The sequence below is a fragment of the Eleftheria terrae genome, from assembly GCF_030419005.1.
Taxonomy (GTDB): domain Bacteria; phylum Pseudomonadota; class Gammaproteobacteria; order Burkholderiales; family Burkholderiaceae_C; genus Caldimonas; species Caldimonas terrae.
The window spans coordinates 1,877,964-2,108,649 of the sequence record NZ_CP106951.1 but is presented as its reverse complement, the minus strand read 5'-3'; the positions used below and the strand labels follow the sequence as shown (position 1 = coordinate 2,108,649).

At 68.9% G+C, this 230,686-nt stretch carries 160 protein-coding genes, 1 tRNA gene and 7 pseudogenes (2 of these 168 only partly in view); 67 read left to right on the top strand and 101 right to left on the bottom strand.

Features of this window, described 5'->3' with window-relative positions; translation table 11 throughout:
• On the bottom strand, positions 1-842 hold the 5' portion of the coding sequence (locus tag N7L95_RS09180; RefSeq protein WP_301259514.1) for a CaiB/BaiF CoA transferase family protein. The gene continues 445 nt to the left of window position 1, outside the view; 842 of the gene's 1,287 nt are visible here — the first part of the coding sequence; its start codon is at positions 840-842; its stop codon lies off the left edge, out of view.
• Positions 839-2,020, bottom strand: coding sequence for an acyl-CoA dehydrogenase (locus tag N7L95_RS09175; RefSeq protein WP_301259513.1), 1,182 nt, complete (start codon positions 2,018-2,020; stop codon positions 839-841). Before N7L95_RS09175 ends, N7L95_RS09180 begins: the two co-directional genes overlap by 4 nt.
• Before the next feature lie 161 nt (positions 2,021-2,181).
• On the opposite strand from N7L95_RS09175, the gene N7L95_RS09170 reads away from it, so the two are divergent.
• On the top strand, positions 2,182-3,087 hold the full coding sequence (locus N7L95_RS09170; protein WP_301259512.1) for a LysR substrate-binding domain-containing protein: 906 nt from the start codon (positions 2,182-2,184) through the stop codon (positions 3,085-3,087).
• Between the two features lie 53 nt (positions 3,088-3,140).
• On the top strand, positions 3,141-3,692 hold the full coding sequence (gene greB / locus N7L95_RS09165) for a transcription elongation factor GreB (RefSeq protein WP_301259511.1): 552 nt from the start codon (positions 3,141-3,143) through the stop codon (positions 3,690-3,692).
• 105 nt (positions 3,693-3,797) lie between these two features.
• Here the strand turns inward: greB and N7L95_RS09160 are convergent, their stop codons facing one another.
• The 4 genes from N7L95_RS09160 to N7L95_RS09145 all read right to left on the bottom strand — a co-directional run bounded on the left by N7L95_RS09160 (position 3,798) and on the right by N7L95_RS09145 (position 8,004).
• Positions 3,798-6,071 carry a RelA/SpoT family protein gene (locus N7L95_RS09160; protein WP_301259510.1) on the bottom strand — a complete coding sequence of 758 codons (2,274 nt, stop codon included), beginning with the start codon at positions 6,069-6,071 and terminating at the stop codon, positions 3,798-3,800.
• Positions 6,072-6,177: 106 nt separating this feature from the next.
• The gene (rpoZ, locus tag N7L95_RS09155; protein ID WP_265406313.1) at positions 6,178-6,381 is read right to left on the bottom strand and encodes a DNA-directed RNA polymerase subunit omega; all 204 of its coding nucleotides are present in this window, start codon (positions 6,379-6,381) and stop codon (positions 6,178-6,180) included.
• A 55-nt stretch (positions 6,382-6,436) separates the two neighbouring features.
• The gene (gmk, locus tag N7L95_RS09150) at positions 6,437-7,057 is read right to left on the bottom strand and encodes a guanylate kinase (RefSeq protein ID WP_301260106.1); all 621 of its coding nucleotides are present in this window, start codon (positions 7,055-7,057) and stop codon (positions 6,437-6,439) included.
• Between the two features lie 17 nt (positions 7,058-7,074).
• Positions 7,075-8,004 carry a YicC/YloC family endoribonuclease gene (locus N7L95_RS09145; protein ID WP_301259509.1) on the bottom strand — a complete coding sequence of 310 codons (930 nt, stop codon included), beginning with the start codon at positions 8,002-8,004 and terminating at the stop codon, positions 7,075-7,077.
• A gap of 28 nt (positions 8,005-8,032) precedes the next feature.
• Between N7L95_RS09145 and N7L95_RS09140 the strand changes: the two genes are divergently transcribed.
• From N7L95_RS09140 to N7L95_RS09115, 6 genes are all read left to right on the top strand, one after another.
• Positions 8,033-9,001 carry a serine/threonine protein kinase gene (locus N7L95_RS09140; protein WP_047196271.1) on the top strand — a complete coding sequence of 323 codons (969 nt, stop codon included), beginning with the start codon at positions 8,033-8,035 and terminating at the stop codon, positions 8,999-9,001.
• Between the two features lie 32 nt (positions 9,002-9,033).
• Entirely contained in the window at positions 9,034-9,948 is a 915-nt protein-coding gene (locus N7L95_RS09135) for a PP2C family protein-serine/threonine phosphatase (protein ID WP_301259508.1), read from the top strand.
• 90 nt (positions 9,949-10,038) lie between these two features.
• Complete coding sequence (gene rph / locus N7L95_RS09130) at positions 10,039-10,773, top strand: ribonuclease PH (protein WP_301259507.1); 735 nt, start codon at positions 10,039-10,041, stop codon at positions 10,771-10,773.
• Positions 10,770-11,384, top strand: coding sequence for an RdgB/HAM1 family non-canonical purine NTP pyrophosphatase (gene rdgB, locus N7L95_RS09125; RefSeq protein ID WP_301259506.1), 615 nt, complete (start codon positions 10,770-10,772; stop codon positions 11,382-11,384). The genes rph and rdgB overlap by 4 nt, the downstream gene beginning before the upstream one ends.
• Positions 11,371-12,570 carry a radical SAM family heme chaperone HemW gene (hemW, locus tag N7L95_RS09120; RefSeq protein ID WP_301259505.1) on the top strand — a complete coding sequence of 400 codons (1,200 nt, stop codon included), beginning with the start codon at positions 11,371-11,373 and terminating at the stop codon, positions 12,568-12,570. Before rdgB ends, hemW begins: the two co-directional genes overlap by 14 nt.
• A 153-nt stretch (positions 12,571-12,723) precedes the next feature.
• Positions 12,724-13,173: a response regulator gene (locus N7L95_RS09115; RefSeq protein WP_301259504.1), complete on the top strand. Its 450-nt coding sequence runs from the start codon at positions 12,724-12,726 to the stop codon at positions 13,171-13,173.
• 39 nt (positions 13,174-13,212) lie between these two features.
• On the opposite strand, the gene N7L95_RS09110 is transcribed toward N7L95_RS09115, so the two are convergent.
• The 14 genes from N7L95_RS09110 to N7L95_RS09045 all read right to left on the bottom strand — a co-directional run bounded on the left by N7L95_RS09110 (position 13,213) and on the right by N7L95_RS09045 (position 29,322).
• A complete protein-coding gene (locus N7L95_RS09110) occupies positions 13,213-14,295 on the bottom strand; it encodes a protein-glutamate methylesterase/protein-glutamine glutaminase (protein ID WP_301259503.1) in 1,083 nt (360 codons plus the stop codon).
• A gap of 13 nt (positions 14,296-14,308) precedes the next feature.
• Entirely contained in the window at positions 14,309-14,986 is a 678-nt protein-coding gene (gene cheD, locus N7L95_RS09105; RefSeq protein WP_301259502.1) for a chemoreceptor glutamine deamidase CheD, read from the bottom strand.
• Between the two features lie 74 nt (positions 14,987-15,060).
• Positions 15,061-15,906 (bottom strand): CheR family methyltransferase, encoded by an 846-nt coding sequence (locus N7L95_RS09100; protein WP_301259501.1) that lies wholly within the window; start codon positions 15,904-15,906, stop codon positions 15,061-15,063.
• A 240-nt stretch (positions 15,907-16,146) separates the two neighbouring features.
• A complete protein-coding gene (locus tag N7L95_RS09095; RefSeq protein WP_301259500.1) occupies positions 16,147-16,893 on the bottom strand; it encodes a hypothetical protein in 747 nt (248 codons plus the stop codon).
• A 420-nt stretch (positions 16,894-17,313) separates the two neighbouring features.
• Positions 17,314-19,101 (bottom strand): methyl-accepting chemotaxis protein, encoded by a 1,788-nt coding sequence (locus N7L95_RS09090; RefSeq protein WP_435870094.1) that lies wholly within the window; start codon positions 19,099-19,101, stop codon positions 17,314-17,316.
• Between the two features lie 65 nt (positions 19,102-19,166).
• The gene (locus tag N7L95_RS09085) at positions 19,167-20,747 is read right to left on the bottom strand and encodes a methyl-accepting chemotaxis protein (RefSeq protein WP_301259498.1); all 1,581 of its coding nucleotides are present in this window, start codon (positions 20,745-20,747) and stop codon (positions 19,167-19,169) included.
• A gap of 12 nt (positions 20,748-20,759) precedes the next feature.
• Positions 20,760-21,236 (bottom strand): chemotaxis protein CheW, encoded by a 477-nt coding sequence (locus N7L95_RS09080; protein ID WP_301259497.1) that lies wholly within the window; start codon positions 21,234-21,236, stop codon positions 20,760-20,762.
• A 117-nt stretch (positions 21,237-21,353) separates the two neighbouring features.
• Complete coding sequence (locus tag N7L95_RS09075) at positions 21,354-22,931, bottom strand: methyl-accepting chemotaxis protein (protein WP_301259496.1); 1,578 nt, start codon at positions 22,929-22,931, stop codon at positions 21,354-21,356.
• A 307-nt stretch (positions 22,932-23,238) separates the two neighbouring features.
• Positions 23,239-25,089 (bottom strand): methyl-accepting chemotaxis protein, encoded by a 1,851-nt coding sequence (locus N7L95_RS09070; protein WP_301259495.1) that lies wholly within the window; start codon positions 25,087-25,089, stop codon positions 23,239-23,241.
• A 59-nt stretch (positions 25,090-25,148) separates the two neighbouring features.
• Entirely contained in the window at positions 25,149-25,655 is a 507-nt protein-coding gene (locus N7L95_RS09065) for a chemotaxis protein CheW (protein ID WP_301260105.1), read from the bottom strand.
• A gap of 81 nt (positions 25,656-25,736) precedes the next feature.
• On the bottom strand, positions 25,737-26,231 hold the full coding sequence (locus tag N7L95_RS09060; protein WP_301259494.1) for a chemotaxis protein CheW: 495 nt from the start codon (positions 26,229-26,231) through the stop codon (positions 25,737-25,739).
• A 25-nt stretch (positions 26,232-26,256) separates the two neighbouring features.
• Positions 26,257-28,419: a chemotaxis protein CheA gene (locus N7L95_RS09055; protein ID WP_301259493.1), complete on the bottom strand. Its 2,163-nt coding sequence runs from the start codon at positions 28,417-28,419 to the stop codon at positions 26,257-26,259.
• Positions 28,420-28,462: 43 nt separating this feature from the next.
• Positions 28,463-28,825: a response regulator gene (locus N7L95_RS09050; protein WP_265405835.1), complete on the bottom strand. Its 363-nt coding sequence runs from the start codon at positions 28,823-28,825 to the stop codon at positions 28,463-28,465.
• 44 nt (positions 28,826-28,869) lie between these two features.
• Positions 28,870-29,322, bottom strand: a complete 453-nt coding sequence (locus N7L95_RS09045) for a hypothetical protein (protein WP_301259492.1) — start codon at positions 29,320-29,322, stop codon at positions 28,870-28,872.
• 179 nt (positions 29,323-29,501) lie between these two features.
• Between N7L95_RS09045 and N7L95_RS09040 the strand changes: the two genes are divergently transcribed.
• Complete coding sequence (locus N7L95_RS09040) at positions 29,502-30,665, top strand: hybrid sensor histidine kinase/response regulator (RefSeq protein ID WP_301259491.1); 1,164 nt, start codon at positions 29,502-29,504, stop codon at positions 30,663-30,665.
• The gene (locus N7L95_RS09035; protein ID WP_301259490.1) at positions 30,662-31,291 is read left to right on the top strand and encodes a response regulator; all 630 of its coding nucleotides are present in this window, start codon (positions 30,662-30,664) and stop codon (positions 31,289-31,291) included. The genes N7L95_RS09040 and N7L95_RS09035 overlap by 4 nt, the downstream gene beginning before the upstream one ends.
• Before the next feature lie 117 nt (positions 31,292-31,408).
• Here N7L95_RS09035 and fliR read toward each other — a convergent pair whose 3' ends face one another.
• The 7 genes from fliR to N7L95_RS09000 form a co-directional block, all read right to left on the bottom strand.
• Positions 31,409-32,170 (bottom strand): flagellar biosynthetic protein FliR, encoded by a 762-nt coding sequence (gene fliR / locus N7L95_RS09030; RefSeq protein WP_301259489.1) that lies wholly within the window; start codon positions 32,168-32,170, stop codon positions 31,409-31,411.
• Between the two features lie 49 nt (positions 32,171-32,219).
• Positions 32,220-32,489: a flagellar biosynthesis protein FliQ gene (fliQ, locus tag N7L95_RS09025; protein ID WP_301259487.1), complete on the bottom strand. Its 270-nt coding sequence runs from the start codon at positions 32,487-32,489 to the stop codon at positions 32,220-32,222.
• Positions 32,490-32,541: 52 nt separating this feature from the next.
• Positions 32,542-33,270: a flagellar type III secretion system pore protein FliP gene (gene fliP / locus N7L95_RS09020; RefSeq protein ID WP_435870093.1), complete on the bottom strand. Its 729-nt coding sequence runs from the start codon at positions 33,268-33,270 to the stop codon at positions 32,542-32,544.
• 68 nt (positions 33,271-33,338) lie between these two features.
• Positions 33,339-33,674, bottom strand: coding sequence for a FliO/MopB family protein (locus N7L95_RS09015; protein ID WP_301259486.1), 336 nt, complete (start codon positions 33,672-33,674; stop codon positions 33,339-33,341).
• A gap of 200 nt (positions 33,675-33,874) precedes the next feature.
• On the bottom strand, positions 33,875-34,324 hold the full coding sequence (gene fliN, locus N7L95_RS09010; RefSeq protein ID WP_301259485.1) for a flagellar motor switch protein FliN: 450 nt from the start codon (positions 34,322-34,324) through the stop codon (positions 33,875-33,877).
• Positions 34,314-35,318, bottom strand: a complete 1,005-nt coding sequence (gene fliM / locus N7L95_RS09005; protein ID WP_301259484.1) for a flagellar motor switch protein FliM — start codon at positions 35,316-35,318, stop codon at positions 34,314-34,316. Before fliM ends, fliN begins: the two co-directional genes overlap by 11 nt.
• 35 nt (positions 35,319-35,353) lie before the next feature.
• Positions 35,354-35,953 (bottom strand): flagellar basal body-associated FliL family protein, encoded by a 600-nt coding sequence (locus tag N7L95_RS09000; protein WP_301259483.1) that lies wholly within the window; start codon positions 35,951-35,953, stop codon positions 35,354-35,356.
• 236 nt (positions 35,954-36,189) lie between these two features.
• Here N7L95_RS09000 and N7L95_RS08995 point away from each other — a divergent pair, with 236 nt between their 5' ends.
• The gene (locus N7L95_RS08995; RefSeq protein ID WP_301259482.1) at positions 36,190-36,942 is read left to right on the top strand and encodes a M48 family metalloprotease; all 753 of its coding nucleotides are present in this window, start codon (positions 36,190-36,192) and stop codon (positions 36,940-36,942) included.
• Between the two features lie 174 nt (positions 36,943-37,116).
• Here the strand turns inward: N7L95_RS08995 and N7L95_RS08990 are convergent, their stop codons facing one another.
• The 6 genes from N7L95_RS08990 to fliF form a co-directional block, all read right to left on the bottom strand.
• Positions 37,117-38,319, bottom strand: a complete 1,203-nt coding sequence (locus N7L95_RS08990) for a flagellar hook-length control protein FliK (RefSeq protein ID WP_301259481.1) — start codon at positions 38,317-38,319, stop codon at positions 37,117-37,119.
• Positions 38,320-38,381: 62 nt separating this feature from the next.
• The gene (locus N7L95_RS08985; RefSeq protein WP_301259480.1) at positions 38,382-38,861 is read right to left on the bottom strand and encodes a flagellar export protein FliJ; all 480 of its coding nucleotides are present in this window, start codon (positions 38,859-38,861) and stop codon (positions 38,382-38,384) included.
• A gap of 49 nt (positions 38,862-38,910) precedes the next feature.
• Complete coding sequence (fliI, locus tag N7L95_RS08980; RefSeq protein ID WP_301259479.1) at positions 38,911-40,326, bottom strand: flagellar protein export ATPase FliI; 1,416 nt, start codon at positions 40,324-40,326, stop codon at positions 38,911-38,913.
• Positions 40,323-41,072: a FliH/SctL family protein gene (locus N7L95_RS08975; RefSeq protein WP_301259478.1), complete on the bottom strand. Its 750-nt coding sequence runs from the start codon at positions 41,070-41,072 to the stop codon at positions 40,323-40,325. The genes fliI and N7L95_RS08975 overlap by 4 nt, the downstream gene beginning before the upstream one ends.
• Positions 41,056-42,051, bottom strand: coding sequence for a flagellar motor switch protein FliG (gene fliG, locus N7L95_RS08970; protein WP_301259477.1), 996 nt, complete (start codon positions 42,049-42,051; stop codon positions 41,056-41,058). The genes N7L95_RS08975 and fliG overlap by 17 nt, the downstream gene beginning before the upstream one ends.
• Before the next feature lie 60 nt (positions 42,052-42,111).
• Positions 42,112-43,821, bottom strand: a complete 1,710-nt coding sequence (gene fliF / locus N7L95_RS08965; RefSeq protein ID WP_301259476.1) for a flagellar basal-body MS-ring/collar protein FliF — start codon at positions 43,819-43,821, stop codon at positions 42,112-42,114.
• Positions 43,822-44,034: 213 nt separating this feature from the next.
• Between fliF and fliE the strand changes: the two genes are divergently transcribed.
• Positions 44,035-44,364 carry a flagellar hook-basal body complex protein FliE gene (fliE, locus tag N7L95_RS08960; protein ID WP_301259475.1) on the top strand — a complete coding sequence of 110 codons (330 nt, stop codon included), beginning with the start codon at positions 44,035-44,037 and terminating at the stop codon, positions 44,362-44,364.
• Positions 44,365-44,766: 402 nt separating this feature from the next.
• On the opposite strand, the gene N7L95_RS08955 is transcribed toward fliE, so the two are convergent.
• The 10 genes from N7L95_RS08955 to N7L95_RS08910 form a co-directional block, all read right to left on the bottom strand.
• Complete coding sequence (locus N7L95_RS08955; RefSeq protein ID WP_301259474.1) at positions 44,767-45,390, bottom strand: protein phosphatase CheZ; 624 nt, start codon at positions 45,388-45,390, stop codon at positions 44,767-44,769.
• A 14-nt stretch (positions 45,391-45,404) separates the two neighbouring features.
• Positions 45,405-45,797: a chemotaxis response regulator CheY gene (gene cheY / locus N7L95_RS08950; protein ID WP_301259473.1), complete on the bottom strand. Its 393-nt coding sequence runs from the start codon at positions 45,795-45,797 to the stop codon at positions 45,405-45,407.
• A 38-nt stretch (positions 45,798-45,835) separates the two neighbouring features.
• Positions 45,836-46,807 carry a flagellar motor protein MotB gene (gene motB, locus N7L95_RS08945; protein ID WP_301259472.1) on the bottom strand — a complete coding sequence of 324 codons (972 nt, stop codon included), beginning with the start codon at positions 46,805-46,807 and terminating at the stop codon, positions 45,836-45,838.
• Between the two features lie 43 nt (positions 46,808-46,850).
• Positions 46,851-47,711, bottom strand: a complete 861-nt coding sequence (gene motA / locus N7L95_RS08940) for a flagellar motor stator protein MotA (RefSeq protein WP_301259471.1) — start codon at positions 47,709-47,711, stop codon at positions 46,851-46,853.
• Positions 47,712-47,926: 215 nt separating this feature from the next.
• Positions 47,927-48,682, bottom strand: a complete 756-nt coding sequence (locus N7L95_RS08935; RefSeq protein ID WP_301259470.1) for a flagellar brake protein — start codon at positions 48,680-48,682, stop codon at positions 47,927-47,929.
• A gap of 32 nt (positions 48,683-48,714) precedes the next feature.
• The gene (locus tag N7L95_RS08930; protein WP_301260103.1) at positions 48,715-49,017 is read right to left on the bottom strand and encodes a flagellar protein FliT; all 303 of its coding nucleotides are present in this window, start codon (positions 49,015-49,017) and stop codon (positions 48,715-48,717) included.
• Positions 49,018-49,076: 59 nt separating this feature from the next.
• Positions 49,077-49,487, bottom strand: a complete 411-nt coding sequence (gene fliS / locus N7L95_RS08925; protein ID WP_301259469.1) for a flagellar export chaperone FliS — start codon at positions 49,485-49,487, stop codon at positions 49,077-49,079.
• Between the two features lie 148 nt (positions 49,488-49,635).
• Positions 49,636-51,045, bottom strand: coding sequence for a flagellar filament capping protein FliD (fliD, locus tag N7L95_RS08920; protein WP_301259468.1), 1,410 nt, complete (start codon positions 51,043-51,045; stop codon positions 49,636-49,638).
• Positions 51,046-51,192: 147 nt separating this feature from the next.
• Positions 51,193-52,392 carry a flagellin gene (locus tag N7L95_RS08915; protein WP_301259467.1) on the bottom strand — a complete coding sequence of 400 codons (1,200 nt, stop codon included), beginning with the start codon at positions 52,390-52,392 and terminating at the stop codon, positions 51,193-51,195.
• Positions 52,393-52,610: 218 nt separating this feature from the next.
• Complete coding sequence (locus tag N7L95_RS08910) at positions 52,611-53,807, bottom strand: flagellin (RefSeq protein ID WP_301259466.1); 1,197 nt, start codon at positions 53,805-53,807, stop codon at positions 52,611-52,613.
• A gap of 649 nt (positions 53,808-54,456) precedes the next feature.
• On the opposite strand from N7L95_RS08910, the gene flhD reads away from it, so the two are divergent.
• The 8 genes from flhD to N7L95_RS08870 all read left to right on the top strand — a co-directional run bounded on the left by flhD (position 54,457) and on the right by N7L95_RS08870 (position 66,006).
• Entirely contained in the window at positions 54,457-54,792 is a 336-nt protein-coding gene (flhD, locus tag N7L95_RS08905) for a flagellar transcriptional regulator FlhD (protein ID WP_301259465.1), read from the top strand.
• A 1,709-nt stretch (positions 54,793-56,501) separates the two neighbouring features.
• The gene (flhB, locus tag N7L95_RS08900) at positions 56,502-57,689 is read left to right on the top strand and encodes a flagellar biosynthesis protein FlhB (RefSeq protein ID WP_301259464.1); all 1,188 of its coding nucleotides are present in this window, start codon (positions 56,502-56,504) and stop codon (positions 57,687-57,689) included.
• Complete coding sequence (flhA, locus tag N7L95_RS08895) at positions 57,686-59,776, top strand: flagellar biosynthesis protein FlhA (RefSeq protein ID WP_301259463.1); 2,091 nt, start codon at positions 57,686-57,688, stop codon at positions 59,774-59,776. The genes flhB and flhA overlap by 4 nt, the downstream gene beginning before the upstream one ends.
• Entirely contained in the window at positions 59,773-61,431 is a 1,659-nt protein-coding gene (gene flhF, locus N7L95_RS08890; protein WP_301259462.1) for a flagellar biosynthesis GTPase FlhF, read from the top strand. The genes flhA and flhF overlap by 4 nt, the downstream gene beginning before the upstream one ends.
• Positions 61,424-62,239, top strand: coding sequence for a hypothetical protein (locus N7L95_RS08885; RefSeq protein WP_301259461.1), 816 nt, complete (start codon positions 61,424-61,426; stop codon positions 62,237-62,239). Before flhF ends, N7L95_RS08885 begins: the two co-directional genes overlap by 8 nt.
• 16 nt (positions 62,240-62,255) lie before the next feature.
• A complete protein-coding gene (locus N7L95_RS08880; RefSeq protein ID WP_301259460.1) occupies positions 62,256-62,969 on the top strand; it encodes an RNA polymerase sigma factor FliA in 714 nt (237 codons plus the stop codon).
• Between the two features lie 28 nt (positions 62,970-62,997).
• On the top strand, positions 62,998-64,347 hold the full coding sequence (locus tag N7L95_RS08875) for a methyl-accepting chemotaxis protein (protein ID WP_301259459.1): 1,350 nt from the start codon (positions 62,998-63,000) through the stop codon (positions 64,345-64,347).
• Positions 64,348-64,848: 501 nt separating this feature from the next.
• A complete protein-coding gene (locus tag N7L95_RS08870; RefSeq protein WP_301259458.1) occupies positions 64,849-66,006 on the top strand; it encodes a PEP-CTERM sorting domain-containing protein in 1,158 nt (385 codons plus the stop codon).
• 118 nt (positions 66,007-66,124) lie between these two features.
• Here the strand turns inward: N7L95_RS08870 and N7L95_RS08865 are convergent, their stop codons facing one another.
• The 3 genes from N7L95_RS08865 to flgA all read right to left on the bottom strand — a co-directional run bounded on the left by N7L95_RS08865 (position 66,125) and on the right by flgA (position 67,766).
• Positions 66,125-66,463, bottom strand: a complete 339-nt coding sequence (locus N7L95_RS08865; RefSeq protein ID WP_301259457.1) for a hypothetical protein — start codon at positions 66,461-66,463, stop codon at positions 66,125-66,127.
• 127 nt (positions 66,464-66,590) lie between these two features.
• Positions 66,591-66,920: a flagellar biosynthesis anti-sigma factor FlgM gene (flgM, locus tag N7L95_RS08860; RefSeq protein ID WP_301259456.1), complete on the bottom strand. Its 330-nt coding sequence runs from the start codon at positions 66,918-66,920 to the stop codon at positions 66,591-66,593.
• A 102-nt stretch (positions 66,921-67,022) separates the two neighbouring features.
• Complete coding sequence (gene flgA / locus N7L95_RS08855) at positions 67,023-67,766, bottom strand: flagellar basal body P-ring formation chaperone FlgA (protein WP_301259455.1); 744 nt, start codon at positions 67,764-67,766, stop codon at positions 67,023-67,025.
• 202 nt (positions 67,767-67,968) lie between these two features.
• On the opposite strand from flgA, the gene flgB reads away from it, so the two are divergent.
• The 14 genes from flgB (at position 67,969) to N7L95_RS08785 (ending at position 83,977) form a co-directional block, all read left to right on the top strand.
• The gene (flgB, locus tag N7L95_RS08850) at positions 67,969-68,379 is read left to right on the top strand and encodes a flagellar basal body rod protein FlgB (protein WP_301259454.1); all 411 of its coding nucleotides are present in this window, start codon (positions 67,969-67,971) and stop codon (positions 68,377-68,379) included.
• 37 nt (positions 68,380-68,416) lie between these two features.
• Positions 68,417-68,821, top strand: a complete 405-nt coding sequence (gene flgC, locus N7L95_RS08845) for a flagellar basal body rod protein FlgC (RefSeq protein ID WP_301259453.1) — start codon at positions 68,417-68,419, stop codon at positions 68,819-68,821.
• A 25-nt stretch (positions 68,822-68,846) separates the two neighbouring features.
• Positions 68,847-69,521: a flagellar hook assembly protein FlgD gene (locus N7L95_RS08840; protein WP_301259452.1), complete on the top strand. Its 675-nt coding sequence runs from the start codon at positions 68,847-68,849 to the stop codon at positions 69,519-69,521.
• 34 nt (positions 69,522-69,555) lie between these two features.
• Entirely contained in the window at positions 69,556-70,905 is a 1,350-nt protein-coding gene (flgE, locus tag N7L95_RS08835) for a flagellar hook protein FlgE (RefSeq protein WP_301259451.1), read from the top strand.
• Between the two features lie 34 nt (positions 70,906-70,939).
• On the top strand, positions 70,940-71,674 hold the full coding sequence (gene flgF / locus N7L95_RS08830; protein WP_301259450.1) for a flagellar basal-body rod protein FlgF: 735 nt from the start codon (positions 70,940-70,942) through the stop codon (positions 71,672-71,674).
• Between the two features lie 20 nt (positions 71,675-71,694).
• On the top strand, positions 71,695-72,477 hold the full coding sequence (flgG, locus tag N7L95_RS08825) for a flagellar basal-body rod protein FlgG (RefSeq protein WP_301259449.1): 783 nt from the start codon (positions 71,695-71,697) through the stop codon (positions 72,475-72,477).
• 14 nt (positions 72,478-72,491) lie between these two features.
• Complete coding sequence (locus N7L95_RS08820; protein ID WP_301259448.1) at positions 72,492-73,184, top strand: flagellar basal body L-ring protein FlgH; 693 nt, start codon at positions 72,492-72,494, stop codon at positions 73,182-73,184.
• 41 nt (positions 73,185-73,225) lie between these two features.
• A complete protein-coding gene (locus N7L95_RS08815; protein WP_301259447.1) occupies positions 73,226-74,338 on the top strand; it encodes a flagellar basal body P-ring protein FlgI in 1,113 nt (370 codons plus the stop codon).
• Position 74,339: 1 nt separating this feature from the next.
• Entirely contained in the window at positions 74,340-75,221 is an 882-nt protein-coding gene (gene flgJ, locus N7L95_RS08810) for a flagellar assembly peptidoglycan hydrolase FlgJ (RefSeq protein ID WP_301259446.1), read from the top strand.
• Between the two features lie 10 nt (positions 75,222-75,231).
• A complete protein-coding gene (flgK, locus tag N7L95_RS08805) occupies positions 75,232-77,094 on the top strand; it encodes a flagellar hook-associated protein FlgK (RefSeq protein ID WP_301259445.1) in 1,863 nt (620 codons plus the stop codon).
• Between the two features lie 24 nt (positions 77,095-77,118).
• Positions 77,119-78,303 (top strand): flagellar hook-associated protein FlgL, encoded by a 1,185-nt coding sequence (gene flgL, locus N7L95_RS08800; protein ID WP_301259444.1) that lies wholly within the window; start codon positions 77,119-77,121, stop codon positions 78,301-78,303.
• A 27-nt stretch (positions 78,304-78,330) separates the two neighbouring features.
• On the top strand, positions 78,331-79,530 hold the full coding sequence (locus tag N7L95_RS08795) for an EAL and HDOD domain-containing protein (protein WP_301259443.1): 1,200 nt from the start codon (positions 78,331-78,333) through the stop codon (positions 79,528-79,530).
• Positions 79,531-79,611: 81 nt separating this feature from the next.
• Positions 79,612-83,250: a PAS domain S-box protein gene (locus N7L95_RS08790; protein WP_301259442.1), complete on the top strand. Its 3,639-nt coding sequence runs from the start codon at positions 79,612-79,614 to the stop codon at positions 83,248-83,250.
• Positions 83,251-83,356: 106 nt separating this feature from the next.
• Entirely contained in the window at positions 83,357-83,977 is a 621-nt protein-coding gene (locus N7L95_RS08785; protein WP_301259441.1) for a response regulator, read from the top strand.
• A 51-nt stretch (positions 83,978-84,028) separates the two neighbouring features.
• On the opposite strand, the gene N7L95_RS08780 is transcribed toward N7L95_RS08785, so the two are convergent.
• Positions 84,029-85,747, bottom strand: coding sequence for a sensor histidine kinase (locus N7L95_RS08780; protein ID WP_301259440.1), 1,719 nt, complete (start codon positions 85,745-85,747; stop codon positions 84,029-84,031).
• 172 nt (positions 85,748-85,919) lie between these two features.
• Between N7L95_RS08780 and N7L95_RS08775 the strand changes: the two genes are divergently transcribed.
• The 3 genes from N7L95_RS08775 to N7L95_RS08765 are packed head-to-tail and all read left to right on the top strand — an operon-like array spanning position 85,920 to position 93,987.
• Positions 85,920-89,825, top strand: coding sequence for a response regulator (locus N7L95_RS08775; RefSeq protein ID WP_301259439.1), 3,906 nt, complete (start codon positions 85,920-85,922; stop codon positions 89,823-89,825).
• Entirely contained in the window at positions 89,825-92,077 is a 2,253-nt protein-coding gene (locus tag N7L95_RS08770) for a putative bifunctional diguanylate cyclase/phosphodiesterase (RefSeq protein ID WP_301259438.1), read from the top strand. The genes N7L95_RS08775 and N7L95_RS08770 overlap by 1 nt, the downstream gene beginning before the upstream one ends.
• A gap of 23 nt (positions 92,078-92,100) precedes the next feature.
• On the top strand, positions 92,101-93,987 hold the full coding sequence (locus N7L95_RS08765; protein ID WP_301259437.1) for a GGDEF domain-containing protein: 1,887 nt from the start codon (positions 92,101-92,103) through the stop codon (positions 93,985-93,987).
• A gap of 21 nt (positions 93,988-94,008) precedes the next feature.
• Here the strand turns inward: N7L95_RS08765 and N7L95_RS08760 are convergent, their stop codons facing one another.
• Positions 94,009-94,209, bottom strand: coding sequence for a hypothetical protein (locus N7L95_RS08760; protein ID WP_301259436.1), 201 nt, complete (start codon positions 94,207-94,209; stop codon positions 94,009-94,011).
• Between the two features lie 323 nt (positions 94,210-94,532).
• Between N7L95_RS08760 and N7L95_RS08755 the strand changes: the two genes are divergently transcribed.
• Both N7L95_RS08755 and N7L95_RS08750 read left to right on the top strand, forming a co-directional pair.
• Positions 94,533-96,470: a PAS domain-containing hybrid sensor histidine kinase/response regulator gene (locus N7L95_RS08755; protein WP_301259435.1), complete on the top strand. Its 1,938-nt coding sequence runs from the start codon at positions 94,533-94,535 to the stop codon at positions 96,468-96,470.
• Between the two features lie 309 nt (positions 96,471-96,779).
• A complete protein-coding gene (locus tag N7L95_RS08750; protein WP_301259434.1) occupies positions 96,780-98,033 on the top strand; it encodes a cation:proton antiporter in 1,254 nt (417 codons plus the stop codon).
• A gap of 452 nt (positions 98,034-98,485) precedes the next feature.
• On the opposite strand, the gene N7L95_RS08745 is transcribed toward N7L95_RS08750, so the two are convergent.
• Positions 98,486-98,980, bottom strand: a complete 495-nt coding sequence (locus tag N7L95_RS08745) for a Panacea domain-containing protein (protein ID WP_301259433.1) — start codon at positions 98,978-98,980, stop codon at positions 98,486-98,488.
• A gap of 437 nt (positions 98,981-99,417) precedes the next feature.
• Here N7L95_RS08745 and N7L95_RS08740 point away from each other — a divergent pair, with 437 nt between their 5' ends.
• Complete coding sequence (locus N7L95_RS08740) at positions 99,418-100,386, top strand: alpha/beta hydrolase (RefSeq protein WP_301259432.1); 969 nt, start codon at positions 99,418-99,420, stop codon at positions 100,384-100,386.
• Positions 100,387-100,446: 60 nt separating this feature from the next.
• On the opposite strand, the gene N7L95_RS08735 is transcribed toward N7L95_RS08740, so the two are convergent.
• From N7L95_RS08735 to N7L95_RS08720, 4 genes are all read right to left on the bottom strand, one after another.
• The gene (locus N7L95_RS08735; RefSeq protein WP_301259430.1) at positions 100,447-101,763 is read right to left on the bottom strand and encodes a sensor histidine kinase; all 1,317 of its coding nucleotides are present in this window, start codon (positions 101,761-101,763) and stop codon (positions 100,447-100,449) included.
• Positions 101,764-101,769: 6 nt separating this feature from the next.
• The gene (locus N7L95_RS08730; RefSeq protein WP_301259429.1) at positions 101,770-102,504 is read right to left on the bottom strand and encodes a response regulator transcription factor; all 735 of its coding nucleotides are present in this window, start codon (positions 102,502-102,504) and stop codon (positions 101,770-101,772) included.
• A gap of 354 nt (positions 102,505-102,858) precedes the next feature.
• Positions 102,859-102,948, bottom strand: a tRNA-Ser gene (locus N7L95_RS08725).
• Positions 102,949-102,984: 36 nt separating this feature from the next.
• The gene (locus N7L95_RS08720) at positions 102,985-103,809 is read right to left on the bottom strand and encodes a symmetrical bis(5'-nucleosyl)-tetraphosphatase (RefSeq protein ID WP_301259428.1); all 825 of its coding nucleotides are present in this window, start codon (positions 103,807-103,809) and stop codon (positions 102,985-102,987) included.
• Between the two features lie 61 nt (positions 103,810-103,870).
• Here N7L95_RS08720 and N7L95_RS08715 point away from each other — a divergent pair, with 61 nt between their 5' ends.
• The 4 genes from N7L95_RS08715 to N7L95_RS08700 all read left to right on the top strand — a co-directional run bounded on the left by N7L95_RS08715 (position 103,871) and on the right by N7L95_RS08700 (position 111,109).
• Entirely contained in the window at positions 103,871-105,184 is a 1,314-nt protein-coding gene (locus N7L95_RS08715; RefSeq protein ID WP_301259427.1) for a hemolysin family protein, read from the top strand.
• A 328-nt stretch (positions 105,185-105,512) separates the two neighbouring features.
• On the top strand, positions 105,513-109,067 hold the full coding sequence (locus tag N7L95_RS08710; RefSeq protein WP_301259426.1) for a response regulator: 3,555 nt from the start codon (positions 105,513-105,515) through the stop codon (positions 109,065-109,067).
• Positions 109,064-109,903, top strand: a complete 840-nt coding sequence (locus N7L95_RS08705) for a CheR family methyltransferase (protein ID WP_301259425.1) — start codon at positions 109,064-109,066, stop codon at positions 109,901-109,903. The genes N7L95_RS08710 and N7L95_RS08705 overlap by 4 nt, the downstream gene beginning before the upstream one ends.
• Positions 109,904-109,915: 12 nt before the next feature.
• Positions 109,916-111,109 carry a sensor histidine kinase gene (locus N7L95_RS08700; protein WP_301259423.1) on the top strand — a complete coding sequence of 398 codons (1,194 nt, stop codon included), beginning with the start codon at positions 109,916-109,918 and terminating at the stop codon, positions 111,107-111,109.
• Positions 111,110-111,155: 46 nt separating this feature from the next.
• On the opposite strand, the gene N7L95_RS08695 is transcribed toward N7L95_RS08700, so the two are convergent.
• Positions 111,156-111,593: a hypothetical protein gene (locus N7L95_RS08695; RefSeq protein WP_301259422.1), complete on the bottom strand. Its 438-nt coding sequence runs from the start codon at positions 111,591-111,593 to the stop codon at positions 111,156-111,158.
• An 82-nt stretch (positions 111,594-111,675) separates the two neighbouring features.
• On the opposite strand from N7L95_RS08695, the gene N7L95_RS08690 reads away from it, so the two are divergent.
• Positions 111,676-112,443 (top strand): SDR family oxidoreductase, encoded by a 768-nt coding sequence (locus N7L95_RS08690; RefSeq protein WP_301259421.1) that lies wholly within the window; start codon positions 111,676-111,678, stop codon positions 112,441-112,443.
• A gap of 133 nt (positions 112,444-112,576) precedes the next feature.
• On the opposite strand, the gene N7L95_RS08685 is transcribed toward N7L95_RS08690, so the two are convergent.
• Positions 112,577-112,975 carry a VOC family protein gene (locus tag N7L95_RS08685; protein WP_301259419.1) on the bottom strand — a complete coding sequence of 133 codons (399 nt, stop codon included), beginning with the start codon at positions 112,973-112,975 and terminating at the stop codon, positions 112,577-112,579.
• A 196-nt stretch (positions 112,976-113,171) separates the two neighbouring features.
• Between N7L95_RS08685 and N7L95_RS08680 the strand changes: the two genes are divergently transcribed.
• Positions 113,172-113,534, top strand: a complete 363-nt coding sequence (locus tag N7L95_RS08680) for a DUF1428 domain-containing protein (RefSeq protein ID WP_301259418.1) — start codon at positions 113,172-113,174, stop codon at positions 113,532-113,534.
• A 136-nt stretch (positions 113,535-113,670) separates the two neighbouring features.
• On the opposite strand, the gene N7L95_RS08675 is transcribed toward N7L95_RS08680, so the two are convergent.
• Genes N7L95_RS08675 through N7L95_RS08665 form a run of 3 tightly spaced genes read right to left on the bottom strand, consistent with a single transcriptional unit; the run spans position 113,671 to position 114,977 of the window.
• The gene (locus N7L95_RS08675) at positions 113,671-114,225 is read right to left on the bottom strand and encodes a DUF4865 family protein (RefSeq protein WP_301259417.1); all 555 of its coding nucleotides are present in this window, start codon (positions 114,223-114,225) and stop codon (positions 113,671-113,673) included.
• A 14-nt stretch (positions 114,226-114,239) separates the two neighbouring features.
• The gene (locus N7L95_RS08670) at positions 114,240-114,632 is read right to left on the bottom strand and encodes a tautomerase family protein (RefSeq protein ID WP_301259416.1); all 393 of its coding nucleotides are present in this window, start codon (positions 114,630-114,632) and stop codon (positions 114,240-114,242) included.
• A 21-nt stretch (positions 114,633-114,653) separates the two neighbouring features.
• Positions 114,654-114,977 carry a carboxymuconolactone decarboxylase family protein gene (locus N7L95_RS08665; protein ID WP_301259415.1) on the bottom strand — a complete coding sequence of 108 codons (324 nt, stop codon included), beginning with the start codon at positions 114,975-114,977 and terminating at the stop codon, positions 114,654-114,656.
• Between the two features lie 100 nt (positions 114,978-115,077).
• Here N7L95_RS08665 and N7L95_RS08660 point away from each other — a divergent pair, with 100 nt between their 5' ends.
• Complete coding sequence (locus N7L95_RS08660; protein ID WP_301259414.1) at positions 115,078-115,980, top strand: LysR substrate-binding domain-containing protein; 903 nt, start codon at positions 115,078-115,080, stop codon at positions 115,978-115,980.
• Positions 115,977-116,798 carry an alpha/beta fold hydrolase gene (locus N7L95_RS08655; protein WP_301259413.1) on the top strand — a complete coding sequence of 274 codons (822 nt, stop codon included), beginning with the start codon at positions 115,977-115,979 and terminating at the stop codon, positions 116,796-116,798. Before N7L95_RS08660 ends, N7L95_RS08655 begins: the two co-directional genes overlap by 4 nt.
• 88 nt (positions 116,799-116,886) lie before the next feature.
• On the opposite strand, the gene N7L95_RS08650 is transcribed toward N7L95_RS08655, so the two are convergent.
• The 3 genes from N7L95_RS08650 to N7L95_RS08640 all read right to left on the bottom strand — a co-directional run bounded on the left by N7L95_RS08650 (position 116,887) and on the right by N7L95_RS08640 (position 120,563).
• The gene (locus tag N7L95_RS08650) at positions 116,887-117,618 is read right to left on the bottom strand and encodes a putative signal transducing protein (protein WP_301259412.1); all 732 of its coding nucleotides are present in this window, start codon (positions 117,616-117,618) and stop codon (positions 116,887-116,889) included.
• Positions 117,619-117,940: 322 nt separating this feature from the next.
• Positions 117,941-119,893 (bottom strand): sensor histidine kinase, encoded by a 1,953-nt coding sequence (locus N7L95_RS08645; RefSeq protein ID WP_301259411.1) that lies wholly within the window; start codon positions 119,891-119,893, stop codon positions 117,941-117,943.
• A complete protein-coding gene (locus N7L95_RS08640) occupies positions 119,886-120,563 on the bottom strand; it encodes a response regulator transcription factor (RefSeq protein ID WP_301259410.1) in 678 nt (225 codons plus the stop codon). Before N7L95_RS08640 ends, N7L95_RS08645 begins: the two co-directional genes overlap by 8 nt.
• Positions 120,564-120,911: 348 nt before the next feature.
• Here N7L95_RS08640 and N7L95_RS08635 point away from each other — a divergent pair, with 348 nt between their 5' ends.
• Positions 120,912-121,394, top strand: a complete 483-nt coding sequence (locus N7L95_RS08635) for a hypothetical protein (protein WP_301259409.1) — start codon at positions 120,912-120,914, stop codon at positions 121,392-121,394.
• A gap of 35 nt (positions 121,395-121,429) precedes the next feature.
• Here the strand turns inward: N7L95_RS08635 and N7L95_RS08630 are convergent, their stop codons facing one another.
• Positions 121,430-122,158 (bottom strand): SDR family oxidoreductase, encoded by a 729-nt coding sequence (locus N7L95_RS08630; RefSeq protein WP_301259408.1) that lies wholly within the window; start codon positions 122,156-122,158, stop codon positions 121,430-121,432.
• Positions 122,158-123,936, bottom strand: a pseudogene (locus N7L95_RS08625) (PHA/PHB synthase family protein). Before N7L95_RS08625 ends, N7L95_RS08630 begins: the two are co-directional and overlap by 1 nt.
• Positions 123,937-124,260: 324 nt before the next feature.
• On the opposite strand from N7L95_RS08625, the gene N7L95_RS08620 reads away from it, so the two are divergent.
• Complete coding sequence (locus N7L95_RS08620; protein ID WP_301259407.1) at positions 124,261-124,995, top strand: SDR family oxidoreductase; 735 nt, start codon at positions 124,261-124,263, stop codon at positions 124,993-124,995.
• A gap of 18 nt (positions 124,996-125,013) precedes the next feature.
• Here N7L95_RS08620 and N7L95_RS08615 read toward each other — a convergent pair.
• From N7L95_RS08615 to N7L95_RS08600, 4 genes and pseudogenes are all read right to left on the bottom strand, one after another.
• Positions 125,014-125,892, bottom strand: a pseudogene (locus tag N7L95_RS08615) (LysR family transcriptional regulator); the annotation flags it as partial.
• 97 nt (positions 125,893-125,989) lie between these two features.
• Positions 125,990-126,601, bottom strand: coding sequence for a DNA-3-methyladenine glycosylase I (locus N7L95_RS08610; RefSeq protein ID WP_301259406.1), 612 nt, complete (start codon positions 126,599-126,601; stop codon positions 125,990-125,992).
• Between the two features lie 25 nt (positions 126,602-126,626).
• Entirely contained in the window at positions 126,627-126,911 is a 285-nt protein-coding gene (locus tag N7L95_RS08605) for a YciI family protein (RefSeq protein WP_301259405.1), read from the bottom strand.
• Between the two features lie 56 nt (positions 126,912-126,967).
• A complete protein-coding gene (locus N7L95_RS08600; RefSeq protein WP_301259404.1) occupies positions 126,968-127,552 on the bottom strand; it encodes a TetR/AcrR family transcriptional regulator in 585 nt (194 codons plus the stop codon).
• Positions 127,553-128,344: 792 nt separating this feature from the next.
• Between N7L95_RS08600 and N7L95_RS08595 the strand changes: the two genes are divergently transcribed.
• Positions 128,345-129,097, top strand: a complete 753-nt coding sequence (locus tag N7L95_RS08595) for an SDR family NAD(P)-dependent oxidoreductase (protein ID WP_301259403.1) — start codon at positions 128,345-128,347, stop codon at positions 129,095-129,097.
• A gap of 338 nt (positions 129,098-129,435) precedes the next feature.
• On the opposite strand, the gene N7L95_RS08590 is transcribed toward N7L95_RS08595, so the two are convergent.
• The gene (locus N7L95_RS08590) at positions 129,436-129,963 is read right to left on the bottom strand and encodes a hypothetical protein (RefSeq protein WP_301259402.1); all 528 of its coding nucleotides are present in this window, start codon (positions 129,961-129,963) and stop codon (positions 129,436-129,438) included.
• A 242-nt stretch (positions 129,964-130,205) separates the two neighbouring features.
• On the opposite strand from N7L95_RS08590, the gene N7L95_RS08585 reads away from it, so the two are divergent.
• From N7L95_RS08585 to N7L95_RS08575, 3 genes are all read left to right on the top strand, one after another.
• Positions 130,206-130,586: a VOC family protein gene (locus N7L95_RS08585; RefSeq protein ID WP_301259400.1), complete on the top strand. Its 381-nt coding sequence runs from the start codon at positions 130,206-130,208 to the stop codon at positions 130,584-130,586.
• 361 nt (positions 130,587-130,947) lie between these two features.
• Positions 130,948-133,053, top strand: a complete 2,106-nt coding sequence (locus N7L95_RS08580) for an RICIN domain-containing protein (protein WP_301259399.1) — start codon at positions 130,948-130,950, stop codon at positions 133,051-133,053.
• Between the two features lie 464 nt (positions 133,054-133,517).
• A complete protein-coding gene (locus N7L95_RS08575) occupies positions 133,518-136,199 on the top strand; it encodes an alpha-amylase family glycosyl hydrolase (RefSeq protein WP_301259398.1) in 2,682 nt (893 codons plus the stop codon).
• Between the two features lie 1,034 nt (positions 136,200-137,233).
• On the opposite strand, the gene N7L95_RS08570 is transcribed toward N7L95_RS08575, so the two are convergent.
• The 7 genes from N7L95_RS08570 to N7L95_RS08540 form a co-directional block, all read right to left on the bottom strand.
• Positions 137,234-137,452, bottom strand: a complete 219-nt coding sequence (locus tag N7L95_RS08570) for an MbtH family protein (protein ID WP_301259397.1) — start codon at positions 137,450-137,452, stop codon at positions 137,234-137,236.
• 154 nt (positions 137,453-137,606) lie between these two features.
• On the bottom strand, positions 137,607-138,878 hold the full coding sequence (locus tag N7L95_RS08565) for a pyridoxal phosphate-dependent decarboxylase family protein (protein ID WP_301259396.1): 1,272 nt from the start codon (positions 138,876-138,878) through the stop codon (positions 137,607-137,609).
• Between the two features lie 2 nt (positions 138,879-138,880).
• Complete coding sequence (locus N7L95_RS08560; protein WP_301259395.1) at positions 138,881-155,107, bottom strand: non-ribosomal peptide synthetase; 16,227 nt, start codon at positions 155,105-155,107, stop codon at positions 138,881-138,883.
• A complete protein-coding gene (locus N7L95_RS08555) occupies positions 155,088-182,696 on the bottom strand; it encodes a non-ribosomal peptide synthase/polyketide synthase (protein ID WP_301259394.1) in 27,609 nt (9,202 codons plus the stop codon). The genes N7L95_RS08560 and N7L95_RS08555 overlap by 20 nt, the downstream gene beginning before the upstream one ends.
• A 621-nt stretch (positions 182,697-183,317) precedes the next feature.
• On the bottom strand, positions 183,318-184,979 hold the full coding sequence (locus N7L95_RS08550) for an MFS transporter (protein WP_301259392.1): 1,662 nt from the start codon (positions 184,977-184,979) through the stop codon (positions 183,318-183,320).
• Between the two features lie 538 nt (positions 184,980-185,517).
• Positions 185,518-185,799 (bottom strand): hypothetical protein, encoded by a 282-nt coding sequence (locus N7L95_RS08545; RefSeq protein WP_301259391.1) that lies wholly within the window; start codon positions 185,797-185,799, stop codon positions 185,518-185,520.
• A gap of 156 nt (positions 185,800-185,955) precedes the next feature.
• Positions 185,956-186,327 carry a type 1 periplasmic-binding domain-containing protein gene (locus N7L95_RS08540; protein ID WP_301259390.1) on the bottom strand — a complete coding sequence of 124 codons (372 nt, stop codon included), beginning with the start codon at positions 186,325-186,327 and terminating at the stop codon, positions 185,956-185,958.
• A 396-nt stretch (positions 186,328-186,723) separates the two neighbouring features.
• On the opposite strand from N7L95_RS08540, the gene N7L95_RS08535 reads away from it, so the two are divergent.
• Positions 186,724-186,912: a cyclophilin-like fold protein gene (locus N7L95_RS08535; RefSeq protein WP_301259389.1), complete on the top strand. Its 189-nt coding sequence runs from the start codon at positions 186,724-186,726 to the stop codon at positions 186,910-186,912.
• On the opposite strand, the gene N7L95_RS08530 is transcribed toward N7L95_RS08535, so the two are convergent.
• Both N7L95_RS08530 and N7L95_RS08525 read right to left on the bottom strand, forming a co-directional pair.
• The gene (locus N7L95_RS08530; RefSeq protein ID WP_301260236.1) at positions 186,881-187,264 is read right to left on the bottom strand and encodes a hypothetical protein; all 384 of its coding nucleotides are present in this window, start codon (positions 187,262-187,264) and stop codon (positions 186,881-186,883) included. The two genes, N7L95_RS08535 and N7L95_RS08530, sit on opposite strands and share 32 nt — an antisense overlap.
• A gap of 218 nt (positions 187,265-187,482) precedes the next feature.
• Positions 187,483-188,139, bottom strand: a complete 657-nt coding sequence (locus N7L95_RS08525; RefSeq protein WP_301259388.1) for a glutathione S-transferase family protein — start codon at positions 188,137-188,139, stop codon at positions 187,483-187,485.
• Between the two features lie 581 nt (positions 188,140-188,720).
• On the opposite strand from N7L95_RS08525, the gene N7L95_RS08520 reads away from it, so the two are divergent.
• Together N7L95_RS08520 and N7L95_RS08515 are read left to right on the top strand one after the other, a co-directional pair.
• Entirely contained in the window at positions 188,721-190,568 is a 1,848-nt protein-coding gene (locus N7L95_RS08520) for a glycosyl hydrolase (RefSeq protein ID WP_301259387.1), read from the top strand.
• Between the two features lie 125 nt (positions 190,569-190,693).
• Positions 190,694-191,384: pseudogene (locus N7L95_RS08515) on the top strand (integrase core domain-containing protein).
• A 92-nt stretch (positions 191,385-191,476) separates the two neighbouring features.
• On the opposite strand, the gene N7L95_RS08510 reads toward N7L95_RS08515, so the two are convergent.
• The gene (locus tag N7L95_RS08510; protein WP_301259386.1) at positions 191,477-191,923 is read right to left on the bottom strand and encodes a YiiD C-terminal domain-containing protein; all 447 of its coding nucleotides are present in this window, start codon (positions 191,921-191,923) and stop codon (positions 191,477-191,479) included.
• Positions 191,924-192,121: 198 nt separating this feature from the next.
• Between N7L95_RS08510 and N7L95_RS29745 the strand changes: the two are divergent.
• From N7L95_RS29745 to N7L95_RS08480, 7 genes and pseudogenes are all read left to right on the top strand, one after another.
• Positions 192,122-192,453: pseudogene (locus N7L95_RS29745) on the top strand (transposase); the annotation flags it as partial.
• Between the two features lie 65 nt (positions 192,454-192,518).
• Positions 192,519-192,854: pseudogene (locus N7L95_RS29740) on the top strand (IS3 family transposase); the annotation flags it as partial.
• A 97-nt stretch (positions 192,855-192,951) separates the two neighbouring features.
• A pseudogene (locus N7L95_RS08500) lies at positions 192,952-194,067 on the top strand (IS5 family transposase).
• Between the two features lie 189 nt (positions 194,068-194,256).
• Positions 194,257-195,606, top strand: a complete 1,350-nt coding sequence (locus N7L95_RS08495) for a KAP family P-loop NTPase fold protein (protein ID WP_301259385.1) — start codon at positions 194,257-194,259, stop codon at positions 195,604-195,606.
• Between the two features lie 6 nt (positions 195,607-195,612).
• Entirely contained in the window at positions 195,613-196,752 is a 1,140-nt protein-coding gene (locus N7L95_RS08490) for a hypothetical protein (RefSeq protein ID WP_301259384.1), read from the top strand.
• A 75-nt stretch (positions 196,753-196,827) separates the two neighbouring features.
• The gene (locus N7L95_RS08485; RefSeq protein WP_301259383.1) at positions 196,828-197,316 is read left to right on the top strand and encodes a hypothetical protein; all 489 of its coding nucleotides are present in this window, start codon (positions 196,828-196,830) and stop codon (positions 197,314-197,316) included.
• A 39-nt stretch (positions 197,317-197,355) separates the two neighbouring features.
• The gene (locus N7L95_RS08480) at positions 197,356-198,174 is read left to right on the top strand and encodes a hypothetical protein (protein WP_301259382.1); all 819 of its coding nucleotides are present in this window, start codon (positions 197,356-197,358) and stop codon (positions 198,172-198,174) included.
• 718 nt (positions 198,175-198,892) lie between these two features.
• On the opposite strand, the gene kdpE is transcribed toward N7L95_RS08480, so the two are convergent.
• The 8 genes from kdpE to N7L95_RS08440 form a co-directional block, all read right to left on the bottom strand.
• Positions 198,893-199,585: a two-component system response regulator KdpE gene (gene kdpE, locus N7L95_RS08475; RefSeq protein WP_301259381.1), complete on the bottom strand. Its 693-nt coding sequence runs from the start codon at positions 199,583-199,585 to the stop codon at positions 198,893-198,895.
• 10 nt (positions 199,586-199,595) lie between these two features.
• Entirely contained in the window at positions 199,596-202,307 is a 2,712-nt protein-coding gene (locus N7L95_RS08470) for a DUF4118 domain-containing protein (RefSeq protein WP_301259380.1), read from the bottom strand.
• Positions 202,308-202,353: 46 nt separating this feature from the next.
• Complete coding sequence (kdpC, locus tag N7L95_RS08465) at positions 202,354-202,932, bottom strand: potassium-transporting ATPase subunit KdpC (RefSeq protein ID WP_301259379.1); 579 nt, start codon at positions 202,930-202,932, stop codon at positions 202,354-202,356.
• A 13-nt stretch (positions 202,933-202,945) separates the two neighbouring features.
• Positions 202,946-205,045: a potassium-transporting ATPase subunit KdpB gene (gene kdpB, locus N7L95_RS08460; RefSeq protein WP_301259378.1), complete on the bottom strand. Its 2,100-nt coding sequence runs from the start codon at positions 205,043-205,045 to the stop codon at positions 202,946-202,948.
• Positions 205,046-205,061: 16 nt separating this feature from the next.
• A complete protein-coding gene (gene kdpA / locus N7L95_RS08455; protein ID WP_301259377.1) occupies positions 205,062-206,852 on the bottom strand; it encodes a potassium-transporting ATPase subunit KdpA in 1,791 nt (596 codons plus the stop codon).
• Entirely contained in the window at positions 206,849-206,941 is a 93-nt protein-coding gene (kdpF, locus tag N7L95_RS08450; protein WP_301259376.1) for a K(+)-transporting ATPase subunit F, read from the bottom strand. Before kdpF ends, kdpA begins: the two co-directional genes overlap by 4 nt.
• A gap of 426 nt (positions 206,942-207,367) precedes the next feature.
• Positions 207,368-208,342 carry a magnesium/cobalt transporter CorA gene (gene corA, locus N7L95_RS08445; RefSeq protein ID WP_301259375.1) on the bottom strand — a complete coding sequence of 325 codons (975 nt, stop codon included), beginning with the start codon at positions 208,340-208,342 and terminating at the stop codon, positions 207,368-207,370.
• Between the two features lie 75 nt (positions 208,343-208,417).
• Positions 208,418-210,295 (bottom strand): potassium transporter Kup, encoded by a 1,878-nt coding sequence (locus N7L95_RS08440; protein WP_301259374.1) that lies wholly within the window; start codon positions 210,293-210,295, stop codon positions 208,418-208,420.
• A 525-nt stretch (positions 210,296-210,820) separates the two neighbouring features.
• On the opposite strand from N7L95_RS08440, the gene pstS reads away from it, so the two are divergent.
• A complete protein-coding gene (gene pstS / locus N7L95_RS08435; RefSeq protein ID WP_301259373.1) occupies positions 210,821-211,870 on the top strand; it encodes a phosphate ABC transporter substrate-binding protein PstS in 1,050 nt (349 codons plus the stop codon).
• Between the two features lie 2,026 nt (positions 211,871-213,896).
• Positions 213,897-214,859, top strand: coding sequence for a Na/Pi cotransporter family protein (locus N7L95_RS08430; protein ID WP_301260102.1), 963 nt, complete (start codon positions 213,897-213,899; stop codon positions 214,857-214,859).
• A gap of 468 nt (positions 214,860-215,327) precedes the next feature.
• On the opposite strand, the gene imuA is transcribed toward N7L95_RS08430, so the two are convergent.
• The gene (imuA, locus tag N7L95_RS08425) at positions 215,328-216,137 is read right to left on the bottom strand and encodes a translesion DNA synthesis-associated protein ImuA (protein WP_301259372.1); all 810 of its coding nucleotides are present in this window, start codon (positions 216,135-216,137) and stop codon (positions 215,328-215,330) included.
• A 165-nt stretch (positions 216,138-216,302) separates the two neighbouring features.
• Between imuA and N7L95_RS08420 the strand changes: the two genes are divergently transcribed.
• Positions 216,303-217,145, top strand: a complete 843-nt coding sequence (locus N7L95_RS08420; RefSeq protein ID WP_301259371.1) for an SOS response-associated peptidase — start codon at positions 216,303-216,305, stop codon at positions 217,143-217,145.
• Here the strand turns inward: N7L95_RS08420 and N7L95_RS08415 are convergent.
• The 14 genes and pseudogenes from N7L95_RS08415 to N7L95_RS08350 form a co-directional block, all read right to left on the bottom strand.
• Positions 217,054-217,785, bottom strand: coding sequence for a hypothetical protein (locus tag N7L95_RS08415; protein WP_301259370.1), 732 nt, complete (start codon positions 217,783-217,785; stop codon positions 217,054-217,056). The two genes, N7L95_RS08420 and N7L95_RS08415, sit on opposite strands and share 92 nt — an antisense overlap.
• A gap of 464 nt (positions 217,786-218,249) precedes the next feature.
• Positions 218,250-218,708, bottom strand: a pseudogene (locus N7L95_RS08410) (lysozyme); the annotation flags it as partial.
• A complete protein-coding gene (locus N7L95_RS08405; RefSeq protein WP_301260101.1) occupies positions 218,705-219,034 on the bottom strand; it encodes an HNH endonuclease signature motif containing protein in 330 nt (109 codons plus the stop codon). The gene N7L95_RS08405 and the pseudogene N7L95_RS08410, both read right to left, overlap by 4 nt.
• 139 nt (positions 219,035-219,173) lie before the next feature.
• Positions 219,174-219,656, bottom strand: a complete 483-nt coding sequence (locus N7L95_RS08400) for a hypothetical protein (RefSeq protein ID WP_301259369.1) — start codon at positions 219,654-219,656, stop codon at positions 219,174-219,176.
• The gene (locus N7L95_RS08395; RefSeq protein WP_301259368.1) at positions 219,653-219,952 is read right to left on the bottom strand and encodes a DUF6127 family protein; all 300 of its coding nucleotides are present in this window, start codon (positions 219,950-219,952) and stop codon (positions 219,653-219,655) included. The genes N7L95_RS08400 and N7L95_RS08395 overlap by 4 nt, the downstream gene beginning before the upstream one ends.
• Before the next feature lie 76 nt (positions 219,953-220,028).
• Positions 220,029-220,379: a DUF2793 domain-containing protein gene (locus tag N7L95_RS08390; RefSeq protein WP_301259367.1), complete on the bottom strand. Its 351-nt coding sequence runs from the start codon at positions 220,377-220,379 to the stop codon at positions 220,029-220,031.
• Complete coding sequence (locus N7L95_RS08385; protein WP_301259366.1) at positions 220,379-222,577, bottom strand: phage tail protein; 2,199 nt, start codon at positions 222,575-222,577, stop codon at positions 220,379-220,381. The genes N7L95_RS08390 and N7L95_RS08385 overlap by 1 nt, the downstream gene beginning before the upstream one ends.
• A complete protein-coding gene (locus N7L95_RS08380) occupies positions 222,574-222,777 on the bottom strand; it encodes a hypothetical protein (protein WP_301259364.1) in 204 nt (67 codons plus the stop codon). The genes N7L95_RS08385 and N7L95_RS08380 overlap by 4 nt, the downstream gene beginning before the upstream one ends.
• A 5-nt stretch (positions 222,778-222,782) precedes the next feature.
• The gene (locus N7L95_RS08375; protein WP_301259363.1) at positions 222,783-223,022 is read right to left on the bottom strand and encodes a hypothetical protein; all 240 of its coding nucleotides are present in this window, start codon (positions 223,020-223,022) and stop codon (positions 222,783-222,785) included.
• A gap of 6 nt (positions 223,023-223,028) precedes the next feature.
• Complete coding sequence (locus N7L95_RS08370; RefSeq protein WP_301259362.1) at positions 223,029-223,838, bottom strand: phage/gene transfer agent baseplate hub protein; 810 nt, start codon at positions 223,836-223,838, stop codon at positions 223,029-223,031.
• Entirely contained in the window at positions 223,835-225,526 is a 1,692-nt protein-coding gene (locus tag N7L95_RS08365) for a hypothetical protein (protein ID WP_301259361.1), read from the bottom strand. The genes N7L95_RS08370 and N7L95_RS08365 overlap by 4 nt, the downstream gene beginning before the upstream one ends.
• Before the next feature lie 3 nt (positions 225,527-225,529).
• Positions 225,530-226,492 (bottom strand): hypothetical protein, encoded by a 963-nt coding sequence (locus N7L95_RS08360; protein WP_301259360.1) that lies wholly within the window; start codon positions 226,490-226,492, stop codon positions 225,530-225,532.
• Positions 226,493-226,500: 8 nt separating this feature from the next.
• Entirely contained in the window at positions 226,501-227,433 is a 933-nt protein-coding gene (locus N7L95_RS08355; protein WP_301259359.1) for a hypothetical protein, read from the bottom strand.
• Between the two features lie 12 nt (positions 227,434-227,445).
• On the bottom strand, positions 227,446-230,686 hold the 3' portion of the coding sequence (locus tag N7L95_RS08350) for a tape measure protein (protein WP_301259358.1). Its footprint extends 308 nt past the window's final position; the window shows 3,241 of its 3,549 coding nt (coding positions 309-3,549); the start codon falls outside the window, past its right edge; its stop codon occupies positions 227,446-227,448.

Sequence of the window (230,686 nt, the reverse complement as noted above, 5' to 3'; positions counted from 1 at the left end):
ACCGCCAGCAGCATGTTGCCATCGCGGGTGGGAAAGTCCTGGTAGGGCACGATGCTCGGGTGGCTGTTGCCCTGGCGCTGCGGCACGCTGCCGGTGTTGAGCCAGGCGGCTGCCTGGTTGGCCAGCATCGCCATGCCGACGTCCATCAGCGCCATGTCGATGTGCTGGCCCTGGCCGCTGTGGTGGCGCGCCTCCACCGCGGCCAGGATGGCCGTGCAGGCATAGACGCCGGTGAACAGGTCGGTCACTGCCACGCCGACCCGCATGGGGCCGCCGCCGGGCGCTTCATCGGGCCGGCCGGTGATGCTCATCAGTCCGCAGGCGGCCTGCACCAGCAGGTCGTAGCCGGCGCGCTGCGCATAGGGTCCGGTCTGGCCGAAGCCGGTGATGGAGCAATAGATCAACCGCGGGTTCAGGGCCTTCAAGGTCGGGTAGTCGAGGCCGTAGCGGGCCAGGCCGCCGACTTTGAAGTTCTCGATCAGCACGTCGCTGCGCAAGGCCAGCTCGCGCACCACCGCCTGGCCCTCGGCGTGTGCCAGGTCGACCGTGAGCGATCGCTTGTTGCGATTGGCGCAGCTGTAGTAGGTGGCCTGCTCGGTGGGCTGGCCCTGGCTGTCGTGCAGGAAGGGGGGGCCCCAGTGGCGCGTGTCGTCCCCCTCGCCGGGGCGCTCGACCTTGATGACCTCGGCGCCAAGGTCGGCGAGGATCTGGCCGCACCAGGGGCCGGCCAGCACCCGGGAGAGGTCGAGCACGCGCAGGTGCCCCAGGGCGCCCCGGGCGCCTGCGGCGGCCTGCGGCGCGTCGCCCGTCGCCGGGCCGGCCGCGGCGGGCTGGGCGCTCATGCGCTGAAGGCCTGGATGCCGGTCTGGGCACGCCCCAGGATCAATGCGTGAACGTCGTGGGTGCCTTCATAGGTGTTGACCACTTCCAGGTTCACCACATGGCGGATCACGCCGTACTCGTCGCTGATGCCGTTGCCGCCGTGCATGTCGCGCGCCATGCGGGCGATGTCCAGGGCCTTGCCACAGGAATTGCGCTTCATGATGGAGGTGATCTCCGGCGCCGCGGTGCCTTCGTCCTTCATGCGACCCAGGCGCAGGCAGCCCTGCAGGCCCAAGGCGATCTCGGTCTGCATGTCGGCCAGCTTCTTCTGCACCAGCTGGTTGGCTGCCAGCGGGCGGCCGAACTGCTTGCGGTCCAGCGTGTACTGGCGGGCGGCATGCCAGCAGAACTCGGCGGCGCCCAGTGCACCCCAGGCAATGCCGTAGCGGGCACTGTTCAGGCAGGTGAAGGGGCCCTTCAGGCCTTCGACGCCGGGCAGCTCGTTCTCGGCCGGCACGAAGACCTCGTCCATGACGATTTCACCGGTGATGGAGGTGCGCAGGCCCACCTTGCCATGGATGGCCGGCGCGCTCAGGCCCTGCATGCCCTTGTCGAGGATGAAGCCGCGGATGCGGCCGGCGTCGTTCTTGGCCCAGACCACGAACACGTCAGCGATCGGGCTGTTGGTGATCCACATCTTGCTGCCGCTCAGGCGGAAGCCGCCGGGCACGCTGCGCGCGCGGGCTTCCATGCTGCCCGGGTCGGAGCCGTGGTTGGGCTCGGTCAGGCCAAAGCAGCCGATCCATTCGCCACTGGCCAGCCGGGGCAGGTACTTGCGCTTCTGCGCCTCGGAGCCGAAGGCGTGGATGGGCACCATCACCAGCGAGGACTGCACGCTCATCATCGATCGGAAGCCCGAGTCGACCCGTTCCACCTCGCGGGCGATCAGGCCGTAGCTGACGTAGTTGAGGCCGGCGCCGCCGTACTCGGCCGGGAGGGTCGGGCCCAGCAGGCCCAGCTCGCCCATCTCGCGGAAGATGGCCGGATCGGTCTTCTCGTGGCGGAAGCTGTCCTGCACCCGGGGCATCAGCCGGTCCTGGCAATAGGCGCGGGCGGCATCGCGCACCATGCGTTCGTCATCGCTGAGTTGCTGATCAAGCAGCAGCGGGTCGTCCCACTGGAAGCTGGCTGTGGCCATGAAGGTCTCCTGGTGAATCGGGCTTGCCGCCATGGTAGGGCGGGGCGGCCCCTCCGGCAAACGAGGATTCGGCAGCGGCCTGTGCAAGAATGGAATTCCGAACTGGTGAAGCAAGCGGTTCCCAGCGGCAATGTATGGGTTCGACTTGAAGCTTCTGCACAATGAAACGCAAGATCCCGAACACCCAGGCGCTGGTGTGCTTCGAGGCCGCGGCCCGGCATGAGAGCTTCACCAAGGCGGCCCAGGAGCTGGCACTGACGCAGAGCGCGGTGTGCCGGCAGATTGCGTCGCTGGAGGATTTCCTCGGCGTGCCGCTGTTCCGGCGCACCCGCCGGGGTGTCCTGCTCACCGAGGCCGGTGCGACCTACAGCCGGCGCATCGGCCAGCGGCTGGATGCGGTGGAGCGCGACACCCTGGCGCTGATGGCGCACCCCGGCCTGGCTGGCAGCCTGGACCTGGCGGTGGTACCGACCTTCGCCACCCGCTGGCTGCTGCCCCGGCTGCCACGGCTGGCGGCGCAGGTGCCCGACCTGGTGCTGAACCTGGAGACCCGCACCCGGCCCTTCCTGTTCGCCGAGAGCGAGTTCGACGGTGCCTTGTACGCCGGCACGCCGGAGCAGGTCGCCAACTGGCCGGGCACCGAGGCGGTGGCGCTGTTGCGCGAAGACCTGGTGCCAGTGTGCAGCCCGGCGTTGATCGCGCCACAGCACCGGCTGCAGCCGGCGGAGGTGGCACGCTACCCGCTGCTGCAGCAAAGCACCCGGCCGGACGCCTGGCGGCGCTGGTTCGCCGCGCAGGGGGTACAGCACCCACGCGATGCGGCGGGGCCGCGTTATGAACTGTTCTCGATGCTGGCGGCCGCCGCCGCGCAGGGCATGGGGCTGGCGTTGATGCCCACGCTGCTGATCGAGGCCGAACTCGCACGGGGCGAGCTGGTGGTGGCTTGCGACCGGCCGCATCGGGGCGAGCGCTCCTATTACTTCGTGACCCCCGAGCGCAAGGCCGGTGACCCGCTGCTGGCACGGCTGCGCGAATGGATCGTTGCCGAGGCGGCCGGCTCGGCATAATGGTTTTTGCCTGCCGGCGCTGGCGCCGGACGGCTGTTCCAGGACCGCACAAGATGAGCAAGGCATTCACCAAAGAGACCGAGGCCGACGATGATGACGACCTCGAACTGCCCGCCCTGCCGGGCGGCGGCAAGAACTACATCACCCCCGAAGGCTACCGCCGCCTGCGGGAAGAATTGATGGTACTGATCGATGTCGAGCGACCCAAGGTGGTCGAGGTGGTGTCCTGGGCCGCCAAGAACGGCGATCGTTCGGAAAACGGCGACTACCTCTACGGCAAGAAGCGCCTGCGCGAGATCGACCGCCGCATCCGCTTTCTCACCAAGCGCCTCGACATTGCCGAGGTGGCCGACCCCTCCCTGCATTTCGGCAACGACCAGGTGTTTTTCGGCGCCACCGTGACCTATGCCAACAGCAAGGGGGAAGAGCGCACGATCACCATCAAGGGCATCGACGAGGCCGACAACCTGGCCGGCGAAGTGAGCTGGATCTCGCCGATTGCCCGGGCGCTGCTGAAGGCGCGCGAAGGCGACGAGGTGCAGCTGATGACACCCGGCGGGGTCGAGAAACTGGAAGTGCTGGAAGTGAGGTATCCGGCGCCCTAGCCGGCGTGGCGGTTCGGCGGCCGCCGCCGTGTGGCTGCCGCTGCCGGCCTGCCGGGCGCCCGTCCGGTGGGGCCTCGCGGGGCGCCACAACGAGAAGTTCGGCGCCTACTGCGGCTTCACCCGCGCCGCCCGCAACACCAGCGGCGAGCGCTTCAGGGTGCGCAGCACATGCGCCAGGTGCACCCGGTCGCGCACCGCCAGCAGCAGCTTCAGGTCGATGGCGGTCTGGCCCGGGTCGTGGCCCATGTCGATGTGGGTGATGTCGGCCTCGGCCTCACTGACGGCCTGAGCCACCTTGGCCAGCACCCCCTTGCCGTTCTGCACCAGCACCGCCACTGCGCTGTCGAACATGCGCTGCGGCTCCTCCGACCACTCCACCGCGATCCAGCGCTCGCTGTCGCGCTGGAACAGCCGCTTGCCCACCTGACACTCGCTGGTGTGCACCACCAGGCCTTCGCCGCGGCCCAGGTAGCCGACGATGGAGTCGCCGGGAATGGGGCGGCAGCAAGTGGCCATCTGCACCGTCGCGCCTTCGCTGCCGTCCAGCGTCACCATGGACTGCGTCGGCATGTTGTCGTCGGTGAGGTAGCGGCTCATCGACAGCGTCAGCGCGTCGGGCCGGGCGCCGGCCTCGGCCATCAGCTTGGCGAGGCGCTTGGCGACGATGGTCGCGATCTTCTTGCCCAGGCCGATGTCGATCAGCAGCTCGCGGCGGCCGCGGTTGCCGCTCCAGCGCACCAGCCCCTGCCACAGCGCGCTGTCGTGGCCGTCACCGTTGCTCTCGTCGCCGCCAGGCAGGTGCAGGCCTTCGGCGCGCATCGCCTGGGCCAGCAGCTTCTCGCCCAGCTCGATCGACTCTTCCTGCCGCATGTTCTTCAGGTAGTGCCGGATCTTCGAGCGGGCGCGGCCGGTACGCACGAAATTCAGCCAGGCCGGATTCGGCCGCGAGACCGGCGCGGTGATGACCTCCACCACATCGCCGCTGCGCAGCTCGGTGCGCAGGGCCACCTGCTCGCCGTTGACCTTGGCGGCCACCGTGTGGTCGCCCACGTCGGAGTGGATGGCATAGGCGAAGTCGACCGGCGTCGCGCCTCGCGGCAGCGCCAGGATCTTCGACTTCGGGGTGAAGACGTAGACTGCGTCCGGGAACAGGTCGACCTTGACGTGCTCGAGGAACTCGGCGGCATCGCGCGTCTCGTCCTGGATGTCGATCAGCGACTGCAGCGAGACGGTGCCCACGCGCTGTGCCTCGGTGACGCTGCCGCTGTCGCTCGCCTTGTACAGCCAGTGCGCGGCAATGCCCTTCTCGGCGACCAGGTGCATCGCGTCGGTGCGCAGCTGGAACTCCACCGCCGTGCCCAGCGGGCTCACCAACGTGGTGTGCAGCGACTGGTAGCCGTTGGCCTTGGGAATGGCGATGTAGTCCTTGAAGCGGCCCGGCATCGGCTTGTAGAGCTGGTGCAGCACGCCCAGCGCCAGGTAGCACTGCGGCAGCGTGGACACCACGATGCGGAAGCCGAAGATGTCGTTCACCTGGGCGAAGCTCAGGTGCTTTTCCCGCATCTTGTTGTAGATCGAGTAGAGCGTCTTCTCGCGGCCGAAGATCTGCACCTCGAGCTTCGCTTCGCCGAAGGCGCGCTCGACGTCGCTGCGGATGCGCTCGACGATGTCGCGCCGGTGCCCGCGGGCCTTCTGCACTGCCTTGGTCAGGGCCGAGAAGCGCCACGGCAGCAGGTACTGGAACGACAGTTCCTGCAGCTCGCGGTAGATCTGGTTCAGCCCCAGCCGGTGCGCGATCGGCGCGTAGATGTCCAGCGTCTCGCGGGCAATGCGGCCGCGCTTGTTGGCCGGCATGGCCTGCATCGTCCGCATGTTGTGCAGGCGGTCGGCCAGCTTGATCAGCACCACGCGCACGTCGCGCGCCATGGCCAGCAGCATCTTGCGGAAGGACTCGGCCTGCGACTCCTCGCGCGTGGAGAACTGCAGCTTGTCGAGCTTGGTGAGGCCGTCGACCAACTCGGCCGTCGGCGCGCCGAATTTCTCGATCAGCTCCACCTTGGTGGCGCCGCTGTCCTCCATCACGTCATGCATCAGCGCCGCCATGATGGCCTGGGCGTCCAGCTTCCACTCGGCGCAGAGGCCCGCGACGGCGATCGGGTGGGTGATGTAGGGTTCGCCGCTGGCGCGGAACTGGCCCAGGTGGGCCTCGTCGGCATAGCGGTAGGCCTCGCGCACCCGCTTGATGTCGGAGGCCTCGAGGTAGTCGAGCCGGTGGGTGAGGGCCGCGAAGGACGCCGCGGCGGCGTCGATGTGTGCACCATGCTCGGCAGGATCCGGCTTGGTGTGAGTGCTGGCTTTCGAAGCGGCGTGGGCGACCATAAGTCGAATGTAGCGCGGATTGCAAGCCCTCAAACGCACAGCGCCCGAACAATGTCGGGCGCAGCGGTGCCGGGTCAGTGCCTGGCGGTGGGGCGGTGCAGCCAGCTCAGAGCGGCACCTTGCGCAGCATCTCGATGCCGACTTCGCCGGCCGCGATCTCGCGCAGGGCGGTCACGCCCGGCTTGTTCTTGGCTTCCACCTTGGGCGCGTGGCCCTGGCTCAGCATGCGGGCACGGTAGGTGGCCGCGAGCACCAACTGGAAGCGGTTGGGGATCTTCTGCAGGCAGTCTTCGACGGTGATGCGGGCCATGGAAACACTCCGAAAGCCACAAAACGTGGCAGGCAAATGGGGCCGACCGGGAGGGTCAGGCGAGTTCAAGGGCGTCAAAAACCGATTTCTTGCTTCGACGCTGCGCCGCGTACTTGAGCCGCTGCGCATGGACGATCGCCTTCAAGTCGAAAAGCGCCGTCTCAAAAAGAGCGTTGATTATAACGAAGTCGAAATGCTTCGCCTGTGCAACTTCCACGCGGGCATTCGCCATGCGGGTCTCGATCACCTCGTCGCCGTCCTCGCCGCGGCGCCGCAGGCGCTGCAGCAGTTCCTCGAAGCTGGGCGGCAGGATGAAGATCAGCACCGCATGCGGGAACAGCTTCTTGATCTGCAGCGCACCCTGCCAGTCGATTTCCAGGATCACGTCCTCGCCGCCCGCCATGCGGGCCTCGCAGGCCGCCCGCGAGGTGCCGTAGAGGTTGCCATGCACTTCGGCCCATTCGAAGAAGTCGCCGCGCTCGACCATGGTGCGAAAACGCTCCTGGTCGACGAACCAGTATTCCCGCCCGTCCTGCTCCTGGCCGCGCGGCGCGCGGGTGGTGTGCGACACCGACACCACCAGGTGCGAATCGAGCTCCAGCAGCGCCTTCACCAGGCTGGACTTGCCGGCGCCGCTGGGCGCCGCCACCACAAACAGATTGCCCGGATATTCCATGCTCACCTCGCCCCGCGTCATTCGATGTTCTGAACCTGCTCGCGCATCTGCTCGATCAGCACCTTCATCTCGACCGAGATCTGGGTGAGTTCGAGTGCCGAGGCCTTGGAGCCCAGCGTGTTCGCCTCGCGGTGCAGTTCCTGGATCAGGAAGTCCAGCCGCTTGCCGAGCTCGCCGCCGCTCTTCAGCAGCCGGGTGATCTCGTCCAGGTGGGCGTTCAGGCGCGACAGCTCCTCGGCCACGTCGATGCGGATGGCATAGGCGGCCGCCTCGCTCAGTGCGCGCTCGCGCAGCGTCTCGGCGCTCATGCTTTGCGCCGCGCCGGCCGCCTCCAGTGCCTGCTGCCAGCGTTCGAGGAAGCGCTGCTGCTGCTTCTCGACCACCTGGGGCACCAGTGGCGCGGCCTGGGTGGCCAGCTCGCGCAGCTTGACGATGCGCTCCATAAGGATGCCCACCAGCCGCTCGCCTTCACGGGCGCGGGCCTCGATGAGACCGGCGATGCACTGCCGGGTCGCCGCCAGCGCCGGCTCGTCGAGCTTCTCGGCCGGTGCGCTGCCGCGGCACCACTGCAGCACCTCGTGCACCGACAGCGGGGCGGCCTTGGCCAGCCAGCCCTGCACGGTGGCCTCGATGCCGGCCAGCCGGTTCAACTGGTCGGGCTGCGGTTGGGGCAGCCCGCTGTCGGCATCGCGCTGGGTGTTCAGCCGCAATTCGATCTTGCCGCGCCGGAAGCTGGCCGTGAGCAGCTCCCGCAGGGCCGGCTCGATGGCGCGCAAGTCGTCCGGCATGCGGAAGGCCAGGTCCAGGAAACGGCTGTTGACCGAGCGCAATTCCACCGTCACGGTGGCCGCACCATGGCCGTCCGTCACCTGGGTGGATGGCTCGCTTGGGGAAACCAGGGTCTGGGAGGCGGCGCTCGCATACCCGGTCATGCTGTAAACTGCCATGACACTTATCGCATTGCAAAATCCGATTATGTCAAAGCCCAAGCCATCACCGCTGCCACCCGGCACCGTGGTCGGTGGTTATCAGATCATCAAGAAGCTGGCAGCGGGTGGCTTTGGCGTTGTCTATCTGGCTGAAGACCAGGACAAGCGCCTGGTCGCCCTCAAGGAATACCTGCCGTCGTCCCTCGCCGAGCGTTCGCCCGGCGAGTTGGCGCCGCGCGTGAAGCCTGAGAAGCAGCCGCTCTACCGCCTTGGCCTCAAGAGTTTCTTCGAGGAAGGGCGTTCGCTCGCGCAGATTTCTCACCCGAGCGTCGTCTCGGTGCTGAATTTCTTCCGCGAGAACGAAACCGTCTACATGGTGATGAACTACCTGCAGGGCGACACCCTGCAGGACTTCATCGTCACGGCCCGCGAGCTCAAGCGCGACAAGGTGTTCCGCGAGTCCACCATCCGCTCGCTGTTCGACGAAATCCTGCGTGGCCTGCGCATCGTCCACCAGCACAAGATGCTGCACCTGGACATCAAGCCGGCCAACATCTTCATCACCAACGACAACAAGGCGGTGCTGCTGGACTTCGGCGCGGCGCGCGAAGTGCTGAGCAAGGAAGGCAACTTCATCCGCCCGATGTACACGCCCGGCTTCGCCGCGCCCGAGATGTACCGGCGCGACGGCACGCTCGGACCGTGGACCGACATCTATGCCATCGGCGCCTGCATCTATGCCTGCATGCAGGGCTATCCGCCGAACGACGCACCGCAGCGCATCGAGAAGGACCGCCTGACGCTGTCCCTCTCGCGGCTGCGCAACATCTATTCCGACAACCTCATCGAGGTGACGGAATGGTGCATGGCGCTGGACCCGCTGTCCCGCCCGCAGAGCGTGTTCGCGCTGCAGAAGGAACTGGCACGCGAGACCGAGCGCCGCTACACCAAGCTGAGCTTCAGCGAGCGACTCAAGCTGCAGCTTGAGAACCTCAAGGGCGGCAAGCAGGCCTGAAGCAGTATCACCAGCCAAGAGGCCACGCCAACATGAGGTTCTCGGTTTACCAGGTCAGCCGCAAGGGCGGACGCGAGAAGAACGAAGACCGGATGGGGTATTGCTATACCCGCGATTCCGGCCTGTTCGCATTGGCCGACGGCATGGGCGGCCATCCGGAAGGCGAGGTCGCCTCCCAGGTCGCCCTGCAGACGATGGCCGCGCTGTTCCAGCGCGACGCCAAGCCCATGCTGCGCGACCCGGTGCGCTTCCTGCATGACGCCATCATCGCCGGCCACCACCAGCTGCTGCGCTATGCCACCGAAAAGGCGCTGCTCGACACGCCGCGCACCACCGTGGTGGCCTGCGTGCTGCAGAACGGCGCGGCCTATTGGGCGCATTGCGGCGACTCGCGCCTGTATTTCGTGCGCGGCGACAAGCTGATCGCCCGCACCCGCGACCACTCCTATTCCGAGCTGCAGGAAACGCTGAATGGCGTCGTGCCGCTCGGCGAGAAGTTCAACCGCAACGTGCTCTTCACCTGCCTGGGCAGCCCTGGCAAGCCGGTGGTGGACACCATCGGGCCGATGCTGATGCAGTCGGGCGACCGCGTGCTGCTGTGCTCGGACGGCCTGTGGGGCAGCGTCTCCGACCAGACCATCACCGACCAGTTGGCCACCCGCCCGATCTCGGACGCGGTGCCGGAGCTGGTGGAGCAGGCGCTGCGCCGCGCCGGCAGCAAGAGCGACAACGTCACGGTGCTGGCGGTCGAATGGGAGTCTTCCGAAGACTACGATTCGACCAAGGCGATCTCCACCCAGACGCTGGGCGAGGAGGTGTTCGCATCGACAATCCAGGCCAGCGTGCTCGGCCAGGAGCCCGACGAGCTCGACGAAGCCGAGATCGAGCGTTCGATCCGCGAGATCAACGAAGCGATCAAGCGCTCCTCGCAGCAGAAGAAAACCTGAGGGTGGCTTGCTGAGCAGCCGACGCCGCGGCCTGCCACCGCGGCGCGCAGCCGTTCCCTTCCTGCCTGCCTCTTTCCAGGACGACCATCGATGAGTGCCTTCGAACGCAGCCATGGCCGCGCACCCAATGCCTTGCGGCCGGTGCGCATCACGCGGGGCTACACCAAACATGCCGAGGGCTCGGTGCTGATCGAGTTCGGCGACACCCGGGTGCTGTGCACCGCCTCGGTGGAGGAGCGGGTCCCGCCGCACAAGAAGGGCAGCGGTGAAGGCTGGGTCACCGCCGAGTACGGCATGCTGCCGCGCGCCACCCACAGCCGCAGCGACCGCGAGGCCGCCCGCGGCAAGCAGACCGGCCGCACGCAGGAAATCCAGCGATTGATCGGGCGTTCGCTGCGCACGGTGTTCGACCTGGCGGCGCTCGGCGAGCGCACGCTGCAGCTCGACTGCGACGTGATCCAGGCCGACGGTGGTACCCGCACGGCAGCCATCACCGGCGCATGGGTGGCGGCGCACGACGCCGTCAGCCTGCTGCTCGCGCGAGGCCTGCTGGCCCGCTCGCCGCTGAAGGATGCGGTGGCCGCCATCTCGGTCGGCATCGTGGCCGGCGTGCCGCTGCTGGACCTCGACTACAGCGAGGACTCGGCCTGCGGCACCGACATGAATGTCGTCATGACCGGCTCGGGCGGTTTCGTCGAGATCCAGGGCACGGCCGAGGGTGCGCCCTTCAGCCGGGCCGAGATGGACGCCCTGCTGGCGCTGGCCGGCCACGGCATCGGCGAGTTGCTGGCGGCACAGCGCGCAGCGCTGGGGGAGCGGGCATGACACGCCGATTGGTGCTGGCTTCCAACAATGCCAAGAAGCTGCTGGAACTGCAGGCGCTGTTTGCACCGCTCGGCCTGGAACTGGTGACCCAGGGATCGCTCGGCATTCCCGAGGCCGAGGAGCCCTATCCCACCTTCGTCGAGAACGCGCTGACCAAGGCCCGCCATGCCGCCCGTGCCAGCGGTGGCGCGGCCATCGCCGACGACTCGGGCCTGTGCGTCGACAGCCTCGGCGGAGCGCCGGGCGTCTTGTCGGCCCGCTATGCCACGCTGTTCGGCGGCCGCCGCGATGATGCCGAGAACAACGCGGCGCTGCTGCGCCAGCTGGGCGACCGCACCGACCGCCGTGCGCGCTTCGTCTGCGTGCTGGCAGCGGTGCGGGGCGCGGATGATCCCGAGCCACTGATCGCCATGGGCCGCTGGGAAGGCAGCGTGCTGGCCGAGCCGCGCGGCGAGGCCGGCTTCGGCTACGACCCGCTGATGTTCATTGCCTCGCTGGGCAAGAGCGTGGCCGAGCTGGGCGCCGAGGAAAAGAACCGGCTCAGCCACCGCGCGCTGGCGGCGCGGCAGATGCTGCAGCTGATGCAGGAGGTGTGGTTTGGCCGCGAGTGAGGAACTGCAGGCCCGCTACCTGCGCCCCGGCACGCTGCAGCTGGGCGCCTTGCCGCCGCTGTCGCTCTATGTGCACCTGCCGTGGTGCCTGAAGAAGTGCCCGTATTGCGACTTCAATTCGCATGAATGGCGCGACGGCGGCACGCCCCCCGAAGCGCGCTACCTCGACGCCCTGCGGGCCGACCTGGAAGCGGCGCTGCCCGCCATCTGGGGCCGGCGGGTGCACAGCATCTTCATCGGCGGCGGCACGCCCAGCCTGTTTTCGCCCGACGCGATCGACCGCCTGCTGGCCGATGTGCGGGCCCGCCTGCCACTGGAAGCGGGCTGCGAGATCACGCTGGAGGCCAATCCGGGCACCTTCGAGCGTGACCGTTTCCGTGGTTTCCGCCAGGCCGGCGTGACCCGGCTGTCGATCGGCGTGCAGAGCTTCGACGACACCAAGCTCAAGGCGCTGGGGCGGGTGCACGACCGGCGCCAGGCGCTGGCCGCGGTGGAAGAAGCGCAGCACAGCTTCGACACCTTCAACCTCGACCTGATGTACGCGCTGCCTGGCCAGGGCCTGGCCGAATGCGAGGCCGACCTGCGGCAGGCACTGGCCTTCCAGCCACCGCACTTGTCGCTGTACCACCTGACGCTGGAGCCCAACACCTACTTCGCCAAGTTTCCGCCGGTGGTGCCTGACGAGGACACTGCCTCGGAGATGCTGGACCTGCTCACCCGCGTCACCGGCGAGGCGGGCCTGCGACGCTACGAGGTTTCGGCCTACGCACGGCCCGGCCATGCGTGCGAGCACAACCTCAACTATTGGCGCTTCGGTGACTATCTCGGCATCGGCGCGGGAGCGCACAGCAAGCTGAGCTTCCCTCATCGCGTGGTGCGCCAGGTGCGCTGGCGGGAGCCGGCGCGCTACATGGAGCAGGCGCTGGCAGGCCAGGCCGTGACGCAGGATGAGGAGGTGGCTCGCAAGGAGCTGCCTTTCGAATTCATGTTGAATGCTCTGCGTCTGCGGGACGGCTTCGAGCTGGCGCATTTCAGCGAGCGCACCGGCCTGCCGCTGACCGTCATCCAGTCCGGCCTCGACGAAGCCGAGCGCCGCGGCCTCATCGAGCGCGACTGGCAGCGGGTGAAGCCGACCGAACGCGGCTTCGATTTCCTGAGCGACCTGCAGGCGCTGTTCCTCAGCTGAAGCGCGCCGCGTCCCCCGCTGTCGATAGGCGATTGGCTGAAGCGCCGCTAGGGCTTCTCCGCATGGCACCACCCTCGCGCCGTGCAGGTCGCACGAGGCCGGGTCGCAGGGGGTTTTCAGTCGCCGGCCGCCGTGGCACGATAGCCCGGCGGCGTGCTGTACTCGCCGTATTTCAGGAGTCTGATCGTGTCTGCCGCCTCTGTGTCGCCACCCGGTTTGCAAGAGCCGCAAGCCGGTCGCGAGCCTTTACGAGTGCTGGTTGCGGAGGACGATCGGGTGCAGCAGATCCTGCTGTGCACACATCTGGAGGCCTGCGGTTGCCAGGTCGACGTGGCCGAAGACGGCCACGACGCGCTGGAAATCTGGCAGATCCACCGCCACCGGCTCGTCATCACCGATTGCCGCATGCCTCGCATGGACGGCTACCAGTTCGCCAAGGCCCTGAGGGCCGATCCCCACGGCGCCCATGTGCGCCTGATCGGCACCAGCGCCGACACCGAGGACGCGCCGCTGGCGCTGGCCGCCGGCATGGAAAAGCTGCTGCAAAAGCCGGTTTCCGCGGCGCAGGTGGCTGCCCTGTGCGCCGCGATGCGGGAGCCGTGAGCGCCACGGTCCGGCCCGCCGGGCGGCGGCCCCGCCGTTTCAGACGCGGTTGAGGCTGAGGCCCAGCGTGCTGCGCAGCCGCTCGATCAGTTGCGGCGCAATTTGCGTGAGCGGCAGCACTTCCTGCACCGCACCGGCCAGGATCGCCTCGCGCGGCATGCCGAAGACGACGCAGCTGGCTTCGTCCTGGGCGTAGTTGTAGGCGCCGGCGTCACGCATTTCCTTCATCGCCTTGGCACCGTCGGCGCCCATGCCGGTCAGCATGATGCCGATGGCGTTCGGGCCCACCACCCGGGCGGCAGACTTGAACAGGACTTCCACCGAAGGCTTGTGCCGGTTCACCGGCTCGCCGTCCAGCACGCGGGCGATGTAGTTGGCGCCGCTGCGCTCCACGCTGAGGTGGTGGCCGCCGGGGGCGATGTAGGCGTGACCGGGCAGCACGCGCTCGGCGTCCTGCGCTTCCTTCACCGCGATCTTGCACAGGCCGTCCAGGCGGGTGGCATAGCTGCGGGTGAAGCCGGGCGGCATGTGCTGGGTGATCACCACCGCAGGCGCGTCGGCTGGCAGGTTCATCAGCACTTCGCGGGTCGCTTCGGTGCCGCCGGTGGAGGCGCCGATGAAGATGATCTTCTCGGTCGACAGGCGGCCCAGGTTGTGCACCGCGGGCGCCGCACGCGCCTCGCCGGCGCCACCGGCCGGGGCGGCCTGCAGCTTGCGCACCTGCGCCTTGGTGGCGATGCGGATCTTGTCGGTGATCTCCTGCGCCAGCTGCTGCAGGCCGTTGGAGATGCCGATCTTGGGCTTGGCGACGAAGTCCACCGCGCCCAGCTCCAGCGCGCGCAATGTCACGTCGGCGCCGCGCTCGGTCAGCGTCGAGACCATCACCACCGGCATCGGGCGCAGGCGCATCAGCTTGGAGAGGAAGTCGATGCCGTCCATGCGCGGCATCTCCACATCCAGCGTGATGACGTCCGGATTGAGGTTGCGAATCATCTCGCGGGCGACGTAGGGGTCGCTGGCCGCGCCGATGCACTCCATGTCGGGCTGGCGGTTGATGATCTCGGTAAGCAGGCTGCGGACCAGGGCCGAATCATCGACCACCAGGGCACGGATCTTGGGCATGAGGGCGATCCTTTCAGAACAGGTCGATCGAGCCGGCGCCGCTGGACGGCGGCACGATGCGCTGGCTGGCCACGCGGTCCTGGGCCACCAGTGCGTCCGGGTTGGTCGGCGCCAGGCGCTTGACCATCGCCTTGCCGCTATGGGGGAAGAAGCAGACCTTGCGCGGGTAGATCTCCAGCACGTCCTTGGAGATTACCGGGATGTGCTCGGTCTTCAGGTAGTTCATCACGAACTCGGTGTTGCGCTGGCCGACGTTGAGCGTGTTCATGCCGCTGATCACCTGGCCGCCGCCGAAGACCTTCGCTTCGAGGCTGGTGCGCATGGCGCCGCGCTTCATCAGTTCGTTGATCAAGAGCTCCATCGCATACGAGCCGTAGCGGCCGCAGTCCTGGGCGCCACCGCCGTCGGGCAGCATGAAGTGGTTCATGCCGCCGATGCGGGCGTTGCGGTCCCACAGGCAGGCGGCGATGCAGGAGCCCAGCGTCGTCAGGATGACCAGGTCCTGGTCATGCACAAAGTACTCGCCCGGCAGCACCTTGACCGCGTCGGTCTTGAAGTGCGCGTCGTAGAAGAAGAACGAGGCCTCGCCGGGCTTGCGGGACTGGGCCTTGAGCTTCTCCAGGCGGGTGGTGGACGGGGCGCCGGCGTTGCCGCTGAAGGCGGGGGATCTCGTGGGTGAGCTGTCGGCCATGATGTCTTTTCGTCAGGTGCGCGGCATCACTTGAAGGTGGGGCAGGCGTGGTGAGGGAGGGAACGTGCCATCTCTCACACTCGCTGGTAGACCGTCTTGCCGCGCAGCTGGAACAGGTCTCGGGAATCGGTGAAGTTCTCGGAGTGGCCGACGAACAACAGCCCTTGGGGTTTCATCACGCCGTGGATGCGTTCGAGCACACGACGCTGGGTCTCGGCATCGAAATAGATCATCACGTTGCGGCAGAAGACGATGTCGAAGGCGTCGCCCAGCGACCAGCTGCTGTTCATCAGGTTGAAGCTGCGGAAGTCGATCATCGCGGCCAGCTCCGGCTTGATGCGGATGGAGCCGGCATTGCGTCCGGTGCCACGCAGGAAGTGGCGCTTGAGCAGCTCCGGTGACAGGCCCCGCGAGTCGTCGGCATACACGCCGCGGCTGGCAGTGGCGAGCACCTTGGTGTCGATGTCGCTGGCCAGGATGCGCACCGGCGCGCGCGGCCCCAGCGTGTCGGCCACCGTCATCGCGAGCGAATAGGGTTCTTCGCCGGTGGAGGCGGCGTTGCACCAGATGCGCAGGGGCTTGCTGCTGCCGTGCTTGCGCAGCTCCTCGGCCAGCAGGTGGAAGTGGTGGTCTTCCCGGAAGAAGGCCGTCAGGTTGGTGGTCAGGCAGTTGACGAACTCCTGCCATTCAGCCTCGCCCTGTGCACCGTTGGCACGCTCCAGCCACTGCAGGTAGTCGGCGAAGGAGCGGTGGCCGGTGTCGCGCAGCCGCCTGGACAGGCGGCTGTAGACCATGGCCTGCTTGCCGGCATGCAGGCTGATGCCGGCACGCTGGTAGATCAGCTGGCGCACTCGCTCGAAGTCGGCCTTGTCGAAGCTGAACTCGGCGTTGCGGTCGCCCACCACGGGCGGGGCGGGCATCTGCGATGCAAGGGGAGAAAGCAGAACGGCGCTCATGGATCGCTCGCGGTGAAGGATGCCGACAAACCGGACAGTCGCAGCATGCGGCTCATGCTGCTTCTGGCTTATCGGCATCCTTGACCGCGGCTTGAGCGGGAAGTCGCCCGATCCGTCACTGCCGCGGGCCCTGCATGACCACAAGTTGCCCACGGGCGGGCGCCGGTACCGGAGGGCAGGCCGCTGGCCAGGCCTGGGTGGCCTTCAGCGCGGCCGCGGGCTGCGGTCGAGCAGGTGCCAGTTCAGCTGAAAGGAATAGGTCTCGGAGTTCGGCGCGCCGATGGTGCGGCCGGCGCTCAGCTTCATGCCCAGCCGGCCGGGCACCAGCCACCAGTTGGTGCCGAGGGACTGCACCGTGCGAGCGCGGTCGCTGGTCTGCATTTCGCCGGACAGTGACAACTGCTCGTCCAGGGCCCACAGCACCGCTGCATTCAGCAGCGTGGTGGTCTTGCCGCTGGCGCCCTGGTAGCGCGGGCCGAGGTTGAAGCGCAGGCTCAGGTCGGCCGGCAGGGCCAGCGTGGCGAGGCCCAGCAGGGTGGTGTTGTCGAGCTGGAACCGGCTCATGCCCATCGGCTGCTGGGAATAGGCCGAGACCTTCAGGCCCCAGCGCGCCGCGCCATAGCGCCAGGCGCGGTCGGAGAACTTGGCGGCCGCGCCCAGGCCCCAGGCACCGTCCTTGGCGCGCTGCAAGGCGGCGAGGTTGCCGCCCAGCTTGACCGGCTCCACCAGGCTGCAGGCCGGGGCCGACAGCAGTGCATTGGCGCCGCTGGCATGCTGGTACCAGCCGTCGACCTGGCAGCCGCCGGTGGCGACGCGGCCCGGATCGTCGGTGACCAGTGCAGGAGAGCTGGCCGCCAGGGTCGTGGCAGGGGCCAGGCAGGCGGCCACGGCCAGCATGGCAAAGATCGCCCGTTGGCCGCCGGGCAAGCGGTGGGGGGACTCCCTGTCCATCTGAAACGCTCCTGTGGGCGATGTGCCGCCGGTGCGGCCCGGCCTGTTGCGGCCGGGGCCCGCCACCTCGTGACACGGGCAGGCGACGCTGCTGGCGGGAATTATGGGCAGCATCCAAGACCCTGCAATCCCCAATGCGAAGGGGACCGGGCATACCTCACACCCGGGGCCTGTGCGGCAGCCCGGCAGGCAGCGTCGGCACGATGGATTGTGCTGCCGGTGGTGCGGTCGCCAAGCCGCGATCAGCACCGCTTCCCGGGGCCAGTTCGGGGCCGGGCGCTCCCGGCCGAACGCCGCCGGGCGGCGGCGGGACCGCGGAAGAAGCGACGGCGCGGCAGGCCGGGCCCATGGCAAAGCGCCTGGCTGGGCCAGGCGCATGCGCTTGTTGCCACGGTGCCGCGCCCGGCGCGGCCGGCCGGTTCAGAAGGTTTCCCAATCGGCCTCGGCATCGCTGGCCGAGGCGACAGCCACCGCTGCGGGAGTCGCCACGGACGCCGTCGCGGCGGTGTGGGTCGGCATGGGCGGCGTGGTGCGCGGCTCGAAGCCTGCCTTCGCCACCTTCGGTGCCTTCGCTGCTGGCGCCAGCGGCCGGTGTGCGGCCGCCTGGGGCGCGGCCACCGGTGCGGCGACCGCCGCCGAGGCCGCTTCTTCTTGCGCCGCCAGGCGGAAGGCGCTCACCACGCCGGAGAGCTTGTGGGCCTGGTCCTTCAGCGATTCGGCGGCGGCTGCAGATTCTTCCACCAGGGCCGCGTTCTGCTGTGTCATCTGGTCGAGCTGGTTGACGGCGGTGTTGACCTGCCCGATGCCCAGGCTCTGCTCGGCCGCCGCGGCCGTCACCTCGCCGATGATGTCGCTGACGCGCTGTACCGAGGCGACGATCTCGCTCATCGTCGTGCCGGCGGTCTGCACCAGGCGGGCGCCGCTGTCGACCTTCTCGGTGCTGGCCGTGATGAGCCCCTTGATTTCCTTGGCCGCCTGTGCCGAGCGTTGGGCCAGGGTGCGCACCTCGCCCGCCACCACCGCAAAGCCGCGGCCCTGCTCGCCAGCGCGGGCAGCCTCGACGGCCGCGTTCAGCGCCAGGATGTTGGTCTGGAACGCAATGGCATCGATGACACCGGTGATGTCGGCGATCTTCCTCGACGCCGCGCTGATGTCGTCCATCGTCACCACCACCTCGCTCACCACCTGCCCGCCGCGCGAGGCGACGCCCGAGGCCGAAGCGGCCAGCTGGTTCGCCTGGCGGGCCGACTCGGCCGATTGCCGGACGGTGGCGGTGAGCTGCTCCATCGAAGAGGCGGTCTGCTGCAGGTTGGAGGCGGCCGCTTCGGTGCGGGCGCTCAGGTCCTGGTTGCCAGTGGCGATCTCGGTGGAGGCGGTGGTGATGTGGTCGCTGGCGCTGCGCACCTCCCCCACCAGGGCCCGCAACGATTCCTGCATGCGGCCCATCGAGCGCACCAGCTCGCCGATCTCGTCGCGCTGTTCGGTGTGCACTTCCTGCGACAGGTCGCCGCGGGCGATGCGCGCGGCAAGCTCGCCGGCCTGCACCAGTGAGCGCGTGATGCCGCGCACGGTGAAGAAGGTGAGCGGAATGAGCACCAGCAGCGCCGCCGCGATGGCGCCGGCAAGGATGGTCAGCAGCAGGCCGGTGCGGCTGTCCAGCCGCTCGCGGGCCACCCGCATCTGCTCGCGCAGCGCGGTGGCCAGCTGGGTCATCTGGGCGTCGGCGGCGGCCACGTGCTCCTTGGCCTGGTCGGCATAGGCGCCTGCTGCCGCACCGTCGATCTGGGCCCGCTCCAGCTGCTCGGCAATGGGGGCGATGGCCTGTTCGTACTTCAGCAGCGCGTCGGCCGCCTGCGTGGCCTGGGCCGATTCCGGCTGCCCCTTGAGGCCCTCGGCCATCACGCCGAGCGCCTTGCGCGCTTCGTCCAGGGTGGCTTTCCAGGTCTGGCGCAGGGTGCCCACTTCAACCGTGTTGTTGAAGCTGATGATCATCTCTTTCTCGATGCGCCTGGCCCGCTCCAGCGTGGCCCGCAGCTCCTCGGCCTGGGCCATGGAGCGGACCTGCCCCTCCAGCAGGGCCTCCAGCGTCGAGCGGGTGCTGCCCAGCGCCAGGTACCCGGTGGCGCCAATGGCGGTGAGCACCACCAGCGCGAAGATCGTGCTGAAGTAGAGCCGAGTGCGAATCGAGGCGTGTGCCAAGCTTTTTATTGTCATTTCCCCTGCTCCTGCAGTTGTTTACAAATTGGCACACATATGAGCAAACTATGCGCCAGCTAGATCCGGGCGGTGCTGGCTTCCAGCTTGAAGGCCCGCACCACTTCGGAGAGACGGCCGGCCTGCTCCTTGAGGCTTTCTGCGGCTGCGGCGGATTGCTCCACCAGCGCGGCGTTCTGCTGTGTCATCTCGTCGAGGTGCGAGACCGCCTGGTTCACCTGACCGATGCCGTCGTTCTGTTCGCCGGCAGCGGCCGTGATCTCGGCAATGATGTCGGTCACGCGCTGCACCGATCCGACGATTTCGTGCATCGTGCTGCCCGCCGTCTGCACCAACTTGGAGCCGGATTCGACCTTCTCGACGCTGGCGCCGATCAGGCTCTTGATCTCCTTGGCGGCTTGCGCCGAGCGCTGCGCCAGGCTGCGCACCTCGCCGGCCACCACCGCGAAGCCGCGGCCTTGTTCACCGGCGCGGGCGGCTTCCACCGCGGCGTTGAGCGCGAGGATGTTGGTCTGGAAGGCGATGCCGTCGATCACGCCGATGATGTCGGCGATCCGCTTGGACGAGGTGTTGATCTCGTCCATCGTCGCCACCACCTCGGACACCACGCTGCCGCCCTTGGCCGCCACTTCACTGGCCGAGGCGGCCATCTGGTTGGCCTGGCGGGCGGCATCGGCTGACTGCTTCACGGTGCCGGTGAGCTGCACCATCGAGGCCGCGGTGTGCTGCAGGTTCGACGCGGTCTGCTCGGTGCGTGCGCTCAGGTCCTGGTTGCCGCTGGCGATCTCGCTGGAGGCGGTGCTGATGTTCTCGCTCGACAGGTGCACTTTCTGGACGATGGCCCTCAGGGCCGACTGCATCTGCACCAGCGCCTCCAGCAGGTGGGACGCTTCGTCCCGGCCTTCCAGCTGCACCGCGCGGGTCAGGTCGCCGCCCGCAATGGCATGCGCCAGCGCCTGGGCCTGCCCGATGGGCTTGCAGATGCTGTGCATGTTGAGCAGGGTCAGTGGCACCACCACGATGGTGGCGAAGGCCACCGCGACGCCGAACAGCACGATGGTGCCCTGCATCGCATCGCGGTTGCCTTGCTGGGCGGCCTGGCCCTGGCGGTGCACCGCGGTCTCGAGCATCGCGAGCTGCTTCTCGGCGTTGTCGTAGGCCGCATAGGCGGCGCCGGCGATCTTGTTCACCGTGGTGGCCGAGTCATAGGCGGTGGCTTCGAGCTGCGACGCGATGTTGCCGAAACGCTGCTGGTAGTCCTGCAGGTGCTGCTCCAGCGCGCGCGCGGCCGCGGCTTCCTCGCCTTCGGCCGACTGCAGCTTCTTCTGCACCTGCGACAGCGCGTCGGCCAGGCTTTTTCCCCATGCTCCCTTGGCGGTGCGCACCGCCTCCGGGTTCTCATAGTTGATGATCATGTCCTTCTCGTGCCGGCGCACCATGCCCATCGACTCGCGCAGCGAGCTGATGGACTGGCCCTTGAGCACGGCGGTCTGGATGAACTCGTTGCTCAAGGCCTGCAGCCGGTACATGCCCAGCAGGCCCGCGCCGCCGACCATGGCCAGCAGCACCAGCACCACCGCGATGGCGCCGATCATCCGGGTCCGGATGGTGAACAGGCGCATGAGAGTCATGAGTTGCATGGGGTGCCTCGCTCAGTCGGTCAGGCCCATGGCGGGGTCGGTCATCAGCTGCTCGATGTCCAGCAGGATCAGCATGCGCTCGCCGACCTGGGCCAGCCCGGTGATGCAGCCTGCGTCCACGGCCGATCCGATCTCCGGCGCGGCACGCACGTTGTCGGGCGCGATCTCCAGCACGTCGCTCACGCCGTCCACCACCGCGCCGACCACCCGGTTGGCCACGTGCAGCACGATCACCACGGTGAAGGCGCTGTACTCGCAGTTGGCGGTGTTCAGCCGCAGCCGCAGGTCGACGATGGGGACGATGACGCCGCGCAGGTTCACCACGCCCTTGACGTGGGACGGCGCATTGGCAATGCGCGTCGGCGGCTCGTAGGAGCGGATCTCCTGGACCTTGAGGATGTCGATGCCGTACTCTTCCTGGCCCAGCCGGAAGGTGAGGTACTCGCGAGGCCGGGTGGCCGTTTCGGTGAAGCCTTCGATAGCGCCCATGATGCGTGGATACGGAGGTGGTTCGTCGTTGGAGGGAATGCGTCGCGCGGAACCCGGACGGTGGCGCGGCGCTGCATCCTCCTTATCGGCCGGATGCCGCCGCGCTTGAGTCCGGGCTCAGGCTGCCGCGCCAGCCATCGAGCCGAGGCGGAACTGGGAGACCAGCGAAGCGAGGCGCTGCGCCTGGTCCTTCAGGCTCTCCGCCGCGGCGGCGGACTGCTCGACCAGTGCCGCGTTCTGCTGCGTCATGTGGTCGAGCTGGGTCACGGCGGTGTTGACCTGGCCGATGCCCGAGCTCTGCTCGCGCGAGGAGGAGGCGATGTCGCCGATCATGTCCGTCACGCGCTGCACGGCGGAAACGATCTCGCCCATCGAGCTGCCGGCGTCGGCCACCAGCCGGGTGCCGCCCTCGACCTTCTCGACCGAGGTGTTGATCAGCGTCTTGATCTCCTTGGCTGCCTGCGCCGAGCGCTGCGCCAGCGTGCGCACCTCGGCCGCCACGACGGCAAAGCCGCGGCCATGCTCGCCGGCGCGAGCCGATTCGACCGCCGCGTTCAGCGCCAGAATGTTGGTCTGGAAGGCGATCGCGTCGATGACACCGATGATGTCGGCGATCTTGCGTGAGGCGGCGGTGATCTCGTCCATGGTGGATACCACGCGGGACACCACCTCGCCACCGTGTTGCGCCGCCGAGGTCGCCGAATGCGCCAGCGCCGAAGCCTGCTGCGCGCTTTCGGCACTGTGGTTCACGGTGCCGGTGAGCTGCTCCATCGAGGAGGCGGTCTGCTGCAGGTTGCTGGCGGCCTGCTCGGTGCGGGCCGACAGGTCGTGGTTGCCGCTGGCGATCTCGGTGCTGGCGGTGGTGATGCTGTCGGTCGCGGTGCGTACCTGGCTGACCATGCTGCGCAGCGACTCCTGCATGTCCACCAGCGCCTGCTGCAGCTCGCCGGCTTCGCCGCCGGTGTTGACCTCCAGCGCGTGCGAGAGGTCGCCGGCCGCGATGGCGCGGGCCTGTTCCACCACGCCGCGGATGGGGCGCGAGATGGAGCGGCTCATCCACCAGCCGAACACCGCCGCGAAAGCAAGGCTCGCCGCGGCGAGTACCACGGTGATGATCGCTGCCGCACGGGTATCGGCTTGCGCCTGGGCGGAGGCGGCGCTGGCGCTCTGCAGCGCCAGTGCCTGCAGCTTCTCGATGCCTTGCACGTAGGTGACGCGGGCCTTCTCGAACTCGCCGTTGAGCAGGCCTTCGAGGGCCACGTAGTCGCCCTGGTCACGCATGTCCTTGATGCGGGGCTGCAGCGCCGTCACCGTCTTGCGCAGCTCGTCGACCTGCTTGAACTGCTGCAGCACCGGCTCGCTGTCGATGGTGGACTCGACCACCTTCTGCAGCTTCTCGATCTGCACCGAGGCGGTGGCATAGTCCTTCATCAACTGGTCCGGATAGTCGCCGGTACCGAGCCGCGAATGGGTCGCAACCCGAAAGACATTCAGCTCCACCAGCGCCTTCCACTCGCTGGCAACCTGCATCAGCCGCCATTCACGGCTGGACAGCCGCTCCAGCACGGCCGTGGTGTCGAACAGCTTCTTCACGCTGTAGCCGTTGATGATGACCATCAGGGCCATCAGGAGCCCGAGCGCGACTGCCAGGCGGGTAGGAATGCGGGTTCGGTCGAAACGGGCGATGAGGCTCATGGAATCTCCTTGTTGTCCTGGCTGGCTTGACGTCGTGCCGCGCAGGCACGCGGTGAAGCTAGCGGTCTGCGGCAGTCGGCGGCTGGTATGTCGGCCGCCGTCCTGCGCCGTGACGGAGCCGCCCGGATCCTGTGAGGATTGTCCGGAGCCGGCGAAGGGCCGTCGCCCGGAATATCGGAGCGTTTCCGGGCCTTCTTGAGGCACCGGAGCTGCGGGTTTACCGCGATGTGGCGCTGCCTGCGTGAGCTTTCCAACGAAAAACGCCCGCGGCTGCGGGCGTTGTGGGGTGGGGAGCCGCTGTCGCAGCTCAGAAGCTGGTCCAGTCGTCGTCATCCACCGGTGCCGGCGCGGCGGCCGGCGCCGGCGGGGCGGGCTGGGCCGGAGCTGCCTTGGCCGGCGTGGCGGCCGGCTTGCTGGCTGCCGCCGGCTTGGCGGGGGACGCCGGCAGCGCCGGTGCGGGTGTCTTGACGGCTGCCGGTGCGGGTGCCGCGGCGCGTGCCGGGCTGGAGGCCGCCGGGCGGAGGGTGGCTTGCGGTGCCGCGGCCGGCGCTGCGGGCAGGGGCGTCGCACGGACAGGCGCGGCCGCGGCCTGCACCGGGCGGGCCGCGTCGCTCAGCTTGAAGGCGCCGACCACTTCACCCAGGCGCAGGGCCTGTTCCTTCAGCGATTCGGCGGCTGCGGCCGATTCCTCGACCAGCGCGGCGTTCTGCTGCGTCATGTGGTCGAGCTGGGTCACCGAGCCATTGACCTGGCCGATGCCGGAGCTCTGCTCCGCTGCGGCAGCGGTGATCTCGCCGATGATGTCGCTGACCCGCTGCACCGAGGCGACGATCTCGCTCATGGTGGCGCCGGCATCCTCCACCAGCCGCGAGCCGGACTCGACCTTCTCGGTGCTGGCGGTGATCAGGCTCTTGATCTCCTTGGCGGCCTGGGCGGAGCGCTGCGCCAGGCTGCGCACCTCGCCAGCCACCACCGCGAAGCCGCGGCCCTGCTCGCCCGCACGGGCCGCTTCCACCGCGGCGTTGAGCGCCAGGATGTTGGTCTGGAAGGCGATGCCGTCGATCACGCCGATGATGTCGGAGATCTTCTTCGAGGCGACATTGATCTCGTCCATCGTGGTGACCACCTGCGACACCACCTCGCCGCCCCGGGCCGCCACCGAGGAGGCGGAGGAGGCCAGCTGGTTGGCCTGGCGGGCGGCGTCGGCCGACTGCTTGACGGTGCCGGTGAGCTGCTCCATCGAGGATGCGGCCTGCTGCAGGTTGGATGCGGTCTGCTCGGTGCGCACGCTCAGGTCCTGGTTGCCGTGGGCGATCTCGGTGGACGCGGTGGCAATGCCATCGGCGGCAGTGCGGACCTTGGACACCATGGCCTGCAGCGCGTCGCGCATCTGCGCCAGGCCGTGCTGCAGCCGGGCGGCTTCGTCCTGGCCCTGGCTGTCGATGACGACGGTCAGGTCGCCACCGCCGACGCGCTCGGCGAACTCGGTGGCACTGACGATCGGCCCCACGATGGAGCGGCTGACACGCCAGCCCAGCAGCAGCACCAGCGCCACCGAGGCGGCCAGCAGCACCACCACGGCCGTGGTGATCAGCCCGTAGAGGCCGTTGAGCTTGTTGGTGACCAGGGTGATGTAGCCGTCCACCGACTTGAGTGTTTCGGCGAGGGCGACCTCGCCCTTGTACATGCGGGCCTTGGCCGTGGCCAGCGCGGCATTCGCCTCGGCGGCCGAGGTGAACTGGCCGGCGGCGACCTTCTCCAGCACCGGCAGCGCGGCTTCACCGTAGGCGGAGAAGTCGGCGGCGATCTGCCGGCCGGCCTCGACGGTTTTCGGGTCGGAGACGCGCGCGTTCAGGTCGGCCAGCCATTGCTTGAGCTGCTGCTGCTCCTGCTTCCACTTGGCCAGGTAGTCGGCGGCCTTGCTGGCGTCGCCGATGGACAACAGCAGGTCCTTCTCGTAGCGGCGGCTCTGCAGCATGGCCACATAGCTCATGTCGGCGGCTTTCATGCCGAGCACGACATGCTCGTTGTAGCGGTTGATCGACTGGTTCTGCAGGCGGGAGGTGTACCAGGCGGCGGCGCCGAGCACCACCACGAGCAGGGCCATCAACGCAAAGGACAGCGTCAGCCGGGTTTGGATGGACAGGCGTCGGAGCATGGGGGCGACTCGCGCAAGAGGAAGGGGCGCGGCCCGGCAACGGGCCGCCGGTGGGCCGGTCAGAGGCCGAGTTCAGCGCCGGCGAGCCCGAGGCTCGGCGACAGGATGAGGCTTTCGATGTCCAGCAGGATCAGCATGCGCTCGGCCACCTGGCCGAGGCCGGTGATGAAGCGGGCATCCACCACCGAGCTCATTTCGGGAGCCGGCTTGATCGCCTCGGTCGGCATCTCCATCACGTCGCTCACTGCATCGACGACGGCGCCGACCACCCGGTTCTTGAGGTGCAGGATGATGGTGACCGTGAAGCCGTTGTACTCCACCTTCTCGCAGCCGAAGCGCATGCGCAGGTCGACGATGGGCACGATGACGCCACGCAGGTTCACCACGCCCTTGATGAAGGCGGGCGAGTTCGCGATATGGGTCGGCTCCTCGTAGCCGCGGATCTCCTGCACCTTCAGGATGTCGATGCCGTACTCCTCGTTGCCGAGGCGGAAGGTGAGGTACTCGCGTGTCATGCCGCTGCTGGCGCGCGCCTGGCCGGCGCGGCTGCCGGTGGCGGCGGGCATCATGTTCTGGATCGGTTCCATCAGGCCCATCTGGGTCTCCTGCTAGCGGTTCTGTCGGGTTTCTCGGGGAGGCCGCGGGGCTCAGGCCGCTTCGCGTGTCTCGATCAGGCCCAGCTCGGGGCTGGCGATCAGGCTGGCGATGTCCAGCAGGATCAGCATGCGTTCGCCCACCTGGCCAAGGCCCACGATGTAGCGTGCGTCGACGGCCGAGTTGATCTCGGGCGCCGGCTTCACCGACTGGGCCGGGATCTCCAGCACGTCGCTCACCGAGTCCACCACGGCGCCGATCACGCGGTTGCCCACGTTGAGGATCACCGTCACGGTGAGCCCGTTGTAGTCCACCCGTTCGCAGCCGAAGCGCATGCGCAGGTCGACGATGGGCGCGATCACGCCGCGCAGGTTGACGACACCCTTGATGAAGTTCGGTGCGTTGGCGATGCGCGTGGGCGCCTCGTAGCCCCGGATCTCCTGCACCCGCAGGATGTCGATGCCGTATTCCTCGTTGCCGAGGCGGAAGGTCAGGTACTCGCGTGCTGCCGGCACCTGCCGGCTGTCGATGCGTTCGATGTTGCCCATGTCGTTGCCTTGGCGGTTGCAGGGATCAATGGCGGGAGCGGCGCACCAGGCTGCCGGTGTCCAGGATCAGGGCCACGCGGCCGTCGCCCATGATGGTGGCGCCGGAGACGTCGGTCACCTTGCGGTAGTTGGCTTCCAGGTTCTTGACCACCACCTGTTGCTGGCCGAGCAGCTCGTCCACCAGCAGGGCGACGCGGCCGCCTTCGGCCTCGACCACCACCATGATGGAGCTCACATGCTCGAAGTCGAAGCGGGGCACCTGGAAGACCTGTTCCAGCTCCACCACCGGCATGTATTCCTGGCGCACCTCGACCACGCGGCCGCTGTTGCCAATGCTCTTGACCATGCCGGGCTCGACCTGGAAGCTCTCGACCACGGAGGACAGCGGCAGGATGTAGACCTCTTCGCCCACGCCCACGCTCATGCCGTCCATGATGGCCAGCGTCAGCGGCAGCCGCACGGCCACCCGCATGCCGTAGCCTTCGGCAGAGTCGATCTCCACCGTGCCGCCGAGCGAGGCGATGTTCTTCTTCACCACGTCCATGCCGACACCGCGGCCGGAGACATCGGTGACCTGGTCTGCCGTCGAGAAGCCGGGCTCGAAGATCAGGCCCCACACTTCCTGGTCGCTCAGCGAGTCGGGCGCATGCAGGCCGCGCTCGCGCGCCTTCTTCAGCAGCTTCTCGCGCGACAGGCCGCGGCCGTCGTCGCGCACCTCGATCACGATGGAGCCGCCCTGGTGGGAGGCCGCCAGCGTGATGGTGCCCTGTTCGGGCTTGCCCTTGGCCAGGCGGTCCTGCGGCAGCTCGATGCCGTGGTCGCAGGAGTTGCGCACCAGGTGGGTCAGCGGGTCGGTGATCTTCTCGACCAGGCCCTTGTCCAGCTCGGTGGCCTCGCCCTGCGTCACCAGATCGACCTTCTTGCCGAGCTTGGCGGCCAGGTCGCGCAGCATGCGCGGGAAGCGGTTGAACACCGTGGCCATCGGGATCATGCGGATCGACATCACCGCTTCCTGGAGGTCGCGGGTGTTGCGGTCCAGGTCGGTCAGGCCGGCCAGCATCTGCTGGTGCACGGCCGGGTCCAGGCCGCGGCTGTTCTGCGCCAGCATGGCCTGCGTGATCACGAGTTCACCGACCAGGTTGATCAGCTGGTCCACCTTCTCGACCGAGACGCGGATGGTCGCGGCGTCGAGGGCGGCGCCGGCCTTTGCCTCGGCCTTGGCGGCTGCCTTGGGCGCCGGCTTGGCGGCCTGGGGCGAGGCGCTTTCGGTGGGCGTCACATGGCTCTGCGGCGCCCCGGGCGAATTCTCGAAGAAGCCGTAGCCAGCTTCGCCTTCCTTGGCCGCCTCCGTGGCCGCCGGCGCACCAGGGGCGTCGTCGAAGAAGCCGTAGCCGAGGTCGGCCGCGGGGGCCGGTGCGGCCGCCGCCGGCTCGCCGATCGGTGCAAAGCGCACGTGTTCACGCGAGACGTGGAAGGTGAACAGGTCCAGCAAGTCGCTTTCGCTGCTGGAGGTCACGACCTTGAAGCGGCGCATGCCCCCTTCGGCCACGCCGCCGTCCAGCGCCTCGATGGTGCCGAGGTCGACGATTTCCTTGAACAGGTCCACCAGGTTGTTGGCCTGCGACGGGTCGTCCAGCGGGCCGACCGTCAGCTCCAGCGTGCGGGCGCCGGCAGCGGCCGGTGCAGCGGCAGGCGCCGGGGCGGGGGCCGGTGCGGCCACCGGGGCCGGCGCGGCGGCCGCCGCAGCGGCGATGACCTTGGGCGTCTCGCCGGCCACCATGGCACGGATGTTGAACAGCAGCTCGGTGGTGTCGAACTCGTCGCCGGCACCCGTCTGGTGGCGGGCGAGCTGGGCCTTCAAGGCGTCGCCAGAAGCCAGCAGCACGTCCACCATCGGGGCGGTCAGCTGCAGCTCATGGCGGCGCAGCTTGTCCAGCAGCGTCTCCATCTGGTGCGTCAGCTCCGCCACATCGGCGAAGCCGAACGTCGCTGCGCCACCCTTGATCGAGTGGGCGCAACGGAAGATCGCGTTGAGCTCCTCGTCGTCCGGCGCCTCGATATCGAGTTCGAGCAGCAACTGCTCCATGCGGTCGAGGTTCTCGCCGGCTTCTTCAAAAAAGACCTGATAAAACTGGCTCAGGTCGATGCCGGCACTCAGTTGAGAGCCTTCGGACGTCATCTCGCCCATGGCGTGCTCCTTCTGCTGTTCCTTGATGGGTGTCTCGCCGGGCTCAGCGAATCACCTTCTGGATGACCTCGATCAGCTTGCTCGGGTCGAAAGGCTTGACCAGCCAGCCGGTGGCACCGGCGGCACGGCCGGCCTGCTTCATCTGGTCGCTGGACTCGGTGGTGAGGATCAGGATCGGCGTGGCCTTGAACTGCGGGTTTTCGCGCAGCTTCTTGGTCAGGCTGATGCCGTCCATTCGAGGCATGTTTTGATCAGTGAGCACCAGATCGAAGCCGCGGCTGCCCGCCTTCTCGAAGGCGTCCTGACCGTCGACTGCTTCGACCACGTTGTAGCCGGCGCTCTTCAGCGTGAAGGACACCATCTGGCGCATCGATGCCGAATCGTCTACGGCAAGGATTGAATGCATAGCTATCTCCGTTTAGGCCTATATCGGACGTTGCCGGAAGTTCTTTAGAACAGTTCGATGGAGCCGGCGTCCATCTCTGCCTGGGTGACCGGGTTGGGGTTCAGCGGTGCGCTCTCGACCACCGGGGCACCGTCTTCGTCGTCCCCCATCGCTTCGCGAGCGATCTGGTCGGCGCAGTTGCGCAGCCGGCGGTTGGTATGGACGATCAGCTGCGATGCCATGTCCTGGAACTGCAGCGAGGTCACTGCCGAGCCGAGGTTCAGCATCACGGGCATCAGCTCCGAGGTCTGGATACGATGGTCGGTCGCAGCCGTCATCAGCGACTGCATCTGTTCCACCGCGGTGGAAAAGCGCAGCATCAACCCGTCGCAGGCGTCTGCAAGCAGGGTCTGCAGCCGCTCGAGGTCGTTGGTCGCCGTCATCAGGTGGTCCTGGATGTCGGCGGCCATCAACAGCGGCAGCGGGCTGTCTTCGTCTGGCGAGGGGTTCTCGTTCATCAAAACGGGTCTCCACGATGAGGACTCTTGTGCGTCTTCCCCATTAGAATTTTGGGGCGACATGGTGGTCGCCATCGACTCGAAAAGGGCAAGGATTCGCCCACATCTTCGGCACGCACCTTCCTTGCCTGTAGGACTTATTTGGCAAGTCGGCCACTAACCCACGCGAAGGCGCCTTCATGAACCCGTCAACCCTGCGCCGCGAACTGCGGGTGCTTCACATCGAAGACTCCGAGCTGGACCACGAGCTGATGATCACGCAGCTGCAGCGGGCCGGCCTGAACATCCGGGCCGTGCGGGTCGAGACCGCCGCCGACTTCGATGCCGCCCTGCGCAGCGGCCTGGAGGGCCGGCCCTGGGACGTGATCCTGTCGGACTACAACCTGCCCGGCTTCTCGGGGCTGATGGCCCTGGACATGCTGCGCGCCAGCGGGCGGCTGATCCCCTTCATCATCGTCTCCGGCGAGATCGGCGAGGACGTGGCGGTGGAGGCGATGCGCAACGGCGCGAGCGACTACCTGCTGAAGAACAACCTGGCCCGGCTGGCGCCGGCCACGCTGCACGCCATCGAGGCGCAGGAAGCGGTGCGGGCCAAGCAGCAGGCCGACGCGGCGCTGGCCCAGTCGAAGGAGCGGCTGCGCGAGCTGGCCCAGCACTTGCAAACCAGCGTGGAGGCCGAGCGCGCCGCCATTGCGCGCGAGGTGCATGACGATGTCGGCGGTTCCCTCACGGCACTGAAGTTCGACATCGCCTGGATCGCCCGGCACAGCGCCGACGAGGCGGTGCAGCAGCGCGCGCAGTCGGCGCTGGAGCTGGTGAGCCATGCGCTGGACGCGAGCAAGCGCATCATGCACAACCTGCGCCCGGCCATCCTGGAGCAGGGCCTGGTGGCGGCGCTGCAGTGGATGACCGGCGCCTTCGAGAAACGCAATGGCATCGCCACCAGCTTCCACTCCAGCCACGAGCAGCTGCAGCTGCCGGCGGGCGTGCCGCTGGTGGCCTACCGCACCGCCCAGGAAGCGCTGACCAACGTCTCCAAGCACGCCCAGGCCACCCAGGTGAAGGTGGACCTGACGCTGGCGGGGGGCGTGCTGTCGCTGGAGGTGAGCGACAACGGCCGGGGGCTGAGCACCGAGGATCTGGCCAAGGCCCGTTCCTTCGGCATCCGCGGGCTGCACGAGCGCGCCAGCACGGTGGGCGGCTGGGTCGACCTCAGCAGCGGGCCGGGTGGCACGACGCTGATTTTGCTGGTGCCGTTGACCGACAGCAGCGAGCCGGGCGATGATGCGGCGAACGCAGAGGCACGCTCGGGCGAGGACCCGACGTTCTGGGGAGATCTATGATCAAAGTCATCCTGTGCGACGACCATGCCTTGATCAGGCGCGGCATCCGCGACACCTTGGCGGATGTGCCCGACATCGATGTGGTGGGAGAAGCCGGCGACTATGGAGAGCTGCGCAGCCTGCTCCGCACCCAGGCATGCGACGTGCTGGTGCTCGATATCAACCTGCCGGGCCGCAGCGGCCTCGATGTGCTGCATGTGCTGAAGGACGAGGGCTCGCCAGTGAAGGTGCTGGTGGTCTCGATGTATCCCGAGGACCAGTACGCCATCCGCGCGCTGAAGGCGGGCGCCTATGGCTATGTGAACAAGGGCGGCGATCCGGCGCAGTTGGTGGCGGCGGTGCGCATGGTGTCTCAGGGCCGCAAGTACGTCACGCCCGACATGGCGCAGATGCTCGTCGAGAGCCTGACCACGCCGACCTCCGAGGCGGCGCATGAGCGCCTTTCCGATCGCGAGCTGCAAACCTTGGTGATGATCGCCTCGGGCAAGCGGCTGTCCGACATCGCCGAGGAACTCACGCTGAGCCCGAAGACCGTCTCGGTCTACCGGGCGCGGGTGCTGGAGAAGCTGGGGCTGTCGAACAACTCGGAGCTAACGGTCTACGCGATCCGCAACGGCCTGGTCTGAAGCCGGCCTCGGCCGGCGGCCGAGGCTCCGGGCCGGAGTGGCTCATCAAGAGACAGCCCGGACGGTCCCTGGGGCCAGCCGGTCGCCCTGGTTTTCCCTGATTCGCAGGCGGTGCCGCTACTGGAAGTGGGTGAGCATGCGCTCCAGCGCGAAAGTGAAGGGCTGTTCCAGCAACGGCAGCGTGGCGACCACCCCGATCAAGCCGATGCTGAGCGTGATGGGGAAGCCGATGGCAAAGATGTTCATCTGTTGCGCCACTCGTGAAATAACACCGAGCACCAGGTTCACGAAGAGCAGCATGGCCAGGATGGGCAGGGCGATCCACAGGCCCAGCTTGAAGATCTCGATGCCCCAGGTGTGAACCTGCACGGCCTGCACGAAGGCCATGGGGTGTGCCGTGACCGGAAAGGCCTGGAAGCTCTGGATCACCGCGGCGATCAGCACCAGGTGGCCGTTGATCACGATGAAGAGCAGCGACACGGTGGCATTGAAGATGCGGCTGACGCCGTTGCTCTGCCCGCCGGCGGTGGGATCGAAGAAGGAGGCGAAGCCCAGGCCCATCTGCAGGCCGACCAGCTCACCGGCGAATTCGATGCCGGCAAACACGATGCGCACGGCGAACCCGATGGTCAGGCCGACCACCACCTGCTGCAGCACCGCACCGAAGAGTTCGGCCGAATTGAGCGAAATCGCCGGCGGCTCGGGCATCGATACCTGCGAGGCGAGCGCGATGAAGAACGCCAGGCCCACCTTCACGCGTGCCGGCGTGGAGCGCATCGACAGGATGGGCGCGCTCATGAAAAGCGCCAGCGTGCGCAGGAAGGGCCACAGGATGGGCGTGATCCACGCCATCAGCTGCGCTTCATTGAAGGTCAGCACGGCAACTCGACGGGGTGTGAGGGTTGGGGCTTACTCACATCGATGGTGCTCAGAGCACCATCGAGGGAATGGAGCTGATCGTGCGCTGGATGAATTCCACCAGCGAGGTGAGCATCCAGGGCCCGGCGACCACCAGCACGGCGACGGCGGCCACCATCTTGGGCACGAAGGCCAGGGTTTGTTCGTGGATCTGCGTCGCGGCCTGGATGATGCTGACCACCAGGCCGACGGCCAGCACGGTGAGCAGGACCGGGGCGCAGAGGGTCAGCAGCAGGTACATGCCCTGCTGGGTGAAGCTGAAGACTTCCTGGGCGTTCATGGGGCGGGGCTCCGTGGTTCGGGCGGGGCAGGGCAGGACAGGAGGGGCGCGATCAGGTGGCGAAGCTGGCGGCCAGCGAGCCGAGCAGCAGGTTCCAGCCGTCGGCCAGCACGAACAGCATCAGCTTGAAGGGCAGGGCCACCAGCACCGGCGACAGCATCATCATCCCCAGGCTCATCAGCACGCTGGCGACGATCATGTCGATGATCAGGAAGGGGATGAAGATCATGAAGCCGATCTGGAAGGCGCTCTTCAGCTCGCTCGTCACGAAGGCCGGCACGATGACCCGGAACGGCGCCGTCTCGGCCTTCACCGACGGGTCGAGCTTGGCCAGCTTGGCAAACAGTGCGAAATCGGACTCGCGGGTCTGCTTGAGCATGAAGCCGCGCATCGGCACTTCAGCGCGCTTGAGCGCTTCCTCGAACGGGATCTGCTGCTCGGCGTACGGCTTGTAGGCCTCGGTGTAGACGCGGTCCACCGTGGGGCCCATCACAAACAGTGTCAGGAATAGAGACAGGCCGATGATGACCTGGGTCGGCGGTGCCGACTGGGTGCCCAGCGCCTGGCGCAGCAGCGACAGCACGATGACGATGCGGGTGAAGCCGGTCATCAGCAGCAGCACCGCGGGGATGAAGCTCAGCGCCGTGAAGAACAGCAGGGTCTGGATGGGCACCGAGTAGCTGTTGCCGCCGGCGCCCTGGCCGACCAGCAGCGGCAAGGTGGCGGGCGCTGCCGGGGTCGGCTGGGCGGCCTGGGCGAAGGCCATCTCCGGCAGGGTCATCAGCAGCGTGAGGATCACGCCGGCGACGTACAGCGCCGCCTGGCGCCAGGACACATCGGACCAGCGCATCACTTGTCTCCCCGCGCCTTGTTCAGCAGTGCCGCGAAAGACGGCGGCAGCTTGGGCATCTGCAGCGGCGCGGCCGGCGGCAGTTCCTGTGCGGGCAGGGTGTGCAGCGTGGTGATGGACTGGGCGGTAACGCCCAGCACCAGCCACTGGCGCTGCTCGCCCTGGCCGACCTCGACTGTCACGACCCGCTGCTGCGGGCCGAGGCCGGTGATGGAGATCACTCGGGTGAGCTGCTGCTGCCCCATGCCGCCCAGGCCGGCGACCTGCGAGCGCTTGAGCAGCCACAAGGCCGCGGGGATCATCGCGACGATGAGGAAGAACCACAAAACTGACATTCCGGCAGAAGGCATGGCGGGTGGCGGTGAGGGGCGGGAAGGGGACTCGGCACGAGGCCCGGGAACTGAAGAGGATTGTGTTCAAACCCCGCCGCGGGGATGCCATGAACAAGGGGGCCAAAGGCCCCCTTGTTGCTTCTACCGGAAGCACCGCGGTCGCAGCCGCGGCGGCCGCAGGCGCGGCCAGCGTGACAAATCCCTCACATGCCGCGGCTGAGCCGGCGCATGCGCTCGGAGGGCGTGACGATGTCGGTCAGCCGGATGCCGAACTTGTCGTTCACCACCACCACCTCGCCCTGGGCGATCAGGTAGCCGTTGACCAGCACGTCCATCGGCTCGCCGGCCATCGCGTCGAGCTCGATCACCGAACCCTGGGCCAGCTGCAGGATGTGCTTGATCGGGATCCGGGTGCGTCCCAGCTCCACGGTGAGCTGCACCGGGATGTCCAGGATCATGTTGATGTCGTTGCCCGCCGTGGACGGCCCGGTGGGCGTGAAATTGGTGAACGAGGCGGGCGCCACCTGCTCGGCAGGGGCGTCGATCACCTGCTGCTGGCTGGAAGCGCTGCTCTGCTGTGCGAGCGCGGCTTCCCATTCCGCCGCCATCGCGTCCTGCTCGTCGGTGCTCGGGGCTTGAGATTCAAGTGGCATGAGATTCTCCCAACCAGCCGAAGTCGTGGCCGGTCAACATTTGATCGATCTTGATGGCGTACTTGCCGTTGGAGGTGCCGTAGTGGCAGTTGAAGACGGGCACGCCGTCGACCTTGGCCTCGATCATCGGGTTCAGGTCCAGCTCCAGGAAATCGCCCGGCTTGAGCGCCAGCAACTCCTCGACCGTGGCCGGCGCATGACCTAACTCGGCCACCAGCTCCACCTCGGCGGCCTGGATCTCCTTGGTCAGCAGCTTGACCCAGCGGCGGTCTGAGCCGACCGAGTCGCCCTGCACCGTGGAATACAGCACATCCCGGATCGGCTCCAGGGTGGCGTAGGGGATGCAGAAATGGATGGTGCCGGAGCTGTCGCCAATCTCCATGGTGAAGGAGGTGGCCACCACGATCTCGCTCGGTGTGGCCACGTTGGCGAACTGCGGTTGCATCTCCGAACGCTGGTATTCCAGCTCCAGCGGGTAGATGCCAACCCAGGCCTTCTTGTATTCCTCGCTGATCACCTCGACCAGCCGGTTGATGATGCGCTGCTCGGTGGGCGAGAAGTCGCGCCCCTCGATGCGGGTGTGGAACTTGCCGTTGCCGCCGAACAGCGCGTCGATCACCGCGAACACGAGCGTCGGGTCGCAGACGATCAGCCCGGAGCCGCGCAGCGGCCGCACCGAGACGATGTTGAAGTTGGTCGGCACGACGATCTCGCGCAGGAAGGCGCTGTATTTCTGCACCTTGATGGCGCCCACCGAGATTTCCGGCGTACGGCGGATCAGGTTGAACAGGCCGATGCGGATGTTGCGGGCGAAGCGCTCGTTGATGATCTCCATCGTCGGCATGCGGCCGCGGACGATGCGCTCCTGGCTGGCGATGTCGTAGTTGCGGATGCCGCCGCTCTGGACCTCTTCCTGCTCCAGTTTCTGGCTTTCGCCGGTGATGCCCTGCAGGAGGGCATCGACTTCGTCTTGCGAGAGGATCTGCTGATTCATCGTGCGCTTCCTCGACCCGGTTCAGGCGGCCTGCTTCACTGGATGATGAAATTGGAGAACAGCACCTGCTGCACCGGGTTGTAGGTCGCCTTTTTCTTCTTCTTTTTCTTCTTCTTGGGCTTGGGCGCCTCCTCGGCGGCTTCGTCCTCGTCTTCGTCCTCGATCTCGATGCCCATCGGCCGCACCGATTCGCGCATGATCTCGGCGGCCAGCTTTTCCTTGCCGGCGCGATCGAGCAGTTCGTCGGCCGTCTTGTGCGACAGCACCATCAGCACGTTGTTGCGAATGGCCGGCATGTAGGACTTGAGCTGCTCGGCCATCTCGGGTGAATCGACTTCCAGCGTGATGCCGACCTGGGCATAGCGCTCGCTGTCCTTGTCGGCCAGGTTCACCGTGAACGGGTCCAGCGGCAGGAACACCGGCGGGCCGCTCTTGTGCGCGGCCTTCGGCGCATGCTCCTCGGCGGCCGGCGCCTCTTCCTCGGCGCCTTCCTCGGCGTGTGCGCCCTTCTTCATCATGAACAGCGCACCGCCACCACCGGCCAGCAGCAGGACCAGCGCGGCCACGATGCCGATGATCAGCTTCTTCGGGCTCTTCTTGGGCGAGGCGGCGTCGGCAGACGGAGCGGCGGACATGGGCTTTCCTGGGGCGAGGGGGATGCAGGGATTATTCGGGGGCCGCGCCTGTGCCCAAGCCCGAATAAGCGGCCGAAAGCGGGCCTATTCGCGGTCTGTGTGCCACCCACTTCACGGAACCGACCCGCCCCCCGAAGCAAAGGGCCGGCCCCCGTTTGGGGGTATGCGGGAACGCGGTTTGCTCACCCCGCCCACTTAGAATTTGCGGTGACCTTAACGATGAGAGGGAATAAAAAATGAACCGCCGCAATATCCTGCTGGGCGTGCCTGGCCTGATCCTGTCCAGCGCTGCACCGGGCGCCTTTGCCTTCAAGCTCGACGGCATGCTGGGCGCCGCCAAGGACGCCGCCAAGGCCGCCACGCTGAGCGACGAGGAAGTGCGCGCCTATGCCGCGCAGATGGCCGTGCTGTCGGACGCCGAGAACCGCGTGGCGCCGCCGAAGGACAAGTACGCCAAGCGCCTGGCCGCGCTGACGGCCGACATGGGCGAGGAAGGCGGCCTGAAGCTGAACTACAAGGTCTACCTGACCGAGGAAGTGAACGCCTTCGCCATGGCCGACGGCACTATCCGCGTGTACAGCGGCCTGATGGAAGCCATGAGCGACGACGAGGTGCGCTACGTCATCGGCCACGAGATCGGCCACGTGCAGAGCGGCCACTCCCGCAAGCGCATGCAGACGGCACTGGCCACCAGCGCGGCACAGCAGGCGGCCGCCTCGTCGGGGGGCAAGGTGGGCACCATTGCCCAGTCGGAGCTCGGCAACCTGATGGGCCAGGTGGTGCGCGCGCAGCATTCGCAAGGCAACGAGAAGGAAGCCGACGACTACGCGCTGCAGTTCATGAAGCGCCACAAGTTCGACCAGATGGCGGCCGTCGCTGCCCTGGAGAAGCTGGACAAGATGTTCGGCGGCGGCGCCAAGACCGACTGGCTGTCCACCCACCCGGCACCCAAGGAGCGTGCCGAGCGGCTGCGCAAGCAGCTCGCCTGATTTCCGCCGCGCCGGATTCCCGCCCGTCCGGGTGCCTTCCTTTCCCCGCGCTGCGCGGGGTGGAATGCAGGGGGCGCAGAGGCCGCCGATCACTGTCACCGGAAACGGTGTGCTTGCCGGCCTCTGCGCCCCTCTGTCTTTGCAGCGCGTCGCTTATGGCCGGCGCCGCCTGCCTCAGGCGAACAGGTCCAGCGCGCCCTGTCGCACGCGGCGCGCCGCGGCAGGGGCCGGCGTGGCGGCGCTGCCGGCGAGCGACTCCGGGCCCTCCGGTCGCGCGGGCTCCTGCCGGCCGTTGCCGGCGCCGGACGACTGGCCCTGCGAGGACTGCTGCGACACCCCACCGCCGGTGAGCGTGAAGCCGGCGCCCTGCAGCGCCGCGGCCAGCTCGGCCACGCTGGCCTCCAATGCGGCGCGGGTGCCGGCGTTCGCAGCCATGAAATCCACTTGTGCCTGCTGGCCTTGCAGCGCGATCTGCACGGTGAGCGGCCCCATGTCGACCGGGTTCAGCATCAGCTTGGCCTGCTGGACGCCATCGCGCACCAGGTAGGTGATCTGCGAGGCCAGGGCTTCCGGAAATTCCGGCGAATCGACCGGCACCGCCACCGAAGCCTGCGCCTCCGCCGTGGCGGCCGGCGCGCTCGGGCCGGCCGGTGCCGCTGCATGCAAGGCGCCAGCCGGCAGCGTGCCGGCGGGCGCTTCGATGGCCGACGGGCCGGCCGCTGCTTCGGCGCCGCTGGTGGCCTCGCTGCCGGCGAGCTGGGCTTCCAGCTGCTGGTCGAAAGCGGCTTGCCGGGGTTCGGCGGCCTGTTGGCGCGCATCCACCAAGCCCGGCCGCTCTTCGCCCGCACGCCCCAGGCCCTCGGCGCCCCGGCGCTTCTGGCCGGACGGGCCCTCCAGTGCGGCGCCTTCCCCGGCCAGCTCGGCCGAGGGCAGGCCGCCGGCGGCCTCGACGCTGCCTTCCGACATCAGCGGGGCCCAGGGCAGGCCGGCCAAGTCGGCCGGCGGCTGGGTGTCGGTTGCCTCGTTCGCCTCCTTGCGGTCCACCGGCCGCTCGGCTTGTGCCGCGGGCGGTGCGGCGTCCTGCGCGGGCGGGGCCGCTGGCGCGGGCGCCGCGGCCTCAGGCGTGCTGGCCGGTTGCTCCGGCGCAGGCTGCAGGCGGGCCGCCGGCGCAGGCGGCTGCGGTGCGCGGGGTTCGGCGCGCGGCCGCTGCTCGGCCTGGCGGGCGTTCTGCTCGCGCGCCTGCTGCAGCATGTTGGAGAAACCGGCGCTGCCCGCAGCGGGGCCGGTGGCGGCAGCGGCACCGCGCGTGGCCGGCGTCGCGCCGACGCCCGCGGGCGAGCCGTTGAGGAAGTTCAGCAGGGAAGCGGCGCCGGACATGCGAAGGTCTTCTTTATATATGGAGGGTCGTTGGTGCGGCCGGTGGCGGGCGGGACGGCGGCTCAGGCCAGCGCGAAGCCGGAGGACGCTGCCGCGTCGTTGGCCCGCTGGTTCCAGGCGGCGCGGGCGGCCTGTTCGTCGGTCACCTTCTGGTCGCGCCTTTGCTGCTGCAGGGCGCGCTCGGCCTCGCGGCGCTCGATCAGCTTGCGGATGGAGGCGGCGCGCGTCTCGCGCTCCAGCACCACGCCGGTGGCCCAGTCCAGCTGCCGGCGGCCCTGGGCGACCGCCCCGGCCTGCTGCTCGATGGCGGCGTTGATGCGTCCCATGAAGTCCTGGTAGCAGCGCAGGATGTCCATCGTGCCCTGGCGCTTGAACTGCTCGCTCCAGCGCTGCTGGTAGTCGCGCCGGTATTCCTGCAGCTGCTCCGCCTGGCGCTCGGCGTTCTCCAGTTGCGCGGCGGCGCGGCGGCGCAGCTCCAGGGCGTCGTCGCGGGCCTTTTCGGCATGTTCGAGGGCGAGGCTGAGGGCGTGGTGGCGGCTCATGGGCGGTCCTTCTCGGGGGCGGTTCTGGCTTCAAGCGGCTGCGGCGGCCTCAGGGGGCGCCCACCGTCGCTTTCATCTGTTGGATGCTGTCGCGCAGCGTGGCGCCGGTGCGCATGTCCTGCTGCAGCAGGCCGCGCATGGCGGGGAAGGCGCGCACGGCGGCATCCAACTCGGGGTCCTGGCCGGCGCTGTAGGCGCCGATCTGGAGCAGGTCGCGGCTGCGGTTGTAGCGGGCGTACATCTGGCGGAACTTGCGCGCGGCGTCCAGGTGGTCCGGGGTGGCGACGTTGTGCATCACCCGCGAGGCCGACTTCTCGACGTCGATGGCGGGGTAGTGGCCGCTCTCGGCCAGCTCGCGGGTCAGCACGATGTGGCCGTCCAGGATGGCGCGGGCAGCGTCGGCGATCGGGTCCTGCTGGTCGTCGCCTTCGCTGAGCACGGTGTAGAAGGCGGTGATCGAGCCCACGCCGTTCAGGCCGTTGCCGCTGCGCTCCACCAGCTGTGGCAGCTTGGCGAAGCAGCTCGGCGGATACCCCTTGGTGGCCGGCGGCTCGCCGATGGCCAGCGCGATCTCGCGCTGCGCCATGGCATAGCGGGTCAGCGAATCCATCAGCAGCAGCACATGCTGGCCGCGGTCGCGGAAATGCTCGGCGATGGCGGTGGCGTAGCTGGCGCCTTGCATGCGCATCAGCGGCGGCGCGTCGGCCGGCGCGGCCACCACCACCGAGCGGGCCAGGCCCTCCTCGCCGAGGATGTCCTCGATGAATTCCTTCACTTCGCGGCCCCGCTCGCCGATCAGGCCGACCACGATCACGTCGGCCTGGGTGTAGCGGGCCATCATGCCCAGCAGCACCGACTTGCCGACGCCGGAGCCGGCGAACAGGCCGATGCGCTGGCCGCGGCCGACCGTCAGCATGGAGTTGATGGCGCGCACGCCGGTGTCCAGCGGCAGGCGCACCGGGTCGCGTTCCATGGCGTTGATGGGGCGGCGCACCAGCGGCTCGTTGTGCACTTCGCGCAGCGGGCCGTGGCGGTCCATCGGGCGGCCGTGCGAGTCGATGACGCGGCCCAGCAGGCCGTCGCCCATCGGCAGGTGCAGGCTGCGGTCTTCGCTGCGCCGCCAGGGATGGCTGACCTGGCCGAGCCGCGGCGGCGTGGTGGGGCAGGACATCGGCACCACGCGGGCGCCGCTGGCCAGGCCGTGCACCTCGCCGGTGGGCATCAGGTAGGCGCGGTCGCCGGCGAAGCCGACCACCTCCGCCTGCACCGGCGGCTGGCCGTCCATGCGCACCTCGCAGACCGAGCCGACCGGCACGCGGATGCCGGCGGCCTCCAGCACCAGGCCGGCCACCTTCACCAGCGTGCCCTGCGCTTCCAGCGGCATGGGGGCGTTGGCGAAGGCGCGCAGGTCCTTGATGTACTGCTGCCAGGCCTGCAGCTTGGCGGCGGGAGCGGTGGCGGTCATTCGGCGGCTTCCTCTTCTGCGGCTGTGGCGGGCGTGTCGGCCCATTCGCTGCGCTGGCCCAAGGCGGCGGCGACCTGGCGCCAGCGGCTTTCCAGGCTGGCGTCGATGACGCCGATGTCGGACTCGACCACGCAGCCGCCCGGGGTGACGCTGGCGTCCGGCATCAGCCGGGCGTGGCGCGACTGCAGGTCGAGCTGGCCGCGCTCGGTCAGCAGCTGGTGGTCGTCCGGGTTCACCAGCACGCGCACATGGCGCGCCGAGTGGACCAGGCTGCCAAGCGCTTCCTGGGCCACTGCCTCGACCAGCTCCGGCTGCGTGGCCAGTTCGTTGCGCACCACCTGACGCGCGATGTCGCTGGCCAGCTGGGCCACCGACAGGGCCAGCTGCTGCTCCAGCGCGTCGAGCTGGGCCTGGAAGCTGGCGGCGATCTGGCCGACCTGGGCGGTGATCTGGGCCGCGTAGCTCTGCTTGAAGTTCTCCAGCGCCGACAGGCCGTCGCGATAGCCGTCCTTGTAGCCGGACTGGCGGGCTTCGTTGAGCTCGGCCAGGATCTCCTCCGGCGTCGGGCCGGCCGGTACCGGTTCGGGCTCGGGCGCGGGCGCCTCCTGCGGCGGCGGCGCGTTCACCGGGCCGCTCTGGCCGTCGGCCAGCGAACCGAGGTTCCAGGCCGAGAAGGAGTGCAGCTCCTCGCGCGGGATGAAGCGGCTTTGCACCGGGCGCGGGGGCGCTTTAAACGAAGCCGTCATCGCCGCTGCCTCCCAACACGATCTGGCCTTCGTCTGCCAGGCGGCGGACGATCTTCAGCATTTCCTTCTGCTCCGCTTCCACTTCCGACAGCCGCACCGGGCCGCGCGACTCCAGGTCTTCGCGCAGCGTGGCGGCGGCGCGGCCGGACATGTTGGCGAAGATGCGCTCGCGCAGCTCCGGCTGGGCGCCCTTGAGGGCGATGACCAGCGATTCGGACTGCACTTCCTTCAGCAGGCTCTGGATGCCACGGTCGTCGACCTTCATCAGGTCGTCGAAGGTGAACATGTTGTCCATGATCTTCTGTGCCAGGTCGCCGTCGTTCTGGCGGATGTAGTCCAGCACCGAGCTTTCCACCGAGGAGCCGAGCATGTTGATGATCTCGGCCGCCGTCTTGGCGCCGCCCAGCGTGGCCTTGCGCAGCCGGTCGCCGCCGGCCAGCACCTTGGACAGCACCTCGTTGAGGTCCTTCAACGCGGTCGGCTGGATGCCGTCCAGCGTCGCGATGCGGATCAGCACCTCGTTGCGCTGGCGCTCGGTGAAGCACTTGAGCACCTGCGAGCACTGCTCGAAGTCCAGGTGCACCAGGATGGCCGCGACGATCTGCGGATGCTCGTTGCGCAGCAGCTCGGCCACCGAGCTGCCGTCCATCCACTTCAGGCTTTCGATGCCGGTGACGTCGCTGCCCTGCAGGATGCGGTCGATCAGCAGGTTGGCCTTGTCCTCGCCCAGCGCCTTGCGCAGCACGCTCTTGACGTATTCGTCGGTGTCGCTGACCAGCATGCTCTGGTCGGCCGCATCGTCGTTGAAGCGCACCAGCACCTCGTCGACCCGCTCGCGCGAGATGACCTTCATCTTGGCGATCGTCTCGCCCAGGCGTTGCACTTCCTTGGGCGTGAGGTGCTTGAAGACCTCGGCGGCTTCTTCCTCGCCGAGGGACATCAGCAGAATCGCGGCGTCTTGCAGGCCGGCTTCATCCATGGTGGTGGGGCTCGCGGTGGTGGGGCGGGTTCGAATTCGGGGCGGTGGCGTGGCCGGCCGTCAGGCGCCGGCTTCCTTGCTGACCCAGTTGCGCACGATGTTGGCGACCGCCGCCGGGTTGTCGCGGGCCAGCTGGCGGGCATGGTCCAGCCGCTCGGTCGCCACGGGGGCGGCCAGCATCGGCGCGCCGGGGGCGCCGTCCAGCGGCGGCAGCACTTCGGTGTCGGCAACCACCGCGTCCAGCGCGGGCCGGGCCGGCTCCGGCGGCGGCGGGTTGGCCGCCTTGATGGCCGGGCGGATCACGCCGAACACGATGATCAGGGCCAGCAGCGTCAGGGCGCCCGGAATGGCGGCGGACTGCAGCAGCGCGAGGATCTGCGGATCCTTCCAGATCGGGGTGTCGGTGGTCTCCACCTTCTCGGCCTGGAAGGGCGCGTTGACGACCTTCACCGAGTCGCCACGCTCCTGGCTGTAGCCCACGGTCTCCTGCACCAGCGTGGTGAGCTTCTGCAGCTCTTCCTCGCTCAGCGGCACGGTGCTGGTCTTGCCGGCGGCGTTGGTGCTGGTGCGGTGGTTGATCACCACGGCGGCGTTGATGCGCTTGACCGAGCCGGTGGCGTTGCGGGTGACACGCACCGTCTTGTCGACTTCGTAGTTGGTGATTGCGTCGCGCTTGGCGGTGCCGGCGGCGCCGGGCGCCACGTTGCCGGCCGCCTGCAGCTGCTGCGCGGTGCCGTTGATGGGCGCGGTGGCGGGCACCGGCGGCTGGTTGGTGGTGGCACCGGGCACGCCGGTGGGCACGGCGGCGCCGGGCTGGTTGGATTCGGACGTCTGCTGGCTGCGCACGGCGGCCGGCTCGTTGCCCTGGTTGGGGCGGAATTGCTCGGAAGTCGACTCGCTTTGCGAGAAGTCGATCTCGGCGGTGACCTGGGCGCGCAGGTTGTCACGGCCAACCACCGGCTCCAGCAGGTCCATGATGCGGCGGGTGTAGGACGCCTCGATCTGCGAGACGTACTGCAGCTGCTTGGCATCCAGGCTGCCCTGGTTCTGGGCGTCGGGATTCTCGGTGAGCAGGGCGCCGTCCTGGTCGATGATGCTGACGGCCTTGGGCGCCAGCTCGGGCACGCTGGAGGACACCAGGTGCACGATGCCGGCCAGCTGCGCACGGTCCAGCGTGCGGCCGGGGTAGAGCGTGAGCAGCACCGAGGCCGAGGGCTTCTGCTGCTCGCGGAAGAAGCCGTTCTGGTTCGGCAGCGCCAGGTGCACGCGGGCGCTCTGCACCGCCGACAGCGCGCCGATCGAGCGGGTCAGCTCGCCTTCCAGGCCGCGCTGGAAGGTCAGGCGTTCCTGGAACTGGGTGATGCCGAACTTGGCGTTGTCCATCAGCTCGAAGCCCACCGTCGAGCCCTTGGGCAGGCCCTGGGAGGCGAGCTTCAGCCGCAGGTCGTGCACCTTGTCGGCCGGCACCAGGATGGCGCCGCCGCCTTCGGCATGCTGGTAGGGCACGTTCATCTGCGACAGCTGCGAGATGATGGCACCGCCGTCCTTGTCCGACAGGTTGGCGTAGAGCACCTTGTAGTCGGGCTTGGACGACCACAGCGACAGGGCCACCACGATCGCCAGCAGCGCGGCGATGCCGGCGCCGGCCGAGATCTTCGCCTTCATCGGCAGCGCCGCCACGCGGGCGCCGAAGCCGGCCGGCGCGACGGCCAGGTCGGCGGCGGGGGCGGCGGGCGTCAGGGGCGGCTGCAGTGCAACGGCGTTGTCCATCGGTTCGGTTTCCGGCAGTTTTTGGCATCTGGCGGGGCGGGCGAACGGCGACACCCCATCAGGTCTTGGGGGTGGATTATTCGGACGATGGGGGCCAGCTATAGCGGGAAGAAGCCGGCAAAGGGCGGCCAGTTCGGCGCATTGCGGCCGGGGGACGCCACCTAAGATGGCAACACGTCAAACAAGGGCAAGCGCCCCACCGGAACGCACGCCATGGATGTCCGCCTCAAACCCTTCAACTTCGAGCAGGCCGTTGCCAGGAGCGGTGTCGTGCTGCCTTCGCAGCGCGGCCCGGCCAAGGTGGACGGCGGCGACACGCAGGTCGGCTTCTCCCAGGCACTGAACAAGGCCCTGAAGGGAGTCAGCGCGGCGCAGGACAACGCCAGCGAGATGCAGCGCCAGGTCCAGCTCGACAACCCCACCGTCTCGCTGGAAGAGACGATGGTGGCGATGCAGAAGGCCCAGATCGGCTTCCAGGCCACGCTGCAGGTGCGCAACCGCCTGGTCCAGGCCTACTCGGACATCATGAACATGCAGGTGTGAGCGCGGCGGGGGGCCCCGCCTGCTCCGGCGCCCGGTGGCGCCTGTGCATCGCCGCGTCGTGCGCGAGCACCCTGCATCCTCCACCGCCCTTTTGCGCCGCCATGCCGAATGCCTCCCCGGCTGCTCCTGGCCGTCCGATTGGCAGCCCGGCAAGGCACTTCTCAGCTGAAGAACCGGGGCTTCCCGGGCCGGCGCGCCACCTGCCGCTGCGCTGCGAGCGACCGCGCCCGGGCATGCTGCCGTCGCGCTGCCGGGTCGGTCGCGTGTTCGACCTCACTGCTCACCAGGATCGCGCCGGCGGCCGCACGGACCGCCTGCGCCTCGTGCAAGTCGGCCAAGAACCAAAAAAAAGCGCCCTGCAATCGCTTGCAGGGCGCTCCCCCTCCGTCTGACCTCAGTGGGTCAGAATCCTAGGCTGGCGAGCAGGTCATCCACCTGCTCCTGATTCGCGACCACGTCGGTTCGGCCTTCCGGGTTGACCACCGGGCCGTTCAGGAAGGTCTGCTCGACCTTGTGCACCTGGTCGGCCGGGGCGGTCTGCAGCAGCAGCTTCACCAGCTGGTCTTCGATGTCGGCGGCGAGCTTCACCACCTTGGCCACCACCTGGCCGGTCAGGTCGTGGAAGTCCTGCGCCATCATGATGTCGGTCAGGTGCTGGTCGACCCGCGAGGTGGCCGATTCGACGTCACCGACGAAGTTCAGCACGTCGCCGCGGGCCACTGCCTTCACCGGGTCGGCCACGATGGCCTGGGCGATGCGGCGCGTTTCCGAGGCGATGCTCGCCTGCTCGGTCTTGGCCTTGTCGACCAGGTTCAGCACCTTCTCGGCCGCCTCGCCGGTCTTCTCGGCGATGTAGGTCAGGCGGCTGCGGGCGTCGGGCAGGCTGTCGGTGATCTCGCCGAGCTTGGGCATGAAGCCGAGCTGGGCCAGCGTGTCGTGCAGCTGGCGGGTCATCTCGCCGAGTTGCTGGAACACCTCGGGCGAGGTGGTGGAAGTGCCCGCGGGGGCCAGGTCGTCCATCTTCATGACAAGTCCCCTTCTTATTTGCCGAGCTTTTGCATGATCTTCTCGACCTTCTCTTCGAGGGTCGCCTTCGTGAACGGCTTCACGATGTAGCCGGCGGCGCCATCCTGGGCCGCGCGCACGATGTCTTCCTTGCGGGCTTCGGCCGTCACCATCAGCACCGGCAGGTGCTTGAGCGACTCGTCGGCCTTGATGCTGGCCAGCAGGTCGAAGCCGTTCATGTTGGGCATGTTGATGTCGCTCACCACGAAATCGTACTTGCCGTTCTTCAGCATCTGCAGGGCCACCGCACCGTCTTCCGCCTCTTCGGCGTTTTGGTAGCCGGCTTCCTTCAGCAGGCCGCGAACGATGCGGCGCATGGTCGAGAAGTCGTCGACGATGAGGAATTTCATGTCGGCAGAGGTGCTCATGTGTGTTGTCCTTGAGGAGATGGGTGCGTTCCAGAGGCTTATCGGGCGCTCAGGGGCGAAACTTGAGAATGGCCGTGCTCCGGCCGTGTCGTTTGCAACGAATGTTCAACCGCCGGCGCAGTGCCAGCCGCCACGCCGCCTTCCTGTTCCAGGCGGTCTTCGGCGTCTCGGTTCATCACGATGATGCTGATGCGGCGGTTCATCGGATTGGTCGGGTTGTCCTTGTCCAACAGCGAGCTGGATGCCAGGCCCAGCACCCGCACGACCTGGCCTTCGCTCAGGCCGCCGGCCACCAGCTCGCGGCGCGAGGCGTTGGCGCGGTCGGCCGAGAGCTCCCAGTTGCTGTAGCCGCGCTCGCCGCTGCTGTAGGGCGTGGCATCGGTGTGCCCGGCCAGGGTCACGTGGTTGTTGGTCTGGGCCAGCACCTTGCCGATCTCGCGCAGGATCTCGCGCATGTAGTCCTTCACCAGCGCGCTGCCGGAGTCGAACATCGGCCGGTTGTGCTCGTCGACGATCTGGATGCGCAGGCCGTCGCGGGTGATGTCGAGCTTGATCTGCGACTGGAACGGCAGCAGGCGAGGGTTGTTGGCCAGTGCCGCCTCGATGCGCTGCTTCAGGCCTTCCAGCCGCTGAGCCTCCGCCTTGCGGGCCGCCTCCTTGAGCGCCTGCAGGTTGACGGTCTTGCGCTCGGCCTCGATGTCGCCGGCCTTGACCTGGCCGTTGCTGCGGGTCAGGTCGGTGCCGCCGCCCTTGATCACGTGCGAGGAGTCGCCCGAGCCGCTGCCGCCGCCCAGCAGGGCGACCTTCAGCGGCGAGTTGAAGTAGTCGGCAATGCCCTTGCGGTCGCCTTCCGAGGTGGAGCCCAGCAGCCACATCAGCAGGAAGAAGGCCATCATCGCCGTCACGAAGTCGGCATACGCGATCTTCCAGGCGCCGCCGTGGTGGGCATGGCCGCCTTTCTTGATGCGCTTGACGATGATGGGCTGGAGTTTCTTGGAATCGCCTGCCATGGGGTGCTCCTGCGGTCTGCCTTGCGGCGCGCCTCGCGGTGGTTTACTTCTTGCCCTTCACATGGCCTTCCAGCTCGGCGAAGCTGGGGCGCTCGGTCGAGTACAGCACCTTGCGGCCGAACTCCACCGCCACCTGCGGCGCATAGCCCTGCATGCTGGCCAGCAGCGTGGTCTTGATGCACTGCAGCTCCTTGGTGCCTTCGTCGTTCTTCTGCTCCAGCAGGCCGGCCAGCGGCTCCACGAAGCCGTAGGCCAGCAGGATGCCGAGGAAGGTGCCGACCAGCGCCGAGCCGATCATGCCGCCCAGCACCGGCGGCGGCTGGCCCACCGAGCCCATGGTGTTCACCACGCCCAGCACAGCCGCCACGATGCCGAAGGCGGGCAGGCCGCCGGCCAGCCGGGTGAGGGCCGCGGCGGTGCCATGCGCCTCGTGGTGGTGGGTGTCGATCTCGCTGTCCATCAGCGACTCGATCTCATGCGCGTTGAGGTTGCCCGAGACCATCATGCGCAGGTAGTCGGTGATGAACTCGACCACATGGTGGTCGCTGCCGACGGTCGGGTACTTCTTGAACAGCGGCGACTCGTGCGGCGCGTCGACGTCCTTCTCGATGGACATCAGGCCTTCCTTGCGCGCCTTCTGCAGGATCTCGTAGAGCAGCGCCATCAGCTCCATGTAGCGCGCCTTGGTGTACTTCGAGCCCTTCAGCAGCTTGGGGATGGAGCCGAGCGTCGCCTTCAGCACCTTGGGCTGGTTGTTGACGATGAAGGCGCCAGCCGCGCCGCCGCCGATCACCATCATCTCGGTGGGCAGGGCGTGCAGGATCACGCTGATGTTGCCGCCGTGGATGATGAAGCCGCCGAAGATGCAGCCCAGTGCGACGACGTAGCCGATGATGACGAACATGTTCTACGTTCTTTCCGAGAGAAGTGCGGGGACGCTGACGGTCCCCGGGCCGGTATTGCTGGTTTTATCGGCCGGCACGATGGCGACTTGAGGGAGGCGCACGCGGCGCGAAACGATGAATTGGCCGGTAAACCGCTCGCACCCGTGGCGATGGGCGGTGCCGCAAAACAAAAGGCGCCCGGTGGGCGCCTTGCGGGGCGGCGCGGCGGCCGGCCTCAAGCGTCGTCGCGCGCCATCAGGCGGCGGCGCTTCTGCGTCTGGTCGATGAAACGCTGCAGCGCGCGCAGCGAATCGCCGCTCATGCGCTCCAGCTCGCAGCCGAGGCGCAGGCCGCTGCCGTTGTCCATCATCGAGGTGACATGCGCCACCCGCATGGCGGTGACGAAGCGGGTCTCGGCATCCAGCTCGATGGTGACCTGGGAGATCAGCACGCCCGGGTCGACCAGTGGCACATTCTCCGGGATCAGCAGCGCGATGCCGCCGATGCTGACGTCCAGCACCCGCAGCTCCAGGCCCATTTCCGGAATGGCCGGATGGCGGAAGCTGGCCGCCGGAGGGCTGTTGAGCAGGGGCCGCACCCGGAAGCTGGCGCGGCGCTGGAAACGGAAGATCTCGGTGGGGAAGCTGCAGTTCAGTGCGCTGGCGCCGCCGGCATGCACCTGCACCAGGCCGTCCACGTCGAACTGCACCTTGATGCTGTCCAGGTAGCCCACCGCGACGGCGTCGTCGGCATTGAGCACGCGGGCCAGCTGCGGATCATGGCGGTCACCGGTGAAGCGCACCACGCCCTTGGCATGGTCCACCTCCCACAGCGTGGTGGTGCACGACGCGCCGCCCGGCGTGGCAATCGTCACCAGCGCGCGCTGTGCCACCATCTGCTGCAGCAGGGCTTCGATCTCGAAGGGCGCAACGACGCGGAAGTCGTCGAGCCGGGCTTCGGGCGGGTCGGCCGGGGTAGGGCGGGTGTCCATCGGGCAGCGGCGCAAAGGGTCGCGCAGGTCGGTCAGTGAACCATCTTGGGCGAGCCGGCCAGCAGGCGGTCCAGGTCCTCCAGCCAGGGCTCGGCCAGGTTGCGGATCTGGGCGTCGTTGAGCAGGATGCGTTGCATGATCTTGCTCTTGCGGCGGGCTTCTTCGGGCTCCAGGTCGCGGCTGGCCGCGGCATGTTTAAGTTGGGAGATCAGCACGGCGCAGGCGCCTTCGAGCTTGACGACACGGTCCCAGTCGCCATCGCGGGCGGCCTGCAGCATGTCTTCGCTGGCTTGCTCGATGGCTTCGTAGTAGCCGAGCAGGGCCTTGTCTTCCATGGCGATCTCCAACTTGAGGGGGGAGGCCGTTGTCGCTTCGGTGCTCATGGCTCGGTCTTTCACGCTGCGTTCTTTCGGGGGGCTTGCTGCATCTGGGTCCAGGCGTCGCGCAGGCCGGCCAGCAGGTCGTGGCATTCCTGCAGGGCGGCGTCGTCGCTCTTCAGGTTGGCATGCGTCAGGCGGCTGTTGATGTAGCCGTAGAGGTTGTTGAGGTTCTCGGCGAGTTCACCGCCGGCTTGCCGGTTCAGCCCGCCGCGCAGGCCTTCCTCGACGATGCGCACGGCACGGCCGATGTTCGTGCCCTTGGCTTCGATGTCGCCGCGCTGGATGGCGCCGCGGGCGGCAGCGATCGAGCTGAGCGCGCCGTCGAACAGCATGACCACCAGGGCGTGGGGGTCGGCGCTGGACACGGTGGTTTCGACTTGAACGCGGCCGTATGCACTGGCCTGGCTTCTGAACGGTGCAAACATGATGGTGTGCTCTTTATTGAACCTGTCAGAAGAGTTATCGGCGGGCCGGCTGTGCAACTTGAAGGGATTTTGAGCGTTTCAAGCGCCTGGCAAGGCCGGAAAAGGGCGGCTCCTCGGGGCTAAAGCCGAAGCAACCGCCGGCGCGTCGTCAGTCGCGGGAGGAGCCGGTCAGCGCGGCCATCTGCTGCGCGACATAGCTGTTGAGGTTGTTCAGCTTGCTGACGGTGGTGTCCATGGCGCTGTACTGGCGCAGCAGGCGCGCCTGCACCAGGGCCACCCGGCCTTCCATCTTGGCCGCCTGGTCCTCGTTGCGGCGGATGCTGTCGCGCAGGCCCTCGCTGCGGGTGGTGACCAGGCCGTCGGTCTTCAGCAGGGCCGAGGTCAGGCCCTTGAGCCGCACCGCGAAGCCATTGTTGCCGGCCGCGGCGGTGTCGACGTTGGAGAAGGCCTTGCCGAATTCGGCCAGGTTGTCGGTCATGGCCTTGCTCAGCTTGGTGTCGTTGACCTTCAGCGAGCCGTCGCGCTGGATCTCCAGCCCCAGGTCGGACAGGCGGGGGAAGCTGGCCGAGGCGCTGCTGTTCTGCGTCAGGGCGCTGCGCAGCTGGCTCTGCAGCGACAGCGTGGCCCGGTCGCCCTGCAGGGTGCCCGCCACCTTGGTGTCGGCGTTGTACTTGGTCTGGTCCGAGATGTACTTGTTGATGTCGTTGTAGGCCTTGACGAAGTCGTCCACCGCCTTGCGCATCGCCTCGGTGTCGCTGCCCACCTTGATCTGGGCGGCGCCGGTGGTCACTTTGCTGACCGTGATCTTGACGCCCTCGATGCTGCCGTCGAAGGTGTTGGTGGAGGAAGTGACTTCCAGGCCGTCGATCTTGATCTTGGCGTTCTTGGCGGCCTGCACCAGGCCCATCTGGCTGGAGGTGGCGGTGCTGGTGGCGCCGCCGTTCTGGGTGGGGTCGTAGTTGAACTTGTCCAGGCCCGCGTCGCCACTGGCGACGATGCTGACGCCGTTTTCCTCGCCGGTGGCGGTGGTGCGCAGTACCAGGCGGGCGCCGCCCGAGTCCTTCACGATGGAGGCGTTCAGCCCGGCGTTGGCGGCGTTGATCTTGCTGCGCACGTCGTCCAGGGTGTCGTCCGGGCCAATGGCCACGTCCACCGGCAGGCTGCCCGCCTTGGCGCTGGTGATCTTCAGGCTGCCGGCGCCGACCTTCTCGCTGGTGCTGCTGAAGGCGGCCGACGCCAGCGTCTGGGCCTGTGCCAGCTGGCTCACCTCGATGCCGTAGGTGCCGCTGGCGGCCGCGGCGGTCGAGCTCACCGACACGGTGGTGTCGGTGGTGGAGCCTTTGGTTTGCTGCCACAGGCTGCTGCTGGTCAGCTTGTTGACCGCGTCCTGCACGTTCACCGTGTAGCTCTGCATCAGTCCGAAGGCCGAAAGCTTGGACTGCAGCGTCGTCTTCTGCGTCGTGAGCTGCTCGATCGGCCTGCGTTCGAGCGTCACCAGCTGCTCGACGATGCTGCTGACATCGAGGCCGGTACCGATGCCGGGTGACGAAATGCCCATGGTCTGGCTCCTTGAATGGCGGGGGCGGGACCCCCTCGATCGTTCGTATCGGCGGGCCGGCGAAAAACTTGAGCGTGCGAGGACGAGCAGCCCACCAGGGTTTCCCCGGGTGGGCTGACAAAGGCGCCGGCGAGGCGCGCGCGGGAATCAGCCCTGCAGCAGCTTGAGCACCTGCTGCGGCAGCTGGTTGGCCTGGGCCACCATCGCGTTGCCGGCCTGCTGCAGGATCTGGGCACGCGACAGGTTGGCGGTTTCGGCCGCGAAGTCGGCGTCCATGATCCGGCCGCGGGCGGCGGAGGTGTTCTCCGACTGGATCTGGATGTTCGACACCGCGTTCTCGAAGCGGCTCTGCACCGCACCCAGCGTGGCGCGCGCGCTGTTGATCTGGCTCAGCGCGTCGTCGATCTGGTTGATCGCCAGCCAGGAGTCCTCGGCTGTCTCCACCGACAGGTCGGCGATGCCGGAGGCGTCGGTGCTGGTGGTCGTCATGTCCGCGGCGTCGATGCCGGTGGTGGCCAGGCTGAAGCCGGTGGCGGTGACGGCCATGGCATCGCCGGTGGTCTCGTCGATGCGCGAGGAGCGGACTTCCAGCGCATAGGTGCCATCGTCGTTCTGCGACAGGAAGGCGCTCACGCCGGTGTCGGCGGTGCGGCGGTTGATCGCTTCCACCACCTGGCCCATGCGCTCGGCGCCGGTGCGGGCCTCTGGGATCTCGGGCAGGTCGTAGGTGTCGGCGCCGACCGTGATGCTCAGCGTGTTGGCGGCGATTTCGTCGAGCGTGGTGACCGAGGCAGCGTCGATGCTGGCATTGCCGCCGTCGCCGTAGGTCACTTGCGAGAGGCCATCGGCCGTCGCGTCGGTCAATGCAGCGACCGTGATGGTTTCACCGGAATTCGCGCCGACCTGGAAGCTGGCTGCCGAGAAGGTGCCGTCCAGCAGCTTCTGGCCGTTGAAGCCGGTCTGCTGGGCGACGCGGTTGATTTCATCGCGCAGCTGGGTCACTTCGGCCTGCAGGGCCAGGCGGTCATCGTCGCTGTTGGTGGCGTTGGACGACTGCACGGCCAGTTCACGCATGCGTTGCAGCATGTCGCCGACCTTGCCGAGGGCGCCTTCAGCCACCTGGGCCAGCGAGATGCCGTCGTTGGCGTTGCGGGCGGCCACGCTCAGGCCGCGCACCTGGGTGTTCATCCGTTCGGCGATGGCCAGACCGGCCGCATCGTCCTTCGCACTGTTCACGCGCAGGCCGGAAGACAGCCGTTGCATGGAAGTGGTCAGCGAGCTTTGCGAGGCGTTCAGGTTTCGCTGGGCCGTGAGCGAAGTGACGTTGGTGTTGATGGTCTGTGGCATGACAGCTCTCCTTGAGAACCAGGATCAAGATCCGGCTCTGGCGCCGGGGAGTACCGCGTTCGGTAGGAGAGATTGTGGGCTGGCAGGGGGGCGGGCAAACGGTCGATAAGGCGGGAAATCCACCGCCAGTTCGGTGCCGGAAATGGAAAAGCCCGGCCGGGGCCGGGCTTGGAGAACCGCCGGGCGCGGGGCCCGGGCGGCGGTCTGGGGTCGCTCGATCAGCGCAGCAGCGACAGCACTTGCTGGGGCAGCTGGTTGGCCTGGGCGACCATGGCGGTGCCGGCCTGTTGCAGGATCTGCGCCTTGGACATGTTGGCCGTTTCCGTCGCGAAGTCGGCGTCCACGATCCGGCCGCGGGCGGCGGAGGTGTTTTCCGACTGGATCTGGATGTTCGAGACGGCGTTCTCGAAGCGGCTCTGCACGGCACCCAGGTTGGCGCGGGCGCTGTTGATCTGGCTCAGCGCGTCGTCCACCTGCTTGATGGCCAGCCAGGCGTCTTCGGCCGTTTCGATGCTCAGCTCGTCGATGCCGGAGGCGTCGGTGCTGGTGGTCGTCATGTCGGCGGCGTCGATGCCGGTGGTGGCCAGGCTGAAGCCGGTGGCGGTGACGGCCATGGCATCGCCGGTGGTTTCGTCGATGCGCGAGGAGCGGACTTCCAGCGCATAGGTGCCATCGTCGTTCTGCGACAGGAAGGCGGTCACGCCGGTGTCGGCGGTGCGGCGGTTGATCGCTTCCACCACCTGGCCCATGCGCTCTTCACCGGTGCGGGCTTCGGGGATCTCGGCCAGGTCGTATGAATCGGTGCCGACCGTGATGGACAGCGTGCCGGAGGCGATTTCGTCGAGCGTGGTGACCGAGGCAGCGTCGATGCTGGCATTGCCGCCGTCGCCGTAGGTGACGGTGGACAGGCCTTCGGCCGAGGCGTCGGTGACGGCAGCGATGGTGATGCTTTCACCGGCGTTGGAGCCGACCTGGAAGTTCTGGGCCGAGAACGAGCCGTCCAGCAGCTTCTTGCCGTTGAACGAGGTGTTCTTGGCAACGCGGTCGATTTCATCGCGCAGCTGGGTCACTTCGGCCTGCAGCGCGAGTCGGTCGTCTTCGCTGTTGGTCGAGTTGGCCGACTGCACGGCCAGTTCACGCATGCGTTGCAGCATGTCGCCGACCTTGCCCAGTGCGCCTTCCGCCGTCTGGGCCAGCGAGACGCCGTCGTTGGCGTTGCGGGCGGCGACGTTCAGGCCGCGGGTCTGGGCGCTCATGCGCTCGGCGATGGCGAGGCCGGCCGAGTCGTCCTTGGCGCTGTTGACGCGCAGGCCGGAGGACAGGCGTTGCATGGAGGTGGCGAGCGAGCCCTGCGACGAGTTCAGGTTGCGCTGAGCGGTGAGCGACGCCACGTTGGTGTTGATGGTCATGGCCATGTTGGCACTCCTAATGTTGACGAACCCCCGGCGTGGACGCCGGCTGTGTGTTGCCTCGTCTGCCGGGCTCCCCCTGCAGACCCGCCGGTGCCTTCTGTCTTCGTCCCTGGCCAGTGGTCTGGTCAAGGCTGTCGTCAGTCGGCGACCGGCTGTGCCCGGTGGCAGTCATTCCGTGAACTCGAACTGTCTATATAGAGCGTGTCTGTCGGTTCATCGGTGCGGCTGTTCCGGACCACGAGACTGGTTGCATGTCCCGTTGAATGTGTTATCGGCCTCTGTTTCCGCGACTTAAGTGCACTTGTGCAGTTTTCTTTGCGGCCTGCTTGTGGCAGGTGTCGCTCGCAGCGCCGATCGACAGAGTGATTTCGGCGCCTGGCGACAGGAACTGAAGCGGAATTTGCATCCTGCGGGTGCTCTGGAATCGTCAGCTGGCAGGGCTGGCTTGAATGGAATAAGCGGGGTGTTTGTGCCGGCCTTGTAGGAAGTTGCCTGACACGGGGTGTGAGGCGCGGGGACGCCTGGCACAGAAGCTCCCTGATGTTGCTGTCGAGGGTCGAGGGCCAGAATTCATTCCATCGAGCAGGCCTTACCGGCTTCCTCTCCAGAGCAGATCAGCCCCTCAACCAGCAGCAGCAAGTAGGACACCGAGATGAGCACCACGACCACCACCGAACAGATCCTGGCCAACATCCGCGAAGCCAACCTGTCCTACCTGATGCTGGCGCAGAACCTGATCCGTGCCGACCGCGACGAAGCCCTGTTTCGCCTGGGCATCTCCGAAGAGACGGCCGACCTGCTGGCGGTGCTGAGCCCGTCGCAGCTGATGAAGATCGCCTCGGGCAACACGCTGCTGTGCCGCTTCCGCTTCGACGACGAGCTGGTGTGGGGCCTGCTGACCAACCACGGCAAGGCGGCCGCCAACGACGCCACCTCTCGGTTGCACGCCGCCATCGTGATGGCTGGGCGGCACCAGGAAGCTGCCTGAGTTGCTGCTGCCGCGGCCGGCCTGGATGGGCGGCTGGCGGGGCGGTGGAGGTTGGAGCGCCTCTGCTGCTGATGTGAAAGATTTGGATTATTTATTTGACGTTGTTGGGTTGATGGTTTTTGTTGTGTAGCTCCTCCTGAGAAAGCGCAGTTCGCTGCGTTCGCGGGCTCTCCTGGTGAGGGCCCGCTTTTTTTTGGCCGGGGGCTTTGCTTGGGTGGCTGCTTCTGCTTCCGCTAAGCGCGGTGCAGTGCTGCTTCGCGGCTGGGGAAGCGGTGATGCCTGCTGGCGCAGGCGCGCACCCTGCGGGTGCGGTGCCGGGATGTGCGCCCGGCGGCGCACCTTCTTTCTTTGTCTCGCCAAAGAAAGAAGGCAAAGAAAGGCGACCCTGGGTGGGGCGCCCCTTCGCTGCGCGAAGGGGTGCTCTGCGGTGCTCGCAAGTGGAAGGCGGCTGCGCAACTCGCCCTTTTTCGAGGGCGCTGCGCACCCTCGAAACGGTGCTCGAACATGCTCGCCGTCCCCGCCCTGCGGGCGGGGCAACCTTCCACTTGCTCCGCTCCTCGACGCCCCACACGGGGCCCCACCACCTACGCCTCGCTTCGCATCGGCTGGGGCCTGCTTTTCCTGCGGAAAAGGTCGGCGGGGCAGGAGGTGCTGATGTGTCGGTGCGCCACTGTTGGAGACCTGGCGCATTCCGTCATTTTTCTAACGCAGCCCCCCGGCGAAGACGGGCCTCGGCACTCCGCTGCATTGAAGCTGGGCCTGGTGTCCCCGTCGGTCAGCTGCCTGTTGCACGAGATGGCAGCCGTGGAACATGCTCGACGCCTCGACGCCTCGACGCCTCGACGCCTCGACGCCTCGACGCCTCGACGCCTCGACGCCTCGACGCCTCGACGCCTCGACGCCTGCCCTTCTTGCGTCTTGCCTTACCTTGCCAAGTGCAGCGACTCCAGCGAGGCGTTGACGACATTGCGCGTGTGGGTGAGCGCCAGTGGAAGCGCAATGCAGTCATCAGGTCCAAGCCGTGAAGCAATTCACGAAGCGCCAGCCACAGAGGCGCACGGCTTGCGCTGGCCAGGCGCAACACCCGCGTCCGCCCCATCCAGCACAGCCACTTCACATCCCGAACCTGCTCCACCGGAGCAGGGAGGCAGCACGCCGATGCGAAGCGAGGCGTAGGTGGCGGGGCCCCGTGTGGGGCGTCGAGGAGCGGAGCAAGTGGAAGGTTGCCCCGCCCGCAGGGCGGGGACGGCGAGCATATTCGAGCACCGTTTCGAGGGTGCGTAGCGCCCTCGAAAAAGGGCGAGTTGCGCAGCCGCCTTCCACTTGCGAGCACCGCAGAGCACCCCTTCGCGCAGCGAAGGGGCGCCCCACCCGGGGTCGCCTTTCTTTGCCTTCTTTCTTTGGCGAGACAAAGAAAGAAGGTGCGCCGCCGGGCGCACATCCCGGCACCGCACCCGCAGGGTGCGCGCCTGCGCCAGCAGGCATCACCCCCGCGGCCACCCCCGCGGCCACCCCCGCGGCCACCCCCGCGGCCACCCCCGCGGCCACCCCCGCGGCCACCCCCGCGGCCACCCCCGCGGCCACCCCCGCGGCCACCCCCGCGGCCACTCGGCCCCACCCCCAGAACTACCCCCCTTTCTCCCCTCTATTCCCCCTCAAGCCCCGCCCCCCTTTCCCGACAATGGCGCAACCCCATCCACCCCCGCGCCATGGCCGACCAAGACCAGCAAGACCGCAACCTCCCAGCCTCGGAAAGAAAGATCCGCAAGGCCCGGGAGGAAGGCCAGGTCGCTCGCTCGCGCATGCTGGGCCACTTCCTGATCGTGGCCGCCGGCGTCGGCGTGCTGGCCGCCGCGGCGCCGTGGATGACCCACTGGATGCAGGCGGTGCTCACCAGCGGCCTGAGCTTCGGCCATGAAGACGTGGCCTCCGGCGCCAAGATGGCCGAGCGCCTCAGCGTCGCCACCCTCAAATACCTCTGGCTGGTGCTGCCGCTCGGCGCGGTGATGTCCCTCGTGTCCGTGCTGGGCAACCTGGCTTCCGGTGGCTGGAACTGGACCATGAAGCCCATGGCCCCCAACTTCGGCAAGCTCAACCCGCTCAGCGGCCTGGCCAAGCTGGTCGGCAAGGACCAGCTGCTGGAAGCCCTCAAGGCCTGCGGCCTGGCCCTGCTCATCGGCACCGTCGGCGGCTTCTACCTCAAGGCCCACCTGCAGGACTTCCAGAACGCCCTCGGCATGGCGCTGCCGGCCGCCGTCACCACCCTGGCCGGGCTGCTCTTCAACGGCCTGGCCCTGATGCTGCTGGTGCTCGGCGTGGTCGCCGGCATCGACATCCCCATCCAGCGCCACAAGCTGATGAAGCAGCTCAAGATGTCGCACCAGGAAGCGAAGCAGGAGTACAAGGAAGCCGAGGGTAACCAGGAAGTCAAGGCCAAGATGAAGGCCCGCATGCGGGAAATGACACGCCGCCGCATGATGGCCGCCGTCCCGAATGCCGACCTGGTGGTGATGAACCCGACCCACTATGCCGTCGCGCTCAAGTACGAAGAAGGCAAGATGACCGCGCCGCGCGTCGTCGCCAAGGGTGCCGACCTGCTGGCCATGCAGATCCGCGACCTGGCGCGCGACAGCAAGGTGCCGGTGCTGCAGGCCCCGATGCTGGCACGGGCCCTCTACGCCCACGCCGACATCGACCGCGAGATCCCCATGGCGCTCTACGGCGCCGTGGCGCAAGTGCTCGCTTACGTCTACCAGCTGCGCGCCGCCATGGCGGGCCGGGGCGCGATGCCCGGCGCCCTGCCCGAACTCAACGTGCCGGTCGAGCTCGACCCGCACCACGGCAAGACCATCAGCGACGCTGACGCCGACCAGAGCCCCGAGGAGTCTGACCGATGAACCCGACCCTGCGTCAATTCCAGTCCGTGCTCGGCGGGCTGCCGCTGAAGGCGCTCGCTGCGCCGCTGGTGGTGGTGCTGATCCTGGCGATGATGGTGCTGCCGCTGCCGCCCTTCGCGCTGGACATGCTGTTCACCTTCAACATCGCGATGGCGCTGATGGTGATGATGGTGTCGGCCTACATGGTGCGACCGCTCGACTTCGCCGCCTTCCCGGCGGTGCTGCTGCTCACCACCATGCTGCGGCTGTCGCTCAACGTGGCCTCCACCCGGGTGGTGCTGCTCGAAGGCCACACCGGCACCGGCGCCGCCGGGCAGGTGATCGAGTCCTTCGGCCACTTCCTGATCGGTGGCAACTTCGCGGTCGGCCTGATCGTCTTCGCCATCCTGGTGGTCATCAACTTCGTGGTCGTCACCAAGGGCGCCGAACGCATCGCCGAGGTGAGCGCGCGCTTCACGCTGGACGCCATGCCCGGCAAGCAGATGGCCATCGACGCCGACCTGAACGCCGGCCTGATCGACGAAAAGGAAGCCAAGCGCCGGCGTGCCGAAGTGGGCGAGGAAGCCGAGTTCTTCGGCTCCATGGACGGTGCCTCGAAGTTCGTGCGCGGCGACGCGGTCGCCGGCATCATGATCCTGATCATCAACATCGTGGGTGGCCTGATCATCGGCATCGTGCAGCACAGCCTGTCGGTGGGCCAGGCGGCCGACAGCTACATCCTGCTGGCCGTCGGTGACGCACTGGTGGCTCAGATCCCGGGCCTGCTGATCTCCATCGCCTCGGCCATGGTGGTCTCGCGCGTCGGCAAGGAACAGGACATCGGCAGCCAGATCATGCGCCAGCTGTTCAACACGCCGCGCGCACTCGGCCTGACCGGCGCCATCATCGGCTTCCTGGGCATCATCCCCGGCATGCCGCACGTCACCTTCCTGGCCATCGCCGGCGGCTTCGGCTATGGCGCCTGGTGGATGCACAAGCGCGCGGAGAAAGCCAAGGCACAGGCCGAGATGGCCCCGCCGCCGGCTGCCGCCAACGCCAACCCCAACGCCGAGGCCAGCTGGGACGACCTGCAGCCGGTGGACGTGCTCGGCCTGGAGGTGGGCTACCGCCTGATCCAGCTGGTCGACAAGGAGCGCCAGGGCGACCTGCTCGCCCGCATCAAGGGCGTGCGCCGCAAGTTCGCCCAGGACGTCGGCTTCCTGCCGCCGGCGGTGCACATCCGCGACAACCTCGAACTCAAGCCGAGCGTGTACCGCATCACGCTGCGCGGCGCGGTCATCGGCGAAGGTGAGTGCTTCCCCGGCATGTTCCTGGCCATCAACCCGGGCCATGCCAACACGCCGCTCATCGGCACCCAGACCACCGACCCGGCCTTCGGCCTGCCTGCCGTCTGGATTGAGGAGCGCCAGAAGGAAAGCGCGCAAATGGCCGGATTTACGGTCGTTGATTCCTCGACCGTGGTGGCCACCCATCTTTCACACTTGATGCAAGTTCACGCGGCCAAGTTGTTGGGCCGCAGCGAGACGCAGCAACTGGTGGAACACGTGACGAAACTGGCCCCGCAACTGATGGAAGACGTCGTACCGAAGATGGTCGGCATCGCCGCCTTCCAGCGCGTGCTGCAGCTGCTGCTGGAAGAGTCGGTCCACATCCGCGACATGCGCACCATCGTCGAGTCGCTGGCCGAGCACGGTGCGACCATCACCGACCCGGCCGAGCTGGCCAAGCGCATCCGCATCAGCCTGGCCCCGGCCATCGTGCAGCAGATCTACGGCCCGGCCAAGGAGCTGGACGTCATTGCCATCGAGCCCGACCTGGAGCGCCTGATCACCCAGGCCCTGATGTCGCCCCACGGCGCCGCGCTCGACCCCGGCGTGGCCGAGACGCTGACCCGTTCGGCGGCGCAGGCCTCCAAGAAGCAGGAAGACCTGGGCGTGCCCGCCTGCCTGCTGGTGCCCGACATGATCCGCGCGCCGATGGCGCGCCTGCTCAAGCGCGCCGCGCCGCGGCTCAGCGTGCTCGGCCACAGCGAAATCCCTGAAACCCACACGATCCGGATCGGTTCGATCATCGGAGCCCACGCATGAACGTCAAGCGTTTTGTCGCCCGCACCTCGCGGGACGCTCTTGTGCAGGTCCGCCAGGCTTTCGGCGACGATGCCGTCATCCTGTCGACCCGTCCCTGCAGCGAAGGGGTCGAAGTGCTCGCGATGGCACCCGACAGCGTGGCTGCGATCGAGAAGTTCGATGCCCGCCAGGCACCGGCCGCTGCGGCACCGCGCGCTGCCGCACCGGCTGCGGCGCCTGCCCGCCCGGCGGCCCGGCCCGCCACGCCTGCTCAGGCGCCGGCGCTGGACGGCGATGTCGAGAAGCTGGCGATGAGCACGCTGTCGTTCCAGGACTATGTGCGCGAGCGCATGCTCAAGCGCCGCCAGGCGGCCCTGCAGGCGCAGGCCGCGGAAGCCGCGGGCGCGCTGCCCCAGGCTGCCGCGCCGGCCGCGCTGCCGCCCGCTGCTGCTGCGATGCCGCGTGCCGCCGCTGCGTCCACCGCACTGCCGCTGGAGCAGCGCCTGGCCGAGCGGGCCGCGATGCGCAAGGCCGAGCGCCTGGCCGCCGAAGCCGCCGTGGCCGATCCTCGCCATGCCGGGCTGGCAGACAGCCGCTACGAATCGCATCCTCACCACCATGCCGGCCTGGCCGCGCCGTCGCTGCACGACGAGCCGATGTGGGCCGCACCGGCCGCTGCCGCCGCGGCGCCGGTGATGCCCGCCCTGGCGACCCCGGCGGTCGATCCCGAGCAGCGCAGCATGCTCAACGAGCTGCGCCAGATGAAGGGCCTGATCGAAGAGCGCTTCGGCGCGCTGGCCTTCATGGAGAAGCTGCAACGCAACCCGCACCAGGCCAAGCTCACCCAGAAGCTGCTGGACTGTGGCTTCTCGCCCGCGCTGATCCGCAAGCTGGCCGCCGGCACGCCGGCCGATGTCGGCGACCTCGACAGCTGGGTGGCCAGCGTGCTGCAGCGCAACCTGCTGACCGGCGAAGGCGAGGCCCCGCTGGAAGACCAGGGCGGCGTGTACGCGATGGTCGGCTCCACCGGTGTCGGCAAGACCACGTCCACCGCCAAGCTGGCAGCCGCCTTCGCGGCCAAGTACGGCGCCTCCAACCTCGGCCTGATCACGCTGGACGCCTACCGCGTCGGCGCCCACGAGCAGCTGCGCGCCTACGGCCGCATCATCGGCGTGGCGGTGCACACCGCCCACGATCGCCCGGCGCTGGAAGACCTGCTGGACCTGCTGTCGGCCAAGAAGATGGTGTTGATCGACACCGCCGGCATCGCCCAGCGCGACAGCCGGACGCAAGAGCTGCTGGAGATGGTCGGCCATCGCAGCATCCAGCGCCTGCTGGTGGTCAATTCGGCCGCCCAAGGCGAGACCATCGAGGACGTGCTGCTCGCCTACCGCGCCAACCAGTGCAAGGGCGTCGTGCTCTCCAAGCTGGACGAAGCCGTCAAGCTCGGCCCGGCGCTGGACGCCATGATCCGCCACAAGCTCAAGGTGCTCGGCGTGGCCAATGGCCAGCGGGTGCCGGAAGACTGGTACCGCATGTCGGCCCAGGCCCTGGTGCACCGCGCCCTGCGCGGCGGCGGCAGCGCCGCCTACCGGCTGGACAGCGACGACGTCAACCTCGTCTTCACCGCCCCGCCGCAACGCGGCGCCGCCTACGCCGGAGGCACCCATGCTTGAGCGCGGCTTCGACCAGGCCCATGGCCTGCGCCGGCTGTTCGCCCACCACACCGTGCACCTGCTGCCGGTGGCGGCCAACCCGCATGCCGCCAGCAGCCATGTGCTGCTCGAAGGCCTGTGCCAGGGCCTGGCCGCGCAAGGCCTGCACACCCTGGTGGTGGACGCGGTGCCCAGCGCCAGCGGCCGCGGCGTGGACGTGGCCGCGGCCATTGCCCGTGACCTCGACCTCGGCCAGTGGATCGACCATTTCGACACCCACACCTCGGTGCTGGCGGCGGGTGCCTCGCTGTCGTGCTTCGCCGAGACCGAAGGGTGCGCGACGCTGCTGTTCGAAGCCCTGCGCGAGGCCGCGCCGTCGGTGGACGTCATCGTCTTCCACGCCGATGCGGCCGTGCTGAGCGCCCTGTTCGCGCAGAAGCGGGTGCGGCCGCTGGTGTTCACCGGCGACGACGCCGAGAGCCTCAAGCATGCCTACGCGTCGATGAAGATCCTGGCGCAGTACGGTGGCCTGCTCGACCACGCAGTGGTGATGGATGCCAACGAGCAAGCCATCGGCGTGCCGCCCGCGGCCTTGCGGCTGGTGCGCTGCGCGAGCGACTTCCTGGGCGCCGAGGCGCACCTGGTGGCCGTCACCAGCACCGCCAACGACAACGAACACGTGCTGGCGCAGGCGCTGCACCAGCTCTCGATGAACTTGCTGCACTACGCCCTGCCGTTCTCGCTGCAGGACGGCGAGGCAGCGGCCTGGGACGGCGTGGCAGCCGCCCCGGCTTCCCTCTCCACCGCCGCGACCCTTGCGTTCAACTGATTCCCGGAGCGCTTCCATGTACACCGCCAAAGGCCGCCTCGACCTCAACACGATGCTGAAGCAGTACAGCCCGCTGGTGCGGCGTCTGGCGCATCAGATGATTGCCAAGCTGCCGGCCAATGTGGAGATCGACGACCTGATCCAGGTCGGCATGATCGGCCTGAACGATGCACTCAGCCGCTTCGACGCCGGCCAGGGCGTGCAGTTCGAGACCTTCGCCACCCAGCGCATCCGCGGCGCCATGCTCGACGAGCTGCGGGGCGCGGACTGGATGAGCCGCGGCACCCGCAAGCAGCAGCGCACCATCGAGGCAGCGGTGCATCGGCTGGAGCAGAAGCTCGGCCGACCGCCGCAGGAAAGCGAGATCGCCAAGGAGCTGGGCGTCACCCTGGGCGACTACCAGGACATGCTGAACAAGGTGCGCGGCACCCAGCTGGTGTACCTGGAGGACATGGGCAGCGACAGCAGCGAGGACGACTACCTGGACCGCCATGTCGGCGACAAGGATGCGGACCCGCTCAGCCAGCTCAACGACTACCGCCTGCGCAGCGCGCTGGTGGAAGCCATCAAGGGCCTGCCCGAGCGCGAGCAGTACGTCATGAGCATGTACTACGAGCAGGACATGAACCTGAAGGAGATTGCCGCGGTGCTGGGCGTGACCGAGTCGCGCGTGTGCCAGCTGCACAGCCAGTCCATCGCGCGCCTGAGGGTCAAGCTGCGCGAGTGGTGATCGCAACCAGGAACAGGCAGGCCGGACCATGTTCTCCCTCTTCAAGCGGGCTGCGGTGGCAACGGCAGCCAATGAGCCGGTGGCATCCCTGCCGCCGGTCGACTCCCGTGAGCTGGTGAGGTCCCTGCAGGGCCAGGCCGCCGGACTGGGTCGCGAGGCGGCCGAGGTCCGCGGCATCATCGAGGACGCCATCCGGCTGTCCTCGCGCCAGAGCGAGGCGGTCGCCTCGCTGGCGCAGCAGCTGGTGGGCATCCAGCAGTCGCAGGCCGGCATCGGCAGCGTCACCGACGCGAGCGTGCAAGCCATGGGACATGCACGCCAGGCGGTGGAGGAGGTCGGCCGCGAGGTCGCCGCCATCGTCGACACGCTGCGCGAGGTGGCCGCTGCCGCTCAGCAGATCACCCAGATCGCCATGCAGACCCGCCTGGTCGCCTTCAACGCCTCCGTCGAAGCCAAGCGGGCCGGCGAGGCCGGCCGCGGCTTTGGCGTGGTGGCCGACGCGGTCAAGGACCTGGCGGCCCGGGTGGAGGATTCCTCCAAGCACATCATGGGCACGGTCGGGCGGCTGGACACCCGCATCGAGTCGCTCGCGCGGGAGATTTCCAGCGAGCCGACGCATGGCCGGCAAGGCGCCTTCCACAGTGCCCTGTCCGAGGTGGAGTCGGGCGTGCAACGCATCGCCGAAGCCGCAGCCGGGAGCCGGGGCGCTGGCGAGGCCATGGCGCGGCAGATGGCGGTGATCGAATCGGAGTCCCGGCTCGCCACCGGCGGGCTGAACCAGGCGCTGAAGCGCAGCGAGACCTTCCTCGGCGTCAGCGAACGGTTGATGGAAGTGATCGCCGCCAGCGGCGTCGAGACCGAGGACTCGCCCTTCATCGCGGCGGCGCAGGACACCGCCGCCCGCATGGCCGCGCAGCTGGAGCAGGCGGTGCGCAGCGGCGTGCTGTCGATGGACGCCTTGTTCGACGAGCAGTACCGCCCGCTGCCTGGCACCGAGCCGCAGCAGCACGCCACCCGCTTCGTCGAGCTGACCGACCGCCTGTTCCCGCCGCTGCAGGAGCCGGTGATGCAGCTCTCGCCCAAGGTGGTGTTCTGCGCCGCGGTGGACCGCAACGGCTACCTGCCAACCCACCTGCGCACCTACAGCCAGCCGCAGCGTGCCGGCGACCCCGCCTGGAACGCAGCGCACTGCCGCAACCGCCGCATCTTCAACGACCGCACGGGCCTCGCCTCGGCTCGCAACACGCGGCCCTTCCTGCTGCAGACCTACCGCCGCGACATGGGCGGCGGCCACTTCGTGCTGATGAAGGAGGTGGCGGCGCCCATCGTGGTGGCAGGCCGCCACTGGGGCGGACTGAGGCTCGCCTACCAGTTCTGATCGGCCCGTGTAGCGGGTCGCCACTGCACGCTGCCTGCCTGCCCGGCCGGCGCGTGGCGCGCAACACGGGTCTTCCCGAGAGGGCAGGCGGGCGCTCCCGTGCCAGGGCAGTGCAGGGCTTGCCGGAGGTGGCCTTCGTTCGGCCGCGCCGCCAGGCGACAGGCGGCCGCCGGCGGGTGTGAATGACCGCTCGCATCCGCTTTTGCGCCGCTGGTCGCCATTCGGCGAAAAGGCGGGAAAACATGCCATGGGATGCGACCGCGAGCAAGGCCTGTACCCAGCGCTGCCTACCCGATTTGACAGGCCCTCGATCCGGGGGGATTGGCGTTGCAATCGGGCCGCAAGGGATCAAAAACCAACCCCTTCGGAGAAACGATCACCGATCATTCGTATGTGCACTCGCCGATGCGAGGGTTTACTTGCAACAGAAGGTTGGGTATCGACCTTGGGGGTCATGCACCAAGCATGGCCGGTTGAGCCACAGACCGTTGGGAGCTTTCGATGAACGCCTCTTTCACCTCCATGCGTCATGGCCGCGCGCTCGTACTGGCGGCCGCAGCGACCCTGTGCGGGTCCGCGAGCTGGGCAACCAATGCCAAGCATCACTATCAGGTGACCGATCTCGGCTTTGTTTCGGGCGCCAGCCTGAACAACGCCGGCCAGGTGGCCGGCGTGAGGGAAGTCGAAGGCCTCGGCCGGGTCGGTTTTGTGTGGGACGCCACGGGTGGCTTCCGCAACGTGAGCGCCGGTGCCGGGTATGCCACCGTCGCGTCGGCCATCTCGGGCAACGGCACGGTGGTGGGCCATGCCTACAGCACCGTGTCGGGCACCGACACCCGTGAGACGCCGTTTGTCTGGACCCAGTCCGGCGGCATGCGCAAGATCGACCTGCCGGCCTCTGCCCTCTACGGCAAGGCCGTCGGGGTGAACAGCCAGGGCACGGTCCTGCTGCAGCTGGGCTTCGCCGGCGCGTCGGGCATTGCCTCCAGCACCTACACCTGGACCCAGAGCGGCGGCCTGAAGGCGGTGCTGGAAGGCACGCCCGGCGGCATGGGCTATGCGCCGATGGCCATCAACGACAAGGGTGCTATCGCCGGCTACAACACCGATTCGGTGCCCCCCGGCGCCTTTGTGCGCCAGCCTGATGGCACCAAGATCGAACTGGGCACCCTGGGCGGTCGCTGGTCCGGCACGGCGGACATCAACAACAACGGCTGGGTCGTCGGCACCGGCCTGATCGCCCAGCAGCGCGAAGTGTGCACTCCCTGGGGCTGCCAGATGGAAGACGTGCCGCACGCCTATGTCTGGAGCAAGCAGACCGGCATGATCGACCTCAACGCCGGCGACGCCTCGACCGTCAGCTACGGCGAAGACATCAACGCCGTCGGGCAGGTGGTGGGCTTGCAGGTGGGCGAGGGCGCCTTCCTCTGGGAGAAGGGCCAGAAGACCTTCCTCAACGGCCTGCTGCTGAACCCGGGCTATGAACTGCAGAGCGCCAAGCGCATCAACGACGGCGGCCAGATCCTGGCCCTCACCACCGACGGCCGCACGCTGCTGCTGTCGCCGGCGCCGGAGCCCGAAACGGTGGCCTTGTTCATGATCGGCCTGGGTGCCCTGGCGTGGCGGGCCCGCCGCCAGCGCGGCCACGGCGCCGCTTGAGAGCCTGCTCACAATGCACAACGGCCGCTTCAAGCGGCCGTTTTTCATGGATCAGGGCGGTGCAGGTGCGACGGGCCGGTGTGTCAGCGGCGCGCTTGCGCCGCCGGCAGCGGGAAGCTCAGGCGCTGATGGCGCGGCCGCGCGGGCCGTTGCCGTAGGTGGCGCTGCCGGACTGGCCGCTGTAGACGACCTCCTGGCTGCGGGGCATCAGCACGTCCATGGCGCGGTCAAGGGCGGCCGTGGCGCGCGCCAGGCTTTCCCGCTGGGCCGCCACCTGGCCAGTGGCCGAGACGAGGCGCTGCCGCAGGGCCGGCGGAATGCCGCCGCTGCGGGCGGCGCGGCTGAAGGTGTCGACCGCGTGGGTCAGCGCGCGGTGCAGTTCCGACGCGCTTTGCTCCACGGCGGAGCTGTCACGTGCCAGCAGCGCCTGCCCCAGGGCCTGGAGGCGGGCCTCCACGGCCTGGACCACGGGTTCTAACTCACGGTCACCAGGGGCGATAGTCGCTTGGACGGGCAACATGACGCGGGAATCTCAGGAAGGTCAAGAATCAGGGCATGCCGGGCCGCGGCGGCGGCCGGCCGGCTCAGTGAGCGGGGCGTTCCAGCAATTCGCGGGCGTTGGAGATCAGCCGGTCGGCGATCACCTCCGCATTCACGCGGAAGGTGCCATTGGCAATGGCGGCCTTCATTGCGGCGACCTTCTCGGCGTCGAAGTCCGCATTGCTGGACATCAGCGTGGCGGCGGTGCTGGACAGCTTCACAGTGGTGCTTTCGCCGGCGTCGGCAGATGCAGTGCCTGCCGTCCGGGCGGCAGTCGCCGCGTTGCTGGCCGACTCTGCGCTCGTGGCGCGCGGTGCTGCACCGCTGCTGGGCAGCGCGACCGGGGGCGTTTCAACGTGGTTGCCGATTTTCATGACCTTCTCCTTGACCGGGGACCGACGATGTCGCGTCCACCATGGACGGTATTTCGTCAAACACGCGCCGGACTTTAGGCCTGCCCCTGTTTTTTTTCGTTGTTACAGGGGGACCTCGACCGTGCGCTCGCCGCTCGCAAAGCCCGTGATGATACGGCCGCTTTCAGTGCGGATGCGAACGGGCTGGCCCTCGACACCCGGCGACATCGCCCGGCCTTCGCCATGCACGGCGAACCCCGGGCCGACGGCCACCACCTTCACGGTGTCGCCGAGGGCAAACCAGAGTTTCGGCCGCAAATCGGACTGCTTGAGGGCGTCCCCCTCATTCAAGGGGCGCAGCAGCGCGCGGCCGGCCGCCTGGGCCGGGTCGAGCACCACCGGTGACAAGGTCGCAGCGAGGTCGGCTTCGCCGCGCTGCAGGTCGGAAATCTGAAGGAGGGCGCCCGCTGATAGCGGGCCCCGAGCGACCCAGGCCTCGGCAAAGACGCGCACCGTTACCGGCAGGAACACATTCCAGCGCGTCGGCCCCTCCAGGCACCTCACCCCGATACGGGTGCGTCCCCAAGGCCTGAGGCCAGCCGGCAGGTAGGGCTCCATGCGGGTGCACGGAGCCAGCTTGAGCCGGCTGTCCAGCTCGCCCACGCTCACCTCGACACGGGTGATGCGCGGTGCGGGAGTTCCCGCTGCGGCCGTCGTCCTCTCTCGAGCATGAGCTTGCGCCAAATCGCGCAGCTGAGTCTCGATGTCTGTCCCGCCGGTCTGTGCATGAGCGCCCGCCACGGCCCCGGCCAGCAGCCACGGCACGAGGCCGAGGCGGCAGAGCAGGGAAAGTGGTGGGTGGTTCATGCGAATCGGCGAGAACAGCGTGTGACTGGACCGTGACTGTAGAGAAGGGTCGGTCGCGCCAGGCGGGAAATTGCGTCCCTTTTCGCCTGCTATTCGGGCTCATGTTCCGCCGGCAGATCCAGACAATGCCTCACATCGATACCCGCGCCCCGTCCCCCTGCAGGGAGCCGGCCGGCGCGGCAGCCAACACAAGGGTGAAGCCATGCTCGACCGCCTGACCAGCACGATCAATTTCCAGTCGGAAGCGCTGGTACTGCGCTCCGAGCGGCAGCGCCTGATCGCCAGCAACATCGCCAACGCGGACACGCCCGGCTATGTGGCGCGCGACATGGACTTCGCCAAGGAACTGCGCCAGGCCACGACCAGCCTGGCCGCTGGCAGCCCCAAGGTAGTGGCCACCACCCAAGCGGGACACATCAGCAACCTGGTCAATGGCCGGGCGCCGGTGGAACTCAACTATGCGCAGGCGGCGCAGACCAACCTGGACAGCAACACGGTGGACATGGACCGCGAGCGCGCCAACTTCGCCGACAACTCGGTGCGCTACGAAGCGACGCTGCGTTTCATCAACGGCAGCGTGAAGACGATGCTGTCGGCCATCACCGGCCAATGAGGCCGCAGGCGCCCGGCACTGAACGAAGGAAGCTCCCATGTCGATGTTCAAGGTCTTCAATATCTCCGGCAGCGCGGTCAGCTCGCAGTCGCAGCGGCTCAACGTGGTGGCCAGCAACCTGGCCAACGCCGACACGGTGGCCGGGCCCGACGGCCAGGCCTACAAGGCGCGCCAGGTGGTCTTCCAGACCGTGCTGATGGGCGAGGCCGGCGCCGCCGGCGTGAAGGTCAACCAGGTGACGGAAGACCAGACCCCCGGCCGCCGCGTGCACGATCCCAAGCACCCGCAGGCCGACGCCCAGGGCTACGTGACCTACAGCAACGTGAACGCGGTGGAGGAGATGGTCAACATGATCTCGGCCTCGCGCTCCTACCAGAACAACGTCGAAGTGATGAACACGGCCAAGTCGCTGCTGCAGAAGACGCTGCAGATGGGCCAGTAACCGAGTCAGAAAGCGAAAGGCCAGCATGACCACCTCCGTCAGCAACACCCCCTCCAGCAGCGCCAGCAGCCTCTACGGCAGCTCGACGGTGGAGAGCAAGGACCCCTCGGCCCAGGACCGCTTCCTGAAGCTGCTGGTCACCCAGATGCAGAACCAGGACCCGCTCAACCCGATGGACAACGCCCAGGTGACCAGCCAGATGGCGCAGATCCAGACCGTCAGCGGCATCGAGAAGCTCAACACCAGCATGTCGACGATGGGCAGCTCCTTCATGCAGGGACAGGCCATGCAGGCAGCGTCGCTGATCGGCCGCGACGTGCTGATCGAGGGCAACACTATGACGGTGGAGCAGGGCGCGGACAACAAGGAGTTCGGCCGCGCCGCCTTCGAGCTGTCGGGCAAGGCCAGCCGCGTGACGGTGCAGGTGACCGACGCCGCCGGCCAGGTGCTCGACACCCTTGAGCTGGGCGCGCAGGAAGCCGGCCGCCACCATTTCATGTGGCAGCCCGAGGACGGCACCGACGCCAGCTCCGTCAAGTTCAAGGTGAGCGCCAGCTCCGGCGGCAGTGCCGTGGCCGCCACCAGCTACAGCCGCGAGACGGTCGGCGCCGTGAGCACCACGGCACAGGGCGTCGAGCTGGACCTCGCCAACGGCAAGACGGTTTCCTACGGCAAGGTCGCCGGCGTCGTCAGCCACTGATCCGCATCCCGCCTCTCCAGACAAGGAACACACCATGGGCTTCCAACAAGGTCTTTCCGGCCTGAACGCGTCGAGCAAGAACCTCGACGTCATCGGCAACAACGTCGCCAATGCGGGCACCTTCGGCGCCAAGGCGGCGCGGGCGGAATTCGCCGACATGTACGCCAGCGCGATGAACGGCGCCGGCGGCAACAACATCGGCATCGGCGTGAACCTGGCCGCGGTGGCCCAGCAGTTCTCGCAAGGCAACATCACCACCACCGAGAACTCGCTGGACCTGGCCATCAACGGCGGCGGCTTCTTCCAGGTGGCCGACATCTACCGCGACCCGAACGCCGCGCCGACCGCGCCGCCCACCGTCGCCAGCCCGCCGATGTACTCGCGCAACGGCCAGTTCAAGCTCGACCGCGCCGGCTACATCGTCAACAACCAGAACCAGGCGCTGCTCGGCTACATGGCCGACAACAACGGCATCGTCGCGCCGCAGCAGGCCCGGCCGCTGCAGCTGCCCACCGCCGGCATCGACCCGCAGGCCACCAACAACATCAACCTCGAGTTCAACCTCGACTCGCGTGCCGGCGTCACCGTGCCGGCCGCCGGCAGCATCAGCTTCACCGACCCGCTGACCTACAACAACGCCACCTCGGTGACGGTGTACGACGCCAAGGGCCAGGACGTGGCGCTGACCTACTACTTCCAGAAGTCGGGGCCCGACACCTGGAACGTGTATGCCACTGCCAACGGCAACACGCTGATGGGCGACGCGACGACGCCGGCGCCCATCGCCACCATCAACTTCCCGGCCGACAGCGGCGGCAACCCGGTGGCGCCCAGCGGCTCGATCCAGTACTTCACCAACGGCGGCGGCACCTCCACCGACGGCACCCTCCCGCTGACCGTGCCGGCCACCACCAAGGCCGACGGCAGCAGCACGCTGGAGATCCCGGGCCTGACGCTGGACATGCGCAGCTCCACCCAGTACGGCACCGCCTTCGGCGTGACCAACCTCACGCAGAACGGCTATGCGGCCGGCCAGCTGGTGGGCGTGACCATCGACGACAGCGGCGTGGTGATGGCGCGTTTCTCCAACGGCCAGTCCAAGCCGGCCGCGCAGATCGAGCTGGCCACCTTCCGCAACCCGCAGGGCCTGCAGCCGCTGGGCGGCAACGCCTGGGCGGCCACCTATGGCTCCGGTGACCCCACGCTGAGCGTGCCGGGCTCCGGCAGCATGGGCGTGCTGCAGTCGGGCGCGCTGGAGGAGTCCAACGTCGACCTGACCGCCGAGCTGGTGAACATGATCACCGCGCAGCGCGCCTACCAGGCCAATGCGCAGACCATCAAGACCCAGGACCAGGTGCTGCAGACCCTGGTGAGCCTGCGCTGAGGCAGGCGGGGCAGACGGCTGCTGAGGAGACGCGATGGACCGCATGATCTATCTCTCGATGTCGGGCGCCAAGGCCACGATGCAGAGGCAGGAGACGCTGGCCAACAACCTGGCCAATGTCTCGACGGTGGGCTTTCGCGCCGAGCTGCAGGCCTTCCGCGCGGTGCCGGTGCGTGGCGACGGCGCCAGCACCCGCGTCTACGCGCTGGAGACCACCACCGGCTACGACGCCGCCCAGGGCACGCTGCAGAACACCGGCCGGCCGCTGGATGTGGCGATGCAGGGCAATGCCTGGCTGGCGGTGCAGGGCATGGACGGCACCGAGGCCTACACCCGCAACGGCGCCCTGACGGTGAGCGCCGACGGCACCCTGATGACGCACAACGGCCTGGTGGCGCTGGGCGACGGCGGGCCGATCCAGGCGCCGCCCAATGCCCAGCTGTCGATCGCGCCGGACGGCACGGTGGGTGCCAAGGTGGGCAACGGCCCGATCACCCCGCTGGGCCGGCTCAAGATGGTGACGCCCGAGGAGCCGCTGCAGCGCGGCGCCGACGCGCTGTTTCGCACCGCGCAGGGCGACCCGCTGCCGGCCGATCCCAACGCCCGCCTGCAGGACGGCGCCCTGGAAGGCTCCAACGTCAGCGCGGTCGAGACCATGGTGTCGATGATTGCCGCTGCGCGGCAGTTCGAGGCACAGATGAAGATGATGCAAACCGCCGAGCGAGACGAGCAGGCGGCCGCCAAGCTCCTGTCCGCCAACGGCGGCTGATGGAACAAGAGGTACCCGAAATGATGCGTTCCCTGTGGATCTCCAAGACCGGCATGGAAGCCCAGCAAATCCAGCTGGACCATACCTCGCACAACCTCGCCAATGTGTCGACCACCGGCTACAAGCGGGCGTCGGCGCAGTTCGAGGACCTGATGTACCAGAACCTGCGCCAGAGCGGGGCCAACTCCAGCGAGCAGACCACGCTGCCCACCGGCCTGCAGGTGGGCCTGGGCACCCGCGCGGTGGCCACCGCCCGCAGCTTCACCCAGGGCAACCTGCAGCAGTCGGGCAACCCGCTGGACGTGGCGATCAACGGCAACGGCTTCTTCCAGATCCAGATGCCCGACGGCACCACCGGCTACAGCCGCGACGGCTCCTTCAAGACCGACGCCAACGGCCAGCTGGTGACCAACAACGGCTATGCGGTGGCGCCGGGCATCACCATCCCGCCGAACACGCAGACCATCACCATCGCGGCCGACGGCACCGTCAGCGCCACCGTGCAGGGCTCGGCCCAGCCGGTGCAGCTGGGCAACCTGCAGCTGGCCAGCTTCGTGAACCCGGGCGGCCTGGAGCCGCGCGGCCAGAACATCTATGTGGAAACCGCCGCCTCCGGCAACCCGCAGGCCGCCGCGCCTGGCGCCGACGGCATGGGCACGCTGCAGCAGGGCTTCCTGGAGACCTCCAACGTCAACGTGGTGGAGGAACTGGTGGGCATGATCCAGACGCAGCGCGCCTACGAGCTGAACTCCAAGGCGATCCAGACCTCCGACCAGATGCTGCAGCGCCTGACGCAGCTGTGAACAAGGTGATGAAGATGACGACCCGCACGCTCCGCCTGGCCGGCACGGCCGCCGCCCTCGCCGCCAGCCTGATGACCGGCTGCGCCACCCTGGACCCGAAGGTGGAGGTGGTCGAGCCGACCACCGCCCGCCCGCAGCCGGTGGCCGTGGCGGCCGCGCCGGCGCCTGCCAACGGCGCCATCTTCCAGTCGGCCGGCTACCGGCCGCTGTTCGAGGACCACCGCGCGCGTGTCGTGGGCGACAGCCTCACGGTCAACATCGTCGAGCGGGTGCAGGCGAGCCAGAAGTCGTCCACCTCGGTGGACAAGCAGGGCAGCGTGGAAGCCGGCGTCACCGCGCTGCCCTTCCTGAGCCCCAACTCCTTCAACCGGGCCAGCGCCTCGGGCTCCTCGTCCAACACCTTCGCCGGCAAGGGCAACACCGAGAGCAGCAACAACTTCACCGGCACCATCACCGCCACCGTGATCGAGGTGCTGCCCAACGGCCACATGGTGATCGCCGGCGAGAAGCAGATCGGCCTCAACAAGAACGTGGAAGTGATGAAGTTCTCGGGCCGCATCGACCCGCGTGCCATCCAGCCCGGCAATACCGTGAATTCTTCGCAGATCGCCGATGCCCGGCTGCAATACAAGGGCCAGGGGCAGCAGGCCGAAGCGCAGGGAATTGGCTGGTTGGGACGCTTCTTTTTGAACGTTCTGCCCTTGTGAAGTCGGCCAAACTTCCCCTCAAGTAACCGGGAAGTTGGCCGATGAACGCGATCCTCAAGTTTCTCCTGGGCGCCGCCGGCGCCGCGCTGCTGGCCTTGCCGCTGTCGGCGCAGGCCTTGCGCATCAAGGAAGTCGCCGCCGTGCAGGGCGTGCGCAGCAACCAGCTGATCGGCTATGGCCTGGTCGTGGGCCTGGACGGCACTGGCGACCAGACCACCCAGACCCCCTTCACCGCCCAGAGTGCCGTGGCCATGCTGCAGCAGATGGGCGTCACGGTGCCACCGGGCACCAACATGCAGCTCAAGAACGTGGCGGCGGTGATGGTGACCGCCCAGCTGCCGGCCTTCGCGCAGCCGGGCCAGGCCATCGACATCAACGTGTCCTCGATGGGCAATGCCAAGTCGCTGCGCGGCGGCACGCTCATCGCCACGCCGCTCAAGGGCGCCGACGGCCAGATCTACGCGATGGCCCAGGGCAACCTCATCGTCGGCGGCGCAGGCGCCTCGGCTGGCGGCTCCAAGGTCCAGATCAACCACCTCAGCGCCGGCCGCATCCCCGGCGGCGCCACCGTCGAGCGCGCGGTGGCCACCGCGCTGAACCAGGGCGAGTTCCTGCAGCTCGACCTCAACGCCGCTGACTTCAGCACCGCCCGCCAGGTGGCCGAGGCGATCAACCGCGCCAAGGGCGCCGGCGCCGCCGAGGCGATGGACGGCCGGGTGGTGCGCGTGCGCATGCCGCAGGCCCCCGGCGAGCGGGTGGCCTTCCTGGCCGACATCGAGAACCTGCCGATCGACATGGCCACGCCGTCGGCCAAGGTGGTGCTCAATGCCCGCACCGGCTCCATCGTGATGAACCAGGCGGTGACGCTCGGCGCTTGCGCGGTGGCGCACGGCAACCTGTCGGTCAGCATCAGCTCGACGCCGGTGGTCAGCCAGCCGGGCCCGCTCAGCGGTGGCCAGACGGTGGTGGGCGAGAAAGCCGACATCCAGGTCAAGCAGGACCCGGGTTCGCTGATCAACATGCCGGCCGGCACCAAGCTTACCGACGTGGTGAAGGCGCTCAACTCGCTGGGCGCCACGCCGCAGGACCTGCTGGCCATCCTGCAGGCCATGAAGGCCGCCGGTGCACTGCAGGCCGAACTCGAGGTGATCTGACATGACGCTTGGCTCGCCCCGACTGCCGGCCCAGGGCCTGGCGAGCGACAGCCGCTCGCTGGACGCCCTGCGCACCACCTCCGCCAAGGACCCGAAGGCCGCGATCAAGGAAGCGGCCAAGCAGTTCGAGGCGGTGTTCATGCAGCAGCTGATGAAGACCATGCGCGACTCGACGATGAAGTCGGGCATGCTGGACAACGAAGGCTCGGACATGGGCACCGAGATGCTGGACCAGCAGTACGCCACCCAGATGAGCGGCCTGAGCGGCGGCCTGGCCGACGTGATCGCCCGCCAGCTTTCGCGCAACCTGGGCGGCACGGAGGCGACCACCAGCGCCGAGGTGGCGCAGCAGCGCCTGCCCAAGCCGCTGCAGGGCCTGCCGAAGTCGGTGGCCATTCCCAAGGCCAGCGGCTCGCAGGGCGACTTCCTGCGCGAGAACTGGGACGCCGCGCAGGTGGCGTCGCAGGAAACCGGCATCCCGGCCGAATTCGTGCTCGCGCAGGCGGCGCACGAGTCGGGCTGGGGCAAGCGCGACATCCGCAATGCCGACGGCAGCTCCTCGCACAACCTGTTCGGCATCAAGGCCGGCAGCAGCTGGAAGGGTAAGGTCGCCGAGGTCACCACCACCGAGTACATCGGCGGCCAGCCGCGCAAGGTGGTGGCGAAGTTCCGCTCCTACGACAGCGCCGAGGACGCCTTCCGCGACTACGCCCGCCTGCTGAAGAACAACGACCGCTATGCCGAGGTGGTGCGCCAGGGCGGAAGTGCCCAGGGCTTCGCGCAGGGCCTGCAGAAGGCCGGCTACGCCACCGACCCGGCCTATGCCGACAAGCTGACCCGCATCATCAACACCACGCTGCGCCTGCAGCGTGCCGCGACCTGAGGAGGCGCCCATGTCCGGATTGCTCAGCCTCGGCACCCGCGCGATGTTCGCATCGCAGGCCCAGCTCAACACCACCGCGGCCAACATCTCCAACGCCAACACGCCAGGCTATTCGCGCCAGAGCGTGCAGCTGGAGACCGCCGGCGGCCAGTACAGCGGCGCCGGCTTCTTTGGCAAGGGCGTGAACCTCACCACGGTGAGCCGCGCCCACAGCGATTTCCTCAGCACCGAGGTGGCCACCACCGGGGCGGCGGCTTCCTCCGATGCCGCGCGGCTGGAGCAGCTGCAGCGGCTCGAGAACGTCTTCAAGCTCGGCGAGGCGGGCCTCGGCTTTGCCGCCGGCAAGCTGCTGAACTCGTTCACCGACGTGGCCAGCGCGCCCAACGATGCCTCGGCACGCCAGGTGGTGCTGTCCAACACCGAGGAGCTGGCCTCGCGCTTTCGCACCGTGGCCGGCCAGCTCTCCAGCCTGCAGGCCGGCGTGACGCAGGACATCAAGACCCAGGTGTCGGCCGCCAACGAACTGGCCCAGCGCATCGCCGACCTGAACCAGCAGGTGGCCCGCGTCAAGGGCCTGGGCCACCAGCCCAACGACCTGCTGGACCAGCGCGAGCAGCTGATCAACGAGCTGGGCAAGTACATCTCGGTCACCCAGATCCCGGCTGACGACGGCACCATGGGCCTGTTCATCGGCGGCGGCCAGCGCCTGGTGCTGGGCAACAACGCGCTGCAGCTGGCGGCCGCACCGGACGCTTTCGACAGCAGCATGGTCACGCTGGGCATCAAGGAGGCCGGCGTGGTGCGGCCGGTGCCGGAGAACTCGCTCAGCGGCGGCTCCATCGCCGGCATGCTGCGCTACCAGCGCAACGACCTGGCGGCAGCCTTCAGCGAGGTGGGCCGCATGGCCACCGTGCTGACCACCCGCATCAATGAACAGCAGGCGCTGGGCGTGGACCAGCTGGGCGGCACCGGCGGCCCGCTGCTGCAGAGCGGCTCGCCGCGCCTGCTGCCCAATGCCAACAACACCGGCAGTGCCAGCCCGGCGCTGAGCATCACCGACGCCACCGCGCTGCAGGCCAGCGACTACGAGATGCGCTACGACGGCGCGTCCTGGCAGATGACGCGGCTGAGCGACGGCAGCAGCTGGCCCTACACCCCCGGCACCGAGCGCGACGGTCTGACCTTCGTGCCCGGCGCCGGCGCCGCCGCCGGCGACCGCTTCCTGCTGCAGCCGACCCGGCTGGCTGGCACCGACATGAAGGTGGCCACCACCGACCCGCGCGACATCGCCGCCGCTTCGCCGGTGGTGGGCGTGGTGGGCACCGGCAACCGCGGCACGGTGGGCGTGGGCAGCCTGCTGCCCAAGGAGGCGCATGCCTCGCTGGGCGCGGCGGCCACCATCACCTTCCCGTCGGCCACCACCTGGAGCGCCGACGGCGGCCTCACCAGCCAAGCGATCGTGCCGGGCCAGCCGATTCGCATGAACGGCTGGGAACTGTCGCTCACCGGCACGCCGGTGGCCGGCGACACGATCCAGATCCGCCCCGTGGTGCCGCCCGCCACCAACAACGGCAATGCGCTGGCCATGCTGGCGCTGCGCGACGAGGAGATGGTGGCCGGTGCCACGCTCACCGATGCCTATGCCAGCGCGGTCGGCGAGATCGGCGTGCGGGTGCAGGGCGCGGAGGCGGCCGCCACCATGTCTTCTTCCATCGCCGAGGACGCGCTGGCCACGCGCAACAACCTGTCGGGCGTCAACCTGGACGAGGAAGCCGCCCGACTGATCCAGTTCCAGCAGAGCTACCAGGCCGCCGCCAAGGTGCTGCAGATCGCGCAGTCGGTGTTCGACACGTTGCTGCAGACGGCCGGCTGATAAGCAGAAGGACCCAGGTCAACCATGAGAATCTCCACCGCCCAGACCTACGACGCCTCGGTCAACAACCTGCAGCACCGCCAGAGCGACCTCTCGGACGCGCAGACGCGGCTGACCAGCGGCAAGCGCGTGATGCGCGGCAGCGACGACCCCACCTCGGCCGCCCGCGCGGAGCGCGCGCTGGCACAGGAGGAGCGGGCCGTCGTCGCGCAGCGCGCGGTCGATGCCAGCCGCAACGCCATGCGGCTTAGCGAGAGCGCCTTGGGCGACGCCATCGGCGTGATCCAGTCCGCCCGCGATAGCCTGGTGAACGCCGGCAACGGCGCCTACACCGCCGAGGAGCGCACCACGCTCGCGGCCCAGCTGCAGCAATACCGCGACCAGCTGCTGAAGGTGGCCAACCGGGAGGACAGCGCCGGCACCTTCCTGTTCGCCGGCCAGGGCGCGCCGTCCAAGCCCTTCCTGGAAAGCGGCGGCACGGTGATCTTCAACGGCACGCCGGGCGAGATCGCGCTCGGCTCGGGCGAGAGCCTGCCGGCCACCGTCAACGGCAGCACCGCCTGGATGACGGCCATGACCGGCAACGGCGTGTTCGAGACCGCCGCCAACCCGGCCAATACCGGCAAGGGATGGATCGATGCCGGCCAGATCCGCAACCCGTCGGCCCTGACCGGCGCCGACTATGAAGTGACGATGAGCGTGGCCGGCGGCGTCACCCGCTACAGCGTGACGCGCGACGGCGCCGCCACGGCATTGACCAACGTCGCCTTCCGGGCCGACCAGCCGATCGAGATCGATGGCATGTCCTTCACCATCTCGGGCGTGCCGGCCGCCGGCGACCGCTTCTCGCTGACCCCGAGCGAGCCGAACCTGAGCGTGTTCGACGCGCTGGACGCCGCCATCGCCGAACTCAAGAGCGGCAGCAACACCGCGCAGGGCGTGAGCAACGGCCTGCGCGACCTGGACTCGGTGCTCAGCCGCATGCAGGGCGTGCGCAGCGCGGTCGGCGACACGCTCAACCGCATCGACAATGTCGAGGACCGGCTGGCCGCCTCGAAGCTGCACGCGCAAACAGATCGCACGAATGCGGAGGATTTGGACCTCGTCGAGGCCATTTCGAAGTTCCAGGAGAAGCAAAACGGCTACGATGCCGCCTTGCAGACCTATGCGAAGGTGCAGCGCATGACGCTGTTCGAATACATTCGCTGAGGCTGCCGAATCCCCGGAAAGAACCGCATGGAAATCGACGTTCTCCGCCACATCGCGCTGAGCTACTCGCCGATGATCGACCGCAACCGCGCGGTTGTGGCGACTCGCCTGACTGTCTCCGCACTGAAGCCCGGCAGCGTCTTGCAGGCCGACGAGCTGCTGCAGGCCATCGCCCAGGTGTGGCCCGAAGGCGGCGCCCGCGTCTCGCTCAACATCATGAGCGAGAACCTGCTGAACGACCTGATGCGCGCCAAGCCGCTGGCCAACGTGATGGTCGAGGTGCCGTCCTTCATCGCCAGCGATCCCGCCAACACCGCGGTGATCCAGCAGTTGCACAAGAATGGCACCACGCTGCTGCTGCATGGCCGGCCCTTCCCGACCAGCCTGCCGCGCGAGCTGCTGCCCTGCTTCAAGTACTCCATCATCGACCTCAGCGACGACCGCCGCAAGAACGAGGCGCCCGGCCACAGCGATCCCGGCGTGACGCGCAGCATCGGCTTCATCCAGAGCGGCGTGCGCACGGTCGCCGAGATGGAGGCGAGCTTCGGCCGCGGCGCGCTGGCCATCCTGGGCTGGCCCATCGAGAACGTCATCTCGAGCTCCGGCGCCAAGGCCGGCCAGCCCGACATGGCGGTGCTGGTCGAACTGATTCGGCGCGTCGATGCGGCCGACGAGATCGAGAAGCTCGAAGCGGTGCTCAAGCGCGATCCATCGCTCGCCTTCCAGCTGATGCGCTACATCAACTCGCCGGCCTTCGGGCTGTCGGTGGAGATCAGCTCCTTCCGCCACGCCATCATGCTGCTGGGCTACAAGCGGCTCAAGCGCTGGCTGGCGCTGCTGCTGGCCACCGCGAGCAAGGATGCCAACATGCGGCCGGTGATGTTCGCCTCGGTGCGGCGTGGGCTGTTCATGGAGCAGCTGGTGGGCAGCGCGGGGGATGAGGAAATGCGCAGCGAGGTCTTCATCTGCGGCGTGTTCTCGCTGCTCGACCGGTTGTTCCACAAGCCCTTCGACGAGTTGCTCAAGACCATTCCGGTGCCTGAGCGCGTCTACCAGGCGCTGGTGGACGGCAGCGGTCCCTACCAGCCGTACCTGGAGCTGGCCAAGGCGGTGGAGACCGAAACCGCACCCGTCATCAACGAGCATGCCGAGCACCTGCTGATGACCCTGGCCGAGACCAACCGCGCGGTGCTGGGCACCCTCACCGCCGCCGGCCAGCTGGAGTGAGCGCCGCCGCAGGCGGGCTTTTCGCCTGAAGGGGCGCCAGCCCCTACACTGTCCTGACCCAGGCATTTTCGGGAAGGGACGATGAGCGTTCAGCACTCCAGCGGCCCGCAGCGCATGGCCGTTGCCGAGGCAGAGCCCGGCGAGGCGCCGGCGCTGCGCGTCGATGCCGCCGGCACGGTGGTGTCTGCCAATCCGGCCGCCGAGCGCTGGCTGCAGGCCGTCCCGGGACAGCCCTTGTCCGCGCTGAGCGGCACGCTCGGCCTGACCGCGGTGCAATGGGTGCTGGCACAGCTGCGCCATGCGGTGCCGGTGCCGGAGGGCGCTGCGCCGCACTGGCTGCACGGGCCGCGTGTGGTGCTCGGCAGCGCGGGGCCGCAGCGGCTGGCGCTGGCCGCGGAGGCGGGCGGGCACTGGCACCTGGCCTTCGAGCCCCTGCCGCCGGCCGCCGCCGGCCGCGGCGAGGCCGACGACACCGCCTTGCGCGAGTTGCGCCGGATGTTCTGGTACTCGCCCTTTCCGGTGGTGCTGCAGGACAGCCAGTTCCGCATCGTCGACATCAACCAGGCCTTCGTCGACTACAGCGGCTACAGCCGGGACGAATTGATCGGCGTGGACCCGATGGTGCTGTTCCACCCCGAGGACCGCAGCTACCACGAAACCCTCAGGCGCGAGCTGCGCCGCGACCTCGAGCACCAGGCCACGCCGGCGCAGCAGGTGCGCCGCTTCATCGATGCGAGCGGCCAGGTGCGCTGGTACCGTACCGCCCACCGCGCGGTGCACGACGCGCACGGCCGGCTGCTGGCGCTGGCGGTGCTGAACGACTGCACCGCCGAGCATGTGGCCCGCGAGCGTGCCGACCGCTCGGTGCACGAGCTGGACCAGTGGTTCGACCTGACGCCGGTGGGCATGCTGCTGTTCGACGAGGACGGCCAGGTGGTGCGATCCAACCCGGCAGCGCACCAGCTCATCGGCCCGGTGCCGTCGCAGCTGTCGCAGGCCGACCCCAGCCTGCAGGAGCTGCTGGGCTGGCATCCCGGTCGTCCGCTGCCGGGCCTGCATCCTGGCGGCAAGCCGCTGCACCGCAGCGGCTGGGTGGAGCATGAGGGCGAGGATCGGGCCCTGCATGCCCTGCTGCGCTGCCTCGATGAGCGGCAGGGCCGCCGCCGCTTCATGGTGGTGATCGAGGACCGCACCGCCGAGGACGAGCGCGACATGGCCCGCTCCCAGCTCGGCGCATTGGTGGAGACCGCGCATGCCGGCCTCGCCACCTTCGACCAGGGCACCGGCCGCTTCCAGTTCGCCGGCAGCCCGGCGCCCGAAGGCGGCCTGATGTCCAGTGAGCTGAAGGCCATCGGCCGCGAGCTGGTGCAGGCGGAGACCCTGCCGGAGTTCGATCGCGTGCAGCGCGCGGTGCGCCTTGGCGAGCGGGCCGACGCCCGCTATGCCATCGAGCACCCGGAGCTCGGCGTGCGCTGGCTACAGACGCGGGTCGAGCCGCGCATCCTCACCTCAGGCCGGCGCAATTCCACGGTGGTGACGCTGGACGTGACCGACCAGCACCTGGCCCAGCAGCGCAGCGAACGGCTGCTGCAGGAGCTGACGACCATCCTGGAGAGCACCTCGACCGGCATTGCCTACCTGCGTGGCGACATGCTGCTGCGCTACAACCGGCAGTTCGAGCGCATGCTGGGACTGGCGCCCGACGCGGCACACGACCGCCGCCTGTCAGAGGTCTTCCCCGACAACCCGGTGACTCGTGCCGCACTGGCCGAAGCCCGCGTGGCACTGGCCGACACCGGCCAGTACGACGCCGAGTTCGAGATCGACGCTGCTGGCGGGCCGGCCCGCTGGTGCTCGTTGTCGCTGCGGCGCATGGACAGTGGCGGCGCGGAGCTCGAATCCATCGCGGTGCTGTCGGACATCACCCGCCTGAAGAGCCAGCAGGCCGAGCTGGCCGCGCTGGCGCGCGACCGCGAGCTGATGTTCAGCCTGTCGGACGTCGGCATCGTCTTCCTGCGCGGCGGCCGGGTGCAGCGCGCCAGCGAGGGCTTCAGCTTGCTGACCGGCTATGCCGCGCAGGAGCTCCAGGCGCTGGAGGAGCGCCTGCTGTTCGCCGACGAGGCGGAATACCGCCGCCTGCACGCCCTGTCGACGGAGGCCTTGCAGCGCGAGGGCCGCTGGGCCGGCGAGCGCAGGCTGCGCCGCAAGGACGGCTCGCTGTGCTGGGTGCAGGTGCACGAGCGGCAGGTGCAGGGCGGCGGGGCCGAGGGCGCGGTGATCGCCTCCTATGTCAATGTCGATGCCCGCCGCCGGGCCGAACATGCGCTGGCCAAGCAGGTCGAGCGCACGCGGGCCATCCTCGATTCTGTGCTGGTGGGCATCGTCACCGTCGGCCCGCACGGCATCGAATGGATGAACCGCTCGGCCCGCCGCATGTTCGCCGGCGACCTGGCCGACTTCGTCGGGCAGCCGATCAGCGTGGTGGCCTCGGCCGACCCGGACCACCCCTTCCGCCGCTCCACCGAGCAGTTGCAGGAAGGCGAGTCCAACACCTTCGAATGCCAGGTGATGGCACGCGACGGCCGCAACTTCTGGGTGGTCGGCAATGCGGTGCCGACCGGCAGCACCGTCGGCGGCCGCGAGATCACCTATGCGCTGCTGGACATCGACAGCCGCCGGCAGGCCGAGCAGCGCATTGCCGAGGCCCAGGCCTCTTTGACACGGCTGATCGACCTGGCACCGCTGGCGATCAGCCTGCGCGATGCCCGCAGCCTGCGCATCCTGCAGATCAACCCGATCGCGGCCAACCTGAGCGGCCGCCCGCCGGAGGCGCTGGTGGGCCGCACGGTGGAGGAGCTGTACCCGCCGGACTGGGCCGAGACCCTGAGGGCCGACATGCAGGCCGCACTGGCCAGCCCGGGTGTCACGCAGCGGGACTACCGCATCCGGCTGGACGGCGAGGACACCATCTGGGACGGCCGCTACCTGCCGCTGGCACGGCCCGGGGAGCCGCCCGACCAGCTGCTCTTCGTGGCAGCCAACGTCACCGAGCAGCGTGCGGCCGAAGAGGCCCGCCTGGAGGCGGCCATCGCCCAGCGCGAGCTGCTGGTCAAGGAAGTGCACCACCGCATCAAGAACAACCTGCAGGGGGTGGCGGGCCTGCTGCAGCAGATCGCCATGCGCAAGCCGGAGATGGCCGGCGCCATCCAGGAAGTGGCCGGCCAGGTGCAGGCCATCGCGCATGTCTATGGGCTGCAGGTGGGAGCCGCCGGGCCCCTGCCGTTGCGCCGCGTGGTGGACGCCATCACCGGCTCGGTGCAGAAGAGCTTCGAGCGGCCCATCACGCTCAGCGTCGAAAGCGAGCCGGAGCTGCCCGAGGTGGAGTGGGGCCTGCCGGAGGCCGAATCCATCCCGATCGCGCTGACCCTCAACGAGTTGCTGACCAACGCCATCAAGCACAGCGGGTTAGGCGAGGTGAGCTGCCGGCTGCGTTGCGGCCCGGCCATGGTGCGCATCGAGGTGGCCAACCCCGGCCGCCTGCCGGAGGATTTCAGCCTGGCGCGCTTCCCGGGCGGCGTGTCGGGCCTGGGCCTGGTGCGGGCGCTGCTGCCGCGGCGCAGCGCCCGGCTGGCGCTGGAGAACCGCGGCGACCAGGTGGTGGCCAGCGTGGAGCTGTCGCCGCCCGGCGTGCAACGGCTGGACGCCGAGCCGCGCGCCTGACCGCCGGTCCACCGCCGGCCTGCCGCCCGTACCGCGCCATGGCGAGGGGCAGGCACCCGGCGGGTTTTAAGCCACAATCGCAGATCGAGCTTTTGCAATCGGCTGAGTGAGCATCGTGTCTGGAAACGGCAAGATCCTGGTGGTGGACGACGACCGGCTGGTGCTGGCCACGCTGACTCATGGCCTGTCACAGGCCGGCTACGACGTGGTCGATGCCGACAATGGCGACGACGCCATCCTGCTGGCGCGCGAGCACCGCCCGGCGCTGGCGCTGCTGGACATCCGCATGGAAGGCAAGAGCGGCTTCGATGTGGCCGCCTACCTGCGCGACCACCTGCAGATCCCCTTCATGTTCCTGTCGGCCTTCTCGGACGATGCGACGGTGGCCAAGGTCAAGGAACTCGGTGCGGTGGCCTACTTGGTGAAGCCGCTCGACATCCGCCAGATTGTGCCGGCGGTGGCCGCCGCCTTCGCCAGCCGCCAGGCGCGCCATGTCGCGGTGGCCGGCCCGGTGGCCGCAATCCCGGCAGCGCCTGCGCCGGCCGCCGACGGCCCGCTGGAGGCGACGGTGCCCATCGCGGTGGGCATTGCCATGCACCGTTTCTCGCTGTCGCGCCGGCAGGCCTTGCAGAAGCTGCAGGCCCTGGCCGACCAGGCGGGCCTCAGCCTGGAGGCCCAGAGCCGGCGGTTTGTCGATGCGCTGGAAGTACTGAGCGGACCGGGCTGACCCGGTGTTGTCGCGGCACCCGCTCCGGCGGCGGCGCCGCGACGCGGCGGCTCACCGCGCGCGCTTGCCCTCGCCCAGCGTGAAGAAGAAGCTGGCGCCCTGGCCCACTTCTGACTCGGCCCAGATCTGCCCGCCATGCCGGCGCACGATGCGCTGCACGGTGGCCAGGCCGACGCCGGTGCCCTGGAAGTCGCTGGCGCCGTGCAGGCGCTGGAAAACACCGAACAGCCGATCGGAGAACCGCATGTCGAAGCCGGCGCCGTTGTCGCGCACCCGGAACACGGTGCGGCCGCCGTCGTCCTCGCTGCTGAACTCGATCACCGCCTTGTCGCGCTTGCTGCTGTATTTCCAGGCATTGCCCAGCAGGTTGTCGAGCGCCACGCGCAGCAGCATCGGGTCGCCCTGGACCGTCATGCCGGGCTGGATGCGCACGTCCACCAGCCGCTCCGGCGCCTGGCGCTTCAGGTCGTCGATGATGTAGGTGGCTAGTTGCGTCAGGTTGACCGGCTGCTGCTGCACCGGCTTGGCCGAGAGCTGGGACAGCGCCAGCAGCGCATCGATCATGCCGTTCATGCGGGCGGCGGCGCCCAGCACGCGGTCGAGGTGGTCGTTGCCGATGCGGTCCAGCGCGCGGCCGTAGTCTTCCTTGAGGATCTTGGTGAAGCCCTCCACCACCCGGATGGGCGCACGCAGGTCGTGCGACACGGTGTAGCTGAAGGACTCCAGCTCCCGCTCCACGGCCTGGCGTTCCTGCTGCACGGTTTCGTCCAGGCTGGCGACGACCGGCGTGAACACCAGCAGCATCGCGTCGCGCTGGGTGCCACCGTGCTCGAAGCGGAAGGCGTCCACCCGGGCCTCCCAGCGGCGGCCGCCGGGGCCGCTGCGCTCGAGCGGCTCGGCCGGTAGGCCCAGCCGCTCGAGCACCGCCGCCAGCGGCCAGTCCGGCACGCGGCGCAGCTCGGCCAGCACCTCGCGGCCCAGCAGCCGGCTGGCGGTGTCGCCAATCTGCCGGGCGGCCAACTCGTTGCAATGGCGGATGCGGTAGCTGGGCGGGCCGTCCTGCGCATCGGCGGCGGGCAGCGCTTCGGCCAGCAGCACGGCATTGGGCACCACATCGAGCAGGTGCAGGCCGATCTGGCGGTCGAATTGCAGCTCCGCCCGGGCTGAAACATTGCGGGCGCCGCCACGGTAGCCGGCGAATCGGCCGCTGCCGTCGAAGCGCGGCACGCCGCGCAGCAGCCACAGGCTGTTGCGGCCGTCGGCCTCGCGGCGGTGGGCGGGCAGGGCGGTGAAGGGCTCGCGTGCGTCGAGCATGTGGCGGTGCGCGCTCCACAGGGCGGGCTCGCTGCCAAAGTCATCCCAGAGCGGGCGGCCCAGGCGGGAGTCGAACTGCCAGTCCGAGGCCGGCGCGCCGGGGGGTGGGCGCAGCAGGGTGAGGCAGTGGGCGGCATCGGTCTCCCAATACCAGTCCGGCATCAGCTTGAGCAGTGCTTGCCGGTGTTCCTGCGCCTCGTGGCAGGCGGCGGCCACCAGGTCGAGCCGCCGGCCGAACCACCAGGCCAGGCCGAGCATCAGCGCCAGGCCGGCCAGGAAGATCCAGGCCAGCAGGCGGGCTTGCCCGCCTTCCAGGCCGGAGCCGCTGTCGCCCAGCCAGGACAGGCCGGCCAGGCCCAGCACCACCCAGGCCAGTGTCAGGCCGGCTCCCGTGCCCGCGGCCAGGAGCAGGCGCTTGCCTTGCGACGTCTCCGCAGTGGCAGGGGAACGATCCATCGCGCTGATTGTAAGGAGCGCGGCTGCTGGCGGCCGTGCGATTCGCACGCAGCCCCGGCATTTCGGCCGCCTCAAGTCCGCTGCCGGCCGGTCGAAAACGAGAGAGACGATCCCGCGGGTGCGAGGAGGAGGCGGCCGCTCCGCTTCCGGCAGCCGGGGCCGCAACCATTTGATGAACCGCAAGACCACCACTTACCTGGCCGCCGTTGCCTCGCTGGGCCTGACAGGCTGGATCGCCGCGTTGTCCTGGCAAGGGCCGGCGGCGGCCGTCTCGTTCGGCCTTGGCCTGGCGGCCCTGATGCTGGCCTGGCGCCGCCCGGCGGGCGGCGAGGCACGGCCGGCCGCGGCTGCGGGGACACAGGACCAGGCGGTGCGGCAGCGCCTGGAGGCCACCGAAGCCCTCCTCGACGCGGTGCACCAGGCCCGCCACCTCGGCCCGGCGCTCGAAGCGGTGGGCCGGCTGCTGGCCGAGCGCAGCGGCGCGGCCGCCTGGGCCGTGCTGCGGGTGGAGGACTGGAACGGCGAGACCGGCCTGGCCTTCCCCTGGGACGAACGCGATGGTGGCCGCGAGGGCCGGCTCGATCTGGGCCTGCTGCACACGGTGCACCGCGACGACGGCCTGAGCGGCAGCGCAATTGCTGCCCACCGGCCGGTCTGGGCCGCGGCGCTCGGCGAGCCGGGGCCCGGCAGCGCCCACGCGCTGCGCCCGCGCGGCACCCGGCGGGCCTGGGCCTTGCCTGTCTGGTCGGACGATGCGCCGGTGGCGCTGCTGGAAGGCTACGACCCGGTGGACGAGGCCCGGCCCGACGGCGAGCGGCTGCTGTCGCTCGCCATGGCGCAGTTGTCGCAACTGGCGCGCCGCGAACTGGCCCACCTGGTCATGCGGCGAAGCAACGAACGCTCGCGCCGCCTGGCCATGTTGGCGGACCGTGCCGGCAGCGGCATGATCATTGCCGACCGGGAGGGTCGCATCGAATGGGTCAACGACGCCTTCACCCGCATCACCGGCCTGGCGGCCGCGACGGTGGTGGGCCGCGACGGCTGGGGGCTGATGCGCGAGGCGTCGGCATCGGAAGACGCGGCGCGCACCCTGCAGGCGGCCGTGCAGGCGCAGCAGAACTTCCGCCTGACGCTGCAGGCCCGCCGTCGCCTGGAGGGCGATGCGCACGAGCTGTACTGGGCCGAGCTGGACGCCGCCTATGTGCTCGACGAGCAGGGCGGGCGCTTTGTCTTCCTCGGCGTGCTGACCGACATCACCGAGCGCCAGCAGCGGGCCGAGCAACTGGAGCGCGAGCGCGAACGGCTGAACGAGCTGATCGAGCACCTGCCGGTCAGCCTGTTTGTCGTCGAGCCCGGCGAGCTGCAGGTCTTGAGCGTGAACCGGCATGCCGAGCAGGAGTTCGAGCTGCGCCGCGAGGACATGGTGGGCCGGCCGCCGTTGCAGGCCTACGGCCGGCAGGTCAGCGAGCTGGTCGGGCCCTCGGTGCGCAAGGCGCTCGCGGGGGTCGCCTCGGTGGAGGACGAGCTGGTCTGGCCGACGCGGCGCGGCGAGCGCTACCTGAACATGCGCTACCTGGCGCTGCGCCATCCCGACGGCTCCCCGCGCGCCTTGCTGGTGCTGGCCCGCGACCTCACCGAGCGCCGCAGGGCCGAAGGCGCGCTGGTCGAGTCCGAGGCGCGCTTCAACGAGTTCGCCGATGCGGTGGACGACCACCTGTTCATCGCCAACCCGGAGCGCACCCGCTTCGCTTACGTGAGTCGCCGGCTGTACGACTTCTGGGGTGTGACGGCCGAGGAGCATGCCGCCGACCCCACCCGCTACCTGGAGCACATCCCGGCCGAGGAGCTGGCGCTGCGCGAGGAGCGCGAAACTCGCGAGCGGCAGCTGCTGCCAGTGGACATCATCTACCGCTTGCAGCACCCGACGCGCGGACTGCGCTGGCTGCGCACCCGTACCCGCTCGCGCCGCCTGCCCGATGGCGAGGTGCGCGTCTACGGGCTGTGCACCGACATCACGGAGCAGCACGAACGCGAGCGCGAGCTGCACCGGGCCCGGGATGCCGCCGAGGCGGCCAGCCGGTCCAAGAGCCAGTTCATGGCCAACATGAGCCATGAGATCCGCACGCCGATGAACGGTATCCTCGGGATGACCGAGCTGCTGCTGGGCACCCCGCTGAACGACAAGCAGCGGCGCTTCGCACATGCGGTCTACCGTTCCGGGGAAAGCCTGCTTGAAATCATCAATGACATTCTTGACTTCTCCAAGATCGAAGCCGGCAAGCTGGAGCTGGCGCCGACCGACTTCTCGCTGCGCGCCGTGGTCGAAGACACGCTGGAGCTGATGGCGCCGCGGGCGCATGAGAAGTCGCTGGAGATCAACTTCCGCGAGCAGCCCGGCCTGCCCGCGAGCGTGCACGGCGACCCGCTGCGCCTGCGCCAGGTGCTGACCAACCTGGTGGCCAACGCGATCAAGTTCACCGAGCGTGGCGAGGTCATCGTCGACGTTGCGCGCGGGGCCGGCGAGGCGCCGGATGGACGCCTCTGGGTCGAATTCGCCGTGCAGGACACCGGCATCGGCATCGCGCCCGAGGTGCTGCCCCGGCTGTTCAATGCCTTCACCCAGGCACATGGCGGCATGGCACGCCGCTATGGCGGCACCGGCCTGGGCCTGGCCATCTCGCGCCAGCTGGCCGAGCTGATGGGTGGCACCATCTCGGTGCATAGCGAGCCCGGGCAAGGCTCGCGGTTTTGCCTGCGGGTGCCGCTCGGCGAGGTGGCCGCCGCCTCCGATACCGGGGGGCTCGACGCGCTGGAAATGCCGGCGCTGCGGGTGCTGGTGGTGGAAGACCACGAGACCAACCGCACCGTGCTGGAGAACCTGCTGGGCGCCTGGGGCATGCGCGTCGCGGTGGCCGGCGACGGGCTCGAGGCCCTGGAGCTGCTGCGCCACGACCGCGACAGCGGCGGGCGCTTCGACCTGGCGCTGGTCGACATGGCGATGCCGCGCATGAACGGCCTGCAACTGGCCCGTGCGCTGCGGGCCGAGCCGGGCTTCGAGCGGCTCAAGCTGATGCTGCTGTCCTCCGTGAGCAGCCCGGACGACGTGCGTGTGGCGCACGATGCGGGCTTCCACCGCTTCGTCTCCAAGCCGGTGCGCAAGGTCGAACTGCGCCAGGCCATCCTCGGCGTGGCCGCACTGCCGGCCGCCGAGCGTGAGCAGCCGCTTCCGATGCTCGGGCGCGAGGTGCTGGTGATCGAGGACAACCGGGTGAACCAGGAAGTGATGCACCAAATGCTTCACAGATTGGGTTGCCGCACGCGCATTGCGCACTCGGGGGTGGAGGGCTTGCGCGCGTTGTGCGAACATCGTTTCGATTTGGTGCTGATGGACATCCAGATGCCCGGCATGGACGGTGTCGAGACGCTGCGCTGGTTCAAGCGGGGGCCCGGCGGGCGCTTCGACTTCAAGACGCCGCCTGGCACGCCGGTGCTGGCCGTCACCGCCAATGCCCTGGGCGGGGATGAAGAGCGGTTCCTCGCCCAGGGATTTGACGACTACCTGTCCAAGCCCTTCCGGCAAAACCAGCTGCTCGCGGTGCTGACGCGCTGGCTGCAGCCAGCCGTGGCGCCCGTGGCAGGCGCGCCGAATGCCGGTGACGAGGACGAGGAAGGCAGCGTCTCGCCCAAGCCCGCCAACATGGAGCCGAACATGTTCACACCGGACCCCGAGGTATTCGACGCCGAGGCCGTCGCACGGCTGCGCGAACTCGACCCCCAAGGCCAGAGCGGGCTGCTGCCGCGACTGTTCCGCGTCTTCCACGGGTCGTTGCTGAAGCTGGTGCCGCAGATGGTGGAGGCCCGGCAGATCAACGACAGTGCCGGCATCCGGTTCGTGGCGCACACGCTCAAGTCGTCGAGTGCGAGCGTGGGCGCGCTGACGTTGTCGGAGCAGTGCGCCGACCTGGAGAAAGCGATCCGCGAAGGCCATCCGGGACCTTTCGACGAGCATGTCGACGCCATCCGGCGGGAGGCCGACCGCGTCCTGGCCAGCCTGGCCGTGCTGCTGGGGTCCGACTGATGAACGTTTCCGCCATCCGAGACGCCGATCCCGAGCAGACCACCGTGCTGCTCGTCGACGACGACGAGGTGAACCTGCTGCTGACGTCGATCGCCCTGCGCGAACGCGGCTTTTCGATCACCGAGGCGCGCAGCGGTGAAGAGGCACTGCGCATGCTGGCCGACTGGTCGCCCGACATGATCGTGCTCGACGCCATCATGCCCGGGCTGGACGGCTTCGCGACCTGCCGGCAGATCCGCGACATGGCGGGCTTTTACTCGATGCCGGTGCTGATGCTCACCGGCCTCGACGACGAAGCCTCGATCAACCGGGCCTACGAGGCCGGCGCGACCGACTTTTTCGTCAAGTCCAACCAGTGGAGCCTGCTGGCCGGCCGCCTGCGCTACCTGCTGCGCTCCTCGCGCACCCGGCAGGAGCTGGAGCGCAGCAAGGCGCAGCTGGCGCGCGCCCAGGACCTGGCGCGCATGGGCAGCTTCGACTGGCGGCCCGGGCGCAACGAGCTGGTGTTCTCCTCCGAGGGGCTGCGGGTCTTCGGCCTGGGCCCCGGCGACCACCTGAGCGTGAACACCGTGCTGCGCATGATCCCGAAGAACGAGCGCACCGCCTTCTTCGCCATCCTGCGCGAGGTGCTGCGCCACTACACCGTGCTGTGCACCGACGTGCCGGTGCACCTGCTCGACGGCCGGCACCGGGTGCTGCACCTGGAGGCCGAGCCCGAGTTCGACGAGCACGGCAGCGTGCTGGCCTACAACGGCATCGTGCAGGACGTGACCGACCGCCGCATCGCCGAGGACAAGATCAAGCACCTGGCGAACTTCGACTCGCTCACCGGCCTGCCCAACCGCCGGCAGCTGATCTGGCGGGCCGAGCGCGCCATCGACCATGCGCGCAGCCTGGGGCACCAGGTCGGCCTGCTGCTGATCGACCTCGACCGCTTCAAGATCATCAACGACACCCTGGGCCATGCCGCCGGCGACGAGCTGCTGGTGGAGGTGGCGCGCCGGCTGCGCGGCTGCGTGCGGCATTCCGACCAGGTGATCGACGCCACCTTCGACAGCGTCACCTCGCGGGCCCACCGCACGCTGGAGGCGGTGGGGCGGCTCGGCGGCGACGAGTTCGTGGCGCTGTTGTCCGAGGTGGGCGACGAGCGCGATGCCGAGCGGGTGGCCGGGCGCATCCTGGAGGCGCTGCGCGAGCCGGTGCTGGTGGGGGGGCAGGAATGCTTCGTGACCGCCAGCGTCGGCATTGCGCTGTACCCGCGCGACGGCCAGACGGTGGCCGACCTGCTGCGCAACTCCGACGTCGCGATGTATTCGGTCAAGGCGCAGGGGCGCAATGCGCATTCCATCTACACCCCCCAGCTGGCCGGCAAGGGCCGCGAGAAGCTGGAGCTGGAGAGCGCGCTGCACAAGGCGCTGGAGCGTGAGGAGCTGGTGCTGCACTACCAGCCCAAGCTCGACGTGCGCAGCGGCCGCTATGTCGGTGCCGAGGCGCTGATGCGCTGGAAACGCGGCAACCAGCTGGTGCCGCCGGGCGAGTTCATCCCGCTGGCCGAGGAAACCGGGCTGATCATCCCGATGAGCTACTGGGCCATCCGCGAGGCGACCCGGCAGGCCCGCCAGTGGCAGCGCGCCTTCGGCTTCGACGCCGCCATCGCCGTCAACCTGCCCAGCCGCATGTTCCAGCGCAGCGACCTGGTCGAGCGCATCCAGGCCGGCATGCAGGAGCAGCATGTGGACCCGCGCTGCCTGGAGCTCGAGATCACCGAAACCGGGCTGATGAAGGACCTGCAGAACGTCATCCCCGCCCTGACCCGGCTCAACGGCATCGGCGTGGCGATCTCCATCGACGACTTCGGCACCGGCTATTCCTCGCTGGCCTACCTGACGACGCTGCCGATCAGCGAACTGAAGATCGACCGCTCCTTCGTGCGCGACCTGGGCGTGCGGCCGGAAAGCTCGGCGGTGGTCACCGCCATCATCGCGCTGGCCCGCTCGCTCGGGCTGAGGGTGATCGCCGAGGGCGTGGAGACCGAGCTGCAGATGCAGGTGCTCAACCGCCTGGGCTGCACGATCATGCAGGGCTTCCTGTTCAGCAAGCCCCTGCCGGCTGCCGACATCGAGGCGCTGCTGCACCAGGCCAGCCTGGCCGGCGGGCGTGCCGCACAACCCCTGCCACCGGGCTTGCCCGGCCTGCCCGACGCGGGCGACACCCTGCCGGGCGCGGGCGAACGCGCCAAGACCACCCTGTGAACCGTGCCCCGAGAACCTGAGTGATGGATCCGACCTCCCTTGCCGGCCGCGCCGCCGGCACCGCCACGTCGGCCGGCCTGCCGCCGGCCCAGTTGGCGAAGGCCGCCTTGCGCCGGCTGGCCCAGGAACGCCTGGAGCCCACCCCCGAGAACTACCAGCGCGCCTACCGTGCCGAGGCTGGTGAGCGGGAGGCGCCCGAGCCCGCACTGCCGGCGGCTGCGCTGCGGTTGTTCGAGCAGCTGGCCGCGGCCCAAGGCCTGGCCCAGCCGCGCCTGCTGGAGGCGCTGCAGCAGGGGCGCTGGGAGCAGGCGGAGAAACTGCTGCCCGGCCTGCGCGAGGATACGGCGGCCGCCGAGGGCCAGGCCTGGGCCGACTTGATCGATCGCCTGGTGAAGGGCGTGGAACGCGGCGGCCGGCAATGGACCAGCGGCCGCAGGAAGGACAGCCTGCAGCGTGTGCTGGCCGGCAGCCGCGCCGACGCCCAGCGCCTGCAGCAGCGCCTGGGCCAGCTGGCCGGCAGCTGGGACAGCGACACGCCGGACCACACCGGGCTGCTGGAAGCCGCCGCCGAGGCCGAATCGGCCGCCGCCGCGGTGCAGCCGCCAGCGGTGCCAGCCGCGCCGGCGGTGCCAGCAGTGCCAGCGGTGCCAGCGGTGCCTGGATCGGTGGCCCGGGCGGCCGTCCCCGCCGCCGGCGCCGAACTGCAGGAAGAACGGCTGCCGCCGGCCTGGCAGGCGGTGGTGCGGGAGCTGTCGAGCGCCGTCACGCCGGCCTTGCCGGCCGATGACCCGCGCTGCGTGCGCATGATGTCCCGGCTGGAAGAACTGATGCTGGCCCTGGAGGACGAGGCCGACGAAGAGCTGGCCGAGGACTGGCGTGGCTGGGCCGGCGACGCCCAGCGCCTGCTGGAGCACCGCCAGCACCTGATGGCCCAGCTGCACGGCTTGTGCGGCGAGCTGACCGGCGGGCTGGCCGAGCTGGCCGAGGACGGCAGCTGGGTGCAGGGCCAGTGCGAGGCCATGCGTGCCAAGCTGCAGGAGGGCCTGACGGCACGCACCGTGCGCTCGGTCAGCCATCTGTTGCATGGCGCCCGCATACAGCAGCACACGCTGAAGAGCCAGCGTAACCAGGCGCGCGACGTCCTCAAGCAGGTCATCAACACCATGCTGCAGGAAATCGCCGAGCTCAGCGCGCAGACCGGCCGCTTCCACGACAGCATGGGCCGCTATGCCGACGTTATCGAGCAGGCGGACTCCCTCGACAGCCTGGCCGGCGTCGTGAAGGCGCTGGTGGAGGAGACCAAGACCGTGCAGAGCGCGGTGGGCCAGACGCAGCAACGGCTGCAGTCGGAGCAGGCCGAGGCCGGGCAGCTGCAGGAGCGGGTGCGCGAGCTGGAGACCGAGCTGCAGCGCCTGTCCACCGAGGTGTCGACCGACCAGCTCACCGAGATCGCCAACCGGCGCGGCCTGATCCAGGCCTTCGCGACCGAGCATGCGCGCATGCAGCGCTCAGGCCGCGAGCTGTCGGTGGGCCTGCTGGACATCGACAACTTCAAGAAGCTCAACGACACCCTGGGCCACCAGACCGGCGACCAGGCGCTGAAGTTCCTGGCCCAGAACGTCAAGCAGGCGTTGCGGCCCATGGACACGGTGGCCCGCTACGGCGGCGAGGAGTTTGTGGTGCTCCTGCCGGAGACCACCACCGACGAGGCCTGCGTGGTGCTGACGCGGCTGCAGCGGACCCTGACCGCCAGCTTCTTCATGCACGAGGACAAGCAGGTCTTCGTCACCTTCTCGGCCGGTGTCACGCTCTACCGTGACGGCGAGCGGCTGGAAGAGGCGCTGGACCGGGCCGACGAGGCGCTCTACGAAGCCAAGCGCAGCGGGAAGAACCGCACCTGCAGCGCCTGACAGCGTGCGAAGCGCGCCGGCTCAGTCGCGCGAGCTGTCGAGCAGGCTGTCGTCGGCCAGCAGGTGGTCGTCGACCGCGTCTTCGGGCGTGTCGCGGCCGCGACGTTCCTGCCAGAGCTCGGCGGCCACCTCGGCGGCCTCCGGCGCCGGCTGGCAGGGCCGGCGCCTGCGGTAGCGGCTCTGGGCGCGCTCCAGCCATTGCAGTGGGTCGAGCGGTTCCATGACGGGGGCAGGGCGGCTGGGTGGACGGAAGGCTGTGTGTCTGTCGGACGGCACCCCGCTGTGGCATGGGCGCACTGCCACTGTGGTCGGCGCACATGACAGCGGGATGACCGGGGGACGCCGCTTCGGCGGGGCCCAAGCTGCCGGGCAGGGCCGGCGGGCCCCGCAAGGGGCCAAAGTTGTTGCTCCCTGGTGGCGGGGGCGGCACACAATAGGCCCTGGGACGCAGGCGCTGGACCAGCGGCGCGCGTCGGCACGGTCCTGGCGGCCGCGGGGCAGGAGAGCGCACCGCGCAGGGCCTCGAGAACAGGAAGGAACCCACGGTGCACATCGACAAAGACGCCGGCGCGGCGCAGTCCCCGGACACCCTGTTGTGGCACAGCGAAGAACGTTTCCGCCAGCTGGTGGAGGGCATCGAGGACTACGCCATCTTCATGCTGGACCTCAACGGCGTCGTGCAGACGTGGAACCGCGGCGCCCGCAAGATCAAGGGCTGGGCGGCCCACGAGATCATCGGCCGGCCGTTCACGCTGTTCTACCCGCCGGCTGCCCTTGAGGTGGGGTGGCCGATCGAGGAATTGCGCCTGGCCCGCGAGCGCGGACGCTTCCACGATGAAGGCTGGCGGCTGCGCAAGGACGGCCAGCGTTTCTGGGCCAGTGTCACCATCACGTGCCTGCGCGACGAGCAGGGCCAGCCCTATGGCTTCGCCAAGGTCACCCGCGATCTGACGAGCCGCAAGCAGCAGGAGGAGGAGCTGCGCCGCAGCGAGGAACGCTTCCGGCTGCTGGCCGACGGCGTCAAGGACTACGCCATCGTGATGCTCGACCCGCAGGGCCGCATCGAGAGCTGGAACGCCGGCGCGACCGCCATCACCGGCTACCTGGGCAGCGACATCCTCGGCCGGCACTTTTCCGTGTTCCACACCGCGCAGGACGTGCAGTCCGGCCACGGAGTGCGCGAATTGGCGAAGGCGCTGCAGGAGGGGCGGGCCGAGGACGAGGGCTGGCGGATGCGTCGCGATGGCAGCGTGTTCTGGGCACATGTGGTGACCTCGCCGGTCTACGAGGAAGACGGCCGACTGCGCGGCTTTGCGCAGGTGACACGCGACATGAGCGAATCGCGCCGCCTGCTCGACCTGGAAAAGTCCAGCCGGCGCATGAGCGAATTCCTCGCGATGCTGGCCCATGAGCTGCGCAACCCGCTGGCTCCCATCCGCAACGCGGTCAGCATCATGCAGCTGGAGCCAATGCAGTCGCCCACCCTGCGGCGCTGCCGTGACATCATCGATCGCCAGCTGAGCTACCTCACGCGGCTGGTGGACGACCTGCTGGATGTCGGCCGCATCGCGACCGGCAAGATGAGCCTGCGGCGCGAGCCGGTGTCCTTCCGCGACGTGGTGCAGCGCAGCGTCGAGACGGTGCGGCCCCTCATCGAGGCGCGGCGGCACCGCCTGTCCATCGAGTTGCCGCCGGAGCCGGTAGAAGTGATGGGCGACGACACCCGCCTGGTGCAGGTGATCCAGAACCTGCTGACCAATGCAGCCAAGTACACCGAGGATGGCGGCAGCATCGGCCTGCAGGTGACGCTGGAGAGCGAGACGGTGGTGGCCTCGGTGACCGACAACGGCCGCGGCATTGCGCCGGACGCGCTGCCGAAGGTGTTCGATCTCTTCGTGCAGGGCGGCAGCGGCTCGCCCTCCGAAAGCGGCCTGGGCATCGGCTTGACGCTGGCGCGCACCCTGGTGGAAATGCATGGCGGCGTGATCTCGGCGCAGAGTGCTGGCCCGGGCGCGGGCAGCACCTTCACCGTCCGCCTGCCGCGGCTGGCGCCCCAGGCGCAGCGTGCGGCCGCCGGCCTGCAGCCGCCCGACGACATGCCACGCGGCCCTTCGGTACGGACCCTGGTGGTGGACGACAACGTCGACTCGGCCGACACCATGGTGCACGTGCTCGCCTTGATGGGCCACGAAGCGGTGGCGGTCTACGACGGCGAGCACGCCCTGCGGGTGGCCGCCGAGTTCAAGCCGGAAGTGGTCCTGCTGGATCTCAACATGCCGGGCAGCAACGGCTTCTCGGTCGTGCGGCAACTGCGGGAGCGGCCGGCCACGCACCCCCTCTACATCGCGGCGATGACCGGCTACGGCCAGCCCGGCGACCGCGAGAAGACCGCCGCCCTGGGCTTCGATGCCCACCTCACCAAGCCGGTCGAAGTGGGCCGCCTGGGCGAGCTCTTCGACGAGGTGGTGCGTCGCCGCGCGTGAGGAGCTGCTCACGCGGGTGCCGGTGCCGCTGCCACTGCCGGTCCCTGGCGCCCGGCGTCCTTGGGGCCTGCTCCTGCGGCTGCGTCACCGGAGCAAGGCGCGGCCCGGCGGCCCCCGTGGCCGCCCGGCCGCACGCTGCGCCGGTCGGCAGCGCTCACCGTGCACCGCCTGGCCCGCTTGCACCGGCCAACGTCCCGACCCGGCCGCCCAGCGCCGGCGAGCGCCGGACCGCCCGCCGGCCTTTAAACTCGTGACGAAAACAAGTGCAGCGGCAGGCGTCCTGCCGTCACTCTTTAATGAAGGAGAACAATGACGCTGTTCGAGGTGTCGGGGGCCGTCCTCACTGCCGTGGCCATCTTCGGCTACATCAACCATCGGTTCATCCGGCTGCCCGACACGCTGGGCACGACCGTGGTGGGCCTGGTGGCGTCGCTGGTGTTGCTGCTGTTCGGCTTCTCCGGCTCTGGCGTGCGCCAGGCGCAGGCGCTGATCCAGCACATCGATTTCTCGGAAGTCGTCTTCCATGGCCTGCTCGGCCTGCTGCTCTTTGCCGGCAGCCTGCATGTCAACTTCTCCGAGCTGAAGACCCGGCTGCTGCCGATTTTCCTGCTTGCCACCCTGGGCGTGGTCTCGTCCACCCTGGTGGTGGGCTATGGCTTGCACTACGGGTTGCTGCTGGCCGGGCAGCCGATACCGCTGCTGCACTGCCTGGTGTTCGGCGCGCTGATTTCACCGACCGACCCGATCGCCGTGCTCGGCATCCTGAAGAAGGCCGGCGCGCCGAAGAACGTCGAACTGAAGATCACCGGCGAAAGCCTGTTCAACGACGGCACCGCGGTGGTGGCCTTCCTGCTGCTGCTCGGGCTGGCCAGCGGCAAGGGGGCGCCGACCGTCGGCGGCACGATGCTGCTGCTGGTGAAGGAAGTGGCCGGCGGCATCGGCCTGGGCCTCTTGCTGGGCTGGGGCGTGGTGCGGCTGCTGCGCGACGTGGACAGCTACCTGGTCGAGATCCTGACGACGCTGGCAGCGGCCATCGGCGGCTATGGCCTGGCGGAGGCGCTGCACGTGTCGGCACCGCTGACCGTGGTGGTGGCCGGGCTGATGGTGGGCAACAAGGGCGCCACGCGGGCCATGAGCGAGGCCACCCGCGAGCACCTGTTCTCGTTCTGGACCTTGCTGGACGAGATCCTCAACCTGGTGCTGTTCGGCCTGATCGGCATCATGATCCTGGCCCTGTCCTTCGGCCTGGAGAACATCGTTGCGGCGGCCATTGCCATCCCGGTGGTGCTGATCGCGCGCTGGTTGAGCGTGGTCGTGTCGCTGGGGCTGTCGCGGGTGGAGCGCGGCAGCGAGCCGCATGCGGTGAAGGTGCTGACCTGGGGCGGCCTGCGCGGCGGCATCTCGATCGCGCTCGCGTTGTCCCTGCCGCAGCTCGAAGGCCGGCCGATGCTCATCACCGCTTCCTACGCGGTGGTCTTGTTCAGCCTCCTGGTGCAGGCGCCCACCCTGGGTCCCTTGATCGAGCGCTTGCGGCGAGAAGACGCCGTCCCGGGCCGCCGCTGAGGCGGCGGACGACCGCCTGAGGGGGTGGGCCGGCGACGCCGGCCATGCCGATCGGCACCGCGCAAGGGCAGCCGCCAGGCCCACACCGCGGCAGTACGGCAGTGCGGGCGGCCAACGACGGCTGCCCTGGCGTGCGCAGCTGGCAGCTGCCGTCCGGTCGGTGACGGTCGCCTATGGCCGCCTATGGCCGCTGTGGCGGCGTGTGAAAGCGCGATTGCCAGGCGGCGACTGCAGCCGTCGTCGGCGGCACCGCCCGGCGGCAAGGGCGCGAGGCAGGCGAAAACGGAAGTGCCGGCAACCGGGGCGAGTGGCCGACGGTGCTGGTGTGGACCCTGTCGCAGACCGAGGCCGGCTGGGCGACACACACCGAGTCATCGGGGCAACTGCCGCCAGACCGCGGCGCGGCCTTCTTCGCCGCCGTGGGATGCGGAGCGCGGGGTGGGTGGCCGGCTTCAGGCGCAGAGGCCGACGAAGTCGCTCAAGGGGGCCGGTTCGGCCGCTTCGATCTGCCGCAAGGTGGCGGCATAGAAATCGGCCATCGCCTTGATGGTGATCTCGCCGGTGCCGCCTTCGCCGCGCGTCAGGCGGGCGCGCGCGCTTTGCCAAGGCGTTTCGCCCAGCGTCTGCTCGCTCAGCCACTGCGCGGACTTGTCGCCGTAGACGGCCAGCACCGCATCGATGGCCACACACTGGGCCTCGCTCAGCGCACCGGGCGCACGCTCGGGGAAATCGGCCGCGGACAGGCTGAGCCGGCCCTTGTGTGCCACATAGAGCTCCCGGCACACGGGGCCGTTGGCCCAAGCCTCGATGGATTCGGTGAACAGCGGCTGCTGGTCCCAGACGGTGGACCAGGCCTGCGCGTAATACACCAGCTTCTGCAGCTTCATCGCCGGCATCGAGCCGCGCTGTTCGAGGATGTAGCGCGCAACGTCGAAGGCGGTAGCCATGTTGGGGTGGCCTCCTTGGCCAAAAACAGGGGGCGCCATTCCGGCGCGAAGGTAACGAGGGGTTGGCAGATTGTTTGCTGCGGGCCGGCACGGCTCAATACCGCACGTCGCGCGCAACTGCCATTCGTCGGCTCGGCAGGGGGGTGGCGGGGTGAGCACGGGCTCTCGTGGCAGCCGGTGGGTGGTCAGGGTGTGTGGCACCAGCCCCTGGATCGGGGATAGGCGGGCCGGGCAAACTGCGACGCGGCATGGCGCTGGCCGGCCGGCACAATATTTCAGATCTGTCGCATTTTGTCGTCGATCGTCGGTCGGGCTGGCCGGGGCTCGGCTTCCAATGGCTTGGGCGGTGCCGGCCCGCCGATGGGGGCGGCGGGCGCTGCGATGATGCCGTGTCCGGCCCGGGAGGCCGCCTTGACTGCAAGCCATGGGAGACCACGATGAACCGATTGACCTCGAGTGCCGCCTGCCGCGGCGCCCTTGTGGCCGCGCTCTTGGCGCTGGCCTGGCAGGCCGGCAGTGCCGGGACGCTGCGTGAGCGTTGGGCCGAGCGGCTGGCCGCACGAGGCCAGGCCGAGATGCTGGAGGCCGATGCGGCCGCGTCTGCTGCACTGGACTTGCCGCGCGGCGTGCGGCTGGTGGCGGACCTTGCCTACGGTCTGCAGGCCGAGCAACGCTTCGACGTCTATCGCCCGCTGCGTGCGCGCTCGGCGCCGGTGATCTTCATGGTGCACGGTGGTGGCTGGAAGCGCGGGGACAAGGCGCACGCCACCTTCGTCCAGAACAAGGTGCAGCGCTGGACCGAGCTCGGTTTCGTGGTGATCTCGACCAACTACCGGCTGCTGCCCGGCACCCCGCCGGACGAGCAGGCCCGGGATGTGGCCCGGGCTGTCGCGCTGGCACAGCGCCGCGCCGAGGAATGGGGCGGCGACCGCAACAAGTTCATCCTGCTGGGTCATTCTGCCGGCGCCCACCTGGTGGGCATGCTGGCGTCCTCGCCCGCGCTCGCGCAGCGGCACGGCGTCAATGCCTGGCTGGGCAGCGTGCTGCTGGACAGCGCCGCGCTGGACGTCGTCACGCTGATGCAGGGGCCGCATTTCCCGCTGCACGACGATGCCTTTGGCGCCGATCCGGCCTATTGGCCCGGCGTGTCGCCCTACCACCTGCTGCAGCAGAAGGCGGCGCCCTTGCTGATGGTGTGCTCTATCCCGCGGCAGACGTCCTGCGACGAGGCGCGGCGCTTCGCCGCCCGGGCCAGCCTGCTCGGCTCCGTCGCCGAGGTCGAGCCCGAGGCGTTGAGCCACCGCGAGATCAATGAGCTGCTCGGCCTGGAGCCCGGCTACACCGGCCGCGTCGAGCGCTTCCTGGCCACGCTCGATCCCGTGGTGGCACACCTGTTGGGCCGTTGAGGACGGCAGCAGCGCTTTCGATCCCTGGCGAGAAGGGCGCTCGCCGATGGCGGGCGATGGTCATCGTGGCTCGCCGGCAGGGCCGGCCGGTAGCCGCAGCCGGACACACCAGCTGCCGGGCCCGCCGTCGAACTCGAGCTGGCCGCCCAGCCGGGTGGCGACCTGCTGCACCACCGTCAGCCCCAGGCCCGAGCCGGCCGTCTGCCGGCTGCCGTCGCCGCGCGAGAAGGCCTGCAAGGCCCGCAGGCGGGCGGCGGTGTCCGGCATGCCGGGGCCATGGTCCATCACTTCGACCCGGGCCTCACCCGGCGCCGCGGCCGAGACCGTCAGGCGCACCGGCGGCCGACCGTGCTTCAACGCGTTGTCGATCAGGTTGAACAGCGCGCGTTCCACCAAGTGCTGATGAGCGCGGGGCAGCTCCAGGCTGCGCGGGGCGGTGACCTGCAGCACCGCTGCATCGCATTCGAAGCTGGCGGCCACGCGGCGCGCGGCGTCGGCCAGGTCCACCGGCTCATCGAGCGCCAGCTGTTCCGATCGCACCAGGTCGAGAAAGCTCTCGATGAGCCGGTCGGCCACCGCCACGTTGCGCACGATGGCGGCCTGGCGCGGGGCGCAGTCGGGCGAGGCGGGCAGCAGCTCGGCCGCCAGGCGGATGCGGCCCAACGGGCTGCGCAGGTCATGCGACACGCCCGCCAGCAGCAGCGAGCGCTCGGCCTGCTGGGCCTGCAGCCGGGCCAGCAGCTGGTGGTAGGCCTGCTCGATCTCGGCGACCTCGGGCGGTGCGCGCCGCATCGGCGCGGGCTCGACGGCCCCCGGTCCGCCAGCGATGCGGCGGTGCAGCCGCGTCAACGGTGCCGTCAGCCGGCGCGCCAGCGCCCACGACAAGGCGATGACCAGGGCGCCGCCCAGGGCCAGGCCGAGCAGCAGGCGCGTGCTGTTGCCTGGTGCCAGGAACGGCGCGTCGATGCCCAGCCAGAGGGGCCGCTCGTCGGCGCCCCGAAGCTCCAGCCAGAGCCGGCGCTGCGGCTGCTCGTCGGGATCGAAGGCCAGTCGGTGCACCGCCACGCCGCGCGCCTGCAGCTCGCGCTGGAACATGCGCAGCCGCGGCGCGGGCGTGGCGCCTGCATCGACACCGGGCGGCCGATGGTTGAGCCGCCGCACGCCGCCGAGGGGGGAGAGGGGGGTGTCGGGCGTGGGGGACGCCGCCGAGGTGGCGGCTGCAAGCGCGGGGGCCCACTGCGCAGCCGCCATGGCCGCGACGGTCTTGTTGCGGTCGCGCACATACACGACACCAAAGACAGTGAACAAGGCCACCGCGAGCAGCGACTGCGCGAGCAGCAGCCGCGCAAACAGGCTGTCGAACCGCGGCCCAGCCATGCCGGCTCAGGTGGCCGCGCCGCGCGGCACGAAGACGTAGCCCTCGCCGCGCACGGTGTCGATCCACTCGCGGCCGGGGCTGGCGTCGCGCAGCTTGCGGCGCAGGCGGGCGACCTGGACATCCACCGTGCGGTCCAGCGGCCGGTAGTTGGCCGACTGGACTTCGGCGCTGAGCCGCTGCCGCGAGAGCGGCTCGCCGCAGGCCTGTGCCAGCGCCACCAGCAACTTGAACTCCACGCTGGTGAGGGCCACCGCCTGGCCAGTGCCGGGCGCCGCCGTGGTGATGTGCACCTCGCGCCTGAGCAGGTCGATGCACAGACCGTCGAAGCGCAGCAGCGAGGCCGCCGTCCCCGGCTGGCGGTGGGCCGGCGACTGCCGGCGCAGCAGGGCGCGCACGCGGGCGACCAGCTCGCGCGGCTCGAAGGGCTTGGGCAGGTAGTCGTCAGCGCCGATCTCCAGTCCCAGCACCCGGTCGAGCGGGTCGCCGCGGGCCGTGAGCATCACGATGCCCAGTGCCGGATGCTCGGCCCGCCAGCGCCGGCAGAGGTCCAGCCCATTGCCGTCGGGCAGCATCAGGTCGAGCAGGGCCGCATCCGGCCTGAGGGTGGCCAGCGCCCGTTCGGCATCGCCGGCGGTGAGCACCGAGTGGGTGTCCCAGCCTTCACGGGCGAGCAATTCGGCCACCATGGCGGACAGCTCGGCATCGTCGTCGACCAGCAGGACCAGGGGGCGGGCAGGCATGCGGCGAAGTGTACGGCGCGGCCGCAGCCACCCGGTCTGCAGGCGCCGGCCAGCCAACGAAAGACCCTGCCTCAGCTGCTGGCGCGGGCTGCTTCGCCGCTGTGCCGGGCGCCGGGCGCAAGAACGCATGCAAGGCAATACCGCGTGCCAGCAGGGTCCGGCTGCCAAGCTGCAGCCCGCTGGCCAGTGCGCGCCGCGTCCTGCGGCGGCGTTGATTTTTCATCCAGGAGACCGGTGCCCCGGCCGTATTGAGCCAGGACGATGTGCGCCGGACGTGCATTCATGCGCGAAAGCGATGAGCGCGGCGCGGTGGGGACCGTCATGCGGTGGCGCTCCATGGCGCGCTTGCAGCGGTGGCGGAGGCGGTGAGATTCGAACTCACGGAAGGGTCACCCCTTCGCTGGTTTTCAAGACCAGTGCCTTAAACCACTCGGCCACACCTCCAGCAAGCCGGCCATTCTACTCAACGCGGCGGCCCGCTCAACCCGGCGCCTGCGACTGCTCGCACTCGACCTGGATCACCTCCGCCACCCGGCCCTGCTCGAGTCGGGCGGCGGACAGCCGGCCGCCCCAGACGCAGCCGGTGTCCAGCGCCAGCAGGTCCTCCCGCTGCATCAAGCCCAGCGTGGACCAGTGACCAAAGGCGATCGGCGTCCCTGCGGTGCGGCGACCCGGCACCTCGAACCAGGGCATGTAGCCGTCCGGGGCCTTGGCGGCTTCCTCCTTGGCAGCGAATTCCAGATGCCCGTCGGGTGTACAGAAGCGGATGCGGGTCAGGGTATTCACTGCATTGCGCAGGCGGTCATGGCCGCGCAGCTCGTCGGTCCAGCGGGCCGGCTGGTTGCCGTACATCACCTGCAGGAAGTCGCCGTGGTCGGGGCTGCGCAGCTGCGCCTCCACCTCGCCCGCGAGCTGCAGTGTCAGCGCCAGGTCCCATTGCGGCACCACGCCGGCATGCACCATCAGCCAGCCATGCTCGTGCACCGCCAGGCGCTGGTGCCGCAACCAGTACAGCCATTGCTCACGGTCCGGGGCGTCCAGCACCGGCTGCAGCGTGTCGCGCCGGTGGGGTGGCCGGACCCCGTGCGCCACCGCCAGCAGGTGCAGGTCGTGGTTGCCGAGCAGGCAGGTGGCCGCATCGCCCAAGCCGTGCAGCCTCTGCAGCACCTCCAGCGAGCAGGGGCCCCGGTTGACCAGGTCGCCCAGCAGGTAGAGCCGGTCCCGCGAGGGACTGAAATCGAGCTGCTGCAACAGCCGCTCCAGGGCCTGGCAACAGCCCTGCAGATCGCCAATGAGATAGATCATGGCCGCGATTCTGCTACGCTGCTGCGGTTTCAAATTTTCCCCGCGCCCGCGCCGGCCCTGCATGGACGTTGCCTTACTGATCTTCCTCGTGCTCCTGAACGGCGTGTTCGCCATGTCGGAGATGGCCCTCACCGCCGTGCGCAAGGCCCGCCTGCAAGTGATGGTGGAAGGCGGCGACGCCGGCGCCCGCGCAGCGATGGAGCTGCACGACGACCCGACGCGCTTCCTCTCGCTGGTGCAGATCGGCATCACCTCCATCGGCGTGCTCAACGGCATCGTCGGCGACGCCGCCTTCTCGCAACCGCTGGCCGCCTGGATGCGCGAGCAGCTGCAGCTCAGCGAAGGCGTCACCAATGTGGCGGCCACCGCGCTGGTGGTGGTCATCATCACCTTCCTCACCATCATCTTCGGCGAGCTGGTGCCCAAGCGCCTGGGCCAGATGTACCCGGAGTCGGTCGCGCGCCTGGTGGCGCAGCCGATGAACTGGCTGTCGTACGGCGTCAAGCCCTTCGTGGTGGTGCTGTCGGTGGCCACCCAGGCGGTGCTCAAGCTGCTGGGCATCAAGGAGGCGCCGAGCCGCCACGTGACCGAGGAGGAAATCGCCGCCAGCCTCGAGGAAGGCGTCGATGCCGGTGTCATCGAGGCGCAGGAGCACCAGATGGTGCGCAACGTGTTCCGCCTGGACGAGCGGCAGGTGTCCTCGATGATGATCCCGCGGGGCGACATCGTCTGGCTCGATGCTTCCGAGCCGCAGGCGGCGCTGGACATCATTGCCCAGACCGAACATTCCCGCTACCCGGTCTGCCGGGGTGGGCTGGAGGACGTCATCGGCTTCGTTGCCGCCCGCCAGCTCCTGCAGCAGCTGGCCCAGGGCCAGGGCGTCGACCTCACGGCCACCAACCTGCAGGCGCCGGTGTTCGTGCCGGAAACGCTCACCGGCATGGAACTGCTCGAGAGCTTCCGTGCCTCGGACATGCAGATGGTGTTCGTGGTCGACGAGTACGGCGAGATCCAGGGCATGATCACCCTGCAGGACGTGCTGGAAACGATCACCGGCGAGTTCAGTTCCGCCAACCGTCCGGACGATGCCTGGATGGTGCAGCGCGAGGACGGCTCCTGGCTCATCGACGGCCTGATCCCGGTGCATGAGCTGAAGGACCGCCTGCGCGTGCGCGAGCTGCCCGACGAAGACCGCGGCCGCTACAACACGCTGGCCGGCATGATCATGTTGCTGCTCGGCCGCCTGCCCAAGACGGCCGATGCGGTCGAGTGGGCCGGCTGGCGCTACGAGGTGGTGGACCTCGACGGCAAGCGCGTCGACAAGGTGCTGGCCAGCCGCATCGCCGAGCCGGCCGAGGACAGCGCCGAAGGCTGACGCTTCGCCCGGCCGGTGCCGGCCGCCAAGCCAATCTTCGCGGCGGCGGCGCCCTTGCCAGCCGCTGCGCCGCGGGCCGCATGGCGCGGCACGCGACGGTGGCCAGCCAGCCACCCGGTGTCGCCGCCCACAGCGCGCAGCGCGGTTCGCGTTGCATGGGGGCCGCCGGCCGTGCCGCCCACCCGCGTCCCCAAGGCGCGACCCCAGTTGCATGGTGTCCATGGCGCTTCCCGTCCCAGGTCGCCACCCAGACAGGCATGTGGCTTGCTGAAGCCCTAGGCCGACAGTCGGCATGGCGGTTCTGGTCGAGGCCGGGGAGCAAGAGCAGATGACACTTTCCATCCCGATGCGCCTGGGGCTGGGCTTGGTGCCGGCCCTGCTCGGCCTGCTCATCGTCGGCGGCGTGGCGTTCGGCCGGATGGAAGCGATAGAAAACGACGAGCGCTGGGTCACCCATACCGTGGAGGTGATGCACAGCATCAGCGACACCGCCTCCCAGCTGGCCGAGGCCGAGAGCAATGCGCGGGCTTACCGCCTGGTGGGCGAGCAAGACTACCTGCAGCGCTTCCAGTCCGCCCGCATCCACCTGCAGACCTCCATCGAGACCTTGCGCCAGCGCATCGCCGACAACTGGGAGCAGCAGGTCCGACTGAGCGAGTTCGAAACGATGGCCCAGCGCCGCATGGGGGTGCTGGGCCGGCTGGTCGAGCGCGGCGGCGCGCGTCCGGCGGGCATCGACCAACTCTCGCAAGACCTGCAACGCGAAAGCGCCCGCCTGTCCGAACGCACGCGGGAGATCCTCTCCGACCTCAGCGAGCACGAGCGGCGCCTGCTGCAGTCGCGCCGCCAGCGTGCGGAAAGCACCGCGGAAAGTACGCGGCTGCTCATTGCCGGCACCACCGCCTTGACGCTGGTGGTCGTGGCACTGCTCCTGCTGCTGACGGTGCGCAGCATCGTCGTGCCGCTGCGCCAGTTGCAGCAAGGCGCCGAGCGGGTCGGCGGCGGCGACTACCACTACCGGGTGCCGGAGTCGCGCGACGAGATCGGCCTGGTCGCCAGCATGTTCAATGCAATGACGGCGCAGGTGCAGCAACGCGAGGAACGGCTCTCGCAGGAAGACTGGATCCAGTCTTCGCTGGCCCGCTTCATGCCCCTGTTCCAGGGGCAGTTCCGGTTGCAGGAGTTCTGCCACCGGGCCCTGAGCGAGTTGGCGCCGCTGGTCGGCGCGCCTTATGCGGTGCTGTACACCCGCCGCAAGACCGGCGGCGAGCAGGGACTGGACCGTTGCACCACCTATGGCGCGACCGACACCCCGGCGCATGTGGAGCTGGGCCAGGGCCTGGTGGGGCAGTGCTGCGCCGAGGCACGGGTGATGCAGCTCAGCCCGGTGCCGGAAGGGTATGCACGGGTCAGTTCGGCGCTGGGCGCGGCACCGCCGGTGGAGATCCTGGTGCTGCCGGCCGTCTACGAGCACCATGTGAAGGCGGTCATTGAGCTGGGCTTCGTGCGCCGGGTGACGGAGGTGGAACGGGAATTCCTCGATCGCTTCATGCCCAGCCTGGCGGTGGTGCTCAACGGGCTGGAAGCACGCGAGGCCCTGGAAGCGGCGCTGAGCGAGTCGAACCGGCTCACCGCCAGCCTGCAGGCCAAGCAGACCGAGCTGACCCAGTCGTTCGACGAACTGGAGGCGCAGGCCGAGGAGCTGCGCCAGTCCGACAGCCTGCTGCGCGAGCAGCGGGAGCGGCTGCAGCAGGCCAACGAGGAGTACGAGGAAGCCAACGCCGAGTTGCGCCACAGCACGCTGGCACTGCAGGACCAGGCGCGCCAGCTCAGCGCGGCCTCGGCCTACAAGTCCGAGTTCCTCGCCAACATGTCGCACGAGCTGCGCACCCCGCTCAACAGCCTGCTGATCCTGTCGCAGCTGCTGTCCGAGAACCCCGAAGGCACGCTGAACGCCAAGCAGGTGCAGTACGCCCGCACCATCCACGACGCCGGCGAAGACCTGCTGGCCCTGATCAACGACATCCTCGACCTGGCCAAGATCGAGTCCGGCACGGTGCAGATCGACACCGAGGACGTCAGCCTGGCCGAGCTGATCCGCTCCGCGGAAGGCACCTTCCGCGCAATGGCCGACAGCAAGGGCGTCGGCTTCCAGACCCGGCTTGACGAGCAGCTGCCCGGGGCGATCCAGACCGACTCGCGCCGGGTCTGGCAGATTGTCAAGAATCTGCTGTCCAACGCCTTCAAGTTCACCGAGCAAGGCCAGGTGGTCTTCACCATCGGACCCAGCGCAGCGCCTGCCGGGCTGGACGAGGCGAGCGAAGCTGCCGCGCAAGGTGCCTGGGTGGCGCTGGCAGTGCGAGACAGCGGCATCGGCATCGCGCCGGAGCAGCAGGAGCGCATCTTCGACTCCTTCCACCAGGGCGACCGGGGCACGGCCCGCAAGTACGGCGGCACCGGGCTGGGCCTGTCCATCAGCCAGAAGCTGGCCGCCATGCTGGGCGGCACCCTGCGGGTGCAGAGCAAGCTGGGCGAAGGCAGTGTGTTCACGCTCTACCTGCCATTGAAGGCGGCACAGTTCCCGGCTGCCGCCGGCGAGGCCGTGCCCCCCGCCACCGCCACGCCGGCGGCCCAGCTGCCTTCGCCCACGCCAGCGGCCAGCGCGGCCGCCCGCAAGCAGGCGGCCCAGCAGACCGCGCGCCGACTCATCGTGGCTTTCAGCGACCAGCGGGTGGTCGAGCAAGTGACGGAGATCGCCACCGCCCATTCGGTGGAGACGCTCACGGTCTCCGACCTCTCGCAGGTGGCCAGCCTGTGCGAGCGCTCCTGGCCGCTGATGATCGTCCTGGAGGCCGCGATGGACGGGGAGCAGGGCTGGGTCACGCTCGGCGTCCTGAAGCAGAACGTGCGCACCCGCTACGTGCCGGTGCACCTGGTGTGCGCGCCGGGCGAACGTGACCGGGCGCTGCGGCTCGGCGCCGCCTCGGCCATTCCGTCCACCGGGCTGAGCCGGTCGGTGCTCGAAGGCGTGCTGGGCCCGCACCTGGAGCGGCTGGCGCGGCCCTACCGGACCCTGCTGGTGGTGGAGGACGACGCGGTGCAGCGCCAGGCCATCCTTGACCTGATCGGCAACGGCGACGTCTATGCCACGGGTGTCGGATCCGGCCAGCAGGCGCTGGACGCCATGTCGGCCACGCCGTTCGACTGCGTGGTGCTCGACCTGGGCTTGCCCGACATGGAAGGCGCCGAGCTGCTCGCCCGCATGCACGAGCAGTTCGATGCGCACTGCCCGCCGGTGGTGATCTATACCGGCCGCGAGCTGACACGTGCCGAGGAGGCCGCGCTCAAGCCTATTGCGGAGGCCATCATCGTCAAGGGCGCGCGCTCGCCCGAGCGCCTGCTGGGCGAGACGGCCCTGCTGCTCAACCGCCAGGAGCTGCGCCTGCCCGAGACCAAGCAGCGCATGATCGAGCGCGGCCACCAGGAAGACCCGGTGCTGTCCGGCCGACGCGTGCTGGTGGTGGATGACGACATGCGCAACATCTTCGCCACCACCGCCGCGCTCGAGGCCTACGGGATAGTGTTGCAGCATGCGGAAAGCGGCGAAGAGGCGCTGCGCCTGCTGCAGGAGCACGATGACCTGGATGCGGTGCTGATGGACGTGATGATGCCGAAGATGGACGGCTTCGAGGCGATGCGCCGGCTGCGTGCCATGCCGGGCCTGCAGCGCCTGCCGGTGATCGCCATCACCGCCAAGGCCATGCCGGGTGACCGCCAGCGCTGCATTGACGCAGGCGCCTCGGACTACCTCACCAAGCCGGTGGACATGGACCGCCTGCGGGCCATGCTGCGGGTCTTCCTGACCGACGCCAAACAACAATGAACAAGTTCGAGACGGCGCTGACCGACGAGCTGCGCAATGCCTTGAACGCCTTGCTGCAACTCGTGTACGAGCATACGGGCGAGGACTTTCGCCAGTACAAGCACCCGACCATGCTGCGCCGCGTGTTGCGGCGCGTCGAGGCAGAGCAGGTCGACGGGCTCGACGGACTGTTGAAGAAGGCAAGCCAGGACCGCGACTGCCTGGCCCGGCTGCGCGCCGCGCTGACGCTGCACGTCACCTCGATGTTTCGCGATCCCAGCTTCTTCCTGCAGTTGCGCGAGCAGGTGGTGCCCTACCTGAGCACCTATCCGCATCCGCGCATCTGGGTGGCCGGATGTTCGACGGGGCAGGAACTGTTCTCGCTGCGCATCCTGCTGGAGGAGGCCGGGCTGGGCGAGCGGTGTACGCTCTACGGCACCGACCTCAGCGAATCGGTATTGACCACCGCGCACTCGGGCATGGTGGATGCTTCCCTGCTGGGGGACTATGAAGCAAATTACCGCGCAGCGGGTGGCACCTGCCGGTTCCTCGACTACTTCGAGGTGGCGGACGGCCACAGCCGGTTCCGCCCGCACCTGTTGGGCAACGCGGTGTTCGCAGTGCACAACCTGGTGAGCGACATGTCCTTCAATGAGTTCCACCTGGTCTCGTGCCGCAACGTGCTGATGTACCTCGACCACCGCGCGCAGGCGCGCGCCTTCTCGATGATCCACGAGAGCCTGACGCCGCTGGGCTTCCTGGCGCTGGGCAGCAGCGAGTCGCTGATGAACTCGACGCACCAGCGTGACTATGAACGCATCGACGCCCACGAGCCACTGTTTCGCAGGATGCGCTAGCCAAGGACCACCATGACGGACAGCGATGCAGTCAACATCCTGATGGTGGACGATGAGCCGGCCAACCTGCTGGCGCTGGAAGCGGTGCTGGGGCCGCTGGGCCAGCGGCTGGTGCAGGCGCAGTCGGGCCACGAAGCACTGCGGCGGGTGCTGGAGGACGACTTCGCGGTGATCCTGCTCGATGTCCGGATGCCGGACATGAGTGGCATCGAGACAGCCAGTTTGATCCGGTCGCGACGGCGCTCGCAGACCACGCCGATCATCTTCCTCACCGGCCTGGAGAAGAGCCCGGAGATGGTCTTCGAGGGCTACTCGGCCGGTGCGGTGGACTACCTGACCAAGCCGGTGGTGCCCGCCATCCTGCGTGCCAAGGTGGAGGTCTTCATCGAGCTGGAGCAGGCGCGGGCCAGCTTGAAGCGAGAGATCCGCGAACGGGAGCGGGCCGCTGCCGAGCTGGAGGCACTGAACCTGTTGCTGGAGGCGCGCAATGGCGAGCTGGCAGCCGCCAATGCCGAGCTGGACGCCTTCTGCGCCGCCGTGTCGCACGACCTGCGCACGCCCCTCACCCATGTGGAAGGCTTTGTCGAGCTGCTGCAGGCCTCGGCTGCCGACAAGCTGCAGGCCAACGAGCAGCAGTACCTGTTGACCATCCGCGATTCCACGCTACGCATGCGGGCGCTGATCGGCGAGTTCCTGCGATTCGCCCGCCTGGGTGCCAGTGAGCTGAAGACCGCGCCGGTGGACATGGACGCGCTGGTGCAGGACTGCCGCGACCAGCTGCAGCCGGAAGTGCTGGGCCGCAATATCGAATGGCAGGTGCAGCAGCCGCTGCCGCCGGCCGAAGGCGACGAGCAGTTGCTGCGGCAGGTCTGGATGAACCTGCTGTCCAACGCCCTCAAGTATTCCCGCACCCGCGACCCGGCGTGCATCTCCATCACCGGCGAGGGCCGCGATGGCGAGAGCATCTACCACGTGCGCGACAACGGCGTGGGCTTCGACAGCAGCGCCGCCGAGCGGCTGTTCAGCGCCTTCTTCCGCATGCACTCGGCCAGCACCTTCGAGGGCGTTGGCGTGGGACTGGCCTCGGTCAAGCGCATCCTGCAGCGGCATGGCGGCCGCGTCTGGGCCGAAAGCCGGCCAGACCAGGGCGCCTGTTTCAGCTTTGCGCTGCCGCAGGTGATGCCGCCACCGGCCGGCGGCCGGTAATTCATACCGGCGCGCCGGCAGCGCCGCATGGCCCGCGGCACGGCCTTCATTGCAGCAGGAAGCCGGCGCACTTGCCGCCGCGCATCGCCAGCACCACCAGCACGTCATCCTCGCCGGCAGCCGGATCGAGCTTGAACAAGTGCACGTCCATGCCGGTCTTTCGGTAGCTGCCCAGGTACTGCGTGCGCCACCCCTGGCCCAGCACCGGCTGCACCGCGGTGTTGACGCCGGTCAGCTTCTCGGCGGTGACGGCGCTGCGGATCTCGTCATGGCAGGCGGCATGGAAGCGCGTCGCGTCGTTCTTGAGCGTGGCGTCCATCAGTGTGTCGAAGGTGGATTGCACGGCGGCCGGGGCGGCGGCGGTGGTCGGCGGCTGGGCCGCGGACGAGAGGGCCGCCGCCAGCAATGCGGCGGCCAGCAGGCGCGGTGGGCGGGCCCGGCGGTGGGCCGCGTCATGCGTGGCAGGCAGGTGGAGGATCTTCATGGCCGCCTTCCTTGCAAGCGACGCGCCTGCGCGTGTGGCACGGGCCTTGCCGCGGCGTCGTTCATCGTTCGGAGGTACGTACATGAAACTGGCAGGCAGGAAGGCCATCGTCACCGGGGCCGACAGCGGCATTGGCCGGGCTATTGCAGTGGCGTTCGCGCAAGCGGGCGCGGACGTGTTGATCCACTATCACAGCGACCACGAAGGCGCTGCGGAAACCGCCCGGCAGGTGATCGAGGCCGGGCGCCGCGCCGAGCAGCTGCAAGCCGACTTCTCCAACCCGCAGGCGGCGCAGCTCTTCTTCGACCAGGCCCTGCAGCGCCTGGGCGGGCTGCAGGTGCTGGTCAACTGTGCCGGCCGCATGTCGGGCGTGGACGACTCGCTGCAGACCACGCTCGATGATTTCGTCGACGTGCTCAACGTCAACCTCGTGACGCCGTGGGTGCTGTGCCGGGCTGCGGCCTTGCACATGCGGCAGCAGGGCGGCGGCGCCATCGTCAACGTCACCTCGGTGCACGAGGAGATCCCCATCCCGGGCGGCACCTCTTACTCCGCCGCCAAGGGCGGCTTGCGCTCGGTGACGCGCAACCTGGCGCGGGAGCTGGCCAGCCACGGCGTGCGCATCAACAACGTCGCGCCCGGCATGATCGCGACGCCGATGACGGCGGATGCCTTGAGCGACCCGAAGGGCGTGCAGCAGGCCCGCGAGAACATCCCCATGCAGCGTCCCGGCCGGCCCGAGGAGGTCGCCCGGGTGGTGCTGTTCCTGGCCAGCGACGATGCCAGCTATGTGACGGGCAGCAGTTATTTCGTCGACGGCGGGCTGATGCAGAACATCGGCGGGACCTGAGCAAGGTGGCCGGTCCGCGCCGCGGCAGCGCCAGCCGTTTCCGCCACTGGGTGCGAGGGGGCGCAAGCCTTGCCGCCGCCCGCCAAGCGCCGAGGCCCGCCCACTGCGGCCATGCACGCCGGCCGGTGGTGGATCAGCTGGCCGCCGGGCCGAGGTCGCCGTAGGCCCCGGCGATCACCACCACATACCCCTCGGGATCGCGCAGCCAGATTTCGCGGTGCTGGGCATTGGCGTTCACCAGGGGGCCCTCCAGCACCTCCGCGCCCACGGCTCGGATGCGCTGCAGCGCCTCATCGAAGTGCTCGGCCTGGAACCACAGCAGGATGCCGTTGCCATAGGGGCGCGACTCGGGCCGGCCCAGGTGCGGGTGGTGGTGGGCGTCCCATCCGTGCAGCTGCAGCACCATGCGGTCGCCGACCATCAGTTGTTCGTACTCGGTGCCGCCGTGCCCGCTGCGGCCGCCGAGCACGGCCTGGTACCACTGGCTGCTGGCCGGGACGTCACGGACCGCGATCAAGGGTTGGGGCTGCATGTGGGATCTCCTTTGCACTGGCCGGGCACTATGCCATGGCGGCCGGCCAGGGAACCTGCCCACCGCCGTCGGCTGGACGGCGATGGCCGCAAGCGACGCAGTGGCTCTGTGCATCTCGCTGCCCGGCTCGCACAATACCTGGCACCCACAACCTGCCAGCGGGTGCAGCGTGCCCCTGGCGTTCGAGGAGATGCAAATGGCTCACTACGTGGACGGATATGTGGTGCCGGTGCGCGAGGCGCAGCTCGAGGCCTACCGTGCCTTGGCAGAGAAGGCCGGCACGGTCTGGCGCGAGCACGGCGCACTGCAGTACTGGGAGTGCGTGGCCGACGATGTGAAGCCGGGCAAACTCACCTCGTTCCCGCAGAGCGTCCAGCTCAAGGACGACGAGGTGGTGGTGTTTTCCTGGATTGTGTTCGAGTCGCGCGAGCATCGCGACACCGTCAATGCCAAGGTGATGGATGACCCGCGCATGAAGGACATGATGGACCCTGCGTCCTTGCCCTTCGACGGCGCCCGCATGTTCTGGGGTGGCTTCAAGGCGATCATCGAGATGTGACCGGCGCGCCGGCGGCCTGCCGCGTCACCGGCCGCCCGCGCGCGAACCCGCCGCCTCACCCGCTGCGGGGCCCGTGCGCAGGCCAGGCGCCAGGCTTCGGCCCTGGTGTCAGGGGGCAGGCCGTGGTACCGGCCGCTCAGCCAGTGGCGACGTGGCCGACGCGATAGCGCTGCAGCCCAGTCGCCGGCCCGGCCGGCGGCTCCTCGGCCCACAGGCGCAGCTGCACCAGCCGCCACTCCTGCGGACTGAAGGCCGACACCGCGGCGAGCGCGCCCGTGTCCGCCACTGCCTGGTGCATGGCCTGCGCTTCGCCGGCCTGTAGCTCCGGCAGCCGGCTGTGCGGCTCGATGCACTGCATCTGGCGGGTGGCCCAGCGGGCGCCCTTCAGGTCGGCCCGGCGGCTTTCGCCGAGGACGAGCCAGGTGCTGACCGACGGCCGGCCGAAGTCGTGCGCCAGCACGGCGAAGCCCTCGCCTGCCAGGAAGCGGGTGGCGCCCTCCGGACGGTGCCACAGGTAGAAGGGCGCGTACAGGTTCTGCGGGCCGTCGACTCCGCGGCAGGCATAGAGGAAGGCCTTGAAGGCCAGGTCGCCGAAGCCGTCCATCAGATGGCCTTTGGCGGCAATGCGCTCGCGGATGGTGTCCATCTCGAAGCTGGCGGGCAGCGTGATGCTGTATTGCATGGCAAGCATGGTGCGCTCCGGCCTCAGACCTCGGTGGCGTCCACCAGGGACGTGCCGTTGGCAAAGCACCAGTCCTCCGCCTCGGCGGTGGTGATGACCACCATCACATCGCGGCTGTCGATGCCCGGCGACTGTGCCAGGCGCTCGGCCAGGCGCCGGTAGAAGCGCCGCTTGGTGTCCAGCGACCGCGGGCGACCGGCGGTGATGGCGATCAACACGAAGTCGGCACTGCGGGGCCCGCCCAGGTAGTGGGTGTCGTAGATCAGCTCGCCCGGCGCGTGCTGGTGGATGATCTGGAATCGATCGTCGGGCGGCACGTCAAAGGCCTCCACCAGGGCGCTGTGCAGGCTGTCGGACAGGGCACGCAGGTGCTCGGGCGACTTGCCTTGGAGCAGCGAGATGCGGGCATAGGGCATGGGGTTCTCCTCGGGTGGGACTCAGGCCGACGTGGCTTGGGCAAGCAGGGTGCAGGCCGAAGCGGCTGCGGGCCAGCCGGCATAGAAGGCCAGATGGGTGACGAGCTCGGACAACTCCTGCGGCGTGACGCCGTTGTCCAGCGCCCGCTGCAGGTGGAAAGGCAGCTGCTCCAGCCGGCAGAGGGAGACCAGCGCAGCGACGGTGATCAGGCTGCGGTCACGCCGGCCGAGCTGAGGGCGTTCCCACACGTCGTTGAACAAGACCTGCTCGCTGAGCTCGGCGAGCTTGGGAGCCACGCGCGACATCGCATGCGCGGGCAATGCAGGGGAGAAGGTGGCGGTCATTGCAGGAAAACTCCTTGTGAGGTCGCTACCTTAGGCCTGACAAACCGTCCTGAATATCAGAAAATTCTGGCCCGACAGTTCCATAAAACAGGATGATGAAATGCGCCGGATCACCTTCGATCTCGACGTGCTGCGCACGCTGGTGACCGGCGTGGAGCTGGGCAGCTTCGCCAAGGCGGCGGACCGGCTGGGCCGGTCCACCTCGGCCGTCAGTGCGCAGCTGAAGAAGCTCGACGCACTGGTGGGCACGCCGGTGCTGGTGAAGTCGGGCCGCGGCATGGTGCTCACGCCGGCTGGCGAGGTGGTGATGGGCTATGCCCGGCGGCTGCTCGAATTGAACGACGAGGCGGCGCAAGCGGTGCGGGAAGTCGACCTGAAGGGCGAGGTGCGCCTGGGCCTGCCGGAGGATTTCGGCGAGAGCCTGCTCAGCTCGGTGTTGGGCGGCTTTGCACGTGCGCATTCGCGGGTGCGGGTGCAGGCCCGGCTGGCACGCCATGCCGAACTGCTGGCCGAGGTGCAGCGGGGCCGGCTGGACCTGGCGCTGGCCTGGGACGGCGGCGTGGCCACGCCGCACCAGCGCCGCGTGGGGCGGCTGGCGATGCAATGGATCGGGCCGGCCCACGGCGCACCGCTGCCAGCCGAGGGCGAGCCCTTGCCGCTGGCGGTGCTGGACGCGCCCTGCCTGATGCGCAGCGCCGCCCTTGCGGCGCTTGACCGGGCCCACCTGCCGTGGCGGGTCGCCTTCACCAGCCCCAGCCTCTCGGGCATCTGGGCCGCAGTGGGCGCCGGACTGGGCGTGACGGTGCGGACCCGCGCCGGCCTGCCGGCGGCCCTCACGGTGGTGCCCTCGCTGCCCCGCCTGCCCATGATCGGGCTCGACCTGCACCGTGCCGAAGCCGAGCCGCCGGCGCCGGTGCGGCGCCTGGAATCCCTGTTGCTGGCCCACCTGAGGAGCGGGCTGCCGGCGCGCGATGCCTCCTCGCGCACCACCGCCGCCGCATGAGCGACCTGTCCACCGAGACCCTCTGGATCGACACGGGCCCGGGCCGCCTGTTCGCCAAGGCCTGGCATGCGGCCGGTGATGAAGCGCCGATCGTGCTGTTGCACGACTCGCTGGGCTGCGTGGCGCTGTGGCGCGACTTTCCGCAGCGGTTGTCGGAGGCCACCGGGCGAACCGTGATCGCCTATGACCGGCTTGGCTTCGGCGCGTCCGATCCCCATCCTGGCGACCTGCCGCCCGGCTTCATCGAGGACGAGGCAGCCGGCGCTTTTTCAGCGGTGCGCGAGCGCTTGCGGCTGGATCGCTTCGTCCTGTTCGGCCACAGCGTGGGCGGTGCGATGGCGGCGGGCTGCGCCGCGGCGTTTGGCGAACGTTGCCACGCCCTGGTGACCGAATCGGCCCAGGCCTTCGTGGAGGACCGCACCGTCCAGGGCGTGAGCAACGCCCGGCACGCGTTTGCCGGGCCGGCGCCGCTGGAGCGGTTGAGGAAGTACCTCGGCGACAAGGCGCCCTGGGTGCTGCGGGCTTGGGTCGATACCTGGTTGTCGGAGGACTTTCGCGGCTGGCGGCTCGACGCGGCACTGCAGCGTGTCGCCTGCCCCGTCCTGGCCATTCATGGCGGCGACGATGAATACGGGTCGCTGAGCCATGCCGAGCGCATTGCTGCACAGGTGCAGGGGCCGGCCGTCCTCGAGATCCTGCCTGCCTGCGGGCATGTGCCGCATCGCGAGCAGGAAGGCGCCGTCCTGCGGGTGGTTCGTGGTTTCCTCGATGGGCCCGGCGGTGCGCGCGGGGCGGGGCGGGAGGCGGCGCGGCCCTAGCGGGCCGCCTGCCGGGCCGTGGGCCCTGGGGCGGGCTCGCCGTCCGCGGCGCTGCGGCTCGCCGGCAGGCGGGGCGGTGGGCGCTGCCTTACGTCGGTGTGGTGAGGAGCAGTCGCACGACCAGGAAGGCGCCGCCGGCCAGCCACGCCTTGAACAGCGGCCGTCGCCGGTAGCGCGAGCCGTAGAGGCGCGCCACCGCCTGGCTGTGCGCCAGGCCCGAGCTGAAGTACCAGACGAGCAGGAAGGTCGACATCGCCGCCCCCACGCTCATGCGCAAGGACGGATGGCCGCCTGCCGCGATCAGGACCAGGAGGCCGGCCACACTGAGGACCAGGCTGGCCGTCAGCCAGGCCCAGGCGCCCAGGACGCGGCGCTCCCCCAGGGCACGGCGGTTGAGCAGATGCAGCAAGGTGCCGAATACCGGCGTGAAGAACAGGCTCCAGAAGGCGGCGGCATCGGGGTTCCACAGCGCAATGTCCTGGGGCGGCGGTGTGGCCGGTGCCAGCGACGGCGCCGGCGCGTCGGACTCCAGCTCGAAGCTGCCGCTGTGGAACTCCTGCAGCACCTGGCGGGCCGGGGCCAGCAGCTGCGCCGGCACCATCACCCGCACGCCGCCCGCTGCGCCGGCGAGGAAGGGGTGGGCCTGCGCCAGATGGGCGTCGGCCAGCATGGCCGGGATGCCGGCGGCCACCAGGCAGGACTTCAGCAGGTGCCCCTCGGTGGGGGTGGTGGTGCGTGTCAAGGTGCGCATCTCGCCGAGGTCGAGCGCCGGCGCGTCTGGTGCGGCGGTGGCGGCGGGAGAGTCGGGATCGGGAATCATGGGCGGGCTGTGGACGATGAGCGCGCGCGAGCATGACGCGCGATGCGGCCGCTGGCAACGTGGCAGTTCCGAAGGCCGGGCCTCGCCGTGTCGCCCGTCACGAAAGTGCCGGCGGCGCGCCGGCTGGCGGGGCTGGCTGGGCCGCGTGCCGCCGCTGGCGATGGCGATGGCGATGGCGATGGCGATGGCGATGGCGATGGCGGCAGCCGAGGCCGCTGTCGCTGCCCAGCCAGGCGCCTCGTCGCACGCCCAGGGCGCGGGGCAGCGGCCGGTTCGACCAGCGGACCGCCGGCATCGCAATGCCGGGCGGCACCCGGGCCTGTCAGGACGCCGGCAACTCGACCGGCAACCAGAGGCGAACCACGGTCCCGCGGGCGGCCGCCGAGTCGATCTCGAGCTGCCCTTGCAAGCTCGCCGCCCGCTGCCGCATGTTGGCCAGGCCCCGGCCGCTACCGGACCGGTCGGGCTGGAAGCCGGTGCCGTCGTCCGCCACTTCGACGAACACGCGGCGGCCCTGGGGATCGGTGTTGGCCGCGATGCGGACGTTGCGCGCCTGTGCATGCCTGATGGCGTTGGCCAGGGCCTCCTGCAGCAGCCGCAGCACCTGCAGGGCCTGGGGAGCATCGAGCCAGGGCAGGGGGGGCAGGTCGGCCATGGACCAGTGCAGGGTCAATCCGGCGCCTTCCAGTCGGCGCCCCATGCGGGCGCGCAGGCCGGCCAGCAGGGTGGCCAGGTCGTGCTCGATCGGCTCCAGCGAGTCGATGGCGATGCGCAGGTCATCCACCGCAGCCCGCAGCACCTCGGCCACGCCGCTGGCCGAGGGCGAGCCTTGCTCGACCACCCGCAGCGCCGAGATGAGCGCCGCGCCGACGCCGTCGTGCATGTCCCGCATCAGGCGTTGGCGCTCCAGCAGCACCGCCTGCTGGCGTTCGATCTGGCGCAGCTGCTCGTGTTGCGCGGCCAGTGCCGCTTCGCGCTCGGCCAGCTGGCTCTCGAGCGTGGCATTGACCGCCTCCGCATGCTCGATGGCGCCGATGAAGCGCCGCCAGCCCATGAACAGGAAGCTGCCGATCAGCAGCGCCGACCCGTACGGCAACAGCAGGATCGATTCGGGCGAGACGGTCATGCTGATGAGCAGCCAGTCGTGCACCCCGAAGCCGAGGCAGGCCCACAAGGCCGCGACGATCACCCGCAGTTCCGGCCTGCCGCCGCGCACGGCCCGCGCGGTGAGCAGGCCCGTGACGCACAGGCTGGTGAGCGCGTTGATGGCATGCTGCAGCAGCAAGGCACTGAAGGGCCACAGCGGCAGCCCCAGCACCGCCCCCAGCGTGACGAGGGCGAGCAGCCCGCGCTCCACCGCCGGGTGCCGCCGGCTGTCGAAGTGAAAGACGAACCAGTAAGTGGCCAGCATCACCCAGGAGATCGAGGTGTTCGCCAGCCACCAGAGCCAGGCGGCGGTGGCCGGGTCGCCCGGCAGGTCGGCCCAGTGCTCCAGGTTGCGCAGCGGCCAGGCCAGGCAGGCCAGGCCGAAGTAGAGGTAGGCGCGTTCCCGGCGGCGCCGCAGCCAGACGCCAAGCGCCAGCAGGCCGAGGGCGGCCATGGCCACGCTCATCGCTTGCGGCAGCGTCTTCTGCAGCGAGAGGCGCAACTCTGCGCGCAGCCGCAGGGCGGCCTCCGGCCCGATCCAGGCGCTGGAGACCGCATAGGGCGTCGCTTCGCGCAAGGGCAGGCCGAGCGCGACCAGCCGGACCGCCTCGGCCGGCGGCGCTGCCTCGGGCCAGGCCAGCAGCACCGGGCGGCTCCAGCGCTCCTGGACGGCCACCGGCGACGGCGTCAGGGCTCGCCATTGCGCGCCGTCATGCCACCACAACTCCAGCGTGGGGGTGGTGACGCGTGGCAGGTAGAGCGCCCAGCGGTCGGTGCCGGCCGGCGTGCCGGCAGGAGCGTGGGCCGGCAGGCGCAAGCGGTACCAGGCCATCATGCGGCGCTGCGGCTCGCCGAGCGGCACCACCAGCGCGGCCCGGCGCGTGTCGGGCAGGGTGGCCGGGGCCCAGCGCCGGTCGTCGAGAGCGGGTGGGCCGTCGCTCAGCGTGCCGGGCCGCGGCTGGCTGGCGGCGGCAGCCGCCGTGGCAGTGTCCTCGCGGGCGGTGATGGCGCGGTCGGCCGCCTCGACATGCCAGGCGGCGTCCTGCAGCGGTGCCGTGCGGGCGAGCGTGAGCAGCGGCAGACAGGCCGTCGCGAGCAGCAGCATCCAGCGGCGCAGGCGCTCAGTCATCGAGGAGGCCCAGGTGGCGCGCTTCGTAGACCGCCTCGGTTTTCGAGTGGACCTGCAGCTTGCGGTAGATGCGCTTCACGAAGCTGGTCACGGTGTGGCGGGAGAGCGCCAGCATCGTGGCGATTTCATCGAAGCTATAGCCTTTGCTGGACAGGGTCAGCACCTCGCGCTCGCGGGGCGACAGCAGGTGGTCGCCCGCGGCGGTGTCTGCACTTCTCGGCGCCGGGGCGGCCGCCGGCGGCGGGGTCCAGCCGGCGAAGCGCCGCAGCAATTGCCGGGCAATGACGGCGCTGATCGGGCTGCCGCCGGCCTTCAGCACGCGGATCTGCTCGACGATCTCGGCCGCCTCGGCGTCTTTCAGCAGGTAGCCGGTGGCGCCTGCCTCGATGGAGGCCAGCACATGGCGCTCGTCGCCGAACACGGTGACCACCATCACGTCGCAGTCCGGCAGGCTGCGGGCGGCCTGCTCGATGAGATGGACACCGTTGCCGTCCGGCAGGCCGAGGTCCACCAGCAGCACGTCGGGCCGGGTGGATAGCAGGAGCCGGGCGCCCTCGGCCAGATTCCCGGCATGGCCGACCACTTCCATGTCGGTGGTGGTGGCCACCGCCTCGATGAAGGCCAGACGCAGGCTCGGGTCGTCCTCAATGACGAGTACGCGCAACTTCATGCCGAAAGTGTAGGGACCGCAAGCCGGGGGGCCGAGGGGGCAGCGTACCCTGTTTGCGCGACATCGGCCGCCGGCGCTGCCTGGCTGGCGGGCGGCCGGCGGCTTGTGATGCTGCCCGGCGATGGCGGCATCTCGAGGCGGCGGCGGTCCACGGCGTGCAGGGTGGCGTGGTTTCCACCGCGGGCGGCGATCCGCGGCCGCGGTGCGGCCGGGCGGGGCGCCAGCGCCGCAAGTCGTCCGTCGCATGCACTACTGACAGCGCTTGTCAGTGGTGGCACGGAAGATGGCGGGCCCATTCATCACCACCGGCGGCCGGTACGAGCCCGACGCCCTGCACAGGAGACAGGCATGACCCTTCCCGCATTCACCGGACAAGCCGGCGACTTCGACTTCCTGGTCGGCCGCTGGACCGTGACCAACCGCCGCTTGCGGGAGCGCCATGTCGGCAGTACCGAGTGGTTCGAGTTCCCGGCGAGCTACCAAGCGTGGTCGCACCTGGGCGGCATCATGAGCGTGGACCAGATGGATTGCGAGAGCCAGGGCTTTGCCGGCTGCTCGGTGCGCACGCTGGACCTGGCCCGCCAGCAGTGGGCGATCTACTGGATCGACAGCCGCAGTGGCCGGCTGTTCCCTCCGGTGCATGGCGGCTGGGCAGGCGGGCGCGGTGTGTTCGAGGGCGAGGACGAGGACAACGGCCGGCCGGTGAAGGTGCGCTTCGTGTGGCAGCGGCTCGGGCCCGACGCCGCCCGCTGGGAGCAGGCGTTCTCGCTCGACGGCGGGCAGCAGTGGGAAACCAATTGGGTGATGGCGTTCCAGCGGGTGGCGGGGTAGGGGTCGCGTGGCGTGGCGCGGCGCGGTGCCTTGCGTCAGCCCTTCCCGAGCACCGCTTCCACGCAGCGCGCGGCAACCCATTCCTCGTTGGTCGGCTGCACCGCCACCCTGACGCGGCTCGCGGTGGTGGAGATGGTCGGCGCGTGCTCGGCATTGGCCGCTTCGTCCAGCTGCACACCGAGGAAGCCGAGCTCGCGGCAGACGCGCTGGCGGATGGTGGCGTTGTGCTCGCCAATGCCGGCAGTGAACACCAGCAGGCCCAGGCCGCCGAGCACCGCCGTCAAGGCACCGATCTCCCGCACGATGCGCCGCACATAGAGCGCCAGGGCCAGCTGCACCCGCGGGTTGCCCGCTTCCTGGGGCAGCAGTTCGCGAGGATCGGAGGCGACGCCCGACACACCGAGCAGGCCCGACTCGTGGTACAGCAGGTGGCCCAGCTGCGCCGGTGACAGCCGTCCCTGCAAGTCGTTCTTCGGTGCGTAGGCGATCGAATGCAGCAGGAAATCCAGCCGCCCCCATCGTTGCCGCACCGCGTCGAAGACCGCTTCCAGCTGGCCCGGCTGCTCGACATCGAGCGGCAGGCGGATGTCGGCGCCCACCTGCCCGGCCAGCGGTTCCACATGCGGCCGGGCCTTGTCGTTCAACCAAGTGACGGCGAGTTGCCCGCCCTCGGCGCGGAATGCCTTTGCAGCGCCCCAGGCGATGCTGCGCTCGTCCGCAATGCCGACGACCAGGCCGTACTTGCCCTGCAATGCGTTGTCCATCATTTCTCCAGCACATAGGTGCCCGGCGCGTCGCCGAGCGGTGGACAGGCCGCGCTGCCAAGCGGCGGCGGTTCTGATCGCGGGCCCGACTGCTCGGCGAGCCCGGCTTGCCACGCGGGCCACCAGGAGCCGGGCAGGTCGGGCGCGATGGCAAGCCAGTCGTCCGGCGCGCGGTAGGGCTGGCCGGCCGGCGCAGCAGGTGGAAGTGCCGGCGCGGATGCCCGGGCGGGCTCACGATGCCAGCGTTGTGCCCGCCGCTGGTCAGCACGAAGGTGATGTCCGTCGCGCTCAGGTGGTGCAGCTTGTAGACCGAGCGCCACGGTGCCACGTGGTCGGTCATCGTGCCCACCATGAACACCGGCAGGTCGATGTCGGCCAGCGAGACCGGCTTGCTCTGGACCGGGAAGCGGCCCTCGCTCAGGTCGTCGTGGAGGAACAGCCGGCGCAGGTACTCGGTGTGCATGCGGGCGGGCATGCGAGTGGCATCGGCATTCCAGGCCATCAGGTCGTTGGCGTTCTGGCGTTCTCCCAGCAGGTATTCGTTCACCATGCGCGACCACAGCAGGTCATAGGAGCACAACATCTGGAAGGCGCCGGCCATCTGGGCGGCGGTGAGGTAGCCGGTCTCGGCCATCTGTGCCTCGAGCAGGCTGACCTGGCTTTCGTCGATGAACAGGCCCAGCTCGCCCGGCTCGGTGAAATCGGTCTGGGCGGCGAACAGCGTGAGGCTGGCGAGCCGGTCGTCGCCGTCGCTGCCCATGGCCGCCGCTGCCGCCGCCAGCAGCGTGCCGCCGAGGCAGTAGCCGGTGGCGTGGACCTTGCACTCCGGGACGATGCTGTTCACTGCCTCGAGTGCCGCCCGCAGGCCCAGCTGCAGGTAGTCGTCCATCCCCAGCTCGCGATCTTCGCTGCGAGGGTTCTTCCAGGAGATGCAGAGCACGGTGTGCCCTGGCCGACCAGGTAGCGAACCAGCGAGTTGTGCGGCGAGAGGTCGAGGATGTAGTACGTCATGATCCAGGCCGGCACGATGAGGACCGGCTCGCGATACACCGACCCGGTGGTCGGCGTGTACTGGATCAACTCGATCAGCCGGTTCCTCAGCACGACCTTGCCGGGCGTGACGGCCAGGTCCACGCCAACCCGCAAGGGCGCGGGCGGCGCGGACGGCTCGTGCGCCGCGAAGCGGTTCAGGTCGTCCAGCAGGTAGGACGCACCGCGCACCAGATTGGCGCCCCCTCCTGGAGGGTGCGCTGGATGACGACCGGATTGGTGGCCCACCCATTGCCGGGCGAGAGCATGTCCAGCCATTGCCGGGCCGCGAAGGCCACCAGGTTCTCGTGGTGCTTCTCGACGCCCCAGACGTCGTGGGTGGCCGCGTTCCACCACTGCTCGCTCATCAGGAAGGCGTCCTGCAGCGGCTTGAACGGCCACTGCTGCCAGGGCGGTGCGGCGAAGCGCCGGTCGGGCGGGGCCGCTGGCGCCGGCTGCGAGGCGGCGGGCCGTGGAAGGCTGCGCTCGACGGCCGTGCGCCAGAGTTGCTGGCCCTGCTTCAGCGCGAGCACGGCCAGGTCGATGCGCTTGCCCGGCGACACCGCAAGATGCAAGGCCCAGTCGGCATACGCAAGCCAGGCCGAGGCAAGCGACAGCGAGGATGTGGAGCGTGCGAGTGCCGCACGCAACGGGGGGCCAGGCTGTCGGCCGCCGAGAGGGCGGGGGGCGTCGAAAGGCTCATGAGGGTTAGCGAGCCTTGCAACCCGTTGTGCTTTTGATGCAGGCACTCTAGCGACGCAGGTCCTTGCGTCAATTGATAAGCCTCAAGTGCGGAAGTGGATCCCCGTGCCTGGCATCCCAGCGCGGACCTGCTGCGGCTGACCGTGGAGCTGCGCATGTGGCGGCGTCCGAGGGTGCCCGTGAAGGCTGCGCCGGCTTGCAGCTCGCGGCATCGCCAGCATGGCGTGCGGTCCTCCGTGGCTGGCCGGGCCGCGGCCGCAGGCGTGGGGTGTCATCGGAAACGCCGATGCTGTCATCGGAACATCCTGCTGGTGGGCTGATGGCGGATTCGCAACCATGGCGCTCCTGACACGACAGCCCAGGTTCAAGACATGGAAGACACACTGCAAGGACAACGCGCGTTTGTGGTCGGCGGCAGCTCCGGCATGGGGCTCGCGGTGAGCGAACAGCTGCTGCGACGGCGATGCGAAGTCGTGATCATCGGCCGTTCGATGGACAAGCTCGAGTCGGCCCGGGCCCGCCTGGGCCGGTTCGGCGCCGTCCGGCTGCATCAGGCCGACGTGACGTTGGAGGACGAGGTGCGACGCCTCTTCCGCGAGGCCGGGCCGCTCGACCACCTGGTCTGCACGGCGGCCGACATCCGCGGCTCATATGAGCTGTTGCCGCAACTGCAGGAAGAGGCGCTGGACCGTGCCATCCGCTCCAAGGTGGTGGCACCCATCCTCCTTGCCAAGCACGCGGCGGGACGCCTGCCGGCCCACGGCTCGATCACCCTCACCTCCGGCATCGCGGCCTACCGGCCGCGACCCAAGGGCGTGGCCGTTGCCGCCATCAATGCGGCCCTGGAAGGCGTGGTGCGCGCGCTGGCGGTGGAGCTGGCACCGCTGCGCGTCAATGCGGTGTCACCCGGCTGGGTGCGCACGCCGATATGGGGCGACGTGGCCGGCGACGAGGCGGAACCGCTACTGGCCTCGATGGCCGCGCGGCTGCCGGTGGGCCGGGTCGGCCGGGCCGAGGACATTGCGCAGGCCATCGTCTTCCTGGCCAGCAACGGCTACACCACCGGCACGGTCCTGCACGTGGACGGTGGACACCGGCTGGTCTGAGCAGGCGGCCTGTTGCCGCGCCAGCGCAATGAAGCTGGCCACCTGCCTGCGCCGCCCCGGCTCTTCGCCGGCCCGGGTCAGCAGGCACACCGGCAGGCCCTCGCCGCCCGGCCACAGTGGACGGCTCTCGACGGGAGCCAGCGTGGCGGCCGCCCGAAAGGCGAGCCGTGGCAGCACGGACACGCCGAGTCCCGAGCCGACCATCGCGACCAGGGCCCGCACGCTGTCGGCCGTGCAGGCGATGGCCGGGGCGGCGGAGGCCGTCTGCAGCAGCGCCTCGATGTACTGCCGGTACCTGCAAGCCGAAGGGGTGACAAGCAGGGGATGGCGGGCGAGCGCGTCCAGCGTCACCGACCCCGCGGCGGCCAGCGGATGGCCGAGGGGCATCACGACGACCGGCTCGTCGCGGCCGATGACCTCGGCCTGCAGGCGGCTGTCCTGCGGCGGCCAGCCATGCACCACACCCAGATCCACCGTGCCGCTGCTCACCGCCTGCGCCGTGTCGGACGAATTCATTGCCTGCACGCTGAGCCGGACCCCGGGGTGCTGGCTGGCATGGCGGGCGACCAGGGGAGCCAGCAGGCTGGCGCACAGGCTCTCCGGGGCAGCCACTGCCAGGCGGCCCGCTTCGCCGCCGGTGCCGTCCTGGACCGCGCGGAAGGTCTCGTCCGCCAGCGCCAGCAGCTCGCGCGCCCGCTCGGCCAGGCGGTGGCCCGCCTCGGTGAGTGTCAGGGCATGGTGCCGCCTGATGAACAAGGCCTGGCCCAGGCTCTCCTCGAGGGCGCGGATCTGTTCGGTGACGCTGGGTTGGGACAGGTGCACCCGCTCGGCGGCCCGGGTGAAGCTGAGGCTCTCCGCCGCCGCAAGAAAGGTCTTCAGTTGCCGTAGCTGGAACATCGGGGATGGGGAGGAGCGGAGCCTGCCGCCCAGTGTAGCGAGCGCGGCCCGGCACCGTTGCCGGCCGCTGGTGGGACTCCACGGGCCCGTGGCGATGTCAACGTCCCGGCCGCCGGAAGGCCTGGCGCGCGGCCGCGGCCCGCACCCTGACGACGCAGCCGTCGGCATGGTCGTTGATGAGGCCCATGGCCTGCATGAAGGCATACACGGTGGTGGGCCCCACGAACTGCCAGCCTTGCTTCTTGAGCGCTTTCGACAGAGCCACCGAATGAGCCGATTGGGAGACTGTCTGTGGCGTCGCCAAGCCGTCTTCCTCGGGTTCGAAGCTCCAGAAGAAAGCCGCGAGCGAGCCATGGTCCTGCACCAGTTCGCGTGCCCGCCGCGCGTTGTTGATCACGGCTTCGATCTTGCCGCGATGGCGCACGATGCCCGGGTCGGCCAGCAGCCGTTCGATGTCTTTTTCGGAGTAGCGAGCGATCCGGTTGAAATCGAAGCGGTGAAAGGCCGACCGGAAGTTGTCGCGCTTGGCGAGGATGGTTCGCCAGCTCAGGCCCGACTGAAAGCCCTCCAGGCACAGCTTCTCGAAGAGACGAAAATCGTCGTCCACGGGAAAGCCCCATTCGCTGTCGTGATAGTGGAGGAACTCGGGCGCCGCGGCGCACCAACGGCACCGGGGATGGCCGTCCGGCCCCAATAGGGTGGTGTTCATGTCCTGTCGTGGTGAGTCGGGCCGGTCACGAGATGAAGGCCAGGCGGGCGTCGGCCTTGGCGGGTGTGATTCCGACGATCTCCGCCTGCACCACGTCCTCGGCGACGAACGGGTCTTCGGCCACCCGGCGCTGCAGCTGTTCGAGCGAGACGCCGTGCGCCAGAACGGCTCCGCCGGCCTGGGCGTCGAGGCTGCCACTCAAGAGGAAGAGGCCGTCGTCGAAGCCGCGCTGCAGCCATTGTCGGTGGCCGTCCATCAGCGCGCCGGCCTGGCCGCGGTTGGCCGAAAACTTGAGCAGTACCAGAAACACAGTGTCTTCCTCTTCAGTGGGTGGCTGGTGATGGGAGCGCAGACCGGGTGGGGACCTCAGCCCGGCGGCGCCGTCTCATCCAGGCAGGCGGCAAGCCATGCGCGCATGTGCTGGACTTCCTGGCGGATGAATTTCTCGTCATGGAAAGCATGGGCCAAGGTGGCCACCCCCTGGCTCAGCGCGAGCAGGTGCATGGCCAGTCGGTCGGCATCGGACTTGCGGCCCAGCAGCTCGAACTGCCTGCGCAGCCAGCTGCGGAAGAGGGTGAACAACCGGTTCGCGTCTTTCTGGGAAGCATGGTCCAGCTTGGCCAGTTCGGTACACAGGGTGCCCACCGGGCAGCCATGTGCCTGGATGCCCGCGCGGTGGTCGACCAGCATCTGGATGAACCGGTCGATTCGATCCGCGGGCGTCTTGCCCTCGCTCTCCCACCTTGCGAGCATCTCCTGCGTGTGGCCCAGTCGCAGGCCGATGACGGCATCCAGGATCTCGTCCTTCGTCCTGAAGTGGTAGTAGAAGTTGCCACGCGAGATCTGAACGGCCTCTGCAATCGCAGCAAAGGAGGTGTTGGCATAGCCGTTCTGGTGGAACAGCTTGTCGGCCGCGGCCACGATCTCATCGCGTGTGGACTTCGAATTCATGTTCGGCAGAGTGCAAGGGACGATGTGAACCACAGAAGCTCGAACTCCGTCGAGCTGGTGCGCCCAGCGATACAGCTGCCTCGGCGCACTGCAACAGAGACCGACCAGAGGCGCGTCCCGTGGACAACAGTTCGCATAGGACAGGCGTCCTATCGGTCATGTTAGGACATACGTCCTAATCATGTCAAACCGGCAGAAGCCGGCGCACAGGCGGCCGCACCGGAACCGGCTTGGCGCCGGATGAAGGGATGGCATGGCTGGCGCGACCTACCTCTATCGTTGACCGCGCGAACGGCGTGCGGACGATGACCTGCTGCGGAGCCGCCGCATCTCACGGCGCGCCTCACCCTCGAACAGGCGCAGGAAGAACCAGCGGCAGCCCTGCCTGGCATGTCGATGGAGCGCCTCCCCGAGCGAGCTGCTTTGCAACAGCGCCTTCGCTCGCGGTCTGATGTCTCGCGTGGTCGCCTCTGGGTTGCCCCTGGAGTGATGTGGCTGGAGGTGGTGCCACTGCCTCGCGGCAGCAGCGCGGTGGCGTGGACCAGCCTGCCTCGAACGCGGACGCGACAACCGATCGCCGCCGCACTTGGGATGGCGCTGCCGTTCAATGGGGCATCCGCTGGACTGTCGGGGACCGGCGCATCCAGCACGTCGCTGATGGCATGGGCCGTGCTCCTCAACCGAGGTCGGGGCCGGCCAGGTTCCCGGCCCTCGGCCGTCACTCCTGACATGCGCTGTCATCGGCGGCGGTCATCCTGGAGCGGTTCAGATTGGAACGACGAGGAGCCAGGCATGGATACAGCGTTTGAAGGCAAGGTGGTGCTCGTGACAGGGGCGACCGCCGGCATTGGCGAAGCCATCGCATTCGATCTCGCTGCGCGGGGCGCACGGGTCGTGCTGGCGAGCCGGGACGGAGAACGGGCGGCCGAGTTGGCCCGGCAACTGGATCCGGAAGGCCGGCGCGCGTTCGGCTGCCGGGTCGATGTGCGAGACCATCGCTCGGTGGAGGCCCTGGTGGCCAGGGTGCTGGACCGCTTCGGCGCGCTGCACATGGCGGTCAACAATGCCGGCATCACCGGGCCGATCGCCATGGCACCCGACTACGAGATCGAGGATTTCACGGACGTCATCGCAACGGATGTCCATGGCACGTTCTACGGCCTGAAGTACGAGATTCCCGCCCTGCTGCGAAGCGGCGGCGGCTCGATCGTGAACCTGTCCTCCGGATGCGGCGTGGTCGGCGTGGCGGGGCTGGCGCCCTACACGGCAGCCAAGCATGCGGTGATCGGCCTGACGCGCGCCGTGGCGCTCGAATTCGCGGACCAGGGCATCCGCATCAATGCGGTGGCGCCCGGGTATGTGGATACGCCGCGGATGCGCGAGATGCCCGAGGAGGCGCTGGCCGACCTCCGGCGCCGGCACCCGATGAAGCGTCTCGCGGACCGGGAGGAAGTGGCCCGGATGGTCGCCTTCCTTCTGTCCGACCAGAGCTCGTTTTCCACCGGTGGGGTCTTTTCGGTGGACGGCGGCTACACCGCCGAGTGAGCTGGTGCCGCTGCGGTCCGGTGCCAGGGCCGCAGCGGCGCCGCGCTGGGCGGTCCAGCCCGAAGGCTGCGCGTGCCGCGGGCCAATGACCCGAGCGGGCCCAGCCGCGGTGGCGCCTCGCTGCACGGTGCGTGCCATGCGCCTGCCCGTTGCCGGCGCGGTGTTCTTTGGGGGACGCTCAACCGCGCCCGTTGGCTTCGTTGCCGGAAACTGCCGCTGCGCTGGACGGCCAGGTGCCGCGGCGGCTGCGCAGCATGGCAGGGTTGGCCCTGGACAGCCGATCTTGCGGCGAGCGTGGAATCGCGCTCCTTGCCTGGCCTGGAGCTTGGGCGGCTGGCTTAGCCCGCGCGATACATCAGCGCCGGGACCATGCCGGGCCAATGGCCGACCATCTCGATGGGCAGATAGACGTGCCCCTTCCACGGATCGCAGACCACCGCCTCCGGGCCCCAGCTGGCCGGTACCTTGACGTCGCTGTCTTTCGGGCGGCCGATCACCACATAGCCGTGGTCGCCGTTGCTGAACTCCATCAACTCGATGGAGCCGCATTTCTGCGCGCCGAGCGGATCACGCTGGAGGTAGAGGTAGGCGAAGGCCAGGCAGGCCTGTTCACCGCAGTTGCCGCAACCGGTCTTCTCGGCCACCGCCGCCAGGCCAAGGATCATCTCCAGCATCTTCGGATCATCGCTCATGGCCCAGCCCATGAAAGCCGCCCGCTGGCCGATGACGCAGGCGACCGAGTACCCCGCACTGCGGAACACGTCGCCGAACTTGTTCATCGCCCCGGTGGTCATCTTGGTCTTCACGTGCTTCAGTGCACGTTCGGCCCACAGCAGGTTGGAGGTGACGTTTGCCCTAGCGATCATGCGACTCTCTTGACTGGTTGTTGTTCACGGGCCCGCCGGCGCGGGCGGTCGCCAGTGTCATCGAGAAGCGGGCTGCTGGCTGTCCCCATTGGAAGGGACAGGCCGGGACAGGGAGGGACAACGCCCCGGCCAGGGCCGCCGGGCCCGGCCGGCGGCATCGTGCTCGCGGGAGGTGCTGCAGAAGTGCAATTTCCGGGGCGGCGGTGTACGCTTTGCTTCCGCCATCTGTCAACGATGTTCCCATGCTCCATCACTTGTCGTTCGGTGTCACGGACCTGGCGCGCTCTTCACGGTTCTACGATGCGGTGCTGTCTGCGCTGGGGTATGTCCAGGTGTGGGCCGACGACACGGCGGTGGGCTACGGCCTGTGCGACCGCGAGGACCTGTTTGCCATCAAGCGCCGCGGCGCCGGTGCGCGCGCCCCGGGCGAGGGCTTCCATCTGGCGTTCTCCGCGCCATCGCGCGACGCGGTCGATGCTTTTCATCGGGCAGCCGTGCTGCACGGTGGCACCGACAACGGGCAGCCGGGCCTGCGGGCCGACTACGGGCCTCATTACTACGCGGCCTTTGTCCTCGACCCGGACGGCTACCGCATTGAAGCGGTGATCAACCGGTGCGCATAGCGGGCGCCCGCAGCGGGCGGCGCTGGCGTGTCGGCCGGTGCCTGTGCTGCTCCACATCGGCCTTCAGGTCGGACTTGCCGAGGACCGCCCGTCGCGCTCTTGCGGCCAGGTTGCCCTTGCCGGTTGGCGAACCGCAGGCGAGCGGCCCGGGGCGGCGGTGGTGCTCCCCTCTGCGCGCATGGACCACAGCGGTCCATCCTCCGCATCCAGCAGCGAGCGGCCGATCTGTCCAGTAAGTCAGGTAAGGCCTTGTATGGGCGGCTTGATTACAGGCGCCGTGCGAAGAAAATGAAACGAAATGGAATCGATTCCATTGGCGCCCGCGTGAGCGCCAACCGCTTCACCCAACCAGGAGACAACCGTGACCTATCGTCCCCGACCCGGCCTTGCGCGTGCTGCCCGGATGCTGTCGATGGTGGCATTGGCCCTGCCGGCCGTGGCTGCCGCCCACAGCAACTTCCTCAAGGTTGACGGGCGCAACGTCCGGAACCAGAACGGCACCGGCGACATCGTGTACCTGCGTGGCGTGAACCTGGGGGGATGGCAGGTCCACGAGCCGTGGATGTCGCCGTTGGCGGGGACCCGCGACGACTACAACATGCGGCGCGTTCTCGCGCAACGGTTTGGCGACAGCGGGCGCGACTCGCTGATCAACGCATACCAGGACACCTATCTGCAGGAGAAGGACTTCCGCATCCTGTCGAACCTGGGCATGAGCGCGGTGCGCCTGCCGATCTACTACCTCAACCACATGAACGAGGACGGGAGCTGGAAGCGCGACGCGTCGGGCCGCATCGACTTCCGGCGCATCGAGTGGGTGGTGAACATGGCGAAGAAGTACCGCATGTATGTGATCCTCGACCTGCACGGTGCGCCCGGCTCCCAGAACGGCGCCGACCACAGCGGCAAGATCGGCGGCTCGGGCGAGCTCTGGAACAACCCCCGATACCAGGAGCAGACCCTGGCTTTCTGGCGCGAGCTGGCCAGGCGGTTTCGCAATGAGTCCACCGTGGCCGGGTACGACATCCTCAACGAGCCGTCACTGAGCTATCCGGGCGCCGCGACGCGGCCGGTGCTCGACATGTACGACCGCATCTACCGCGAGATCCGGGCGGTGGACCCGCAGCACATCGTGATCATGGAGGGGATCTGGGACTGGACCGCCATCACGCGGCCGAGCGACTACGGCTGGGTCAACGTCATCTATTCCTTCCACTACTACCACTGGGGCAATGACTCCAACTACCAGTCGCAGGTGGATTTCGTCGAGTCCAAGATCAACCAGGAGCGCCAGTTCCTCTCGTACAACGTGCCGCACTATGTGGGCGAGTTCACGCTCTTCAACCTGCAAAGCAGCTGGGAGTACGCGCTGCGGCGCTACAACGATGCTGGCTGGCACTGGACGAGCTGGACCTACAAGGGCACCAACATCGGCAACTGGGCGCTGTACAACCACCGTGACGCCCGCGGTGCGACGCCCGATGTGACGAGTGACAGTTATGCGAGCATCGAGTCGAAGTGGCGCAGCTGGGATGTCGAGCAGCACATGACGCCCAACACGATGCTGCACTCGGTGTTCAAGGCCGCGCTCACCGGTGCCAACAGCCTGGTCCGCAACCTGCCCTTCGAAGGCCACTGGCCTGCCGGCCGGACACTGGAGGCAGAGCACTTCTACGCCCAGCGCGGCGCGAGTTTCGACAGCACCGGCGTCGGCAGCCTCGATGCAGGCGATTGGCTGCGTTATGTCGACGTGGACTTCGGCGCGGGCATGGACCGGCTCACCTTGCGCCTTGCCGTGGATGCTGCCTATGCCGGCAAGACGCTCGAGGTGCGGCTGGACGGCCTGAGCGGGCAGCAGCTGGCGACCATCACGGTCCCGAGCACCGGGGGCTGGACCCAGTTCGCCGAGGTGGTGACGGCGATTCAGCGCGTTTCGGGCGTGCACAACCTGTACCTGGTGGCGCGGGGTGGCAACGGTGTGGCCAACATCGACTGGCTTCGTTTCGAGGACAGCACTGGCGGCGGCACCGGCCAGCCCATTTCCGGCCAGCGCTACGCGGTGATTGCCAAGCACAGCGGGCGCAGCCTGGACGTGCGCGACGTGTCGCTCAGCGACGGCGCCCTGGTGCAGCAATGGAGCTATGCGGGCGGCCCCAATCAGGCGTGGACCGCAAGCACCGCCGGCAACGGCGTGTGGCAGCTGCGGTCGGTGCACAGTGGCAGGTGCCTGGACGTGAGCGACGTCAGCCTGGCCACTGGCGCGAGCCTGCAGCAATGGAGCTGCACGGGCGGCGCCAACCAGCAGTTCCGGCTGGAAGACCAGGGGAGCGGCCACTTCTACATCCGCGCGGTCCACAGCGGCAAATGCGTGCAGGTGGCCGATGCCTCCATGCTGGACGGCGCGCCGGTGCAGCAGGGAGACTGCGGCGCGGACAACGCGCGCTGGCGGTTCCAGGGCGTGCAATGAGTTGACGGAAAGGCACGACGCCGCTCGCTCAGCCGGAATGGACCGTGGCCGATCCCGGGGTGGGCCGGCATTGCCCACCGGGCGCGTCGCAAGAAGCGGTTGCCGACCGGTTGAAGCGGCCGCCGGGGCGCCCATCGAGACCCCCGGCAGCGCGAGAAAGCGTTGCCCGTGTCGGCGCCGATGCAGTGGCCCGGCGTTGGCCGATCGGGCCTGCCTGCACGGCCCTGACCTCGCCGCGACCGGCCTGGTGCCGGCAGGCACAGTGCGCCTTGGCGGCGGTATGGCGCGACAGGCGCCGGAAACCAGGCCCCAGCGGCAGGCGACCCAGGGCCCGCCCCGCTTGTCCTCCTCACCGGCTTCTGCCATGCTCGCCGCTGGCTGCACCAGAACGCCGCGCTCGTGACCGAGCGCGGCGTTTTGCATTTCAGCGGCACAACAGCACTGAAACTACAAAGGAGACCAACGTGAAGGCAGGACTCTCGGGAACGATGCGCTGGACCGCGCTGGCCCTGGCCGCGCTGCTTGCCGCCTGTGGCGGCGGGGCCGGCGACGATGGGGGCGACACCGGCAGCGGTGGGGTGGGTGGGGGCGGGGGCGGGGGCGACCACCCCGCCGCGCTGAAGCTGCATGTGGCATCGCCCGACTGGCGCGACCAGATCATCTACTTCGTCATGACCGACCGCTTCAACGACGGCGACCCGGCCAACAACGACCAGGGGGCCGGCGAGTACGACCCGGCCGACAATGCCAAGTTCAACGGCGGCGACCTCAAGGGCCTGGCGCAGAAGATCGACTACATCCAGGGGCTCGGAGCGACCGCTGTCTGGATCACGCCGCCGGTGGCCAACCAGTGGTGGGACCCGCAGGTGCAGTACGGCGGCTACCACGGCTACTGGGCGCAGAACTTCATGGAGGTCGACAAGCACCTGGGTACGCTGGACGACTACAAGGCCCTGTCGGATCAGCTGCACCGCAGCGGCATGTACCTGGTGCAGGACGTGGTGGTGAACCACATGGGGAACTTCTTCAGCTACGGCACCGGCTGGACCGAGGGCGATCCGGCGCAGGGCCTGCGGCTCAACCCCGCCTCGGTGCCGGTGGCGGCGCCGACCCAGGCGCCTTTCCACCAGATCGATCCGCACGATGCGAGCTTCCGCGATGCGGCCATCTACCACTGGACCCCGTCGATCACCGACTACGAAGATCCGGCCCAGCTCTACACGCACCAGCTGTCCGACCTCGATGACCTCAACACCGGGAACCCGGCGGTGCGCGACGCACTGCGACGCAGCTATGGGTACTGGATCAAGGAGGTGGGGGTGGACGCCTTCCGCATGGACACGGTCTTCTACGTGGAGCCGGACTTCTTCAAGGACTTCATGCACAACGCCGGGTCGGCCGACCCCGGCATGGTGAAGGTGGCCCAGTCCACCGGGCGCAAGGACTTCTTCGCCTTCGGCGAGGGGTTTGCCACCGACCGGCCCTATGCCGACGCGTCGCAGCGCAGGATCGACAGCTACATGACCGACCCGGCCACCCAGGAGGACATCCTGCCGGGCATGATCCACTTCACCCTGTACGGCACGGCGGGCGATGTCTTCGCACGCGGCCGGCCGACGGCCGAGCTGGCCTATCGCATCCGGCGCACGATGGAGCTGCACAAGCGGCCCCACCTGATGCCGACCTTCCTCGACAACCACGACGTCAACCGCTTCCTGCAGGACGGCAATGTGGCGGGACTGCAGCAGGGCCTGTTGATGATGATGACCCTGCCCGGCATCCCGGTGATCTACTACGGCACCGAGCAGGGCTACACCGAGCAGCGCGCAGCGATGTTCCGTGCCGGGTACAAGTCGGGCGGGCGCGACCGCTTCGACACCGGCGCGCCGCTGTACCAGTACATCGCAACGGCCGCGAAGCTGCGCAAGGACCACAAGGTGTTCTCGCGCGGCGTGCCGGCCATCCTGAAGGACAACGCGGCCGGCCCCGGCGTGCTGGCCTACCGCATGAGCCACGAGGGGGTGAGTGCCTACGTGGTCTTCAACACGGCCGACAGCGAAGCGCTGCTCGACAACATGGCCACCGGCCTGGCGCCGGGGCGCGTGCTCAGGAGCGTGTTCTCGGCCGGTGGCGGGGGACAGGACCTGGTGGCAGGGCCAGACGGTGCGGTCACCCTCCAGCTGCCGCCGCGCGCGGCGCGGGTGTGGATTGCGAGCGACGACACGGCGGTGCCGCCCGGCGGCAGCCGCACCATCGAGCTCGCCGCCTTGCAGGACGAGGTGCAGAACGGGGACTTCACCGTGTCGGGCCGTGCGGGCGCGGGCGGTTCGTTCAAGCTGGTGGTGGACGCAGACGTGGCCCATGCGCAGACGGTGACGCCCTCGGCTGACGGCAGCTGGTCTGCCACGGTGGACACGGGGGCCATGATGGACCCGCAGGTGCGGCATGCGGTGGTGGCTTGGGACGAGGCCACCGGCGCCGTGTCGGCGAGCCGCGGGTTCCGGGTGGTGCGCCACTGGCAGCGCCTGGTCGAGGTGGCCGACCCGGCCGGCGACGACACCGGCCCCACCGGCGCCTACCGCTATCCGACCAACGACACCTGGGGCGAGAACCACCAGCTCGACATCCGCAAGGTCACGGTCTCCGGCGCTCGCGGTGCCCTGAAGCTGGACGTGCAGGTCAACAAGGTCACCACGTCCTGGAATCCACAGAACGGGTTCGATCATGTGGCCTTCACCGTCTTCGTGGAGGTGCCGGGGCGTGCCGGCGGCCTGCAGCTGATGCCGCAGCAGAACGCCAGCCTGCCGGGTGGCATGGCCTGGCACTACCGCCTGCGGGCGCACGGCTGGTCCAATGCCTTTTTCACCTCGGTGGGGGCCAGCGCCAGCGCGGAAGGCACGCCGGCCGGGCCGGCCGCTGTGCTCTCGGTGGACAAGGCGAGTCACACCATCAGCTTTGTGCTCTCCGACAGCGCGCTGGGCAAGCTGCAGAGCCTGTCCGGGGTGAAGGTCTATGTGACGACCTGGGACTATGACGGCGGCTACCGGATGATGCATCCGCAGGCCAGGGAGTACGAGTTCGGCGGGGCGGACGGCAGGACGGCGCCGCTGGTGATGGACGACACCGCCGTGATCGCCCTGCCCTGAGGATCGGGGCCGGAAGGGCCGCATGCATGCGGGATGAGGGCGCCGCCGCGGCGCTTCGGCAGCACGCACGGCGCCAGCCCGATTTTCATGGACAACGCGACGCAACTTTCAAGCGAAAGAGGGGATGTCATGGTGGGACCTCGTGCTGCAAGGCCCAGCAGGTCTATGAATGGAACGAAGAACGCGGTTGTATGCGTAATGCGCGTCGCGCATGGATGGCGACAGACCGGTCTATTGTCGACGGAGAATGGGCGTGCACGTGGCGGCTCAGTTGTGCGCGCGAGATCGATTGCTTTGCTCGTTCAGCAAGTTAAACATGTATTCACCCGACGCTGGCGTCGTTCCTCGCTGTCCCAAATGCAAGGAGGCGGAGCACGTCATTCCGAAAATGCTTCTCGTAGGCAGTCGGAGTCCGGACCCGGAATATGCCGGTCCTCTACGCAGCGATCAGCTGGCAGCAGACGAGCTGGTCTCTGAGGCGGTAGGCGCTGGAGCGGCAAGGCAGTTCGTGAGTGGCTATTACTGTCAGCGCTGTGGGGTTGGATTTGTGCGACACGAGGCGGTCTAGCCCTCGGTATTGAAACAGCGGCGGCTTCGATAGATTCTTGGGAGGCATTGCACCGCTCTTCGCAGTGACGGGTGTCGCGATAGAACGTCATGGCGATTGAACCGTTAGGTTCGTGACCACCTCCACTGTCCCGAAGCAGAAGGATGACAACGTTGCGCAAGTCGTCGTGAAGCACGCGGGGTTCTATTGTTCGCAGGTGCAACACGCACTATCGACTGGGCGATCGAGGTCGAGCGGGGCGGCACCTCGTGCCGGTCAGCGTTGCTTGGGTCTGCCTGAGGTCAATTGGCTTTCCCTGCGGCAGCGGCGGTGGCCCCGCCAGGAGGGCGACGTCGCCGCTTCGCATCACGGCACAGCGGGCCGGGCGACGTGTGCTGCACCCGTCGCTCGCCCACCATGCGCGCCGCAGTCCACCCCCGCCACCGGCAACGCCCATTCACGCGCATCCCAGCGGCAGGGGCCTGCCTCAGTGCGTGGCCTGCTGCTGCTCCCGCACCAGGCTGGCAGGCCGCATGTCGGTCCAGTGCTGCTCGACGTACTCCAGGCAGGCCTGGCGGGCGCCGGGGCCGTGGACCACGCGCCAGCCGGCGGGCACCTCGGCAAACTCGGGCCAGATCGAATGCTGGTTCTCGTCATTCACCAGGACCAGGAAGGTGCCGTTCTCGTCGTCGAAGGGATTGCTCATCATTGCGCTCCATGAAGGATGGTGTCGGTGGGTGCCCGTTGGCGGGCATCCCGAGGGTAGGGAAGGTGGGACCAGGGCTGCCGGCCGGGCGGCGCCCTCGCGGTGTGCCTGGGGTGGGTGTGCATGGTTCACTCGTCGGTGTGGCGGATCGACCTCAGTACGTCACCACGCGGCGCGGTGCGCCGCGCGACAGGGGCGGGCCGGGCTGCTCCAGCAGCGCCTGCACGTCCTGCAGGTAGGCCTCGACGGCCTGGGCATGCGCGGGCGTCACCGTCATGTGCAGTGCGGGCGGCGCCGACAGGCGGCTGACATACCAGCCGCGTGCCTCCAGCCCGTCGCCCAGGGCATGCACGTCCAAGCGGTCGGCCGTATAGGCCAGCACGCTCAGCGGTGGCTGGCCCAGCACGCGCACGCCGGGCAAGGCCTGCAGGCCCCGCACATACCGGTCGCGGGTGTCCATCACGCGCCGTGCCACGGCCAGGTAGCCGGCTTCGCCGAGATGGTGCATCACGGCCCAGGCAGCGGCGACCGCGCCGCCGGGCCGGGTGCCGGTCAGCGTCTCGGTGCGGTAGAGCCCCTTGGGCCAGTTGCCGAAGGCGAAGTGCTGGCCCTGCTGGTCCTCGGCATCGGCATAGAGCACCAGTGATGCTCCCTTGGCGGCGTAGCCGAACTTGTGCAGGTCGGCCGACAGCGATCGCACGCCCGGCACGGCGAGGTCGAAGCGCGGCAGGTCGGGCTTGAAGCGCGCGACGAAGGGTGCCAGGAAGCCGCCGATGCAGGCGTCGACATGCAGCCACACGCCATGCTCGAGCGCCAGCTCGCCGATCGCCTCGACCGGGTCGATGGTGCCAAAAGGCAGGCAGGGCGCCGAGGCCACCATCATCACGGTGTCCGGGCGCAGCTGCCGCCGCAGCTCGTGCAGGCAGGCGCGGTAGTCGTCGCCGAGCGGCACGCGCACGATGGCCAGGCCCATCAGGTCGGCCGCCTTGTCGTAGGCCGGGTGGGCACTGTCGGGCAGCAGCAGGTGCGGCCGGCCTGGCGGGGTGCCTCGGCCACGGCGGAAGGCCTGCCAGGCACTGCGCACCGCGAGGATGATGCTTTCGGTGCCGCCGGAGGTGAGGGTGCCGCAGGCCCGCTCACCGCCGCCGAGCAGCGCCAGCGCCATGCCGACCACCTCCTGCTCCATGCGCCCCAGGCTGGGAAAGGCGGCCGGCGCCAGCGCGTTCTCGCTCATGAACATCGCATAGGCGCGGCGCGCGACGTCGAGCACTTCGTCGCCAGCGAAATAGACGTGCAGCGGGGTGCGGCCGCGGCGCCAATCGGCGTCGCGGTCGCGCATCTCCGTCATCGCCTGCTCCAGCTCGCTCCAGGGCCTGCCCTGTAGCGGCAGCTGCTTGTGCACGACGGGGTCGGATGGGACGGTCATGGCTAGACTCCGTATCGCCCGGACAGGATCGAGCCGATCCGGGCCAGGAACTGGGGATGGGCGATCTCATCGTGCGAGCACGGAAGATCGTGGTTGAGGATGCGGCCGTGTACATGCGGCTGGAAGTCGCTGGCCTGCGGCGCGCCAGGCGGCTTGTCCTTCAGCGCGGTGAAGTAGACCAGGTCGCCGTCGAAGGCCGCGCCCGGGACAAAGCGGCTCATCAGGCCCACGTCGTTGCGCATCGAGCTGATGAAGCGCTCGAGCTGGCCGGCATCGAGGCCGGCAAAGGCGCTGCGCCGCAGCAGCGCGGCGGCCTGTTCGAAGTCGAGCGTCGCCACATCCACGCCGGACAGGTCGCAGCCGGCAAACGCGAGGAAGTCGGCCAGCACCCGGTGCGCCGGCTTGTCGTTGTGCTGCACCCGCTGCGGGTCGGCCGTCAGCAGGTAGCTGTCGAGCAGGGCCAGCAGGCCGACGGCCTCGCCACTGCGCTGCAGCCGCGTGGCCACCTCGAAGGCCACCAGCCCGCCGAAGGACCAGCCGAGCAGGTGGTAGGGGCCGCGGGGCTGCACGGCGCGTATCTGCTGCAGGCAGTCGTCCGCCACCTCTTCGATGCTGCCCGCCAGCGCTGCCCCGGCCTGCACGCCCCGTCCCTGCAGCCCGTACAGCGGCCGCTCGGCATGGACATGCCCGGCCAGGCCGCCATACCACCAGGCCAGGCCGCCGGCCGGATGGATGCAGAACAAGGGCGCCAGCGCGCCGCGCGGCCGAAGCGGCAGCAAGGGCTCGAACGAGGCGGCCGCCTCGACCGGATGCCCGATGCGCTCGGCGAGCGCCGCCACCGTGGGCGCCTCGAACAGCGTGCGGATCGACAGCTCCGCACCCAGCCGCTCATGGATGCGGCTGATCAGCCGCGGTGCCAGCAGGGAATGGCCGCCCAGCTCGAAGAAGTCGTCGTCCACGCCGACCTCCGGCAGCGCCAGCGCCTCGGCGAACAAGGCGCACAGCACCTCTTCCTGCCGGCTACGGGGGGCACGGGCCGTGCGTGCCGCCGGCTCGACGGCCGGCAGGGCCTTGCGGTCGATCTTGCCGTTGGGCAGCAGCGGCATCTGCGGCAGCACGGCGAAGGCCGACGGCACCATGTGGGCCGGCAGGCGTGCCGCCAGCGACGGGCGCAGGCTGTCGACCGCCACCGGGTGCCCGGGCTCGGCCACCAGGTAGGCGACCAGGCGTGCCTGGCCGGGCCGGTCTTCGCGCGCCACCACGCAGGCTTGCGCCACGCCGGGCTCGGCGCTCAATGCCGCCTCGATCTCGCCGGGCTCGATGCGCAGGCCGCGGATCTTCACCTGGTGGTCGGCGCGGCCCAGGTACTCCAGCGTGCCGTCCGCACGCCAGCTGGCGAGGTCGCCGGTGCGGTACATGCGGGTGCCGCGATGGAAGGGGTTGGCGACGAAGCGGCCGGCGGTCAGGCCCGGGCGCCGCAGGTAGCCGCGCGCCAGGCCGCTGCCGGCGATGTACAGCTCGCCGGTGACGCCGGGCGGCACCGGCTTGAGGCAGGGGTCGAGCACATACGCCTGCATGTTGGAGATCAGGCGGCCGAGCGGCACGCCGTGGCGGCCGCCACAGTCGTCGCCGACCTCGTGGCAGGTGGCGTCCCAGAACTCGGAGGTGCCGTAGATGTTGAGCAGCCGTGAGTTCGGCAGCTTCTGCCGGAACAGGGTGGCCAGCTCGCTGCCCAGCGCTTCGCCGCTGCATGACCAGTAGGTGAGCCGGTGCAGGCGCCGCTGCAGCTCGGGCCCGCTGTCGAGCATGGCCCGCAGCAGCGAGGGCACCAGCACGATGCGGGTCGCGCCGGCCGTGCCGAGCAGCTCGACCAGGCGGGCCGGGTCCTGCGCTGCGGCCTGCGGCACCACCAGCACCTGCTGGCCGCGGGTGAGCGGCATGAACAGCTCCCACAGGGCGTCGATGAAGTTCATCGTCGTCTTGTGCGCGTACAGCTCGGTGGCCTGGTCGTTGACGCCATGCGGTGCCACGTCCCATTGCAGCCGGCTGGCGACCAGGCCATGGGTGCCCATCACCGCCTTGGGCCGGCCGGTCGAGCCGGAGGTGTAGAGCACATAGGCCAGGTGGGCGGGCAAGGGCCGGCCCCGCGGTGTGTCGTGGTCGGCCTGTTCACCGTCGTCGACCATCACCTGCCGGGCGGGTGATGCCGGCAGCACGCCGGCGCAGCCGGGATGGGTCACGATCACCGGCGGGGTGGCATCCTCCAGCATGTAGGCCAGGCGCTGCGCCGGGTAGGCCGGGTCCAGCGGCAGGTAGGCGCCACCGGCTTTCAGGATGCCGATCAGGCCCACCACCATGTCCACCGAGCGCTCGATGCACAGGCCGACGATGGTGTCCGGGCCGACGCCCAGCGCCTGCAGGCGATGCGCCAGCCGGTTGGCCCGGCGGTCGAGCGCCGCGTAGCTCAGGGTGCCGCCTTCGAAGCGCAGCGCGATCGCGTGCGGCGTGCGGGCCACCTGGGCTTCGAACATCGAGGTCACGGTGGCGGGCGCGAGCGGCTGCAGCGTGTCGTTCCAGCTCAGCAGCAGCCGCTCGCGCTCCGCGAGGCGCAGCAGGTCGATGCGGCCGACCGGTTGCTGGGGCCGCAGCGCAAACGCTTCGAGGATGCGGCCCAGGCGGTCGGCCAGGGCCCGCACCTCGGTGCGCCCGAAGCAGTCGGGCCGGTAGCTGAAGTCCAGCCGCAGGGGCGTGCCGGGGATCACCGTCAGGCCCAGCGCGTAGTGCGAGGTGTCGGCGCCGTGGTTGCTGTGCAGGCGGACCGCCAGCGGCGCGCCGTCGGCGCCCGTGTCGCCGGGCTGCACCGGGTAGTTCTCGAACACCACCAGGGTGTCGAACAACTCGCCCAGCCCGGCCAGCCGCTGGATCTCGGCCAGGCTGAGCTGCTGATGCTCCATCAAGGCCGACTGCTGCTCCTGCAGCCGCGCCAGCAGGTCGCGCGCCGATTCGGCCGGCCGCAGCTGCAGCCGCAGCGGCACGGTGTTGATGAACAGGCCCACCATCTGCTCGATGCCTGCCAGCTCGGGCGGGCGGCCCGAGACGGTGATGCCGAACACCACGTCGTCGCGCCGCGTCAGCCGCCCGAGCAGCACCGCCCAGGCGGCCTGGATCACCACGTTGAGGGTCAGCCGGTGCTGGCGTGCCAGCTGGCTCAGGCTCTCGCCGAGGGCCGCCGGCAGGGTGGTGGCCAGCGTGTCCGGCAAGGCCCGGGCGGTGGAGGGCGGCACCAGCCGCGTGGGCTCCTGCAGGCCCGCCAGGGCCTGCCGCCAGGCTTCACGGGCGGCGCTGGCGTCGCGGGCGGCGAGCCAGCCGAGGTAGTCGCGGTAGGGCGTCACACGGGGCAGGCCGGCGTCCGACCCCCGGCTGCGGTAGAGCGAGAACAGCTCGCGCAGCAGGATGGGCGAGGACCAGCCGTCCAGCAGGATGTGGTGTGTCGTGAACACCAGGTGGTGGCGTTGCGGCGCGGTGCGAACCAGCGTGAAGCGCAGCAGCGGCGCGTGCGACAGCTCGAAGCGCTGCTCGCGGTCGGCCTGCAGGAAGGGCTCGAGCGCGCCGGCTTCGAGCGTGAGGCTGCGCCAGGGCAGCTCGAGGTGGCGGGGGATGACCTGCACGGGCTGGCTGAGGCCGTGGTGGAGGAAGGCGGCACGCAGGTTGGCATGGCGCTGCAGCAGGGCCTGTGCGGCGCTGCGCAGGGCGTCGTGGTCGAGCGGGCCGTCGAAGGTGAAGACCAGCTGCACGACATAGGCGTCGGGGGCGTGCTGGTCATAGAGGGCGTGGAAGAGGAAGCCCTGCTGCAGCGGCGCCAGCGGCAGGATGTCGAGCAGGGGGGGTTGGGTGGCCTCGATGGCCTCGATCTCGTGCTGCCGCAGGCGCACCAGTGGCAGGTCCGAGGGGGTGAAGACGGGGGCGGGGGTGTGCTCGGCGAGCTGGGCGATGCGGCGCAGCACGGCGAACCAGGACTCGGCCAGGGCCTGCACGGCGGACTCGGGCAGCAGCTCGCCAGCCCAGCTCCAGGCGGCGCACAGGGCGGGGCCGTCGGGGCCGTCCTCGGTGGTGGCGTTGAGGTCGAGCAGGTGGGCCAGGGGCTGGGCGGCATCGCCCGGCGTGCCGAGCGAGGCGGCCTCGGCGGCGAGGCTCCAGTCCTGGGGCTGGCCGACGGCGAAGCGGCCGAGGTAGTTGAAGCCGATCTGCGGGGCGGGGCGGGCCTGCAGGGCCTGGCGGGAGGGGCCGTGCAGGTAGCGCAGCAGGCCCCAGCCGACACCGTGGTCGGGCAGGCGGCGCAGCTGCTCCTTGACCTGCTTGAGGGCGGCCAGCAGGGGTGCGCCGCCGTGCAGGGCCTGGGCCAGGTCGATGCCCGAGAGGTCGAGCTGCAGCGGGAACTGGCTGGTGAACCAGCCGACGGTGCGGGAGAGGTCGGCGCCGTCGAGGAGGGCCTCGCGGCCGTGGCCCTCGAGGTCGAAGCGGATGCGCGGGGTGCTGCCGCGGCCCAGGCGCTGGCGCCAGTCGAGCAGCGCGAGGGCGAAGGCGGTGAGCAGGACGTCGTTGATGCGGCCGTGGAAGCACTGCGGGGCGCGGGTCAGCAGGGGCTGGGTGAATTCCGGCGGCAGGCGCAGGGCCAGGGAGCGCTGGGAGGCGACGGTGTCGCGGGCGGGGTCGAGCCGGCGGTGGGCCAGCTCGGGGTCGTCGCCGTCGAGCATGGCCTGCCACAGGGGCAGCTCGGCGGCGCGGCGCTCGGCGGCCTGGGGCAGGGCCAGGGCCCACTGGCGCAGGGAGGTGCGCACCGGAGGCAGGGTGACGGGGCGGCCGGTGGAGGCGGCGAGCCAGGCGGCCTGCAGGTCGGGCAGCAGGATGCGCCAGGAGATGCCGTCGACGGCGAGGTGGTGGATGACGAGGAAGAGGCGGGAGTGGGCGCCGTCATCGAAGCAGACGGCCTGCAGCAGGCGGGCGGCGGCGGGGTCCAGGCGCTGCTGGGCGGCGGCGGCCTGGGCTTGCAGGCAGCGCTCGCGCTCGGCGGGGGGCAGGCCCTGCAGGGACACCCAGTGCAGGCAGTCGGCGGCGGGCACGCTGGCGGGGGGCTCGATGCGCAGGCGCTGGCCGGGCAGCAGGCGCAGGCGCAGCGCGTCGTGGTGGTCGAGCAGGGCCTGCAGGGCCAGGCGCAGGGGCTCGGGGTGCAGGGCGGGGACTTGCAGCAGCACGGACTGGCTGAAGTGATCGAGCGGGCCGCCGCGCTCGAAGAACCACTGCACGATGGGGGTGGCGGGCAGCTCGCCGAGCGGGGCGACGCTGGGCGCGGCGGGGCTGTCCTCGACGGGCTGGGCCACGGCGGCCAGGGCGTGCACGCACTGGTGCTGGAAGACGTCGCGGGCGCTCAGGCGCAGGCCGGCCTGGCGGGCGCGGCTGACGAGCTGGATGGAGCTGATGCTGTCGCCGCCGAGGGCGAAGAAGCTGTCGTCGATGCCGACCTGTGGCAGGCCGAGCACCTCGGCGAAGAGGGTGCACAGCAGCTGCTCCTGCGCGGTGCGCGGGGCGCGGGTGCTGGTGGGGGTGAAGTCGGGGGCGGGCAGGGCCTTGCGGTCGAGCTTGCCGTTGGGGGTGAGCGGCAGGGCGGGCAGCGTGACGAAGGCGGCCGGCACCATGTACTCGGGCAGGCGCTCGGCGAGCTGCTGGCGCAGGGCCGGGGCGTCCAGCGAGGCGGTGGTGACGAGGTAGGCGACGAGCTGCTTGTGGCCGGCCTGGTCCTCGCGGGCGATGACGCTGTTGTGGGGGAAGCCGAGCGCGGCCAGGGCCGCCTCGATCTCGCCGAGCTCGATGCGGAAGCCACGTACCTTGACCTGCTGGTCGGCCCGGCCGAGGTAGTCGAGCTGGCCGTCCTCGCGCCAGCGGGCCAGGTCGCCGGAGCGGTACATGCGCTGGCCGGGCGTGAAGGGGTTGGCCACGAAGCGCTCGGCCGTCAGGCCGGGGCGCTGCAGGTAGCCGCGCGCCAGGCCGTCGCCTGCGATGTACAGCTCGCCGGCCACGCCCGGCGGCAGCGGATGCAGGCTGTCGTCCAGCACGTACAGCTGCACCCCGGCGATCGGCCGGCCAATGGTGGCAGCGGTGTCGCTGCCATCCAGGGCCAGCCGGGCCGCTGCGCTCCACACGGTGGCCTCGGTCGGGCCGTATTCGTTGTAGAGCACCGCCTCCCGCGGGCCGGACGCCGCGTGCCGCTGCAGCAGCGCGGCGGGCGCCGATTCGCCGCCCAGCACCACGCAGCGCAGGCTGGACAATCGATGATCCGCCGCATGTTCGAGGACGGCCGCATACAAGGCGGGCACGCTGACCCAGCCCTGCACCTGCCGCCGCTCGACCAACTCGGCCAGTGCCAGCGCATCGTGCTCCAGGCCGGGGGGCGGCAGCACCAGGGTGGCACCGGTGGTGAGTGCGCCGAAGATCGGCGCCAGCGAGGCGTCGAAAGCCAGGGCAGGCAGCAGCAACACGCTGTCCAGCGCCGGGTAGAAGGCCTGGCGCGCGCGGGTCGAGGCGACGATCTGGCGGTGCTCCACCACCACCCCCTTGGGCTTGCCGGTGGAGCCGGAGGTGTAGATGAGGTAGGCGGGGTGGGTTGGCAGCAGCGGCCGCGCCCGCTCGCTGTCGACCGGCGCATGCGACGGGGCTTCCTGCATGCTGGCTTGTGCATGCGGCGTGTCGATGGCGAACACCGCCACCCGGTCCGGCAGGCGCTGCGCCAGCGCCTCGACGGTGAGCAGCAGGGCGGGCTGGGCGTCCTCCAGCATGCCGCACAGGCGCTCGGCCGGCTGCTCGGCGTCGAGCGGCAGGTAGGCAGCACCGGCCTTGAGCGTGCCGAGCAGGGCGACCAGCATCTGCGGCGACCGCGGGATCGCCAGGGCCACCACGTCCTGCGCGCCAATGCCCTGTGCGATCAGGATGTGTGCCAGCCGGTTGGCTTGCCGATCGAGCTCTGCATAGCTGAGGGCCTGGTCCTCGAAGCGCAGCGCCAGTGCCGCCGGCGTTGCGGCGGCCTGCTGCTCGAACAGAGCGGGCAGCGTGAGGCCTGCAGCCGCAGCTAGGGGCGGCTCGCTGCGATCCGGCTGGGGTCGCTCCTCGCCGGCGTCGAGCAGGCCGATGCGGCCGACCGCCTGGCCGGTGTCGGCGGCCATCGCCTGCAGGATGCGGCGGTAGCCGTCGGCGATGCGCTCGGCCTGCGCCGGCGTGAAGCAGTCGGGCCGCCAGCTGAGGCTGAGTTTCAGTGTCGGGCCGGGCACCACGGCGAGGCCCAGCGGGTAGTGCGAGCGGTCGCCGCCCTGCTGGCTGCAGCCGACGATGCGCACGGCCTGGCCTTCTTCCTGCAGTGCGGCCTCGTCCACCGGGTAGTTCTCGAACACGGTCAGGGTGTCGAACAGGTCGGGGATGCCGGCCAGCCGCTGGATCTCGGCCAGGCCCAGGTGCTGGTGCTCCAGCAGCGCGGTCTGCTGCTGCTGCATGCGTGCCAGCAGGCGCTGCACCGGCTCGTCGCGGTGCAGCTGCACGCGCAGCGGCACGCTGTTGATGAACAGCCCGACCATGTGCTCCACGCCGGGCAGCTCGGGCGGCCGGCCGGACACGGTGATGCCGAACACCACGTCGTCGCGCCGCGTCAGCCGCCCGAGCAGCACGCCCCAGGCGGCCTGCGTCAAGGTGCTGAGCGTGACGCCGAGGCGGCGTGCCTGCTGGCCCAGCTGCGCGGTCAGGGTGTCGTCCAGGTGCTGCACCAGCACCTGGGGCGGGGTGCCGTCGGCGCTGTTGGCTGCGGCCACCCGGGTCGGCCCGTCCAGTCCGGCGAGGGCGCTGCGCCAGGCAGCCTGCGCGGCCTCACTGTCGCGGCCGGCCACCCAGCCGAGATAGTCCCGATAAGGTGTGACGCGGGGCAGCGACCCGGCGTCGGCACCCTGGCGGTAGAGCTGGAACAGCTCCTGGAACAGCACCGGGAGCGACCAGCCGTCGAGCAGGATGTGATGGTTGGTGAACACCAGGTGGTGGCGCTGCGGGCCGTCGGCCACCAGCGTGAAGCGCAGCAGCGGGGCCTGCGACAGCTCGAAGCGCTGCTGCCGGTCGGCCTGCAGCCAGGCCTGCCAGGCGGCCTCGCGCTCTGCCGGGCTGCCGGACAGCGCGAAGCTGCGCCAAGGCAGCTCGAGGTGGCGGGGGATGACCTGCACGGGCTGGCTGAGGCCATGGTGGAGGAAGGCGGCACGCAGGTTGGCATGGCGCTGCAGCAGGGCCTGTGCGGCGCTGCGCAGGGCGTCGTGGTCGAGCGGGCCGTCGAAGGTGAAGACCAGCTGCACGACATAGGCGTCGGGGGCGTGCTGGTCATAGAGGGCGTGGAAGAGGAAGCCCTGCTGCAGCGGCGCCAGCGGCAGGATGTCGAGCAGGGGGGGTTGGGTGGCCTCGATGGCCTCGATCTCGTGCTGCCGCAGGCGCACCAGGGGCAGGTCCGAGGGGGTGAAGACGGGGGCGGGGGTGTGCTCGGCCAGCTGGGCGATGTGGCGCAGCACGGCGAACCAGGACTCGGCCAGGGCCTGCACGGCGGACTCGGGCAGCAGCTCGCCGGCCCAGCTCCAGGCGGCGCACAGGGCGGGGCCGTCGGGGCCGTCCTCGGTGGTGGCGTTGAGGTCGAGCAGGTGGGCCAGGGGCTGGGCGGCATCGCCCGGCGTGCCGAGCGAGGCGGCCTCGGCGGCGAGGCTCCAGTCCTGGGGCTGGCCGACGGCGAAGCGGCCGAGGTAGTTGAAGCCGATCTGCGGGGCGGGGCGGGCCTGCAGGGCCTGGCGGGAGGGGCCGTGCAGGTAGCGCAGCAGGCCCCAGCCGACACCGTGGTCGGGCAGGCGGCGCAGCTGCTCCTTGACCTGCTTGAGGGCGGCCAGCAGGGGTGCGCCACCGTGCAGGGCCTGGGCCAGGTCGATGCCCGAGAGGTCGAGCTGCAGCGGGAACTGGCTGGTGAACCAGCCGACGGTGCGGGAGAGGTCGGCGCCGTCGAGGAGGGCCTCGCGGCCGTGGCCCTCGAGGTCGAAGCGGATGCGCGGGGTGCTGCCGCGGCCCAGGCGCTGGCGCCAGTCGAGCAGCGCGAGGGCGAAGGCGGTGAGCAGGACGTCGTTGATGCGGCCGTGGAAGCACTGCGGGGCGCGGGTCAGCAGGGGCTGGGTGAATTCTGGCGGCAGGCGCAGGGCCAGGGAGCGCTGGGAGGCGACGGTGTCGCGGGCGGGGTCGAGCCGGCGGTGGGCCAGCTTGGGGTCGTCGCCGTCGAGCATGGCCTGCCACAGGGGCAGCTCGGCGGCACGGCGCTCGGCGGCCTGGGGCAGGGCCAGGGCCCACTGGCGCAGGGAGGTGCGCACCGGAGGCAGGGTGACGGGGCGGCCGGTGGAGGCGGCGAGCCAGGCGGCCTGCAGGTCGGGCAGCAGGATGCGCCAGGAGATGCCGTCGACGGCGAGGTGGTGGATGACGAGGAAGAGGCGGGAGTGGGCGCCGTCATCGAAGCAGACGGCCTGCAGCAGGCGGGCGGCGGCGGGGTCCAGGCGCTGCTGGGCGGCGGCGGCCTGGGCTTGCAGGCAGCGCTCGCGCTCGGCGGGGGACAGACCCTGCAGGGACACCCAGTGCAGGCAGTCGGCGGCGGGCACGCTGGCGGGGGGCTCGATGCGCAGGCGCTGGCCGGGCAGCAGGCGCAGGCGCAGCGCGTCGTGGTGGTCGAGCAGGGCCTGCAGGGCCAGGCGCAGGGGCTCGGGGTGCAGGGCGGGGACTTGCAGCAGCACGGACTGGCTGAAGTGATCGAGCGGGCCGCCGCGCTCGAAGAACCACTGCACGATGGGGGTGGCGGGCAGCTCGCCGAGCGGGGCGACGCTGGGCGCGGCGGGGCTGTCCTCGACGGGCAGCGCGACGCTGGCCAGGGCGTGCACGCACTGGTGCTGGAAGACGTCGCGGGCGCTCAGGCGCAGGCCGGCCTGGCGGGCGCGGCTGACGAGCTGGATGGAGCTGATGCTGTCGCCGCCGAGGGCGAAGAAGCTGTCGTCGATGCCGACCTGTGGCAGGCCGAGCACCTCGGCGAAGAGGGTGCACAGCAGCTGCTCCTGCGCGGTGCGCGGGGCGCGGGTGCTGGCGGGGGTGAAGTCGGGGGCGGGCAGGGCCTTGCGGTCGAGCTTGCCGTTGGGGGTGAGCGGCAGGGCAGGCAGCGTGACGAAGGCGGCCGGCACCATGTACTCGGGCAGGCGCTCGGCAAGCTGCTGGCGCAGGGCCGGGGCGTCCAGCGGGGCGGTGGTGACGAGGTAGGCGACGAGCTGCTTGTGGCCGGCCTGGTCCTCGCGGGCGATGACGCTGTTGTGGGGGAAGCCGAGCGCGGCCAGGGCCGCCTCGATCTCGCCGAGCTCGATGCGGAAGCCACGTACCTTGACCTGCTGGTCGGCCCGGCCGAGGTAGTCGAGCTGGCCGTCCTCGCGCCAGCGGGCCAGGTCGCCGGAGCGGTACATGCGCTGGCCGGGCGTGAAGGGGTTGGCCACGAAGCGCTCGGCCGTCAGGCCGGGGCGCTGCAGGTAGCCGCGCGCCAGGCCGCTGCCGGCGATGTACAGCTCGCCGGCCACGCCCGGCGGCAGCGGCCGCAGCGCACCGTCCAGCACATAGGCCTGCATGTTGTCCAGCGGCGTGCCGATGGGCACGCTGTGGGCCTGCTCGTCGAGCCGGGGCACCGCATGGCTCAGCGCGAAGGTGGTGGTTTCGGTCGGGCCGTAGCCGTTGACGACCTGCAGCGCGGGGTGCAGCGCCTGCAGGCGGCGGATGGCGCTGGCCGACAGCACATCGCCACCGGCCCACACCTGGCGCAGCGGCGCGAACAGCGCCGGGGCCGAGTCGGCCAGCTCATGGAAGAGCCCGGCGGTCATCCACAGGCTGGTGACGCCGGCCTGTGCGACCAAGCGCTGCAGCTCGGCGGCATCGAGCTGGCCGGGGGGCGCGACGACGATGCGCCCGCCGTTGAGCAGGGGCACCCACAGCTCGTAGGTGGAGGCATCGAAGGCATGCGGCGCCTGCAGCAGCACGCAATCGTGGCCGGCCTGGAAGCGGCGGTCCTGGGCGAACTCGGCGATGTCGCGCTGGCGCACCGCGACACCCTTTGGGGTGCCGGTGGAGCCGGAGGTGTACATCACGTAGGCCAGCTGCTCAGGATGGGCGGCGGCCGGCCGGCGGGCCGGGGGCCGCTGCAGCGGCGGCAGCGGGCGGTCCAGGCGCAGCAGCTGAGCGCGGTGGCCGTCGAGCTGCAGGAAGCCGCGGCCGTCGATGCTGGCATCGGCCAGCAGCACGCGGGCGCCAGTGTCGCGCAGCAGCTGCACCAGGCGGGCATCGGGGTGCTGCTCGTGCAGCGGCAGGTAGTAGCCGCCGGCCTTGAGCACCGCCAGCTCGGCGATGACGAGCTCGGGCGAGCGTTGCAGGAAGAGGGCCACGCCTTGCTCGGCACCGATGCCCAGGTCGTTCAGGACATGAGCGAGTCGGTTCGCCTCTTCATCGAGCTGCGCATAGGTGAAGCAGCAGTCGTCGGACACCAGGGCCACCGCGTCCGGTTGCCGGGCCACCTGCTGATCGAACAAGGCCAGGGGCGTCGCGGCGGGCAGCGGCCGCGGAGCCGGCTGCCAGTCGACCAGCAGGCGCCGGCGCTCGGCCGGGTCCAGCAGATCGATGTCGTCGATGGGCCGCTTGGGGTCGGCCACGACGGCCTGGAGCAGGCGTTGCAGGCGCGCGGCCAGGGCCTGTGCGGTGGGCGCCTCGAACAGGTCGGTGGCGTACTCCAGCAGGCCCATCAGGCCGGCGGGCGTGCCGTCTTCCCGGCTCTGTTCGGCGAAGTGGAAGCTCAGGTCGAACTTGGCGCTGCCCACCTCGATCGGCACGCCGGTGCAAGCCAGGCCGGGCAACTGCAGCTCGGCGCTGCTGGTGTTCTGCAGCGCCAGCATCACCTGGAACAGCGGCTGGTGCGACAGCGAGCGCTCGGGGCGCAGCGCGTCGACGAGCTGCTCGAACGGCAGGTCCTGGTGTTCGAAGGCGGCCAGGTCGGTGCTGCGCACACGCGCCAGCAGCGTCTCGAAGCTCGGGCGGCCGGAAGTGTCGGTGCGCAGCACCAGGGTGTTGACGAAGAAGCCGACCAGACCGTCCAGCTCCGGCTCGGTGCGCCCGGCGATCGGGCTGCCGATGGGGATGTCGCATCCCGTGCCCAGCCGCGTCAGCGTGGCGGCCAGCGCCGCCTGCAGCACCATGAACAGCGTGACCCCCTGCTGGCGCGACAAGGCCAGCAGCCGGGCATGCAAGTCGGCGTCGAGCGCGAACTGCAGCGAGCGGCCCCGGTAGGTGGCCACCGCCGGTGGCGGGTGGTCGGTGGGCAGCGGCAGTCGTTCCGGCAGGCCGTCCAGGGCGGCGCGCCAGTGCGCCAGCTGCCGGGCCATCAGGCTGTCACTGTCCGCCGCCTGGCCGAGCAGGCGCTGCTGCCAGAGCGCGTAGTCGGCGTACTGCACCGGCAGTGGCGCCCAGACCGGCGGCTGTCCCTGCACCCGGGCGGCATAGGCCTGCCCCAGGTCGCGTGCCAGCGGCGCGAGCGAGGCGCCGTCACTGGCGATGTGGTGCATCAGCAGCAACAGCACATGCTCTTGCTCGCCCAGGCGGAACAGGGTGGCCCGCAGCGGCGTTTCGCTGGCGAGGTCGAAGGCGTGGGCGGCGGCTGCCGACAGCAGCTGGGGCAGCGCGCCGTCGGTGGCGTCGCGCACGCTCAGGCGGGGCTCGGCCGCGTCGAGCACCACCTGGCAGGGCCGTTCGGTGGCCGGGAAGACGGTGCGCAGGCTTTCATGGCGTTGCACCACGTCGCCCAGCGCGGTGTGCAGGGCGGTGAGGTCGAGCAGGCCTTGCAGCCGCAGCGCCAGCGGGATGTTGTAGGTCGCGCCGGGCCCTTCGAAGCGGTGCAGGAACCACAAGCGGCGCTGCGCGAAGGACAGCGGCAGCGGCTGCGGCCGAACCTGCGGCACCAGCGCGGGCCGCGCTTCGGCGGCGGCCGACAGGCGGCGGGCGAGCGCCTCGACGCTTGGCGCTTCGAACAGGGTGCGAATCGCAATGTCGGTGTGCAAGGTGCTGCGGATGCGGCTGACCAGGCGGGTGGCGAGCAGGGAATGGCCGCCCAGCTCGAAGAAGCTGTCGGTGATGCCGACACGCGGCAGGCCCAGCACCTCGGCGAACAGGGTGCACAGGAGGTCTTCGCGTGCATTGCGCGGCCCGCGCCGGCCGGTGGCCTGGAAGTCGGGCGCCGGCAGTGCCTGGCGGTCGAGCTTGCCGTTGGGGGTCAGCGGCAGCGCGTCGAGCACCACGAAGGCGGCCGGCACCATGTAGTCGGGCAGGCGCTCGCCGAGCTGCCGGCGCAGCGAGGCGGTATCCACCGTCCCGGCGGCCGCCACCAGGTAGGCCACCAGCTGCTTCTGCCCCGGCTGGTCTTCCCGAGCGATGACGGCGCTGTGCGGGTGGCCGGCCTCGGCCAGCACGGCCTCGACTTCGCCCGGCTCGATGCGAAAGCCGCGGATCTTCACCTGCTGGTCGACCCGGCCGAGGAATTCCAGCTGGCCGTCCTCGCGCCAGCGCACCAGGTCGCCCGAGCGGTACATGCGCTGGCCGGGCGCGAAGGGGTCGGCCACAAAGCGCTCGGCGGTCAGGCCCGGGCGGCCGAGATAGCCGCGCGCCAGGCCGGCACCGGCGATGTACAGCTCGCCGGCCACGCCAGCGGGCACCGGCTGCAGGGCCGGGTCCAGCACCTGCAGGCGGGTGTTCCAGAGCGGCCGGCCGATCGGCACGGCGGACGGGTCGACCGGCCCGGGCGGCAGCTCGAAGGTGCAGCAGCCGATGGTGGCTTCCGAAGGGCCGTACTGGTTGGTGATGCGCACGTCCGGAAAGCGCTTGCGCCAGAACGCCAGGTCGGCGCCGGACAACGCCTCGCCGCCGACCATCAGGGCCTCGGCCGGGCAGTCGCGGCCGCTGTCCTGCAGGGCGGCGCTGAGCAGGCTCAGGTGGGCCGGCGTGAACTTCAGCAGGCGGTAGGGCCCGCCTTCGGGTGGTCCCGATGCCAGCCATTCGATCTCGCGCCCCTCGGGCAGCAGGGTCAGCGCCTGGCCGCTCCACAAGGGGCCGAACAGCGTGGTGCCTGCACCGTCGAAAGCCGGCGACTGCACCAGCGGCGAGCCGCGGCCCCGCTCGCCGAGGTGGCGCGCGTTGGTGCAGGACAGGTAGTTCAGCACCGAGGATTGCATCACCACCACCCCCTTCGGGCGACCGGTGGAGCCGGAGGTGTAGATGACGTAGGCCGGGTGCATCGGTGACAGCGGCGCCCGCCGGTCCGCATCACCCGGGTTGTCGGCCCGGCTGCCCAACAGGCAGCGCAGCGTGCCGGCGTCGTCCAGCAGCAGCACCGGCTGGCCGGCCGGCAGCCGGGGCAGCACGCCGGCCAGGCTCAGCACGCAGGCAGGCTGGGCATCCTGCAGCATGTGCGCCAGTCGTTGCACGGGGTACTCGGGGTCCAGCGGCAGATAGGCCGCGCCGCTCTTGAGGACGGCCAGCAGGGCGATCGGCAGCTCGATGCCGCCGGGCAGGGCGAGCGCCACCCGCTGCTCGGGGCCGATGCCGCGCGCGATCAGCAGGTGGGCCAGCCGGTTGGCACGCTCGTTCAACTCGCGGAAGTTGAGCCGCTCGCGGCCGCATATCAGCGCGGTGGCCTCGGGGTGGCGTGCCACCTGTTGCTCGAACAGCGCGGGCAGCGTCGTGGCGGGCAGCGGGTGGCGGTCGCCGCTCGACGCCTGCAGCCGCTGGTGGCGGCCGGCCTCGTCGAGCAGCCCGATGCGGCCGACCGGCTGCGCCGGGTCGCGGGCAAAGGCCTGCAGGATGCGGATGTAGCTGTCGGCGATGCGCTCGACATGGGCCGTGTCGAACACATCCGGGCGCCAGCTGATCTTCAACGCCAGCTGCTGCCCCGGCGACAGGGCGAGGCCGAGCGGATAGTGCGAGGTGTCGCCCCCGTGATGGCTGCGCAGGCTCACCTGCAGTTCGTCGCCAGGGTGGCCCGCGGCAGGCGCGGTCGCTTCGCTGACCGGGAAGTTCTCGAACACCATCAAGGTGTCGAACAGCTCCTGGTGGCCGCTGAGCTGCTGGATCTCGGCGAGGCCCAGGTGCTGGTGGTCGAGCAGGTGCGACTGCTGGGCCTGCAGGCGCTCGAGCAGCGACTGCACGGTTTCGCCCGCGCGCAGGCGCAACCGCAGCGGCAGCGTGTTGATGAACAGGCCCACCATCTGCTCGATGCCGGGCAGCTCCGGCGGCCGCCCGGACACGGTGGTGCCGAACACCACGTCGTCGCGGCCGGTCAGCCGGCTCAGCAGCAGGGCCCAGGCGGCTTGCGACAGGGTGTTGAGCGTCACGCCGAAGCGGCGTGCCAGCAGCGCCAGCCGGCTGGAGAGCGCCTCGTCGAGGCGCCGGCGCAGCACGGCGGGCACGGCCACCTCGGTGCTGGACGGAGCCACCCGGGTGGGCTCGTCGAGGCCCTGCAACGCTGCGCGCCAGGCACTGCGCGCGGCGGCCTTGTCGCGCGAGGCGAGCCAGCGCAGGTAGTCGCGGTAGGGCGTGACCCGCGGCAAGGCGGCCGGCTGCACGTCGTTGCGGTAGAGCGTCATCAGCTCCTGCAGCAGCAGTGGCGAGGACCAGCCGTCGAGCAGGATGTGGTGGCTGGTGAAGAGCAGGTGATGACGCCGCGCGTCGGTCTTCACCAGCGTGAAGCGCAGCAGCGGTGCCTGGGCCAGCTCGAAGCGCCGCTGCTGGTCCTCGCGCACCAGCGCGTCGAGCGCCGCCTGGGCCTCGCTGGCCGGCTGGCCGCTCAGGTCCACCACCTGCCATGGCAGGGTGACGGTGCGCTGGATGACCTGCACCGGCTCCTTCAGACGGTGGTGCACGAAGGCGGCCCGCAGGCTGGCGTGCCGTTGCAGCACCGCGTCGGCAGCGCGGCGCAGGCGGTCGGCGTCGAGCAGGCCGTCGAGCGTGAAGACCATCTGCACCACATAGGCGTCGGGCGCCTGCTCGTCGTAGAGCGCGTGGAACAGGAAGCCGTGCTGCAGCGGCGTCAGCGGAAGCAGGTCTTCAATCTGGGAGTTGCGCATAGATCGATTCCAGAAGTTCGATGTCGCCCTGGTCCAGCGAGACCAGGGGCACGTCGGAAGGCGTGAGGGCGGCGCCGGAGGCCTGGGCTGCGTCGTGGGCGATGCGGCGCAGGGCGGCGAACCAGGAGTTGGCGAGGTCGTGGACGGCGGCGTGGTCGAGCAGCCGGGCGGCCCAGCCCCAGTGGGCGACGAGCTCGGGGCCGTGGGGGCCGTCCTGGGTGAGGGCGTTGAGCTCGAGCACATGGGCCAGGGGCTGCAGGGGATCGCTGCCGCCACCGAAGCTGCCCTCGTCGGGGGCGACGCTCCAGTCCTGGGCGGGCTGGCCGACGGCGAAGCGGCCGAGGTAGTTGAAGCCGATCTGCGGGGCAGGCAGGGCACGCAGCTGCTCGCGGGAAGGGGCGTGCAGGTGGCGCAGCAAGCCCCAGCCGATGCCCTGCTCGGGCAGGCGGCGCAGCTGCTCCTTGGTGTGCTTGAGGGCGCGCTGCAGCGCGGGGCCGCCGCTGCGCAGGGCCTCGGCGACATCGACGTCGGGCAGCTCGAGCTGGACCGGGAAGAGGCTGGTGAACCAGCCGACGGTGCGCGAGAGGTCGGCGCCGGGCACGATGTCCTCGCGGCCATGGCCCTCGAGGTCGAAGCGCAGGCGGGGCAGCGCACCGCGGCCCAGGCGCTGGCGCCAGTCGACGACGGCCAGCGCGAAGGCGGCCAGCAGGACATCGTTGACGCGGCCGTGGATGCGCTCGGGGGCCTGGGTGAGCAGGCACTGGGTGGTGGCGCTGTCCAGGCGCTGGCTGAGGCTGAGCTGGCTGGAGAAGGTGTCGAGCCGGGGGTCCAGCGGGAGGCTGGCCAGCGGCGGGTCCTCGCCCTGCAGCTGGGCCTGCCACAGGGGCAGCTGTTCGGTGCGGGCGGCGGCGGCCTGGGGCAGGGCGAGCGCCCATTGGCGCCAGGAGGTGGGCACCGGTGGCAGGGCGATGGGGTGGGGGTCGGCGCTGGCGAGCCAGGCGGCCTGCAGGTCCTGGGTGAGGATGCGCCAGGAGACGCCGTCGACGGCCAGGTGGTGGATGAGCAGCAGCAGCCGGGAGTCGGGGCCGAGGTCGAACCACACGGCCTGCAGCAGCCGGGCGGCCAGCGGGTCGAGGCGGTCCTGGGCGGCCTGGGCGTGCTGGCGCAGCAGCTCGGGGGTCAGGCGCTCGAGCGGCACGTGGTGCAGGCAGTCGGCGGCCAGGACGCTGCCGACGGGCAGCACCGCCAGCTGGTGGCCGGGCTGCAGGCACAGCCGCAGGGCGTGGTGGTGGTCGAGCAGGGCCTGCAGCGCGCGCAGCAGGCGCTCGTGCTGCAGGGGCGGCACCTGCAGCAGCAGCGACTGCTGGAAGTGCTGCAGCGGGCCGCCCTGCTCGAGCAGGTCCTGGATGATGGGGGTGGCCGGCAGCGGGCCGACCGGCTCGACGGCTGGCGCCTGGGAGTGGTCCTCGACGGGCTGGGCCACGGCGGCCAGGGCGTGCACGCACTGGTGCTGGAAGACGTCGCGGGCGCTCAGGCGCAGGCCGGCCTGGCGGGCGCGGCTGACGAGCTGGATGGAGCTGATGCTGTCGCCGCCGAGGGCGAAGAAGCTGTCGTCGATGCCGACCTGTGGCAGGCCGAGCACCTCGGCGAAGAGGGCGCACAGCAGCTGCTCCTGCGCGGTGCGCGGGGCGCGGGTGCTGGCGGGGGTGAAGTCGGGGGCGGGCAGGGCCTTGCGGTCGAGCTTGCCGTTGGGGGTGAGCGGCAGGGCGGGCAGCGTGACGAAGGCGGCCGGCACCATGTACTCGGGCAGGCGCTCGGCGAGCTGCTGGCGCAGGGCGTTGCGGTCCAGCGGCGCGGACGCAGGCAGGTAGGCGACGAGCTGCAGGTGGCCGGGCCGGTCCTCGCGGCCGATGACCGCGCAGCCCGGGTGGCCGCAGTGGGCCAGCGCGGCCTCGACCTCGGCGGGCTCGATGCGGAAGCCGCGCACCTTGAGCTGCTGGTCGGCGCGGCCGAGGTACTCCAGCAGGCCGTCGGCGCGCCAGCGGACGAGGTCGCCGCAGCGGTACAGGCGCTGGCCCGGGGAGAAGGGGTTGGCGACGAAGCGCTCGGCGCTCAGTGCCGGGCGGCCGAGGTAGCCGCGGGCCAGGCCGGGGCCGGCGATGTAGAGCTCGCCGGGCACGCCCGGGGGCACCGGGTGCAGGCGCTCGTCGAGCACGTAAAGCCGGGTGTTGCGCAGCGGCGAGCCGATGGTGTTGCGGCTGGTGCGGGGGTCGATGGCGGCATGGCAGGCATCGACGGTGCACTCGGTGGGGCCGTAGAAGTTGTAGGCGCGCACGTGCGGGGCGGCGAGCAGGGCACGCCACTGGGACTCGCCCAGGGCCTCGCCGCCGAGCACCAGGGCGCGGGGCCAGCCGCGCCCGGGCTGCAGCAGGCCCAGCGGGTGGAGCTGCTCGAAGTGGGTGGGAGTGAGGTCGAGCACGTCGATGCGGTGGCGCAGGACGTGGTCGAGCAGCAGCTCGGCGTCGCGGCGGGTGGCATCGTCCAGCAGGTGCAGCTCGTGGCCGGCGGCCATCCACAACAGGCCTTCCAGGGCGGTGTCGAAGGCGAACGGCGCGGTCAGGGCGAAGCGGGCACGGGGCTCGGCGCTGCCGTGCAGCACCGAGGGGAAGAAGGTCTCGAGGTGGTGGGCCAGCAGGTTGGCCAGGCCGGCGTGGGGCAGCACCACGCCCTTGGGGGTGCCGGTGGAGCCGGAGGTGTAGATGACATAGGCCGGGTGCTGCAGCAGCAGCGGTCGGCGGCGCTCGGCGTCGCCCGGCGGGTGGTCGGGGGCCGAGGCGAGGGCCTGTTGCGCGGCGGGGGTGTCCAGGCACAGGGCGGGGAGGGGGGCGGCGAGTTCGTGGGCCAGGCGGTGCTCGGCGATGAGCAGCACGGGGCGGGCGTCGGCGAGCAGCTCGCGCTGGCGGGTGCCGAGGTGGGCGGGCTCCAGGGGCAGGAAGGCGGCGCCGGCCTTGAGCACGCCGAGCAGGCAGGCGAGCAGGTCCAGCGAGCGGGGCAGGGCCAGGGCGACGATGTCCTCGGGGCCGATGCCGCGGGCGATGAGGGTGTGGGCGACGCGGTTGGCGCGGCGGTCGAGCTCGGCGTAGCTGAGGGTGCTGCCGTGGCAGGTGGCGGCAATGGCCTGCGGCGTGAGGCGGGCCTGTTGCTCGAAGGCGGTGTGCAGCGGCGGGCAGGCCGGTGCCCGGGCGGTGTCGTTCCACTGCAGTAGCAGTTGCTGCCGCTCGCCGGCGTCGAGCAGGTCGATGTCGCCGATGGCTTGCGTCGGGTCGGCCGCCACCGCTTGCAGCAGGCGCAGCAGGCGCTGCGTCAGGCGCTCGGCGCTGGCCGCATCGAACAGGTCGCAGGCGTATTCGAGCTGCCCCTGCAGGCCGGCGGGCGAGCCGTCGGCCTGACGTTGCTCGGCGAAGTCGAAGCTGAGATCGAACTTCGCCACCGGCAGCTCGAAGCGGGCCTCGCTGCACCGCAGGCCGGGCAACACCAGCTCGTCGGCGCTCGCGTTCTGCAGCGCCAGCATGACCTGGAACAACGGATGGTGCGACAGCGAGCGCACCGGGTTGATCTGCTCGACCAGGTGCTCGAACGGCAGGTCCTGGTGCTCGTAGGCGGCCAGGTCGGCTTGGCGCACCCGTTCCAGCAAGGTGTCGAAGCCCGGGTTGCCGGCGGTGTCGGTGCGCAGCACCAGGGTGTTGATGAACAGGCCCACCAGGTCGTCCAGCGCACTGTCGGTGCGCCCGGCGATCGGGCTGCCGATGGGAATGTCGGTGCCGGCGCCCAGCCGGGTCAGCAGCGTGGCGAGTGCCGCCTGCAGCACCATGAACAGGGTGGCGCCGCGGGCCTGCGCCAGCGCGAGCAGCTGTGCATGCAGCGCCGCCGGCAGCTCGAAGCGCAGGTGCTGCCCCCGGTAGCTGGAGGCCGCCGGGCGGGGCCGGTCGGTCGGCAGGTCCAGCTGCTCCGGCAGGCCGTGCAAGGCCTGCCGCCAGTACGCGAGCTGGGTGGCCAGGCGGCTCTGCGGGTCGCCCTCGTCACCCAGCAGCTGCTGTTGCCACAGGGTGTAGTCGGCGTACTGCACCGGCAACGGCGCCCAGGCCGGGGCCTGGCCCTGCAGGCGGGCCGTATAGGCCTGCGCCAGGTCGCGCGCCAGCGGGCCCATCGAGGCGCCGTCGCCGGCAATGTGGTGCAGCAGCACCAGCAGCACGTGCTCCTGCGGTGACAGGCGCAGCAGCGTCACGCGCCACGGCAGCTCGCGGCCCAGGTCGAGCGGCTCGGCCGCCGCCTGGTTGAGCAGCTGCGCCACACCGGCCGGCTCGACGTCACGCACGACCAGCGGCGGCTCGGCCTGCTGCAGCACCTGCTGGCAGGGCGGATGGGTGTCGGGGAAGCGGGTGCGCAGGCTCTCGTGGCGGGCCAGCAGGTCGCCCAGGGCGGCACGCAGGGCGGCGACATCGAGCTCGCCGTCCAGGCGCAGTGCGAGCGGGATGTTGTAGGTGGCGCTGGGCCCTTCGAACTGGTGCAGGAACCACAGGCGGCGCTGCGCGAAGGACAGCGGCAGCGTGGCCGGGCGGGGTTGTGGCAGCAGCGGCGGGCGGGCCTGGCCGGCGGCGGCGAGCTGGCGGGCCAGCGCCTCGACGGTGGGCGACTCGAACAGCGTGCGGATGGCGACTTCCACGCCCAGCGTGCTGCGGATGCGGCTGACCAGCCGGGTGGCCAGCAGCGAGTGGCCGCCGAGGGCGAAGAAGCTGTCGTCGATGCCGACCTGTGGCAGGCCGAGCACCTCGGCGAAGAGGGTGCACAGCAGCTGCTCCTGCGCGGTGCGCGGTGCGCGGGTGCTGGCGGGGGTGAAGTCGGGGGCGGGCAGGGCCTTGCGGTCGAGCTTGCCGTTGGGGGTGAGCGGCAGGGCAGGCAGCGTGACGAAGGCGGCCGGCACCATGTACTCGGGCAGGCGCTCGGCAAGCTGCTGGCGCAGGGCCGGGGCGTCCAGCGGGGCGGTGGTGACGAGGTAGGCGACGAGCTGCCTGTGGCCGGCCTGGTCCTCGCGGGCGATGACGCTGTTGTGGGGGAAGCCGAGTGCGGCCAGGGCCGCCTCGATCTCGCCGAGCTCGATGCGGAAGCCACGTACCTTGACCTGCTGGTCGGCCCGGCCGAGGTAGTCGAGCTGGCCGTCCTCGCGCCAGCGGGCCAGGTCGCCGGAGCGGTACATGCGCTGGCCGGGCGTGAAGGGGTTGGCCACGAAGCGCTCGGCCGTCAGGCCGGGGCGCTGCAGGTAGCCGCGCGCCAGGCCATCGCCGGCGATGTACAGCTCGCCGGCCACGCCCGGCGGCAGCGGCCGCAGGGCCGCATCGAGCACATACAGCTGCGTGTTGGCCACCGGGCGGCCGAGCGGCGGCGGCGTGTCGCCCGAGAGGGTGCCGCTCATCGCGGCACAGATGGTCGACTCCGTCGGTCCATACGCATTCACCATGCGCCGCCCGGCGGACCAGGCCGCCACCAGCTGCGCCGGGCAGGCCTCGCCACCGACCACCAGGGTCTGCAGGGTGTCGACCTGGTGCGGCTCGAGGCTGCTCAGTGCGCTCGGCGGAATCAGCGCGTGCGTGACGCCAAGCCGGTGGATGACATCTGCCAGCGCCTCGCCCAGCAGCACGCCCGGCGGCGGGACCACCAGCGTGGCGCCGGCGGCGAAGCACATCAGCATCTCCATGCTGGCCGCATCGAAGCTCAGCGAGGCGAACTGCAGCACCCGGCTGGCCGGGCCCAGGGCGAAGCGCTCGACCTGGCTCCACACCAGGCTGGGGATGCCGGCATGCGTCAGCGTCACGCCCTTGGGCCGGCCGGTGGAGCCGGAGGTGTAGATCACATAGGCCGGGTGCTGGGGCAACAGCGGCGCAGTGCGGTCACCGTCCTGCGGGTCGTGGCCGGGGGCCGCTTGCAGTGCCGCCAGCGTCGCCGCATCGTCCAGGCGCAGGGCCGCGGTGCCCTGCGGCAGCCGCGCCAGCGTGCGGCCCTCGGTGACGGTCAGGCGCGGGCTGGCATCGCCCAGCATGTAGGCCAGGCGATCGGCCGGATAGTCCGCGTCGAGTGGCAGATAGGCGGCGCCCGCCTTCAGGATGGCCAGCCAGGCCACCACCATCTCCGGCGAACGTGGCAGCGCCAGTGCCACCCGGTCTTCGGGGCCGATGCCGCGGGCGATCAGCAGGTGGGCCAGGCGATTGGCCCGCCGGTTCAGCTCGGCATAGTCGAGGGCCTGGCCTTCGAACACCAGGGCCGTTGCAGCCGGTGTGCGGGCCGCCTGGGCTTCGAACCACTGTGGCACGGTGAGCGCCGGCAGGGGCCGCCGGGTGTCGTTCCATTGCACCAGCACCTGGGCGCGGCCGGCATCGTCGAGCAAGGGCAGCGCGCCGCAGCGCTGCTGCGGATGGGCGACCATTGCCTGCAGCAAACGGGTCAGGCGCTGCGACAGCGCCGCCGCCGTGGCTGGTGGGATCAGCGCCGGATCGTGGTTGAAGCGCAGCGACAGGCGCGCGCCCGGCGCGGCCAGCAGGCTCAGCGGGTAGTGCGTGGCATCGCTGCTGTGGAAGCCGGCGATGCGCAGCTCGCCCAGCGCGGTCTCGAGGCCGCTGTGGTCGATGGGGTAGTTCTCGAACACATAGAGCGTGTCGAACAGCTGGCCCATGCCGATGGCCTGCTGGATGCCCGACAGGTCCAGGTGCTGGTGGTCCATCAAGGCCGCCTGCCGCTGCTGCAGCTGCACCAGCACGTCGATGACCGCATCGGCCGGGTGCCACTGCAGCCGCAGCGGCACCGTGTTGATGAACAGGCCCACCATGCGCCCGACCTCTGGCAGCTCGGCCGGCCGGCCGGAGACGGTGGTGCCGAAGACCACGTCGCTGCGGCCGGTGAGCTGGCCGAGCAGCAGGCCCCAGGCGCCCTGCAGCAGGGTGTTCAGCGTCAGCCCGTGGCGCCGTGCCAACTGGCCGAGGTCGCTGCTCAAGGCTTCGGGCAGTTCCCACGCGAGCGATTCCTGCAGCCCCGAGGCCGCCGCACGGGCCGGCAGCAACAGCGTGGGCGACTCCAGCCCGGCCAGGGCGGTGGTCCAGCTGCGCTCGGCCACCGCCAGGTCGCGGGCCTGCAGCCAGGCCAGGTAGTCGCGGTAGGGTGTCGGCCGCGGCAGGGCGGCCGGCTGCGCGCCGGCGCCGTACAGCGCGAACAATTCCTGCACCAGCACCGGCAGTGACCAGCCGTCGAGCAGCAGGTGGTGATTGGTCAGCAGCAGCCGGTGGCGGTCTTGCGCCAGGCGCACCAGCGTGAAGCGCAACAGCGGTGCATCGGCCAGGTCGAAGCGGCGCAGGCGGTCTTCGTCCGCGATGCGCCGGCCCTCGCGTTCGCGGGCCGCCGCATCCAGTGCCTGCAGGTCGTGCAGCTGCCAGCGCAGTGGCACCTGGCGCGGCAGGACCTGCACCGGCTCGGCCAGCGGCTCGTGCAGGAAGCGCGCGCCCAGCTGGGGGTGGCGCTGCAGCACGGCCTGGGCGGCATTGCGCAGGCGCGGCAGGTCGAGCGGGCCCTGCAGGTCGAATGCCACCTGCACGACATAGGGGTCCGGCCCCTCGGGCTGGTAGAGGGCGTGGAAGAGCAGGCCCTTCTGCAGCGGCGACAGCGGCAGGATCTCGGCCACCTCGCCGCCTGCCTCGATCTGCTCGATCTGGGCCTGCGCGAGTGTCACGAGCGGCAGGTCCGACGGCGTCAGTCCGCCGGCACGCGGCTGGTCCAGCAGTCGCGCCAGGGCCTGCAAGGCGCGCTGGTAGGTGTGGGCCAGGTCCTCGACCTGCTCGTGCGAGAACAGCTCGCCCGCCCAGCTCCAGTGGGCGACGAACTCGGCGCCGGCATCGCCGTCCAGCGTCACCGCATTGAGCTCGATGGCATGTGCCAGCGACATGCGTGGGTCGCCGTGGGCGGCCAGTTCCTCCGGCGCCGGGCCCCAGTCTTGCGCCTGCCCGGCGCCGAAGCGGCCCAGGTAGTTGAAGCCGATCTGCGGCGCCGGTGCACTGGCCAGCAGCGTGCGGGCTTCGGGATCGAGGTGGCGCAGCACGCCCCAGCCCAGCCCGTTGTCGGGCAGCGCACGCAGCTGCTCCTTGACCCGCTTGACCAGCGCTGCCAGCGGCAGCCCGCCGTCCAGCGCCGCGCCGAGGTCGATGGCCGAGACATCCAGCCGCACCGGAAAGAGGCTGGTGAACCAGCCCACCGTGCGCGACAGGTCCAGCCCGGTGCCTTCGGTCTCGCGGCCGTGTCCTTCGAGGTCGATCAGCACCTGCTCCGCATGCACGCCGGTGCGCCGCTGACGCCAGTCGGCCACGGCCAGCGCGAAAGCGGCCAGCAGCACGTCGTTGACGCGCCCGTGGAAGCGAGCCGGCACCTGCGTCAGCAGGGCCGCGGTGGCGGCGGCCGGCAGGCGCACGCTCAGGCGTTGCGCGGTCGCCTGGGTGTCGCGGGCCGGATCGAGCGGCCGCGCCGACAGCAGCGGGTCTGGCATGCCGAGCAGGGCCGTCCACAGCGGCAGCTCGCTGCGGCGGGTGGCCAGGCCCCGCGGGCTCGCCAGGTGCAAGGCCCAGCTGCGCAGTGAATGGGTGGCGGGCGCGAAAGACGGCGCGGTGCCGTCGCGCGCCGCCTGCCAGGCGGCCTGCAGTTCGGGCAGCAGGATGCGCCACGACACGCCATCGACCGCCAGGTGGTGGATGGTCAGCAGCAGACGGCCGGCCTGCCCGCCGCGATCGAACCAGACGGCCTGCAGCAGCCGGCCCTGGGACGGATCGAGGCGCTCTTCCGCGGCGGCGGCGGCCTCGTCGAGCCGCTGCTGCAGCGCCTGCGCGTCCAGCCCGGCGATGTCGATGCGCCGCAGCGCCTCGCCCGCCGTGGCCGAGCCGGTCTCCGGCACCGTCATGTGCCATTGGCCGTCGTCGGCCTGTGCCAGGCGCAGCCGCAGGGCAGGGTGGCGGTCGAGCAGGGCCTGCAAGGCCGTGTGCAGGGCGTCTTGCTGCAAGCCGGCCGGCACATGCAGCAACACCGACTGGCTGAAGCGCCCGAAGGGGGTGCCGCGGTCCACCAGCCAGCGCATGATGGGCGTGAGCGGCAGCTCGCCGGTGGCCACGTCGGCCAGCTCGGCGGCCGCGGCGGCCAGCGGCCGCGCCACCGCGGCGAGCGCCGCCACGCTCTGGTGCTGGAAGACGTCGCGCGGGGTGATCAGCAGGCCGGCCTGGCGGGCCCGGCTCACCAGCTGGATGGAGATGATGCTGTCGCCGCCGAGGTCGAAGAAGCTGTCGTCGATGCCCACGCGCGGCAGGCCCAGCACTTCGGCGAACAGGGCGGCCAGGGCCGCTTCCTGCGGGTTGCGGGCGGCGCGCTGGCTGGCCGGGGTGAAATCCGGCGCCGGCAGCGCCTTGCGGTCGATCTTGCCGGTGGGCGACAGCGGCATGGCCGGCAGCAGCACCAGCACCGGCTGCATGTGGTCGGGCAGCTGGGTCGCCACCCAGCGGCGGATGTCGCTGAACTGGTCGAAGCTGGACGGGTTGTTCGCCAGGGCGGACAGGTCCGCCTGCATGCGGCCTGGCAGGTACAGGTCGCTGAGGACCGTCCCATCGGCCTCGTCCATGCGCAGGAACAGCACGTCGAGCCGGTGCTCGCCGGCGGCCGACCAGGTGGTGGCCACCCGCAGGCCGAGCCGCTCGCCCAGGGCGTGGAAGTCCTCGGCCGCTGCCGCCGGGCCGGCCAGCAGGCGCGCCCGCACGGCGGCCACCGGTTCACCGCGGCGCAATGCCTGCATGGCCTCGATCTCGGGCTGCAGGTGCAGGTTGGGCACGCCGCTCAGCCGCAGGCTGGCCGGCTGGCGCTGCTCCAGACGGGCCAGCAGCTCGTGGCGGTCGTGCACCTCGGTGCCCCAGGCCAGCGTGGGCAGCGCGGCCGCCGAGCGGGTTTGCAGGGGGCCCTTGCGGAGCACCACTTCGTAGCGGTGGCGGGTCAGCTCGTTGGCATGCCGGCTGCGCTTGGTCTGGATGTCGACGGCCGCGATCCCGGGCAGGGTGTGCGGCAGCTGCGCGAAGAACTCGGGCGCCACCAGCAGCTCCTTCTCGGCCAGCAAGGTCTGCTCGATGCGTCGCTGCAGCGTCGCTGCGTCGGTGCTGTCGTCGGCCTGGTGCAGCTGGATGGCGGTGGCGAAGCTGCGCAACAAGTGCAGGTTGCGGATGTCGCCGAGGTACAGCGCACCGCCGGGCACCAGCCGCTCCAGCGCGTGGCGGATCACGCCCTGCAGGTACTCGGCGTTCGGGAAGTACTGCACCACGGAGTTGATCACGACCACGTCGAACTCACCGCACGGCAGCCCCTCCATCTCATGCGCGGGCTGGGCCCGCAGCACCACGCGGGCGGCCAGCTGCGGCTGACGGTCGACCTCGGCGCGCAGGGTCTCGATGGTGGCGGCCGACAGGTCGGTGCCCCAGTACGCTTCGCAGTGCGGCGCCACCTGCGACAGGATCAGGCCGCTGCCGACGCCGATTTCCAGCACCCGCCTCGGCCGCAGCTCGAGGATGCGCTGCACGGTCGCCGCGCGCCATTCGCGCATCTCGTGCAAGGCGATGGGCTGGCCGTCGTAGCTGCTGCTCCAGCCATGGAAGTTCTCGCCGAACTCGCTGGCCCGGTGTTCGCCGTAGAGGTTTTCGTAGATGGTCTTCCATTCGCCGATCTGGCGCGCTTCCTGGTGCTCGTCGCGGACGGGCGTGGCGTCGCGTTCCAGCACGACATAGCCGACCAGCTGCTTGTGGCCGGGCTGGTCCTCGCGCGCCAGCACGGCCGCCTGCGCCACGGCCGGATGGCGCAGCAGCACGGTCTCGATCTCGCCGAGCTCGATGCGGAAGCCGCGCAGCTTGACCTGGTGGTCGGCACGGCCCAGGTATTCGAGCTGGCCGTCCGGGCGCCAGCGGGCCAGGTCGCCCGAGCGATACAGGCGCTCGCCCGGCACGAAGGGGTGGGCGACGAAGCGCTCGGCCGTCAGGGCCGGCCGCCGCAGGTAGCCGCGCGCGAGCCCGAGGCCGGCAATGTAGAGCTCGCCGGCAACGCCGACCGGCGCGGGCTGCAGTCCATCGTCCAGCACATAGAGCTGGCTGTTGAGGATGGCCCGCCCCATCGGCGGCACGGCCTCGCCGGCCAGCGGCGCGCTCATCGAGGCACACACCGTCGCCTCGGTCGGGCCGTAGGCGTTGATCATGGCGCGGCCGGGCGACCAGGCGCCCACCAGGTGCGGTGCACAGGCCTCGCCGGCCACCACCAGGTGGCTGCATGCGGGCAACGCGTCGGCCGGCATCACCGACAGCGCGGTCGGCGGCAAGGTGGCATGCGTGACCTGCTGTCGCTGCATCAGTTCGGCCAGCGCCTCGCCAGGCAGCAACTGCGGCGCGTCGGCCACCACCAGGGTGGCGCCCGAGAGCAGCGCCATGCACAGCTCCCAGAATGCCGCGTCAAAGCTCAGCGAGGCGAACTGCAGCACCCGGGCCCCGGGCCGCAGGCCCAGGCGCTCGACCTGGCTGGCCAGCAGGCTGGGCACGCCGGTGTGCGTGACCACCACGCCCTTGGGCCGGCCGGTCGAGCCGGAGGTGTAGATCACGTAGGCCGGATGCGCCGGCAGCGGTGGGCGGGCCGGGTTGTCGGTGGCCTGTGCGGCCAGCAGCTGCACCGTGTCCGGCTGGTCCAGCAGCAGGGCCGGCACGCGGTGGGCCGGCAGCCGGGCTTCGACGTCGCGGTGGCTGATCAGCCGCACCGGGCGGGCGTCCTCCAGCATGTAGGCCAGGCGCTCGGCGGGATAGTCGGGGTCCAGCGGCAGGTAGGCGGCGCCGGCCTTCAGGATGCCCAGCACGGCCACCACCATCTCCAGCGAGCGCGGCAGCGCCAGCGCGACGCAGTCCTCGGCGCCGATGCCCTGCGCCTGCAGGGCGTGGGCCAGCCGGTTGGCGCGCGCATTGAGCTGGGCGTAGCTCAGGTGGGTGTCGCCGAAGACGGCGGCGGGCTGCTGCGGATGCTGCTGCACCTGCTGTACGAACAGCTCCGGCACGGTGGCCGGCGCGAGCGGCCGGGCCGTGTCGTTCCACGCGCTCAGCAGGCGGTGGCGTTCCTCGCTCTCCAGCAGGTCGATGCGGCCGATGCGTTGCTGCGGCTCGGCTGCCACCGCTTCGAGCAGGCGCACCAGGCGGCCGGCCAGGGTGCACACAGTGTGTTCGTCGAACAGGTCGGTGGCGTATTCGATGTTGCCGTCCAGGCCCTGCGGGCTGCCGTCGGCGCTGTCGCTTTCGCCGAGATTGAAGAACAGGTCGAACTTCGCGCTCTGGAAGTCGGCCGGCTCCACCGACAGGCGCAGGCCGGGCAGCTCCAGCTCGGGCCGCGGCACGTTCTGCAGCGCCAGGCCGACCTGGAACAGCGCATGGTGGGCGGTGGAGCGCACCGGGTTGAGCCGCTCCACCAGCCGCTCGAAGGGCGCGTCCTGGTGGCCATAGGCGGCCAGCGCGGTGTCGCGCACCTGCTGCAGCAGGGCCTCGAAGCTCGGGTTGCCGGAGGTGTCGGTGCGCAGCACCAGCGTGTTGGCGAAGAAGCCGACCAGCTCGTCCAGGCCCTGGTCGGTCCGCCCGGCGATGGCGGTGCCGAGCGGGATGTCGGTGCCCGCGCCGAGGCGGGTCAGCAGGGCGGCCAGCCCGGCCTGCAGCACCATGAACAGGCTGGCCTGCTGGCGGTGTGCCAGCTTCAGCAGCCGGGCATGCAGGGCCGGCTCGATGCGCAGCGGCACCTGGCGGCCGCGGTAGCTGGCGACGGCCGGGCGCGGCCGGTCGCAGGGCAGGTCCAGGCGCTCCGGCAGGCCCTGCAGCGCCTGCTGCCAATAGCCGAACTGCCGCGCGATCAGGCTGGTGGGATCGTCCTCGTCGCCAAGCAGCTGTTGCTGCCACAGCGTGTAGTCGGCGTATTGCAGCGGCAGGGGTGCCCAGGCCGGCGCCCGGCCCTGCAGCCGGGCGGCATAGGCCTGCCCGAGGTCGCGTGCCAGCGGCGCCATCGAGCCGCCATCCGCGGCGATGTGGTGCACCAGCACCAGCAGCACATGCTCCTGCGGCGCCAGGCGAAACAGACGGGCCCGCAGCGGGATCTCGCTGCTCAGGTCGAAGCGGTGGCGCGCGGCGTCGAGCAGCGCGCCGGGCAGGGCGGCCTCGTCCAGCTCGACCGTGTCGAGCGGCGGCTGCGCCGTATCGGCCGGCAGCACTTGCTGGATCGGCTGGCCGTCGGCTTCGAGGAACACCGTGCGCAGGCTTTCATGGCGGGCCACCACGTCGCCCAGGGCCGCATGCAGCGCGCCAGCGTCCAGCGTGCCGGACAGGCGCAGCGGCATCGGGATGTTGTAGGTGCTGCCTTGCTCCTCGAACTGCTGGATGAACCACAGCCGCCGCTGGGTGTGCGACAGCGGCAGCTGCTGCGGCCGTGGCCGCGGTTGCAGTGGCGGGCGGGCCGCCTGCGCCTGCGGCAGCTGGCGCGCCAGGCTGTCCACCGTCGGGTGCTCGAACAGGGCACGGATGGACAGCTCCACGTCCAGCTCCGCGCGCACGCGGCTGACCAGCCGGGTGGCCAGCAGCGAATGGCCGCCGAGCTCGAAGAAGTGATCGTCGATGCCGACACGCTCCAGGCCCAGCACCTCGGCGAACAGCGCGCACAGTGCCGCTTGTTGCGCGGTGGCCGGGGCCCGGTAGCCGCCGGCGTCCTGGGCGAGGTCCGGGGCCGGCAGGGCACGGCGGTCGACCTTGCCATTGGGGGTCAGCGGCAGCGCCTGCAATGCCACGAAGGCGGCCGGCAGCATGTAGTCGGGCAGCGAGCGGCCGAGCTGCCGGCGCAGCGCGGCGCTGTCCAGGGCCTCGGCCGGCATGGTCAGGTAGGCCACCAGCCGGGCCTGGCCCGGCTGGTCCTCGCGGACCACCACCACGTTGTGGGGGTGGCCCAGGCGGGCCAGCGCGGCCTCGATCTCGCCCAGCTCGATGCGGAAGCCGCGGATCTTGACCTGCTGGTCGACCCGGCCAAGGCATTCGAGCTGGCCGTCGGCCCGCCAGCACGCCAGGTCGCCGGTGCGGTACATCCGCTGCCCGGACTCGTGCGGGTTGGCCACGAAGCGCTCGGCCGTCAGGCCGGGCCGCCCCAGGTAGCCGCGCGCCAGGCCGTCGCCGGCGATGTACAACTCGCCGGCCACACCGACGGGCACCGGCTGCAGGGCCGCGTCGAGCACATAGAGCCGGGTGTTGTCGATCGGCTGGCCGATGGTGATGGCCTTGCCGGGGGCGACACGCGCGAGGCTCGACCAGATGGTGGTCTCGGTCGGGCCGTACATGTTCCACAGCTCGCCGGCGCCGCCCAGCTCGGCGGCCAGCTCGGGTGGCAAGGCCTCGCCGCCGCACAGCAGGCGCATGCCAGGCTCGGCTTGCCAGCCGCAGCTGCGCAGCATCTGCCAGCTGGCCGGCGTGGCCTGGATCAAGGTCGGCCGGGCCTGCGCGATGTACTGGCTCAGGCGCGGGCCGTCCATGGCCAGCTCGCGTTGCAGCAGGTGCAGCTGCGCGCCGCACAGCAGGGGCAGGTACAGCTCGAGCCCCGCGATGTCGAAGGAGACCGGCGTCAGTGCCAGCACGATGCCGCTTGCGTCCAGACCCGGCTGCTGCCGCATGGCCTGCAGGAAGTTGGCGAGCGCGCGGTGCTCGATGGTGACGCCCTTGGGCCGGCCGGTGGAACCGGAGGTGTAGATCACATAGGCCGGATGGCGATCGCTGAGCGGGCGCACCCGGTCCTGCGGGCGCGGCGCCGTGTCGCGGGCGCGGGCAAGTGCCGCCTGCACGGCCGGATCGTCCAGCAGCAGGGCCGGGTCATGGGGCGGCAGGCTGGCGAGGCTGCCGGTCTGGGCCAGCAGCAGGGCGGGACGGGCGTCATCCAGCATGTAGGCCAGCCGCTCGCTCGGGTAGTCGAGGTCCAGCGGCAGGTAGGCCGCACCCGCCTTGAGCACCGCCAGCAGGGCGACGACCAGGTCGGCCGAGCGCGGCAGGGCCAGCGCCACCCGGTCTTCGGGGCCGATGCCCCGGCCGATCAACAGGTGGGCGAGGCGGTTGGCGCGGCGGTCGAGTTCGGCGTAGCTGAGGGTCTCGCCGTTGCAGACGAGGGCGACCGCATGCGGCGTGAGCGCCACCTGCCGCTCGATGCCGGCTGGCAGCAGCCACTGTGGCAGCGGCCGGGCGGTGTCGTTCCAGTCCAGCAGCAGCTGGCGGCGTTCGCGGCCGTCGAGCAGGTCGATGCTGGTGATCGGTCGCGACGGGTCGGCCGCGACGGCGTCGAGCAGCTGCAGCAGGCGGCGGCCGAGTTGTTCAACGCTGGCAGCGTCGAACAGGTCGCAGGCATATTCCAGCCGGCAGTGCAGTCCGCAGGGCGTGCCGTCGGCCTGGCGCTGCTCGCTGAAGTCGAAGCTGAGGTCGAACTTGGCCGCGGCGGTGTCCAGCGGCAGCGGGGTCGCGCTCAGCTTCGGCAGGGCCAGGCGGGGCGTTGCGGTGTTCTGCAGCACCAGCAGCACCTGGAACAGCGGATGGTGCGACAGGGAGCGCACCGGGTTGAGCACTTCCACCAGCTGCTCGAAGGGCAGGTCCTGGTGTTCGTAAGCCGCCAGGTCGGCCTGGCGCACGCGCTCCAGCAGCTCGGCGAAGCCGGGGTGGCCGCTGGTGTCGGTGCGCAGCACCAGGGTGTTGATGAACAGGCCGACCAGCTCGTCCAAGGCACTGTCAGAGCGGCCCGCCACCGGGCTGCCCAGCACGATGTCGTAGCCGGCGCCCAGGCGGGTCAGCAGCGCGGCCAGCGCGGCCTGCAGCACCATGAACAGCGTGGCCTGCCGCTCCTGGGCGAGCGCGGCCAGGCGCTGGTGCAACCCAGCCGGCACGCTGAGGGCGATGGCGGCCCCGCGCTGGCTGGGCAGCGGTGGCCGGGGCCGGTCGGTCGGCAGCGCCAGCTGCTCAGGGATGCCGCGCAGCGCTTCTCGCCAGTAGGCGACCTGGGTCGACAGCCGGCTGCCGGTGTCGGCCTCGTCGCCGAGCAGCTGCTGTTGCCACAGGGTGTAGTCGGCGTACTGCACCGGCAGCGGCGCCCAGGCCGGGGCCTGGCCGTGGCAGCGTGCGGTGTAGGCCTGGGCCAGGTCGCGCGCCAGTGGGGCGAGCGAGGCACCGTCTGCGGCAATGTGGTGCAGCACCAGCATCAGCACTTGTTGGGCCGGGGCCAGGCGCAGCAGCGTGGCGCGCAGCGGCAGGTCCTGCGTCAGGTCGAAGGCATGGGCGGCGGCCTGACGCAGGTCGTCGGCCAGGCGGGCGTCGCTGCTGTCGATCAGCTGCAGGTGCGGCTCGGCCTGCTGCAGCACCTGCTGGCAGGGCGGATGGGTGTCGGGGAAGCGGGTGCGCAGGCTCTCGTGGCGGGCCAGCAGGTCGCCCAGGGCGGCACGCAGGGCGGCGACATCGAGCTCGCCGTCCAGGCGCAGTGCGAGCGGGATGTTGTAGGTGGCGCTGGGCCCTTCGAACTGGTGCAGGAACCACAGGCGGCGCTGCGCGAAGGACAGCGGCAGCGTGGCCGGGCGGGGTTGTGGCAGCAGCGGCGGGCGGGCCTGGCCGGCGGCGGCGAGCTGGCGGGCCAGCGCCTCGACGGTGGGCGACTCGAACAGCGTGCGGATGGCGACTTCCACGCCCAGCGTGCTGCGGATGCGGCTGACCAGCCGGGTGGCCAGCAGCGAGTGGCCGCCGAGGGCGAAGAAGCTGTCGTCGATGCCGACCTGTGGCAGGCCGAGCACCTCGGCGAAGAGGGTGCACAGCAGCTGCTCCTGCGCGGTGCGCGGGGCGCGGGTGCTGGCGGGGGTGAAGTCGGGGGCGGGCAGGGCCTTGCGGTCGAGCTTGCCGTTGGGGGTGAGCGGCAGGGCGGGCAGCGTGACGAAGGCGGCCGGCACCATGTACTCGGGCAGGCGCTCGGCAAGCTGCTGGCGCAGGGCCGGGGCGTCCAGCGGGGCGGTGGTGACGAGGTAGGCGACGAGCTGCTTGTGGCCGGCCTGGTCCTCGCGGGCGATGACGCTGTTGTGGGGGAAGCCGAGCGCGGCCAGGGCCGCCTCGATCTCGCCGAGCTCGATGCGGAAGCCACGTACCTTGACCTGCTGGTCGGCCCGGCCGAGGTAGTCGAGCTGGCCGTCCTCGCGCCAGCGGGCCAGGTCGCCGGAGCGGTACATGCGCTGGCCGGGCGTGAAGGGGTTGGCCACGAAGCGCTCGGCCGTCAGGCCGGGGCGCTGCAGGTAGCCGCGCGCCAGGCCATCGCCGGCGATGTACAGCTCGCCGGCCACGCCGGGCGGCAGCGGCCGCAACGCCAGGTCGAGCACGTACAGCTGGGTGTTCCAGATCGGCGCGCCGATCGGCACGGTGCTGCCGCGCTCGTCGTCGCGGCAGGCCCAGGAGGTGACGTCGATGGCTGCTTCGGTCGGGCCGTAGAGGTTGTGCAAGGGACGCCCGAGCCGGGCACGCACCCGGTCACGCAGGGCACCTGGCAGGGCTTCGCCGCTGCAGAGGATGCGGCGCAGGCCGGTGCAGCCGGTGCTGGCCGGCTCGTCCAGGAAGGCCTCCAGCATCGACGGCACGAAGTGGACGGTGGTGACCGCTTCACGCTGGATCAGGCTGGCCAGGTAGGCCGGGTCGCGATGGCCGTCGGGGCGGGCCAGCACCAGGCGTGCGCCCTGCAGCAAGGGCCAGAAGAACTCCCACACCGAGACGTCGAAGCTCGACGGCGTCTTCTGCAGCACCGTGTCGCTGCCGTCCAGCTGGTATTCGGCCTGCATCCAGGCCAGCCGGTTGACCAGGCCGGCGTGGGTGTTGACGGCGCCCTTCGGGCGGCCGGTGGAGCCGGAGGTGTAGATGACGTAGGCCGGATGCAGCGGGGCCAGCGGGCGCACCCGCTGCGCATTGCTTGGCGCGTGCGCCGGGCCGCTTGCCAGGGCCGCTTGCAGGGCGGGGTCGTCCAGCGCCAGCAGCGCATGGCCGCCGGGCAGGCGGGCCGCCACGTCGGCGCGAGTCAGCACGCAGGCGGGTGCCGCATCACCGAGCATGTAGGCGAGGCGCTCGGCCGGGTAGTCGGTGTCCAGCGGCAGCCAGGCGGCACCGGTCTTGGTGACGGCGCAGAGCGCCACCATGAGATCGAGCGAGCGCGGCAAGGCGACCCCCACCGTCTGCTCGGCGCCGATGCCTTGCGCGATCAGGTGGTGAGCCAGCCGGTTGGCCCGCAGATGCAGTTCGGCGTAGCTGAGGGACTCGCCCTCGAAGCTGACCGCGATGGCATGCGGCGTGAGGGCGGCCTGGCGCTCGAGCAGGTCCGGCAGGCAGCCCGGGGGCAGGGCGTGGGCGGTGGTGTTCCAGCCGGTGAGCACCTGCTCGCGCTCGGCCGGTCCGATCAGCGGCAGGCGGCCGACCGGTTGTGCCGGGTCGGTGGCCAGGGCCCCCAGGATGTGCAGGTAGCCGGTGGCAATGGCCTGGGCGGCGGCCGGCGTGAAGACGTCGGGGCGCCAGCTGAACTTCAGCGTCAGCGCCTCGCCCGGCACGGCCACCAGGCCGAGCGGGTAGTGCGAGGAGTCGCCACCGTGGTGGCTGTGCAGGGCCAGGCGCAAGCCGCTTGCAGCGGCGCCCAGCGTCTCCTTGCCGAGGGGGAAGTTCTCGAACACCACCAGGGTGTCGAACAGCTCCGGCAGCCCGGCCAGTTGCTGGATCTCGGTCAGCCCCAGGTGCTGGTGCTCCAGCAATGCGGACTGCTGCTGCTGCAGGCGGGCCAGCAGGGCCTGGACCGGTTCCTCGGGGCGCAGCTGCAAGCGCAGCGGCACGGTGTTGATGAACAGGCCCACCATGCGCTCGACGCCTGGCAACTCGGGAGGCCGGCCGGACACGGTGGTACCGAACACCACGTCGTCGCGGTGGCTCAGCTGGCCCAGCAGCAAGGCCCAGGCGGCCTGCACCAAGGTGTTCAAGGTCAGCCCGAGGCGGCGCGCCAGCTGCGTCAGCGGTTCGCACTGCTCGCGCGGCAGCTGGAGGGTCAGGAGCTCGGGCAGCACGCTGGCCGCGCGGCGGGGCGCCACCCGGGTCGGCTCCTCCACGCCGGCCAGGGCGGCCTGCCAGGCCAGCCGGGCGGCCGGCCGGTCCCGCGAGGCGAGCCAGGCCAGGTAGTCGCGGTAGGGTGCCACGTGCGGCAGGGTGGTGGCCGTGCTGCCCTCGCCGTACAGCGTGAACAGCTCCTGCAACAGCAGCGGGGTCGACCAGCCGTCCAGCAGGATGTGGTGGCTGGTGAAGATCAGGCGATGGCATTCGGCATCCAGGCGGGCCAGCGTGAAGCGCAGCAGCGGTGCACGGTGCAGCTCGAAGCCCTGGCGCTGGTCATGGCGCAGCAGCGCCTCGAAGGCCGCTTGGCGGCGTTCGGCCGGCTCATCGCTCAGGTCGACCTCCTCCCAGGGCAGGGCCACCTCGCCGGCGATCAGCTGCAGCGGGGCCTGCCCTGCGGGCTGGACGAAGGCCGCCCCCAGGTTCGGATGGCGCCGCAGCAGCGCCGCCGCGGCGGCCCGCAGCGCGCCCGCATCGAGCGGGCCGTCGAGCGAGAACACCATCTGGGTGACATAGGCGTCGGCGGCCTGCCCGTCGTAGAGCGCGTGGAACAGGAAGCCGTGCTGCAGCGGCGTCAGCGGCAGGATGTCGACCAGCCCGGGATGCTGCGATTGCAGGGCGTCGATGGTGGCCTGGTCGAGGCCGGCCAGGGGCACGTCGGAAGGCGTGAGGGCGGCGCCGGAGGCCTGGGCCGCGTCGTGGGCGATGCGGCGCAGGGCGGCGAACCAGGAGTTGGCGAGGTCGTGGACGGCGGCGTGGTCGAGCAGCCGGGCGGCCCAGCCCCAGTGGGCGACGAGCTCGGGGCCGTGGGGGCCGTCCTGGGTGAGGGCGTTGAGCTCGAGCACATGGGCCAGGGGCTGCAGGGAATCGCTGCCGCCACCGAAGCTGCCCTCGTCGGGGGCGACGCTCCAGTCCTGGGCGGGCTGGCCGACGGCGAAGCGGCCGAGGTAGTTGAAGCCGATCTGCGGGGCAGGCAGGGCACGCAGCTGCTCGCGGGAAGGGGCGTGCAGGTGGCGCAGCAAGCCCCAGCCGATGCCCTGCTCGGGCAGGCGGCGCAGCTGCTCCTTGGTGTGCTTGAGGGCGCGCTGCAGCGCGGGGCCGCCGCTGCGCAGGGCCTCGGCGACATCGACGTCGGGCAGCTCGAGCTGGACCGGGAAGAGGCTGGTGAACCAGCCGACGGTGCGCGAGAGGTCGGCGCCGGGCACGATGTCCTCGCGGCCATGGCCCTCGAGGTCGAAGCGCAGGCGGGGCAGCGCACCGCGGCCCAGGCGCTGGCGCCAGTCGATGACGGCCAGCGCGAAGGCGGCCAGCAGGACATCGTTGACGCGGCCGTGGATGCGCTCGGGGGCCTGGGTGAGCAGGCACTGGGTGGTGGCGCTGTCCAGGCGCTGGCTGAGGCTGAGCTGGCTGGAGAAGGTGTCGAGCCGGGGGTCCAGCGGGAGGCTGGCCAGCGGCGGGTCCTCGCCCTGCAGCTGGGCCTGCCACAGGGGCAGCTGTTCGGTGCGGGCGGCGGCGGCGGCGGGCAGGGCGAGCGCCCATTGGCGCCAGGAGGTGGGCACCGGTGGCAGGGCGATGGGGTGGGGGTCGGCGCTGGCGAGCCAGGCGGCCTGCAGGTCCTGGGTGAGGATGCGCCAGGAGACGCCGTCGACGGCCAGGTGGTGGATGAGCAGCAGCAGCCGGGAGTCGGGGCCGAGGTCGAACCACACGGCCTGCAGCAGCCGGGCGGCCAGCGGGTCGAGGCGGTCCTGGGCGGCCTGGGCGTGCTGGCGCAGCAGCTCGGGGGTCAGGCGCTCGAGCGGCACGTGGTGCAGGCAGTCGGCGGCCAGGACGCTGCCGACGGGCAGCACCGCCAGCTGGTGGCCGGGCTGCAGGCACAGCCGCAGGGCGTGGTGGTGGTCGAGCAGGGCCTGCAGCGCGCGCAGCAGGCGCTCGTGCTGCAGGGGCGGCACCTGTAGCAGCAGCGACTGCTGGAAGTGCTGCAGCGGGCCGCCCTGCTCGAGCAGGTCCTGGATGATGGGGGTGGCCGGCAGCGGGCCGACCGGCTCGACGGCTGGCGTGTGCTCGGTCGGCTGCAGCGGCACGGCCACGGCGGCCAGGGCGTGCACGCACTGGTGCTGGAAGACGTCGCGGGCGCTCAGGCGCAGGCCGGCCTGGCGGGCGCGGCTGACGAGCTGGATGGAGCTGATGCTGTCGCCGCCGAGGGCGAAGAAGCTGTCGTCGATGCCGACCTGTGGCAGGCCGAGCACCTCGGCGAAGAGGGCGCACAGCAGCTGCTCCTGCGCGGTGCGCGGGGCGCGGGTGCTGGTGGGGGTGAAGTCGGGGGCGGGCAGGGCCTTGCGGTCGAGCTTGCCGTTGGGGGTGAGCGGCAGGGCGGGCAGCGTGACGAAGGCGGCCGGCACCATGTACTCGGGCAGGCGCTCGGCGAGCTGCTGGCGCAGGGCGTTGCGGTCCAGCGGCGCGGACGCAGGCAGGTAGGCGACGAGCTGCAGGTGGCCGGGCCGGTCCTCGCGGCCGATGACCGCGCAGCCCGGGTGGCCGCAGTGGGCCAGCGCGGCCTCGACCTCGGCGGGCTCGATGCGGAAGCCGCGCACCTTGAGCTGCTGGTCGGCGCGGCCGAGGTACTCCAGCAGGCCGTCGGCGCGCCAGCGGACGAGGTCGCCGCAGCGGTACAGGCGCTGGCCCGGGGAGAAGGGGTTGGCGACGAAGCGCTCGGCGCTCAGTGCCGGGCGGCCGAGGTAGCCGCGGGCCAGGCCGGGGCCGGCGATGTAGAGCTCGCCGGGCACGCCCGGGGGCACCGGGTGCAGGCGCTCGTCGAGCACGTAAAGCCGGGTGTTGCGCAGCGGCGAGCCGATGGTGTTGCGGCTGGTGCGGGGGTCGATGGCGGCATGGCAGGCATCGACGGTGCACTCGGTGGGGCCGTAGAAGTTGTAGGCGCGCACGTGCGGGGCGGCGAGCAGGGCACGCCACTGGGACTCGCCCAGGGCCTCGCCGCCGAGCACCAGGGCGCGGGGCCAGCCGCGCCCGGGCTGCAGCAGGCCCAGCGGGTGGAGCTGCTCGAAGTGGGTGGGAGTGAGGTCGAGCACGTCGATGCGGTGGCGCAGGACGTGGTCGAGCAGCAGCTCGGCGTCGCGGCGGGTGGCATCGTCCAGCAGGTGCAGCTCGTGGCCGGCGGCCATCCACAACAGGCCTTCCAGGGCGGTGTCGAAGGCGAACGGCGCGGTCAGGGCGAAGCGGGCACGGGGCTCGGCGCTGCCGTGCAGCACCGAGGGGAAGAAGGTCTCGAGGTGGTGGGCCAGCAGGTTGGCCAGGCCGGCGTGGGGCAGCACCACGCCCTTGGGGGTGCCGGTGGAGCCGGAGGTGTAGATGACATAGGCCGGGTGCTGCAGCAGCAGCGGTCGGCGGCGCTCGGCGTCGCCCGGCGGGTGGTCGGGGGCCGAGGCGAGGGCCTGTTGCGCGGCGGGGGTGTCCAGGCACAGGGCGGGGAGGGGGGCGGCGAGTTCGTGGGCCAGGCGGTGCTCGGCGATGAGCAGCACGGGGCGGGCGTCGGCGAGCAGCTCGCGCTGGCGGGTGCCGAGGTGGGCGGGCTCCAGGGGCAGGAAGGCGGCGCCGGCCTTGAGCACGCCGAGCAGGCAGGCGAGCAGGTCCAGCGAGCGGGGCAGGGCCAGGGCGACGATGTCCTCGGGGCCGATGCCGCGGGCGATGAGGGTGTGGGCGACGCGGTTGGCGCGGCGGTCGAGCTCGGCGTAGCTGAGGGTGCTGCCGTGGCAGGTGGCGGCAATGGCCTGCGGCGTGAGGCGGGCCTGTTGCTCGAAGGCGGTGTGCAGCGGCGGGCAGGCCGGTGCCCGGGCGGTGTCGTTCCACTGCAGTAGCAGTTGCTGCCGCTCGCCGGCGTCGAGCAGGTCGATGTCGCCGATGGCTTGCGTCGGGTCGGCCGCCACCGCTTGCAGCAGGCGCAGCAGGCGGGCGGCGAGGCTGTGTGCAGTGGCGGTGTCGAACAGATCGGTGGCGTATTCCAGCAGGCCCTGCAGGCCGGCGGGCGAGCCGTCGGCCTGGCGCTGCTCGGTGAAGTCGAAGCTGAGGTCGAACTTCGCGATGGCGAAGTCGAAGTGCGTTTCGCGGCAGGCCAGGCCGGGCAGGGACAATGCAGTGCTGCCCTCGTTCTGCAACATCAGCATGACCTGGAACAGCGGATGGTGCGACAGCGAGCGCACCGGGTTGATCTGCTCGACCAAGTGCTCGAAGGGCAGGTCCTGGTGCTCGTAGGCGGCCAGGTCGGCCTGGCGCACCCGCTCCAGCAAGGTGTCGAAGCCCGGGTTGCCGGCGGTGTCGGTGCGCAGCACCAGGGTGTTGATGAACAGGCCCACCAGGTCGTCCAGCGCACTGTCGGTGCGCCCGGCGATCGGGCTGCCCAGCGGGATGTCGGTGCCGGCGCCCAGCCGCGTCAGCAGCGTGGCGAGTGCCGCCTGCAGCACCATGAACAGCGTGACCCGGTGCGCGTGGGCGACCGCGAGCAACTGCCGGTGCAGCGCCGCATCGATCGTGAAGCGCAGGTGCTGCCCGCGCTGGCTGGACACCGGCGGGCGGGGCCGGTCGGTCGGCAAGGGCAGTTGCTCGGGAATGCCACGCAGGGCTTCCGACCAATACGCGATCTGGGCCGACAGCCGGCTCGTAGGGTCGCTCTCCTCACCCAGCAGCTGCTGTTGCCACAAGGTGTAGTCGGCGTACTGCACCGGCAGCGGCGCCCAGGCCGGGGCCTGGCCTTGCAGGCGGTCCGTATAGGCCTGCGCCAGGTCGCGCGCCAGCGGGCCCATCGAGGCGCCGTCGCCGGCAATGTGGTGCAGCACCAGCATCAGCACCTGTTGGGCCGGGGCCAGGCGCAGCAGTGTGGCGCGCAGCGGCAGGTCCTGCGCCAGGTCGAAGGCATGGGCGGCGGCCTGACGCAGGTCGTCGGCCAGGCGGGCGTCGCTGCTGTCGATCAGCTGCAGGTGCGGCTCGGCCTGCTGCAGCACCTGCTGGCAGGGCGGATGGGTGTCGGGGAAGCGGGTGCGCAGGCTCTCGTGGCGGGCCAGCAGGTCGCCCAGGGCGGCACGCAGGGCGGCGACATCGAGCTCGCCGTCCAGGCGCAGTGCGAGCGGGATGTTGTAGGTGGCGCTGGGCCCTTCGAACTGGTGCAGGAACCACAGGCGGCGCTGCGCGAAGGACAGCGGCAGCGTGGCCGGGCGGGGTTGTGGCAGCAGCGGCGGGCGGGCCTGGCCGGCGGCGGCGAGCTGGCGGGCCAGCGCCTCGACGGTGGGCGACTCGAACAGCGTGCGGATGGCGACTTCCACGCCCAGCGTGCTGCGGATGCGGCTGACCAGCCGGGTGGCCAGCAGCGAGTGGCCGCCGAGGGCGAAGAAGCTGTCGTCGATGCCGACCTGTGGCAGGCCGAGCACCTCGGCGAAGAGGGTGCACAGCAGCTGCTCCTGCGCGGTGCGCGGGGCGCGGGTGCTGGCGGGGGTGAAGTCGGGGGCGGGCAGGGCCTTGCGGTCGAGCTTGCCGTTGGGGGTGAGCGGCAGGGCAGGCAGCGTGACGAAGGCGGCCGGCACCATGTACTCGGGCAGGCGCTCGGCAAGCTGCTGGCGCAGGGCCGGGGCGTCCAGCGGGGCGGTGGTGACGAGGTAGGCGACGAGCTGCTTGTGGCCGGCCTGGTCCTCGCGGGCGATGACGCTGTTGTGGGGGAAGCCGAGCGCGGCCAGGGCCGCCTCGATCTCGCCGAGCTCGATGCGGAAGCCACGTACCTTGACCTGCTGGTCGGCCCGGCCGAGGTAGTCGAGCTGGCCGTCCTCGCGCCAGCGGGCCAGGTCGCCGGAGCGGTACATGCGCTGGCCGGGCGTGAAGGGGTTGGCCACGAAGCGCTCGGCCGTCAGGCCGGGGCGCTGCAGGTAGCCGCGCGCCAGGCCGCTGCCGGCGATGTACAGCTCGCCGGCCACGCCCGGCGGCAGCGGCCGCAGCGCACCGTCCAGCACATAGGCCTGCATGTTGTCCAGCGGCGTGCCGATGGGCACGCTGTGGGCCTGCTCGTCGAGCCGGGGCACCGCATGGCTCAGCGCGAAGGTGGTGGTTTCGGTCGGGCCGTAGCCGTTGACGACCTGCAGCGCGGGGTGCAGCGCCTGCAGGCGGCGGATGGCGCTGGCCGACAGCACATCGCCACCGGCCCACACCTGGCGCAGCGGCGCGAACAGCGCCGGGGCCGAGTCGGCCAGCTCATGGAAGAGCCCGGCGGTCATCCACAGGCTGGTGACGCCGGCCTGTGCGACCAAGCGCTGCAGCTCGGCGGCATCGAGCTGGCCGGGGGGCGCGACGACGATGCGCCCGCCGTTGAGCAGGGGCACCCACAGCTCGTAGGTGGAGGCATCGAAGGCATGCGGCGCCTGCAGCAGCACGCAATCGTGGCCGGCCTGGAAGCGGCGGTCCTGGGCGAACTCGGCGATGTCGCGCTGGCGCACCGCGACACCCTTTGGGGTGCCGGTGGAGCCGGAGGTGTACATCACGTAGGCCAGCTGCTCGGGATGGGCGGCGGCCGGCCGGCGGGCCGGGGGCCGCTGCAGCGGCGGCAGCGGGCGGTCCAGGCGCAGCAGCTGAGCGCGGTGGCCGTCGAGCTGCAGGAAGCCGCGGCCGTCGATGCTGGCATCGGCCAGCAGCACGCGGGCGCCAGTGTCGCGCAGCAGCTGCACCAGGCGGGCATCGGGGTGCTGCTCGTGCAGCGGCAGGTAGTAGCCGCCGGCCTTGAGCACCGCCAGCTCGGCGATGACGAGCTCGGGCGAGCGTTGCAGGAAGAGGGCCACGCCTTGCTCGGCACCGATGCCCAGGTCGTTCAGGACATGAGCGAGTCGGTTCGCCTCTTCATCGAGCTGCGCATAAGTGAAGCATCGGTCGGCAGCCGTGAGAGCGATGGCCTGCGGCCGGCTGGCCACCTGCTGGTCGAACAAGGCCAGGGGCGTCGCGGCGGGCAGCGGCCGCGGAGCCGGCTGCCAGTCGAGCAGCAATTGCCGGCGCTGCGCCGCGTCCAGCAGATCGATCCGGGCCAGAGGGCGGTACGGATCGGCAAGGCCCTGCTCGATGAAGCGCAGCAAGCGCCTGAGGTGCCAGGCCACCTCGGCCTCGCTGTAGGTCTGCGCATTGGCGTCCAGATGCAGCTCGCACTCCGACGTGCCGAGTTGTCCCTGCACCGTGACCGCGAGATCATCCACCGGCCCGTTGGAGAGGGAGTGCAAGCGCGCCGGCACACCAGCCAGCGTGAACGCGAAGTCGAAGGGCAGGATGTTGATGCGCGGTCCGAAGGACGCGACCCGCCCGCTGCCACCATGGAAGCCGCGGATGTCCTTGCCACGGAAGTTCTGGTGCTTGAGTGCCTTGAGGATCTCCCGCCCGGCCTGCTGCGCGAGCTGCGCCAGGCTGGCATGGGGGGCGAAGGCCAGCTTCAAGGGCAGCGTGTTGGCCAGCATGCCGAGCGCCTGGCGTGTCGCCCGGCTGCGGGCGGCCACGGGGAAGTCGAACACCATGTCCGGCCGGTTGGCGATCGACTGCAGATAGGCCGCGGTGGCGGCCGTGAGCAGCTGCGGCCATGGGCTGCCCGTGCGCCGCTCCGCCTGCAGCAGCGCTGTGGCGAGTGCCTCCGGAATGAAGCAGGTCTGGCGCCGAAAGGCCCGCGCGTGAGGTGCCTGCCGCCCGCTCAGCGGGCCAGCCTCCGGCGCCTGGGCCAGGTACTGGCGCCAATGCTCGGCGTCGGCTTGGTAGCGATCCGAGCTGCGGTAGAGTCGGTCCTCGGCGAGCAGGTCGGCGAACGGCCCGAAGCCGCATTCCTCCGCGGCCTGTCCCGCGCACAAGGCGTTGTAGACGTCCACCACCCGGCGGACGATGAGCGTCAGGCTCTGGCCGTCGATGATGACGTGGTGATAACGCTGGTACCAGACGAAGTGCGCCGGCCCGAGCTTGAACAGTTCATAGGTGTAGAGCCGGTCCGACAGGAGGTCGAACACGGTGGCTGCGTCGTCGCGCATCCTTTCCTGGGCGGCCCGCAGGGGTCGGTCTTCGCCGGACAGGTCGGTCACGCGCAGCGGTGTGGCAGCCCGAGGGCCGATGTGCTGGTGCGGGCCTTCATCGTCCTGCGTGAGCCGCAAGCGCAGCGCTTCGGCTTCTTCCTGCACCTGGCGGATGGCGGCTTCGAAGCGGCCAAGGTCGAGATCGCCGCGGATGTCGAGCCAGCCGCAGCTGTCATACAGCGGGTTCGCCGGATCGAGCTGCTGCGCGAACCACATCTCCAGCTGCGGTGCCGACAAGGGCAGGCGATCTACATGACTCATTTGCTCTTCCTTGATGGATGCCGAGATCGATGTTGAGGAGCGGTGCCGCGGCCCCGCCGGAAAGACGGCCAGATGCCCGGCGCCAGGGCCGATGTCGGCGAGCCCGTCAGGCCGAGGGCCGGCCGCGTGCTACACCGGCGCGAGCCAGGTCATTGAATGGAGCCGCGATGTCGCATTGATGACGGCTTCAGGCCGGCACGGTGCGCAACGCTGGGGACGAAGGGGGATGGACGGTGCTCGGGCTTGCAAGCGGCGCTGGGGCGCGCCAGGCGCGGGCGGAGGTTCCTGCGTTGTGGTCCATCGTTGTTTGCGCTGGGTGACAAGGTGCGTGCGGCGTGGTGGACCCGGCTTGTGGCCCGGTCGTCACCGTTCTCGTGAGAGGCCGCGCATGAGGACTGCCGATATCAACAGGCCCCGAACCAGCGGCAGGATAGGGAGAAGCGATGGGCCGGTAACCTGTCAGGATTGCGCGGTCACCGCCCCATGGCGCACGGAGACTGGCCGCAGCGCCTGCTAGAACTTTCCCTGCCTGTACGCTCGGGCAAGCGCGCGGGCACGCCCGCAAGGTCCTCTTGTCGCGGCGCGCGGGGCCCCATCGCGGCCCCGCGCTTGCGCCTCGCCTCACTCGGCCCGCACGCTCCTGAGCGTGGGGCTGAACATCGACAGCAGAGAGAAGCCAGAGAGGCACAGGCCGACGACCATGAAGAGCGTGGTGATCGACACAAACTGCGTGAACACGCCGGCCAGCAGGGCGGACACGGGTGCCACGGCGGTCATGATCAGGGTCATGATGCTGATGATGCGCCCCAGCAGCCCGCTGGGAATGCGCTGCTGGATCCATGTGAAGAGGCGCACTTCGACGAAGCCGGCGCCAGCGCCGAGCGTGAACATCAGCGCGACGCCAACCACCAGGTAGTGGTTCAGGCCCATGCCGAGCATGGCCAGGCCGGCGAAGAAATCGATCAGGCAGACGGCCAGGCCCAGCGACAGGGTCTTCTGCAGCCGCAGCCCGGACAGCAGCATGCCCAGAAGCTGCCCGAAGCCGTTCGCCGATATCAGCGCACCGAAAGCGGTGCTGTCCAGCGCCATCTGTTCCTTCACCAGGATCGGCAGACCGACCTGCACGGTGCCGCTGGCGAGGAACACCGCGATGCTCCAGTAGAGCGTCAACAGGCGCAGCAGCTTGTCCGACCACAGCCAGCGGATGCCTTCGAGGATGGACCGCACCACATGCTGGTTGCCCTGCCGTTGTTCGCTCTCCGGTTCTTGCGCCGGCGTGACCGTGAGTGCCGGGACCGTCACAGCGGCGATGAGGAAGCACAGCGCATCGACGAGAAAGGCCACGCCCAGGCCCTCGGAGGTGCTCACCAGCAGGCCCGCGAGCAGCGGGCCCACCAGGATCGAGATCTGGCTCACGCCCATCATGATGGAGTTGGCCTGGGGCAGCTGCTCCGGCTGCACGATGCGGGGCAGCATGGCCATGCGTGCAGGAATCGCGAAGGTGCCGACCAGGCCCATCAGGAAAGCGAAGACGTAGAGTCCCGCCAGCGTGAGCTTGTCGGTAATCACCAGCGTGCCGAGCAGCGCCAGCAGCAGACACCCGGTGAAGGCCGCAGCACGCAGGATGTGGCGAGGCGAATGACGATCGACCAGCGCGCCGGCAATCAGCAGAAAGGCCACGCGCGGCAGGCCGACGACGGCCAGCACCGTGCCGAGCGCGAGGCCGCTGCCGGTGAGCTTGAAGACCAGCCACGAGGTGGCGATCATGGTGAACTGGTCGCCCAGCAGCGAGCAGGAGCTGCCCAGGAGCAAGCGCAGGAAGCCCGGATGCTTGAGGATCGTCGGAGGGTTGGCGGTGGCCTCGTCGGTGGGAAGGGCGTGCGTGGTGTCTTGCATCAGGGGAACCGTGTGGTGGCAGGTGGATGAGGCAAGCTGGGCGACTCGATGAACTGCAGGTTTTGACAGTGCACCTGTGAAGCGATCGCTGCAGAGCAGGCGGGACTGCTTCGCTTCTTCGCCCGGAAGCGGCGCCATCTTCCGATGCTCCACGACATTGCGCAAGACCGGCGACAGCAGCTGCAGGGCTGGTTCAGGGAGCTGGGGGCTGGCGATGCGGTGAGCGATCTGGTACGCAGTATTGAGTCCCGAGGAAGACAAAAGCATGAAAGCAGCGGCGTCAAAGGACGAAGGCGGCGAGGCCTTCGCGCGGCTTGCGCCAGATGGGTGCCTGGCGACGTGCGAATGTCGGTCCGGCTGAATGAAGCGTGATGGCGGTATCGCCATGAACGACTTGCTGCGCCGGTGAGGCGCGCTGCTTCTGTTCTGTAGGGAGGGCCGGCTGACGACGGCCATGACGGGCCCGCGGTTCACTGGCGATGATGCGGTGGAAGATCCGTCTCACGCTCCCGGCCGCGCGGTCGTGCTGGCGCCGAACCTGCCTCGTCCGCGGTGCTTCCCGTGGCGGCAGCACCGGAGCCGGGGGCATCTGCGTTGGCGGGTGGGCCGTGCTGCGCGGCTGATCCGTGCAAGGCGCCGGCCGCTGCCAATCCTGAGCGCATCGCCAGCAAGCGCGACCTCGGTGGACATGACTGCTGCAGGCGCAGGCGTCTTGCAGGCGAGGTCGCCATCGGCGACCGATGTTCGTCGAGATGCAAGCCCGCCATCGGCACTGCTGTGCGCCCTAGCGAGTGCATCCGGCCGTAACGGGTAGGACACCTGCGTTACCCCGCCATGGGAGCCGGGCAGATGGCCAGAAGCGCGGGGCCCGTGGATGATCGGGGCGGCGACACAGCTTGGACCGGCCGCCCTCACTGCCGGGTCGCTAGCTTCCCGGTGGATGTGTGGTGCCGGCGACCAGAAGGTCGCCGTGGATCTCGCAATGGCACTCGTCATGCCAACCGTAATGCAAGTCGGTGCAAATGGAATGGCGCACACCAGAGGGGACGGAATAGCCGCTCATGGCGAGATCGGACTTCAGGCTGGCGAATACCGAACCCTGCCTTGGCCAGTTCGCCACTTCCGGCCCGGTAGCGAGTTCATTGCCTCTTGCCAGTTCCATCTTGATGATGAACAGGAGCTCGTCGCAAATTCTTGTTGAGGACATCTTGGTCTTGTTTCAATGGGCTGCCTTCATGGCGTTCCCAAAGGTCGCTCTCCAGCGGTCGGGGGGTCTCCATTCGACACCCCTGCCGCCTACCCGGGAGCATAGCAACGCCCGCGCGGCGGCACTCCTCCGCCAGCTTGGACGCTCCCCGGTGGGTCAGGCCCGCAGTGGCCCGTTGTTGCTCTTGTAGACCACTTGCAGATGCCTGAAACCCACCCGCTGCTGATCGAACATCACCCCGAGCCCTCCGACATCCAGCGGGTGGGTGTTCAGCCAAGCCACCAGTTCATCGCGTGTCTGAGCCCCACTCATCACCAGGGCGCTCATGACGGTTGAGCCGTAAAAAAATCCCTCGAACGCCGTGAGACTGTCGGGAAGACCGTCACGCCCCACCGTCAGTTGCCGATACTCCTGCGCAAGCGCCGCGGTCGCAAAACGGGGCAACGGAAAGGCCGAAACGAGGCCCAACCCGGTGGCTATGCCCGCATCAGCCTGAACGTCGGGTTGAGCGCCGAGCAGCTGCGCCATTTCGCCGACGTGCTGGGGCAGCGTGGCCAGCCCGACGCCACAAGGCGCGTGCGCAAGGCGCTCGAGCGGGTGAACGGGGACAGCGCTAAGCGATCGGCTCGGCCTTGAAGGCCGCGAGCCGTGCTGGCGGACGGGGCTGTCGTGCTCACCGGCGTCGCGGTCAGCGGGGCTGCAGTGGCTGCCACTCGGCGCGCACCCTGAAGGAGCGAGGACTGCACGCCCTTGGCCCCGGAGTGCCCATGAAGCAACCCTTGCTAACGACGGCGCTTGCCCTGACATGGCTTGCGTCACCGCGGTGGCCCCCGCTGCTGCGCGGAACCACGGCCCTACCGCGCACCCTGCGAACGTACCCGTGCACAAGGAGGCAGGCAGGATGAAGATTCGAACTGACCCTGGATGGGAAAGTGCTGGCCGCCACCCTGCTCGACAACGCGACGGCCCGCGCCCTGGGGCAATCTGGCGATCTTCTACCGTGACTTCGATTACTCGCGTGGGCTTGTGAAACTGGGCCGTACCGAAGGCGACGCCCGCCCGCTTGCCGTGCGGGGCCCGGTCAAGGTTCGGATAGAGCTGGTGGGCAACTGATAAGGGCATTGCCGGACGCGGCTATCAATCGGAAGACCGTCGCGTATCGAGTCTTGCGTGAACTGGTGGTGCTGGCAGCGAAGGGCAACTGCCTGGGGGCAGGGGCACCGGCCGGCCCCTGCGTGCCAAACGATTCCTTCACCGGCTGCGTCCCGTCTTGGCGCTGCGTCTTGTCCGATGCATGGCCCATGCGCGCAATTCCTTCCTGCCGGACGATCCAGGACAGCATTCCCGCTGTGCCGTAGGCCGTGTCGTTGACGAGGCATGGCAGCCTCTTGCCGAAGCGCTGCTCCACGCGCTCGACGATCGCCCTGGTCGGGGCCATCGCTTGCGTGCGGTTCGCTGGCGTCACTCAACGTCGACGGTAACCCGGCCTGCCAGGCCATCGAATGGTTCGGATCTTCGGGAAGGGGTCATGAAGAGCCGCAAGCGCTCGATCTTCGATCCTCCACCCGCGTCGGTTGTTAGCCGGCTGTCCGCTGTCCCGGCGCAGCGGCTCGTGCAAGAAGCTACCCGACCGCTCTCTTCGTCACACGAGCGGAGCCAGCGGCAGGAACGGGGAGGTGGATCTCATCCGCCCTTCTGCGACCACTCAGTGAAGACCGCCAGTTGAGCGGCGAAGGCACTCTGGTAGGCTGCTCGCCCTTCGCCGCGGGCAACATAGGCGGAAAGCCTGGGATAGGCGTCAAGCAAGCCCGAGGCTTTCAACCTGAGCAGCACCGACACCATCATCAGATCGCCCGCGCTGAACTCACCGTCGAGCCAGTCGGCATCGCCGAGGCGATCGGACAGCTCACCCAGCCGGACGCGAATGCGATCCTCGACGAGCGGCAGGCGCTGTTCGCACCAGCTCCTGTCAGCCTCCAGGAGCCTGGCGGTTTGAAGGTCAAGGATTGGCGGCTCCACCGTGTTGAGCGCGGCAAACATCCACGCGATCGCGCGGGCCCGCGCATGTGCATCGTCTGGCAGCAGGCCTGCATGGCGCTCAGCGATGTGGAGCACGATGGCCCCCGACTCAAACAGGACCAGGTCGCCTTCTTCATACGTCGGAATCTGCCCGAAAGGATGAAGCGCGCGATGCGCCGGCTCTTTCATCGCAGCGAAGGAAACCAGTCGAACCGCGTAAGCTTGCTTCACTTCTTCAAGGGCCCAGCGAACGCGCATGTCCCGCGCGAGTCCCCTGCCGCGATCAGGGGACCGTTCAAAAGCGGTGATGGTGGGGGTCATTGGCCGATTCCTCCTGTGCTGAATGGCTCGTTGAGGGTCTCTGACACTGACTCGACGTTCGAGGCCCCCCAAAATCGACATCGTTGAACGTCTTTCGGAGGTCGGTGTCCCGGGCGCCACCCTTCAAGCGAACCTTGCCATGACGAAACTGGACCGCCCCAGGCCAACGTTCCCGGATCGCAGGTCGCCGTGGAGATTCGGGTTTCCTCGGTGTCTGCTCCTCCAAGACGAAGCGCGGCCGCTCTCTTCGACGCAGGTGCAAGTGCTTGTCCTGAAATGTCTTCCGAGAATGTCGAATCGAGGAAGCGGGAACTTCCACGCCAGGTTGAGGTTTCAGACGCCTGTGTTCCTGCCAGCCATTGCACATCGCAGCCAGGCCGATGTCGTCCTCTGGTATCCACCCGGTCTTCGTTTCCAGGGTGCGCGAAGTTCGCCTCCCTCCCACCTCGGTGCTGATCGCAATCCTCGCACCGCGCGGGGCCGTTTCACAATCGCTCACGCATTCGTCCAGCCTAGCTTCACCGTGCGTTTACAAACCACCGGCACGATATTGGCCTCTACAACAACACGGGGACAAGAGAATGACTTTTCACCTCAGGCGGCCGCTCGGCGCTGCGCCACAGGGGCGGGGTTTGAACGCATGGTGCGCCACCATCGCTTTCGCTGTGACCTGTGCCATCGCGCCGGCCAGCCATGCCACGGACCGCGTGGTTCCCAATGACGGATCCCACAGCAAGATCAGCGACCCCGCTGCCACCGAAGAGACCCGAAGTCTCTATGGCTTCATCAAGAGCCGCACGACGAAGGTCAATTCCAGCCTGATCCTGGGCCAACACCTGGGTGGGCCCGCGGACCTGGGCGAATCGTCGCCTGCCTTCGATATGGCGACTTACCGCATCGACAGTCAGACGCCGTCTCGGCATGCCTATCCGCGCATGATCGGGGGACGCTATGACGCCAACAATGAGCAAGGCATCTACACGCTCGACAAGGCCGTCATTCAGCAGATCAATCAGCGCCTGATTGAGGTGTACAACATCTATCGCCCGGTCGTCTCGATCACGGCCACGCCCCGAAATCCGTGGGCACAGAAGCAGGGGCGTTCCTTTACCGATCTCGACGGCTCCCTGGCCTCCCTGTCGCGCAAGCACTTGGCGGGCGCACCGCTTGGATCGCCGGTCAGGAACTTCTGGGACGACGTCGACACCATCGCGGACGGCCTGCTCGCGCTCAAGACAGCTGATGGCAAGCCGATTCCCGTGGTGTTCCGCCCGTTCGCGGAGTTCAACACCGAGAAGTACTACTTCGCCCGCAAGAGCAGCGCCGAGTTCCGTGAATTGTGGAAGGAGGTGGCCGACTACTACGTGAACCAGCGGGGGCTGCACAACCTGATCTTCACCTGGGAGGCCTGGGTGTGGCACCGCAACCCCAAGTTCCAGCCGTCGCAGGTCGACATTGCACCGTGGTATCCGACGCCGTCGGTGGAGTTCCCCAACCCGTTCGTGGACGTGGTCTCGGGCGCGTTCTACTTTCAGTCGGGTGATACGGCGCTCTTCGACCTCAAGTTCACCGACCCGAGCCCGGACGCGGACGTGTTCTATGCGCTCATGAACCTCGCGATCTCGAACAACAAACCTTTCGGGGCGGCGCAGTGGGCGGTCAACTATCCGAAAAGAGAGCCTTGCTGGCGCGGCGACAACAACAACACACTGCGTTTCATGGAAAGTCTGGACGATCGGCACTACGTGCCGGCGCCTACCACCCAGCATCTGTCCTTCGTGTACTACTGGGGTGACAACCACCTGTGCATGGCGGTGCACAACCAGGATCACGGCATGGAGCTCATTGACGACCCGCGCGTGGCGACCATCACCGGCATTGACTACGTCAACACCGAAAGCGGCTGGATCGTGGAATCAGGCGCGGGCAGCGGCAAAGGCGGCAAGGTCACGCCCGGGTTGCCACTGCGGACCGGCGACGCCGCGGGCAACACACAATACAAGTCGATCCTCTCCTTCGACACGTCTGCCACCGTGCTGCCGGCCGACGCGGTACTGGCCGACGCGCCCGCCAGCCTGTTGCTGAAGAAGCAGGCCGCCGCTGGCCGTAGCCCGTTTTCCGCGCTGGGTGGCTTGTCAATCGACGCCGCACGGGTCTTCGGCGGCTCTACAGCCCTTGCCAATGACGACTTCAAGGCGCGCGGCGACGCGGCCGGCGTGGGTCTCATGAGCGACCCGGCTGGCAGCTTCAGAGGCGTGGCCTACGGCGCGGTGCCCGTCGTTCAGGTGAACCGCACGGGCCGCACACAGCTGCGCCTGGGCTTCCAGCGGGCCACGGACGGAGCGGGAGACGATACGTTCCTCGACTGGTCTGGCATCGGCACGCAGGGACCGGAGTTAATTTTGACTTACACCTTGCCAAGTCATTGACTGATCGGCCGCGGAAGGAGCGTACGTCCGCGTGCGCTCCTTCCGGAGAACAGCAGCATGAGGCTCTAGAGTTCGATCACCGAGAAGGAGTTTGAACCTCGAAGAAGCGATACACGGAGGACCAGATCATCGGGTTCCTGCGGGAAGCTGATGCGAGGACGCCAGTGAAGGAGTTGTGCCGCAAGCACGGCTTCAGCGAGCCGGGCCACCACGCCTGGAAGGCGAAGTTTGGCGGCATGAACGTGTCGGATGCCCAGCGACTGAAGGCGCTGGAGCGCAGAGAACTCCAAGCTGAAGAAGCTGCGGGCGGACTCGATGCTGGAGGGCGATGCGCTCACCGTGGCCGACGACTGCGGCGAGTAAGTGGCCCAGATTGCCGCGGACACCCCGATTTCCGCCTTGTACGTGACACACGTCCTTGACCAGATCAGGGCCGGGCGCGGGCTGCCCAAGGTCATCCGGACCGACAACGGGCCCGAGTTGCCGGGCCGGGCCATGCAGGACTGGGCGGCACGCAAAGGCGTCGAGTTGCGCTTCATCCAACCCGGTAAGCCGGTGCAGAACGCCTGCATCGAAAGCTCCAACAGGCGGTTCCGGGACGAGTGCCTGTCGCAGCGCTGGTTCGCCAGCCTGAGCCACATGCGCAGCGTCATCGACAACTCACCACAGGACTACAACCATCACCGCGGCCACATCAGCTTGCGCTACCTGCCTCCCTCTGCGTTCGCCACTTGCTGCCGCCTGCTTGCAGGCTGCAGCGGTGATCACCCATCAGTTTCGATCGAACCTTTGCAGCCTGAAGCTGAGCGCTGCTGATTCCGGGGCAGCGCAGCTGCAGATGTGGTTTGGCCGAACCTTCACACCTGGCCGACGTGATGGAGCAAGCGAGAGTGCCACTGACACCTGCCTCAGCGAGCGGCGAGCGCCACAAACTCACCGCTCAGTGACGCCGCCGCCCGGCCACCCTGCTCCAGCTGGGACACGACCTCGATGCGTGCCTTGCCTCGGCGTGCCAGGCGCTCACGGAACGCCTCCCACGCCTCAGGTGCGGGCAGCGACGCACAAGCCGTGAAGTCATCCGTGATGGGGCTGCGATACGTCATCGCATTGCGGTGGATCACGAGGTCATGGGCCACGCCCTCAGCGTGAAGGCGGGTGTGCACCAGAGACCAGCCCGCAAGGATCGCCACGGCGCAGGCACTGCCGCCGAACACGGTCTGGTGATGGTTGATGTTGGGCCGCAGTGGTGCGGAGAGGAGCACCTTGTCTTCAGCGACGGCGCAGACCGATACTTCCATGGCCTTGGCGAGCGGAATGTGAGCGTGCAGGAAACGTTCGAGTTGGAGGGGGTGCATGCGATCCTTCTTCGGCAACTTCAGGTCGCATTGCACCATTAAAGGCCGCCGGCGTTGAGCCGCGTGTAGCAAAGGCGCGTCGCCTGTCTTGACGATGTCACGTTGTCGCTGTTTTTACCCTGTCGCCAACTTTCGAACCGTTCGGTAGCAGGCATCCCGGCGAGAGGGAGCCCCGAGGACGGGCCAGGAGAGCGTGCCATGACGAAGAGCAAGTTCACCGATGAGCAGATCGCGTACGCGCTGAAGCAGGCTGAACTGGGGACCTGAGTCGATGAGGTGTGCCACAAGATGGGCATCAGCGACGCGACGTTCTATGTGTGGCGCAAGAAGTACGGTGGCGTGGGCCCATCGGAGCCGCGCCGGATGCGCCAGCTGGAGGAAGAGAACCGCAATCTCAAGCAGATCGTGGCAGACCTGATCCTGGACAAAGCGATGCTGCAGCACATCGTGGCAAAGAAGTTTGAGGCCTTCGCTGCGGCGGACATTGGTGCCCGACTTGATGCGGTGTTTCGGCTGTAGCCAGCGAAACGCGTTGCGCATGGAGAAGATGGTGGCGTCGACGTACCTGTACCGGCCGGTCAAGAAGGACGACGCGGTGCTGAAGATGCGCATCAAGGACATCACCGGGACGCGCGTGCACTACGGCTATCGACGTGTGCACGTGATGCTTCGCCCCGAAGGCCACCCCGACAACCTCAAGCGGGTGTACCAGTTGTATCGTGAGGAAGGCCTGTCGCTGAGGCTGAAGCGGCCTCGGTGCAACAAGGCGGCGAAGTTGCGGCAGCCCAAGCAGCTGGCGCACGCCATCAACGAAATCGGGAGCATGGACTTCGTCGCCGATGCGCTGTTCGATGGCCGCAAGCTGCGCATGCTGACCTTCGTCGACTTGTACACGCGGGAGTGCCTGGCGATCGAGGTCGGCCAAAGCCTCTAGCAGGCTGCTGAAATACCTCGCCGTCGGCAGCGCATCCTGGCGGAGATGCGGCACAGTGTCACCCAGCAGCTGAACCTGAATCTTGTTGCCACCTATGCGCGGTCCCGACACCTTCACCGAGAGCCTGTTCAGCGTCAAGAAGCTGGACGACTTCGTGCCGGCCACGCATCCGCTGCGGGCGATACGCGCGATGGTCAACGACGCGTTGATCCAGCTTGAAGACATGTTCGCCGACATGTATGAGGACGGCGCCAAGGGCGGGCGTCCGAGCATCGCCCCGCAGAAGCTGCTACGGGCGATGTTGCTGCAGGTGCTGTACTCGGTGCGCTCGGAGCGACTGCTGATGGAGCAAGTGCAATACAACTTGCTGTTTCGCTGGTTCATCGGCCTATCGATGGACGACAACGTGTGGGTGCCCACGGTATTCAGCAAGAACCGACAGCGCTTGATCGAGCACGATGCGGTGGTCGCGTTCTTCAACGAAGTGCTGGCGCAAGCCGAGCGCAAGAACTGGCTGTCCAAGGAACACTTCAGTGTGGACGGCACGCTGATCCAGGCGTGGGCCAGCCACTAGAGCTTTGTGCCCAAGAAGCCCGGTGACGACGACGACGCGGGCGGTGGCAGCAGCAACGATGGCAGCGACTTCCGGGGCCAGCCGCGCAGCAACGACACGCACGAATCGAAGACCGATCCAGACAGCCGCCTGTATCGCAAGGGCAAGACTGCCAGCGAGATGCGCTTCATGGGCCACACACTGATGGACAACCGGCACGGCCTGATCGTCAATGCCGTGGTCACTCAGGCAAACGGCTATGCCGAGCGCGCGGCGGCCCGGGCCATGATCAACGATGCCCGGCAGGTCAACCCTGAGGCAGAGATCACGCTGGGTGCAGAGAAGGGCTACGACGCGGCGCAGTTCATCGCCGAATTGCAGCAGCTCAAGGTCGAGCCTCATGTGGCGCAGAACAAGTCGGGGCGTCGCTCGGCGGTGCCCGATGAGATCGCCCAGACCGACGGGTACGCGTTGTCGATGCAATGCCGCAAGCGCATCGAGCAGGCCTTCGGGTGGGCCAAGACCATCGGCTCGATCCGGCAGGTGATGGTGCGCGGACTCAAGAAGGTGGACCAGTTGTTCGTGCTGAACATGGCGGCCTACAACTTGGTGCGCATGCGCTCGCTGGGACAGGTCCGTCTGCAAGGCGCCAGATGAGCAGCGCAGGTGCGCAACTCGGCCCTCCACAGGGGCGAACCAGCTTGGAAATGGCCCTTCTGACACTCCTCGCGACGGCAGCTACCGAAACTCCATCAGCTCGCGGGTCGAGGTAGGTGCTTCAGCGCAGTATTTCAGCAGCCTGTTAAGAATCAAGGATCTAGACCGGATGGTCCTGCAGCGCTCGGGATGCGACACAGCACTGCTGGTACGTCACCAAAAACCGAACCGACGCTGCACGTGGGAGGACACGATGCCGACGTGCGCCGGCGTGAGGAAGACGATCTGGACCGATGGGGCTTTGCTTTGTCCATCTGCCGCACCATCAAGGAGACGCCGAAAGGGTGGTCCACTCGTCTCGGCGTCTACGGCCCATGGGGCACGGGCAAAACCAGCGTTCTGAACTTCCTGGAATCGATGGCGCAGGACGATGGGCACCTCGTTGTGCGGTTCTCAGCCTGGCGCGCAACCGGGGAAAGCGGCGTGATCGCCCAGTTCCACGGCGAACTGCTGGAGCAGCTACAGCGTGATGGTGTACCCCCGTCCGTCAAGGCCTGGGCGAAACCACGGGCGCAAGCGTTGGCGGCCAAAGGGCGGGTCGTGCTGGAGCAGGCAGCGAAAGCGGCCGAACAAGTCGGGACCACGACGGGCACGGTCGTCTCAAGCGTCGCAACGGTCGCTGCCATTGTCGCCGGTATGGCGGGCGGCTGGCTGTCGTTCACGGAAAAGGATCTGGCGGAACTGCATCAGTCGCTCGGCGGCCGTCGGCTAGTTGTGTTCATCGACGACTTGGATCGCGCCGATCCGCACGTGGTGCCCAAGACGCTTCTCACGCTGCGCGAATTGCTTGGTTGGCGGGACTTCGCCTTCGTGTTGGCGTTCGACAAGGTGATGGTGGGCAGCGCGCTCGGCGCCTACTCCGTGGCCTTTGGGGAGGCTGCAGAGCAGTTCCTCGAGAAGGTGGTGGACGTCCCCTTCACACTGCCGGCGCCCCGTCCCGAGCAAATTACCCGGTTGGCCCTGAAGGCGCTCTCCGAGTGCTGTCCATTCATCCCATCGGAGGTGCGCCAATCAGTCGCACCGCTGTTCCCTGCAAATCCGCGGCAAGCGAAACTCGTCGTGCGCACCGTCCGGGTCTTGCGCGAGGCAGCTGGCCGACATGATGCGGACGAGTTGGCCTGGCGGGCAATCGTTTTGCAGAGGATGCTGCAAGTCGCGGCGCCGAAGACGGCCGCCCTCGTCGAGACGCGGCTACTGGGGGAAGAGGGCGCCGCGCTGCGGATTGCCGAAGGACGCCGGAGCGCCATGTGGACTGACGTCGAGGCCGCCATCACTGACGCTGAGGAAGCGATGAGCAACGAGACACGGCGCTGGCTGAGGCAAGCCATCGGCGCGCTACTAGCAGCGCGCCATGGCCACTCAAAAGCGAAAATCGACTACGAAATGCAGTTGACCGTTCAGGAACCATCGCTGACCTGGCACGAGTATCGTGCCATGGCGCACGATTGGTGGGAGCTGCGCGATGATGCGAGGATCTAAGCCGAAGTGGCTGAAGGAGACCGCCGCAGCGGTGCCGGTCGGCAAGCGGCAGCTGACGAAATCGTCGCCTGCGCCCTGGAAGAGTACGGCACACGGCTCGAATCCGCCGGCCAGAAGCGTGCCCGCGCTGACTTCGAGCGTTGTCTGCAAGAGGCACAGGAGACGCTGACGCTTCTGGAGCACCTATGGCTTGAATGCGCAATTCCGGAGATTGTCGCCGCCACCCGCTCCTTGCGGTCGTCGACGCGCTTGCTGGGCATCTGCCGCACCTGGCTTGACTTCCGTAGGAACGACGCTGAGCCGGCGATCCGTGATCGAGAGCACCGCTTGTCGCTCGAAGCCGCGCAACGTTGCGGCGATAGGGTAGCGTTGTTCTTCGACACCGGCATGCAGGAGTGGCTCAACGCTCTCAACGTCGCACATGAATGCTCCCAGGTTGAATCGGTTTGGTTGCGTGAGGTGCGGCTACGGCTGACGCCGGCCGTGGTCCATGCGGCCCTGCAGTTCTTTGAGCAACCGTACAGGGTTGCGGCCGTCGCCGCGACCCAGGAGGAGGACGGCGGGCGCTTTGTCTGGTTATTGGACTCGCCGGCTTCTCCCCTGTACCAGGAGCCACATCAATCTCGCCTATTGGAGTTGCTGGAGCGATCCACAACAGTGGAGGACCGGGCCGCCGCCCGAATCATTGCGGACAATGCGTTCGACTACCTGCGGTTGACCAACGCTGTCTTCCGCGGCGGAACCAACATGGTGAAGTTGGCGGCATTCGCCCGGGAGCGGCCCGCGTTGTTTCGAGCTGCATGGGCGGCCACCATCAGCGTCGAGCCGCAGTTCCGCGCCGTGCATTCGCTGATGCACCTTCGGCAGCGTCTGCTCCGCGCAGGGGTCGATGCTGCCCTGCTGAGGGAGCCGGATTGGCTGAGGGTAGCGGAGAACGGCGCTGCGCAACTTCGAACGGATGACACCGACGGTAATGCCGGGCACACCGACGATTTTGCGGAGCCGTCGCGGGGAGAGGGCAACGGTGACGACGTTGCGAAGTCGCGCGCTTGCGTACAGGATGCATGTGTCAACGTTGGTGGCGGCAAGCTACTCGTGGACCAGCTTTCGCAACAAAGCTCTCCGGGACATTCGCACGATGATTGAGAAGGGTTATGCTTTGCGAGCCTATCTGGCAAGCGGCGTGATTGACGAGACGAATTATGGTTGCTAGGTGAAATTTTGAAGAAGACCGCTTTGATTGCCGGCGCGATTGGCGCTGCATTAGTGATACCGATCGTTCTTTGGGTGATTTTTGCCGTCGTTGTTTTCTCAGAGGAAAATTATTACCCGGAGAAAAATTCGTTTGCCTATTTCATGGGACTATCATCTTTTATAAGAGGTGCACCTGATGATGGTTGTCTCGACAAGGCTACGTTTTTTGGGACGGCAGGAGATGGGAATAAGCCCGCTTCTTCTGAACTGTCCTGCATAATCCCGCCCGGAAAGGAAGAATTGTTTTGGGCAAAATATGTTAGGTATATTGAAAAGCAAAACGCTTCTTCCCGTGATGAAGTGGCCGCCAACCTGTATGTCGGCTTCTATGTTCCGGGGGCGGAAGTTGTGAAGGCGAAAAAGCTGCTGATCGATTCGCACGATGAAGGATATCTGATATTGCTTGGCGACGCGGCAAAAAAGAGCTTTTGGATCAAACTGGTTCATTATGACTGAACAGAATTGCATGATGGGGGATCGTGGGAGACCTGGGACATGACAACGAGAGCTGATATTTTCTCTAAACAGCCGGGGGGAGAGTCCCGGCTGGCATACACATGCAATTTGGGTTGGCTTGATTTAGGGCACATGAATCCGAGCGGGCCGGCAGAGCTGTGGAGGAATATGCTTGCAGGTGGGGATGACGCCTACATCATTGATGCCGTCAAGATCAACCCAAGTGCCGCTTTAGCTTTGGCCGCACCCCGCGCAGTTCTATCGAAATTGAACGTGCCGTCTGAGCTGATTGAGAAAAATCGGAAATTTATTACTTTTAGAGACGGCGCAAGAGGCTTTAAGCTTGAATACAAGCAAAGCATGCACAAGAAATTTGGGCCTCGCCGATTTTCAAGAAGCGCGGGAGGTGCCTACCTAATTCGCCAAGGATTGACCTTGGAGCAAAAAAAGTCAGTCGCCTTGGCTATTTACATGGAGGTCAGCCATGGTTTCGAAAGAATGCAGGGTAGCTTCCCTCAAAGTATATTAACTGGCGATAGTAGTTACAGTCAGGAAGATTTAATATCTAATCTGGTGGGATTTCATATTGCAATCGGCACAATCAGCAGGGAAAGTGCGTTGATCGCATCACGTGTGGTCACCGAACAACTCGCCGCGCAGATATGGGACAGGGAGGGTGCTGTTGGCAAGATGAAGAACCTCGAGTTCAAGCCGATGTTCGCAAAAAGCACGGTGAATGCTGCCAGCTTTGTTTCAGTGGACGAGTGCTTGGATCAGCCAAAGATTCCACCTCCCTTTTTGTATAGCGTTAAGCCTGCTCAGAAGGGTGCGCTTTTCATGGACTATCCGCAATTCTGAGCATTGCGTCTGTGGCGTCGGCAGTTGGCTGCTACTCGCGCCCGGCCCGGCTTAACGCGTGCTGTCCCGGTGAGTCAATGACGGCCCGAAGCAGTGGTGCGACGCTTGAAGCGTTGCGCCGGTTTCCGCTATAGCACCGGTTATAACGGACACGAGCCGACGTCGGCTGCCGGCACGCGCGATCGGTGCATCGTAGCGGTACAGATCAAGACGCACCGGTGTTCTTCCGCGGAGAGGCGGCCGATCCGAAGCCCGCAGCGGTCAAGGAGGACGCGGCTCGCTACACCAAGACCCTGGAAAACCGCTCTACTCGACCCTCGCGTAAGTCCGCGTCAGCAAAGCACTTCTGCGTAGGCCAACCGGAAAAAGTCGCCCTACTTTTTAGAGAAGAGAGAGGAAAGGAGAGTCGAAACGAGCCAAAAACGGCAGGGCAGGGTGCAGGCGTGGCCTACGCAGAATGCCCCCGAACCCCGCGCCGTTGCGGGATTCGCCCAAAGCAAAACGCCCAACGGAGAACCGTTGGGCGTTGTGTTCTGGTGCACGAAAAGAGGGCCAAGGCAAACCTTCCTCTCAAGCTCCTGCGGGGGGGCGGCCGATTCGCCAGTTGCCTGTGTTCGACTGCAGGAGAAAAATGATGAACACCGGTTTGAAGGTCGATCTGCAGACTCGGTGAGGGTCGTGGCGGGACGCTTCGTCTTGACGATCGATCAAGATGTCTTTAAGGCACGAACCGGTAGCCAATGCCTGTCTCCGTGACGAGGTGACGGGGTGCGGCCGGGTCGACTTCGACCTTCTTTCGCAGCTGGCCCATGTAGACACGGAGGTAATGGGTATCCCTGACGTGGCTAGGCCCCCAAACTGACTTCAGCAGCTGGTGGTGCGTCAAGACACAGTGCGGATGCCCAGCCAGATGCGTGAGCAGGCGGTATTCGATTGGGGTGAGGTGCAGGTTCTCTCCGGCCCGCGCCACAGTTCGGCGCGCCAGATCGATCTTGACGTCCGCGAACTCGATGGTCGCGCCGTTGTCGCGCCCGGCGGTGGCGCGGCGGCGCAGGTGCGCGCGGACACGCGCCAGCAACTCGCCGACCCCAAAGGGCTTGACCAAGTAGTCGTCCGCCCCTGCGTCCAGGGCGGCGATCTTGTCGCCTTCATCGGTGCGGGCTGACAGGACCAGCACCGGAGTATCCGACCACCCTCGCAGGTCACGGATCAGCTCCACGCCGTCGCCGTCAGGCAGACCAAGGTCAAGCACAATCATCTCCGGCCTGCGCGAGCCCGCCTCGATCAGCCCCCGTTGTACGCCGTCGGCTTGGTAGACCTCGAAGCCCTCCCGCTCAAGGGAAAGGCAGACGAACCGGCGGATCTCGGTCTCGTCCTCAACCACCAGCACACGGGGTGTTGGCTCGCTCATGCATCGTCTCCTAACCTGTTTCCCCTTCAGCCGTCTCCATCTGAGGCGGCTCGCCGCGCGGCAACTCGACGGTGAATCGCGCGCCGCGGCCCGCCCGTGTCTGGCCGCTGATGGTGCCGCCATGGGCCTCGACGATCGCGCGACAAATCGCCAGCCCCAACCCAACGCCGGGCGTCGCGCTTTCTTTGCGCCCTCGCTCGAACATCTGGAACATCGATTCCTCCCGGTGCCGGGGCAATCCCGGCCCGTGATCGTCCACCATCATTCTGACGCGATGGCTGTCCACGTCGGCGCCAATCTCAATCGGACTCCCGTCAGGCGTGTACTTCACGGCGTTCTCGAGCAAATTGCATAGCACGCGCTCGAACAGGCTGGCGTCCAGGTGCAGCAGGGGCAGGTCGTCTGGCAGCACCACCCGCACCCGTCCTGGCTCCAGCGTGCCGGCCATGGCCTTCAGGGAACTGCCGATCACCTCTTCGAGTGGCACCCACTGCCGGTTAAGAATGACCGTGCCGGACTGCAGTCGTGCCATATCCAGCAGGTTGTTCACCAGCGAGTTCATGCGCAGCGCCGCCTGGCGCATGGCTTCGGCGAGCTCGGCTTGCCGGCCTTGCGGCGGCGGTTGCGTCATCGCGAGGGAATCGGCCATACCCACCAGCGCGGCCAGCGGCGTGCGCAGATCGTGCGAGATCGCCGACAGGAGTGAGTTGCGAAGCCGCTCCGACTCCATCTGCACGGTGGTGGCCTGCGCGACCTCCACATAGTGAATGCGCTCCAGCGACATGGCCAGGAGCGAAGCGCAGGTGTCGAGCAGGCGACGCTGTTCCGGGCCCGCCGGGCGCGCCGGATGGCGTGGTTCTATCGCGAGTACTCCGCGCATGCGCATCGGTGCCTTCAACGGCAGGTACAGGATCGGTGCAGCTGGAAGCGTGTGGGTGCCGTATCCCGCCGCCTCGGCATGGTTGAAGGCCCACTGCGCAATGCTGGGATCCACGTTGGCCGGCAGGTCCGCCGCCGGGACGGGGGCGCCAATCCTGTCCTCTGGGTCGGCCACCATGACTGCGACACGTGCGCCGAACTCCGACTGCAAGAATCTCGCAGCGATCTCTGCCACCTGCTCAGTCATCAGCGCAGCGGACAAGTCGCGCGACAGCTCGTACAGTGCCCGCACGCGCTCTTCACGCAGGTTGGCCACCTGGGCCTGGAACTTCAGGCCAGCCGTGAGCTGCGCGATGACCAACGCGACGGCCAGCATCACGGCGAATGTGAGCAGGTACTGCGCGTCGTGGACACTGAAGGTGAAGCGCGGCGGGACGTAGAAAAAGTCAAATGCGGCGACGCTGAGGAAGGCGGCCATCACCGCCGGCCCCCGGCCGAAGCGCACTGCCACAAACACCTCGGCCAGCAGGAAGATCATGACGATATTGGCCAAGTCCAACACTGAATGCAGCGGCGCGGCCAGCAACGCGACGGCCGCGCAGACGACAGCGCTCCAGGCATATGGCGGCCAGACGTTCTGCTTGGGCAGCGTTTCTCCCTGCATCGTTGGCCCGGTTCCGAATGGCTGCGGCTTGCCCCCTGGGCCCGCCGGCAGCGCGATCTGGATCACGTCCAGATCGCGGCCCATCGCCCCGACCGCCCCCGCCAGCGTGGTGCGCCACGGAGGCACCCAGCGACCCGTGTCGCGGCCGAGCACGACGCGCGACAGGTTGTGCTCATGTGCGTACTTCACGATCACGGACGCTAGCGAGCCGCCGGCCAGCGTGGCGGTGGACGCGCCAGCGTCTTGCGCCAGCTTCAGAACGCGCAGAATGCGCTGGCGCGCCATGTCGGGCAGGCGCTGTAGCTTCGGCGTTTCGACGTAAACACAGTGCCAGGGCACGCCGAGCTGCGCTGCCATCCGGGCGGTGGCACGCACCAGCTTCTCGGAGCGTTCATCCGGGCCGATGCCCAGCAGCAGCGACTCGCGCGTCTGCCACACCGGCGCGACCGCCCGGGTGCGACGGTACTGCAGCATCTCGTCGTCCACCCGATCGGCCGTGCGGCGCAGCGCGAGTTCGCGTAGGGCAATCAGGTTGCCCTTGCGGAAGAAGTTGCGCACCGCCGTGGCGGCCTGCTGTGGCAGGTAGACCTTGCCTTCCCGGAGCCGCTGCAGCAGGTCGTCGGGTGGCAGGTCGACGATCACCACCTCGTCGGCCTCGTCGAACACGCGGTCGGGCACCGTCTCCCAGACGCGGATGCCGGTGATGCCGCTGACCACGTCGTTCAGGCTCTCGAGGTGCTGCACGTTCATCGTCGACCAGACGTCGATACCGGCCTTCAGCAGTTCCTCCACGTCCTGCCAGCGCTTGGGATGGCGGGAGCCAGGCACGTTGGAGTGCGCCAGCTCGTCTAGCAGGAGCAGCCGTGGCTTGCGGGCGAGCGCGCCATCAAGATCGAACTCCTGCAGCGTCTTGTCCCGGTAAGCCACCTCCTTCATCGGGAGCCGATCCAATCCATCAACCAGTGACCGGGTCTCCGCACGGCCATGCGTCTCGACCACGCCGATCGCCACCTCGACCCCCTGCCGGTGCTGTTCACGGGCGCCCAGCAGCATCGCGTAGGTCTTGCCGACGCCCGCGCAGGCGCCGAAAAAGATCTTCAGGCGGCCTCGGCCGGCGTGCGCCGCCTCCTCCTGAATACGCGCGAGCAATTGATCCGGGTCGGGGCGGCTGTCGGTCATGCGGAAGAATTATTTCAGAGCCACCCTGAAGGCCGGACGCACGGCTTCAAGGACGAGCCGTTTGATCAAGGGCGAGATTCAGGGCCAGCACGTTCACACGCACTTCGCCGAGTACGCCCCACAAGCGGCCCTCGGTGTGCCGGGCGATCAGCGACGCCACCACCTCGGGTGCCAGCCCCCGCACCCGGGCCACCCGTGCGGTCTGGTACTGGGCAGCGGCCACGCTGATGTGCGGATCTAGGCCGCTGCCCGAAGCGGTGACGAGGTCCACCGGCACCGGGGCTGTGTTGCCGGGGTCGGCGGCCTTCAGCGCTCCGACCCGCTTCTGCACGCCGTCCACCAGCGCCGGGTTCAGCGGCCCCTGGTTGGAGCCGGTGGAGGCACTGGCGTTGTAGGGCATCGGCGCGGTGGCCGACGGGCGACCCCAGAAGTACTTCGCGTCGGTGAAACTCTGGCCGATCAGCGAGGAGCCCACCGGCTTGCCGTCCCGGACCACCAGGCTGCCTTGGGCCTGCTCGGGAAACGCCAGGCGCGCGATACTGGTCACGGCCAGCGGATAGACGACGCCGGTCATGACCGTCAATACGGCAAACAGGCTCAGGGCGGGACGAAGTTGGCTGGTCATGTCATTGCTCCGGTCAGACGAGGCCCGCGGTGCTGAGCACCCAGTCGATGGCCTTGATCCCGATGAAGGGCACGATCACACCACCCAGCCCGTAGATCAGCAGGTTCCGCCGCAGCAGCGTGGCGGCTCCCAGGGGTCGGTAAGACACGCCCTTCAAGGCCAACGGAATGAGGAAGACGATGATCAGCGCATTGAAGATCACGGCCGACAAGATGGCCGACCGGGGGCTGGCCAGCTGCATCACGTTCAGCGCACCAAGCTGCGGGTAGGTCGCGACAAAGGCCGCCGGGATGATGGCGAAGTACTTCGCGATGTCGTTCGCGATACTGAAGGTTGTGAGCGAGCCGCGTGTCATCAACATCTGTTTGCCGGTCTCGACCACCTCGATCAGCTTGGTGGGATTGCTGTCGAGATCCACCATGTTGCCGGCCTCCTTAGCGGCCTGCGTGCCGGAGTTCATGGCCACCGCCACATCGGCCTGCGCGAGCGCGGGTGCGTCGTTGGTGCCGTCGCCGGTCATCGCAACCAGCCGGCCCTCGGCCTGGTGCTGGCGAATCAGCGCCAGCTTCTGCTCGGGCGTGGCCTCGGCCAGGAAGTCGTCCACGCCGGCCTCGGCGGCGATCGCCGCGGCGGTGAGCCGGTTGTCGCCGGTGACCATGACAGTTTTGATGCCCATGCGGCGCAACTCGGCGAAGCGCTCCTTGATGCCGCCCTTGACGACGTCCTTCAGCTCGATGACGCCCATCACCCGAATGCCGTCCGCCACCACCAGCGGTGTGCTGCCGCGGCGGGACACGTCGTCCACCACGGCCAACACCGGAGCCGGAAAGCGGCCGCCTTGTGCCTCGACGTGGCGGCGGATCGCATCCGCCGCGCCCTTGCGCACCTGGCGCACCTGGGCAGCCTCCGTGTCGCCCGGCTCCGCTCTCGGCAAATCGACCCCGCTCATGCGTGTCTGGGCCGAAAAGTGCACGAAGTGCGCATCCAATGCCTGGATGTCGCGCTCACGCAGGTTGTACTTCTGCTTGGCCAGCACGACGATGCTGCGGCCTTCCGGGGTCTCGTCGGCCAGCGACGCCAGTTGCGCCGCATCGGCCAGTGCGCCCTCCGTCACGCCCGGTGCCGGCAGGAACGCGGACGCATGGCGGTTGCCCAGCGTGATGGTGCCGGTCTTGTCGAGCAGCAACACGTCCACGTCGCCCGCAGCTTCTACCGCGCGGCCGGAGGTGGCGATCACGTTGGCCTGCATCATGCGACTCATGCCGGCGACGCCGATGGCTGACAACAGGCCGGCGATGGTGGTGGGGATCAGGCACACCAGCAGCGCGACCAGCACCGCCACGCTGACCGGCGCGCCTGCCTGCACCATATCGACTGCGAACAGCGAGTACGGCAGCAGCGTGACGGTGACGGCAAGGAACACAAGGGTCAGGGCCACGAGCAGGATGGTCAGCGCGATCTCGTTGGGCGTCTTCTGGCGCTTGGCGTTCTCGACCATCGCGATCATGCGGTCGACAAAGGTTTCGCCGGGGTTGGCCGTCACCCGCATGACGATCCAGTCGGACAGAACGCGCGTGCCGCCAGTGACGGCGGAGAAGTCGCCACCGCTCTCGCGGATCACCGGCGCAGACTCCCCGGTGATGGCACTCTCGTCAACCGAGGCCACGCCTTCGATCACCTCGCCGTCCGCCGGGATGACATCGCCGGCCACCACGAGCACGACGCTTCCCTTCTTCAACTCATTCGATTCGATGGGGTGCCATGGCGCCCCATGGCGCGGCTCGTCCAGCAGCTTGGCCCAAGTTTGCTGCTTCAGGCTGCGCAGCGACGCCGCTTGGGCCTTGCTGCGGCCCTCGGCCATCGCCTCGGCGAAGTTCGCGAAAAGGACAGTGAACCAGAGCCAAAGCGCGATCGCGAGGACAAAGCCGGCCGGCGCATCGCCGTGGCCGCCGAGCGCGTGCAGAAACAGCCCGGTGGTAAAGACGCTGCCAACATAGACGACGAACATCACCGGATTGCGCCATTGCACGCGAGGGTCGAGCTTGGTGAACGATTCGACGATCGCCTGGCGGACCAGCAGCGGGTCGAACAGCGTAAAGGTCTTGCGAGTCATGTGATTCTCCGCGTCCCTATTTCCAAAGCACCAGGTGCTCGATGACGGGACCCAGTGCCAGCGCCGGCACGTAGTTCAGCAGGCCGACAAGCAGCACAGTTCCCACGAGCAGCCCCACGAACAGGGCACCGTGCGTCGGCATCGTGCCGCTGGTGGCCGCCACCCGCTTTTTGGCGGCCAGCCCGCCGGCAATGGCCAGCACCGGCACAATCACGCCGAAGCGGCCAAACCACATGGCGAGGGCCAGCAGGGTGTTGTAGAAGGGCGTGTTGGCGCCGAGGCCACCGAAGGCGCTGCCGTTGTTGTTGCCGGCCGAGGTGAGGGCATACAGGATCTCCGAGAATCCGTGGGCGCCCGGGTTGCCGAGCGTGGCTTGGCCGGCGTCGCTGGTCACGGCGACCGCGGTGCCTGCCAGCACGATCAGCGGCGTGACGAGGATGGCCAGCGAGGCCATCTTCATTTCGTAGGCTTCGATCTTTTTGCCCAGGTACTCGGGCGTGCGACCGATCATCAAGCCGGCAATGAACACAGCCAGGATCGCAAAGGTCAGCATGCCGTACAAGCCCGTTCCGACACCGCCAAACACGACCTCACCCAGCTGCATGTTGATCAGGGGCACCATACCGCCCAGCGGGGTGAACGAGTCGTGCATGCCGTTGACGGCGCCGCAGGAGGCGGCGGTCGTGATGGTGGCAAACAGCGCAGTGTCAGCGATGCCGAAACGGACTTCCTTGCCTTCCATATTGCCGCCGGCCTGCGTGCCGGCGGCTGTCTGGTCGACGCCCAGCGTCGCGAACTGCGGATTGCCCTGCTGCTCGAAGTGGGTGGCGGCGAGGGCGCCAGCGACCCACATCACCGCCATGGCGGCAAACACCGTCCAGCCCTGCCGCCGGTCCTGCACCATGCGCCCGAAGGTGAAGCACAGGGCGGCCGGGATCAGGAAGATGGCCAGCATTTGCGCCAGATTGGACAGCGCCGTCGGGTTCTCGTACGGGTGGGCGGCGTTCGCGTTGAAGAACCCCCCGCCATTGGTCCCTAGCAGCTTGATCGCGACCTGCGAGGCCGCCGGCCCCATCGGCAGGGTCTGCTTGTCCAGGCGATGCACTGCCGTCAACCGCTCGCCGCGGCCGCCCTGGACCGGCTGGCCCGCCGCGTCAAGCTGGGGCGCCTCGTAGCTGTTGGCCTCGATGGTGTGGACTTCCTTGTAGGCCTCGAAGTTCTGCACCACCCCTTGCTGCACCAGGAACAGGGCGAGTACAAAAGACAGGGGCAGCAGGATCCACAGGGTCGCCCGGGTCAAATCGACCCAGGCGTTGCCGATGCCCCTGGTACTGTGGCGGACGAAGCCGCGGATCAAGGCGACCACGACCGCGACGCCGGTCGCGGCCGACAGGAAGTTCTGAACCGCCAAGCCCAGCATCTGGGTCAGGTAGCTCATCGTCGACTCACCACCATAGCCCTGCCAATTGGTGTTGGTGACGAAACTCACCGCCGTGTTGAACGAAGAGTCGGGCGCGACGTTGCCGAAGCCCTGCGGGTTCAGCGGTAGCCAGGCCTGTAGCCGCTGCAGCAGGTACAGCGCCAGCAGGCCAAGGGCGTTGAACAACAGGATGGCCAGGGCATATTGCAGCCAGCCCATCTCGGCGTCGGCCCTGATCCCGCAGAGCCGGTAGACCGCACCTTCGGCGCGGCCGGCGAACGCCAGCCGGCCGTCCATCGCCTTGGCGATGTAGTGCCCGAGCGGTACCGCCAGCAGCACCAGCAGCACGCCGTAAACGGCGAGCAAGCTCCACGCGTGTGCGGTCATGAGAACCTCTCGGGGAACACCAGTGCGGCGGCAAGATAGACCAGCAGCCCACACGCAACGAGGCCGCCGACGACGTACAACGAGGTCATGGCTGGGCTCCTCCCAGTTTCGCGCAGCCCCTGGCGATCGCTACGAACAGGAGCCAGAAGGCCGCGCCGAGCGCGACATAAACGACATCCATCGGGACGCCCTCCTTCTAAGATGGGGGAATCCTAGAAAGACGCGCATAAAGATGTCGGCAATTTGTAGGTCGCCGGCATCAAGGCCGTATAAAGACGCGAGCGCAGGTGGCGGCCCAGCCCGGGGTGGGGCGGCGCCTCGTCATGCGTCCAGGGGCTATCCCTCCCCGGGACGCGAGAGGTGGCTACGAGTGGCCCGGGGGGGGCGCATCGACGCGCCGAAGTCAGCGGCCCAGTGCTGTCGGGCAGCGACTGCAATGTCGTCGACTGAAGAGCATCGTCGCCTGACAGAGGTGTGCGATGCCTGTCGCCACCGCCTCTCTCTGCACGGTCGCCCTAGAGCCAACCTGCGCGTCGGAAGCGCCAGAACAGGCCCCCGCATGCCGCCGCCATCGTCCCGAGTGCAAGCGCATAGCCGTACTGCAGCTTGAGCTCTGGCATGTGCTCGAAGTTCATCCCCCAGACGCCGGCCAGCGCGGTCCACACGCCAAAGATGGCCGCCCAGGACGCGAGCCTCTTGGTGACCACGTTCTCCTCGATGCTCGTCATCGACAGGGTCACCTGGATCGCCGTGTTGATGGTGTCGCGTATCGTGTCGATCGACCCGTTGATACGTGCAAGGTGGTCCATGACGTCCCGGAAGTACTCTTGCATGCCTGCCACCAGCGGAGGCACGCGCGATCCTTGCAGCTCGCTCATCGCTTCCAACAGCGGGGCGACCGCCCGGCGTAGCACCATGAGGCGCCGCTTGAGCCGGTACAAGCGTTCGATATTGGCCCTCGCGCTGCCTTTCCCGAAAATGTCGTCCTCGATCATTTCCAGCTCCTCTTCCAGGAGGTCCAGCACAGGAAAGTAGCGGTCGACTACCGCGTCCATCAGCGCGTAGAGGACGAACCCGGGTCCGTGGCGCAGCAGTTCGGGTTCGGCCTCGGCCCTGCGACGCACTCCCAGGAAGTCGAGGGTGCTGCGGTTCCGCACCGACAGCACGAAGTTCGCCCCGGCAAACACGGCGACCTCGCCAACGCAAAGATCGGCGTCGGCCGCAGTGCCCGTTCCCACTAGGTGCATCGACAGAAAAAGGCAGCTGCCGTACTGCTCCACCTTGGGCCGTTGCTGGCCATGAACGGCATCCTCGACCGCCAGGTCATGCAGGTTGAACTCATCCTGCATCTGGCGCAACTCCTCAGGGGCGGGGTCCTTCAGCGCCACCCACACAAAGTGCCCTGGCATCGCCAGGTAATCGTTGATGGCTTCGACCGGGATGTCGGCAACCTTGACTCCCTCACGATATGCGACGCAGTTGATCAACATGGAAGAGCCCTCAACGGAACCCGAGGGGTTCCGGCTGGAAAGAAGGAGGCGAGACCCGATGCGAGAGGCGGTCCCTCAGATCTCGACCTGTGCACCGACCTCGACAACACGGTTGGGCGGCAGACACAGAAAGTCAGCAGCCCCGGACGCGTTGTGATGGAGGTTGGCGAACAGCTTCTCGCGCCACATCGCCATCCCTGCGTTGCCGAACTTGGGAAGCACCAGTTCGCGGGACAGGAAGTAGGACGTTCGCATCTCGTCCAGCTCGACACCATGCTGACCAAGCTGGCATAGAGCCTGCGGCACGTCCGTCTCTTCCTTGAAGCCGAAGTGAAGGACGAGCTTCCAGCAATCCCTGCCCAGCGATTCGATCACAAGGCGACGCTCTGGGGCGACCACCGGGACCTGATGATGCCGTACGGTCACGAATAGGTTCTGCGCATGGAGCACCTGGTTGTGCTTCAGATTGTGCAGCAGCGCATTCGGTGCAATGTCCTCTTCCGCGGTAAGGAAGACGGCTGTACCGGGCACGCGGACCGGCTCCCCCAGGAAGACCGAGTCCAGGAACTCCTTCAACCCCGTGGAAGACGTTCTCAGCTTCTCACTCAGGATCTCCCGCCCGTCCCTCCACGTCAGCATCAGCGCGAACATGGCGGCACCAATCATGAGCGGGAACCAGCCGCCGTGGAACAGCTTGAGCATGTTGGAGGCGAAAAACGCGACGTCGATAACAAAGAAGAACACCGTCGCACCGATGGCCAGCCACAACGGGTAACGCCAGCCGTAGCGGACCACAAAGAAGGTCATGATCGTGGTGATCGTCATGTCCAAGGCGACCGCAATGCCGTACGCGGAGGCGAGGCTGGTGGACGTCTCGAAGAGGACCACGGCCAGCACAATCAGTACGTACAGTCCCCAGTTGATGAACGGCACGTAGATCTGGCCGACGTCACTGGCGGACGTATGCAGCACCTGCATCCGCGGCAGAAAGCCGAGCTGGATCGCCTGCTTCGTGACGGAGAACGCCGCTGAAATCAATGCCTGCGATGCGATCACCGTGGCCGCCGTCGCCAGGATGACCAAGGGCACGCCGGCCCAGTCCGGCGCCATCTTGTAGAACGGGTTGTCCACCGCAGTGGGTTGCTGCAACAGCAGGGCCCCCTGTCCGAAGTAATTGACCACGAGAGCAGGCATCACCAGTCCATACCAGGCGAGGCGAATCGGCCGCTTGCCAAAGTGGCCCATGTCGGCATAGAGCGCTTCGCCGCCGGTGACGACCAGGATCACGGCCCCGAGCGCCACGAACGCCGTGGCCTTGAAATGCAGGAAGAACTCCAGCGCGTACAGCGGGTTCAGCGCCTTGAGCACGCCTGGGGCACTCAGCACATGGGGCAGGCCGAGCGCAATCAACACTGTGAACCACATTAGGGTGACCGGGCCGAAGAACCGCCCGATGCCACCGGTGCCGAAACGTTGGACGACGAAAAGCCCGGTGAGCACCAGCAGGGTGACGGGCAAGACGTAGGATTTCAGCGGCGGGGCGACGACCTGCAATCCCTCGACGGCGGACAACACCGAGATTGCGGGTGTGATGACCCCGTCGCCGTAGAACACCGCCGTCCCGAACAATCCGGCGAGCAGCAGCACTTCGCGCAACCGTGGCTTGTCCTTCACCGCGGTCGTCGCGAGGGCGAGCATGGCGATCAGTCCACCTTCGCCATTGTTGTCGGCCCTGAGGATCAGCAGCACGTACTTCAACGAGACGATCACCGTCATCGTCCAGAAGATCAGTGACAGGACGCCGAGGATGTTGTCCGGTGTGGGCGGGACATGGCCGGCATGGAATATCTCTTTGAGTGCATACAGGGGGCTCGTGCCGATATCCCCGTAGACAACGCCGAGTGCGCCGAGCGTCAGAGCGGCAAGATTTTTGTGAGTATTCGAATCTGACATCGAAATGGCCTAGTGGGCAAAAGGCAGCACGCATTGTGCACGGCTGCAGCACCTCGGTTTGCTGCCTCAGACGGGACGGAGCGCATTGATGCTCCCGCGAGTGAAGATACACCGCGCCCACCTGCGGAAGGGGAGTTGAGACGACTGCCGGGCGGTGTTGTGCCTGAATGCGTCAGCTGTTGCGCGTGACGCCTTCTTGGCCGGGCCGCGGGGCGACGGCGCGACGCTTCCGGATCGGTGAATTTGCACTTGCACCGCTGGCTCCGATCGCCGCAGGGCAAGAAGGTCGCCGCGGGAGTTCGTGGGACCGCCCCGCATTTGAACCGACCGCTAGAAGCTCGAACAACTTCAAGGGGCAGTTCATCCCGGGGCGATTCAGTAGACGTCAACCGCTGCCGTGCAGTGCCCAGCGCGCTAGGCACCGGCTCCCACTGCAGCGCCCGTCAGAGCGTGAGGAACGCACAGACGAATCACAGGGGAACCGCTACCATGCGCGCGGTTTTGCTGTGAAGTAAGTAAATGCATATGAGATTTGCCTTCCTAGGGGTCGGTGCCGCCCTCGTTCTCTCTACCATGGGCGCTACAGCGGCCGAGCCCGAGGTCCGCGGCGCGGGTGCTAGCTTTCCTGCAAAGGTGTACAGCCGGTGGGGCGAGGCTTTTGCGCGTGAATCAGGGGTACGCGTCAGCTATGCCGCAACCGGTTCAGGTGCCGGTGTGCGCGAGATGGCAGCCCGGCGCATCGACTTTGGCGCCAGCGATTCGCCACTGGACGTCCAGAAGCTGAGCAAGGATCGCCTGATCCAGTTCCCGACCATGGTGGGCGGCCTGGTTCCTGTGGTCCAACTGGAAATTGCCGGCGGCCAGCGTCTGCAGCTGACCGGTCCGGTGCTCGCTGCCATCATGCAGGGTGAGGTCCGGGTCTGGAATGATGCCCGCATCGCTGACCTGAACCGTGGCCTCGTGCTGCCAGCGCTGCCGATCCGACGGGTCGTGCGGGCGGATGCATCCGGCAGCAGTGAATCGTATACGCGTTACCTCGGCATGGTGTCCGCCAAGTTCGCTGCTGCCGTGGTGCCATCGCTGCAACCGGCTTGGCCGGGTGAGGTCATACGGGTCGAAGGCAGCGACGGCATGAGCAAGGCGATTCGCAACACGCCTGGCGGCATCGGCTACACGTCGTTTGACAGGGTCGACATGGATCAGTTGCGGCCAGTGAAATTGCAGAATCGTGCGGGCAACTATGTCGATGCCTCTCCAGCGGCTTTCCGGGCTGCCGTAACGGCTTCGGGTTTTGCGAGCGCCACCGACAACGAGCCCTCATTGCTTGATCAAGCCGGCCCGCAGAGCTGGCCCATCACCCAAGCGACTTACGTGCTACTGGACGCACAGCCGCCTTCAGCTACAGCAGCGCGCAACACCTTGCGCTTCTTCTACGGTAGCTTCATGAAGGGCGACAAGCTCCTTGATGGCACCGGTTTTGCGCCCCTGCCCACGACCGTGCAGGCGCGGGTGCTGCAGCGTTTTCAGCAGATCCGCCCGCAGGACGGCTCCGACGTGTTGGGAGTACTGCGGTAGACAGCCTCTCGGACCATGGTGGCCACGGCAGCTGCCGTCGTGCCGGACACGCGGCGCCCCTAGCACCGCGGGCATGCGCTGCCCAAGCGCCGGAGTTCTTCGTTGAGCCACCGGCAAGCGGCATCGAACTCGCCACAGAACGCATGACGGCCTAGCGTCACATGGAAGCGACCCTCGTCGTCTTCAATGAATGCCGCAGGTCTCGGACGCAAGCCGGCAGCCGCGCAGAATCGGTCCAGGATGCAGCCAAGCACTGGGGGCGGCAGCTTCACGTGAATGGTGGACTGGCCCCGCGTCATCATGGTCCCCAAGATGGTGGTCGCCGGGAGGCGGCTCTGTAGTGCCCATCGCTGGCGGGTGAACGCGACCTGGAACACACCGGCATAGGCTGGACACTCCAGCCCGCGTCATGCGCTGAGGGACTCGACGAGCTGGTCCCACTGTTCGATGTGGATGTCGACTGCTTGTTCGGGTGCGACGACAGAGCCATCACTTCTCCACAACAGGCTGGCGATCTCTGTGGCCACCTGCTCTCCCAGCCAAGGGCGCCGCTCGCGGTAGCGACTCACCGCCCGCTGGACCCATTCTTTCCGTATGCCCGCCCGCATGTTCGATGCTCCTGCACTCCGAGATGATTCACTTCACTTGCCGCGAATAACTATCGGGGAAGAGAGTGTCAACTGCATGAATTGACGGCCAGTCGAGAGATGCGATGGCAGGACTTCCGCGTTACAAGCAAAGGAATTGCAGTGCCTTCCGCTTTCGTCTGCTAGTCTTTTCAGGTGACGAATCGATGACAGGATCTCGACGTGAATAGGTCAGATTCCTTCGCCGATGAAACGGTCTACCGCCGCACTGTCTTGGGGCAGCGAATCCTCGTGTCGGCGCCCGGTTCATTGTCCCGGGAAGAGCGTCGTTTTCTCGGCGTGGTGAACGGCTATACCCAGTTGCGTCCTCTGCTAGATCTAGGCCTCTGCACGGAGGATGTGCGACCGGTTATCCAGCGTTTGCTCGAACGCGGATTGGTCGAAGTATCTCCATTTGAGCCAACGGATCGCTGGTGACTTCACGTCCTTGCTGAGCACTCAGTTTCAAGGACCGCATAGCCGCGTCATTGACGCAAGTACTTCTCCAATTTCGCCTGAAAATCGGCATGCATCTGATTGACCTTTAGGCCCACATCGAAGCCAAGCTCATTTGGAAGAATGGCGTGGACCACAGGGGCATGGCAGTTGACTGCATGCCGCGAGTCGTCGAGCGGCAAGGTAATTGAACACGCGGCACTGCGTCCCCACACGGGGATCGGTTGTTACCGTAACGCTCAGGCCGCCACCGCTGACGTCCAGCATCCGGCCCTCCAGTCGCTCCCCGGACAATAGCTGCAAGACCACAGGCACCCGCAACAGCTTGCGCGTGCTCGCACGGCGCTCGTTGATGCTCAAACTCGTCTCCTCCAAATGCCAGATGACATTTGTACATCGGCCTCGAGCCATTTCGGTCGGTGGGCAGCAGAGATACCGTCTTTCCAGTGATTCGGCTCCGGGCAGCGCCTGGCAGTAATGGCACCTCGGGTGATCCTTGCCGAGGGACCTCTCCGCGCATACGCGCAGCTGCCAGCAACATGAGCTGAAAGGAGGGATCGCACCGGTGACCTTTCAAGAGCCAGCCGTGCGTCGCCGTCTCTGCGGCCTCCACACCGCCGAGGGCTGTGCCAGTCTTTCGAAGGCGCAGCCCTTGCTGCGCTCACCTGACCGCGCTGTGAGGACGCGCAGACGAGGCAAACGCTTGCTCTGCGTCTTCACAGGAGACCGCAAGGCGAACCAAGTCTGTCGCGATGTCGTCACACGGCCTTTCTAGCGTTGCCGCCTTGGGCGACCATTTGGAGAGGGAGCAACGCATCATGACAAGGCCACTGTATCGAGATGCACAGCAAGCGCTTCAGGTGGGTGCGACCGTCTCGCTGCTTCTTCTCCCCTTGAGCAGCAGTGCCGCAGCGGCAAGCACTCGAGGAGGTGAGTTGGACTGGGTGGCGATGGGGGCGACTTTTGCGGCCGGCCTGGCCCTGTTTCTGTGGGCGATTGCCCGTCTGGCGATCAGCCTCCAGGAGGTCGCGGGCGACCGGTTGAAGTCCATGCTGAAGCGAGCCGCGGGTCGCCGGGCAGCAGGGCTGCTTTCCGGCACAGCGGCGACCGTTGTGCTGGATTCGTCATCAGCCACCATCATCCTCGTGATCGCACTCGTGGACGCCCAGCTGATCGGCTTCGCCGAAAGCCTGCCCGTGATCCTGGGTAGCAACATCGGCACCACTTTCTCCAGCCAGGTCTTCGCACTCAATGTCGACCTTTATGCGCCTGTGCTTCTGATCCTTGGCCTGGCGGGTCAATTTCTTACCCGCCACCGTCGAGGTGCTCACTGGAGCGAGCCGGTCTTCTACATGGGCGCCATTCTGTTTGCGCTGACCACGATCGGGCATGCGATGGAGCCACTGGGCCAAAGTGATATGGTCAAGCACTGGCTGAAAGGCTTCTCCGACCCCGTGATGGGTGTATTGGTGGGTGCGGCCGCCACCGTGGCGATTCAGTCCTCCTCTGCGATGATGGCCATCGTCATCACCCTGGCCAGCCAGCAACTCATCGGCCTGGAGGCCGGCTTGGCGCTCATGCTGGGGGCGGAGATCGGCACCTGCGCCGACACCCTATTGGCCACCCTCGGCCGGTCGGCTGCAGCCATCAGGGCTGGCGTCTTCCATCTCGGCTTCAACCTGACGACGGCCGCCGCCGGGGTGGCCCTGTTGGAGCCGCTCACAGCTTTGGCCCGAGCTTCGGCGCACGACGCCGCGCAGCAGATCGCCAATGCACATGTCGCGTTCAATGTGCTCGGAGCGCTCATATTCATTGGCGGCACCCGTGCCGTAGCCCGAATGCTGGTGCGGCTGGTGCCTGAACCAAAACCGTCAGAGGCGCGGCTGAGCCCTGCCGCTGAAACGTAGCAGCCGCCACTCATCCCGAGGCGCCATCGGTCCGTTTGCTCAAAGACGAATGTTGGTTGCTCCAAGGAGCGCACCGTAGTCGCTGTCAAGGGCCGCTGCGGCTCTACCCCGCCATGCGTCGCCGCACTGACCCTGGCCGGCCCGGGTAGCCCTTCTCGCACAGATCAGCCCGCCACCTTCTCGGCATTGCGGAAGGTGCCCCCACCGCGATCCGGCAAGGCCGCATGCTCGGGAGTGCTGAGGGGGAGGACACAGGTCGCGCCGCGCCTGGACAGAACCCCAGCGGGCGTCGGCATCTCCTCGCGCCACCAGACTCGCAAATGCCCGTCCCTTGGCATATACCCAGGAGCGCAACTCTTCTGCGGCGGCCAGCCTGCTTGCGCTCGTTGACCCGGCGGCGCACACGTTGACGTCTGCTGCCGGCCGGAGCGGAGGTTGAAGGCAGGAACACTACCTTGAGCACCGGGCTCACTCGGCAACAGCATGGTCGGTGACAAGCGCGGGGTAAGGAGAAGCAGTGGCAGCTGACGCAACCCGGTGGCTTTCCATGAAACTATGGCCCATGGACTGCAAGCGGGCCGCTGCGAGCCGTGCCAACTGAGGCGACACAGCGGGAAGCGATAACTGACCTTCATGAACTGGGCCGCGGCGCTTTGCGATCTGCACGTGCAACGTCCATGCGTCACCGAGAGATACCACCAGCCGCAGTGGCGCTGCAGAAGCATCACGCAGGGCAAGCTCCGGCCGCATCAAGAAGATGGGCATGTCGGCTTGAGCTGCACAGGCTTGCAATCGGTGGATTTGCGCCGGCCGCACCTGGGGCAGCCAAGCCAGCACGGCACCCAGACCGTCGGCCTTGACCGCTTGCTCGGTTGCCCACAGCCGCTCAGCCGGGATGTCGACACGCACCCGAATCAAGTGGGTTTCAGGAAGGCCAGCCAAACGCAGCCCGGGACAGTAGGGCGCATGGGGCGCCCCCACCAGCCACAAGGGACGCTCTGCGGTCGCCAGCTGGCGCAGTCCCGGCCCGAGCAGTCGCCATTCCGCCAGAGTGGCCTGCGGCTGCAGGATTTCTGTCACCGCGCCCAAGGGCCAACCCCGACCCGGTAGTTCAGCATCCAGGCCCTCGAAGCCGGTACTCACAGTGCGCTGCTCGCCGCACGACAGCTCGGTGCCGCGCCACAGTGAACACTCGATCGCTGGATCGAGTGATTCCAGAACGGTCTCGGCACACCGGTCGGCAGGCACACGTGAGGGAGAGGGAGCGGCGGCAGACATGCGGATACCTGTTTATATATACAGTATCTCACCGCCCCGTCCTTGTCGAGTCAGGCCGATGCCTACACACTCATCGCCAGAAGAACCGCACGCGTTCCCTGGCCAGAGGGTTGGCCGCTGTTGCGGCGCAGCATTTCACATCTTCAGTGAGGTGAGCACATGTGCGTGAGCTACGTCCCGGTTCGCAGCAATCCGCGGCTGCTCGCTGCGTTTGGCATTGGGCTGCAAAGCGAGGACTGGAAGCCGGAGCTGTGGCCGCGCTATCAGGGGCCGATCGTCCGGCGAGATGCCGAGCGCATCGACCTCGGGTTGCAGTCGATCGCCGCGACCTGGGGCCTGCTGCCGTGGTGGGCCAAGGCGCCGAAGATTGGGTGGTCCACCGTCAATGCGCGCAGCGAGGACGTGGAGAGCAAGGCCTCCTACCGGGATGCTTGGAAACGCGGCCAGCGCTGCATCATCCCGATGGAGAGCTTCTTCGAACCGAACTGGGAAAGCGGCCAGCACGTGCGCTGGCGCTTTTGGCGTACCGACGGGGCTCCGATGGGCATCGCCGGCCTGTGGGAGCGGTGGCGCCCGAAGGATCAGGACGGCGAGGAACTGATCACCCTTCACGGCGCTGATCGTCAACGCCAATGCCCATCCCCTCATGCGGCGGATGCACAAGCCAGGCGAGGAGAAGCGGATGATGGCGGTTCTCTCCGAAAACGCCTATGCACAGTGGCTGGAAGCGCCATCGCAGCAAGCACGTTCCCTGCTGACCTTGTATCCGGCCAGCGGTCTCGCAGAAGGCCCGGCGCCGCTCCCTGCGAAGGGTACACAAGCGTTGCCCTGAAGCAGTCCCGCCGTCCATTCCCCTTGCCGCCGATGCGCGGGCAGTGTGTGCCGCCGTCATCCAGCAGCAGCGAGCACCATGGAGCTATCGAGCCGGAACTGATGTGCTTGAGGCGCCGCTCACTGGCCGGAACGTCGAGATCACCGGAGGCGAATCAATTGCCATGCCGTCCTTGACCACAACATGGCCTCCCCGATCGTATTGGGTTGCATCAGTGTCGAGGAAGAACCAAGACGTGCCGCTGAATGGCTGGCTATAGGAGGGAAAGTCGAAGACGGCACAGTCGGCTTGCAAAGTGCAGCCGCCAGAGAGTGTCCCAATGCGCGAGACCGATTGCAGCGATGCTCCGTTGTCCGGGACCCATCCAACATCAAAGGAAAAGGCGGTATGCAGAAAGTTCTCGACAGAGAAGGAGAAGAAGTTGTTGGCCGGCACATCAGAACCTGAGTTGAGCGTGACCCTCCAGTAGAAATTCAACGTGTTGTCGGTGGTCGACCGGGTCACCACCGTTTCCACACTTCCGTTCAGGTTTCGCCAAGGCTCGCTTCCGCCCACGTATTCGGTCAGGTAGAACGAGTCGCTTGACGAGTCGATCCAAGTGCCGACGATCTGAGGATGGGAGTCCGGCAGCCACACGGACCCACCGGGAGGAAGGGGATTGGCGCACAGGCCTGCCGACCCTGCCAGCATGCCAAGCGCGAGCATCAAACGGTGACCGGTTTCCATCATGCACCTCCAGTTTGGCGACTGCTGCACGCTCTCCTCGGGCGCACCATGCAAGCGGATCGAGCGGCAGAGCAGGATGCGGAAGCGCAAACCGACTGCTGAATCGCTCCCCATTCAAGTCTAGGCGGTATTCGCGTACCGTTGCCCCCCATCCAGGGGGGAGGACATGCATGGTTGGGTTGAAGGAAGTTCGCTTTCGCCAGTCACCGTGCGGGCCGCAGCCATCAGCCCGTTTGCGGTGTTGCCGATCGTCCCGGCGTAGAACTGGATGCCGGCATAACAGCGTTGTGATGAGCTGCGGCGACGGAGTGGCCTGACACAGATCGACCTAGCACTGAGAGCCGGCCTTCATCTCAATCAGGCCAGCCCGTTGGAGCGAGGGATCTTGGGGAACTACCGTGTCAACGCTTTTCGCGGTGGCCGACGCGGTTGATATTCCCTCTGACCGGCTTGTCGCCTTAGTGATGGAGAAGATCACCACGGGGCGCCGCGGACGTGGTGCGTGGCGGTAGCGGCACAGCTTGCAGCGAGGTCCCTGGCAGCACTCCGCTGCGATGGCGTAGAAGTTGAGCCTCGGCTTCTCGGCGGATCACCAGTCCTGGCAGGACCCGTCCTCCGCCGTAGACCCAGCGGCGCAGCTCCTCCGCCGCAGCCAGCCAGGCGCGCTCGTTGAGCCGACGGCGCAGGGTCGACGTTTGAAGCCGTCCCGCGCCTAAGTTGAAGGTGAAATCGACGATGGCCGCGAGCCTGCCCGCCGGCTCGGCGGCGAGGACTGGGCAGTAGCGCAGCGTCGCCTGGAGCGCCTGGGCCAGGTCCTGCATCAGATAGGCCTCACCCTCCGCCTCGGTGATCGGCGAGTGGTCCGGTCGGCACAGATGCCCGAAACCGATGGTGTGATATCCAGCAGGGCAGATGTAGGGGTGGGCGCGGCGAAGGGAGTCCTGCGTCGGAACTCGGTGGAAGCCCTCGAAGCGCTTGGCCAGCTCGACAGCCTGCGGCGGCACCTGGATCACGTTAGATGCCTCCACGATTTTCGATGTCGAAGATCGCTCAGCGTTGACTTCGAGATCTTGTACTCAGCACGAATCTGGCTGGAAGATCGAGTGTCCCGCCTGATCGCTAAGACCTGTTCGGAGGTGAGACGCGCACGCGGGTGACACTCACCCGCGGGCCAACGGCGGCGCCCTTTACGCACCATGTCCAGTACGTTCTCGCGTTGGGTTGCGACGAAGAGGTGACGCGGATTGACGCAGGCCCGGTTGTCGCAGCAATGGCAGACGACCAGCCCCTTTGGGATTGGGCCGACCTCCAGTTGATACGCCACTCGGTGTGCGCGCATGAGCGGCTTGCCACCGTCCGCTCCGATACTGCCGTAGCCTCGCGTGTCGATCGAGCCGATCCAGAGCCAGCACTCGTCGTCTCCATGCCGCTGCACTTTTTCCCAGAAACGCTCGGCGAGAGGTCGGGGCTGCCGCCCCTTACGCCCGGCCATTTCGACGCTCCCAGGCCCTCGAAATGAACCAGAAATTCAGCACGCCGGCCCACAGTGCCTGGTCCCCCTCGGTCCAGATCTGCGGGATGCTCAGCTGCCAACTTGTGCCGGCGTTCAATGCAGCCACGAGCACGGCGGCCTTGACGGTGCAATACAGGCCCATGAACGTGTAGGTGATGACCGGGCGGACGCTGGTAGACAGCGCGTCGGCCCATTTGACGCCGGACAGCTGGCCCTGCGCGGCCACCGCTTCCTTCAAGGCCTGCATTGCGCCGACGCCCCAGGCGGCGTCGGCCGCTGCGCCGATCTCGGCCATGCGCTGTGCACCGCGCAGCTGTTCGAATGCAAGTGCCTTGTCCTGCATGGCGAGCTCGTGCCGGCGCTCGCCGGCCCGGTCGAGCCACTTCAGCAGCTCGGGTGCCAACCGGAGAGCGCCACCGAGCAGGCCGCCCAGCAGCGTCTCGATCATTGGCTGCCTCCCCAGGGGTTGAACTTGACGGACGCCCCGATCAGCAGCGCAACCAGCAGGCCGGTGGTGAGCACCTTCACGGCCGTGCGCCAGGCGGTGCGGCGGGTATCCCGCCAGGCTTCAAGCAGGTCCCGCAGTTCTCGGATGTCGCGGGCGGCGTGGCCGTTCTCGAGGCCCAGGTGGGCCAGGACCCGCTCGGCGCCGCGCTCGGCCGCGCGGTCCAGCAGGTCGTCGAAGTCCTCCTTGCTGAGGACCAGCATGTTGTTCACGAGGGAAGGCTTGGTCGGATCGCTCACGTGGATCTCCAGAACGAAACAACCCGCCTCAAGGGCGGGTTGTGTACAGGAAGGGAAGGGCAGGCGAGGGGACGCGTCACACCGGCAGGCCGGGGCTCCAGCCGGTGGACTTGCAAACGGCGAGGACGTTTTCGTCCTCGATGAAACAAAGCCAGCCCGGGCGAGGGCTGTGGTATTCCCAACTGGCGCCGATGCGCACGGCAATCTGCCCGGCCTTGCCGGCCCAGGCGCCGGTGCCGGCCGCAGGAATCAGGTACCGGTCGCCCTCGGTCGGGGAGACGGGTGGCGCCGCCAGGTCCCGGTCTTTCACCGAGAGACCAAGGATCGCGCCCAGCCGCTTCAAATTGGCGTCCATGCCGCCATTCCAGTTGTGCTCACCCTGGGTCCAGCCGTAGCTCAGGCCCAGGTTCGGATCGGTCATCGGCATCACGCGCCTCCATAGAACTTGCCGTAGTGCATGCCGTAGCCCGCCCGCTCGAACTCGATGTTGTGGTGCTGCCAGGACGTGTGGCCGTCACGCGCTGCCTCGACCTCGATGCGCAGCCGCCCATTGACCCGCCCCAGGCCAGAATCCGCCAGCTCCTGCGCCAGCGGCCAAGTGACGCTGTCTCCAATGAGGCCGGTCATCGTTCGGCACAGCCGGCCGGTCTCGCCATAGAAGCGCACGGTGGTGGTCTGGCCCGCCTCCGGCGTCACGCTGCCCTCGGCCTGCAGCACCAGGTAGGCGGTCTGGCTGCGGCGATTGCGGGTCGCCCAGCTCACCGAGATCGGGCCGGCCACGGCCACCGGGTACGCGCGGCCGTTCACCTGCAGGCGCCCTGGACAGTAGGGCCGGATGAACCGCTTGTTCAGCTGCAGGCGGATTTCGGTCGCCACATTGGCCGGCAGCGTGCCGCGAGGCGTCTGGGTGAGGAGCTTCGCTCGCACTGTCTCGCCGGCCACGTACTCCGGCTGCAGGTAGTGCCGGCCTTCTTCCACAAACCAGAGGCGGCTGCCGGCCGGGTGGTGGCCTGGAACGGTGTCCAACAAGCCGCGCTCCAGCACCACCGCGGGCGAGGCCGCCTCCACGTCAGCGACTTTGAGCCACTCGGCGTTGACCAGAGCCAGGCCGCCCGGCGCCACCTCCACGAGATCGCTTGCCCATACCAGTGGCACTCGAACCTGGGCGGCTGATTGTGGAAGCGCATCCGCCAGGACTGCTGATGGCGTGAAGCTGCCTGAGCCCTTCTCCTCGAATCCACCCGACAGCCGTGCGAACACCTTAATGCCGAACGCATCGCCACTCGGCCGCGTGCCGCAGGCGGCCACCAGCCCGTCCAGCTCGTCGATGTCGCCGAGCCGGCTGTCCGACTCCCCGGTCAGGTCCTGCACCACCCACCAGTACGGCACTTCGAACAGCAGCTGCTGCGGGCAGGGTTGCGGTTCACTGGTCGGCTCCCTCCAGCCGGACGACGGCGGCGCCAAGTAGACCGACTGTGGCAAGCCAAAGACGTCCTGCACGCAGTCGACCCTGACGGCACCGTTGGTCAGCTCGCCGTAGGCAATGCGCACGACTCGCATCGGCAGCTGTTCGATGCCATAGGGCGGCCACGCGAGCTTGATGACGTCCCCGATCTGCAGCCCCGCTGCCTGCCGGTTGCCGATGAAAGTGCACTTCGCCAAGCTGGCGGATAGCTGCTTCAGCTCGCGCATCGCCACGCGGTTGGCCAGCGCTGCATGGCTGATACCCGGGTACTGGATCGACGTGGCCGCCACACCGCCATTGAGCTGCACCGCCGCCACGTCTTGCACCGTGACCGAGGCATCCTTGTCGCTGGCCGCATCGCGGTACACCACGGTCACCTGGTTGACCGTCTCGCCCCAGGAGGGTCGGGTGAACTCCTCGATGCGCAGGACGCTCGAGGGATCGAACACCTGCAGCCGGTCCAGCTGATAGCCCGCTCGAGCGAGCTGGAGCACAAACAGGCCGGTGCGCGGGTGCACGAAGAGCACACCGTCGATGTGCTTTAGCACGGAAAGCACAAAGCTCTCGATGGTCTCTTCCTGGCTCCACAGCAGTGAGAGCCCGAACCCTTCGGCGTACAGTGTGTCGGCAGCGGCACGGAAGCTGGCATCGTCCATGTCCACCGCCGGATATCCCATGCCCCAATCGGCGTTGGTCAAGCACTCTCGGACGATGTGCGCCGGGTTGGCGTCGGCACCGATCGCCGCATGTGAGGTGTACCACCCGCGCGGCATGCGCCGCGCGCGGACCGACCACGGCTTGATGTACGGGTTCATCGCTGCGACCCACACGCGGCGCAGCACCAGGCAGACGATGCCGCGAAACGCCGGGATGTCCGCTCCCAGCTGCTCCTGAAGGTAGGCATTGCGTCCCTGGTCGGGGCCACCCATCAGCACTTCGACCGCGCCATCGACGCCGCCTTCTCGCTCTTCGCCGCCGAACAGGCCGGGCTGGTGGATCCCCAACGTGGTGTTGCCCGTTGCTTCTCCCGACCAAGCGACTCGTTCGCCAACCCGGATCTCGGTGATGGCGTCCACCGGCCCATGGCACAGCGCCAGCTGTGCGCCAAGCCCGTACCAGTAGCCGACGGTGACCTTCTTCTTGCTGCCGCCGCCACTCATCGATGACGCTCCTCTGCTGCCACCTGCTCTGCCTGCTCAGCGACCCGCTTCGCCAGGGCGTCCCCGCTCTCGCGCAGCCAGCGCGCCGGCACGCCGTGCTCCACAAACTCGGCCCAAGACCGTTCCCGACCTTCAAACCAGCGCCGCATGCCGCGGGCGCAGTAGCCCAGCTGCCGGGCGTGTTCCAGCTTGGCAATCACCTCCGTCACTTCTTGCCGCCTCCCTTCTTCTTGATGGGTTTGACCTGCACGTCGCCGTACCAGACGACGTTCGGGCCGGAGATCACCCGGGTGCCGAACAGCACCGGGATGGGCGCGTCCTGCGATGCGATGGGCAGGTCCTTGTCGCCGATCTGGCCCGGCTGCGCTTCCTGCGATTTGGGTTTAGGCGCGAGCAGCGCCGACAGGACCGTCGTTGCGATCCAGGCAATGAGTTGAGGCCACATGGAGAATCAGACGATGGCGTCGCCCGAGAACGGGTTCTTCCAGGGGATGAAGGGGAAGCCGCCGAAGTTGTCCAGGTTCTGGAATCGGTCGCGGCAGTGGGTGGTCCAGTGGTCGCAGCCCGCGTAGAGCTGGACCCGCTCACCAGGGAGCAGGCCCACCACTGGCGCGGTGAGGGTCAGCTCGCCACCGCTGTGGCCGGTCACCATGCGGGCGCCAACAGCACACTGTAGGTAGCCGCCGACGAAATAGCCGTTCTCCCGCTCCGCCGCCGCAGCGACCCGGACCGAGGTGCCAGCGATCCGGTCAAGTTGGCCCTCCACCCTGAACCGATCCTTGGCCACTCCACAAGCGGGCGAATACAGGACGTGACGGCAGGCGATCTGGTACCGGGCCCGCAGGCCCAGCCGCTTTAAGGACGAGCCGATCGGCTCGCACTTGAGCGTGGCCTCCGCGCCGGCCAGGCGCGCCACCGTCAGCCGCCCCTTCCAGTAGGTGACGAACTCGCTGGCGTCGCCGCCTGGTCCGAGATGCCGCCGATACAGCGTGAGGCTGACCACGCCCTCCGGCGGGGCGGCCACAAACAGTGCGGCGAGCGGCAGGTCCCGCGGCACCTGGATCTCCAGCGCATTGCGCGACAGCTCGTTGCTGTGCTCGATATTGCTGCGCGAGATCGGCGCCGGCTCGTAGGTCTCCGACTGGTAGGTGACGGCCACTTGGCCTGAGGTGTAGCACCAGCGTCGGTGCCCCTGTGCGAATCGGTACAGCTCCTGCGGCTGCCCGTCGTGGGCTGATTGGTCTTGCTCGAGGTAGTTCATGACGGCAAGGTTCGGGTTGAAAGCTGAACGCGCACGACGCTATCCGTCTCCCAAAACAGCTCGACCGCGTCCTGGTCGAGCCGAGCCAGTTCTAGCCAGGAGACCTGCAGCACCTGATCGACGGTTACGGTCACGTCCAGCGGCTCATCCAGAGAGAGAAGCTCCTCTTCAACCGACAATTCGTCTGCGCCCGTGACGCGCCGGAAGAAGGTGCCAGCTGTCGTGCGCAGCACCAGGTCGCGGCGTTGTGGATGGGCCGCTACAAAACGGCTGTAGCCGGTGTTGAGCACCACCAGGCCCGAGCCGCCGCTGACGACCACTCGGCTGACCTGCAAGTCCGAGGTGAACGTTGGCAGCCAGCACGGATGCACGCGGCCCGCCCGGGCGGCCAGCCACTGGCGGAACGCAGTGATGTGTGGCCGATTTGGCAGCAGCCACGTGAGACGCCGTCCGACCTGCGGCGCGCCCGCTTCGTCGTCGAAGCCCCTGGTGCCGGTGCCCTGGTCAATCACCGTGAGCTTGCGCTGCCAGCTGACATCAATTTCTTCACTCCAATCCGGCGGCCAATCCAACAACGCGTAGCCGCGATAGGCGGATCCCGCTTCCGACCCCGCCGCCGCGGTCAGGTCCTCCACCGTGAACCGACTGCGCCCGCTGGCAATCGTGTCCGTCACCCGCCGGACGGTGGTCGTTCCTTCCAAGCGGGCGAGCCGCGCCGGCAGCACGCGGGTGCCGGCCGGCCAGGACCGGCCCAGCGCCAGGGTGAGCGTCAGAACCCCGCCGTCGATCGATGCGATCTCCACGGCCTCGTTCTCAACGGCGGAGCGCCAAAGCACCGCCATGCCACCCGGGTGGTAGTCGACGTGCGGGGCGTTGGGCACCACCAGCTCGCGGCCGCCGGCCGCCACGTCCTGCAAGAGTTGACTGCCGTCCGTCCAGACCGGCAGGCAGTAGATGCGGGCGCCCCACGCAAACAGCAGGTGCTCCAGCAGGCGAACGTCCTGCCCATCCAGGAGCCAGCTGTACTCGAAGCTGCGCCGCGGGAGTTGCCGCAGCCGGATGCGCTGCTCGGATCCGTCGTGTGCCTCCAGCACCTCGCTCAGCCATTCCAAGCGCTCCGTCAGGCCATCGGACCAGTCGGGCCGGATGCCAAACACCACCACTCGCCGGCCGGTGACGGTCAACCGCATCTCGCCACCGCCGGTGAACCGGAAGGCGAACTGGGCGTTGATCACCGGCGCCCCGCGATGGCTGGCCGAGAAGCTGTACGTCCGCGACTGGAGCGCGCCGAAGGCCAGCGGTGGCGCGGGCGGCCCTGACAGCACCAGGCCATCTGCGCCAGTGGCCTCGATGGCCAGCACCGTCTGCTCCTGGAGATGCGCATTCCACACCTCCAGCCGGCGCTCGATGGGGCTGATCACATTGCCAAGGTCGATCCGCGGCGGCAGCAGGTGGATGCGGTGGTACCAGTCGTCCGCGAAGGACGGCACCCGGACGCCGGCCAGCCGCCGATGCGGCTCACTGATTGGCCGAGCTTCGCCCCTGGTACCCGCCAAGGGCGAAACGCTGTCGGCGGCGGCAAAGGGGTAGCGCACCGGCCGGTAGCCGGAGATGCCCCTGGCGCGCTCATAGTGGACCGGCTCTCCGACGGCCGAGCCCGGAGCCACGATCCCTGCGAAGGCGGCCATCGCTCACCGCTCCAGCCGCACGGCGTAGCCGTGCACACCGGACTTGTTGTTCTTCGAATGCGCCGGAAACGCCATCCATTGTTCGGGGCCAATCGCAAACACCTCCGCGGGTGCATGGTGCGTGATGTTCAGGTAGCGCAAGTGGGCTGGGTAGCCAAAAGGCGAGAAGAACCCATCCGGCCGCTCCAGGTAAACATAAAGCGGCAACAGCGGCGCGATGCCGTTCAGCGTGTTCGGCGTGCGGCTCCACCAGTAGTTGGCCAGGGTCTCGCGCGGGCTGCGCGGCCCTTCCTCCCAGATCGAGATGGCGCGCTTGCCGGTGATGGGCGCCGCCTGGCAGACCGACCACCAGCCGTCGAAGCCATCGGCCGCCGCCCGCACATAGTTCCCACCGGCGTACTTGTAGTCGTTGAACGGCAGGCCGAAATGCAGGTCCTGTGTGTCCCCGAAGATGTAGTCGCTGACGCTGGCGTTGAGCGCGTCTGACGAGCCGAAGGCGCCCGACACAAAGGCGCCGCCCGGGTAGTTGCCGTATTTCACGAGCTGCCCGAATGCCAGATGGTGGTACACCCCCGGCGCGACCTCAGCGACCATCGTGAGTTGCGGTGGTGACTCCGCCGAGAACAGGTGATAGGTGCTCGGCCCTTCGACCTCGTACAGCCCCACCGCCTCGATCCGCTTCGACGGGTCGCGTGGCGTACCGGGCTGGTTGTTCCAGGGCTGGGCCGGATCGAACTGGTCGGAGCCGAGCAGGAAGATGCCGGTCACCCGCTGGTAGCCCGAGCGCAGCGCTTCGTCGAGCGCGCTGCGCAGGTGAAAAATCAGGTCGCCCTTGCGCAGCGACAGCTGCTGGCCGGGGCCTGACGGCCCCCAGCGCAGCTCCTGCCAGCCGTTGGCAACAGCGAACAGCCGCAGTGCGTCCAGCAGCTGGGTCGGACCCGCTGCCGTTCCAGTTTGGTAGGCCATTGCGCTCCTCAGGCCAGGCGCAAGGCCCAGTAGTCCCTCACGGAAGTGCGAAACACGTTCTGCACCACCAGGTGGTCCACGCCGTTCACTTGGATGAGGTTCCCGGCGGCGTTGTTGAAGCCGGAGACCTGGTAGACGCCGTCCAATTCGCCAAACAGGTCGTGGTCGCTGGGCGAGTTGCCTTGCGACAGCACGATGGGCATCAGCACGTAGGTGCCGTCCAGCGCTTCCCGAAACACGCTCAGGTAGCTGTAGCTGCCGGGCCAAACGGGCCGGGCGCTGTCGTATCGGGATTCCGACGTGGAGCTGTAGGTGTTCTGGAACGGCAGCCAGGCGCCGGCCGGCCCCCGCAGCATGGTGGCAGTCGAGCTGGCGTTCTGCGCGTCCTCGCCCGGATCCACAAAATGCCGGTGGTTCGGCCCGGTGATGCTGTGCCGTCGCCCCCGCTGGCCGGTCATGGAACCACCAATCAGCAAGGGATAGGGGTACTGGCCCGGCGTGGCGTAGGGCAGGATGAAGCCCAGGTAGGCCGCCTGGTAGAGCGTGGAGACCTTGGCCACGACCACCACCCGGCGGCCGTTGGCAACAAACCAGTAGGGAGTCGCCTCGTTCCACAGGCTCATCATCGGCAGCCAGCCGGTCAAGGTGCCGGGCTGGGCGTAGAAGGTGTCGGCCGGGCTGAAGCCGATGCCGCCATTGAGGTCCCACATGTAGTAGCCAGAGGTGGGGTTCTCGTAGGACCGCACACTGCAGTAGATCTCGTCGGCACCAGCGAGGCCGGGCGCGCGCAGGAGCAGCTCCTGAGTGGTGGCGTCCGACACCCAGCGCAGCTCCGTCCATTGCTGGTTCGCGGCGAGCAGCGCCGGGTGCTTGGTGAGGAAAGTGCGCAGCCGCTCCAGCAGGTCGCGGTAGTTCGCCGCGACACCGGTCTCGAAAGCCATGGGGGTGTTCTTTCAGGTCAGGACCTGCCGCACCGCACCGGCGTTGCGCTGCAGGATGTTGAGGATGGTTTTCTCGCCTGCGGACGAGTTGAGGTAGTCGGCCGCCATCGCGGGGTCGATCAGGTTGACGATGCGCACGCCCTGAGCGGTCGGCGCTTGCTGACGAGGCTGGACGTCCGGAACCAGGCCGCCGGCCGCAAAGGCAAGTGCCGGCCCCTTGAAGGCCGGTCCCTGCGCCACGCCATTGATCGACTGCAGGAAGGCCACGCCCACTCGGCGCACCGCTGCCGCATTCACGACAAACTCCCCGGCAGACAGACGCGCCGGAATGGAATCGCTCGTCGAGGTGCCGGGGCCTGTGACGTAGCCGCCCGAGGCGTAGCCCTTGAGGAGCGAGGAGATGAACCCGGCAAAGCCCGACGCCCCGCCGCTTCCTTTGGGCAAACTGGCGAACAGCGACTCCGCGAGTTTCTGGGAGGCGATCCGCTGGATGGTCGCCAGCACCGAGCGCGCGAAGTCGCCGAAGGCCTCCTTGGCGGTTTTCGCACCAAGGCCGATGTCCTCGAACAGCTGCCCGAAGCCGTCCCGGATGCTGCCGTCGATGGCCACCGCCACTTCATCGACCGCGAGCTTCACTTGAGCGATCTCGTTTTTCCATGCTTGCACCCGGGCGACTGCCTCCGGGCCGATGGCCGCGGCGGTGGTTTCGAGTTTGGGCAGCAGGGCATCGAGCGCGGTGCCGGTCTCCCGGTGCAGTGCCAGGATTTGCCGCTTCGCCTGGGATTCGGTCAGCAGGCCGGCCTGGCGCTGCAGGTCGATGGACTGCTCGCTCGCGCGCATGCGGGCCAGGGTGGTGTCGAATTCGCGTTCATAGGTGGTCAGGTCGGCAGACGCCGCTTTGACGTTGATGAGGCGGCCCAGGGTTACCATGCCGTCGCTGTCGCTCTCAGCGCGCAGCCGCTCCATCAGCTTGCGGTACTGCTCCTCGATCGCCGCACGCCGGTCCTGCGCCGTGCTGGTCTGTGTGAGGTCTAGCAGTTCCTCTCGCACCTTGGTGAGCTCCTCCCTCAGCTCGCGTTCTGCCGTCGCCGTGGCGCGGGCTGCGGCCACAGCGACGTCGCCTCGCTTGCGCAGCAGCACCGCCAGGTCGGCGTTGGTCTTGACCAGCTCGGCCTGCGCCTTGGCGCGATCGTCCGGCTTCTCCGCTGCCTTGACCGCGCGTTGCTGTTCGGCGATGGAGTGCCTGGTGCGGTTGATCGCCGCGTCAATCTCCTGCTGCTCCAGCCGCGCCTTGCGTTCGTGATAGCCGCGGATCGAAATCGTGCGGTCCTCCAGTGCCCGGTCCAGCGCCCGCTGTTCCCGCTCGAGGCTGTCCTTGAGCAACTGGAACGCGGCGTCCGCCTGCGCCTTCAGCAACGCTTGCCGGGCGGCTGCGCTCGGCGGCGGGGGTGGGCCTTTCTGCGGTGGATCCGCGAAGGTGTCCTTCTTCTTGGGATCCGGTCGGATGTGGGCCGCAATGGCGTGGGCTGCCTCGCCGACGTAGTCGCGGTCGAAGGCCTCCCGTACCTTGCCGGCGAGTTCGTCGCCGAAGCTCTGCATCTGCTGCAGGTTGCGGTCGATTTCGCCCTTCATCGCGCTCATGGAGAAATCGCCATCGAAGGCCGCCGCGATGTCCTGCTTCAAGGCGCGGGTCAGCGCTCCGATGTCCGAGAACGCGGTTCTGAAACGCTCGACCAGAAATTCCGCTGTCCTGGCCGCCACCGAGCCGATCGCCGTGAAGGCGCCGATTCCCGTGTTCACCAGCGCCCGCAGTCCGGTGCCGAGGCGGGTGAGGCCACCGTTGACGGTGTCGCGCAGACGCGCCCAGCTGCGGTCGTTGATGCGGACCAACTCCACCAAGGCGCCCCAGGCCGCCTGCACCTTCTCGGTCACCAGCGACCAGGCGGCGGCGGCGATCTGCCGGATCGAGGCGGTCTTGCCGCCGAACTCGACCACTGCGTCCCGGGCGGTGTACAAGGTAGAGCCAAGCAGGCCGACCGCCGTCACCACCATACCAATGGGACCGCCCAGGAGCGCGAAGGCGCCCCGCAGCGCCGCCGCAGCCCGGCCGAGCAGACCGGTCGATGCTGCCGCTTGCGCTACGGCTGCGCTGGCCGCGCCAGCCTGTTTACGGGCCTGGACCGAGTCCGTGGCGAGTGCGACTGAGGTGGCGCCTTGCGCCCGCGCCTGGGCGAGGGCAGCTGCGGTGACCCGCATGCGAGCAATGGCCTCCGCCTCCAGCCCCCGCAGTTGGCTGAGGCGGGCGATTGCCTCGCCGCGGGCCGCCGCCGTGCTGGCGACCATCGAGGTCACCAGCCGCCCGAACGCCGCCATCAACCCGATGCCCACCAGTGTCAGCAGACCGCCGATGTGCTGGGCCAGCAGCTGGATCCCTTGCGCCAGCCCAGCGGTCCAGCCGCTCGCGCTGTCGCGGCTGCCAAAGGCCCGCAGGAAGGCGTTCTGCAGGCGGGTCAACGCCCCCGACACCGTGTCCGGCAGGCTGCCGTACTCCTCAGCGAGCCGGCCCCGCTGCTTGAGCAGGGCATCGATGACTGCGGCAGAGGTCAACTTGCCCTGTTCTGCCAGTTGGCGCAGCGCGTCTTTCGGGACACCCAGGCCGGCGGCAATGGCGGTCGCCAGCCGCGGGGCCTGGTCCATGACTGAGTTGAACTCGTCGCCGCGCAGCGTGCCGCTGCCCAGGGCCTGGCCCAGCTGCATCAGCGCGGCTGAGGCACCTTCTGCGGAGCTGCCAGACAACGCCATGGCCTGTCCGACAGCGTTGGTCGTGTCCAGCGCCTCCGACTGGGACCGGCCCAGGGCCTGCAGGGTCGGTGCGAGCTTGGTGTACAGCGACACCGTTTCCGCCCACGGCGCCCGATTGCGCTGCGCCATCTCGAACAGCTCTTCCTCGGCATGGTTGAACTCCTCTTGGGAGGTCACCGCCAGCTTCAGGCGAGCCTGCAACCCCTTGTACTGGTCGGCCGCCCCCGTCAGCTCCCGCACGCCTGCACCAATGCCGAGGGCCGCTCCCATTTGCCCGAGAGCCGAGCCGAGCTGGCCGGCTTCTGCTCGCAGGCGCGCCATCCCGGCCTGCAGCGGCTGCAAGGCACGGGCCGACTGTGCAGCAGCCTGGCCGATACCGGCCGTCGCGGACACCACTTCGCCCTGCGACCGGGCAGCGTTGCGCGCTGCCGCTGTCAGCCGCGCGTGCAGT

Excerpts from the sequence above, each read along its gene's own strand:
- N7L95_RS09080 (WP_301259497.1), bottom strand. The coding sequence starts at position 21,236 with ATGGGCGCTATCGAAGGCTTCACCGAAACGGCCACCCGGCCTCGCGAG.
- N7L95_RS09160 (WP_301259510.1), bottom strand. The coding sequence starts at position 6,071 with ATGGTCGCCCACGCCGCTTCGAAAGCCAGCACTCACACCAAGCCGGAT.
- fliE (WP_301259475.1), top strand. The coding sequence starts at position 44,035 with ATGGATGTCCGCCTCAAACCCTTCAACTTCGAGCAGGCCGTTGCCAGG.
- N7L95_RS08630 (WP_301259408.1), bottom strand. The coding sequence starts at position 122,158 with ATGGACAACGCATTGCAGGGCAAGTACGGCCTGGTCGTCGGCATTGCG.
- pstS (WP_301259373.1), top strand. The coding sequence starts at position 210,821 with ATGAGATTTGCCTTCCTAGGGGTCGGTGCCGCCCTCGTTCTCTCTACC.
- N7L95_RS08750 (WP_301259434.1), top strand. The coding sequence starts at position 96,780 with ATGACGCTGTTCGAGGTGTCGGGGGCCGTCCTCACTGCCGTGGCCATC.
- N7L95_RS09035 (WP_301259490.1), top strand. The coding sequence starts at position 30,662 with ATGATCAAAGTCATCCTGTGCGACGACCATGCCTTGATCAGGCGCGGC.
- N7L95_RS08870 (WP_301259458.1), top strand. The coding sequence starts at position 64,849 with ATGAACGCCTCTTTCACCTCCATGCGTCATGGCCGCGCGCTCGTACTG.
- motB (WP_301259472.1), bottom strand. The coding sequence starts at position 46,807 with ATGGCAGGCGATTCCAAGAAACTCCAGCCCATCATCGTCAAGCGCATC.
- N7L95_RS09170 (WP_301259512.1), top strand. The coding sequence starts at position 2,182 with ATGAAACGCAAGATCCCGAACACCCAGGCGCTGGTGTGCTTCGAGGCC.
- N7L95_RS08795 (WP_301259443.1), top strand. The coding sequence starts at position 78,331 with ATGGAAATCGACGTTCTCCGCCACATCGCGCTGAGCTACTCGCCGATG.
- N7L95_RS08595 (WP_301259403.1), top strand. The coding sequence starts at position 128,345 with ATGGATACAGCGTTTGAAGGCAAGGTGGTGCTCGTGACAGGGGCGACC.
- N7L95_RS08985 (WP_301259480.1), bottom strand. The coding sequence starts at position 38,861 with ATGAGCCGCCACCACGCCCTCAGCCTCGCCCTCGAACATGCCGAAAAG.
- N7L95_RS08700 (WP_301259423.1), top strand. The coding sequence starts at position 109,916 with ATGACGGACAGCGATGCAGTCAACATCCTGATGGTGGACGATGAGCCG.
- flgC (WP_301259453.1), top strand. The coding sequence starts at position 68,417 with ATGTCGATGTTCAAGGTCTTCAATATCTCCGGCAGCGCGGTCAGCTCG.
- N7L95_RS08765 (WP_301259437.1), top strand. The coding sequence starts at position 92,101 with ATGGATCCGACCTCCCTTGCCGGCCGCGCCGCCGGCACCGCCACGTCG.
- N7L95_RS08680 (WP_301259418.1), top strand. The coding sequence starts at position 113,172 with ATGGCTCACTACGTGGACGGATATGTGGTGCCGGTGCGCGAGGCGCAG.
- N7L95_RS08660 (WP_301259414.1), top strand. The coding sequence starts at position 115,078 with ATGCGCCGGATCACCTTCGATCTCGACGTGCTGCGCACGCTGGTGACC.
- flgF (WP_301259450.1), top strand. The coding sequence starts at position 70,940 with ATGGACCGCATGATCTATCTCTCGATGTCGGGCGCCAAGGCCACGATG.
- flgG (WP_301259449.1), top strand. The coding sequence starts at position 71,695 with ATGATGCGTTCCCTGTGGATCTCCAAGACCGGCATGGAAGCCCAGCAA.
- N7L95_RS08670 (WP_301259416.1), bottom strand. The coding sequence starts at position 114,632 with ATGCCCTATGCCCGCATCTCGCTGCTCCAAGGCAAGTCGCCCGAGCAC.
- N7L95_RS08690 (WP_301259421.1), top strand. The coding sequence starts at position 111,676 with ATGAAACTGGCAGGCAGGAAGGCCATCGTCACCGGGGCCGACAGCGGC.
- N7L95_RS08675 (WP_301259417.1), bottom strand. The coding sequence starts at position 114,225 with ATGCTTGCCATGCAATACAGCATCACGCTGCCCGCCAGCTTCGAGATG.
- N7L95_RS08565 (WP_301259396.1), bottom strand. The coding sequence starts at position 138,878 with ATGACCGTCCCATCCGACCCCGTCGTGCACAAGCAGCTGCCGCTACAG.
- N7L95_RS08400 (WP_301259369.1), bottom strand. The coding sequence starts at position 219,656 with ATGATCGAGACGCTGCTGGGCGGCCTGCTCGGTGGCGCTCTCCGGTTG.
- N7L95_RS08370 (WP_301259362.1), bottom strand. The coding sequence starts at position 223,838 with ATGAACTACCTCGAGCAAGACCAATCAGCCCACGACGGGCAGCCGCAG.
- N7L95_RS09075 (WP_301259496.1), bottom strand. The coding sequence starts at position 22,931 with ATGAGCCTCATCGCCCGTTTCGACCGAACCCGCATTCCTACCCGCCTG.
- fliS (WP_301259469.1), bottom strand. The coding sequence starts at position 49,487 with ATGTTTGCACCGTTCAGAAGCCAGGCCAGTGCATACGGCCGCGTTCAA.
- kdpB (WP_301259378.1), bottom strand. The coding sequence starts at position 205,045 with ATGACTCGCAAGACCTTTACGCTGTTCGACCCGCTGCTGGTCCGCCAG.
- N7L95_RS09095 (WP_301259500.1), bottom strand. The coding sequence starts at position 16,893 with ATGGACAGGGAGTCCCCCCACCGCTTGCCCGGCGGCCAACGGGCGATC.
- fliI (WP_301259479.1), bottom strand. The coding sequence starts at position 40,326 with ATGACCGCCACCGCTCCCGCCGCCAAGCTGCAGGCCTGGCAGCAGTAC.
- N7L95_RS08705 (WP_301259425.1), top strand. The coding sequence starts at position 109,064 with ATGAACAAGTTCGAGACGGCGCTGACCGACGAGCTGCGCAATGCCTTG.
- N7L95_RS08440 (WP_301259374.1), bottom strand. The coding sequence starts at position 210,295 with ATGTCAGATTCGAATACTCACAAAAATCTTGCCGCTCTGACGCTCGGC.
- N7L95_RS09040 (WP_301259491.1), top strand. The coding sequence starts at position 29,502 with ATGAACCCGTCAACCCTGCGCCGCGAACTGCGGGTGCTTCACATCGAA.
- N7L95_RS09065 (WP_301260105.1), bottom strand. The coding sequence starts at position 25,655 with ATGCCCGCCGCCACCGGCAGCCGCGCCGGCCAGGCGCGCGCCAGCAGC.
- fliP (WP_435870093.1), bottom strand. The coding sequence starts at position 33,270 with ATGACCCTGCCGGAGATGGCCTTCGCCCAGGCCGCCCAGCCGACCCCG.
- N7L95_RS08780 (WP_301259440.1), bottom strand. The coding sequence starts at position 85,747 with ATGGATCGTTCCCCTGCCACTGCGGAGACGTCGCAAGGCAAGCGCCTG.
- N7L95_RS09085 (WP_301259498.1), bottom strand. The coding sequence starts at position 20,747 with ATGCAACTCATGACTCTCATGCGCCTGTTCACCATCCGGACCCGGATG.
- N7L95_RS08520 (WP_301259387.1), top strand. The coding sequence starts at position 188,721 with ATGACTTTTCACCTCAGGCGGCCGCTCGGCGCTGCGCCACAGGGGCGG.
- motA (WP_301259471.1), bottom strand. The coding sequence starts at position 47,711 with ATGTTCGTCATCATCGGCTACGTCGTCGCACTGGGCTGCATCTTCGGC.
- kdpE (WP_301259381.1), bottom strand. The coding sequence starts at position 199,585 with ATGAGCGAGCCAACACCCCGTGTGCTGGTGGTTGAGGACGAGACCGAG.
- N7L95_RS08685 (WP_301259419.1), bottom strand. The coding sequence starts at position 112,975 with ATGCAGCCCCAACCCTTGATCGCGGTCCGTGACGTCCCGGCCAGCAGC.
- N7L95_RS09110 (WP_301259503.1), bottom strand. The coding sequence starts at position 14,295 with ATGCCCAAGATCCGTGCCCTGGTGGTCGATGATTCGGCCCTGGTCCGC.
- N7L95_RS08640 (WP_301259410.1), bottom strand. The coding sequence starts at position 120,563 with ATGAAGTTGCGCGTACTCGTCATTGAGGACGACCCGAGCCTGCGTCTG.
- N7L95_RS08545 (WP_301259391.1), bottom strand. The coding sequence starts at position 185,799 with ATGTCCTCAACAAGAATTTGCGACGAGCTCCTGTTCATCATCAAGATG.
- N7L95_RS08550 (WP_301259392.1), bottom strand. The coding sequence starts at position 184,979 with ATGGCGATACCGCCATCACGCTTCATTCAGCCGGACCGACATTCGCAC.
- N7L95_RS08585 (WP_301259400.1), top strand. The coding sequence starts at position 130,206 with ATGCTCCATCACTTGTCGTTCGGTGTCACGGACCTGGCGCGCTCTTCA.
- N7L95_RS08385 (WP_301259366.1), bottom strand. The coding sequence starts at position 222,577 with ATGAGTGGCGGCGGCAGCAAGAAGAAGGTCACCGTCGGCTACTGGTAC.
- fliM (WP_301259484.1), bottom strand. The coding sequence starts at position 35,318 with ATGAATCAGCAGATCCTCTCGCAAGACGAAGTCGATGCCCTCCTGCAG.
- N7L95_RS08745 (WP_301259433.1), bottom strand. The coding sequence starts at position 98,980 with ATGGCTACCGCCTTCGACGTTGCGCGCTACATCCTCGAACAGCGCGGC.
- cheD (WP_301259502.1), bottom strand. The coding sequence starts at position 14,986 with ATGGCCGACAGCTCACCCACGAGATCCCCCGCCTTCAGCGGCAACGCC.
- N7L95_RS08930 (WP_301260103.1), bottom strand. The coding sequence starts at position 49,017 with ATGGAAGACAAGGCCCTGCTCGGCTACTACGAAGCCATCGAGCAAGCC.
- flgM (WP_301259456.1), bottom strand. The coding sequence starts at position 66,920 with ATGAAAATCGGCAACCACGTTGAAACGCCCCCGGTCGCGCTGCCCAGC.
- flgJ (WP_301259446.1), top strand. The coding sequence starts at position 74,340 with ATGACGCTTGGCTCGCCCCGACTGCCGGCCCAGGGCCTGGCGAGCGAC.
- N7L95_RS08730 (WP_301259429.1), bottom strand. The coding sequence starts at position 102,504 with ATGCCTGCCCGCCCCCTGGTCCTGCTGGTCGACGACGATGCCGAGCTG.
- N7L95_RS08915 (WP_301259467.1), bottom strand. The coding sequence starts at position 52,392 with ATGCCACAGACCATCAACACCAACGTCACTTCGCTCACGGCCCAGCGA.
- N7L95_RS08590 (WP_301259402.1), bottom strand. The coding sequence starts at position 129,963 with ATGATCGCTAGGGCAAACGTCACCTCCAACCTGCTGTGGGCCGAACGT.
- N7L95_RS08560 (WP_301259395.1), bottom strand. The coding sequence starts at position 155,107 with ATGCGCAACTCCCAGATTGAAGACCTGCTTCCGCTGACGCCGCTGCAG.
- N7L95_RS08650 (WP_301259412.1), bottom strand. The coding sequence starts at position 117,618 with ATGATTCCCGATCCCGACTCTCCCGCCGCCACCGCCGCACCAGACGCG.
- N7L95_RS09100 (WP_301259501.1), bottom strand. The coding sequence starts at position 15,906 with ATGCCCGCCCCGCCCGTGGTGGGCGACCGCAACGCCGAGTTCAGCTTC.
- corA (WP_301259375.1), bottom strand. The coding sequence starts at position 208,342 with ATGTTGATCAACTGCGTCGCATATCGTGAGGGAGTCAAGGTTGCCGAC.
- N7L95_RS08540 (WP_301259390.1), bottom strand. The coding sequence starts at position 186,327 with ATGGCGCAGCTGCTCGGCGCTCAACCCGACGTTCAGGCTGATGCGGGC.
- flhA (WP_301259463.1), top strand. The coding sequence starts at position 57,686 with ATGAACCCGACCCTGCGTCAATTCCAGTCCGTGCTCGGCGGGCTGCCG.
- flhB (WP_301259464.1), top strand. The coding sequence starts at position 56,502 with ATGGCCGACCAAGACCAGCAAGACCGCAACCTCCCAGCCTCGGAAAGA.
- N7L95_RS08990 (WP_301259481.1), bottom strand. The coding sequence starts at position 38,319 with ATGTCCGGCGCCGCTTCCCTGCTGAACTTCCTCAACGGCTCGCCCGCG.
- flhF (WP_301259462.1), top strand. The coding sequence starts at position 59,773 with ATGAACGTCAAGCGTTTTGTCGCCCGCACCTCGCGGGACGCTCTTGTG.
- N7L95_RS08610 (WP_301259406.1), bottom strand. The coding sequence starts at position 126,601 with ATGAACACCACCCTATTGGGGCCGGACGGCCATCCCCGGTGCCGTTGG.
- N7L95_RS09015 (WP_301259486.1), bottom strand. The coding sequence starts at position 33,674 with ATGTCAGTTTTGTGGTTCTTCCTCATCGTCGCGATGATCCCCGCGGCC.
- fliN (WP_301259485.1), bottom strand. The coding sequence starts at position 34,324 with ATGCCACTTGAATCTCAAGCCCCGAGCACCGACGAGCAGGACGCGATG.
- N7L95_RS08735 (WP_301259430.1), bottom strand. The coding sequence starts at position 101,763 with ATGGCTGGGCCGCGGTTCGACAGCCTGTTTGCGCGGCTGCTGCTCGCG.
- N7L95_RS08740 (WP_301259432.1), top strand. The coding sequence starts at position 99,418 with ATGAACCGATTGACCTCGAGTGCCGCCTGCCGCGGCGCCCTTGTGGCC.
- N7L95_RS08510 (WP_301259386.1), bottom strand. The coding sequence starts at position 191,923 with ATGCACCCCCTCCAACTCGAACGTTTCCTGCACGCTCACATTCCGCTC.
- rph (WP_301259507.1), top strand. The coding sequence starts at position 10,039 with ATGAGTGCCTTCGAACGCAGCCATGGCCGCGCACCCAATGCCTTGCGG.
- N7L95_RS08570 (WP_301259397.1), bottom strand. The coding sequence starts at position 137,452 with ATGAGCAATCCCTTCGACGACGAGAACGGCACCTTCCTGGTCCTGGTG.
- N7L95_RS09135 (WP_301259508.1), top strand. The coding sequence starts at position 9,034 with ATGAGGTTCTCGGTTTACCAGGTCAGCCGCAAGGGCGGACGCGAGAAG.
- fliF (WP_301259476.1), bottom strand. The coding sequence starts at position 43,821 with ATGGACAACGCCGTTGCACTGCAGCCGCCCCTGACGCCCGCCGCCCCC.
- N7L95_RS08775 (WP_301259439.1), top strand. The coding sequence starts at position 85,920 with ATGAACCGCAAGACCACCACTTACCTGGCCGCCGTTGCCTCGCTGGGC.
- N7L95_RS08665 (WP_301259415.1), bottom strand. The coding sequence starts at position 114,977 with ATGACCGCCACCTTCTCCCCTGCATTGCCCGCGCATGCGATGTCGCGC.
- N7L95_RS08535 (WP_301259389.1), top strand. The coding sequence starts at position 186,724 with ATGGGAAAGTGCTGGCCGCCACCCTGCTCGACAACGCGACGGCCCGCG.
- N7L95_RS08645 (WP_301259411.1), bottom strand. The coding sequence starts at position 119,893 with ATGACTGAGCGCCTGCGCCGCTGGATGCTGCTGCTCGCGACGGCCTGT.
- cheY (WP_301259473.1), bottom strand. The coding sequence starts at position 45,797 with ATGAGCACCTCTGCCGACATGAAATTCCTCATCGTCGACGACTTCTCG.
- N7L95_RS09055 (WP_301259493.1), bottom strand. The coding sequence starts at position 28,419 with ATGGGCGAGATGACGTCCGAAGGCTCTCAACTGAGTGCCGGCATCGAC.
- N7L95_RS08820 (WP_301259448.1), top strand. The coding sequence starts at position 72,492 with ATGACGACCCGCACGCTCCGCCTGGCCGGCACGGCCGCCGCCCTCGCC.
- N7L95_RS08975 (WP_301259478.1), bottom strand. The coding sequence starts at position 41,072 with ATGACGGCTTCGTTTAAAGCGCCCCCGCGCCCGGTGCAAAGCCGCTTC.
- N7L95_RS08910 (WP_301259466.1), bottom strand. The coding sequence starts at position 53,807 with ATGGCCATGACCATCAACACCAACGTGGCGTCGCTCACCGCTCAGCGC.
- greB (WP_301259511.1), top strand. The coding sequence starts at position 3,141 with ATGAGCAAGGCATTCACCAAAGAGACCGAGGCCGACGATGATGACGAC.
- N7L95_RS08720 (WP_301259428.1), bottom strand. The coding sequence starts at position 103,809 with ATGATCTATCTCATTGGCGATCTGCAGGGCTGTTGCCAGGCCCTGGAG.
- flgA (WP_301259455.1), bottom strand. The coding sequence starts at position 67,766 with ATGAACCACCCACCACTTTCCCTGCTCTGCCGCCTCGGCCTCGTGCCG.
- fliQ (WP_301259487.1), bottom strand. The coding sequence starts at position 32,489 with ATGAACGCCCAGGAAGTCTTCAGCTTCACCCAGCAGGGCATGTACCTG.
- N7L95_RS08375 (WP_301259363.1), bottom strand. The coding sequence starts at position 223,022 with ATGTGGCCTCAACTCATTGCCTGGATCGCAACGACGGTCCTGTCGGCG.
- N7L95_RS08495 (WP_301259385.1), top strand. The coding sequence starts at position 194,257 with ATGCGACACAGCACTGCTGGTACGTCACCAAAAACCGAACCGACGCTG.
- N7L95_RS09175 (WP_301259513.1), bottom strand. The coding sequence starts at position 2,020 with ATGGCCACAGCCAGCTTCCAGTGGGACGACCCGCTGCTGCTTGATCAG.
- N7L95_RS09140 (WP_047196271.1), top strand. The coding sequence starts at position 8,033 with ATGTCAAAGCCCAAGCCATCACCGCTGCCACCCGGCACCGTGGTCGGT.
- N7L95_RS08840 (WP_301259452.1), top strand. The coding sequence starts at position 68,847 with ATGACCACCTCCGTCAGCAACACCCCCTCCAGCAGCGCCAGCAGCCTC.
- N7L95_RS08635 (WP_301259409.1), top strand. The coding sequence starts at position 120,912 with ATGACCCTTCCCGCATTCACCGGACAAGCCGGCGACTTCGACTTCCTG.
- N7L95_RS08405 (WP_301260101.1), bottom strand. The coding sequence starts at position 219,034 with ATGCGCGCACACCGAGTGGCGTATCAACTGGAGGTCGGCCCAATCCCA.
- N7L95_RS08360 (WP_301259360.1), bottom strand. The coding sequence starts at position 226,492 with ATGGCCTACCAAACTGGAACGGCAGCGGGTCCGACCCAGCTGCTGGAC.
- N7L95_RS08880 (WP_301259460.1), top strand. The coding sequence starts at position 62,256 with ATGTACACCGCCAAAGGCCGCCTCGACCTCAACACGATGCTGAAGCAG.
- N7L95_RS09145 (WP_301259509.1), bottom strand. The coding sequence starts at position 8,004 with ATGGCAGTTTACAGCATGACCGGGTATGCGAGCGCCGCCTCCCAGACC.
- flgE (WP_301259451.1), top strand. The coding sequence starts at position 69,556 with ATGGGCTTCCAACAAGGTCTTTCCGGCCTGAACGCGTCGAGCAAGAAC.
- N7L95_RS08620 (WP_301259407.1), top strand. The coding sequence starts at position 124,261 with ATGGAAGACACACTGCAAGGACAACGCGCGTTTGTGGTCGGCGGCAGC.
- N7L95_RS08885 (WP_301259461.1), top strand. The coding sequence starts at position 61,424 with ATGCTTGAGCGCGGCTTCGACCAGGCCCATGGCCTGCGCCGGCTGTTC.
- N7L95_RS08815 (WP_301259447.1), top strand. The coding sequence starts at position 73,226 with ATGAACGCGATCCTCAAGTTTCTCCTGGGCGCCGCCGGCGCCGCGCTG.
- flgK (WP_301259445.1), top strand. The coding sequence starts at position 75,232 with ATGTCCGGATTGCTCAGCCTCGGCACCCGCGCGATGTTCGCATCGCAG.
- N7L95_RS08390 (WP_301259367.1), bottom strand. The coding sequence starts at position 220,379 with ATGCCGATGACCGATCCGAACCTGGGCCTGAGCTACGGCTGGACCCAG.
- N7L95_RS09000 (WP_301259483.1), bottom strand. The coding sequence starts at position 35,953 with ATGTCCGCCGCTCCGTCTGCCGACGCCGCCTCGCCCAAGAAGAGCCCG.
- rpoZ (WP_265406313.1), bottom strand. The coding sequence starts at position 6,381 with ATGGCCCGCATCACCGTCGAAGACTGCCTGCAGAAGATCCCCAACCGC.
- N7L95_RS09060 (WP_301259494.1), bottom strand. The coding sequence starts at position 26,231 with ATGGGCAACATCGAACGCATCGACAGCCGGCAGGTGCCGGCAGCACGC.
- N7L95_RS08525 (WP_301259388.1), bottom strand. The coding sequence starts at position 188,139 with ATGACCCCCACCATCACCGCTTTTGAACGGTCCCCTGATCGCGGCAGG.
- gmk (WP_301260106.1), bottom strand. The coding sequence starts at position 7,057 with ATGGAATATCCGGGCAATCTGTTTGTGGTGGCGGCGCCCAGCGGCGCC.
- N7L95_RS08935 (WP_301259470.1), bottom strand. The coding sequence starts at position 48,682 with ATGGACACCCGCCCTACCCCGGCCGACCCGCCCGAAGCCCGGCTCGAC.
- fliD (WP_301259468.1), bottom strand. The coding sequence starts at position 51,045 with ATGGGCATTTCGTCACCCGGCATCGGTACCGGCCTCGATGTCAGCAGC.
- flgB (WP_301259454.1), top strand. The coding sequence starts at position 67,969 with ATGCTCGACCGCCTGACCAGCACGATCAATTTCCAGTCGGAAGCGCTG.
- N7L95_RS08760 (WP_301259436.1), bottom strand. The coding sequence starts at position 94,209 with ATGGAACCGCTCGACCCACTGCAATGGCTGGAGCGCGCCCAGAGCCGC.
- N7L95_RS08355 (WP_301259359.1), bottom strand. The coding sequence starts at position 227,433 with ATGGCTTTCGAGACCGGTGTCGCGGCGAACTACCGCGACCTGCTGGAG.
- N7L95_RS08875 (WP_301259459.1), top strand. The coding sequence starts at position 62,998 with ATGTTCTCCCTCTTCAAGCGGGCTGCGGTGGCAACGGCAGCCAATGAG.
- kdpA (WP_301259377.1), bottom strand. The coding sequence starts at position 206,852 with ATGACCGCACACGCGTGGAGCTTGCTCGCCGTTTACGGCGTGCTGCTG.
- N7L95_RS09045 (WP_301259492.1), bottom strand. The coding sequence starts at position 29,322 with ATGAACGAGAACCCCTCGCCAGACGAAGACAGCCCGCTGCCGCTGTTG.
- N7L95_RS08470 (WP_301259380.1), bottom strand. The coding sequence starts at position 202,307 with ATGACCGACAGCCGCCCCGACCCGGATCAATTGCTCGCGCGTATTCAG.
- N7L95_RS09070 (WP_301259495.1), bottom strand. The coding sequence starts at position 25,089 with ATGCTCCGACGCCTGTCCATCCAAACCCGGCTGACGCTGTCCTTTGCG.
- N7L95_RS08480 (WP_301259382.1), top strand. The coding sequence starts at position 197,356 with ATGACAACGAGAGCTGATATTTTCTCTAAACAGCCGGGGGGAGAGTCC.
- N7L95_RS08710 (WP_301259426.1), top strand. The coding sequence starts at position 105,513 with ATGACACTTTCCATCCCGATGCGCCTGGGGCTGGGCTTGGTGCCGGCC.
- imuA (WP_301259372.1), bottom strand. The coding sequence starts at position 216,137 with ATGTCTGCCGCCGCTCCCTCTCCCTCACGTGTGCCTGCCGACCGGTGT.
- flgL (WP_301259444.1), top strand. The coding sequence starts at position 77,119 with ATGAGAATCTCCACCGCCCAGACCTACGACGCCTCGGTCAACAACCTG.
- flhD (WP_301259465.1), top strand. The coding sequence starts at position 54,457 with ATGAGCACCACGACCACCACCGAACAGATCCTGGCCAACATCCGCGAA.
- N7L95_RS08995 (WP_301259482.1), top strand. The coding sequence starts at position 36,190 with ATGAACCGCCGCAATATCCTGCTGGGCGTGCCTGGCCTGATCCTGTCC.
- rdgB (WP_301259506.1), top strand. The coding sequence starts at position 10,770 with ATGACACGCCGATTGGTGCTGGCTTCCAACAATGCCAAGAAGCTGCTG.
- N7L95_RS08655 (WP_301259413.1), top strand. The coding sequence starts at position 115,977 with ATGAGCGACCTGTCCACCGAGACCCTCTGGATCGACACGGGCCCGGGC.
- N7L95_RS08770 (WP_301259438.1), top strand. The coding sequence starts at position 89,825 with ATGAACGTTTCCGCCATCCGAGACGCCGATCCCGAGCAGACCACCGTG.
- kdpF (WP_301259376.1), bottom strand. The coding sequence starts at position 206,941 with ATGACCTCGTTGTACGTCGTCGGCGGCCTCGTTGCGTGTGGGCTGCTG.
- N7L95_RS08715 (WP_301259427.1), top strand. The coding sequence starts at position 103,871 with ATGGACGTTGCCTTACTGATCTTCCTCGTGCTCCTGAACGGCGTGTTC.
- N7L95_RS08365 (WP_301259361.1), bottom strand. The coding sequence starts at position 225,526 with ATGGCCGCCTTCGCAGGGATCGTGGCTCCGGGCTCGGCCGTCGGAGAG.
- kdpC (WP_301259379.1), bottom strand. The coding sequence starts at position 202,932 with ATGACCAGCCAACTTCGTCCCGCCCTGAGCCTGTTTGCCGTATTGACG.
- N7L95_RS09050 (WP_265405835.1), bottom strand. The coding sequence starts at position 28,825 with ATGCATTCAATCCTTGCCGTAGACGATTCGGCATCGATGCGCCAGATG.
- N7L95_RS08555 (WP_301259394.1), bottom strand. The coding sequence starts at position 182,696 with ATGAGTCATGTAGATCGCCTGCCCTTGTCGGCACCGCAGCTGGAGATG.
- N7L95_RS08790 (WP_301259442.1), top strand. The coding sequence starts at position 79,612 with ATGAGCGTTCAGCACTCCAGCGGCCCGCAGCGCATGGCCGTTGCCGAG.
- N7L95_RS08955 (WP_301259474.1), bottom strand. The coding sequence starts at position 45,390 with ATGAAGATGGACGACCTGGCCCCCGCGGGCACTTCCACCACCTCGCCC.
- N7L95_RS08600 (WP_301259404.1), bottom strand. The coding sequence starts at position 127,552 with ATGAATTCGAAGTCCACACGCGATGAGATCGTGGCCGCGGCCGACAAG.
- N7L95_RS08695 (WP_301259422.1), bottom strand. The coding sequence starts at position 111,593 with ATGAAGATCCTCCACCTGCCTGCCACGCATGACGCGGCCCACCGCCGG.
- fliG (WP_301259477.1), bottom strand. The coding sequence starts at position 42,051 with ATGGATGAAGCCGGCCTGCAAGACGCCGCGATTCTGCTGATGTCCCTC.